Source organism: Moritella sp. 24 (genome assembly GCF_018219155.1).
Lineage (GTDB): Bacteria > Pseudomonadota > Gammaproteobacteria > Enterobacterales > Moritellaceae > Moritella.
This window is the reverse complement of the sequence record NZ_CP056123.1, coordinates 2,191,517-2,422,202: the sequence shown is the minus strand read 5'-3', so window position 1 is coordinate 2,422,202 and position 230,686 is coordinate 2,191,517. Positions and strand designations below refer to the sequence as shown.

General features: G+C 38.5%; 206 protein-coding genes, 2 tRNA genes, 1 riboswitch and 1 other annotated feature (2 of these 210 cut by a window edge). Of the genes, 87 read left to right on the top strand and 121 right to left on the bottom strand.

Annotated elements, in window-relative coordinates:
• Window positions 1-350, bottom strand: the start of a protein-coding gene (locus HWV00_RS10855) for an SDR family oxidoreductase (protein WP_211681090.1). The gene continues 412 nt to the left of window position 1, outside the view; the window shows 350 of its 762 coding nt (coding positions 1-350); its start codon is at window positions 348-350; its stop codon lies off the left edge, out of view.
• A gap of 304 nt (window positions 351-654) precedes the next feature.
• Here HWV00_RS10855 and HWV00_RS10850 point away from each other — a divergent pair, with 304 nt between their 5' ends.
• Window positions 655-1,929 carry a DEAD/DEAH box helicase gene (locus HWV00_RS10850; RefSeq protein WP_211681088.1) on the top strand — a complete coding sequence of 425 codons (1,275 nt, stop codon included), beginning with the start codon at window positions 655-657 and terminating at the stop codon, window positions 1,927-1,929.
• A 44-nt stretch (window positions 1,930-1,973) separates the two neighbouring features.
• Here the strand turns inward: HWV00_RS10850 and HWV00_RS10845 are convergent, their stop codons facing one another.
• Window positions 1,974-2,753: a spermidine synthase gene (locus tag HWV00_RS10845; RefSeq protein ID WP_211681086.1), complete on the bottom strand. Its 780-nt coding sequence runs from the start codon at window positions 2,751-2,753 to the stop codon at window positions 1,974-1,976.
• Window positions 2,754-3,032: 279 nt separating this feature from the next.
• Here HWV00_RS10845 and HWV00_RS10840 point away from each other — a divergent pair, with 279 nt between their 5' ends.
• From HWV00_RS10840 to HWV00_RS10830, 3 genes are all read left to right on the top strand, one after another.
• Window positions 3,033-3,218 (top strand): hypothetical protein, encoded by a 186-nt coding sequence (locus tag HWV00_RS10840; protein ID WP_211681084.1) that lies wholly within the window; start codon window positions 3,033-3,035, stop codon window positions 3,216-3,218.
• A 213-nt stretch (window positions 3,219-3,431) separates the two neighbouring features.
• Complete coding sequence (gene htpX, locus HWV00_RS10835; protein WP_211681082.1) at window positions 3,432-4,313, top strand: protease HtpX; 882 nt, start codon at window positions 3,432-3,434, stop codon at window positions 4,311-4,313.
• 249 nt (window positions 4,314-4,562) lie between these two features.
• Window positions 4,563-6,038: a DASS family sodium-coupled anion symporter gene (locus HWV00_RS10830; RefSeq protein WP_255555029.1), complete on the top strand. Its 1,476-nt coding sequence runs from the start codon at window positions 4,563-4,565 to the stop codon at window positions 6,036-6,038.
• Window positions 6,039-6,044: 6 nt separating this feature from the next.
• On the opposite strand, the gene HWV00_RS10825 is transcribed toward HWV00_RS10830, so the two are convergent.
• Together HWV00_RS10825 and HWV00_RS10820 are read right to left on the bottom strand one after the other, a co-directional pair.
• Window positions 6,045-6,971, bottom strand: coding sequence for a hypothetical protein (locus HWV00_RS10825; RefSeq protein ID WP_211681080.1), 927 nt, complete (start codon window positions 6,969-6,971; stop codon window positions 6,045-6,047).
• Window positions 6,972-7,142: 171 nt separating this feature from the next.
• On the bottom strand, window positions 7,143-8,519 hold the full coding sequence (locus HWV00_RS10820) for a lyase family protein (RefSeq protein ID WP_211681078.1): 1,377 nt from the start codon (window positions 8,517-8,519) through the stop codon (window positions 7,143-7,145).
• Between the two features lie 231 nt (window positions 8,520-8,750).
• Here HWV00_RS10820 and HWV00_RS10815 point away from each other — a divergent pair, with 231 nt between their 5' ends.
• Complete coding sequence (locus HWV00_RS10815) at window positions 8,751-9,782, top strand: hypothetical protein (protein WP_211681076.1); 1,032 nt, start codon at window positions 8,751-8,753, stop codon at window positions 9,780-9,782.
• Between the two features lie 170 nt (window positions 9,783-9,952).
• On the opposite strand, the gene HWV00_RS10810 is transcribed toward HWV00_RS10815, so the two are convergent.
• From HWV00_RS10810 to hmpA, 3 genes are all read right to left on the bottom strand, one after another.
• A tRNA-Val gene (locus tag HWV00_RS10810) sits at window positions 9,953-10,028 on the bottom strand.
• A 21-nt stretch (window positions 10,029-10,049) separates the two neighbouring features.
• Window positions 10,050-10,125, bottom strand: a tRNA-Val gene (locus HWV00_RS10805).
• A 95-nt stretch (window positions 10,126-10,220) separates the two neighbouring features.
• Window positions 10,221-11,411: an NO-inducible flavohemoprotein gene (gene hmpA / locus HWV00_RS10800; protein WP_211681074.1), complete on the bottom strand. Its 1,191-nt coding sequence runs from the start codon at window positions 11,409-11,411 to the stop codon at window positions 10,221-10,223.
• Between the two features lie 310 nt (window positions 11,412-11,721).
• On the opposite strand from hmpA, the gene HWV00_RS10795 reads away from it, so the two are divergent.
• From HWV00_RS10795 to HWV00_RS10780, 4 genes are all read left to right on the top strand, one after another.
• Window positions 11,722-12,246, top strand: a complete 525-nt coding sequence (locus HWV00_RS10795) for a GNAT family N-acetyltransferase (RefSeq protein ID WP_211681072.1) — start codon at window positions 11,722-11,724, stop codon at window positions 12,244-12,246.
• A 54-nt stretch (window positions 12,247-12,300) separates the two neighbouring features.
• Window positions 12,301-12,837: a GNAT family N-acetyltransferase gene (locus HWV00_RS10790; RefSeq protein ID WP_211681070.1), complete on the top strand. Its 537-nt coding sequence runs from the start codon at window positions 12,301-12,303 to the stop codon at window positions 12,835-12,837.
• The gene (locus HWV00_RS10785; protein ID WP_211681068.1) at window positions 12,821-13,321 is read left to right on the top strand and encodes a GNAT family N-acetyltransferase; all 501 of its coding nucleotides are present in this window, start codon (window positions 12,821-12,823) and stop codon (window positions 13,319-13,321) included. The genes HWV00_RS10790 and HWV00_RS10785 overlap by 17 nt, the downstream gene beginning before the upstream one ends.
• Before the next feature lie 76 nt (window positions 13,322-13,397).
• Window positions 13,398-13,865: an Sbal_3080 family lipoprotein gene (locus HWV00_RS10780; protein WP_211681066.1), complete on the top strand. Its 468-nt coding sequence runs from the start codon at window positions 13,398-13,400 to the stop codon at window positions 13,863-13,865.
• A 54-nt stretch (window positions 13,866-13,919) separates the two neighbouring features.
• Here the strand turns inward: HWV00_RS10780 and HWV00_RS10775 are convergent, their stop codons facing one another.
• Window positions 13,920-15,152, bottom strand: coding sequence for an NAD(P)/FAD-dependent oxidoreductase (locus tag HWV00_RS10775; protein ID WP_211681064.1), 1,233 nt, complete (start codon window positions 15,150-15,152; stop codon window positions 13,920-13,922).
• 288 nt (window positions 15,153-15,440) lie between these two features.
• On the opposite strand from HWV00_RS10775, the gene norR reads away from it, so the two are divergent.
• On the top strand, window positions 15,441-17,060 hold the full coding sequence (norR, locus tag HWV00_RS10770; protein WP_211681062.1) for a nitric oxide reductase transcriptional regulator NorR: 1,620 nt from the start codon (window positions 15,441-15,443) through the stop codon (window positions 17,058-17,060).
• Window positions 17,061-17,170: 110 nt separating this feature from the next.
• Here the strand turns inward: norR and HWV00_RS10765 are convergent, their stop codons facing one another.
• Entirely contained in the window at window positions 17,171-18,559 is a 1,389-nt protein-coding gene (locus tag HWV00_RS10765; protein ID WP_211681060.1) for an MATE family efflux transporter, read from the bottom strand.
• Between the two features lie 253 nt (window positions 18,560-18,812).
• Between HWV00_RS10765 and HWV00_RS10760 the strand changes: the two genes are divergently transcribed.
• Window positions 18,813-19,418, top strand: a complete 606-nt coding sequence (locus HWV00_RS10760) for a riboflavin synthase subunit alpha (protein WP_211681058.1) — start codon at window positions 18,813-18,815, stop codon at window positions 19,416-19,418.
• Window positions 19,419-19,550: 132 nt separating this feature from the next.
• On the opposite strand, the gene HWV00_RS10755 is transcribed toward HWV00_RS10760, so the two are convergent.
• From HWV00_RS10755 to HWV00_RS10745, 3 genes are all read right to left on the bottom strand, one after another.
• On the bottom strand, window positions 19,551-19,754 hold the full coding sequence (locus tag HWV00_RS10755; protein WP_211681056.1) for a CPXCG motif-containing cysteine-rich protein: 204 nt from the start codon (window positions 19,752-19,754) through the stop codon (window positions 19,551-19,553).
• A 218-nt stretch (window positions 19,755-19,972) separates the two neighbouring features.
• Window positions 19,973-20,662: an LrgB family protein gene (locus tag HWV00_RS10750; RefSeq protein ID WP_211681054.1), complete on the bottom strand. Its 690-nt coding sequence runs from the start codon at window positions 20,660-20,662 to the stop codon at window positions 19,973-19,975.
• Complete coding sequence (locus HWV00_RS10745) at window positions 20,659-21,054, bottom strand: CidA/LrgA family protein (RefSeq protein ID WP_211681052.1); 396 nt, start codon at window positions 21,052-21,054, stop codon at window positions 20,659-20,661. The genes HWV00_RS10750 and HWV00_RS10745 overlap by 4 nt, the downstream gene beginning before the upstream one ends.
• A gap of 132 nt (window positions 21,055-21,186) precedes the next feature.
• On the opposite strand from HWV00_RS10745, the gene queE reads away from it, so the two are divergent.
• The 4 genes from queE to HWV00_RS10725 all read left to right on the top strand — a co-directional run bounded on the left by queE (window position 21,187) and on the right by HWV00_RS10725 (window position 25,895).
• The gene (gene queE / locus HWV00_RS10740; protein ID WP_211681050.1) at window positions 21,187-21,855 is read left to right on the top strand and encodes a 7-carboxy-7-deazaguanine synthase QueE; all 669 of its coding nucleotides are present in this window, start codon (window positions 21,187-21,189) and stop codon (window positions 21,853-21,855) included.
• Window positions 21,856-21,958: 103 nt separating this feature from the next.
• A complete protein-coding gene (locus HWV00_RS10735) occupies window positions 21,959-22,342 on the top strand; it encodes a DUF4440 domain-containing protein (RefSeq protein ID WP_211681048.1) in 384 nt (127 codons plus the stop codon).
• A gap of 264 nt (window positions 22,343-22,606) precedes the next feature.
• Window positions 22,607-24,451 (top strand): DUF1302 domain-containing protein, encoded by a 1,845-nt coding sequence (locus HWV00_RS10730; RefSeq protein ID WP_211681046.1) that lies wholly within the window; start codon window positions 22,607-22,609, stop codon window positions 24,449-24,451.
• A 67-nt stretch (window positions 24,452-24,518) separates the two neighbouring features.
• The gene (locus HWV00_RS10725) at window positions 24,519-25,895 is read left to right on the top strand and encodes a DUF1329 domain-containing protein (RefSeq protein ID WP_211686511.1); all 1,377 of its coding nucleotides are present in this window, start codon (window positions 24,519-24,521) and stop codon (window positions 25,893-25,895) included.
• An 83-nt stretch (window positions 25,896-25,978) separates the two neighbouring features.
• Here the strand turns inward: HWV00_RS10725 and HWV00_RS10720 are convergent, their stop codons facing one another.
• Window positions 25,979-26,506 (bottom strand): carboxymuconolactone decarboxylase family protein, encoded by a 528-nt coding sequence (locus HWV00_RS10720; RefSeq protein WP_211681044.1) that lies wholly within the window; start codon window positions 26,504-26,506, stop codon window positions 25,979-25,981.
• 145 nt (window positions 26,507-26,651) lie between these two features.
• Here HWV00_RS10720 and HWV00_RS10715 point away from each other — a divergent pair, with 145 nt between their 5' ends.
• Complete coding sequence (locus HWV00_RS10715) at window positions 26,652-27,101, top strand: MerR family transcriptional regulator (RefSeq protein WP_211681042.1); 450 nt, start codon at window positions 26,652-26,654, stop codon at window positions 27,099-27,101.
• A 41-nt stretch (window positions 27,102-27,142) separates the two neighbouring features.
• Here the strand turns inward: HWV00_RS10715 and mobB are convergent, their stop codons facing one another.
• From mobB to HWV00_RS10695, 4 genes are all read right to left on the bottom strand, one after another.
• Entirely contained in the window at window positions 27,143-27,691 is a 549-nt protein-coding gene (gene mobB / locus HWV00_RS10710; RefSeq protein WP_211681040.1) for a molybdopterin-guanine dinucleotide biosynthesis protein B, read from the bottom strand.
• A 154-nt stretch (window positions 27,692-27,845) separates the two neighbouring features.
• Window positions 27,846-30,977, bottom strand: coding sequence for a multidrug efflux RND transporter permease subunit (locus tag HWV00_RS10705; RefSeq protein WP_211681038.1), 3,132 nt, complete (start codon window positions 30,975-30,977; stop codon window positions 27,846-27,848).
• An 11-nt stretch (window positions 30,978-30,988) separates the two neighbouring features.
• A complete protein-coding gene (locus HWV00_RS10700; protein ID WP_211681036.1) occupies window positions 30,989-32,098 on the bottom strand; it encodes an efflux RND transporter periplasmic adaptor subunit in 1,110 nt (369 codons plus the stop codon).
• 306 nt (window positions 32,099-32,404) lie between these two features.
• Window positions 32,405-34,120 (bottom strand): DEAD/DEAH box helicase, encoded by a 1,716-nt coding sequence (locus HWV00_RS10695; protein WP_211681034.1) that lies wholly within the window; start codon window positions 34,118-34,120, stop codon window positions 32,405-32,407.
• 236 nt (window positions 34,121-34,356) lie between these two features.
• On the opposite strand from HWV00_RS10695, the gene HWV00_RS10690 reads away from it, so the two are divergent.
• The 6 genes from HWV00_RS10690 to HWV00_RS10665 all read left to right on the top strand — a co-directional run bounded on the left by HWV00_RS10690 (window position 34,357) and on the right by HWV00_RS10665 (window position 41,234).
• Window positions 34,357-35,871 (top strand): catalase, encoded by a 1,515-nt coding sequence (locus tag HWV00_RS10690; protein WP_304610836.1) that lies wholly within the window; start codon window positions 34,357-34,359, stop codon window positions 35,869-35,871.
• Between the two features lie 77 nt (window positions 35,872-35,948).
• Window positions 35,949-36,491 (top strand): ankyrin repeat domain-containing protein, encoded by a 543-nt coding sequence (locus tag HWV00_RS10685; protein ID WP_211681032.1) that lies wholly within the window; start codon window positions 35,949-35,951, stop codon window positions 36,489-36,491.
• A 144-nt stretch (window positions 36,492-36,635) separates the two neighbouring features.
• Window positions 36,636-37,850, top strand: coding sequence for an acetyl-CoA C-acetyltransferase (locus tag HWV00_RS10680; RefSeq protein ID WP_211681030.1), 1,215 nt, complete (start codon window positions 36,636-36,638; stop codon window positions 37,848-37,850).
• Window positions 37,851-37,853: 3 nt separating this feature from the next.
• On the top strand, window positions 37,854-39,950 hold the full coding sequence (locus HWV00_RS10675) for a 3-hydroxyacyl-CoA dehydrogenase NAD-binding domain-containing protein (RefSeq protein ID WP_211681028.1): 2,097 nt from the start codon (window positions 37,854-37,856) through the stop codon (window positions 39,948-39,950).
• A gap of 87 nt (window positions 39,951-40,037) precedes the next feature.
• Window positions 40,038-40,271 carry a hypothetical protein gene (locus HWV00_RS10670; RefSeq protein ID WP_211681026.1) on the top strand — a complete coding sequence of 78 codons (234 nt, stop codon included), beginning with the start codon at window positions 40,038-40,040 and terminating at the stop codon, window positions 40,269-40,271.
• A gap of 105 nt (window positions 40,272-40,376) precedes the next feature.
• Window positions 40,377-41,234, top strand: coding sequence for a PA4780 family RIO1-like protein kinase (locus HWV00_RS10665; RefSeq protein ID WP_211681024.1), 858 nt, complete (start codon window positions 40,377-40,379; stop codon window positions 41,232-41,234).
• Between the two features lie 149 nt (window positions 41,235-41,383).
• Here HWV00_RS10665 and HWV00_RS10660 read toward each other — a convergent pair whose 3' ends face one another.
• Together HWV00_RS10660 and HWV00_RS10655 are read right to left on the bottom strand one after the other, a co-directional pair.
• Window positions 41,384-41,767 (bottom strand): hypothetical protein, encoded by a 384-nt coding sequence (locus HWV00_RS10660; protein WP_211681022.1) that lies wholly within the window; start codon window positions 41,765-41,767, stop codon window positions 41,384-41,386.
• Window positions 41,768-41,874: 107 nt separating this feature from the next.
• Entirely contained in the window at window positions 41,875-42,780 is a 906-nt protein-coding gene (locus HWV00_RS10655) for a LysR family transcriptional regulator (RefSeq protein ID WP_211686508.1), read from the bottom strand.
• Window positions 42,781-42,984: 204 nt separating this feature from the next.
• On the opposite strand from HWV00_RS10655, the gene HWV00_RS10650 reads away from it, so the two are divergent.
• From HWV00_RS10650 to HWV00_RS10640, 3 genes are all read left to right on the top strand, one after another.
• On the top strand, window positions 42,985-43,665 hold the full coding sequence (locus HWV00_RS10650) for a type 1 glutamine amidotransferase domain-containing protein (RefSeq protein WP_211681020.1): 681 nt from the start codon (window positions 42,985-42,987) through the stop codon (window positions 43,663-43,665).
• 15 nt (window positions 43,666-43,680) lie between these two features.
• On the top strand, window positions 43,681-44,838 hold the full coding sequence (locus HWV00_RS10645) for an iron-containing alcohol dehydrogenase (RefSeq protein ID WP_211681019.1): 1,158 nt from the start codon (window positions 43,681-43,683) through the stop codon (window positions 44,836-44,838).
• Between the two features lie 229 nt (window positions 44,839-45,067).
• Window positions 45,068-45,376 carry a hypothetical protein gene (locus HWV00_RS10640; protein WP_211681017.1) on the top strand — a complete coding sequence of 103 codons (309 nt, stop codon included), beginning with the start codon at window positions 45,068-45,070 and terminating at the stop codon, window positions 45,374-45,376.
• Between the two features lie 38 nt (window positions 45,377-45,414).
• Here HWV00_RS10640 and HWV00_RS10635 read toward each other — a convergent pair whose 3' ends face one another.
• The 3 genes from HWV00_RS10635 to HWV00_RS10625 form a co-directional block, all read right to left on the bottom strand.
• Window positions 45,415-45,630: a hypothetical protein gene (locus tag HWV00_RS10635; protein ID WP_211681015.1), complete on the bottom strand. Its 216-nt coding sequence runs from the start codon at window positions 45,628-45,630 to the stop codon at window positions 45,415-45,417.
• Between the two features lie 114 nt (window positions 45,631-45,744).
• Window positions 45,745-45,909, bottom strand: coding sequence for a hypothetical protein (locus HWV00_RS10630; RefSeq protein ID WP_211681013.1), 165 nt, complete (start codon window positions 45,907-45,909; stop codon window positions 45,745-45,747).
• Between the two features lie 95 nt (window positions 45,910-46,004).
• On the bottom strand, window positions 46,005-46,670 hold the full coding sequence (locus HWV00_RS10625; protein ID WP_211681011.1) for an HAD family phosphatase: 666 nt from the start codon (window positions 46,668-46,670) through the stop codon (window positions 46,005-46,007).
• Between the two features lie 210 nt (window positions 46,671-46,880).
• On the opposite strand from HWV00_RS10625, the gene HWV00_RS10620 reads away from it, so the two are divergent.
• Entirely contained in the window at window positions 46,881-47,300 is a 420-nt protein-coding gene (locus tag HWV00_RS10620) for a cupin domain-containing protein (protein WP_211681009.1), read from the top strand.
• Window positions 47,301-47,388: 88 nt separating this feature from the next.
• Here the strand turns inward: HWV00_RS10620 and dcuC are convergent, their stop codons facing one another.
• Window positions 47,389-48,756, bottom strand: coding sequence for an anaerobic C4-dicarboxylate transporter DcuC (gene dcuC / locus HWV00_RS10615; protein WP_211681007.1), 1,368 nt, complete (start codon window positions 48,754-48,756; stop codon window positions 47,389-47,391).
• A 251-nt stretch (window positions 48,757-49,007) separates the two neighbouring features.
• Between dcuC and mog the strand changes: the two genes are divergently transcribed.
• On the top strand, window positions 49,008-49,541 hold the full coding sequence (gene mog, locus HWV00_RS10610) for a molybdopterin adenylyltransferase (protein WP_211681005.1): 534 nt from the start codon (window positions 49,008-49,010) through the stop codon (window positions 49,539-49,541).
• Between the two features lie 112 nt (window positions 49,542-49,653).
• Here the strand turns inward: mog and HWV00_RS10605 are convergent, their stop codons facing one another.
• The 4 genes from HWV00_RS10605 to HWV00_RS10590 all read right to left on the bottom strand — a co-directional run bounded on the left by HWV00_RS10605 (window position 49,654) and on the right by HWV00_RS10590 (window position 53,939).
• Complete coding sequence (locus tag HWV00_RS10605) at window positions 49,654-49,935, bottom strand: hypothetical protein (RefSeq protein ID WP_211681003.1); 282 nt, start codon at window positions 49,933-49,935, stop codon at window positions 49,654-49,656.
• A 45-nt stretch (window positions 49,936-49,980) separates the two neighbouring features.
• Entirely contained in the window at window positions 49,981-50,499 is a 519-nt protein-coding gene (locus tag HWV00_RS10600; protein ID WP_255554488.1) for an aminoacyl-tRNA deacylase, read from the bottom strand.
• Window positions 50,500-50,683: 184 nt separating this feature from the next.
• Entirely contained in the window at window positions 50,684-53,125 is a 2,442-nt protein-coding gene (locus HWV00_RS10595; protein WP_211681001.1) for a YgiQ family radical SAM protein, read from the bottom strand.
• Between the two features lie 157 nt (window positions 53,126-53,282).
• Window positions 53,283-53,939, bottom strand: coding sequence for a pyrimidine 5'-nucleotidase (locus HWV00_RS10590; RefSeq protein ID WP_211680999.1), 657 nt, complete (start codon window positions 53,937-53,939; stop codon window positions 53,283-53,285).
• A gap of 270 nt (window positions 53,940-54,209) precedes the next feature.
• On the opposite strand from HWV00_RS10590, the gene fabV reads away from it, so the two are divergent.
• Entirely contained in the window at window positions 54,210-55,415 is a 1,206-nt protein-coding gene (gene fabV / locus HWV00_RS10585; protein ID WP_211680997.1) for an enoyl-ACP reductase FabV, read from the top strand.
• Window position 55,416: 1 nt separating this feature from the next.
• Here fabV and HWV00_RS10580 read toward each other — a convergent pair whose 3' ends face one another.
• Window positions 55,417-56,319, bottom strand: coding sequence for a DUF1853 family protein (locus HWV00_RS10580; protein WP_211680996.1), 903 nt, complete (start codon window positions 56,317-56,319; stop codon window positions 55,417-55,419).
• A 76-nt stretch (window positions 56,320-56,395) separates the two neighbouring features.
• Between HWV00_RS10580 and HWV00_RS10575 the strand changes: the two genes are divergently transcribed.
• The gene (locus HWV00_RS10575) at window positions 56,396-57,157 is read left to right on the top strand and encodes a Nif3-like dinuclear metal center hexameric protein (protein WP_211680994.1); all 762 of its coding nucleotides are present in this window, start codon (window positions 56,396-56,398) and stop codon (window positions 57,155-57,157) included.
• A gap of 79 nt (window positions 57,158-57,236) precedes the next feature.
• Here the strand turns inward: HWV00_RS10575 and HWV00_RS10570 are convergent, their stop codons facing one another.
• Window positions 57,237-58,211, bottom strand: a complete 975-nt coding sequence (locus tag HWV00_RS10570; RefSeq protein ID WP_255554487.1) for a glycosyltransferase family 2 protein — start codon at window positions 58,209-58,211, stop codon at window positions 57,237-57,239.
• A 173-nt stretch (window positions 58,212-58,384) separates the two neighbouring features.
• On the opposite strand from HWV00_RS10570, the gene HWV00_RS21485 reads away from it, so the two are divergent.
• Genes HWV00_RS21485 through HWV00_RS10540 form a run of 6 tightly spaced genes read left to right on the top strand, consistent with a single transcriptional unit; the run spans window position 58,385 to window position 65,154 of the window.
• Window positions 58,385-59,089: an acyltransferase gene (locus tag HWV00_RS21485; protein ID WP_255554486.1), complete on the top strand. Its 705-nt coding sequence runs from the start codon at window positions 58,385-58,387 to the stop codon at window positions 59,087-59,089.
• Window positions 59,086-60,255 carry a glycosyltransferase gene (locus tag HWV00_RS10560; protein WP_211680992.1) on the top strand — a complete coding sequence of 390 codons (1,170 nt, stop codon included), beginning with the start codon at window positions 59,086-59,088 and terminating at the stop codon, window positions 60,253-60,255. Before HWV00_RS21485 ends, HWV00_RS10560 begins: the two co-directional genes overlap by 4 nt.
• A gap of 40 nt (window positions 60,256-60,295) precedes the next feature.
• Window positions 60,296-60,781, top strand: coding sequence for a hypothetical protein (locus tag HWV00_RS10555; RefSeq protein WP_211680990.1), 486 nt, complete (start codon window positions 60,296-60,298; stop codon window positions 60,779-60,781).
• A 2-nt stretch (window positions 60,782-60,783) separates the two neighbouring features.
• Entirely contained in the window at window positions 60,784-62,253 is a 1,470-nt protein-coding gene (locus HWV00_RS10550) for a GNVR domain-containing protein (RefSeq protein ID WP_211680988.1), read from the top strand.
• Complete coding sequence (locus HWV00_RS10545) at window positions 62,237-63,298, top strand: glycosyltransferase (RefSeq protein WP_211680986.1); 1,062 nt, start codon at window positions 62,237-62,239, stop codon at window positions 63,296-63,298. The genes HWV00_RS10550 and HWV00_RS10545 overlap by 17 nt, the downstream gene beginning before the upstream one ends.
• 2 nt (window positions 63,299-63,300) lie before the next feature.
• Complete coding sequence (locus HWV00_RS10540; RefSeq protein ID WP_211680984.1) at window positions 63,301-65,154, top strand: sugar transferase; 1,854 nt, start codon at window positions 63,301-63,303, stop codon at window positions 65,152-65,154.
• A 9-nt stretch (window positions 65,155-65,163) separates the two neighbouring features.
• On the opposite strand, the gene HWV00_RS10535 is transcribed toward HWV00_RS10540, so the two are convergent.
• The 3 genes from HWV00_RS10535 to HWV00_RS10525 are packed head-to-tail and all read right to left on the bottom strand — an operon-like array spanning window position 65,164 to window position 70,603.
• The gene (locus HWV00_RS10535; RefSeq protein ID WP_211680982.1) at window positions 65,164-66,501 is read right to left on the bottom strand and encodes a CsiV family protein; all 1,338 of its coding nucleotides are present in this window, start codon (window positions 66,499-66,501) and stop codon (window positions 65,164-65,166) included.
• Complete coding sequence (mfd, locus tag HWV00_RS10530; RefSeq protein WP_211680980.1) at window positions 66,498-69,974, bottom strand: transcription-repair coupling factor; 3,477 nt, start codon at window positions 69,972-69,974, stop codon at window positions 66,498-66,500. The genes HWV00_RS10535 and mfd overlap by 4 nt, the downstream gene beginning before the upstream one ends.
• Before the next feature lie 23 nt (window positions 69,975-69,997).
• On the bottom strand, window positions 69,998-70,603 hold the full coding sequence (locus HWV00_RS10525) for a hypothetical protein (protein ID WP_211680978.1): 606 nt from the start codon (window positions 70,601-70,603) through the stop codon (window positions 69,998-70,000).
• Between the two features lie 218 nt (window positions 70,604-70,821).
• On the opposite strand from HWV00_RS10525, the gene HWV00_RS10520 reads away from it, so the two are divergent.
• The 3 genes from HWV00_RS10520 to lolE are packed head-to-tail and all read left to right on the top strand — an operon-like array spanning window position 70,822 to window position 74,004.
• Window positions 70,822-72,048: a lipoprotein-releasing ABC transporter permease subunit gene (locus tag HWV00_RS10520; protein ID WP_211680975.1), complete on the top strand. Its 1,227-nt coding sequence runs from the start codon at window positions 70,822-70,824 to the stop codon at window positions 72,046-72,048.
• On the top strand, window positions 72,041-72,757 hold the full coding sequence (lolD, locus tag HWV00_RS10515; RefSeq protein WP_211680973.1) for a lipoprotein-releasing ABC transporter ATP-binding protein LolD: 717 nt from the start codon (window positions 72,041-72,043) through the stop codon (window positions 72,755-72,757). Before HWV00_RS10520 ends, lolD begins: the two co-directional genes overlap by 8 nt.
• Complete coding sequence (gene lolE / locus HWV00_RS10510) at window positions 72,757-74,004, top strand: lipoprotein-releasing ABC transporter permease subunit LolE (RefSeq protein ID WP_211680971.1); 1,248 nt, start codon at window positions 72,757-72,759, stop codon at window positions 74,002-74,004. Before lolD ends, lolE begins: the two co-directional genes overlap by 1 nt.
• A 92-nt stretch (window positions 74,005-74,096) precedes the next feature.
• On the opposite strand, the gene HWV00_RS10505 is transcribed toward lolE, so the two are convergent.
• On the bottom strand, window positions 74,097-74,615 hold the full coding sequence (locus HWV00_RS10505; RefSeq protein ID WP_211680969.1) for a DUF2062 domain-containing protein: 519 nt from the start codon (window positions 74,613-74,615) through the stop codon (window positions 74,097-74,099).
• Between the two features lie 28 nt (window positions 74,616-74,643).
• Here HWV00_RS10505 and HWV00_RS10500 point away from each other — a divergent pair, with 28 nt between their 5' ends.
• Window positions 74,644-76,227, top strand: coding sequence for a ComEC/Rec2 family competence protein (locus tag HWV00_RS10500; protein ID WP_255554480.1), 1,584 nt, complete (start codon window positions 74,644-74,646; stop codon window positions 76,225-76,227).
• A 13-nt stretch (window positions 76,228-76,240) separates the two neighbouring features.
• Window positions 76,241-76,588, top strand: coding sequence for a hypothetical protein (locus tag HWV00_RS10495; protein WP_211680967.1), 348 nt, complete (start codon window positions 76,241-76,243; stop codon window positions 76,586-76,588).
• Window positions 76,589-76,639: 51 nt separating this feature from the next.
• Here HWV00_RS10495 and HWV00_RS10490 read toward each other — a convergent pair whose 3' ends face one another.
• The 3 genes from HWV00_RS10490 to HWV00_RS10480 form a co-directional block, all read right to left on the bottom strand.
• The gene (locus tag HWV00_RS10490) at window positions 76,640-77,545 is read right to left on the bottom strand and encodes a TIGR01777 family oxidoreductase (protein WP_211680965.1); all 906 of its coding nucleotides are present in this window, start codon (window positions 77,543-77,545) and stop codon (window positions 76,640-76,642) included.
• A 170-nt stretch (window positions 77,546-77,715) separates the two neighbouring features.
• Complete coding sequence (locus HWV00_RS10485; RefSeq protein ID WP_211680963.1) at window positions 77,716-79,194, bottom strand: glycosyltransferase family 39 protein; 1,479 nt, start codon at window positions 79,192-79,194, stop codon at window positions 77,716-77,718.
• A gap of 7 nt (window positions 79,195-79,201) precedes the next feature.
• The gene (locus HWV00_RS10480; RefSeq protein WP_211680961.1) at window positions 79,202-80,248 is read right to left on the bottom strand and encodes a glycosyltransferase family 2 protein; all 1,047 of its coding nucleotides are present in this window, start codon (window positions 80,246-80,248) and stop codon (window positions 79,202-79,204) included.
• Between the two features lie 149 nt (window positions 80,249-80,397).
• Here HWV00_RS10480 and HWV00_RS10475 point away from each other — a divergent pair, with 149 nt between their 5' ends.
• Both HWV00_RS10475 and HWV00_RS10470 read left to right on the top strand, forming a co-directional pair.
• On the top strand, window positions 80,398-81,072 hold the full coding sequence (locus HWV00_RS10475; RefSeq protein WP_211680959.1) for a response regulator transcription factor: 675 nt from the start codon (window positions 80,398-80,400) through the stop codon (window positions 81,070-81,072).
• Between the two features lie 23 nt (window positions 81,073-81,095).
• Window positions 81,096-82,349, top strand: a complete 1,254-nt coding sequence (locus HWV00_RS10470; RefSeq protein ID WP_211680957.1) for a HAMP domain-containing sensor histidine kinase — start codon at window positions 81,096-81,098, stop codon at window positions 82,347-82,349.
• 8 nt (window positions 82,350-82,357) lie between these two features.
• Here the strand turns inward: HWV00_RS10470 and HWV00_RS10465 are convergent, their stop codons facing one another.
• The 3 genes from HWV00_RS10465 to HWV00_RS10455 form a co-directional block, all read right to left on the bottom strand.
• Window positions 82,358-82,750 carry a GtrA family protein gene (locus tag HWV00_RS10465; RefSeq protein WP_211680955.1) on the bottom strand — a complete coding sequence of 131 codons (393 nt, stop codon included), beginning with the start codon at window positions 82,748-82,750 and terminating at the stop codon, window positions 82,358-82,360.
• A 129-nt stretch (window positions 82,751-82,879) separates the two neighbouring features.
• Window positions 82,880-83,353, bottom strand: coding sequence for an NYN domain-containing protein (locus HWV00_RS10460; protein WP_211680953.1), 474 nt, complete (start codon window positions 83,351-83,353; stop codon window positions 82,880-82,882).
• A 29-nt stretch (window positions 83,354-83,382) separates the two neighbouring features.
• Window positions 83,383-83,841, bottom strand: a complete 459-nt coding sequence (locus HWV00_RS10455) for a YaiI/YqxD family protein (protein ID WP_211686499.1) — start codon at window positions 83,839-83,841, stop codon at window positions 83,383-83,385.
• Window positions 83,842-84,034: 193 nt separating this feature from the next.
• Here HWV00_RS10455 and HWV00_RS10450 point away from each other — a divergent pair, with 193 nt between their 5' ends.
• Together HWV00_RS10450 and HWV00_RS10445 are read left to right on the top strand one after the other, a co-directional pair.
• A complete protein-coding gene (locus HWV00_RS10450) occupies window positions 84,035-85,279 on the top strand; it encodes a L,D-transpeptidase family protein (protein ID WP_255554478.1) in 1,245 nt (414 codons plus the stop codon).
• Window positions 85,280-85,349: 70 nt separating this feature from the next.
• Window positions 85,350-85,898 (top strand): DUF882 domain-containing protein, encoded by a 549-nt coding sequence (locus HWV00_RS10445; protein WP_211680950.1) that lies wholly within the window; start codon window positions 85,350-85,352, stop codon window positions 85,896-85,898.
• A gap of 49 nt (window positions 85,899-85,947) precedes the next feature.
• Here the strand turns inward: HWV00_RS10445 and HWV00_RS10440 are convergent, their stop codons facing one another.
• Window positions 85,948-87,045 carry a right-handed parallel beta-helix repeat-containing protein gene (locus HWV00_RS10440; protein WP_211680948.1) on the bottom strand — a complete coding sequence of 366 codons (1,098 nt, stop codon included), beginning with the start codon at window positions 87,043-87,045 and terminating at the stop codon, window positions 85,948-85,950.
• Between the two features lie 182 nt (window positions 87,046-87,227).
• Between HWV00_RS10440 and HWV00_RS10435 the strand changes: the two genes are divergently transcribed.
• Complete coding sequence (locus HWV00_RS10435; RefSeq protein ID WP_211680946.1) at window positions 87,228-88,466, top strand: O-antigen ligase; 1,239 nt, start codon at window positions 87,228-87,230, stop codon at window positions 88,464-88,466.
• 58 nt (window positions 88,467-88,524) lie between these two features.
• A complete protein-coding gene (locus tag HWV00_RS10430) occupies window positions 88,525-89,958 on the top strand; it encodes an oligosaccharide flippase family protein (protein WP_211680944.1) in 1,434 nt (477 codons plus the stop codon).
• A gap of 14 nt (window positions 89,959-89,972) precedes the next feature.
• On the opposite strand, the gene HWV00_RS10425 is transcribed toward HWV00_RS10430, so the two are convergent.
• On the bottom strand, window positions 89,973-90,989 hold the full coding sequence (locus tag HWV00_RS10425) for an acyltransferase (RefSeq protein ID WP_211680942.1): 1,017 nt from the start codon (window positions 90,987-90,989) through the stop codon (window positions 89,973-89,975).
• Between the two features lie 325 nt (window positions 90,990-91,314).
• Here HWV00_RS10425 and HWV00_RS10420 point away from each other — a divergent pair, with 325 nt between their 5' ends.
• From HWV00_RS10420 to HWV00_RS10400, 5 genes are all read left to right on the top strand, one after another.
• Complete coding sequence (locus HWV00_RS10420) at window positions 91,315-92,709, top strand: undecaprenyl-phosphate glucose phosphotransferase (RefSeq protein WP_211680940.1); 1,395 nt, start codon at window positions 91,315-91,317, stop codon at window positions 92,707-92,709.
• A gap of 17 nt (window positions 92,710-92,726) precedes the next feature.
• Window positions 92,727-93,959, top strand: coding sequence for an outer membrane beta-barrel protein (locus tag HWV00_RS10415; RefSeq protein ID WP_255554474.1), 1,233 nt, complete (start codon window positions 92,727-92,729; stop codon window positions 93,957-93,959).
• A 7-nt stretch (window positions 93,960-93,966) separates the two neighbouring features.
• Window positions 93,967-94,485, top strand: coding sequence for a polysaccharide biosynthesis/export family protein (locus tag HWV00_RS10410; protein WP_211680938.1), 519 nt, complete (start codon window positions 93,967-93,969; stop codon window positions 94,483-94,485).
• Window positions 94,485-96,782, top strand: a complete 2,298-nt coding sequence (locus HWV00_RS10405; RefSeq protein ID WP_211680937.1) for a polysaccharide biosynthesis tyrosine autokinase — start codon at window positions 94,485-94,487, stop codon at window positions 96,780-96,782. Before HWV00_RS10410 ends, HWV00_RS10405 begins: the two co-directional genes overlap by 1 nt.
• A 105-nt stretch (window positions 96,783-96,887) precedes the next feature.
• The gene (locus HWV00_RS10400; protein ID WP_211680935.1) at window positions 96,888-97,373 is read left to right on the top strand and encodes a DUF1499 domain-containing protein; all 486 of its coding nucleotides are present in this window, start codon (window positions 96,888-96,890) and stop codon (window positions 97,371-97,373) included.
• A 127-nt stretch (window positions 97,374-97,500) separates the two neighbouring features.
• Here the strand turns inward: HWV00_RS10400 and cydC are convergent, their stop codons facing one another.
• The 6 genes from cydC to HWV00_RS10370 all read right to left on the bottom strand — a co-directional run bounded on the left by cydC (window position 97,501) and on the right by HWV00_RS10370 (window position 104,556).
• Complete coding sequence (cydC, locus tag HWV00_RS10395; protein WP_211680933.1) at window positions 97,501-99,234, bottom strand: thiol reductant ABC exporter subunit CydC; 1,734 nt, start codon at window positions 99,232-99,234, stop codon at window positions 97,501-97,503.
• Window positions 99,231-100,982 (bottom strand): thiol reductant ABC exporter subunit CydD, encoded by a 1,752-nt coding sequence (gene cydD / locus HWV00_RS10390; RefSeq protein WP_211680931.1) that lies wholly within the window; start codon window positions 100,980-100,982, stop codon window positions 99,231-99,233. The genes cydC and cydD overlap by 4 nt, the downstream gene beginning before the upstream one ends.
• A gap of 95 nt (window positions 100,983-101,077) precedes the next feature.
• A complete protein-coding gene (cydX, locus tag HWV00_RS10385; protein ID WP_211680929.1) occupies window positions 101,078-101,221 on the bottom strand; it encodes a cytochrome bd-I oxidase subunit CydX in 144 nt (47 codons plus the stop codon).
• A 10-nt stretch (window positions 101,222-101,231) separates the two neighbouring features.
• Window positions 101,232-102,371 (bottom strand): cytochrome d ubiquinol oxidase subunit II, encoded by a 1,140-nt coding sequence (cydB, locus tag HWV00_RS10380; protein ID WP_211680927.1) that lies wholly within the window; start codon window positions 102,369-102,371, stop codon window positions 101,232-101,234.
• 11 nt (window positions 102,372-102,382) lie between these two features.
• Window positions 102,383-103,972, bottom strand: coding sequence for a cytochrome ubiquinol oxidase subunit I (locus HWV00_RS10375; protein WP_211686234.1), 1,590 nt, complete (start codon window positions 103,970-103,972; stop codon window positions 102,383-102,385).
• Window positions 103,973-103,992: 20 nt separating this feature from the next.
• Complete coding sequence (locus HWV00_RS10370) at window positions 103,993-104,556, bottom strand: GbsR/MarR family transcriptional regulator (protein ID WP_211686232.1); 564 nt, start codon at window positions 104,554-104,556, stop codon at window positions 103,993-103,995.
• Window positions 104,557-104,903: 347 nt separating this feature from the next.
• Between HWV00_RS10370 and HWV00_RS10365 the strand changes: the two genes are divergently transcribed.
• Window positions 104,904-105,554, top strand: coding sequence for a lysophospholipid acyltransferase family protein (locus HWV00_RS10365; protein ID WP_211686230.1), 651 nt, complete (start codon window positions 104,904-104,906; stop codon window positions 105,552-105,554).
• Between the two features lie 122 nt (window positions 105,555-105,676).
• Here HWV00_RS10365 and hisIE read toward each other — a convergent pair whose 3' ends face one another.
• From hisIE to HWV00_RS10295, 14 genes are all read right to left on the bottom strand, one after another.
• Complete coding sequence (gene hisIE / locus HWV00_RS10360; RefSeq protein WP_211686228.1) at window positions 105,677-106,291, bottom strand: bifunctional phosphoribosyl-AMP cyclohydrolase/phosphoribosyl-ATP diphosphatase HisIE; 615 nt, start codon at window positions 106,289-106,291, stop codon at window positions 105,677-105,679.
• Window positions 106,288-107,061, bottom strand: a complete 774-nt coding sequence (gene hisF / locus HWV00_RS10355) for an imidazole glycerol phosphate synthase subunit HisF (protein WP_211686226.1) — start codon at window positions 107,059-107,061, stop codon at window positions 106,288-106,290. Before hisF ends, hisIE begins: the two co-directional genes overlap by 4 nt.
• A gap of 1 nt (window position 107,062) precedes the next feature.
• Complete coding sequence (hisH, locus tag HWV00_RS10350) at window positions 107,063-107,671, bottom strand: imidazole glycerol phosphate synthase subunit HisH (RefSeq protein WP_211686224.1); 609 nt, start codon at window positions 107,669-107,671, stop codon at window positions 107,063-107,065.
• A complete protein-coding gene (hisB, locus tag HWV00_RS10345) occupies window positions 107,671-108,744 on the bottom strand; it encodes a bifunctional histidinol-phosphatase/imidazoleglycerol-phosphate dehydratase HisB (protein WP_211686222.1) in 1,074 nt (357 codons plus the stop codon). Before hisB ends, hisH begins: the two co-directional genes overlap by 1 nt.
• A gap of 47 nt (window positions 108,745-108,791) precedes the next feature.
• The gene (gene hisC / locus HWV00_RS10340) at window positions 108,792-109,859 is read right to left on the bottom strand and encodes a histidinol-phosphate transaminase (RefSeq protein WP_211686219.1); all 1,068 of its coding nucleotides are present in this window, start codon (window positions 109,857-109,859) and stop codon (window positions 108,792-108,794) included.
• Window positions 109,856-111,151: a histidinol dehydrogenase gene (gene hisD, locus HWV00_RS10335; protein ID WP_211686217.1), complete on the bottom strand. Its 1,296-nt coding sequence runs from the start codon at window positions 111,149-111,151 to the stop codon at window positions 109,856-109,858. The genes hisC and hisD overlap by 4 nt, the downstream gene beginning before the upstream one ends.
• 39 nt (window positions 111,152-111,190) lie before the next feature.
• Entirely contained in the window at window positions 111,191-112,102 is a 912-nt protein-coding gene (gene hisG, locus HWV00_RS10330) for an ATP phosphoribosyltransferase (RefSeq protein ID WP_211686215.1), read from the bottom strand.
• A 37-nt stretch (window positions 112,103-112,139) separates the two neighbouring features.
• Window positions 112,140-112,257: a sequence feature (His leader region), on the bottom strand.
• A gap of 159 nt (window positions 112,258-112,416) precedes the next feature.
• Window positions 112,417-113,403: a lipopolysaccharide assembly protein LapB gene (locus HWV00_RS10325; protein ID WP_255555015.1), complete on the bottom strand. Its 987-nt coding sequence runs from the start codon at window positions 113,401-113,403 to the stop codon at window positions 112,417-112,419.
• 16 nt (window positions 113,404-113,419) lie between these two features.
• On the bottom strand, window positions 113,420-114,397 hold the full coding sequence (locus HWV00_RS10320; protein ID WP_211686211.1) for a type II secretion system F family protein: 978 nt from the start codon (window positions 114,395-114,397) through the stop codon (window positions 113,420-113,422).
• Window positions 114,398-114,400: 3 nt separating this feature from the next.
• Complete coding sequence (locus HWV00_RS10315) at window positions 114,401-115,369, bottom strand: type II secretion system F family protein (protein ID WP_211686209.1); 969 nt, start codon at window positions 115,367-115,369, stop codon at window positions 114,401-114,403.
• A gap of 11 nt (window positions 115,370-115,380) precedes the next feature.
• A complete protein-coding gene (locus tag HWV00_RS10310) occupies window positions 115,381-116,706 on the bottom strand; it encodes a CpaF family protein (RefSeq protein WP_211686207.1) in 1,326 nt (441 codons plus the stop codon).
• On the bottom strand, window positions 116,706-117,941 hold the full coding sequence (locus HWV00_RS10305; protein ID WP_211686205.1) for an AAA family ATPase: 1,236 nt from the start codon (window positions 117,939-117,941) through the stop codon (window positions 116,706-116,708). Before HWV00_RS10305 ends, HWV00_RS10310 begins: the two co-directional genes overlap by 1 nt.
• Window positions 117,942-118,223: 282 nt before the next feature.
• On the bottom strand, window positions 118,224-118,472 hold the full coding sequence (locus HWV00_RS10300; RefSeq protein ID WP_255555014.1) for a hypothetical protein: 249 nt from the start codon (window positions 118,470-118,472) through the stop codon (window positions 118,224-118,226).
• A gap of 8 nt (window positions 118,473-118,480) precedes the next feature.
• Window positions 118,481-119,770 (bottom strand): type II and III secretion system protein family protein, encoded by a 1,290-nt coding sequence (locus HWV00_RS10295; protein WP_255555013.1) that lies wholly within the window; start codon window positions 119,768-119,770, stop codon window positions 118,481-118,483.
• Between HWV00_RS10295 and HWV00_RS21480 the strand changes: the two genes are divergently transcribed.
• A complete protein-coding gene (locus HWV00_RS21480; RefSeq protein ID WP_255555012.1) occupies window positions 119,769-119,954 on the top strand; it encodes a hypothetical protein in 186 nt (61 codons plus the stop codon). The genes HWV00_RS10295 and HWV00_RS21480 overlap by 2 nt on opposite strands.
• 7 nt (window positions 119,955-119,961) lie before the next feature.
• Here the strand turns inward: HWV00_RS21480 and cpaB are convergent, their stop codons facing one another.
• The 6 genes from cpaB to fdxA all read right to left on the bottom strand — a co-directional run bounded on the left by cpaB (window position 119,962) and on the right by fdxA (window position 125,195).
• Window positions 119,962-120,777, bottom strand: coding sequence for a Flp pilus assembly protein CpaB (cpaB, locus tag HWV00_RS10290; RefSeq protein WP_211686201.1), 816 nt, complete (start codon window positions 120,775-120,777; stop codon window positions 119,962-119,964).
• 23 nt (window positions 120,778-120,800) lie between these two features.
• Complete coding sequence (locus HWV00_RS10285) at window positions 120,801-122,150, bottom strand: AAA family ATPase (RefSeq protein WP_255555011.1); 1,350 nt, start codon at window positions 122,148-122,150, stop codon at window positions 120,801-120,803.
• 55 nt (window positions 122,151-122,205) lie between these two features.
• Window positions 122,206-122,757 (bottom strand): prepilin peptidase, encoded by a 552-nt coding sequence (locus HWV00_RS10280; protein WP_211686200.1) that lies wholly within the window; start codon window positions 122,755-122,757, stop codon window positions 122,206-122,208.
• 55 nt (window positions 122,758-122,812) lie between these two features.
• The gene (locus HWV00_RS10275; RefSeq protein WP_211686199.1) at window positions 122,813-123,007 is read right to left on the bottom strand and encodes a Flp family type IVb pilin; all 195 of its coding nucleotides are present in this window, start codon (window positions 123,005-123,007) and stop codon (window positions 122,813-122,815) included.
• A gap of 147 nt (window positions 123,008-123,154) precedes the next feature.
• Window positions 123,155-124,618 (bottom strand): L,D-transpeptidase family protein, encoded by a 1,464-nt coding sequence (locus HWV00_RS10270; protein WP_211686198.1) that lies wholly within the window; start codon window positions 124,616-124,618, stop codon window positions 123,155-123,157.
• A gap of 253 nt (window positions 124,619-124,871) precedes the next feature.
• The gene (fdxA, locus tag HWV00_RS10265; protein ID WP_211686197.1) at window positions 124,872-125,195 is read right to left on the bottom strand and encodes a ferredoxin FdxA; all 324 of its coding nucleotides are present in this window, start codon (window positions 125,193-125,195) and stop codon (window positions 124,872-124,874) included.
• A gap of 223 nt (window positions 125,196-125,418) precedes the next feature.
• Between fdxA and HWV00_RS10260 the strand changes: the two genes are divergently transcribed.
• Complete coding sequence (locus HWV00_RS10260; RefSeq protein ID WP_211686196.1) at window positions 125,419-127,035, top strand: NAD(P)/FAD-dependent oxidoreductase; 1,617 nt, start codon at window positions 125,419-125,421, stop codon at window positions 127,033-127,035.
• 143 nt (window positions 127,036-127,178) lie between these two features.
• Here the strand turns inward: HWV00_RS10260 and HWV00_RS10255 are convergent, their stop codons facing one another.
• The 5 genes from HWV00_RS10255 to HWV00_RS10235 form a co-directional block, all read right to left on the bottom strand.
• Window positions 127,179-129,872 carry an FAD-dependent oxidoreductase gene (locus HWV00_RS10255; protein WP_211686195.1) on the bottom strand — a complete coding sequence of 898 codons (2,694 nt, stop codon included), beginning with the start codon at window positions 129,870-129,872 and terminating at the stop codon, window positions 127,179-127,181.
• Window positions 129,873-130,144: 272 nt separating this feature from the next.
• Window positions 130,145-130,486, bottom strand: a complete 342-nt coding sequence (locus tag HWV00_RS10250; RefSeq protein WP_211686192.1) for a hydrogenase maturation nickel metallochaperone HypA — start codon at window positions 130,484-130,486, stop codon at window positions 130,145-130,147.
• A 74-nt stretch (window positions 130,487-130,560) separates the two neighbouring features.
• Window positions 130,561-133,245: an FAD-dependent oxidoreductase gene (locus HWV00_RS10245; protein WP_211686190.1), complete on the bottom strand. Its 2,685-nt coding sequence runs from the start codon at window positions 133,243-133,245 to the stop codon at window positions 130,561-130,563.
• A 35-nt stretch (window positions 133,246-133,280) separates the two neighbouring features.
• Complete coding sequence (gene hypB, locus HWV00_RS10240) at window positions 133,281-133,952, bottom strand: hydrogenase nickel incorporation protein HypB (protein ID WP_255555010.1); 672 nt, start codon at window positions 133,950-133,952, stop codon at window positions 133,281-133,283.
• A gap of 322 nt (window positions 133,953-134,274) precedes the next feature.
• Window positions 134,275-135,378, bottom strand: a complete 1,104-nt coding sequence (locus tag HWV00_RS10235) for a phosphoribosylaminoimidazolesuccinocarboxamide synthase (RefSeq protein ID WP_211686188.1) — start codon at window positions 135,376-135,378, stop codon at window positions 134,275-134,277.
• Window positions 135,379-135,686: 308 nt separating this feature from the next.
• Here HWV00_RS10235 and HWV00_RS10230 point away from each other — a divergent pair, with 308 nt between their 5' ends.
• The 5 genes from HWV00_RS10230 to rnd all read left to right on the top strand — a co-directional run bounded on the left by HWV00_RS10230 (window position 135,687) and on the right by rnd (window position 142,344).
• Entirely contained in the window at window positions 135,687-137,630 is a 1,944-nt protein-coding gene (locus tag HWV00_RS10230; protein WP_255555009.1) for an ATP-dependent DNA helicase, read from the top strand.
• A 12-nt stretch (window positions 137,631-137,642) separates the two neighbouring features.
• Window positions 137,643-138,347, top strand: coding sequence for a tRNA (adenosine(37)-N6)-threonylcarbamoyltransferase complex dimerization subunit type 1 TsaB (gene tsaB, locus HWV00_RS10225; RefSeq protein WP_211686186.1), 705 nt, complete (start codon window positions 137,643-137,645; stop codon window positions 138,345-138,347).
• A gap of 6 nt (window positions 138,348-138,353) precedes the next feature.
• A complete protein-coding gene (locus tag HWV00_RS10220) occupies window positions 138,354-139,223 on the top strand; it encodes an alpha/beta fold hydrolase (protein WP_211686184.1) in 870 nt (289 codons plus the stop codon).
• A 226-nt stretch (window positions 139,224-139,449) separates the two neighbouring features.
• A complete protein-coding gene (gene fadD / locus HWV00_RS10215; RefSeq protein WP_211686182.1) occupies window positions 139,450-141,105 on the top strand; it encodes a long-chain-fatty-acid--CoA ligase FadD in 1,656 nt (551 codons plus the stop codon).
• A 108-nt stretch (window positions 141,106-141,213) separates the two neighbouring features.
• Window positions 141,214-142,344 carry a ribonuclease D gene (gene rnd, locus HWV00_RS10210; RefSeq protein WP_211686180.1) on the top strand — a complete coding sequence of 377 codons (1,131 nt, stop codon included), beginning with the start codon at window positions 141,214-141,216 and terminating at the stop codon, window positions 142,342-142,344.
• A 44-nt stretch (window positions 142,345-142,388) separates the two neighbouring features.
• Here rnd and minE read toward each other — a convergent pair whose 3' ends face one another.
• The 3 genes from minE to minC are packed head-to-tail and all read right to left on the bottom strand — an operon-like array spanning window position 142,389 to window position 144,197.
• Complete coding sequence (gene minE, locus HWV00_RS10205) at window positions 142,389-142,655, bottom strand: cell division topological specificity factor MinE (RefSeq protein WP_211686179.1); 267 nt, start codon at window positions 142,653-142,655, stop codon at window positions 142,389-142,391.
• On the bottom strand, window positions 142,656-143,465 hold the full coding sequence (gene minD / locus HWV00_RS10200; protein ID WP_211686178.1) for a septum site-determining protein MinD: 810 nt from the start codon (window positions 143,463-143,465) through the stop codon (window positions 142,656-142,658).
• Between the two features lie 15 nt (window positions 143,466-143,480).
• Entirely contained in the window at window positions 143,481-144,197 is a 717-nt protein-coding gene (gene minC, locus HWV00_RS10195; RefSeq protein WP_211686177.1) for a septum site-determining protein MinC, read from the bottom strand.
• A gap of 130 nt (window positions 144,198-144,327) precedes the next feature.
• Between minC and HWV00_RS10190 the strand changes: the two genes are divergently transcribed.
• The 5 genes from HWV00_RS10190 to HWV00_RS10170 are packed head-to-tail and all read left to right on the top strand — an operon-like array spanning window position 144,328 to window position 146,973.
• Window positions 144,328-144,606, top strand: coding sequence for a YcgL domain-containing protein (locus HWV00_RS10190; protein WP_211686176.1), 279 nt, complete (start codon window positions 144,328-144,330; stop codon window positions 144,604-144,606).
• A 29-nt stretch (window positions 144,607-144,635) separates the two neighbouring features.
• The gene (locus HWV00_RS10185; protein WP_211686175.1) at window positions 144,636-145,598 is read left to right on the top strand and encodes a lytic transglycosylase domain-containing protein; all 963 of its coding nucleotides are present in this window, start codon (window positions 144,636-144,638) and stop codon (window positions 145,596-145,598) included.
• A gap of 2 nt (window positions 145,599-145,600) precedes the next feature.
• Window positions 145,601-146,272, top strand: coding sequence for a fumarylacetoacetate hydrolase family protein (locus tag HWV00_RS10180; RefSeq protein ID WP_211686174.1), 672 nt, complete (start codon window positions 145,601-145,603; stop codon window positions 146,270-146,272).
• A gap of 12 nt (window positions 146,273-146,284) precedes the next feature.
• Entirely contained in the window at window positions 146,285-146,719 is a 435-nt protein-coding gene (locus tag HWV00_RS10175) for a YcgN family cysteine cluster protein (protein WP_211686172.1), read from the top strand.
• Between the two features lie 14 nt (window positions 146,720-146,733).
• Window positions 146,734-146,973 carry a DUF2492 family protein gene (locus tag HWV00_RS10170; RefSeq protein WP_211686170.1) on the top strand — a complete coding sequence of 80 codons (240 nt, stop codon included), beginning with the start codon at window positions 146,734-146,736 and terminating at the stop codon, window positions 146,971-146,973.
• Between the two features lie 191 nt (window positions 146,974-147,164).
• Here HWV00_RS10170 and radA read toward each other — a convergent pair whose 3' ends face one another.
• Window positions 147,165-148,559, bottom strand: coding sequence for a DNA repair protein RadA (gene radA, locus HWV00_RS10165; RefSeq protein ID WP_211686168.1), 1,395 nt, complete (start codon window positions 148,557-148,559; stop codon window positions 147,165-147,167).
• Between the two features lie 96 nt (window positions 148,560-148,655).
• Window positions 148,656-149,882, bottom strand: coding sequence for a threonine/serine exporter ThrE family protein (locus tag HWV00_RS10160; RefSeq protein WP_211686166.1), 1,227 nt, complete (start codon window positions 149,880-149,882; stop codon window positions 148,656-148,658).
• Window positions 149,883-150,127: 245 nt separating this feature from the next.
• Between HWV00_RS10160 and HWV00_RS10155 the strand changes: the two genes are divergently transcribed.
• Both HWV00_RS10155 and cobB read left to right on the top strand, forming a co-directional pair.
• Entirely contained in the window at window positions 150,128-150,799 is a 672-nt protein-coding gene (locus HWV00_RS10155; RefSeq protein WP_211686164.1) for a phasin family protein, read from the top strand.
• Between the two features lie 248 nt (window positions 150,800-151,047).
• Window positions 151,048-151,773, top strand: coding sequence for a Sir2 family NAD+-dependent deacetylase (gene cobB / locus HWV00_RS10150; RefSeq protein WP_211686162.1), 726 nt, complete (start codon window positions 151,048-151,050; stop codon window positions 151,771-151,773).
• A 67-nt stretch (window positions 151,774-151,840) separates the two neighbouring features.
• Here cobB and HWV00_RS10145 read toward each other — a convergent pair whose 3' ends face one another.
• The 4 genes from HWV00_RS10145 to potA form a co-directional block, all read right to left on the bottom strand.
• A complete protein-coding gene (locus tag HWV00_RS10145) occupies window positions 151,841-152,875 on the bottom strand; it encodes an extracellular solute-binding protein (protein ID WP_211686160.1) in 1,035 nt (344 codons plus the stop codon).
• An 81-nt stretch (window positions 152,876-152,956) separates the two neighbouring features.
• Window positions 152,957-153,727, bottom strand: a complete 771-nt coding sequence (potC, locus tag HWV00_RS10140) for a spermidine/putrescine ABC transporter permease PotC (protein WP_211686159.1) — start codon at window positions 153,725-153,727, stop codon at window positions 152,957-152,959.
• Entirely contained in the window at window positions 153,720-154,577 is an 858-nt protein-coding gene (gene potB / locus HWV00_RS10135; RefSeq protein ID WP_211686157.1) for a spermidine/putrescine ABC transporter permease PotB, read from the bottom strand. Before potB ends, potC begins: the two co-directional genes overlap by 8 nt.
• The gene (gene potA / locus HWV00_RS10130; RefSeq protein ID WP_211686155.1) at window positions 154,570-155,673 is read right to left on the bottom strand and encodes a spermidine/putrescine ABC transporter ATP-binding protein PotA; all 1,104 of its coding nucleotides are present in this window, start codon (window positions 155,671-155,673) and stop codon (window positions 154,570-154,572) included. The genes potB and potA overlap by 8 nt, the downstream gene beginning before the upstream one ends.
• A 266-nt stretch (window positions 155,674-155,939) precedes the next feature.
• Between potA and HWV00_RS10125 the strand changes: the two genes are divergently transcribed.
• On the top strand, window positions 155,940-156,587 hold the full coding sequence (locus tag HWV00_RS10125) for a DUF2987 domain-containing protein (RefSeq protein ID WP_211686153.1): 648 nt from the start codon (window positions 155,940-155,942) through the stop codon (window positions 156,585-156,587).
• Window positions 156,588-156,683: 96 nt separating this feature from the next.
• Here the strand turns inward: HWV00_RS10125 and ttcA are convergent, their stop codons facing one another.
• The 12 genes from ttcA to pgm form a co-directional block, all read right to left on the bottom strand.
• A complete protein-coding gene (gene ttcA / locus HWV00_RS10120; protein ID WP_211686151.1) occupies window positions 156,684-157,613 on the bottom strand; it encodes a tRNA 2-thiocytidine(32) synthetase TtcA in 930 nt (309 codons plus the stop codon).
• 118 nt (window positions 157,614-157,731) lie between these two features.
• Complete coding sequence (uspE, locus tag HWV00_RS10115) at window positions 157,732-158,643, bottom strand: universal stress protein UspE (protein WP_211686149.1); 912 nt, start codon at window positions 158,641-158,643, stop codon at window positions 157,732-157,734.
• Window positions 158,644-158,803: 160 nt separating this feature from the next.
• The gene (locus tag HWV00_RS10110; protein ID WP_211686147.1) at window positions 158,804-159,550 is read right to left on the bottom strand and encodes an FNR family transcription factor; all 747 of its coding nucleotides are present in this window, start codon (window positions 159,548-159,550) and stop codon (window positions 158,804-158,806) included.
• Between the two features lie 44 nt (window positions 159,551-159,594).
• Window positions 159,595-160,284, bottom strand: a complete 690-nt coding sequence (locus HWV00_RS10105; protein WP_211686145.1) for a sulfite exporter TauE/SafE family protein — start codon at window positions 160,282-160,284, stop codon at window positions 159,595-159,597.
• A complete protein-coding gene (gene ccoS / locus HWV00_RS10100; RefSeq protein WP_211686143.1) occupies window positions 160,274-160,450 on the bottom strand; it encodes a cbb3-type cytochrome oxidase assembly protein CcoS in 177 nt (58 codons plus the stop codon). Before ccoS ends, HWV00_RS10105 begins: the two co-directional genes overlap by 11 nt.
• Window positions 160,450-162,843: a heavy metal translocating P-type ATPase gene (locus HWV00_RS10095; RefSeq protein WP_211686141.1), complete on the bottom strand. Its 2,394-nt coding sequence runs from the start codon at window positions 162,841-162,843 to the stop codon at window positions 160,450-160,452. Before HWV00_RS10095 ends, ccoS begins: the two co-directional genes overlap by 1 nt.
• Window positions 162,843-163,334: a FixH family protein gene (locus HWV00_RS10090; protein ID WP_211686139.1), complete on the bottom strand. Its 492-nt coding sequence runs from the start codon at window positions 163,332-163,334 to the stop codon at window positions 162,843-162,845. Before HWV00_RS10090 ends, HWV00_RS10095 begins: the two co-directional genes overlap by 1 nt.
• A 96-nt stretch (window positions 163,335-163,430) precedes the next feature.
• Window positions 163,431-164,342, bottom strand: a complete 912-nt coding sequence (gene ccoP, locus HWV00_RS10085) for a cytochrome-c oxidase, cbb3-type subunit III (RefSeq protein WP_211686137.1) — start codon at window positions 164,340-164,342, stop codon at window positions 163,431-163,433.
• Between the two features lie 12 nt (window positions 164,343-164,354).
• Entirely contained in the window at window positions 164,355-164,546 is a 192-nt protein-coding gene (locus HWV00_RS10080) for a cbb3-type cytochrome c oxidase subunit 3 (protein ID WP_211686135.1), read from the bottom strand.
• A gap of 11 nt (window positions 164,547-164,557) precedes the next feature.
• A complete protein-coding gene (ccoO, locus tag HWV00_RS10075) occupies window positions 164,558-165,160 on the bottom strand; it encodes a cytochrome-c oxidase, cbb3-type subunit II (protein WP_211686133.1) in 603 nt (200 codons plus the stop codon).
• 14 nt (window positions 165,161-165,174) lie between these two features.
• Entirely contained in the window at window positions 165,175-166,602 is a 1,428-nt protein-coding gene (ccoN, locus tag HWV00_RS10070; protein WP_211686132.1) for a cytochrome-c oxidase, cbb3-type subunit I, read from the bottom strand.
• 445 nt (window positions 166,603-167,047) lie between these two features.
• Window positions 167,048-168,685, bottom strand: coding sequence for a phosphoglucomutase (alpha-D-glucose-1,6-bisphosphate-dependent) (gene pgm, locus HWV00_RS10065; RefSeq protein WP_211686130.1), 1,638 nt, complete (start codon window positions 168,683-168,685; stop codon window positions 167,048-167,050).
• Window positions 168,686-168,934: 249 nt separating this feature from the next.
• On the opposite strand from pgm, the gene HWV00_RS10060 reads away from it, so the two are divergent.
• A complete protein-coding gene (locus HWV00_RS10060; RefSeq protein WP_211686128.1) occupies window positions 168,935-169,216 on the top strand; it encodes a peptidylprolyl isomerase in 282 nt (93 codons plus the stop codon).
• Between the two features lie 102 nt (window positions 169,217-169,318).
• Here the strand turns inward: HWV00_RS10060 and HWV00_RS10055 are convergent, their stop codons facing one another.
• Window positions 169,319-169,987 carry a thioredoxin domain-containing protein gene (locus HWV00_RS10055; protein ID WP_211686126.1) on the bottom strand — a complete coding sequence of 223 codons (669 nt, stop codon included), beginning with the start codon at window positions 169,985-169,987 and terminating at the stop codon, window positions 169,319-169,321.
• Between the two features lie 375 nt (window positions 169,988-170,362).
• Here HWV00_RS10055 and HWV00_RS10050 point away from each other — a divergent pair, with 375 nt between their 5' ends.
• Window positions 170,363-173,020 (top strand): beta-N-acetylhexosaminidase, encoded by a 2,658-nt coding sequence (locus HWV00_RS10050; RefSeq protein WP_211686124.1) that lies wholly within the window; start codon window positions 170,363-170,365, stop codon window positions 173,018-173,020.
• Between the two features lie 84 nt (window positions 173,021-173,104).
• Here HWV00_RS10050 and HWV00_RS10045 read toward each other — a convergent pair whose 3' ends face one another.
• Window positions 173,105-174,886 carry an ABC transporter transmembrane domain-containing protein gene (locus tag HWV00_RS10045; RefSeq protein WP_211686122.1) on the bottom strand — a complete coding sequence of 594 codons (1,782 nt, stop codon included), beginning with the start codon at window positions 174,884-174,886 and terminating at the stop codon, window positions 173,105-173,107.
• Window positions 174,867-176,702 carry a diguanylate cyclase gene (locus HWV00_RS10040; protein ID WP_255555008.1) on the bottom strand — a complete coding sequence of 612 codons (1,836 nt, stop codon included), beginning with the start codon at window positions 176,700-176,702 and terminating at the stop codon, window positions 174,867-174,869. Before HWV00_RS10040 ends, HWV00_RS10045 begins: the two co-directional genes overlap by 20 nt.
• A 314-nt stretch (window positions 176,703-177,016) precedes the next feature.
• Between HWV00_RS10040 and HWV00_RS10035 the strand changes: the two genes are divergently transcribed.
• Entirely contained in the window at window positions 177,017-177,472 is a 456-nt protein-coding gene (locus HWV00_RS10035) for a TerB family tellurite resistance protein (RefSeq protein ID WP_211686120.1), read from the top strand.
• Between the two features lie 506 nt (window positions 177,473-177,978).
• Window positions 177,979-179,631 carry a chitinase gene (locus tag HWV00_RS10030; protein ID WP_211686118.1) on the top strand — a complete coding sequence of 551 codons (1,653 nt, stop codon included), beginning with the start codon at window positions 177,979-177,981 and terminating at the stop codon, window positions 179,629-179,631.
• 1,358 nt (window positions 179,632-180,989) lie between these two features.
• On the opposite strand, the gene HWV00_RS10025 is transcribed toward HWV00_RS10030, so the two are convergent.
• The 4 genes from HWV00_RS10025 to HWV00_RS10010 form a co-directional block, all read right to left on the bottom strand.
• Entirely contained in the window at window positions 180,990-181,250 is a 261-nt protein-coding gene (locus HWV00_RS10025) for a Txe/YoeB family addiction module toxin (RefSeq protein ID WP_211686116.1), read from the bottom strand.
• On the bottom strand, window positions 181,247-181,498 hold the full coding sequence (locus HWV00_RS10020) for a type II toxin-antitoxin system Phd/YefM family antitoxin (protein WP_012551877.1): 252 nt from the start codon (window positions 181,496-181,498) through the stop codon (window positions 181,247-181,249). The genes HWV00_RS10025 and HWV00_RS10020 overlap by 4 nt, the downstream gene beginning before the upstream one ends.
• 131 nt (window positions 181,499-181,629) lie before the next feature.
• The gene (locus HWV00_RS10015) at window positions 181,630-183,309 is read right to left on the bottom strand and encodes a methyl-accepting chemotaxis protein (protein WP_211686114.1); all 1,680 of its coding nucleotides are present in this window, start codon (window positions 183,307-183,309) and stop codon (window positions 181,630-181,632) included.
• 305 nt (window positions 183,310-183,614) lie between these two features.
• Window positions 183,615-184,667, bottom strand: coding sequence for an alkene reductase (locus HWV00_RS10010; protein ID WP_211686112.1), 1,053 nt, complete (start codon window positions 184,665-184,667; stop codon window positions 183,615-183,617).
• Window positions 184,668-184,848: 181 nt separating this feature from the next.
• On the opposite strand from HWV00_RS10010, the gene HWV00_RS10005 reads away from it, so the two are divergent.
• Both HWV00_RS10005 and glnD read left to right on the top strand, forming a co-directional pair.
• On the top strand, window positions 184,849-185,430 hold the full coding sequence (locus HWV00_RS10005; protein ID WP_211686110.1) for a TetR/AcrR family transcriptional regulator: 582 nt from the start codon (window positions 184,849-184,851) through the stop codon (window positions 185,428-185,430).
• A gap of 409 nt (window positions 185,431-185,839) precedes the next feature.
• Window positions 185,840-188,416 (top strand): [protein-PII] uridylyltransferase, encoded by a 2,577-nt coding sequence (gene glnD, locus HWV00_RS10000; protein WP_255555007.1) that lies wholly within the window; start codon window positions 185,840-185,842, stop codon window positions 188,414-188,416.
• A 160-nt stretch (window positions 188,417-188,576) separates the two neighbouring features.
• Here the strand turns inward: glnD and HWV00_RS09995 are convergent, their stop codons facing one another.
• From HWV00_RS09995 to HWV00_RS09980, 4 genes are all read right to left on the bottom strand, one after another.
• A complete protein-coding gene (locus HWV00_RS09995; protein ID WP_211686108.1) occupies window positions 188,577-189,773 on the bottom strand; it encodes a hypothetical protein in 1,197 nt (398 codons plus the stop codon).
• Window positions 189,774-190,178: 405 nt separating this feature from the next.
• Window positions 190,179-192,329, bottom strand: coding sequence for a hypothetical protein (locus tag HWV00_RS09990; protein WP_211686106.1), 2,151 nt, complete (start codon window positions 192,327-192,329; stop codon window positions 190,179-190,181).
• Window positions 192,330-192,503: 174 nt separating this feature from the next.
• Window positions 192,504-195,548: an efflux RND transporter permease subunit gene (locus tag HWV00_RS09985; RefSeq protein ID WP_211686104.1), complete on the bottom strand. Its 3,045-nt coding sequence runs from the start codon at window positions 195,546-195,548 to the stop codon at window positions 192,504-192,506.
• A gap of 20 nt (window positions 195,549-195,568) precedes the next feature.
• A complete protein-coding gene (locus HWV00_RS09980) occupies window positions 195,569-196,645 on the bottom strand; it encodes an efflux RND transporter periplasmic adaptor subunit (RefSeq protein ID WP_211686102.1) in 1,077 nt (358 codons plus the stop codon).
• 333 nt (window positions 196,646-196,978) lie between these two features.
• Between HWV00_RS09980 and HWV00_RS09975 the strand changes: the two genes are divergently transcribed.
• Complete coding sequence (locus tag HWV00_RS09975) at window positions 196,979-197,416, top strand: TetR/AcrR family transcriptional regulator (protein WP_211686100.1); 438 nt, start codon at window positions 196,979-196,981, stop codon at window positions 197,414-197,416.
• On the opposite strand, the gene HWV00_RS09970 is transcribed toward HWV00_RS09975, so the two are convergent.
• The gene (locus HWV00_RS09970) at window positions 197,417-199,480 is read right to left on the bottom strand and encodes an alpha-amylase (protein ID WP_211686099.1); all 2,064 of its coding nucleotides are present in this window, start codon (window positions 199,478-199,480) and stop codon (window positions 197,417-197,419) included.
• A gap of 215 nt (window positions 199,481-199,695) precedes the next feature.
• On the opposite strand from HWV00_RS09970, the gene HWV00_RS09965 reads away from it, so the two are divergent.
• Entirely contained in the window at window positions 199,696-200,865 is a 1,170-nt protein-coding gene (locus HWV00_RS09965; protein ID WP_211686096.1) for an alkane 1-monooxygenase, read from the top strand.
• A 550-nt stretch (window positions 200,866-201,415) separates the two neighbouring features.
• On the top strand, window positions 201,416-201,580 hold the full coding sequence (locus HWV00_RS09960; protein WP_255555005.1) for a hypothetical protein: 165 nt from the start codon (window positions 201,416-201,418) through the stop codon (window positions 201,578-201,580).
• 75 nt (window positions 201,581-201,655) lie between these two features.
• Here the strand turns inward: HWV00_RS09960 and HWV00_RS09955 are convergent, their stop codons facing one another.
• The 7 genes from HWV00_RS09955 to HWV00_RS09925 all read right to left on the bottom strand — a co-directional run bounded on the left by HWV00_RS09955 (window position 201,656) and on the right by HWV00_RS09925 (window position 209,383).
• Window positions 201,656-202,660, bottom strand: a complete 1,005-nt coding sequence (locus tag HWV00_RS09955; protein ID WP_211686092.1) for an adenosine deaminase — start codon at window positions 202,658-202,660, stop codon at window positions 201,656-201,658.
• A 68-nt stretch (window positions 202,661-202,728) separates the two neighbouring features.
• Window positions 202,729-202,828, bottom strand: a riboswitch (purine riboswitch).
• A gap of 53 nt (window positions 202,829-202,881) precedes the next feature.
• The gene (locus tag HWV00_RS09950) at window positions 202,882-203,334 is read right to left on the bottom strand and encodes an MEKHLA domain-containing protein (RefSeq protein ID WP_211686090.1); all 453 of its coding nucleotides are present in this window, start codon (window positions 203,332-203,334) and stop codon (window positions 202,882-202,884) included.
• A gap of 117 nt (window positions 203,335-203,451) precedes the next feature.
• Window positions 203,452-204,084 (bottom strand): SDR family NAD(P)-dependent oxidoreductase, encoded by a 633-nt coding sequence (locus tag HWV00_RS09945; RefSeq protein WP_211686088.1) that lies wholly within the window; start codon window positions 204,082-204,084, stop codon window positions 203,452-203,454.
• Window positions 204,085-204,183: 99 nt separating this feature from the next.
• Window positions 204,184-205,377, bottom strand: coding sequence for a hypothetical protein (locus tag HWV00_RS09940; RefSeq protein WP_211686086.1), 1,194 nt, complete (start codon window positions 205,375-205,377; stop codon window positions 204,184-204,186).
• Window positions 205,378-205,383: 6 nt separating this feature from the next.
• Window positions 205,384-206,199: an outer membrane lipoprotein-sorting protein gene (locus HWV00_RS09935; protein WP_211686084.1), complete on the bottom strand. Its 816-nt coding sequence runs from the start codon at window positions 206,197-206,199 to the stop codon at window positions 205,384-205,386.
• Between the two features lie 15 nt (window positions 206,200-206,214).
• Window positions 206,215-208,578 (bottom strand): RND family transporter, encoded by a 2,364-nt coding sequence (locus HWV00_RS09930; protein WP_211686082.1) that lies wholly within the window; start codon window positions 208,576-208,578, stop codon window positions 206,215-206,217.
• 205 nt (window positions 208,579-208,783) lie between these two features.
• Window positions 208,784-209,383, bottom strand: a complete 600-nt coding sequence (locus HWV00_RS09925) for a TetR/AcrR family transcriptional regulator (RefSeq protein WP_211686080.1) — start codon at window positions 209,381-209,383, stop codon at window positions 208,784-208,786.
• Window positions 209,384-209,728: 345 nt separating this feature from the next.
• On the opposite strand from HWV00_RS09925, the gene HWV00_RS09920 reads away from it, so the two are divergent.
• Window positions 209,729-210,814, top strand: coding sequence for a tyrosine-type recombinase/integrase (locus HWV00_RS09920; RefSeq protein WP_211686078.1), 1,086 nt, complete (start codon window positions 209,729-209,731; stop codon window positions 210,812-210,814).
• Window positions 210,815-210,874: 60 nt separating this feature from the next.
• On the opposite strand, the gene HWV00_RS09915 is transcribed toward HWV00_RS09920, so the two are convergent.
• A complete protein-coding gene (locus tag HWV00_RS09915) occupies window positions 210,875-211,270 on the bottom strand; it encodes a CopG family transcriptional regulator (protein ID WP_211686076.1) in 396 nt (131 codons plus the stop codon).
• A gap of 1,120 nt (window positions 211,271-212,390) precedes the next feature.
• Between HWV00_RS09915 and HWV00_RS09910 the strand changes: the two genes are divergently transcribed.
• On the top strand, window positions 212,391-213,269 hold the full coding sequence (locus tag HWV00_RS09910; protein WP_211686074.1) for a DMT family transporter: 879 nt from the start codon (window positions 212,391-212,393) through the stop codon (window positions 213,267-213,269).
• 164 nt (window positions 213,270-213,433) lie between these two features.
• Complete coding sequence (locus tag HWV00_RS09905) at window positions 213,434-214,012, top strand: porin family protein (RefSeq protein WP_211686072.1); 579 nt, start codon at window positions 213,434-213,436, stop codon at window positions 214,010-214,012.
• A 53-nt stretch (window positions 214,013-214,065) separates the two neighbouring features.
• Here the strand turns inward: HWV00_RS09905 and HWV00_RS09900 are convergent, their stop codons facing one another.
• The gene (locus HWV00_RS09900; protein WP_211686071.1) at window positions 214,066-214,992 is read right to left on the bottom strand and encodes a bestrophin family protein; all 927 of its coding nucleotides are present in this window, start codon (window positions 214,990-214,992) and stop codon (window positions 214,066-214,068) included.
• Between the two features lie 653 nt (window positions 214,993-215,645).
• Here HWV00_RS09900 and HWV00_RS09895 point away from each other — a divergent pair.
• Together HWV00_RS09895 and HWV00_RS09890 are read left to right on the top strand one after the other, a co-directional pair.
• On the top strand, window positions 215,646-216,545 hold the full coding sequence (locus tag HWV00_RS09895) for a polysaccharide lyase (protein ID WP_211686069.1): 900 nt from the start codon (window positions 215,646-215,648) through the stop codon (window positions 216,543-216,545).
• Window positions 216,546-216,700: 155 nt separating this feature from the next.
• Window positions 216,701-217,681, top strand: coding sequence for a polysaccharide lyase (locus HWV00_RS09890; protein WP_211686067.1), 981 nt, complete (start codon window positions 216,701-216,703; stop codon window positions 217,679-217,681).
• Between the two features lie 72 nt (window positions 217,682-217,753).
• Here HWV00_RS09890 and HWV00_RS09885 read toward each other — a convergent pair whose 3' ends face one another.
• Together HWV00_RS09885 and HWV00_RS09880 are read right to left on the bottom strand one after the other, a co-directional pair.
• Window positions 217,754-218,455: an oxidative stress defense protein gene (locus tag HWV00_RS09885; protein WP_211686065.1), complete on the bottom strand. Its 702-nt coding sequence runs from the start codon at window positions 218,453-218,455 to the stop codon at window positions 217,754-217,756.
• A gap of 93 nt (window positions 218,456-218,548) precedes the next feature.
• Window positions 218,549-220,192, bottom strand: coding sequence for a bifunctional diguanylate cyclase/phosphodiesterase (locus HWV00_RS09880; protein WP_211686062.1), 1,644 nt, complete (start codon window positions 220,190-220,192; stop codon window positions 218,549-218,551).
• Between the two features lie 354 nt (window positions 220,193-220,546).
• On the opposite strand from HWV00_RS09880, the gene HWV00_RS09875 reads away from it, so the two are divergent.
• Window positions 220,547-220,915: a PilZ domain-containing protein gene (locus HWV00_RS09875; protein ID WP_211686060.1), complete on the top strand. Its 369-nt coding sequence runs from the start codon at window positions 220,547-220,549 to the stop codon at window positions 220,913-220,915.
• Here HWV00_RS09875 and HWV00_RS09870 read toward each other — a convergent pair.
• Window positions 220,910-221,947: a phospholipase A gene (locus HWV00_RS09870; protein WP_255555003.1), complete on the bottom strand. Its 1,038-nt coding sequence runs from the start codon at window positions 221,945-221,947 to the stop codon at window positions 220,910-220,912. The genes HWV00_RS09875 and HWV00_RS09870 overlap by 6 nt on opposite strands.
• A 222-nt stretch (window positions 221,948-222,169) precedes the next feature.
• Here HWV00_RS09870 and HWV00_RS09865 point away from each other — a divergent pair, with 222 nt between their 5' ends.
• Window positions 222,170-222,439 (top strand): Lpp/OprI family alanine-zipper lipoprotein, encoded by a 270-nt coding sequence (locus tag HWV00_RS09865; RefSeq protein ID WP_211686058.1) that lies wholly within the window; start codon window positions 222,170-222,172, stop codon window positions 222,437-222,439.
• 76 nt (window positions 222,440-222,515) lie between these two features.
• Here the strand turns inward: HWV00_RS09865 and HWV00_RS09860 are convergent, their stop codons facing one another.
• Together HWV00_RS09860 and HWV00_RS09855 are read right to left on the bottom strand one after the other, a co-directional pair.
• A complete protein-coding gene (locus tag HWV00_RS09860) occupies window positions 222,516-223,415 on the bottom strand; it encodes a L,D-transpeptidase family protein (protein WP_211686056.1) in 900 nt (299 codons plus the stop codon).
• A 65-nt stretch (window positions 223,416-223,480) separates the two neighbouring features.
• Complete coding sequence (locus HWV00_RS09855) at window positions 223,481-224,518, bottom strand: serine protease (protein ID WP_255555002.1); 1,038 nt, start codon at window positions 224,516-224,518, stop codon at window positions 223,481-223,483.
• Between the two features lie 306 nt (window positions 224,519-224,824).
• Between HWV00_RS09855 and HWV00_RS09850 the strand changes: the two genes are divergently transcribed.
• The 4 genes from HWV00_RS09850 to fabA all read left to right on the top strand — a co-directional run bounded on the left by HWV00_RS09850 (window position 224,825) and on the right by fabA (window position 229,198).
• Window positions 224,825-225,676, top strand: coding sequence for a Tim44 domain-containing protein (locus tag HWV00_RS09850; protein WP_211686045.1), 852 nt, complete (start codon window positions 224,825-224,827; stop codon window positions 225,674-225,676).
• A 160-nt stretch (window positions 225,677-225,836) separates the two neighbouring features.
• Complete coding sequence (locus HWV00_RS09845; protein WP_211686043.1) at window positions 225,837-226,376, top strand: DUF2058 domain-containing protein; 540 nt, start codon at window positions 225,837-225,839, stop codon at window positions 226,374-226,376.
• Window positions 226,377-226,614: 238 nt separating this feature from the next.
• On the top strand, window positions 226,615-228,576 hold the full coding sequence (locus tag HWV00_RS09840; RefSeq protein ID WP_255555001.1) for an AAA family ATPase: 1,962 nt from the start codon (window positions 226,615-226,617) through the stop codon (window positions 228,574-228,576).
• A 103-nt stretch (window positions 228,577-228,679) separates the two neighbouring features.
• Complete coding sequence (fabA, locus tag HWV00_RS09835) at window positions 228,680-229,198, top strand: bifunctional 3-hydroxydecanoyl-ACP dehydratase/trans-2-decenoyl-ACP isomerase (RefSeq protein ID WP_211686476.1); 519 nt, start codon at window positions 228,680-228,682, stop codon at window positions 229,196-229,198.
• A gap of 72 nt (window positions 229,199-229,270) precedes the next feature.
• On the opposite strand, the gene rmf is transcribed toward fabA, so the two are convergent.
• Complete coding sequence (rmf, locus tag HWV00_RS09830; protein WP_211686039.1) at window positions 229,271-229,447, bottom strand: ribosome modulation factor; 177 nt, start codon at window positions 229,445-229,447, stop codon at window positions 229,271-229,273.
• Between the two features lie 141 nt (window positions 229,448-229,588).
• Window positions 229,589-230,686 carry the 3' portion of a DUF3466 family protein gene (locus HWV00_RS09825; protein ID WP_211686037.1) on the bottom strand. The gene runs 678 nt beyond the window's last position, so 1,098 of the gene's 1,776 nt are visible here — the last part of the coding sequence; the start codon falls outside the window, past its right edge; its stop codon occupies window positions 229,589-229,591.

Here is a 230,686-nt window from a genome sequence, read left to right as displayed (position 1 = left end):
AGTTCGACTAAAGTACTTACGTTTAATTGGATCATTTGCATTTGGCGTTGGAGTGGTAAGTCTGCAAAGTTACCACGGTTACCAAATCCAGCATTGTTAATCAGACCATTAATAGCAAGGTTATCAATGCTAATTTCAGTCGCTAATATTTCACTGCCAGTGGGTTCGGCAAGGTCAATAGCAAAGCATTTAACGTCAATACCGTATTGCGCTTCTAGCGTTTGTGCCAGTTCTTCTAACTTCTCTTTACGGCGAGCAACTAATATCAAGTCTTGTCCTGCTTGCGCCAACTGTTTCGCGAACTCACTACCAATACCTGCGCTTGCGCCTGTGATCACTGTATAACTCATTGTAATTCCCTTTGTATTTGTCATTAGATGAAGCGTCAATTGAAAATTGATTAAGTGACCCTGAGTTATTTACGCTACAAGAGCGCATTGAAAATGTAAATCATAAGGTGTTAACAATTTGCTGATGTGAGAGGTTGGGGAGTGATTTAAATACCAGCCGTCATATCCCTTTTAAATGTTCGAATTGTTCTCTTCTTTTTCAATATCGAGCACTACAGCATATTTAAATCTATTTAACTCACCTAATAGGGCATAAATACGCTAAAATGGCCGGCTATTATCTTATCTTGAGCTCTATATATTAATGACCACTGTCACAGCACCAACCAATTTTACAGAACTTGGCCTAATTTCACCTTTGTTATCTCGTTTAACTGAGCTGGAATATCAACAGCCAACGCCTATTCAAGCGCAAGCTATCCCAAGTGTATTAGCGGGACGTGACTTAATTGCAGGTGCAAATACCGGTTCGGGTAAAACCGCTGCGTTTGCACTACCTATGCTGCAACACATACATGCTGAAAAGCAATCGAGTGACACAAGCAGTAAAGGTAACTATGTTACTGGTCTTATTTTGGTTCCGACACGTGAGCTAGCGAAGCAGGTTGCAGACAGTATTAAGTCTTATGCAGTGCATTTTAACGGCGCTATTAAAACTGTTGCTGTGTTTGGTGGCGTATCTGTAAATACACAAATGCTCGCATTACGCGGTGGTACAGATATCTTAGTGGCAACACCTGGTCGATTACTTGATTTGATTTCAAGTAATGCTATCAAGCTAGATATGGTTAAAACCTTAGTACTAGATGAAGCAGATCGTATGTTAAGCCTAGGTTTTACTGAAGAGATCGCATCACTGTTAGCCTTGTTACCAAAGAAAAAGCAGATTTTATTATTCTCAGCAACCTTCCCTGAGAAAGTACAAGCTTTAACGCAAGCGTTACTTAACGATCCTGTTGAAATTCAACTGCAAAGTGCGGATGCAAGTACGTTGGTACAACGTGTTTTCACAGTGAATCAAGGTGAGAAAACAGCGGTATTAGCGCATTTGATCAATGAAAATAAATGGCGACAAGTGCTTATTTTCGTAAATGCAAAACACAGCTGTAATCACTTAGCTGATAAGCTTGCTAAGCGTGGTATTACTTCACAAGTATTCCATGGCGATAAAGCGCAAGGCGCACGTATTCGTACGCTTGACGGATTTAAATCTGGTGAGATACAAGTACTGATTGCAACTGATATCGCAGCCCGTGGTTTAGACATCGAAAAATTACCTGTTGTGATTAACTTTGACTTACCAAGAAGTCCATCTGACTACATGCACCGTATTGGTCGAAGTGGCCGTGCTGGTGAAGTCGGCTTAGCATTATCACTTATCGATCATGAAGATTACCATCACTTCAGTATTATCGAAAAGAAGAACAAGATCCGACTTGAGCGTGAAGAAGTAGCGGGTTTTGAAGTAGATGAAGTTGTTGAAGCATATGTACCTATGGCACCGCCAGAAGGTAGCGGCAAGAAGAAGCGTAAAAATAAAGCGCCTGTGAATGAAGATATTTGGTTAAAAAAAGATTAATTGATATAAAGATTTAATCTACATTTAGCATTTTAAAATAGGTGTCATGTCTGGCACCTATTTTTATTCCCCCGCGTATCCCAAAGTAATTCAGCATAGCGTTCCATCGGAATGTTCATTTCTGCTTGTAGCCTTTTACCTTTAGTCAGTAGCTCGTTTCTTTTTAGTAAAGGGATGTTATTTTTGAATGCGAGTATGATTGTGTTTCCACTTTCAACTTCAAAACGGAGTAATCGGTCTTCAAATTCGAGTGCGAGTAACTCATCTAACTTTGTATGTGATTTAAGTGCTGTATGCCAAATATTAAGCACGAGAACCCCTTGCTCGTTGAGTGCGTTTTTACAATCGCGTAAGTAGGAAGAGTGTATTTGTTTTGGTTCCATGCCTGCCGAGTTGTATAAATCTGAAAAGATAATATCACTTTTCATGTCGGTATTTTTCATGTAATTAACAGCATCATCGATATGAATGAAGAGGCGGTCTGTATCCGGTAAGCTAAAGTATTTTTTGGCAGTCTTCGCCACGGCTTCACGGTATTCAACCGCGTGTACGTTTAATTCGGAGAAACTGCTGAGTAGGTTCTTTACCATTGAACCCGCACCCAGTCCCATAATCGAGACGGTTTTGAGCATGGGAATAAAAAATAAGCCTGCCATCATGGCTTGTGTGTAACCGAGCGCTAATCCATTCACGTTATTTAGTTTCATATAACTTTGATAGATCTTCCCATCAAAGCTGAGGATCCGACTGGTTCTGGTTTCGTAAACATAAATTGGACCGTGTTCGTCAACGGTGTGCGAAATACAGATACCATTAATATCCATCGTATTTTAATACCTCTTAATACAGCTATTTCATTCCTAAAACTAAGTTTAGCGCAGTGATGAGTTAATCGCATTTAGAGAGGCTGTAATGAGAAAGTAGTGCACCTTTGAGGATAAATAACGTGTACCTGTGTTGCAAGTTAGCGAAATAAAATAGTCATAAACGGTTAAACGAATTGTAAGTTGATCTGTGTCAATGGTTGCAATAGGTTAATTCGTCATAGTCCGTGTGAACAAAATGTAAAAGTGATTAACACACAAGATTAAAAGGTGGTATATATGGAATTATTACGCAACCCAAAATGTTACACGGACGTGTGTATAGATGGTACTTGGTATCATTATGATCACTGTGGTTCGAAAGTTTATTCGTTAAGTGGTGGTGCAGGTCCTGAATTAGACCTCGCGCGTGAACCTGCGACAGAAACAGAGCTAATCGACCTGATTCAAACAGCCGTTAACTAAACTTATTAATCAATATAGTTAACGGTACAGGTAATTTACTTTGTACTCGATACAGTGTCATCACTCAGCGACATTTGTATTTTTGACCTTTAGATGCACTGGGCATTTAAAGGTCATTTTTTGTTCTTTACGCCTCTTTACAGTCTCATCTCTTTGCGTTTTCGTTATTTTGTCATATTATGTCACTCTATTTTTATTGGAGAACACAAATATATGAAACGCGTTATGCTATTTCTTGCAACTAACCTGGCCGTAATGGTGGTTTTTAGTATTGTATTAAACATTATCTATGCGACCACTGGCATTCAATCAGGTAGCCTTTCAGGGTTGTTGGTGATGGCGGTATTGTTTGGCTTCGGTGGTTCATTAATTTCATTAATGATGTCGAAGAAAATGGCGCTACGTTCAATTGACGGCGAGATCATCACTGAACCTCGTAATGCAAATGAACATTGGTTATTAGAAACCGTTACTCGACAAGCAAAACAAGCGGGTATTGGCATGCCTGATGTTGCGATTTATGATGCTGCCGAGATGAATGCATTCGCAACAGGCGCAAAACGTGATGATGCGTTAATTGCTGTATCGACTGGCCTATTAGCACAAATGACACGTGACGAAGCAGAAGCGGTGGTTGCACACGAAATCAATCACGTTGCTAACGGTGACATGATCACAATGGCCTTGATGCAAGGTGTTGTGAACACGTTCGTTATCTTCTTATCTCGTATTATTGCTAACGCAGTAAGTGGCTTCACATCAAGTGATGAAGAAGGCGAGGGCGAAGGTGAAGGCGGTGGTTTCATGACTTACTTCATCGTATCGATGGCACTAGAAATGCTATTTGGTTTCTTAGCAAGCTTCCTAACAATGTGGTTCAGTCGCCAACGTGAGTTTAAAGCTGACTCTGGTGCTGCGAAACTTGTTGGTAAAGAAAAGATGATTGCTGCGCTTGAGCGCCTTAAAACAAGTCAAGAAACACAACTTGAAGGTTCGATGATGGCGTTTGGTATCACAGGTAAGAAAACAATGATGGAACTATTAATGAGCCATCCACCGCTTGAAAACCGTATTAACGCATTACGTCAGCTTTAATCTGAATAATGTTTTAAACAGTCATTAGCGATAAATAATAAAGCCCCACTCGGTTAGCTTACTCATCATAAGCTTATCAGTGGGGCTTTTTGCTATCTTATTTTTCATGGCCTGATTGGTATCTCTTTATGGTTAATTAAATGCGCATATAACTTGAAAACGTGATAGGTAAACGAATAAAAAGTGTCAAAAAAGTGTATTTTATATGTTATGAATTAGTGGCTTATGAGGTAAAAGCTAATGACGAATATGATGACAGAACAAGTTCCAGATAAAGTACCGAATCGTCGGGGTAAAGGCTCCAATGTATTGATGGCGAAATTAGTAAAACTATTAATTGCATTCGGTATTCCGTTATTTCTACTCTCTATGCCCACCGCTCAACTCCCCTTTGATGACCTCAGCATTATACAACATCGACTGTTAGCTATTTTTATTCTCGCCGCGTTATTGTGGATACTTGAACCTGTTCCTGTCTTTGCGACCTCTATTTTAATTATCACTCTTGAATTGGTGATGCTCTCAGACCAAGGCTTATACAGTTTTCGATTTTTTAATAAAGGTACCGTTGAATCGGCAACGAATATAGAAGGATTGATGCATTATAACGATATTTTTGCTGCGTTCTCTTCGCCTATTATTGTGTTGTTTCTCGGTGGTTTCTCATTGGCGATTGCTGCGAACAAATACGCCTTAGATACGAATCTCGCGAATGTATTATTAAAGCCGTTTGGTACGAAACCATCGTCGATTATGCTGGGTTTAATGATGATCACTGCTCTGTTCTCAATGTTTATGTCAAACACAGCAACGACAGTGATGATGCTTTCTTTATTAGGACCTATTTTAATGTCGGTACCTAAGGAAGAAAAGGGCGTGAAAGCCTTGGTGTTGAGCATTCCAATCGCCGCCAATTTGGGTGGGATCGCAACGCCAATTGGCACGCCTCCGAATGCGATAGCACTGCAGTACTTAGACAGTGTCTACAACGTTAGCTTTTTAGATTGGATGATGGTTGGTTTGCCTTTTGTTATTTTATTGCTCGGCTTTGCGTGGTGGTTATTACAAAAACTGTTTCCGTTTAGTGGCGATAGTTTGCAGCTACAGTTAGGGGGGGAGTTTCAACGCAGTTGGCAGGCTATGGTTGTTTACATCACCTTTGCACTGACTATTGTACTGTGGATGAGTACTGGACTGCATGGTATGAACACCTATGTTGTTGCGATTGTACCATTGGCAATATTCACTCTCACGGGTATTATCGGTAAAGAAGAGTTAAAGCTGATTAACTGGGATGTATTATGGCTGGTTGCTGGTGGTATTGCGATTGGAATTGCGTTAGATAAAACGGGGTTAGCAGCGGTTATGGCCAATGCGGTTGATTATTCGGTGTTACCTGCGTTGTTGGTTATTTTAGTCATGTCTTTTATCTGTTGGTTGATGGCAAACTTTATCTCAAATACGGCAACGGCAAATCTATTAATGCCAATAGCAGCTGCGGTTGCGACGTCGATGAATGATCTGTCTCTGCTGGTGATGCTTATTGTTGTGGCTTGCTCTGCATCGCTGGGAATGATATTACCGGTATCAACACCACCTAATTCTTTGGCTTATGCAACAGGGTTAGTTGCCAGCAAGGATATGGCAAGAGTTGGACTTATCATGGGCCTTGCTGGACTAGCGCTTGTGTATACCGCAATTCTGACCTTCGTTAGTTTTGGCTAAGCATTATTATGTCGGTGCACTTTCGACTTGTGGGTGCACTGTATTAATAATATTACGCTTATTGTCTAATTCGTAGACCCAGTCACATTGCTCTGGCAGCGTGGCTAAACATTGCTCTGTGATACGTTGGAAGTAAGCGGTAAAGTTGCGTACTTCAGCACTGGTCATGAATGTTTCTTTTTGTTTATGATCTTCATTTTCTTGTAGGGTTTGACGTTTGTTTTCTTGCTCTAGTCGCCACTCATGTACGCTATCAAAGCTCGGCGCTTTTAACATTATCCAATCGTCTATACGTTGATATAGCCCTTGGTAGTTTTGCTTGAGCTGTTGATTTACATAGCTACGCCAAATACCATATTTATCTCTTTTAGCTTCAAGTTTGTTAATTGGATAAATAAGGTCTTTCATTAACTGCGGTTGAACGCCTAAACACCAACCTTCTAATATGATCACGTCGATAGGGCGATCAACAATAGGCCATTGAGATTGCGGGTAGGGATTGTCTGCAAACTTATTAAAACGCGGTAATAACACGGGGTCGCTTGGTGTTGCCCCTGCACAGAGTTTGTCTAATGTTGCATTAGCAAGGTTGATGTCATGCGTACCCGGTACACCTCGGGTACGTAATAAAGGATGTATTTGGTTGGCAAGATCGTTACGTTGACGATTACTGTAATAAAAATCATCAAGTGATAATACAGCGACGTTTAGGTCGTACTCTGTGCTTAGTCGAGTACCTAGATAATCAGCAAGCGTTGATTTACCTGAACCTTGGCAGCCATTGATGCCAACAATAAAGGTTTCTTTTGCTTGTTTTTGGTGCGCGACGATACTTAGTAGTGCAGCCGAAAAATGATCTGATGCATGTACTAAATAGTTGGCGTCCAACTGATGGCGCTGAATGAATTGGTCTAATATTGGCATTTTCGTCATAGATCACCGCTTTCTTTGAATTCACTGAATTTATATCAATCAATAATTGCTACAACATTTAAACAGTTTTTAATAAACATTTAAATAGCTAATTATTAACAATCAACTCTTATGCCAAATTATATTGTTCCTTAATAATAAAAATAATTCACCTATTTAATCTGTCTGGTGTTAGTTATTCCTCGTTAAAACTAATGGATCTAATAATTTAGTGAGTTCTTCTCGTGTTAAATCGGTATTTTCTTCTGCAACATCAATTATAGGGCGTTGTTCTTTATAGGCCTGCTTGGCAATTTGGGCCGCTTTAAGGTAGCCAATGACGGGATTAAGCGCGGTGACTAAAATAGGGTTTTTATAAAGAGCTTGTGTTAATGCTTGTTCTTGTACCTGAAAGTCGGCAATGGCTTTGTCTGCCATTAATCGACTACTTGATGCAAGTAAATTAATACTGCTTATTAGATTAGCAGCTATCAGAGGGAGCATGACGTTGAGTTCGAAATTACCTGATTGCCCACCAATAGTAATTGCAGCATCATTACCGATCACTTGCGCTGCAACCATCGCAGCTGATTCGGGAATAATCGGGTTTACTTTACCGGGCATGATGGATGAACCTGGTTGTAAGGCGGGTAAGCTTATTTCGCCTAATCCTGCCAGTGGACCCGAATTCATCCAACGAAGATCATTGGCTATTTTCATTAACGATACCGCGGTTGTTTTCAATTGACCGGATAGCGCGACAGCGGTGTCTTGTGTTGCCATCAAAAATGAAAAATTGTCTGCCTTGTTAAAGCGAAGTCCTGTTAATGCCGATAATTTATGATTAAAGTGAGTTGTGAATTCGGGATGAGCATTAATTCCCGTGCCTACGGCGGTTCCTCCTTGCGCAAGTTGTAGCAATTTGGGGTTTAATAGTTTGATATTATGAATACTGTAATTGATCTGTGCTGCCCAACTGAATAATGATTGGCTCATGCGTACTGGCATTGCATCCATTAAGTGAGTTCTACCTGTTTTGACAAAATGATTTAAACTAAGTGCTTTATCTACAATTGTTTGGTGCAGATGTTGTAGGGCGGGTAGCAGCTGTTTATCGATTAACATAGCGGCACTAACATGGATAGCACTGGGTATCACATCATTACTGCTTTGGCCGTAATTTACATGGTCGTTAGCATCGATCTTACTTTGGCTATAAATACTCGCAAGATGGGCGATCACTTCGTTGGCATTCATATTAGAACTTGTGCCAGATCCAGTTTGGTAGATATCAATAGGGAAGTGTTGCATGATGTTTTCGTCAGCGAGTAATTGGCTGACTGCCGTACAGATTGCAGTGGCGATGTCTTCTGATAATAGTCCCAGTGCGAGGTTTGCTTGTGCGGCCGCTGATTTGATCAATAATAATGATTTAATGAAATCAATTGGCATGGTTTGACCGCTAACAGGAAAGTTGTCTATTGCACGTTGTGTTTGCGCGCCATACAGTGCATTGGTAGGTACGTGAACCTCGCCCATGCTATCGCGTTCAATTCGAGTGTTAACCATCGTTATCTCCTGAGCATCATTCGTTATAAAAATGGCTGGCATTATGTGAGAAGCAGCTTATTTTTATACCAATAAATGTAGATATATCATTAAACAGTATAGCGAATGAAGAGTGCGATGAAGTAGGTCGATTAAGTTTTAAGAATAAGGTAAGCTGGTGTTAATTGAACATTTAGCATTTACTGAACATGCGGTTAGTGTGCATAACGTCATCTTTATTAGGATAAAATAATGTCATCTTTGGAAACAACTGGTTTGCAACAGGATAAAACGCCAGAAATTGATTTGCAGACTTGTGCTGCTAAACAGTTAAGCTGCTTGGGTATACCAGGATTGATGACGCTTGAAGCTATTGAATTCCAATTGTTAGAACTTGATTCGGTGTTAGCGAATAGTCAGCAGTTAGCGGAACAATATAAACCGTTAATCGCAAATTTACCGACCGCATTACACAGCTGTTTTCAAGTTTCAGCTGCTGGTGTTGAACAACTCGCTACGATGATCCAGTTACTTCAAAGTACACCGGAAGCGATGTGGACGTTTAGGGATACTTGTTTTAATGACTATGAGATGGATTTTAGATTAGCAAAGTTACAGCAGCAGCTAACAATTTTAACACCGTTAAATAAAAAACTCGTTCCTTTTGTGGCAACAAATGCATTGGGAACAACTTCATCATTACGTGCAATTCAAACGTGTTTGGATAATGCAGGGATGTTTTGTTGGTTTTCTGCTGACTGGCGTAAAGCGAAGAAGGAGACGTTAGCGTTAGCTGTAAATGAACAATTAAAACTTGCTGATATTAAGATGTTATTTCCGGCGATGATAAAATACGTCAACGCACAGGAGAACCATGATGCAATTTTTGCTGAAATACCTGCTTTAAGTATGGCTAACCAAGGCATTAATACCGATTTGGTGCCACTGTTAGCGGTGCGTGAGTGGTATAAAGATGTTGGATTTGCAATAACTGCGCACTTTGCGGGCGAAGGGGAGATCTTAACTGGGTTGTCTGTGCTTGCTAAAGAAGATGCTGATGTATTAGTCGCTACGTATGCAGACAAGCTAATGACTAATATTAAGGTCATCGACAATCAAATGAACAAGTTGAGATTGAGTTTTCCTGAATGCCAAATTTTGAAACAGGGTGATGTTAGTTACTTAACATCGGTTGCAGAGTTAAAAACGATTGTTGTTACACAGTTAAATATTTTGAAGAATGGCTGTAATAGTACAAATGTATGTTTAGCAGACTGTAAATAGTTGATGTTCAATCATTTAATTATCAACATATGAATGATATTGATTGTGAATTTATGATTTAAAAAGAGAGGGTGTTAATCAGCAGTATTGTGTTGCAGAATACGTTGTTTGATTTATACCTGAATTTTAGACATAAAAAAACCTCGCTCATTGAGCAAGGCTTCATTATTTGGTGCGTCCTACAAGATTTGAACTTGTGACATCTAGCATGTCGAGCTAGCGCTCTACCAACTGAGCTAAGGACGCGGAATTTGTACCATTAAAAAATGGTGCTCGCTACAAGACTTGAACTTGTGACATCTAGCATGTCGAGCTAGCGCTCTACCAACTGAGCTAAGCGAGCAATATTTGGTATGTCGTTAAGACGAGACAAATATTATCCCGCATCCCCATTATCATCAAGTCTTTTTTAAATAATATCTATCTTTCGCTTTAAAACTAAGCAGTTGGGTCGATATTTAAATCTTCTGCAGGACCAAAGAATTCAAAATGAACATTTTCAGCCGGAATTCCTAGTTTTGGCGCGAAGTTGTTCATTGCTTGCATGAAAGGTTTTGGACCTAAGAAGTAGAATTCTACATCACGGTCGTGACCAATTTTTTCTTCTAGCATTGCTAAGTTAATAAATCCGGTTGCATCGGGTTTACATTCTTCTGTTGCATCGCTGTAGACGAAATACGGTTTTAGGTTGTCGTTTTTCGCAGCAAGATCGATGACATGGTCACGGAACGCATGTACGTTTTTGTTTATTGCAGCATGGATGAAGTGAATAGGACGGTCTGTGCCAACTAAACTGTTTAACATGCTGATCGCTGGTGTAATACCAACACCACCAGTAACAAGTACAACAGGTTTGCTGTTATCTTTTAGAATGAAGTCGCCTGCAGGCGCTAATACTTGTAGTGTATCACCAGCTTGAATGTGATTGTGCAAGTAGTTAGATACAGCACCTCCATCTTCACGTTTAACACTAATACGTAAGTATTCTGCGTTCGGTGAATCAGATAAACTGTATTGACGACGTGTTTCTTCACCATCAATGTTTAATACTAAACCAATAAACTGACCCGGTATGAATGAAGTCACTGGCTTACCATCTGTCGGAGTCAGATAGAAAGAGGTAATGTTATCGCTTTCTGCTGTTTTTGTGGCAACTTTGAACTCACGTTCATCACGCCAGCCGCCTTCTTTTTCTGCATTGGCGGTATACGCTGCTTCTTCAGCACCGATGAGTAGGTCTGCAAGCTGCCAGTATGCAAGTCCCCATGCATCAATCACAGCATCTGTTGCAGCATCACCTAATACAGCTTTGATTGATTTTAATAAACATTCACCAACAATTTCGTATTGCTCTGGCTGGATATTAAGAGAAACGTGCTTGTTCACAATACGGTTTACAGCGGCTTCTAATACAGACAGGTTGTCGATGTTACCTGCATAAGCAACAAGCGCATTTGCCAGTGCTTTAGGTTGTGCATTACCCGCTTGGTTACTTTGGTTGAAAAAACGTTTTACTTCTGGGTATTCTCTAAACATCAAAGGATAAAAATGCGCTGTAATATCATTAGCATGAGCAGAAACAGCTGGGACAGTTGCTTTGATAATATCAATAGTTTGTTGCGTTAACATAATAGCTACCTTGTATAGGTTAGTGAAATAAATTGATCTACATCAATGTTTATATTCTCTGTATAGCATTAGCTGTGCCAACTTTTTAAGCTATTGATAATGTTGCGTTTGATGTTTTTAACTTTAACTTTGTTGTTATTGAGACAACTCTTGTGCGTTGTCATATTTACAACTGCGATGTCTAAATGACAACTTTTTGCGTGTAATTACCTCATGAATATTGAATATTTACGCTCGTTTACCTTGAGACGTTAAATTGTTAAGCTGATGTTTAGAAAGGAAATTAAATAACTTGGCTATGAGGGGGCAAATGACGATATTACATATTTCGGACAGTATTGAATTGGTTTCTTTAGAGGAAGGTGACTCTTCAGTAATACTGAATTTAGTCGAATTCAGCCGCTCACAACTCGGAAAGTATTTATATTGGGTTGATGATGTTCGAGATGAAGTATCAGCTCATCAATATATAGTCGAACGTATAAGTAGTGGGTTATTAGATTCTTACTGGTTTAAAATAAAGTTCAATATGCAAGCTTGTGGTGTCTTTGGCATCAAGTCTATTTCTGCTGAGGACGGCGTTGCAGAAGTCGGCTATTGGTTGTCACATAGAGTGCACGGCAATGGAATTATAGCTAAGATCATAGCTCAGTTATCGTCTTTTTTATTAGGGAACACTGACGCGAAAATAATTGAATTTAGATGCCTTGAAAAGAATATTGCGAGTATTCGCGTGGCAAAAAAATCGGGTGCTGAGTTAGTGGGTTCAATACCTAGCTATATGACTGTAGGAAATGAAAATCAGGCACTTCAGATATACCACCTGAAAATTTAAATATATAAGTAGATGTAGGATAGCTGGTACCTTGTTAGTATGTTAAAGGATATTATGGAATTCAGTACACGAGAAGCGTCAATTAAAGACGTGCAACTAATAGCATCAATTCATATAGCGTCTTGGGACTCTGCATTTGAAGGTTTAATGCCAAAAGGCTACATCGATAGTTATACGTTAGCTCGAAGAAAAGCAGAGTGGTCAGAGATAATTGGCAAGCATTTAGAAAACGTGATTGTTGCTGAAGTTGGGAATCAAGTTGTTGGTTTTTTATCTTACAATAATGATCGTAGCAGACTTAAAGCAATTGAATTGAGTAAGCTTTATCTTTGCCCTAGTGTTTATGATCAAGGCTTCGGCAGTCTGTTATTAAAATTACTTGAGCAAGAAGCAATACGTGAAGGCGTTGAATATATATCACTCTATGTTTTAGATTGTAATCAATCGGCCATAAAATTCTATCGTGGTCATGGGTTTAAAGAAAGTGGAGCTTGTCTTAAAACTGATTATGAAGGCTCTGTCATTATTGATATCCAAATGATAAAAAGAGTGCATAGTATTTCCAAGGAACAAAATGAAATTGATAATTAGAGACGTTCAAAAATCAGATGCACAAGGCATCATCAACATATTAAACCCTATCATTGAAGATGGTCTTTATACCATTCTTGATTCTACATTTTCTTTGGAAGAGGAAGAGCAATTTATAAAGGACTTCCCTGAAAGAGGCGTCTTTAATGTTGCAATCAACTCTGAAGAATCAACAGTTGTAGGTTTTCAAAATGTAGAACCGTTTGCTACTTATACACACGCTTTCGATCATGTCGGGATCATAGGTACATATGTAGATAGCAGTTATAGAAGGCAAGGGATCGCATCGGGCTTGTTTAATTTAACATTTGAATTAGCAAAATCTAAGGGTTATGAGAAGTTATTTGCTTATGTTCGAGACGATAATAAAGATGCATTAGCGACTTACCTGAAGCAAGGCTTTGAAGTGATAGGCATTGCTAAAAAACACGCTAAAATTGGCGGTAAATACATAGATGAAGTATTGATCGAAAAGATGCTATAAGTATTCTAGATAAAATTAAGGCTTAGTCTAAACATGTTTTATGTATAATCATATTTTTTTAACTATGGATTTCATCATGAATAAGAAGTTACTGATCCTTGCTTTACCACTTCTCCTTACTGCTTGTGCAGCCCCTAAATATACAGCTACACCTATTTCGTCAGAGTTACAATCTACTAATATTACGATTGTAAAAGACGAAGCAACGCGCGCTGTATTTTTAGATACAATGCAAACTTGGTGCTTGGACAATGCACATAAATGTACAGTAGTAAGTGATGGTACCCAGCCTGATCCAGCAGACTTGACGCTAACTTATGTATCACGTTGGAGCTGGGATCTACGTACATTCATCGCAGATGCTGAAGTAAAAGCGTATAAGAACAGCCAAAAAGTGGGTGAGGTCGAATTCGATGCACCTAATAGCGGTAACTTTGACAAGTTTGGTGATGACGATAAACGAATTGAGTCAATGATGGAAATTCTGTTTGGTCAGCAAACGGTTGAAGAAGCGCAAGCTAAAATAAGTTCTGGCGAGATATAGTTTTATAATTGAAATGAATGAGCCGCCTCAGTGAAAGAGGTGGCTCATTTATGCTTAAGACTTACAAAGCTGAGCTACAACTTTTAAGCGACGCTCTGGTTCTGATACAAACGGGTTTGATTCATCCCAAGCATAACCTGCAAGAATAGAACAAATCATTTGCTTAACTTTTGGATTTGGGTTGTCGTGTAAGACCACACCTTGAAACTCACCCGTATACCAACCTTCAACATAACAACGGAATGCGTTAACACCCGTCATTAGTGTATCCGCATATTCTGTTTGCCAATCAACGGTTTCATTATTAAATTTCTTCACTAACAAATCAGCAGCAAGTTCTGCAGACTTCATTGCAATCGTTACACCCGATGAGAATACAGGATCTAAAAATTCACCTGCATTGCCGAGTAAAGCAAAGTTACGATCAAACAGTTTTGTCACGTTAGCTGAATAACCCATGATAGTGCCACACGGATTCGGGAAATTAGCTTGTGCTAATAATTTTGCTAAATTGTGTTCTTCGGCCGCCAGCTGCTTCAATGCTTCAAGATGATCATCTGGGTAGTTTGCAAAGAATTCCGGTTCACCAACCACACCAAACGAGCAGGTGCCATTACTAAAAGGAATCAACCAGTACCAGACTTTGCTGTCATCTGGATGTACAGATACCAAAATCTTATTACGATCGTAGTCTGTCGAAGTAATGTTATCTTCAATATGGGTGAAGATGGCGCGTCGAGGAGGTAGTGTCGATGGTTCTTCCAGTCCTAATAAGCGTGGTAGTACACGTCCAAAACCACTGGCATCTAAGATAAAATCAGCTTCAATATCATAGCTGTTTTGATTTTTATCAAGGACGGTTAATAATGGTTTTTCTCTTTCCACATCAATGCTTTTTACTTCGTGCTCATAATTAATCGTTACGCCTTGTTGCTCTGCACTGTCGGCAAGTAATTTATCAAAATTACCACGCTGTACTTGGAATGTTGTCCCTTCGCCTGCGGTGTATTTATCCGTGAAATCGAATTCAGTATATTTACCACAAGCATGGAAAGCCGCACCATTTTTAAATTGATAACCAGCCGCGTTGACAGCATCAAACATATCCGCTTTTTTAAGGGATTCCATACACGCAGGTAGCAAACTCTCACCGATAGAGAAACGTGGAAATGTAGATTTTTCGATGATGGTTGCATTGATGCCTTGCTTATTAAGCAGTGCTGCAGCAAGTGAACCTGAAGGGCCTGCGCCAATGATGACGACGTGAGCAGGATGTGTTAATGACACAAAGCGTTCCTTATTATGTCGAGATAAAACCCGGCAGATGTAGAGTTGGAGTATTTTTTATAGCGCGACTTTATCACATGTTTAATCAGGGATTAAAAAATAATAGTAAATCAATAAAAATAGTTGATATGAATCAATAATACTCACTAGTATATAAGCTCAAAGGTGGTAGTTTAACCTATTGGTTTTTATATGAATATCGGAATATGCTCTTACTGTTGTCAATAAGACCTCTCAATGCTATAACTGTTATCAATTAAAAGACTGATTTAAGAAGGGCTAGCCACAATGGAAAACATTCGCTTTATCGAGAGCATGGATACAATTATTTATGATCTATCTCGAGAGTTGCCTAAATATCAACGATATAACCGTTTGTTACAGGCATGGCGGGATACTTTTTCATGTGATGCGTGCGTGTTACTCAAGTTAGAAGGCGATAACTTAGTACCAAAATCGGCGAATGGTTTACAAATTGAAGCGATGGGTCGCTATTTTCCTATTGCAGAACATCCTCGGTTTGAGCAAATATTAGCGCAATACGAAAACGAAGTGCAAAAAAAAGTGCACCGTTTTGATGCACAGTGCGAGCTACCTGATCCTTACGACGGTTTAATACAAACCCCCGACGGGCAATTGAATGTGCATGATTGCATGGGCGCTGTGTTGGTTATCGATAATAAGCCTTGGGGGATTGTGACGATGGATGCGCTTAATCCGCAGCGCTTTGACTCGCTTGACCCTCAAATATTAAATTCAATGATCGGCCTGGCTGAAGTGGTAATAAAAACGGCGAATTTAATTTTTGCATTAGACCAAAAAGTACAGCGACAAGAACAGGTAACTGAAAGCTTAATCAATGAAAAATTCAGTGAACAGATGATAGGCTCTAGCTCTGCCATGAATATGTTGAATTTAGAAATTGATTTAGTTGCTGATTCCGACCTTGCCGCATTAATTTACGGTGAGTCTGGCTCAGGTAAAGAGCTGGTGGCTCGTCGTATTCACATGGCCTCTAAGCGGGCGAAGGAAGCCTTGATTACACTAAACTGTGCGGCTTTACCTGAAACAATGGTTGAAAGTGAATTGTTTGGTCATGTTGCGGGCGCATTTACAGGGGCAACTAAAAACCGGTTGGGTAAATTTGAACTTGCTGATGGTGGTACGTTATTCCTAGATGAAATAGGTGAATTACCTTTATCCATTCAAGCTAAGTTATTAAGGGTTATCCAGTTTGGTGAACTTCAGCGGTTAGGAAGTGATAAGCCGCATAAGGTCGATGTTCGGCTCATTGCTGCGACTAATCGAGACTTGTCGAAAGAGGTTGCGGAAGGTCGTTTTAGGGGAGATTTGTACCACCGCTTAACGGTTTACCCACTTAACGTACCAAGCTTGCGTGAACGTGGTGATGATATTTTGTTATTAGCAGGTAATTTCCTTGCTAAGATCCAACGTAAAGTCGGCATTAACAATTTAACGCTAGCTAAAGATGCAGAGAAAGCATTACTTGCCTATGAGTGGCCGGGTAATGTTCGTGAGCTTGAGCATTTATTAAGTCGTGCATCATTAAGAGCTGCAGGCCGTAACCGTAAAGATGAGCGCGTAGTTGTATTAGAAAGCAGTGATTTGAATATTCAGACATCGCAGTATGAAGCCAAAGTAACAGACATTAACTCAATCAGTTCTGATAATGTGTCGTCAACAGCTGATAGTGAGCGTGGAAATGATATCGTTATAAACACAGATTCGAATGATAATAATTTGAAGCTGATAACTGATGACTTTCAAAAACAGTTTATTGTTAAAATGCTGGCAGAAAATAATGGTAACTCGGCAGCAACGGCTCGTGCGATAGGGGTTGATAGAAGTAATTTACACCGATTGATGAAACGGTTAGAGATTAGTTAGCTGAATTATAAAGACGCGAGAATAGGTATGCAGAAGATAAAAGCGGTAGTGATTTAAGCCACTACCGCTTTTTTACATATTTAGGTTGTGTTTAACAAGCCTAAGCAGGATTATGAGGCTGTCATTGTTAGCGTTGAATTATTATCTTGTGAACCTTGCGTAGTGTCTTTATAAACACGCGAGAGTTTGATTGATAATAAAATAGCAGCCATTGTTAAACCGGAAATAAAGCCAATCCAGAAACCAGCCGCGCCCATTGCTGGTACAATTAAGTCTGTTAATGCAAGCGTATAACCAATAGTCATACCCACTGCCCAATAAGAGAATAGAGTGATATAAAAGATCACACTCGTTTCTTTATAACCACGTAATGCACCAGCGGCAATCACTTGAATTGCATCAGAAATTTGATACACAGCAGCAATAAGCATTAAGCCAGTTGCAATATTAATTGTTGTCATGTCTTCGGTATAAATCTCTGCAATCTCATTTCGTAATAAGATAGTAAAGATTGCTGTAACAACAGAAAAACCGATGCCCATCCACATTGCCGTGATACTGGCAAATTTCGCTTGTAATGGTTTTTTCTCACCGACGTATTGTCCAACGACAATGGTTGCTGCAATACCTAAACTGAGCGGTAGCATGAATACCATTGATGAGAAGTTTAACGCCACCTGATGAGCAGCAACTGTAATAGCGCCAAGCGGGGCTAACAAAATTGACACAACAGCAAACAGTGTTACTTCACAGAACATCGACGCCGCGATTGGAAAGCCTACCGAGATAATATGAGACATTTCTTTTTTATCGATGCCGTACACCTGATCAAACAGTTTAATGTCTTTAAAATCTTTGTGGAAATAGCTATACGCGATCATCGAAAAGCACATTGCAACAAACACTAATGCAGACGCAACCGCACAACCAACACCACCTAACGCAGGCATGCCAAAGTGGCCATTAATAAAGATGTAGTTTGCAGGTATATTTACCATGATACCAATTAAACCGATCACCATGGTTGGTTTAGTAATACCTAAACCTTCGTGGTAACTACGGAATACTTGATAGCCACAGGCGAATGGCAATGCGAGTGAGATCATGCGTAAATAATCAGTTGTTAGCTCGGCTAATCGGTCTTCAACATGCATGAACTCTAAAATCATTGGGCTGTAATACAGTAGCGCCATCATTGGTAGGAAAATGATTAATACAAACCAGATGCCTTGTTGTACTACTTGTGCTATTTCACTTTGTCTTTTTGCGCCATATAGCTGTGCAACGATCGGTGTGATCGCCATTAAAATGCCAACTAAAAACATTAGCACTGGGAACCAAATACTGTTGGCAATTGCGACTGCAGCCATGTCTGTCGCACTAACTGCGCCAGCCATCACTGTATCTACAAAGCCCATCACTGTGAACGCGAGCTGTGCGATCAAGATAGGGACCATTAATTTAAATAAGTTAGAAACCTCAGATCGATATTTCTGCACTGGTACTCCGAATATTTTGGGATAATAAAATTGTGTATTATTAGGATTGTGTTGCTGAAAACGAAAGATGTGGTTATGAATGTTGTGATATTCACGATCGTGAGGGTATACCTGATCCAGCTAGGAGCATAATAATCCTTTATAGCTAGTATTTAAAGCGGTATTTATTATTTTTTACTCGTTAATTATATTCATATATTTGTTTACACGATATAGTGAGGCATATTCGTTTTCGTAATTGTTAAGGTCATTTATGTTCACTGGCATCGTTCAAAGAAAAGCAAAAATTATTAGTATTGAGAAGAAAGAACAACTACATACGTTGGAAGTAGCACTAGATAAAAAGCATCAAGATGGCTTGGTGACGGGCGCAAGTATCGCGAATAATGGTACGTGCCTAACCGTTGTTAAAATGACGGACAATACCGTGTTTTTTGATGTTATTGAAGAGACATTGAAAGTGACGAACTTAGTTTCGCTGGAAGTTGGAGATGAAGTTAACCTAGAGCGCGCAGCGAAATTTGGTGATGAAATCGGTGGGCATCTTTTGTCTGGTCACGTTCATACACAAGCGGAAATTGTCACGATTAATCGTACTGAAACTAATTGTGATATTTGTTTTAAAATTGCACCGGAATGGCAAAAGTATGTGTTACCAAAAGGTTTTATTTCGATTGATGGTATCAGCTTAACGCTAGGTGATGTCGCTGATGGTCACTTCTGGGTACACTTAATTCCAGAAACATTAGCAGTGACGAATCTTGGTGGACGTCGTGTGGGGCAATTTGTGAATATTGAAATTGACAGCCAAACACAAGCTATTGTAGATACGGTTGAACGCATGATGGCGAATAAGTAATTCGTTTGTAGGATTATAAGAGCGATATTCTGGCATTATGTGTAATCATAGTTAACTGGCTGTGCCGTATCGCTCTCAAATTAACGTAACTTTTAATGCCACTTGGGTTAAGTTGGTCGTTTAATATCGTGTTTAAAAGATCTGCTCATCATCGGCATCAATAAATAATTCATACTTCTCATTAACCTGATCATGTAATAACTTAAAATGAATACTATTGCAGCAGGCACTACACTCATCATAAAAATCTTGCGAACCATTACTCGCATCAATATCAGCAGTGACAAATTGACCACAATGAGGACACACAACTGTTCTATGGGAAAATTGTTTCATGATAACCTCCACAGGCTATATATCGCATCTTCTATGCTTATTTTAGCTGAAGATTATACTTTTGCATATTTGGCGGTTTGAGGAGTAGTTGAGGGATTATTGAAGGGGTGGTTGAGGAATAGTTAAGAAATAGTTGAGAAATAAAAGGTATCGTGAAATGGTACTGATATATTTAAATATCAGTACCACAAAAACATGATATTTCATGCCCTTATAAGTTAAAGCATCCAGCTAAGGAGATAAGGATACAGCACGGGTGCGATAATGGATGTGAGTACCGCACTAATTAATAATGCTGTGGTACTGAACGCCCCATGAGTTCGGCTCAGTTCCATTGCCTTTGATGTGCCAATCACATGTGAACCAGAGCCGATGGCAAGTCCCTGTGCTTCAGGTGTTCGAATACGCAAATATTTCAGCAAAAACGGAGCGCACACGTTACCAAAGATACCAACCATAATGACCATGATGGCAGAAATTGCTGGGATACCTCCGATTGATTCACTGATCGCCATTGCGATTGGGGTTGTCACTGCTTTAGGGGCCAGCGATGCGATAATTTCTGGCGAGGCAGAAAAAGTGATTGCCACAAATGTCGTTACAATTAACCCAACAATAACGCCAACGCTACATGCTACAAGCACAGGTACAATTTTTGCTTTCACGTGGACAAATTGTTGATACAAGGGAAAGGCAAGGGCGATAACAGCGGGTTCGAGCAAACCTGTTAGTACAGTTGTGCCATCTTCATATTCTTGTAGATCAAATCCAAATAGCATCATGATGCTGATCAGCGCACCAATAGATAATAATATGGGATTAAAAATAGCAAGCGCGGTTTTTTTATAAAACCATTGAGCGATAAAATAAACGGCAAGTGTGAGTGGTATTGCTAAATATACGATCATTGATTATCACCTTGCTCTGGACTCGATTTTTTGTTGGCGTCACGTGAACTTGCTCGATTTAAGTAACAGTATGTGTGACCAACGGTAAGGAAAATCGCGACAGTGCCAATCAGGCCCGCCATGATAAGCGCCAGTATATTTTGCTGGATAAGCTCAAAATAACCCATAAGCGCAACACCTGCCGGAACAAATAGAATGCCGATGTGACGGTTAAGTTGCCCACATATCTTTTCGACATACTTCTGCTTGAGCATTCCACTGCTTAGTGCGATGAATAAGAGTAATAAGCCAATGATGCTCGAGGGGAATGGAACAGGTAAAAGCATGCTAATTACTCGACCTAAAATGACAAAACAAAAAATAGTGAAAATATTATACAGCCATATTTTCATTGATTACCTACCTACTAATTACGCGATTGCTAAGCAATTACTGTGCGATCGAAAGTGTCCTATATAAAATGTTAAAAATATATAGGGCAGATGATACAATAAACGTTACTTGAAGTTTATTAGGTTATAAAAATGCAGTATCCGGTTAATGAAATTTTTGAAACAGTACAAGGTGAAGGCCATTTTACTGGTTATCCCGTCATCTTTATTCGTCTACAAGGATGCGATGTTGGTTGTTCTTGGTGTGATACCAAACAAACTTGGACGGTCGATCCTGAGATGCAAGTGTCACAACAAACGGTGAACAAAGCTTGCGATGATAAACCGCATTGGGCGAACTTTACTGCACAAGAATTCATTGCCATGATACAAAAAAATGGTTTTGTTGCAAAGCATATTGTTATTTCGGGTGGCGAACCTTGCCAGTATGACCTTGTTGAACTAACAAGTGAGTTGGAACAAGCGGGTTATTTCTGTCAGATTGAAACATCAGGTACATCAGAAGTACGTGCGACAGCGTCAACATGGGTAACTGTTTCACCTAAAATTCAAATGAAAGGTCAGCTGCCAGTTTTACAAAGTGCATTACAACGTGCAAACGAAATCAAACATGTTGTTGCAATGGAAAAGCACATTGATGAACTCGATGCGCTCATTGCTGAAATAGATACCTCAGATAAGATTATGTGTTTACAACCTATCTCACAGCAAAAACGTGCAACAGATCTTGCGATCAAGGTTTGTATTGAACGTAACTGGAAGCTGTCTGTTCAAATGCATAAATATATCTTCATCGATTAAGTTGCTTTTTACTTGTCATTATATCCTCAGCCCTGTTTATCTTAGCTAAGGATATAGTGACAAGCAGTATTACCTTTTGTATTCACAGAATGTAGGAGTAGGGATGGACCATAACAATAAATCAGAGCGTGAACTGATAGAACACTTTAAGCAGCGTGAAGAGACATTATTACATACAGATTTTACACAATTCCCAAAGCAACTTGATGATTTCTTACACCCTGAATTATTTGAAATATCGCCAATCGGAAGCTATACCTCACGTAGCGAAATAGTAAGCTGGTTATTAGCTAAATCTCCTACGCAGCGTTGGAGCTTGAGTCAATTTAAAGTGGTGACGTTGGCAACTAATACGATGTTGGTTTGTTATCAGGCTAATTCGATTAATAATGGCCGTATAAAAGAAACAGGCAGCCTACGTAGTTCAATTTGGTGTTTTTACAACCACCAGTGGCGACTTCAATTTCATCAAGCAACAAAAAACTAACAAAAATCTCTACTACCTACCTAGTACTATTTCTCTTGTTTCCTCCTCTTTAGGGGGATAAAGCTTCCGATATTAAGTTCTTACATCAATCCTAATTGTTTGACATAGTTCGCATAAAATATAGCATTGGCCTCGATTGACAATAATTTGGCGCGTTTAGCCTATACCTGACACTGTGTGACAAAAGTATTATGTGAATATAATACTTAGAACCTAATTGTTAACGGAATGAAAACAAATTAAAGGTGTAGCATGGATACTATAATGAAAAATATAACTCAGAAGAAATTCTTTAAGACAACACCAATTGCTCTTGCGCTCATTGTCTCTGGCTATACAGCCGCGCCTCACGCAGTTGAATTTAATTGGGGTGATGTAGAAGGGTCATTTAACTCTCAAATTACAGCTGGCTCAAGCTGGCGTGTCGAAGCACAGGATGCCAAAAATGTAGGTGTTGGTAACGGTGGTTTACCGGGTAATACACCGACAGGTGATGATGGTAATTTAAATTACGATAAAGGTGATGCGTTTACCCAAACTATTAAAGGTATTCATGATCTTGGTTTAACCTATGAAACCGAGGAGGGTACAACCTTTGGTGCGTTTGTACGTGGTAAATATTGGTATGACTACGCGCTTGATCAAAATGATGTGCACCATGGCAGTGGTACAAATGGTTATGTCGCTAACGAACCAATTAATGATGATGACTTTAATGATTTAACTAAATCAAAAGGTGTCGCATTACTGGATGCTTATATTTTCACAGGCTTTTATGTTGGTGAAATGGCTGTTGATTTACGTATTGGTAAACAAGTGGTTAACTGGGGGGAGAGTTCATTCATTCAAGGTGGTATCAATGCGGTTAACCCTGTTGATGCAGCTGCTTTCCGTCGTCCGGGTGCGGAAGTAAAAGAAGGTTTATTACCGGTAAACATGATTTTTGCCAATATAGGTTTAACGGATAACTTAAGCGTTGAAGCATTTTACCAATTAGAGTTTGAACCAACAGTGATTGACAGCTGTGGCACATACTTCTCGACAGCAGATTACTTAGCTGAAGGTTGTGATGTCTTAGTTGTTGATCCAGGTCTAGGATGGGTAGATAAAGGGTTATATGATACTGGTTTCTATGCCACTCGTGGAACAGATGAAATGGCATCAGATGATGGTCAATTTGGTGTGGCATTTAAATATTATGCTGAAAGTTTAAATGCAACAGAGTTTGGTTTGTACTATATGAACTACCATTCTCGCTTACCGTACGCGAGTGCAGAAGCTGGCTTAGCAAATACACTTGTACCTGGTCAAGGCTATACTTATGGGCAGGCAATTGGTAGTCCATTTGTTCCGGTTGGAACTGATTTAAGTGGACTGGGTATAACTGCAGAACAATATAACTCCAACTATCACACGGTTTATCCTGAAGATATCCAGCTATTTGGCTTAAGCTTTAATACAACAGTATCCGAGTGGGCTGTATCAGGTGAGGTGAGTCATCGATTAGATTTGCCACTTCAGATTAATGGTGCGGATTTATTAGCATCTGCTTTGACTTCAGATCCGCGTTCTCCGTTAACACCTGAATATACGCAGGCTGCAGCTGGTTCTACGGTGGATGGTTTCGATCGCTTCGACTATACCCAGTCGCAATTAACGTTTATCAAATTCTTCGATAAAGCTCTTGGTACAGACCGTATTACAACGGTTGCAGAACTTGGCTATGGTCACGTATGGGATTTACCTGAAGGCGACAATGATATTAAATATGGTCGTGCAACGGTGTATGGCACAAGTTTTACTACTGAAGATGATGGCTTTACTACATCAGACAGTGCTGGTTATCGTTTAGCTGTGAAAGCTGATTACCGTAATGTGTTCGCCGGTGTTGATTTAGCCCCTTCAGTTGCTTGGTCGCACGATGTTTATGGTTACAGCCCTGAACCACAAGGTACGTTCCAAGAAGGCCGTACTGGTGTGAATTTAGCACTTAAAGCAAATTACTTGAATATGTATTCTATGTCAGTGAGCTACACACAATTTGGTGGTGATTTTAATCCACTATCTGATCGTGATTATGTGTCTGCTGCTGTTGGTGTATCGTTCTAATATGTAATGAACAATTACATGGTTAATACGGATAGAACGAATAGAAGTTTAGAAAAGGATTTTAATGATGAAAGTTTTCAATAAAGCGTATAGCGTAGCAGCCCTTTCAGTGGCAATGGCATTCTCGGCATCAGCACTTGCAAAAGTAAGTGAAGCAGATGCGGCCAAATTAGGCAAAGAATTAACACCTGTAGGTGCTGTCACAGCAGGTAATGCCGATGGTTCTATTCCAGCGTGGACTGGCGGTATTACTAATGCCATTTTAGGTACAAATATTGGTAAAAATGATCGAGTAAGCAATCCATTTGCTGCCGATAAACCAGAGTTTATCATCACAGCGGCTAACGTGGATAAGTACAAAGATAACTTAACCCCTGGTCAATTGGCCATGTTCAAGAAATATCCTGATACTTATACGATGCCTGTATATGAAACTCGACGCAGCTTCGCACAGTCTGACGATATCTATGAAACAATTAAAGGCAATGCGTTAAATGCATCTTTGGCTGCTGGTGGTAATGGTCTGAATGGATTTAAAATTGCGATTCCATTTCCAATTCCAGAAAATGGTTTAGAAGTTATTTGGAACCATATCACACGTTATCGTGGTGGTCATGCGGAGCGTGTTATCACAACGATTCCGGTACAGCGTAACGGTGCTTACACAGCGGTGAAGGTGCAAGATAAGTTCTATATTCCAGAAGCGCTTAAAGGTGGCCGTGATGCGAAGAAAGATGACAATATCTTGTTCTATTACATGCAACGTATTATTGCGCCTGCACGTCTAACGGGGACGATTGCATTGGTACATGAAACAGTGGATCAGGTAAAAGAACCACGTAAGGCATGGATTTATAACTCAGGGCAGCGTCGTGTTCGTCGTGCTCCTAACGTATCGTATGATGGTGAAGGTATTGGCGTAGAGGGTTCTCGTACATCAGATAACTACGATATGTACAATGGTGCGCCCGACCGTTATGAGTGGACATTGATTGGTAAAAAAGAGCTGTATATTCCATATAACTCTTACAATCTTTCTTCAACGGATCTTGAATATAAAGATATTGTAAAACCGGGTCATATTAATCAAGAATACACGCGTTATGAAAAGCACCGTGTGTGGGAAGTACAAGCAAAAGTGAAAGATGGTCAACGCCATGTATACGCTCAACGTAACTTCTTTATTGATGAAGATAGCTGGCAGGCTGGTGTGATCGATCATTATGATGCACGTGGTAATCTGTGGCGTGTCGCTGAAGCGCATTCAGTTCAATACTACAATGCGGATGTTAACTGGTTTGCTGCTGAAACGCTTTACGATATTATTGCGGGTCGTTACCTCGTTACAGGACTAAATAACGAAGAGCGCAAAGGCATTCAATTTGATGTTAAAGCAAAACGTAAAGACTTCTCGACTTCAGCGTTAAAACGTATGGGCCGTTAATTTTATAGTTTACGATGATAGCGGGATATTGTGTACTGATTAAGTATTCAATATCTCGCTTTTTTATTGCCTGGCATGGAGTGTTAAAGGGTTTTTCTGCACACATCAAACGCAGTGTTAAACTTTGTTGTCATGTTTTGAAATACAATGATGGTGGTTAATTCAATGATCTCATCGTCATTATAGTACTGACGTAGTTGATCCATATGCCTATCTGTCACATGCAATGCCGTGTTTGTAATTGCATCTGTATAAGCCAACACCGCACACTCTTGTGGTTTGAAGTCTTCACAGTTTTGCCAATCTAATAACTTTTCTTTGTTTAGTCTCTCTTTTAGATTCTTTAATATTTTGGAGTCGTGTTCGATAGTAAACGCACACTGATTGAGTTGTGCAACACGCACACTTAATAGAGCATGAATATAAGGTTGAATAGGGGAGCTTTTTCTATTAATAGTTCGGTATAATAGAAAAATAGCAGTAAATAATTTAGGCCTACGTCCGAGTATTTGTGCTGGCTTTAAGGTTGTATTTTGATTTCTCGCGAGCAGCCATAAAAATGGGCGTATAAACCACGAGTATTGATTTGATTGTAGTTTGGGTATTCTCATCACTAACCTCAATGCATTGCAGTGTTTAGTTCGCATTACATAAGCTTTGCAACACTAATTATGGTTTAAATTAAGCAATAGGGTTAATTTGTGATAGATTATTCGTTGCAGAGTAAAACATAGTAATTAATAAGGGTTTAACTAAATGACGACGTATTATACCGCGGCTGATCTTTCCGAAGAGTTTTCGATCACGCGACGCGCTATCCGCTTTTATGAGACGAAAGGGTTATTGCAATCTGAACGTCGAGGACGGTTTATGTACTATGACTACCGTCAACGAGCGCGCTTAATTATTATTTTACGGAGTAAACGTTTAGGTATTAGTTTGGAATCTGCGAAGCATTATTTAGCTTTATATGATGATAAACCGGATAGTGCAACGCGTATGTTATACATGTTGCATCAGAGTCGAAGCCGTTTAAGCGAACTGCGTGAACAGCAGGTCGCATTACAAGAAAATATAGCTGAGCTTGAAAATCTTGAAAAAATAGCCATGACGGATTTAATGGCATGTGACTTAAATGTAGAGTCTAGTTATGAAGAGTATCTTAACGAGTTAACTGAGGTAGTGGCAGAAGAGCCAATTAAATAATCTGGCTCTGTTTGTTCGTTTAAGTAGTTTATATCACTGACTTAAGTAAGTATTTGTTGGCTGTATCGCACCACGAAATCACTTATTTCATCAATATTATTCATATCTAAATACGTTAATGTTTTATTTTTTAACGCTGTTTTATCAATCGCTGCATCCGTGGCGATTGCGATAATATGTTCGTCATTAGTTGCTAATACTGGTTTGCCTAAGCTAGGGCGGTGAAGCTCTATCTTGGTAAACGCCTCATGACGAAACCCTTCTACAAGTACCAAATCTAATTCATCGATATTTAACCAATTAAGCTGTGTAATTAATTGCGGCTCTTCAGGCTCATCTTGCTCTGCGAATAAAATGGTGCGGTGCGGCGATGCTAATACCATCTGACAAGCACCTGCTTTTCGTAGTTTATAGCTGTCTTTATTCGGGTTGTCCATTTCAATATCATGATGGCTGTGTTTTACCATGCCGACACGTAAGCCACGTTCAATCAATTTTGGTAGCAGCTGGGTTATTAATGTTGTTTTACCTGTGCCGCTGAAAGCAGCAAAGCCAAGTAATGGAATAGGGAGCTTATCTAAAGTGGGCATAATGAATACTCTGTAACAGAGTGAGAAGCATAAAATGAATATCACGTCTGACTTTAAAATGATGGCTAAAAAAAGAGGCCGCATAAGCGACCTCTTTAAATGAATATCTAATTATAATTGATTAGGACATGTTATTTTAGCCCTAATCAATGCACTAGCTTGCTGGTTTTTCTTCACAAGCTGCTGCTTTAGCACATTCAATCGCATGTTGTTTATCACTTTCTTCTAGCTCTTCGTCTTCAACGAAAATCGGTAATGGTTTGTGTTCAGTCGCAAGGAATGAATAAATTACCGGTAAGATGAATAGTGTAAACAGTGTACCAATAGCAAGACCAGATACAATTACTAGACCAATACTAAAGCGCTGTTCAGCACCTGCACCAGTAGCATACATTAACGGGATAAGACCCGCAATCATTGCCGCTGTTGTCATTAGAATTGGACGTAAACGTACTTTAGCTGCTTCAATTACCGCTTCTGTACGGCTCTTACCGTGATGTAACTGTTCTTCTTTTGCTACTTCACAAATCAAGATACCATGCTTAGTAATCAAACCGACGAGGGTAATCAAACCTACCTGAGAATAAATATTCATGGTTGATAAACCCCAAGCCAGTGATATTAACGCACCAGATACAGCAAGTGGTACAGATACCATAATAACTAAAGGATCACGCGCTGATTCAAACTGAATAGCCAGTACAAGGTAAATGATTGCCAATGCAAGCGCAAAGGTCATATACAAGGCACTACCTTCTGTTACAAACTGACGAGATTCACCCATAAAGTCATAACGATAACCTTTTGGAAGCATCGATGATGCAGTGTTTTCAAACCATGAGATCGCATCACCCATTGCAACACCCGGACTTGGTACAGCACCAATAGTTGCTGAGTTAAGTTGGTTGAAGTGAGGAAGTGAACGTGGTTCTGCTACAACATCAATCGTGATTAAGCTGCCTAGTGGTACTGCGCGGCCATCAGCTGCACGTACGTAGTAGCTATTCATTGATTCAGGATTCAAACGGTATTTACGTTCAACTTGAGGAATTACCTCGTAAGAACGGCCATTTAAATCAATACGGTTAACGTAACCGTCAGACATCATCGTACTCAGTGTAATACCAATGTCTTGCATGGTAATACCGTAAGCACCGGCTTTATCTTTATCAATGTTAATCTTCATTGTTGCAGAGTCGTAGTTAAGATCTAAATCCGAATACACAAATAATGAGTTAGATTGTACTTCTGTTAATACGTCACTCGCTACTTGGAATAGACTTTCAAAACTATTCGGTGTCGTAATCACAAATTGTACAGGTAAGCCAGAACCAGCACCTGGTAATTCAGGCATTTGGAAAGCAATAACTGACATCCCTGGTACATCTTTAACAAGTCCAGTAATACGATCAACAACTTCGCCTTGGCTTGCTTCACGTTCACTCCAAGGAACCATAGACGCAATACCAAATGCTTGGTTTGAGCTAGGTACACCAGAGAAGATCTGAGCGTAGGCAATTTCAGGCTGTTCGTTTAGCTTAGCGTTAACTTCACTCATTGAGTTTTGAATGTAATCCAAGTTAGCATTTGATGGTGCAGTACCCATCATCATCAATACACCTTTGTCTTCTGACGGTGCAAGTTCGCTTGGAATAAATTTGAACAGGAATGGCATAGCTGCAAATACGATAATAGCGAATGCAATCATAACCGGACGTTTGTGCATTACTGCACTGATCATTCTTTCATAACCGTTAGTCATACGATCAAGGAAAGCATGAACAATTTGTTCAAATTTGCTTGGCTTCGCATTGGCTAATAAGATTTTAGAACACATCATCGGAGACAATGTAAGTGCTAAAATACCAGAAATGAATACCGCACCAGCAAGGGTAAGTGCGAATTCTTTAAATAACGCACCCGTGATACCACCCATTAACGCAATCGGTGCATATACCGCACCCAGTGTTAATGTCATCGCGATAACAGGTACAGCAATTTCACGCGTACCAATCACAGCAGCTCGGAAAGGGGACTCTCCGAGTTTGATGTGCCGGTCAATATTTTCTAATACAACAATCGCGTCATCTACTACCAGACCAATCGCCAGTACCATCGCTAGCAGTGTCATTAAGTTCCATGAGAAACCAAACATCTGCATAACCATTGCAACACCGATCAAAGACAGTGGGATTGTCACGATTGGAATGATAACGGCACGCAGTGAACCAAGGAATAAGGTAATTACCACGATTACAATAAGTGCTGCTTCAATAATCGTTTTAATTACTTCTTTGATTGATTCATTGATCGCAACTGTTGAGTCATACATCACGTTCATGTTGATGTTAGTCGGTAAGTTACGCTCAAGTTCAGGTAATAGCTTTAATACATCAGCAGCAATGTTAATAGGGTTTGCTGTTGGTGCGGCGTTAACGGCAGCAACAACGGCTTCTTTACCATTTGCAGATGCGCGATAAACGTCATGGCTCTTCTCTAAAGACACTTTTGCAATGTCACTTAAGCGAATCACTTGACCTTTATCTGCTGATACAACAAGACGTTCTAGATCTTCAACACTACCTACTTGGGTATCGGCATTACCATTGTAAAGCACGAATTCACCAATAGCTTGACCCGTTGCAGACTGATAGTTATTACTATTCAGCACACCCATAATTTCGGTTGCGGTAAGGTCATACGCGGCCATTTTTAATGGGTCTAACCAAACACGTAGTGCGTATTTAATACCACCATACATGTCTACTTTAGAAACACCATTAATGGTGAACAGTTGCGGGTTGATTACACGATCAAGATAATCGGTTACCTGACTAGAAGAGAGTTCATCACTGCTAAAGGCAATATACATTACCGCCGTTGTTGAACCCGTAGACATTGTCACGGTTGGATCTTCAGATTCTTTTGGCAATTGTGAACGAACAGAGTTCGTTTTAGCCAAAATATCAGATAGTGCCGCATTCGGATCGGTATTTAGCTTCATCGTAATGGTAATTGTTGAACTACCTAATACACTTGATGAGGTCATAAAGTCGATATTATCGGCTTGGGCGACCGCTTGCTCTAAGGGCTGAGTAATAAAGCCTTGAATCAAATCGGCGCTGGCACCGTAGTAGCCAGTTGTTACGGTAACAACCGTATTGGTCATGTCAGGGTATTCTCGCACCTGCATTTTGAAAATTGCTTGAACACCAAGCAACGCAATCAAAAAGCTGATAGATACCGCTAGAACAGGACGCTTGATAAAAATATCAGTAAAGCGCATGTATCCTCCGATTAAAGCATTGGTGTTTCAGCTGGCACTGTCAATGTATCGTTTTCAATAATACGCACTTTCGCGTGATTACTTAAACGTACTTGACCTGATGTGACAATTTTGTCACCGGCTTTAACGCCTTCCAATACATGAGCAATTGCACCAATACGTTCACCCACTTTAACAACAGATTGTGTTACACGTAGATCACCATTTTCGTCTTCGTTAACAAGATAAACATTGTCACCGTAAAGCGTAAATGTGATTGCTGTTTGTGGTACCGTAATTTGATCTTCAACCGTTGGCAAAATTACATTCGCACGTGCAAACATACCTGAACGAAGTTGTGATTCGTTATTTGGAATATCAGCTTGGATTTGAATTAAACCACTTTGGAAGTTAACAGCAGGTTCAATCGCACTGATTTTACCGCTGAATGCCGTTTCTGGGTAAGAATCAACGAAAATTTCAACTGTTTGACCTATGTATACTTTTGAAATTTGAGTTTGCGGCACCGTAAAACGAAGACGCATAACGCTTGTATCTTCTAAACGAACGATTGATGAACCCGCAGATAAAAACTCACCTAAGAAAACGTTACGTAAACCAATTTCACCATCGAATGGTGCTGTGATTTGACGACGTTCAATTGTTGCTTTTTGGCTTTCGATATCAGCAAGTAATGAAGAGTAAGACGCTTCTGATTCATCTAATGCTTCTTTTGATACAGCGTTCTTTTTATAAAGCGCTTCATAACGTAAGAATTTAGATTTAGCTGCATTTAGTTTTGCTTGCGAGCTTTTCAGATTTGCTTTTTCTACTTCAGCATCAAGACTAACTAAAAGTTGGCCTTCTTTAACTTTTGTACCAGAATCAAATGAGATGCTATCGATTTTACCAGCAACTTCATTGGCAATATCGACACCTTGATTAGGTTCGATGAAACCAATTGCTTGAATTGTAGGAATCCAATCTGATGTCTTAGTGTCGACAACAGTAACAGGAAACTCAGGTTCTGGTCTGTTGGCCATAAATTCTGCAATCTTTTTTTGTTTGAAAAGATTAAAGCCAATCACACTGCCAAATAAGGCCAGCGCAATTAGTAACATGACGACGGTCCACTTTTTCATGATTTAATAAACTCCGAGATTTATATACGCGATATAAAAATGATGTAAGTTCTGAGGTGAGACTGAGCCGGTCTTATAAAAAACTACCATAGCTCGTTCAGATGATGTATTTGTTCTACTCATTCTAGATGTTAAATAAGCTCAATCAAGTCTTTTATAAATATTACAGCATTATTTACGTATATTTACCAAATAGGTAGTTTTACTAGTTTTTTGTGTTGACAACATTCGTAAAAGAGTGACAGCCGACTGTGTTAATTTTGGTCGTTAGCGCCTATTTTTAACTCGACATGACCATTAACGATTTTATTGCTGGTTAGCTTTACGATAATTCCCTTTATAATCGAAAATGCGATGTTCTATTTTCCAAAAGTACTTTTCCTTTTTTGCGATTACAAAATCGGGCGCTACAAACTGTTGAATATTAGATACAATCTGTTCTGCTGTTGTGGCTGTAACAGCTGAACCTGTGACCGTTCTAGAAAAAATACTTAAAAATCGCTGACGTTGTTTAGTATTACTAAAGTAGAAGGTTTCTTTGACTGTGTCTCCATCTTCATCGTGGTAGTGTACTTTGATTTTATCACCATCCGATTGAGCTGAAATACCCGAACAGCGTAGTACTTTTCGATCCTTTAATTGCAGTGCTTTTTTCAATTGATTATCGGGGTCAATCAGGTCTACGTGACATTGTTGACACTCTCTCGCGGCAATATCATTTTCGGCATTACACTGTGGGCATTGCTTGTATTTAAAACGATAGTTACATTGTTCTTCGCTGCCATTATTCGCTTCAATTAGCCCTTGGCAACGACGACCATAATGTTCAATGATGTCACCATCGGCATCTGTTATTCCCCAAAATAGATTGGCAAATTCACAACTCGGGCAAGGTACTTGTACTAGGTCACTATTGCTGTTCGGTTTAGTTGAACCGATTTCAGGTTGGTATAAGTCAAACCCATTACCTGCGTAATCAATAATTAGGCAATCAGTTTTGCCTTCAGCAAGGCGTAAACCGCGTCCTGCAATTTGTTGGTATAAACTCACTGAATCTGTTCGACGTAAAATGGCAATTACATCTACGTGTGGGGCATCAAAGCCGGTTGTTAATACTGATACATTAACGAGATACTTTACTTCTTTAGCTTTAAATTGGCGGATCAACTCATCACGTTCTTTAATTGTCGTTTTACCTGTGACAATTGCGGCTTGTCCATCTGGTAATTGTTTGAAGATCTCTTGTGCATGCTTAATGCTGGCAGCAAAAATCATAATGCCTTCACGGTTTGCAGCTAGTTCTATGAGTTGTTTACAAATTGCCTGTGTGACTCGTGGGGCCTTAGCTAAAAACTGATCGAGTTGTACTTCATTATATTCTTGTGGTAAATCATCAAACTGGTAACGTGCAACAGGTGCATCAATAACAGTTGGTGTTGTTAAGAAGCCTTTTTGCACCAAATAACGTAGTGGTAACTCAAAGATGCAACTCTCGAATGGCGTTTCATCTTCAGTTCTGACATATCCTTGATAATGTTTCTTATATATCCACCCTTTATCTAATCGATAGGGGGTCGCGGTTAAGCCAAGTACTTTCAGTTTTGGGTTGGTCTTTTTTAAATGGGCGATGACTTTTTGGTATTGGCTATCTTCACTTAAACTGACGCGATGGCATTCATCGATAATGAGCAATGAAAAGAAGCCATCAAATTTATCGAGGTTTCGACTAAGTGATTGAACACTAGCAAAGGTGGTTTTAAACCCGTCTTGCTTCTTACCGAGTCCCGCAGCAAAAATGCCTGCTTGAAAACCGTCATGTTCAAATTTACTGTGATTTTGCTCAACCAACTCTTTTACATGGGCAAGAATCAAAACGGGGTGTCGAGCAAGACGCGCCAGTTCGGCCAATACATGGCTTTTACCAGCCCCTGTTGGCAGCGTAATAACCGCGGGTTGATCTGATTTTCTAAAATGAGCTAAAGCGGCATCTACAGCAGCTTGTTGGTAATCGCGAAGAGGCATAGTTAATTTGTTTTGAGTATTTATTAGTGGGAGGATTATCAGTACTTAAGCGATAAAAGTCCAGTTTGATATTCATTTACATTGTCTATCACATTGATAGGGAGTGTCTCTTAGTTATTGTTTTAGATAGATTTTACCTTTTAATCGGTAAGGTTATAACGTATTAACAACGGAAGGTAATAACACTAGACTGCTCGCTTCAATAATATATATTATAAGTGTGAGTGAGTTATAAAATGAACTTTAATAAAAAGTATTTAGTGATTGCCTTAAGTATGGGCCTTGCCTTCAATGTCGCTGCAGAAACACTTACTCGAGATAATGGTGCTCCGGTAGGTGATAACCAAAACTCTATTACCGCTGGTTCAAACGGTAGTGTGTTATTAGAAGACGTGCAATTAATTCAAAAGCTACAACGTTTTGCTCGTGAACGTATTCCTGAGCGCGTAGTGCATCCCCGTGGTGCTGGCGCGCACGGTGTATTCGTGGCGACGACTGATTTTAGTGGTATTACTGCTGCGGCACCGTTTGCAGATAAAGGTAAAGAAACACCGGTATTTGTGCGATTTTCTTCAGTGATTCACAGTAAAGGTAGTCCTGAGACAGTTCGCGACCCAAGAGGTTTTGCCACTAAGTTCTACACAGATGAAGGAAATTGGGATCTGGTTGGTAATAATCTACCTGTGTTCTTTATTAGAGATGCAATTAAATTTCCAGATATGGTTCACTCGTTAAAACCATCACCAGTGACCAATATTCAAGACGCTAATCGTGTGTTTGACTTCTTTTCAAATGAGCCTGGTGCGATCCATATGTTGACGTGGGTATATAGTGACAATGGTACGCCTGCAAGCTACCGTAAAATGGATGGTTTTGGTGTTCATGCGTATAAGATGATTAATGAATCTGGTGACGTTAGTTATGTGAAATTCCACTGGAAGAGCTTACAAGGTATTGATAATTTAGATGCTGACGAAGTTGCTAAAGTACAGTCGAAGGATTTTCAACACTTAACACGCGACTTATACGATAGCATTGCTGCAGAGCAATATCCGCAATGGGACTTGTATATCAAGGTCATGAGCCCATCGGATCTAAATAATTTTGATTATAATCCGCTCGATGCAACGAAAGTGTGGGCCAATATTGCTGAAACGAAAGTTGGTACGATGACATTAAACAGAATGCCAACTAATTTCTTCCAAGAAACTGAGCAAGTAGCAATGGCCCCTGCGAACCTTATCCCAGGTATTGAACCGTCGGAAGATAGGTTGTTACAAGGCCGCGTATTTTCTTATTCTGATACGCAAATGTATCGTTTAGGTGCTAATCACCAGCAACTACCGATTAACCGTCCTGTGGTAAATGTGGTTAATTATAACCAAGATGGCGCGCTTAATACGGGGTCGACAATGTCTAATGTTAACTATCAGCCGAGTAGTGAAGGTGTTGTTGGAGATGAATCAGCACGTCACTCTACGCCATCGTTAACTGGTAATGTGCAGCAACGTGCTATTTATAAGCAATTAAACTTTACACAGGCGGGTGATCTATATCGTAGTTTCACTGAGCAAGAGCAGCGTAATTTAATCCGTAATTTATCGGGTGATCTTGGCTCTGTTCAAAATAGCGATGTTAAACATAAAATGCTGAGCTTTTTCTATAAAGCTGATACTGAATACGGTACTGAATTAAGCAAAGCGGTAAACGGTGATCTTGCTAAAGTTAAAAAGATGGCAATGAGTTTATAAGTGAACTAATACGATGCGAAAGGGAGTTCTTTAAAGGGGTCCTTTCGCATTTATCAAAATGAATTGAGTGCTAAAATATGCTAAACCCTAAAAACCTAATCCCACTATTATTTATTACTCCTATTTTATCTTTACTTGTCATCGTAAATTTACATGCCAGTGAATTACCTTTGCAACATGGTTATGAAGATCTAACCCCATATTACTATGCAGCAGCGAGAACAGGTGATAATGAGGTTGTAACTGAATTCTTGAATGCTGGTTTACCGATTGATATTAAAAATAATAAAGGGTATACCGCATTAATGCTTGCGACATATCATGGTCAAAAATCAGTTGTTAATACGCTGATTCAACGGGGAACGAATGTGTGTGCGAAGGACAATAAAGGTAATACAGCCTTAATGGCTGCTATTTTTAGGGCTGAGTTCACTATTGCAAAGACATTAATGAAAAGTGATTGTGATGCGAATCAGAAAAATAATGCAGGGCAGACTGCTGTTATGTATGCGACATTATTTGGTCGTAAAGAGCTTCGATTATTACTCATTGAACGTGGTGCTGATGTCGCGCTGGAAGATAACAGTGGTAACTCAGCGAGCAGTATTCAATTATATTGATAAGTACATGGGTTAAAGGTTCGTCAGTTGTTGTGCTATTGTTGTAGTAATGTATAACTTTTTGTTTGCATTAAGATACTCGTGTAACCAGTAGTAATAATTCACTTGATGACGCACTCTTTTATTTCTATCTAGGAGATAGTGATGATCCCGCAAGCATTCATTTATGACGCAATTCGAACCCCTCGTGGCCTTGGTAAAATCTCAGGTGCTTTACACGAAGTGAAGCCCGTTAATTTACTCGCTGATTTACTTAATCATCTATATGCCCGAAATGGATTTGATACTGATGCTGTTGACGACATTGTATTAGGTTGTGTCACGCCGATTGCTGATCAAGGGGCTGATATTGCTAAAACGGCTGCTCTGGTCGCTGGTTGGAAAGATAACGTTGCAGGTGTGAGTCTAAACCGATTTTGTGCATCAGGGCTTGAATCAGTGAATATGGCGGCAATGAAAATACGATCTGGTTGGGAACATCTGGTGATAGCTGGTGGCATTGAGTCTATGTCTCGAGTGCCGATGGGCAGTGATGGTGGTGCTTGGTCGATGGATCCTGAAACTAGTCTCGCTACAGATTATATGCCGCAAGGGATTGGCGCTGACCTGATCGCAACGCTTGACGGTTATAACCGTGAAGATGTAGATGCATTTGCTGCACGCTCTCACCAACGAGCTACAGCAGCTTGGGAACGTGGTGCATTTAATCAATCTGTCGTTCCTGTACATGATCGCAATGGCACGTTGTTACTGGATAAAGATGAGCTTGTTCGTCCAGATTGTACCGTCACTTCGTTAGCAAAACTTAATCCCGCTTTTGAACATCTTGGTCGAACTATTTTTGATAGTGTCGCTAAACGCCATTATCCACAAGTGGGACAGATTCAACATGTGCATACACCAGGTAATGCCTCTGGGATCGTAGATGGTGCCGCGTTAGTGCTCCTTGGTAGTGAAGAGGCTGGTAGACGATGGGGATTGAAAGCCAGAGCAAGAGTTGTTGCCACCGCAGTTGTCGGTTCTGATCCTACGATGATGTTGGCTGGTCCCGTTCCCGCAGCGAAAAAAGTATTGGCTGTTGCTGGGTTATCTATTACTGATATTGACCTGTTTGAAGTGAATGAAGCGTTTGCGGCGGTTGTTATGCGCTTCATGACTGAGCTTGATATATCTGCTGATATTGTCAATGTTAACGGCGGTTCTATTGCGATGGGTCACCCATTAGGGGCGACAGGTGCCATTATTTTAGGCACGTTATTAGATGAACTCGAAGCTCGTCATTTACAGCGTGGGCTTGTGACGTTATGTGTCGGTGGCGGCATGGGTATTGCGACAATTATTGAACGAGTAGAGGGGTAAACTATGTCATCAATCAGTTTAAAGCAAGACGATGCAGGCATTGTACATTTAATCTTGAATAAGGAAGATGCGAGGGTTAACTTACTTGATCGTGCCTTTATTCGTGATTATATAGAAATGATTAGCACCCTAAAAGAGATGAGCTTTACTGGTGTTATTCTGCGTTCAGATAAAGCGAGTTTTTTTGCTGGGGGTGACATATCGGAATTGAGCCAAAGCGTGGAGGCAAGTACTGAGGAAAGTTTTGCGCTATTGTCTTCATTAAAGGCGGCGATGAGATGGTTAGAAACATGTGGTAAACCTGTCGTAGCCTGTATAAATGGTGCAGCACTTGGTAGTGGTTGGGAGTTTGCACTGGCCTGTCATCATCGTATTGCATTATCAAAAAAAGTAGTGCTTGGTTTACCAGAGGTGACGTTAGGTTTAATCCCCGGTGTTGGTGGTGTTGTCAGAATGACACGATTACTTGGTTTACAAGCAAGCGTGCCTTATTTACTTAAAGGAAAGCAATTTGACTGCCAAGAAGGCTTAGCGTTGGGGCTAATAGATCAAATTGCGTCATCAAATGTGGAAATGATGGCCCAAGCAACGAATTGGATATTGACGCAATCATTACCGACATACCAGTGTTTTGAATCCGCTGATTATCAACTTCCAGGCGGTAATGTCAGTGACCCTAAATTAGCGAGCTTTATCACTACTGCGTCAGCTCTATTAAAGCAAAAAACACAAGGTAACTTACCCGCGCCAGAAGCGATATTAGCTGTGATGCTGGAGTCAGCAGAAGTCGATATAGAAACCGCTTTACGGATAGAAACGCGGTATTTTATTCATGTTATTCGAGGGCAAGTCGCTAGAAACATGATTAACACGTTCTGGTATCAACATAACGAAATTAAAGCGGGTGCATCTCGCCCTGAAGGTCATGCATTAAGGAAATTCAACAAAGTCGGTGTGCTAGGTGCTGGAATGATGGGCGCGGGGATTGCTTATGCATTAGCGAGTCATGGTATTACTGTGGTGTTAAAGGACATTAGTATTGAAAAAGCCGTATTTGCAAAGTCATACACAGCTTCTATTCTCGCTAATTGCAAGTTACCTGATGAAGAAAAAGGTGCAATATTGCAACGTATTATTCCTTCAAAAAATGCAGCGGACTTGGTGGAATGTGAGATGGTGATTGAAGCGGTATTTGAAGATCGTAGCGTTAAATCACAAGCAACGACTGAAATATTATTGGCAACTGGTGATGATATTATCATGGCATCAAATACGTCAACGTTACCTATTACTGGTTTAGCGAACGCATCAACGAAACCTGAAAACTTTATTGGACTGCACTTCTTTTCTCCGGTTGATAAAATGCCGCTGGTTGAGATCATCAAAGGTGAGAGAACATCGTCTACAACATTAGCTGCGGCTTATGATTTGGTATTGCAAATAGGGAAGGTGCCTATTGTCGTTAACGATTGTCGAGGCTTCTTTACCTCACGCGTATTTTTCACTTATGTTTCTGAAGGGATGAGAATGCTAAGTGAGGGGATACCAGCCGAAGTTATAGAAAATGCAGCGCTTCAGGCGGGATTACCCGTTGGACCGTTAGCGATTATTGATGAGGTGAGTTTGTCACTGATTGATAATGTACGTAATCAAGCTCGATTAGATTTAAAAGCCGAAGGCAAGGAGCGCCTTAATAACCCCGCTGATGATGTGTTAGATAAATTACTTGCATTAAAACGTGTAGGAAAATCGGTTGGGAGAGGCTTTTATGATTATAACAGGCAAGGCAAAAAACAATTATGGTCCGGCCTCGTCGACTTATTTCCAACAAATGATAACTGGGATATTGATACAACGAAAGATCGTTTGTTGTTCGTGCAATCACTTGAAGCGCTTCGAGCCTATGAGGAAGGTGTTGTCACCAGTAGTCGAGACGCCAATATCGGTTCTATCATGGGATTAGGCTTTCCCGCATGGACAGGTGGTGTTTTACAGTTTGTAAATCATTATGGCGCGGATGTATTTAAAGATCGTGCGCAAGTACTTTGTGATCAATTTGGTTCACAATTTACACCTGTTGCAGTGTTATCGCGTTGGTAAACGGGTTTCTGTAGCTGTTCATGTTTCATTCATATTAAGAACATTAGTATTGTGGTTAAGAATAACAACGAATAAATAGGACTCCACATGAAAAATTCATTAACTAATTTTCTCGCACTCTTAATTGGCTTTATCAGTTTTATTTTTATTACAGGACTTGGTTTTGTGCTTACGACAACCTTATTGGTTATCGGATTAATTGCCAAACCGTTTTTGTTAAAGAATTTAAAGCAAAAATTAAATCGAGCTAACACTGAGAATGGAGTTGGTGCAACGAGCGGTACTGTCTATGAAGGTAAATTTGAGCGCGTAAACGATTAAAGAGCAGGACTGTTGCTCATAAATTAGACAGGACTCTTTTAAATCAAATTCACTTAATGTTATTATTGTAGCTTCATGTAACGGTTAACTAGGGGATAACAACTAGTGAAAGTGCCTCAAAGAATACAACCTCTTGTTGATGATGGACTTGTTGACGAAGTTTTACGTCAGTTGATGAGTGGTAAAGAAGCAACGGTGTATGTTGTGCGTTGTGGTCAAGAGATCCGTTGCGCCAAAGTTTATAAAGAAGTGGATAAGCGTAGCTTTAAGCAAGCTGTGCAATACCGTGAAGGGCGTAAAGTACGTAATAGTCGTCGTGCCCGAGCGATGGAAAAAGGTTCTAACTTTGGCCGTAATGAACAAGAAAAAGTATGGCAAAATGCCGAAGTTGACGCATTATATCGTTTAGACAGTGCAGGTGTTCGCGTACCTGAACCTTATGGTTGTTTTGATGGCGTGTTGCTTATGGAACTCGTTACAGATGTTGACGGCTTTGCCGCTCCACGTCTCGCTGATGTCTCATTTACTGAAGAACAAGCGCTGATTGATCACGCAAAAGTAATTCACTATACACGATTAATGCTTTGCGCTGGCCTTATTCATGGTGACTTATCAGAGTTTAATGTACTTGTTGATGAACATGGTCCTGTGATTATTGATTTGCCACAAGCGGTCGATGCATCAGCAAATAACAACGCGAAGTGGATGCTTGAACGTGATGTTGAAAATATGAGACTGTATTATGGTCAATATGCACCAGCATTACTTGAAACAAGCTACGCGAAAGAAATGTGGGCATTATATGAAGTCGGTGAATTGACTGCTGAAGTTGAATTGACTGGTGAGTTTGTTGAAAGTACTGAGTCTGCAAATGTCGAAGGCATTTTAGATGAGATTAATGCAGCCCGAGAGGAAGAACTTGAGCGCTTAGCACGTATCCAATCAGCGGAAGAAGTTGAATAGTTACTATTAGTTAGGATTGGGATAATAGTAAAGGTATAACGGAATAGTAAAAAACCCTTAGTGATATAACGCTAAGGGTTTTTTTATAATTCTGGAACTTTAATTTGATTATGCTGCATACGTATTAGCCGCCTATGGCATTTTAGGGGCTAACGCGATGTAACGATATCTTGCTCCATGTCTGTTATATTTTCTTCTGAAACTAATCGATTTGGACGTAAACCAACGCAATGTTCAGGTAGGTCTTGTTCGCGCTCTAAATATAATGCACAGGCATATAAATTTTTACGTAACTCAATATTCGTCTGTAATCTCTCTTCTTCCCAATAGTGTAATTCAAAAATAAGGAACCAAAATATTTGTTCCTTTTGTCCAGAGACTTTTTCGTCAATGACATCCAGAGATTGCCAACTCTGTAAAACATCCCATACCAAGTTACTTAATTCATCGTAACTAATTTTATGCATGAGAAAGTTATTTACGCTATCTGTTAATAACAGTGATTTCTCATTTATAAATGATACTGCTTGCATTGGTCTATCTCCACTTGTTTAAACTAATTTAAGTCTAGCCTCAAACTCTAAATTAGAGAGGTTTCGACCTTACAATTAATGCCCAAAAAGTAATAGTTCGATCTTGGTCACACAAATTTAGCTAAATGATTGAAATGTTCCCTTAAGAAACCCAATAACACCCTATGTTTTTTCGAACCCGCGCTTCCTGGAGGAAAAACACCATAAAGATCAATGTTCGACAATTCATAATCAGACAACAGTTGTTCAAGTTTGTGTGCTGCTATTTTTGGTGCTGCATCATAAAGGGGTATACGAGCAATGCCATGCCCCCCTTCTACAAATGCTGTTCTTGCTGCTGCATTATTCGTACTAATGTTCCCTTTTGGTTTTACACTATAGGCTCGTGTCCCTTTCGTGAGTGTCAACGTACTCGAGCTTAATTTATAAAGCACCCAATTATGGTCGACAAGTTCCGTTGGCGTATTAGGCCGACCGTGCTTGTTTAAGTAATCAGGTGATGCGCATAAACAGGTTTCCATCGATATTAATTTTCGAGCTTGTAAGCCAGAATCAGTCAGTGGTGCTCCTCGAATTGCTAAATCAATTCCTTCCTGCATGATGTTAACGATATCATCGGTAAGCATTATGTCCAATTCAATCTTAGGAAATTGGATCTTGAACACGTTTAATGCCGGAACTATTATCTGTAATCCAACATTGACCGGACATGTTATCTTTAATAGTCCTTCTGGTTCGTGCTTTAAATTTTCAATTTGTTGATTTGCTGCTTCTGCTTGATGCGCGATTTCTTGGCAGTGTTGATAGTACTGTTGGCCTGCTTCCGTCAGTGTAAAACTACGTGTAGTTCGATTTAGTAGCTTAAGTCCTAGCTGTGTTTCAAGCTTTTTGAGGTGGTAGCTAACAACTGCTCGTGACAAGCTCAGATGTTTTGCGGCCGCTGTGAGTGTGCCTTGTTCGACAATCTGGGCGTAAACAACCATGCTTTTCAATTGTTCAAAAGAAATATTCATCAATATAGTCCGTGATCAGTCGTGCGTTAATAGTAATGATGTCTTTTATTGTATCAAAAAATTGAACAGTGTAATCGATTTACTCTGCATTGTTAGATTTTAGGTTCAGGTATAGACTGTTTCCATTCGCTGTTAACAAATACGAGTCTAAATAACAGCAGTAATATAAATTGATGACGAAAATTTAAAACTAGAGGGATTATTATGAGTAAGCACATTTTAGTGGTATTAACATCACATTCAGAGTTAGGAAATACAGGCGAAAAAACGGGCTTTTGGGTTGAAGAACTTGCCGCACCTTATTATGTATTTCTTGATGCTGGCATGAGCGTTACTCTCGCATCACCTGCTGGTGGACAACCACCGATTGATCCTAAAAGTGCAGATGAAAGCATGCAAACAGATGCAACCCGTCGTTTTGATGCCGATCAAGTCGCTCAAAAAGCACTTGCAACGACGCTTAAACTTGCTGATGTTAAAGAATCTGATTTTGATGCGGTCTTTTATCCTGGTGGTCACGGCCCACTTTGGGACTTAACGGATAACGTGACATCAATTGATCTACTCGCTGCGTTTATTGCCAATAATAAACCTGTGTCAGCAGTCTGCCATGCTAGTGCTGCGTTACTAAACGTTAAAACTGCTGATGGAGAGTATTTAATTAAGGGTAAAGCAGTAACTGGATTTTCAAATACAGAAGAAGATGCTGTACAATTAACTGATATTGTCCCTTTTTTATTAGAAGACGAACTTGTAAAGCGCGGTGGAGATTATCAGAAAGTGGCTGATTGGACTCCGTTTGCTATTCAGGATGGTTTAATCATTACAGGTCAGAATCCCGCGTCTTCAGCTCTCGTCGCTGAAAAACTAATTGCACACGCTTAATATTAGGAAACACACATGTTGAATTTTACTTTTCAAAACCCTACACGTATTCATTTTGGTAACGACCAGATTAAAGCGATAAGCAAAGAGATCCCACTAGACGCTAAAGTACTCGTTACTTATGGTGGCGGTTCAATTAAGTCAAACGGTGTATACGATCAAGTTGTTGCTGCATTATCGGAGCACAATTGGGTAGAATTTTCAGGTATTGAACCTAACCCAACATATGACACATTAATTAAAGCTCTTGATGTGATTACAGAGCATGATGTTGATTATATTCTTGCTGTTGGTGGTGGTTCTGTTGTTGATGGAACCAAATTTATTGCCGCTGCAGCAGTGTTTGAAGGTGATGATCCTTGGGATATCTTAAGCAAATATGCACCGATTACAAAAGCGATACCAATGGGTGCAGTTTTAACATTACCTGCAACAGGTTCGGAATCAAATGGTGGGGCAGTTATCACTCGTGATGGCAGCAAGCTATCATTTGGTAGTCCATTAGTACGTCCGACATTTGCTGTGTTAGATCCTGCTGTAAGCTTGAGCCTATCAGATCGTCAAATCAGTAATGGTGTTGTTGACGCATTTGTTCATATCATGGAACAGTACATGACTTATGATATTAATGCGAAAGTTCAAGATCGTTTTTCAGAAGGCTTGTTATTAACGCTAATCGAAGAAGGACCGAAAGCATTAAAACCAGAAACGAAAGATGATCTCGATATTCGCGGCAACATCATGTGGTCTGCAACAATGGCTTTAAATGGTCTTATTGGTGCGGGTGTTCCTCACGATTGGGCGACACATATGATAGGGCATGAGCTAACAGCTGCGCATGGCGTAGATCACGCACGTAGTTTATCTATTGTATTACCAGCAGTAATGAAAGTATTGCGTGAAGATAAGCGCAGTAAATTATTACAATATGCAGAACGTGTGTGGAATATTACGGTTACAGATGAAGATGAAAAAATCAATCAAGCGATTGCTAAAACAGAAGCTTTCTTTACCGCAATGGAAGTGCCTGTAACGCTGACTGAAGCAGGTATTAAAGCATCTGATATCGATTACCTGATTGAGAAGCTAGATAAACATGGCATGAAGGCGCTGGGCGAACGTCAAAATATCACCTTGGAAGTAAGCCGTAAAATTTTAGAGACTGCATTGTAAATATGTTGTTCAATGACTTTGTTCACATAACTGAGTAGTTATAAAAACCAAATTAAACAATAGGACTGGAATGATTGATCATTTCAGTCCTTTTTTTTATTACAAAGTATTGATTAGTAAATTATTAGTCCTCACTTCATACTTTTTTAATTCAATGATGCTATAACTCAATGATATTGTTATTTAATATATATTATGGTTTGTTGTTATTGATACTTAAGGAAGAGTCATGGCTGAATTCGAGTGGATGTTGGGTACAATTATGCTGTCTGGATTTTTATTTGCAGTAATAGCTCGGTTTAATTTACATCGCTATTTACAACAAAAAAGAATATCGACAAGTGTACAGACACAACAATCTAACATGCAATTTGAGAATACATCTCCGGAAGATATTTTAGATGATGGTTTGCATCAACTTGCTAAATATTTTGTCGCAGGGATGGTTATTTTTGTTTGTGGTAGTGCCACACTGGTCGATAGTGGTGCGCTGAACGCACTTGTTGAACTGTTTATTCACAAGGCTCATGAGACTTAATAGTAGGGCTTGTCGAATGAGGCTAACCCTCGCTACTTTTATTTCATGTATCCATCTAGCCAGCAAAATAACTCGTTGTACACACGTGTTCGAATATTGTCACGTGATAACACTAAATCATGCAGGCCATCTTCGACACGAATTTCGGTCACTACATCCCCTAAGTTATCGGCATATTTATTAATCGCGTTGACACTTAATACCGTATCAGTAAGTGATGCTTCTACAGTGTACTTACTGATGTCTTTCATCATGTTTGGATGTTGATTCGGTAATATTTAGCGTCAGTATTTGCGTTTGCCATAATAACTGTTATTGAGTTATCACTGTTGTTACGTACTGAAATATAAGAACATTGATACTCATGGTTATCGATAATACGTGTCTTCTGGGAGCATTTCGTCTAATGCGCGTTGTTGTGCTTTATCTTGTTTTTTGTGTAATGCAGCGATGAGTTCAAGATCTAATTTAGCAAAAAACGTATCTTCTTCTGCTTGGCCTTTCTGGCGCATAGTTTCATTAAATACAGACATGATATTCACCTCTAAATAATCGCATATCTATAATTTTAGTTTATTTTCGATATAAGCGTTATTAGAGGCGATCTATAATTATCTGGATAATTATATTATGCGGCGTACTTTCGTTGTTTTAACTCGGCTAAAACATGCGACAAAGAGTCGCTGACTGTATGACCTAATGTTAAAATTTCAGTACTTGGTTGTACAAGATCTGGGATTTGAAATGTTTGCATTTTTGCGCTGACAGCAGAGAGTACACCGTTATTAGAATCTTCGAACGCTAAGCACTGTTGAGGATTAATGTTTAATCGGTTGGCAGCAAGCAGGTAAATTTCTGGATCGGGTTTACCATTTTTAACTTCGCAGCCAGTGGTCAAATTATCAAAAAAGTGACTTAAACCAGCAAGGTCTAGTTTGATTTTGGCGACATCTTGCTGTGTCGATGTTGCAACAGCAGTTGGAATATTATGATCTTTTAACCACGTTAATAACTCGACAACGCCTTCTTTCACCGGTATTGCTTGATGTTTTACGACTGCGTTGTAACGAATACGCCATGCTTCATGCAGCACTGGATAATCGAGGTCACTTCCGTATCCTGCGCGAATAACTTGTTCAATACCTTGGGCATTGCGACCGATAATGTCTAAATAAATATCTTCTAAAAAAGGAATCGATAATGAAGCACATGCTTCTTCGAATACACCTTTACATACGCGTTCAGTATCAAGAAGTAGTCCGTCCATATCAAAAATAGCAGCTTGGTAATTCACGTTTGTTTATCCTATATACACGATAACGAAATTAAGTCATTCATTCTAACAAATCTAAAAAACTAATTTAAGATCACATTTGTTTGTATCAGCTGCTCGCAGTTTGTAAGAGCGTGTAATAGTCATTAATCTTCAATAATATTTGGTATAAGGTATTAACCATGAAAGGTGGGGAGTAACGCCACTGTAAATAATAAGGATAGGGAATTTATGAAAGGTTTAATTAGTGGTTTATGTTTTGCATTACTTGCAGCAGGTAATGTATCTGCTAACGACTCAAAACCAGTCACCGTGGATGTATTGGCTAAGTCGACAGTAAGTTGGGATGGATCTGAGCTACCAAGTTACCCAGCAGGTAAACCTGAGATCACCATATTAAAAATTGATATTGCACCGGGTGTTAAATTACCTTTGCATGAACATCCGGTTATTAATGCAGGCTATTTAGTCAGTGGTGAACTGACGGTTATTACAGAAGACAATAAAACATTAGAAATGAAAGCGGGTGATACCCTTGTTGAAGTGGTTAATAAATGGCATTACGGTGTAAATAATGGTGATGTACCTGCCGAAATCGTTGTTTTTTATGCTGGTATTAAAGACAAGCCATTAACGATTAAACATAAATAGTCACAAAAAAGGCTAGGAACATTGTCCTAGCCTTAACGGTTAATTTATATCAGCAATTGAATATGCTTATTACATCCAAATATTGCTACTAAGCATACATAGGTACAAGAACCATAGTACCGCCGATAACAGTAATCAAACCTGCTAACACAGGTACTGAAGTACGTTTAACGACTTCAAATGGACTTATTTTACCCATGCCACTTGTTGCCACAATAACACCAGCAACGGGTGATACAGTTCGACCAAGATTTGATGCTTGTAACATCGGGATGATTAAGAACGCAGGGTTTAGACCCATTTTACCAGCAAGAGCAGGGGCTAGTTCAACAAATGCATAGAATGGGGCATTACCTGAACCTGTTGCGATTGCTGCGGCCACGGTTAGACCTGTTAGAATCAACATTAATGCAAACCCGCCTGCGCCAGCAGCTTCGGCTAGGCCAATCAAATTATCAATCGCACCAAGAGACATTAAGCCTTGTGCAAATACACCTGCAGCGACTAATAGCATTACCACGCCTTTAAATGCATCGCCCATGCCTTCGTAGCAAGATTCTAAATCTTCTAAGGTTGCGCGTCCATTTAAGCGTTTAGTTATAAAGTCGACAATCGCACTAATGAAGATAGAGAAGACAACGATAGTGTAGATATCAAGTGACAAGCCCTTAATTGTAGAGCCGTTAAATAGAAATACACCGATAATTGGTAGGAACGGTAGGACTGCATAATATCCCGGTGCCGTTACAACGATCTCTGAGATATCTGTTTTTACCATCGGCGTGTTTTCTTTTTTGTCTAAATGACGATTCCAGAAAAATGCAGCGGCAGCCATAACGAGGATTGCGCAAATTGATACAGGTAATACAGTCTCTACAGCAAATACATGCAAAGGTAATCCTGATTTTTCGGCTGCAACGACAACATCACCAGATGTTGGAGATAAGATAATAGCAGCAGGAGAAGCACAAACTGCAACAGCAGCAGGGCGAGAGATACCCATTGCGGTCATCATTGGGAATAAGGTCGCCATTAATAACACACCAAGACCTGTTGCAGAGCTTACTGCAAGCGACATCAAGCAAGCAACGATATAAGCAGCGACAAGTAGGGTATAAGGGGATTTTATAAATGACAGTGGTCTTGAGAATTGTTTAACAACGACGTTGTTGGCATCAATTTTAGTCATGTAAGCAGCAAAACCACATAACAACATAATTTGCATACCAAGACCGCCACCGCGATATTTCAGCATGTATTTAACAAACTCTAATGAGTCTGTAAGTATATTACCTGTACTTTCTATACTTGATGGTAGAATTTGTTTACCAAGCAATCCGGTGATGATTAGTAGCGTAATACCAGCGGTAAGCAATACACCCGCTGCTTTATACTCTTTGACGATGAAATAGCCGACTGCAACCGTCACAATCAAACCAATGAATAACTCTAACATTGAAACCTCTTTACTGTATCCTAATACACAATTAACATTATTTTAACGTTTAAACTAATGTTTCCATTACTGGTTGAATGTACCCACAAAGAGGTTGTTTTACGATGGTTAACACTACTATTGATGATCTAAATCAGCATTTAATAAACTCAGGATAAATAGTTTGAGGTAGATCAACCTCTTGATTTTACACTCCCGATTGCTTCCGTTAAAATTAGGCCATTAAATAAATGAGCTATATGGAATAAACAATGACTAAAGCTAAAATCGGTATTGTGACAGTAAGTGATAGAGCCAGTGCTGGCATTTATGAAGATCTTTCTGGTAAGGCTATTATCGCTGTATTAAACGAGTACCTGACTTCTGAGTGGGAACCTGTTTATGAAGTTATTCCTGATGAGCAAGATGTAATTGAAGCTACGCTGATCAAAATGGCGGATGAACAGAATTGTAGTTTGATCGTAACAACGGGCGGAACTGGTCCAGCTAAGCGTGATGTAACACCTGAAGCCACTGAAGCGGTATGTGATCGTATGATGCCGGGCTTTGGTGAGTTAATGCGTACAGAATCACTTAAATTTGTACCAACAGCGATCCTTTCTCGTCAAACTGCGGGCTTACGTGCTGACTCATTAATCGTGAACTTACCGGGTAAACCTAAATCAATTCGTGAATGTTTAGATGCCGTATTCCCTGCAATCCCTTATTGCATTGACTTAATGGATGGTCCTTTCTTAGTATGTGATGAATCTGTCATTAAGCCGTTCAGACCAAAAGCAAAATAATATATTATTTATTTTATAGGTTAGTATCAATATAGTAGCCATGTATTTTCATGTTCGCGTTGAAATACATGGCTTGTTTATCATTCGTTATACACAGTCTAATATCGAACAGTCATAGATTACGCATTACTTTGTGAATGACATCATCTACGTTAATATCAATATACTGTGCTGCATCTTGCGCATAGATATTAATATTTTTGTATAGCTCGCCAATCATGGTTATCCCGCCACACTGAATAGTGAGTACTATGTTGGCCGTGATGATATTTATCACTGCTTGTTCGTCAGAGTTTAATTCAAGCGCATTAATCTCTTGTTGCCAATCAGACTGACCTTTTATTTTAGCTAATGTACTTTCTGAACTTGTTAATAATTGACTGCTAATCCTCATGATTTAAAGTTCCTCTACTAGTGAATAGACATGCTTAGTCTGTCGTTAATGCCTTAATTTACCTTGCCTAACATGTTCATGGTGATAACCACTTCCGGCCTTATGAAAGCCACAGCTAATAATTGTTGGTTGTACTAAGCTGATCAAATCCTCTGCTTTCATTCTGATTGTTTCGCAATGATCTCCAGCGTTAAAACTGATCTCTTTTTGCTGCACTAATGCTTCTGAAATATACACAGGGATGTTAAATAAGTGACCAAATGGCGGCATTGCGCCAACCTCACAATCTGGAAATAGTCCACTGAACTGATGTTCGTAAGCTAAATTAACGTAACGAGCTCCAATTGAATAAGCAATATTATCAAAATCAATGGTGTAAGGCGCTGGCATTACAATCATAACAAGTCTTGTATCAGCAGTAATGATGACGGTTTTAGCGAAACACATACCACTGGTTTTACTTAATTCAGCTACATGTTGTGCAGTATAGCCGGGTGGATGATGATCACTTTGGTAGGTAATATAAGCTTGATCTAAATAATGGGTGATTTTTTGCATGAGCATAATCAACCTCCCGTAACGGCTAAATGTAACCAATACATTTATCAAGGGTGTTTTGGAGTTTTAATTATAGTTGCTAATTAGTTTAAAGAGGTACGTGATAAGGAATTAAAATAAATGGATAGATGCTAAAAAGGGTAAAATGAATGACCATTTTACCCTTTAATTTAGTGTGGAAAGCTAAGGTTTAGCGTTTATTACTACGTTTCGCTTGCTGGCCTTGACCACCTTTATTTGCTGACTTGTTTGCGCCGCCAGGTCGACTTCCTGCTGGTTTTTTAAATCCACCATTCTTGACGCTGCCGTTTGCATTTTGATTACCGTTTTTACTACCCGCTGCGCTTCCGCCTACAGCAGGTTTTTTACGGTTAGGTTTATTACCCGCTTTATTACCTTTTTCGTTAATACCAACACCTTCTTGTGGTGCAAGACCGGTATGTTTGGTTAACGCTTTGGTAAATTGTTTTGTACCCGGTTCTGCACGTTGCAGTTTCGCGCCCTTATTACTGCTGTTTGGTCTGTTTTTGCTGTTAGCGCCACCTTTACCCAGCTGCGGTTTCGCATTACTGCGTTGTGCTTGTTTTTCCGCTAAGCTTTCTGGTGGTACTAGGTGTTTAGGACCACGGCCAATTAAATGACGATTACCTGTTTTAACTAGGTATTCGCGAATTAGTGGCCAGTTAGCTGGATCGTGGTAACGCAGTAAAGCTTTATGTAAGCGACGTTGACGAGCGCCTTTTGGCACAACTACTTTTTCATCTGTTTCACGAACTTTATGTAGTGAATTCAGTTCTGTGTGATATACAGCTGTCGCATTAGCAAGCGGTGAAGGGTAGAAGTTTTGAACTTGATCAAGCTTGAACTTGTACTGTTTCAACCATAACGCTAATGTCAGCATGTCTTTATCATTCGTACCAGGATGCGCAGAGATAAAGTATGGGATCAAGTACTGTTTTTTACCTGCTTCAGCAGAATAGCGATCGAACATTTCTTTAAAGCGATCGTAAGTACCCATACCCGGTTTCATCATGATATCAAGTGGAGACTTTTCTGTATGCTCAGGAGCAATCTTCAAGTAACCACCAACATGATGCTCTACTAATTCTTTAACGTAGCGTGGATCTTCAATTGCTAAATCATAACGCACACCTGATGCAATTAAGATCTTCTTGATGCCCGGTACTTTACGTGCGCGACGGTATAGATCAATAGTTGGCGTATGGTCGGTATCCATATGCGTACAAATTGTAGGGAAGATACAAGACAGGCGGCGACATGTCGCTTCTGCTTTTGCACTCATACAACCGAGCTTGTACATGTTAGCCGTTGGGCCACCAAGATCGGAAATTACACCAGTAAATCCAGGTACTTTATCGCGAATTGCTTCCATCTCTTTTACGATAGAATCTTCAGAACGACTTTGAATTACACGTCCTTCATGCTCTGTAATTGAACAGAAAGAACAACCACCAAAACAACCACGCATAATATTAATCGATGTTTTGATCATATCGTATGCAGGGATCTTCTGATCGCCATAACTCGGGTGTGGAATACGTGCATATGCTAAGTCGAATACGCCATCCATTTCACCTTCTGCAAGTGGTGTTGCTGGTGGGTTCAGCCATACTTCACGTGCACCGTGTTTTTGGATTAATGCGCGTGATGATACTGGGTTTGTTTCTTGATGAAATACGCGAGATGTATGTGCGTATAACATTTTATCTTTTTTCACCGTTTCCATGTCTGGCAGGCGAATATAAGTTTCGTGCCAAGGCATTTGTTTAGGTGCTTGCATTACGATAGGTTTTGCAACATCAGCATCTGAATTATCGATCACTTGTTCTTTATCTTGTTTAGAGCAAGTCTCATCAATTTCAGTATAAGGACTGATAATTGGTTCGATTTTTCCTGGGGTATCAAGTGTACGAGAATCAATACCTTTCCAAGTTGGTAATGGCTCTTTAAGCATAACGCCTGTACCACGAACATCTTGGATGTCTTTAATTGACTCGCCATTAGCAAGGCGGTGCGCAACTTGGATAAGTGGTCGTTCGGCATTACCGTAGATAAGCATATCTGCTTTTGAATCAGGTAATACTGAACCACGTACTTTATCTGACCAGTAATCATAGTGAGCAATACGGCGCAGGCTGGCTTCAATGCCACCAATTACAACTGGCACATCTTTAAATGCTTGCTTACAACGCTGGGTATACACTAATACTGCACGGTCGGGACGTTTGCCACCAATATCACCAGGCGTATACGCATCATCATGGCGTAATTTTAGATCCGATGTATAACGGTTGATCATCGAGTCCATGTTGCCCGATGTTACACCGAAGAATAAATTTGGTCGGCCTAATTCTTTAAACGGGTCGACACTTTCCCAGTCTGGCTGAGAAATGATACCTACGCGAAAACCTTGTGCTTCTAAGGTTCTGCCAATAATAGCCATACCAAAACTTGGGTGATCAACATACGCATCGCCTGTTACAACGATAACATCGCAGCTATCCCAGCCGAGTTTGTTCATTTCTGCGCGTGTCATTGGCAAAAATGGGGCGGGTTTTGTTACCCGATTCTGAAATTTTGGGTATGAAAAAAGATCTTTGGCAGTTTGCATAAAGTACTCTTGGGTATTAATTTTTAGTGCGCAAAGTTAATTGCGAAGGCTATTTTCACGGCGGGAATATAATACAACAAAGAGAAAGCCTGCCGTTACTGAGGGCGGATTATAGCCACTTACAACGCCTTTTGCGATTAAAAGCGGCAATAAATATTTAGCTTGCTTGTAACAAGTTGAAAAACTGAGTTAAATTATTAGCTTCGTAATCGGGTTTATAGTCAATATTTGTGACAACTTGCTCTGAACCTGATAGCCAGACCGTAGTCATACCAAGGGCTTTAGCGGGTTTAAGGTTACGTAATTGGTCATCAAAGAATACCGTTTCATGGCTATTAATTGCATGGGTTTTACAAAGTTGTTCATAGCTTGAATTGTGTGGTTTTAGCTCATAATTTGCATCTTCTAATGAGAAAATATCATCAAAACTATCGATTAAGGCTAATTCAGTCAGAATTTTAGTCGCATAATGTTTCGGTGAGTTTGTATAAATTATTTTACGGCCAGACAATTGGTCAATTCTATGTCCTAAATTTGGCTGTGTTTTAAGGCTATCCATATTAATGTCGTGGCAGTAATGAATAAAATCATCGCGATTAATACGGTGGTGTTTTACTAAGCCTTTCACTGTACCGCCATATTGTTTGTAATAGTGATTCGACAATACAGTTGCTGCGGGTAGGGGTAATGATAATGCATCCGAAATGAATTTATGCATTCTCGATTCAACTTGTTTTAAAATCCCAAGTTTAGGGCAATAAAGTGTGTCATCAAGATCGAACAGGTAAGTATTCGCGTTATTAATTTTTTGCATATTATTCTTCTCTTCTTATTGCTCTGTTTCACTGATTTATCACCTACCTTGCTTAGGTATGATGATAAATCGAAGCGTTCAAGCCAACATTATTAGAGGTGCATAGTAGTGTAAAAGTATAATAATGCAAATTTATCCTTTTACTTTGATTAAGTAGCATCTTGTTTTTGTCGTTAGAACTCCAACCAGATGAAAAACGTTAAAAAGTAGGTGCTTAATTTTACAGAAACTTTTATCCTATCTACTGTGTCTCAACATTGTGAAGATAATATGATTATTAAACCAAAAACTCGCGGTTTCATCTGTACAACCACTCATCCTGTTGGTTGTGATTTAAATGTTAAAGAACAGATACTGTATAATAAAGAACAAGGCGTTATTGAAAATGCACCAAAACGTGTTCTTGTTGTTGGCTCATCAAGTGGTTACGGTCTTTCGTCTCGTATTACCGCTGCATTCGGTGGTGGCGCTGCAACAATTGGTGTATTTTTCGAAAAACCAGCAACAGAAAGAAAGCCGGGTACGGCAGGTTGGTATAATAGTGCAGCATTTGAAAAGTATGCTGCAGAAGAAGGCCTATATGCAAAGAGCATTAATGGCGATGCATTTTCTGATCAAGCAAAAAATACAGCGATTAACTTAATTAAAGAAGACCTTGGCCAAATTGATCTTGTTGTTTATTCACTGGCGTCTCCAGTGCGTAAATTACCAAGCACAGGCGAAGTAGTTCGTTCTTGTTTAAAACCTATTGGTGAAACGTATACAGCGAAAGCGGTTGATACCAATAAAAACACATTATTTGAAGCAAGTGTAGAACCTGCTACAGAACAAGAGATCCAAGATACCGTGACTGTAATGGGCGGTGAAGATTGGGAACTATGGATGTCTGCATTATCTGATGCTGGCGTATTAGCTGAAGGTTGTAAAACAGTTGCTTATAGCTACATCGGTACTGAAATTACATGGCCGATCTATTGGGATGGCGCATTAGGTAAAGCGAAGCAAGATCTTGATCGTGCTGCACATGCAATTGATGCAGACCTGAAAGTGACAGGTGGCAGTGCGAATGTAGCTGTGCTTAAGAGTGTTGTGACTCAAGCAAGTGCTGCAATTCCTGTTATGCCACTATACATTGCAATGGCATTCCGCGTAATGAAAGAACATGGTTTACATGAAGGTTGCTTAGAGCAAATTTCACGTTTATTCCGCGATTCACTGTACCCGCAAGGTGTTAGCAGCGTTAAGCTTGATGACAAAAATCGTCTGCGTATGGATGATTGGGAACTGCGTGATGATGTTCAAGCGACGTGTGTGAAGCTATGGGATGAAGTAACAGACGACAACTTATTTGAAACGACTGATTACCAATTCTATAAAGATGAGTTCTTAGCCTTGTTTGGTTTTGGCATTGAAGGCGTTGACTATGATGCAGATGTGAACCCGATTGTTGATTTCGAACCAATCACACTAGCGTAATCTATAGTCTATTTTGAACGGTTAAGTTTAATTTTTCTAGCCATTCATCAGGCACTAATATCAACCGCTCAGCTTCTTTTTGATTTTCATATCGAAGTAGCTGCAGTGGTTTTTTTTCGTCTGATTTTTGGTTGTGATACTTATCAAGTTCGACCATAGAACGTGTTGCAAGGTAATCAGGCTTAGCGAGTTGATACCAGTCGTGGTGGCTACAGTGTGCTTGAAAATGATGCTGTGTAATCCATTGCCAATTACAACTATTTGGTAATATCTCGTCTGTCAGATTAAGTGCGGGATGCGCTTGATATAAACGTCCTTTCAAAATTATTTTTTCATGGTCAATCTGTATATTATGTTCATCGAGGATTGGTTTCGCTGCAGCTTCTTTACCTAATTTTATCTGATGCTTACACATATGATTGAATTTTATATCGAAACGATCTCTTATGTTTGCACCGTACCATAATGGTGGTTCAGCCTGCTTGCAGGGGTAGCTGAGGTAAAACTTTACTGCTACTTCATAGTGTGTCACTTGCTTTGTATGATTGTCTTTGACGATGAAATCAAATTCGCCATAGGTCACGTGGTCGTCTCGTACCTGTTTATTCGCGAGTAGCACATCAAAGTTAGGGTTGTCAGTAAAGAAAAAATACCAGAGTTGCTCGAAATACAGACCCAGTCTTGTGGTCGAATGTATAAATTTGAGTAGGGGCGCTGGATCGTTATCTAAAGCAAAGAGACGAGGTAGGTAATTTGTATATTGCTGCGCTAACCATTCCGTTGAAATAAGATCTGCATGATCTAGGTTAACCATTGGCGGACTTGCAATCGTCCATGCTAGATCTCGTACGACAGGATTCTTAAAATTATAGTTATAGGTGTCTAAACTACTTTCTAACTGCATGTTATTTGCTTCAAGCTTCAACTTAACGTATACATATAATCTTAGATTAGAATTCAACAAAAAACGAGGAGCGGGCATGGCCTCACTCAATAATAAAAAACTTGAAAATATTTTAACTGAATTTATGCAACCACACCGTGTGCGTGATTTTACGGTCAACGGGCTACAGGTTCAGGGCAAAGACACTGTGACGAAAGTGATCACTGGTGTAACGGCGTCTCAAGCTCTTATTGACGCTGCTGTCGAACAACAAGCAGATGCAATTTTAGTTCATCACGGTTATTTCTGGAAAAATGAATCGCCTGCGATAACGGGTATTAAATATAACCGTATTAAAACGCTAATCAAAAATGACATTAATTTGTATGCTTATCATTTACCGTTAGATGTTCATCCTGAACTCGGTAATAACGTTGAATTAGCTAAATTATTGGGTATTACTGTTCGCCGAGGGTTAGAACCTTGGGATAAAGCAAGCGTTGCTTTGGTTGGTAAATTTGAAGAGCCAATTACAACGACTGAGCTAACATCACGTATTGAAAGTCAGCTTAACCGTGCGCCACTTGTTGTTGATGCTGGTAAGCCGATTAAATCTGTTGCTTGGTGTACTGGTGGTGGCCAAAGTTATATTGAGCTTGCTATTGAGCAAGGCATTGATGCATTTATCAGTGGTGAAGCGTCAGAGCAAACGATTCATTTAGCGCGTGAAGCGGGAATAAGCTTTTTTGCAGCGGGTCATCATGCAACAGAACGCTACGGTGTGAAAGCATTGGGTGAATGGTTAGCTGAAGAGAAAGGGCTTGATGTTACTTTCATTGATATAGATAATCCAGTTTAACGATATGACTGGCTCATAGGTGTCACAGAGTTCGTGATTTACAATATTGGCTGACGCCTATGAGGATCTATTTTCCACATCACATATTCATACCATTGTCATATTCACTCATATGCATACTGAGTTTTAAGTCTGTTAAAATATTCTTAAAACGGCGTGATGCGGGCTGTTCACATAATGCTTTGATGTCACATGCTAACGCTTGAGCTGGACGTGCTACTTGTCTGTAGTATTCTGCATAAGATTCAGATAAGTGTGCATGAGCTGAGCGGACTGCGTAGGGATCAATTGTTTTTATTTTATTTTCATAACGTTTGATTACTTGCTCGGTCGCTTTCAATTGTTTAACTTGATGACTCATGATTGTTTTTTTACGCAGGCAAGCCGCCAATGGTTTTTTAATGCAACCAACTGCGGTATGTAATGCAATCTTTAGCCATAGGTCCCAATCGGATGCTAATTTTATATTATGGTCAAACCCATCAAGTGCTAAATATAAATCCCGTCTAACGAGTACTGTCGATGTACCTATGATGTTTTGCGAGAATATTGCCGCTGCACCTTTAGGAACAATAAAGGCATCCTGATTGTGCCTTTTAGCTTGCTGCTTGAAATAATCACTATTCGTAAAGCTATCATGAGTCACTTCACACTTATCATTCATCAGTTCACAATTCGTGAAGCTAATACCGACCTGTGGATTTTCTTCCATAAATTTAATTTGTTGCTGTAGCTTATGCTCATACCAGAATTTATCAGCATCGAGAAAGGCGATGTATGTGCCACTTGAAACTCTCACTGCATGGTTACGGGCTGTTGATGTGCCCTCATTATTTAGTTTCAATGCAATCAGGTTATTGTGTTTTCGGCAGAGCTGACAGATCCACTCCCAGCTGCCATCTGTTGATCCATCGTCAACGATGATGACTTCAATGTTAGCGATATTTTGTTGCCAAATACTATCAATTGCTCGTGGTAGAGAAGAAAGACAATTTTTGCTTGGAATAATGACACTCACTGTTGGTTTCATATTCGCCCCTATTTTTGTAACCATTACAAATCCTTTGTAGTAATAATTAGCTTAGTCGATTTAACGAATAACGGTGGTGATGTTTTTGAAATTTAATTGCTTTTAATATGGATTATTTTTGGATCACTTTTAACCCATTGTTTTTATATAGTCTAGTCTTGTTACATAGATAATCGATTACAGGGAAAAGTAATTATATGGATATGCTTGGTTCATTTAAGTTATGGCTAAAACATGACAGTAGTACACTAGCCAAAACATGTCACAACTGCATTCGTAAGCTGATGCAATTTTCTTTTCCGGTCATTCCTTTCGTCCATGCTTTTATGCTTAAATTTCATTTGTTTATTACACATCTATTTGCGAGTTTCTTACGTATCGTATATTGGACGCCTTTATTTAAAAGTCGTTTGATAACAAAAACAAATAACTTATATCTCTATTCTGGAATGCCATTAGTGTTAGGGCACCTAACTATTGAGATGGGTGATAATTGCCGTGTATCTGGAATATCGACATTAAGTGGCCGAAGTATGAATGGCCAGCCTTCGCGTCTTGTCATTGGTAATAATGTTGATATTAATTGGCAAAATAATATTGCAGTTGGTGGCAGCGTTATCATTGAAGACAATGTGAGGTTAGCTGGACGTGTTTTTCTTGCGGGGTATCCAGGGCACCCTATTGATGCACAAGAGCGAGCCGCAGGTTTACCTGACCATGCATCACAAGTTGGTGACATTATCCTCAAGCGAGATGTTTGGCTGGCAACAGGAGTCAGTGTCATGGCTGGAGTCACTATCGGAGAGGGCACTATTGTCGCAGCCGGGAGTATTGTGACAACGGATCTACCTTCTGGTGTACTTGCTGGTGGTACGCCAGCTAAGGTGATCAAATCATTATGAAAAACTGGCAATGGATTGTATTCGGTGAAGATTGGGGTCGTCACCCTAGTAGCACTCAGCATTTAATGAAATGTATGATAAACGAACACCAGGTGTATTGGGTTAACTCAATTGGCTTAAGGCGTCCAAAATTGACTGATGCTAAACGTGTTATTGAAAAGTTTAAGCAGTTCAATAATGCGACAGCAAACGATTTTAATCAGCACAATGGGCACTTGGCTGAAGATTGTAAACCGTTAGAAATTCTAGCGCCACTCGCGGTACCTTGGCCCGGCAGTAATATCGCTTATATGATTAATCGCTTGTTACTGACTTATCAGGCAAGGGCACTGCTCGCTAAATATCCTGAAAACAAAAGTAATCCACGCGTTTTATGGCTATCGTTACCGACAGGTCGATGTGTGATTGACGCGCTAGAAGAGGATCTTGTTGTTTATTATGCTGGAGATGATTTTAATGCGTTACAGGGTGTGGATCACAAACAAGTCAGTATTGAAGAAACTAAGTTGGTAAAACGCGCTGATATTATTTTTGCAGCGAGTGAGAATATAGCCCGTCAGTTTCCTAAAGATAAAACACATGTTTTACCGCATGGAGTCGACTTAAAGCATTTTTCAAGTATATGCGAACGACCTGCTGATTATCCTGATTCAGACTTAGTGGTTGGTTATTACGGTAGTATCACGAGTTGGTTAGACTTTGAACTAATTACTTTTCTTGCTGAAGCTAGACCTGATGTTACCTTTTTATTCATTGGGAAGATTGATATCGATACATGCCCAATTTTTGAATATGACAATATTACCCATTTACCTGACATGGCGCATGCAGAATTGATTCAATATGCAGCTAATTGGCAAGTATCATTAATTCCGTTTGTTGATAACGAACAAATTAGAGCGTGTAATCCATTGAAATTAAGAGAATATCTTGCCATCGGCCAGCCTGTTGTTAGCACTAAATATCCAGCTGTGATGGCATTTTCTGAAAGTATTTATATTGCAGATAATCAACAACAAATGCTCGAAAAATTAAATTCAGCACTCACATTAACGAATACGGAGTTAACACAGCTAAAAGATAAATCACGAAAAATGGTGGAGAATTCAACTTGGGAAGCTCGGTGTCATAGCATTACTACGCTATTAGCAAAAAGCTGTCGATGAAAGGCAGTATTGAAATTAATAATGGTGTTGGGAGAATAATATGAAGGGATTTATTCACTTAAAGCTTACTCGAATTCAACTATTGTGCATGCCGTTAGTTTTATTGTATGGGTGTGCAAGCTCGCCGACGGTTATACCTATGGCAATGGCTGGAATAACATTAGCCTCAGTACCAGAGACATCTGTATTGATTGAACCGAGAAAACTAAATTTTGTTTTTGAATATAAACAAGTAGCGCTCTCTCGTGAGCAACGTAATAAATTGCTTTATCTTTACGATTGGCAGTCGGGAGCGATAATAACCTACGGAAAAGCAAAAGCTGAAAACGATTATTCAGGCTTATCTATTGGGCATCAACGCGCACAAGCTGTTATTAAAGCTCTCAGTAAGAATCAAGAGATCATTCAAATAAAGTATGACCCTAAGCTAATTGCTGATTCCGTAGTGATAGAAGAGAAGGTTATTCAAGATACGCATATAACAACTAGCAAGTCAGCAGGCTTACTTGAAAGCACAAGGTTGTAGGTATGGGTACTATAATATGGGGTAATATTTATCGATTTATCGAGATCATGTGGCGCAGACGTTATTATCTCGGTGTTTCTATTATATTAACGGTTTTGATTACGACGTTAGTGAGCGTAATGACCCCTAAGCGCTATGATGCGCATACATCTGTTTTGGTTCAGGAAAGTGCGCTATTGAACCCATTTTTAGAAGATCTTTCGGTATCTTTTAATCTTGAGTATCGGATGGTTGCTTTACGGGTATTGGTACATAGTAGGCATATTCTTTCTACTGTTGCAGAGCAAAATCAGTTGATAGACAGTAACAGTAGTTATCGAGAAAAAGATTTGATCGTTGAGCAACTTTCAGATGCAATCACATTAACTTTATCTGGTACTGATTTGGTGGTTATATCTTTGAGTTGGGATGATCCAACCCAAATGGAATCTATTCTGACCTCAGTGAGTGAATTATTTATTGAGAGTTTAATGGCGCCGAGTAGAGCGTCAATTGTCTCATCAGAGAAGTTCTTGCTTGCTCAATTAGAGTTGAGACGTGAAAAGCTCGAGACAGCGGAAGAGAAAATGGCGGATTTTCGTCGTAAACATCTCGGTGTGCTACCCGAATTATTTATTCAAAACAACCAAACATTATTTTCAATATTTAGTGAGATCAGAAATAAAGATATCGAACTATCGGGTGCTTATGGGCAGTTAAATAGTTTAAAACTTAAATTAGCGCAAACAAACCCTGTCATAGGTGTTGTTGAGGAACAAATCGTTTCAGCTGAGGCTAAATTATCATTACTAAAAGCAAGCTACACGAGTAATCATTCAAAGGTACAGTCTGTTGAATTACAGCTAAATAATTTAAAAAACGAACAAAAAAAATTACTGAGTAAAAATGTAGCGTTAACAGAGGCGCAATTAAAGCAATTGTGGAACCTAGCATCCGTTGTCGACAGTAATGATAGTGAAGGTAAAGTACCCTCATTACTATTGTCTCAATTAGAGAATCTTCAATCGTCTCAGTCGCGTGTGATTCAATTAGAAAACGAAATCGCGATGTTACGCCAACAGTCAAAACGTTTAACAAACAATGTCGCAATGGAAGCGGATGTAGCTAAAGAGTTGAGTGCGCTGCAGCGGGATCTAACCGTGAATACTAAGTTATATCATGACCTTTTAAATCGACATGAAATGGCGAAAGTGACAGGGGAGTTAGGTCGACATGAAGAGCCTGAAAAAATTAAAGTCATTGATAGACCCTTTACGCCGGGGTACCCATCTAATTTAGCGCTCTCTATTTATATCGTTATTGGTATATTCGCTGGTATCGCTGGCGGTATTGGTTTGGCTGTGATTGTAGAGTTGTTAGACGATACGTTATGGCATATAAAAAAGGTAAAAGTGTTTGATGATATTGATATTATCGCGCGATTGCCTTCGATTGGTTATGAAAAGGATGTCGAAGATGAAAGTCATGGTTGAAATAATCCAGCATTTAAAGCCGGGTGGAATCGAAAAATTAGTACTTGATATCATGCGATTACAAGACGCTGATATTAAAGTATATATCGTTGCATTAGAAGGGGACGAAGCGACATGTTTAGCGCATTGGCCTGCATTAAAACGTTATCATGATAGGCTTATTTTTCTAGATAAAAAACCGGGGTTTAAATTAGCGACAGTCAGACGTTTGCGTAAAATATTAAGAACGTTAGAAGTTGATATTATACATACGCATCATATTGGCCCTTTGCTTTATGGCGGGATGGCAGTACTCAAATCGACAAATATACAACATATTCACACGGAACATGACGCATGGCATTTACTCGATAATAAACAACTACAGATGACCAAGTTAATGCTCAGATTGAATCGTATTACCTTAGTTGCAGATGCCTCTACAGTCGGGCTACAGCTGTCTGAAATGCTAGGGTGTACCACAGAGCCTGTTACTATTTTAAATGGTATTGATACCGATAAGTTTTCTCCGAGCTTAAGCCATAAAATATACAAACATAATGCACGCGTATTCAAGGTTGGCTGTGCAGCAAGGCTGGTCACTGAAAAATCGTTAGATATATTGATTCAAGCTGTCGCTAATATACCGAATGTCGAATTATTCATTGCAGGTGACGGTCCAGAGAAAGCTAATCTCCTCAATCTAGTGCAGGAGTTAGACCTGTCTACTAAAGTTAAATTTATAGGTTACACAGATGATATGGTTAGTTTTTATCATCAGCTAGATCTATTTGTACTTACTTCCTCAAATGAGGGACTGCCTTTATCCATATTAGAAGCACAATCTTGCAACGTACCCGTGGTATGTAGTGATGTTGGCGGGGTACATGAGGGCGTATGTAAGGAAACTGGACGATTAATCAAACGACATACGATTAATGAATTTCATATCGCGATTAAAGCGCAGATGAAACGTTGTAGTGAATATCATCCACGTGATTTTATCACTAAAAACTTTGATATTAAGACGATGATCAAAGCTTATAACAAGCTTATTGAGGGGTAGCTATGGACTGGCTTCTGTTTTGTTCGATATTATCGATTAACTTATTTGTATATCATCATTGGGTTTACCCCAAGTTTTTACAATTCTATGCTCGGCGTAGGGTTGTTGAAAATCAACCTGACACATTTAAATCACGTAATTATGTATCGAATGATGTGGATAGTGAGCTTCCTAATATAACCATTGTTATGCCTGTTTATAACGAAGCTAAATTATTAGGTGATAAGCTGACAAACTTGCTGATGCTTGATTATCCAGCGGACAAACTGCGTGTTGTAGTTGGGTTTGATGGGTGCTCGGATGATTCGGTTAAAGTTGCAGAGCAATACAAGTCGCAGTATATGCAGCACGGTATAGACCTTGATTTAGCTGTTGATGAACAAAATCACGGTAAAGTTCATGTCATTAACAAATTACTGATGCGTAATAAATCGACATCAGACATTTTGGTGTTAAGTGATGTTAGTGCGTTAATCTCGATTGATGCGATGCAGATTTTTGCGCACCGCATGGCTGAAGAAGGCGTTGGCGTTGTCACTGGTGATTATCAGTTATATGAACATGGCTCTAAAGGTGAGGCCCACTATTGGAATTACCAGCGTAATATTCGTAAGGCTGAAAGTGCTACAGGCTCTATCATCGGCCCCCCAGGTGCATTATATGCGATTAAAGCGTCATTATTTGAAGAGATTCCCATTGATACGATAAATGATGATTTTGTTTTCCCTATGCTATTAGTGAGTCGTGGTTATCGTGCCGTATTAGATGAGAGAATTTCGATCATTGAAATGGAGGCTACAAGTGAGTCTGATGATTTTTCACGGCGTACACGTATTGGTGCTGGTAATGTACAGCAGGTGTTAAGACTTCGAAGTCTGCTGTCATCGCGTTATGGCTTAACGGGGTTTAATTTTTTTAGTGGTAAATTCTTGAGAACATTAATGCCATTTAATTTACTGGCTTTATTTGTATTCACATCTTTTTTAACAAATAGTGAAACCGCTATTATTGCAAACACTGCTTGGTTTTTATGGTTGAGTCAATGTTGTTTGTATGGTGGTTCGGCGTTAGGGTTATTGTTTGATTTTGTACCAGTACGACAACCTTGGGCTTCACTTTATTATATCGCGGTAGGGTATATGGCAAGTTTCTATGGTGGCGTTCGTTATCTTTTTGGTTTAGACCGTGGCGCGTGGATAAAAATAAACTCGGATCAAGCGACTGCCGATTTTCAGAAAAAAAGCGTCGTGATTCCGAAACGACTATCCGATATTATCATATCAATCGTGGCATTATTTATTATTGCTCCTTTTGTTCCATTCATAGCACTCGCGATTAAATTGAATTCTAAAGGCCCTGTTTTTTATCGACAATTACGCGTAGGTGAAATACGGAATGAGTATGTTGAAGTCTTTATGCTCATTAAATTCAGAACTATGGGTGTTGAATGTGAAACAAAATCAGGTCCTGTTTGGGCTCAAAAACAGGATTCGAGGGTGACGTCAGTTGGCCGATTCTTACGTAAAACGAGAATCGATGAGTTACCTCAACTTGTTAATGTGTTATTAGGTGATATGGCGATTGTCGGCCCAAGACCTGAACGCCCTGTATTTTGTGGTAAGTTAGAAGAGAAGATCCCTTATTATCTAGAGCGTACGCATGGTGTTAGACCCGGTATTACAGGGTTAGCACAAATATCTCAAGGCGCAGATACTTGTTTAGAGGATGTGCAGAATAAACTATATTGGGATCATACATATGCTTTAAACCTAACCAGTTTTGGTAGTTGGATTAAAGCAGATGTAATCATTATATTACGCACCTTTTTAACGATGGTTTCATTTAAAGGTAACTAATATCGAACCCTATTGAGTCGCCTCTTCCTCTGTTACTTCTGGCATTGGCGGTTCATATTTTCTTATTTGAATTAACATGCCAAACATAGGGTGGTCGAGGTAGTGGATCTCTCCACTACGAATTACACGCAATTGCTGCATTGGATAGCTATTTAAGAAAGGTATTTTTTTACCTTGTGGTAACGCGTTATCGTCTGCTAGTACTAAGCCATCTTCAGTGAGAACTTGCTCAGGAACGACTTCATCAATAACAAAATTCTCAGCTTCAGCTTGTGCGTTCGCTAATAGAATATCTTGATGATTAGCTTGTTTAGGCTCTAAATGAATGCCCAATAACTCAAGTAAGTCCACTTTCTCAATATTCGTCGCGACTTCTTTATTCATTGACTTACTTGTGATCATTTCAGGCGCAGTAAGTGTTTTAGTACCTTCTTTGCGAACAAATAAGTCTGTCTTTGCATAAAGATAATGTTCGAGATAAATAGTTAACTCACCATCTATCTTCCAAACCGGAGTTGCTGCTTCTGCTGGAACGTTGTCTACTACAACTGTCTCTACTACAGTTTCAGCATTCGTTGTTTTTATCACGATACCGTCATTGATAGTTGCTGCATTATCAAGGTCAATCACATTGTTGGCACTATCAACGTTGTTAATACTTGCTAAGTCTTCCGTGATTACAGACGCTTCAACAGGCAATACTTTTTTGATGATGGCATCACCATTTTGCTTGTAAGATTGTTGGTAATTTTGGCCAGCAAACAGGCGAATTGGTATTGCAGCGTTACGTGCTTTAGGCTGCATACGCCATGCAGTGTGCAAAACAACATTGTAGTTGGCGTGATCGTTTAATGCTGTAAATTGTTCTGCAAGTTGTAATTCATTTGCAGGCACGATCTGTAGAGCAGGATCTTTTATGTTATCTTTTAAGTTAGCGCCATCAATTACAACGTTGGTTGCTGTAATTAAATTAGCATCTTTATTTTGATCATGTGAAACAAGGTTATCTTGGTCAGAACCAAAGACTGGGAGCGTATCACTACCGTCAATAAGCGTCGGCTGTACACCATTTACATTGCTGGTTAAAGCTTGTTCATAACTGTTGTCGGTACCATTTGGCGTAATTAAATTATCATTGTTAATGAATAATGCCATCGGGTCTTTATTCTTTTTAGAATACGTCGGGTATAAAGACTGATCCCAATGTTCGATCACTTTAGCTGGATCCAGATTACGCTCGAATAAAATGACTTCGACTTCAAACCAACGTTCTTCTTCTGCAGCACTTACTGCAAAAGAACTGCCAACAGATAAGCCGACTAATAAACTGATTAACGATTTTTTCAACGTTTAACTCCTGCAATCTTATTTTTTGCAAATTCAACTAGCATTGCTTCTACTAATTTTACACGATCTTTTGCATCCGGTGATTTGATTGCAAACTTCAATTTTGATGGTCCATCCATGCTATATACACGTGGTTGTTGCTGGATAAGACGAATGAGATAACCCACATCAACCTGATTATCTTCTCCAAAGCTAATATATCCACCAGCGGGACCGATTTCAAGTCGTTTAATACCTAAAGGCTCAGCTTGTAGTTTTAACTCGGTTTGACGAATCAAATTTTTAGCATTGTCGGGTAATAAACCAAAACGATCAATTAGTTCTACTTGAACTTCACGTAGTTGTAATTCATCTTGGCAACTTGCGATGCGCTTATACAATGATAATCGTGTATTGACGTCATGGATGTAATCATCGGGTAATAGTGCTGGTATACGTAGCTCTATTTCAGTCTGATTTTTGAGTGCTTCTTCAAGAGAAACCGATTTACCTTCTTTAATACTTTTCACTGCTTGGTCTAACATTTCCATATACAGCGAGAAGCCAACAGATGATATTTGGCCGCTTTGTTCATCACCCAGTAATTCACCGGCACCACGGATCTCAAGATCGTGTGTTGCGAGCGTAAAACCAGCACCGAGATCTTCAAGAGAAGCAATTGCTTCAAGACGTTTTTTCGCATCACTGGTGATACGTTTCGGGTGTGGTGTTAATAAATAGGCATAAGCTTGATGATGCGAACGACCCACACGTCCTCGTAATTGGTGAAGCTGTGCTAAACCGAGGTTGTCTGCGCGGTCCATAATAATCGTGTTAGCAGTGGGAATGTCGATACCGGTTTCAATAATAGTAGTACACACTAATACATTAAAACGCTGATGGTAAAAATCTGACATCACGGATTCTAATTCGCGTTCTGCCATTTGACCATGAGCGCTAACAACACGCGCTTCAGGAATAAGCTGTGAAAGCGCTTCGGCCGTTTTATCGATAGAATCTACATTGTTATGTAAGAAGTAAACTTGGCCACCACGCATAATCTCACGCATGATCGCTTCTTTAACAACATTATCCTCATACTGGCGGACAAAGGTTTTAACGGCTAAACGTTTTGCTGGTGGTGTGGCAATGATAGATAAATCACGCATGCCATTCATCGCCATGTTTAAGGTTCTTGGAATTGGCGTTGCGGTTAACGTTAGAATATCAATGTCGGCACGCAGGGCTTTTACTTTTTCTTTTTGGCGAACACCAAAGCGGTGCTCTTCATCAATAATAAGCAAACCAAGATCGTTAAATTCAATTTTATTACTGAGAAGTTTATGTGTACCGATCAGTAGGTCAACTTTACCCGCTTGGACATCGGCTAAAATAAGCTTTTGTTCTTTTGCTGTTTTAAAGCGAGAGATAACCTCAACACGCACAGGCCAGTTAGCAAAACGGTCTTTGAAATTTTCAAAGTGTTGCTGAGCAAGTAGAGTAGTCGGAACGAGAACGGCAACTTGTTTGTCATTCATGATCGACATGAATGCAGCACGCATTGCGACTTCTGTTTTACCAAAGCCTACGTCACCACACACCAAACGGTCCATGGTCTTGTCTTGACGCATATCGTCCATAACGGCTTGAATGGCTGTTTTCTGATCATCGGTTTCTTCATATGGGAAGCCGTCAGCAAAAGCAGCGTAAGACTCTTTATCACATTTGTATTGGAAACCACTTTTTGCAGCTCGTTGTGCGTAAATATCCAATAGCTCTGCAGCAACATCACGAACGCGCTCCATTGCTTTTGTCTTGGATTTTTCCCAACTATCACTACCAAGCTTATGTAAAGGCGCTGATGCTTCACCGGCACCGCTATAACGGCTGATAAGGTGTAAGGCTGACACGGGCACATAGAGTTTTGCGGAGTTCGCGTATTCTAGCGTTAAGAACTCCGTCGCCATACCTGCATTTTCGATGATCTGTAGGCCTAAATAGCGACCAACACCATGTTCTATATGAACAACGGGCTGGCCAATACTGAGTTCTGTTAAGTTTCTAACCAGCGCATCGTTATTCGCTTGTACTTTTTTGTCGGTACGGCGACGTTGAATGATCTTGTGACCAAGCAATTCATTTTCACAAATTATCGCGACATTAAGATCGTCAATAATGAAGCTATTTTCACATTGGCTAACCCAAATACCGATAGCAGGTTTCGTTTTCAGAAATTTAGCGATACCTGTGATTGTTTTTGGCTTTAATTTGGTTTTTTCAAGTAACTCTAATAATGTTTCGCGTCGACCTTCAGATTCAACACTAAAAATAATTTTGCCGTCGAACGCTTCAATAAATTCAAGCAGTGGGGCAAGGGGGGCTTTTTTCTGATGATTGACCGCAATGTCTGGTAACGTGCTAAAGCTAAGGTTGGTATGACCGGCTTTGTCGTTCAGTGATTCTGTACTTAAACTGACTTTACTGTACTGCCCCAGAGATTGAAAGAGCTCGTCAACTGGTAGATACAGCGCTTTTGGTTCGAGTAATGGCCGCTGAATATCATGACGGCGATCTTCGTAGCGATTTTCAACATCTTGGAAAAATACAAGCGATGCTTGGTGTAACTCGCCAACTTGCGCGATCGTTAACTGCTTCGGCAAGTAATCAAATAGCGTTGCTGTTTCAGTTAAGAAAAGCGGGTGGTAATACTCGATACCGGTAGGTAAGAAACCTTTGCTTACTTGCTGATAAATTGATTCAGCTTCACGAGAAGGGGTGAATAACTCTCTGAATTGCTGACGGAATAATTCAATTGCTTTACCGTCTGTTGGAAATTCATGTGCAGGTAGTAGATTAATCGCTTTAAGCGTGTCTTCTGAACGCTGTGTTTCGGTATTAAAACCGCGGATTTCTTCCACTTCATCATCAAAAAAATCGATTCTAAAAGGTGATGGGCTGCCCATCGGATATAAATCAAGAATTGACCCACGGGCAGAGAATTCACCATGCTCTAATACTTGTTCTACCGCATTATAGCCGCTAGCCTCTAAGCGTTGACGCATTGCATGCATATCAATCTTATCGCCAGTTTTGACAATCAAGCTATGTTGAGCCAAAAAGCTTACGGGCGCAATACGCTGCATCAATGTACTTACTGAGACAATAATCAGGCCGCTGGTGGTTTGTTGAAAACGGTGTAGGGCATGAATACGTTGCGAGATAATATCTTGATGAGGAGAGAAATTATCATAAGGCAATGTTTCCCAGTCAGGGAAGGTGATCAGAGGTTTGTCATCGGGTAAAAAATGACGCACCTCTTGTTCTAACTTTAATGCGCTTGGCGTGTCGGCGACAACCGCAAGAATAGGCGTTTTAGTTTGTGAACACAGCTCTGCAAGTGTGAATGCGAGGCTACTGCCAACAAGGTTACCATAGGCGATCTTATCGCCTTGTTTTTTTGGTAACGGTAGAGAAAGAATAGCTGTTGATTTCATAGTTTTCAGTAATCTAATCGTAATTATTGAGGATTGATTTGTTGGTCGTCTTGTTGACCATTCTGCTGGCGTAATTCAGCGCGTTGCTTTAGCTGTAACTGTTGAATACGCAATGTCGCACGGATTAATATTTCTCGGTCTATGTCGCGAATTCGTGTATACGACGCGGTATACTCAATGAGGTTTTCATCGCCTTCTTGTGTTTCACGTGCCGAGATAGTGCCGTAACAATAGATAGCCGCTGAGTCGCTAGGTAAAAAGATTTTTATACGGACGGCTTGCTCTAATGTTAAGTTGTCATGGGCGATAAATTTGATTTCGCCGGCACCAAATAAGGTGGTATTAAAACGTGATTCAGGGTTATCTTGTTGTGCTAATACATAACCCATGATCAAGTTTATTTTGTTATTTTGCATCTGTAAAAAATCAGCCAGCGCGTCAGCTTGTTCTCCGATATTTCGAATTGAACGTAAAGCATTACTATCGATTTCAGCGACATCATTGGCCATTTTAAATGGAATTGGCATTTCGTTTTCAAGTGCCAGTCTAGATGTGGGGACGTGATCAATAGAAACAGGTTCAATATTGACAGATAAACTGTGTTGTATAGAAAAATATTGTTGAGTCACTTGTTGTCATCCTTTTCTAGATTGCTAACCTGCTATTGTGGCATATTAATTTGCATTTATCTTGTTTAGTTTATTGGTTGACTCTTTTAAGGCGCTGTTTTAAACCAGAATAACTAATCGATCACAAGTTGATGTGAAGGCGTGATTTTACTTGCTCATTAGTAGCCATGTCTCTAGAATGAATACCAGTTTTTAGCAAGGTCTTCTTAATTATATTTATGTATTACCCTCTAAGTTTATTCATAGGTTTGCGTTATACCCGCTCTAAGCGCAATAACCGGTTTGTTTCATTCATTACCTTATTCTCGACAGCTGGCATTACCATTGGTGTATTGGCGTTGATTACAGTGCTTTCGGTAATGAATGGTTTTGAGCAAGATCTTAAAACCCGTATTCTGGGTGCAGTTCCTCATGTGATTGTCACACCAAAAGTCGGTGAGATAGATACCGATAAAAGTTTGGTTGAATTAGCCAAAGATCCGTTAGTCGCCGCCGTGACCCCCTTCTTGCAAGCCGATGCGATGGTGCAAAGTAAGAGTCAGATCCAAGGTGCACAGTTGCAAGGTATTGACCCCGCATCTTACCCTGAGTGGGATGTCATACGCCAGAACATGCTTATCGGTGATATTTCATTATTACAACGGGGTAAATACAACATCATTATAGGTCGTAGTATGGCAAAGTCGCTGAGTGTTAAGTTAGGTGATAAAGTCAGACTTATTTCGACGAAGGGCAGCGTCTTTACGCCAATGGGCCGAGTGCCTAGCCAGCGTAAGTTTACTGTTATTGGGATATATTCGGTTGGTTCTAATGTTGAAGCTACACAAGTATTGGTGAATATTACCGATGCGGGTCGATTAGCGCGTATAAAAGCGGGCAGTCCAATGCAACATCGTGTGTTTGTACATGATCCGTTTTCGGTTAACGAACTATCGTCGCGTGATTTCTTCTCCAGTTTTGATTCGGTAGATTGGCAAACCGCACGTGGCGAATTGTTCCAAGCAGTGAAAATGGAAAAGAACATGATTGGCTTGTTATTGTTCTTAATTATCACGGTTGCCGTATTTAATATTCTGTCGTCTTTAGTCATGTTAGTGACAGAGAAAGAAACAGATGTCGCAATCATGAAAACACTCGGTATGAACAGACCTACGATTGTTCAAATATTTATGATCCAAGGCGCTTGGACAGGTGTGTTAGGGGCGATTGCTGGTGGCATTATGGGCATTGCACTTGCAGCGAACCTTAACGAGTTCATGTCACTGATTGGTCTAAACTTGCTAGCCCAAGCATCGGGTGGCGCTCGACTATTACCTGTTTTATTTGATTGGTCGCAGATCGCGGCAATTATCTTCGGTGCGATTGCATTAAGTCTACTCGCAACACTTTATCCTGCATTTAGAGCGGCAAATGTTAAACCTGCCGAGGCATTACGTTATGAATAATTCTTTATTAGTTTGCAACAATCTCGAAAAAGTTTATCAAGAAGGTAACCTTGATACCCACGTATTAAAAAATGTGTCATTGACGGTCGAAAAAGGGGAGTTGATTGCGATTGTTGGTCGCTCTGGCTCAGGTAAAAGCACGCTATTACATTTGATGGGGGCGTTAGATACGCCAACCGCAGGGGCTGTACATCTTAACGGTGTTAATATACATAGTATGTCTGAAAAGCAACAAGCGGCTATGCGTAACCAAAACATGGGGTTTGTGTATCAATTTCATCACCTGCTTAATGAGTTTACGGCATTAGAAAATGTATGTATGCCGTTATTGATCGCAGGAATGAAAGTGACGCTTGCAAAGGAAAAAGCCTTAACCATGTTGGAGCGTGTCGGTCTATCGCATCGCGTTGAGCATAAGCCAAGTGAATTGTCTGGTGGTGAACGTCAACGTGTTGCTATTGCACGTGCACTCATTAATGAACCAAACCTTGTTTTAGCGGATGAACCAACGGGTAATTTAGATCAAAGCAGTGCTGAGACCATATTTAATTTGATTAAAGAATTGAATGAAACTTGTGATACAGCATTTATCATCGTGACACATGATGAACAATTAGCGAATAGACTTGGTCGTACGTTACACATGGTTGATGGTGTATTAGCGAATGATGACATTAAGCAGAATAATACTGTTGTGGAGGGTGTGTAATGTTTCGTCCGTTAGCGGCTTATATCGGATTAAGATATACATCGTCTAAGCGTCGTAATGGCTTTATTGCATTCATATCTGCATCATCTACGGTTGGTATCGCATTAGGTGTGATGGTACTTATTATTGGTCTTTCTGCGATGAATGGATTTGAGTATGAGCTTAAAAATCGAATCCTAGCGGTTGTTCCTAATGGCGAGCTAGAAGGTGTTAGTAAGCCTTTTGATGACTGGGAAGAAGCACAAACGACATTACTTGAACATCCAGAAGTTGTTGGCGTTGCACCGTTTATCAAATTGAATGGCTTATTACAAAAAGGTAACGCGTTAAAAGCGGTGCAAATGCGTGCGGTTAACAGCGATGCTGAAAAACAAGTATCTGAAGTATATCGTTATGTAGCAGAAGGCTCTTGGGGCAGTCTGAATGATCCAAGTAATAATCGTCAGGTGGTTATTGGCCGCGGTATTGCGAAAGAGTTGAATTTAAGCTTAGGCGATGCGGTTACGGTATTGTTATCTCAGCAATCAGATAAGTCTTTTAAAGCGCCACGTCGTTTTCGCTTTACTGTTTCTGGTATTATTCACCTCAGTGGTCAATTAGACAACAACCTTGCTTACGTTCCTTTAAGTGCAGCGCAAGATATTCAAGGTAAAGCCTTTAAAGCTGATGGTTTGAGTATTAAGGTATCGGATATTTTTGCCGCGAATCGTATTGTCCGTGAAGCAGGTAATAAATTAGGTCATTACGTTTATATACGCAGTTGGATGACGAGTCAGGGCTTTTTATATCAAGATATTCAAATGGTGAAAAGCTTGATGTATGTGATCTTAATACTCGTTATCGCAGTTGCTTGCTTCAATATTGTCACGACCTTGGTGATGGCTGTTAATGATAAACGCGCAGATATTGCGATTTTAAAAACTATGGGTGCATCGAATGCACTACTGCGTTTGATCTTTATTGTGCACGGTGGCATTAACGGTATTCTTGGTGTTGTGTCGGGTACTGTTCTGGGTATTCTTATTTCAGAAAACCTAACTGCGATTATTAAGTTTATTGAAAAATTAATAGGGCATGAGTTCTTATCGGGTGATATCTACTTTATTGATTTCTTACCGTCACAGCTAGCGTTGAATGATGTGCTAATTGTGGGTGGGGTAGCAATGGCAATGAGTGTAATTGCTACGATATATCCTGCGAATAAAGCGTGTTCTGTACAACCTGCGCGTGAATTAGGTAATAAGTAATAACCGATAGCTTGTTGCTTTAAACGTCTAATTTTATATATAAAAAAGGCCACATCACTGATTAAGTGATGTGGCCTTCTCATTTTTACACGTTATTTTGTGCGTGACCCTTTACGTTTCTTCCAAGCATTAATAATTTTCCAACGCCATAACCAGCGAATACTAAAATAACCAAGAATAGAAAAGAATGTACCGGATACAAAACAGCCAAGTAAAAAGGCTGGGCCATATAATGAGATGGCTTGCATTAACCAGTCCATTGTTAACTCAAACGAAAATGGATGAACAGGCACCTGTAATAACCATGCACCTAAAACATAAGTAGCGTAAAACATAGGGGGCATTGTCACAGGGTTTGATAACCACACAAGTGCGACAGATAAAGGCAAGTTAACTCGAAACAGAATAGCAAAACCAGCGGCTAACAACATTTGAAAAGGCACAGGTACAAACGCCATAAAAAGACCTACAGCAAAAGCACCGGCGGCTGAGCGACGATTTAAATGCCAAAGATTTGCGTTGTGTAATAGATCACCAAAGATCTTAAGGTGCTTATGTTCTTTGATAGATTCAGGGTCTGGGAGATATTTTTTAATAAAATTCTTAGGCATAATTCTAATCAATTCTCTGGGGTAAGGAATGACCGTAAAGGGCATACTACTTTCCATTTCCATATTAATAAGTATGTTCTTTGTCGATATTGAGCGCATTCAATATATTACGATAATGACTGTTACTGCCTTTATCTTTTATTACATTAAACTGCCACCTACATTCGTGCTTATATTCGTTGTATTAAGTTGGTCAATTTTATATAAAAATAGCGTAATAAATGAAGCCAATACGTTATTTCAGGGTACGCCATCTCAATACAAGCAAGCACCGATTAAAGTAGCACATGACAATATCATAACAGCTAAGGTAATAACATTAGTAAATAAAAAAAACCTACTTTCGTTTGATGTAAAGGTTATTAAGATCGGTGATGAAGTCTTATCGGCTCTACAACCTACACTCGCATTAAGCTGGCCGTCGGCGGACTATAACTACCCTGGGGAGGTAGGTATAGGTCAAATATGGCGATTTAAAATACGATTGACTAACTCAAATGCCTATTTTGATGAAAATAACATCTCTTCATTTAAATCTCGCTTGTTATCACGACACATTCAATATTCGGGAATGATTAAAAAGGGAGAAATACTTAACTCTAATTTAACTTTTCGAGGGGATTTATACCAAGTGTTTAGGTCTTTATTACCTAGCAAACCGAATCCATTATTATATGCGCTCACATTTGGTGACCGCAGTTATATTACTGACGAACTCTGGTATCAATTTAAGTTATTAGGTATTGGCCATCTCGTTGCTATATCAGGTTTACATATTGGACTTATTTTTGGATTTAGTTTTATTTGTGTACAGGGGTTATTAAGATTATGTCGATGCCAATATTATTTATTCATTAGTTTGTCGTTTGGATTAATGTCTGCGCTGTTTTATGCGTGGATAGCAGGGTTCTCATTACCTGCGTTAAGGGCGATAGTGTTACTGAGTCTTCACTGCTTATATCGGTTTCAACATTATAAAATAACGTTATTGCAAATGTTCTCGACCATGCTAGTCGTTACTTTGTTGTTCGATCCTTTAACGGTTTTTTCAATTAGTTTTTGGTTGTCTTTCTCTGCAATAGCATCTGTGTTTGTGCTGATTTGGCTTATTCAAAAAGAACATATTAATTTATCTGAAAATAACCGTGTTAAATACGTGCTAACACATTGTTATAATAAGTGTAAGCGGGTTTTCTATAGCCAGGTATTATTAACGTTGTTTATATTACCGCTTCAAGCAACTGTGTTTTCAGGGTTTAGTTGGATATCAGTGGTCGTTAACTTGATATTTATACCTGTTTTTAGCGTATTAGTATTACCTGTATTACTCACCGCAGTCATGCTCTTTACTATTGCACCAAGGCTTAGTCAAATTCTAATTCATGTAGTTAATGAACTTTTAAATTTAATTTTACTTGCATGGGAGAAGTTGACTGTTGATGACGTGATTTGGTTTGATTTAGAGGTGTTATCAAGTACCGCGAGCTATCACTACTGTTTAATGATATTTATATTATTGCTTGCCGGATTCATATTTAAACCGTTACGGGTAGCATTTCATTCTTTATCCTTGTTATTATTACCATTATATTTTTATAGTGCGATGAGTTAGGACGGGAACAATCATGAATAAAATCGTTAAGGCAGGGTTATTAGCTGCATTTGTATTTCCCGGTGCCGCACATTGGTGGCTAAAGAAGTATATCATGGCGGCTGTGTTTGCTATTGCTGCCGCATTGCCGCTTTATTACATCATCGACATTACCATGACACAAACGCAGTTAATCGTGGACAAAGTGATGCGCTCTGGTGGCAGCCTTGATTTATATAGTATTAACAACGTGGTGTCACAGCAAATGGCAAGCATTGATACTCAAGATATGCACCTTGCAACACTCGTATTAATTTGTATATGGCTTGTTAATATTTTGGATGCAATGAGACTAGCAAGAAAGGCGGATGCTGAAAGTTAGCATGAACGTGAGCATTTAAACCCCGTCTAATTGCCCATAATATACAGTAAACTAATCATAGATAGCTGCGAATGCTTGCTCTAATGTATCGAAGTGAAAAGTAAAACCGGATTCAAGTAATCGGGTTGGTAATACGCGTTGTCCATAAATAATGAGATCCGATCGTTCACCAAGTAGTAAGCGTAAAATAAGGGTGGGGGTTGTCAAACGTGCTTTTTTCCCAAAACTGGCGGCGAGCTTATGGGAGAATTCGGTGTTGGTCACTGGTGTTGGTGCGGTTAAGTTAAACGTGCCATGCGCTGACTGTTCCTGAAGTAAATAATTGATTGCGGCAACCATATCGTCAATGTGTATCCATGACATGTATTGATCTCCTTTCCCTATCGGCCCTCCAAGTCCTAATTTGAAAGGAAACTCCATTTTTTTTAGTGCACCTTTTTCTTTATCCAGCACAATACCAGTACGTAAGATTATCGTTCTGACTGATGCGCAGGTTGTACGTGCAATTTCCTCCCAGTGTTCACATAGATAACTCGCGTATTCAGGGTAATGTTTTATATGCTTTTCATCAATGGGCGTGTCATCTTGACGACCGTAGGCGCCAATCGCGGAGCCACTAATAAAGACGCTTGGTGTGATTGTTTTTGTGGATATTAAATCTACGAGGTGTTGAGTTGTTTCCCAGCGGCTAGATTCTAGAATATGCTTGTGTTTCGCTGTCCACATTTTATCCATAATGGGAGAGCCTGCTAAATTGATAACAGCGTCAATATGGACCGCGCTGGGTAATTCATGTAGCTGAGAGATAAATTTGATATTGTTACTGGATATATGCGGGAAGATTTTTTTGGCATTACTAATGTCACGGGTTAATACCGTAAAGTCATAATCGGCTTGAAAAGTATTGATGAACGCTTGGCCGATGAAACCTGTGCCGCCCGTTATTAGTATATGCATGATTGTTTCTTCGTTAGTGATACTCCTTTCATTGTAGGTTATTTTAGCTTCTTTTATTACTTTGTTTCAGTGTTCTTTAATAAAAAGCAAGCTAGACGATAAGACTAGCTTGCTTTTTATGTCAATAATACTTAACTGACGCTAACATCGTTATTCTAATATCAATAATGTTAGTTAGCATTACAGAGTACAAGCATGCGTTTCTTTGCTTTTTCAATGATATTACACTGCGGTAAACTGGTTATCAGTAGCGCTGTTTCATTTGATCGTCGAGTGACAAAATAGGTGTCTTTGGTAATTGTTTGTACTGCGACTTCTAATTTCACCTTACGCTCAACGGCTACACCTTTAGAATAAAACTGAGCAGAGAAGGGGCGTTTATCAATATAAATTAATTCTTTATTTTGCGCCTGCTTTGACCATGTTTGCATAAGTCTTTTTTCAGATTGTTTTCCTGTCATTTCAGTTCGTAATAAAATAGCAACAATTAAGATTAATATAGGAGTAATAAGGCCTGTTTTATACACCTTGCTTGAAAGCGGATTATTACGTTGGTATGTCACCATAAGTAACGCGAACGCAGGTAAGCAAGGCATCACATAGCTAGATAGAATATTACCGCTGAATGTGAATAATAATAATGGTGCGAGTAACCAAGCCCATAAGAAGCTCGTGTAATTCAGCTCTGTTGTATCATCGTCTTGCTGTATTTTTGTATCAAGTTTGGTTTTCTTCGTGATTTGTAAACTCTTGATCCATTGATATATGAATATCGGTGTCCAAGGCAGTGCTGAAACAAATGCAAATACCCAAATCGTTCCTTTTATTTCTTTGTGCGCAGTGCCGTATAAATCACCCTGCCAACCGCTGACTAAGAAGCGTTTAACGTGTTCGCCAATAATAAAGTAATTAAGGAAACCTGGAGAAGAGTACTCTGCAATGATGTACCAAGGTAAGCTTGTTGCAAGGAAAAGTGGAATACCTGTAACCCAAGGTAAACTACGGAACATACTCATCCAAGTTTTATTGAACAGTGCCCAAATAAATAAGCTCATGCCAATAAGTACTAATGCTAACGGACCTTTAGCCAGCATGCCTATTGTCAGGCCAATGAAGAATAGATGTCCCCATAATGTCGACTTGTTTTTATAGTTTAGCCAGAATGCAGTCATGCTTAAGGTAATGCCCAGCGTCAATGCTGTATCTGTCATTACAGCACCAGAGACAACAATGAATGTCGCTGTCGTAGCGAGAATACCTGCTGCTAACCATGCCTCTTGTTTACGTTCATCCACATTGCGTGAAGGTATGATACGGTAAGCAAGTAGGGCAACGATGAACAATATTAATCCACCAGCCAATAAATGCGGTAATCTAACGGCAAACTCATTTAAGCCGAATAAATTGATTCCTCCTGCGCTCATCCAAGTGAATAATGGCGGTTTACCCCAAAATGGCACATTGTAGTCGAACATCGGTGTGATCCAATTGCCGGTTTCGGCCATGATCCTTGCCATTTCACCATAGCGTGCTTCGGTTGTATCCATAAGTGGAAAGAAACCGAGGGTGAATAGGCGTATTGCCATCGCGACAACAACGAGTGTTATTGCTATTTGGGTCAGGGATAAACGGTTTAGTGCTTTAAACATGTTACTACTAGCCTTGTTTGAAATTAGAGTTGTGTGCGTGATGACTCGTCTTGTTAAATGCCGAATTAGGTTCTGTTGTTTGCTCATTCATGACAATAAAATTTGGACGTTGTTTTGATTCGATAAATAATCGGCCGACATATTCACCCATTAGTCCTATGGATAATAATTGTATGCCGCCAAGTAATAGCATTACTGTCATCATAGATGGGTATCCTGCCACCGGGTCACCGAAAAATAGCGTTTTACTGACAAGTATGATTGCCATGAGTACCGAGATGATGGATGTAACGAGCCCTGCCGCTGTTGCGATACGCAGTGGCCTAATACTAAAAGAGGTGATTCCCTCGAAAGCAAGATGAACGAGTTTAGAGTAGTTCCACTTTGTAATACCCGCTTGTCGTGCATCACGATCAAACTGGAGGGTACAAGTGTTGAATCCAGGCCAAGATAACAGCCCTTTCATAAAGCGATTACGTTCCGGTAGATTATTAATGACATCAACAACTTTACGGTCGAGTAAACGAAAATCGCCTACATTTTGGGGCATTTCAATATCCGCTAGACGATTAATGACCTTATAAAAGAGGTGTGCCGTAGACCGTTTTAGCCAGTTTTCACCATGGCGTTCTTTACGTTGCATATTGACAACGTCGTAGCCCTTTTCCCATTCATAAATCATTTGTGGGATTAACTCTGGTGGATCTTGTAGATCTGCATCTAAAATGATGACTGCTTTACCTGTTGTGTTCGCCATTCCAGCCGTCATTGCTGCTTCTTTGCCGAAGTTACGGCTTAACTTAATGCTGCGAATTGTGTGGTTAGTTGCGCTGAATGTTATTACTTGTGACCATGATTTATCTGAACTGCCGTCATCCACATATATTACTTCACAAGGGGCTGATAAGTTATCAAGTACCGCTATGACACGTTGATGGCATTCGGTAAGGACTTCATCTTCATTAAAAAATGGGACCACAATTGACAATAATGGGGTCGATGAGTGTTTCGGCCCGTCTTTGTGTTCTGTAATAGAGGTGATACTGGCTGGCATATCAAATTTCCAAACTGGATAACAATAGCGGCAGTCTAGCTAGGACAGTGTAGAATTAATGTTTTCGACATCTTTTTGACATTTTTACATTATTTCGACATGGTTTTTGTCATACTGTGGTTGTATCAATTTAATTGGATTTAGTTTTTATGAAAATATTATTAGTGGAAGATCATCAAGATATCGCGGGCATCATTTTTGATTTTTTCGAGATCAAAGGCTACACAATGGATTATGCGCAAGATGGTGTGCATGGTTATGAACTCGCTAGTAACAATTACTATGATTTAATCATTTTAGATATACAGATGCCGCGTATGGATGGGTTGACGGTTTGCCAAAAATTGCGAGAGCAAGGACTCGATACACCGATCCTTATGTTAACTGCGAGGGATACACGAGAAGATACCTTAGCTGGCTTTGATTGTGGTGCTGATGATTATCTTATCAAACCCTTCGACTTAGACATTTTGGCTGCACGTGTTAACGCGTTACACCGCCGTCGTAGTGGTAAACACACGTCTAAAGTATTAACCTTTAACGAATTATCTCTGGATTTAAAGACACATGTAGCCTCACGTAACGGCTGCAACTTTGAGTTAAACCCGACACAATTCACTATTTTGAAACTACTCATGATGCGCACACCTGAAATTGTGACTAAAGGTGAAATCATTAATGCTATCTGGGGAGAAGATGAGCCTGAAGGTGATATTCTGCGAAGTCATATTTATCAATTACGTAATCAAGTAGATAAACCTTTTAAACATAATTATATAAAAACATTATCTAAGATTGGCTATCAATTGGTTTCGGGCTCATAAGTTAGGTCAATAAGGTTAAGGCAATGGCAAAAGTACGTTCAGCGAAACAACTTACATTCATCTACTTTTCAATTGTTGCATTTGCGATCATCATGATCCACGCAACGGTACTTGATTCAACACTCGAAAGTATTGAAAAATTAAGTATTCAAAATAGATTGTTACTCCAGAAAGAATCGATTATTGAAAAATCGAAAGCGCAATTTCAGGGCCGTGAATTCAAAATTGATGAATTTACGATAGGCTATCTTGATCGTAAAATATTACCTGATCTTGTCGATGATAATATTTATCTTCCTATTGATGAAGCGGTTGAAATTCAGCAGAACAACTCATTGGGAACAGAGTTCTTTTTGATGAAGTTAGCGACATCTGATAACAATGATAAATTCATCTATGTTGTCCATAATGATCCTGCGTTTGAACTTGGTGAAGAAGAGATCATGTGGACGCAATCATGGCAATCACTGATCTCGTTGTTACTATTGCTCGTGACGTTACTGGTTGTTATGCGGATCTCTGAACGACTAACTGCGCCTATTTCATTATTCGCGAAGCAACTGGCTGAACGTTCACCTGATGATACCAGCGATATTGAACTGCCCGAGGGATTAGCGACGAAAGAGTTGTTACAACTTGTTAGTAGCTATAATAAAAATCAGCAACAAAAGAATGCATTAATTGAACGAGAACGCGCTTTCAATCGTATGGCAAGCCATGAATTACGTACACCATTAATGGTTATGAAAGGTGCGACTAATTTATTAGGCTACAGTAATGAACCTGAGTTTATTAAAAAGCAGCAACTTCGTTTACACACAGCAACGAACGAAATGAATGACTTCATTAATGCGCTTTTATCATTAACAAAATCAGAGAAGGATCTGGAGGTATCACAAAGGCAGTTGGATAAAGCCGAGGTTCAGGTAATTGTTGATGCACACAGTGCATTGCTAAATACCAAACCTGTTGTTGTTAATATTGATATTAAGCAAACACCAATAGTCACCATGCCTGAGGTTGCATTAAAACTGTTACTGGGTAATTTATTGAAAAATGCTTTTGTTTGCACAGATAGCGGTGAAGTGGATATTGTTGTTGATAATAATTCGATTGCCGTTGTTGATACTGGGATTGGTCTTTATAAAAAGCAACGTAATGATGGTGGGCACGGGTTAGGTCTATTAATTACCAGAGATATTTGTCGTAAATATCACTGGCAACTCGAACTAAAAAATAATGATGCTGGTGGATGCAGTGCGATTATTTCGTTTTAATCATCCATTTATGATCGATTAAAGACCCAACGGTCAGCAAGTAAGTAGTTAATTAACATACCAAACACGATCCCAGGGATGATGGCGATAACCGCTAGATTCCCTGTGAGTGAAAACCCTGAAACCAATAACCAATAACAAAGTAGGTTAGGGATAGCGCCAAAGCAGGAAGAGCACAAAAATTTACTCCACTCTTGAAATAAACTTGATTCACGTTCTGCTTGTTTTGCCTTAAAGGTAAAGTTCCGATTTAATAACCAGTTGCTGTTTACCGCAAGAAAGAATGCGAGTAGTCGAGCGATGAATAATGGAAATAATGTTGAGAACAAAATCATCGCGGTTAAATCGACGACAAAACCGATGCCACCGACGCAAGCAAATTTAATATATTTGTTATTCATGTTTGATATTCTGTCATCATCGAGAGTGAGTAAATCGAAAAATTATCACTGTCGATGTCGAAAAAACGTGAATAATGAGGTGACCTTAATTTTGTATTACCGCTTCACCGACTATCTTGACGTCTGTATTTACAATAAGAAATCTTCATAAATAGGGTTAAAGACGGACGCACTGTTTATTAATGCATTCGCAGTGAGCGCGGGAACACCATAGACCTCCGCTCTTACTTGATGACGATCCTTGATTGTATCAAGCAGTATAGAGAAATCACCATCACCAGAGAGTAATACAACGGTATCGACTGACTCTGCGACTTCTAGCACATCAATGGTGATACCAACATCCCAATCACCTTTTGCAGTACCATCACTGCGTTGTATAAAGGGTTTTAACTTTACATCAAAGCCAATATGTTTCAACGCATCTTGAAATTTACGCTGCTGATCATCTCCACGATCAATCGCATAAGCATAAGCTGTCACAACATCACCTTGTAATAGTAGGTGTTGCCAGAGTTTACGATAATTAAACTGTCGGCCATAGCTTTGACGAGTCGTATAATAAATATTTTGTACATCAACAAACACCGCAATTTTTTGCACGGGCTATTCCTAAGGTTTGATATTAATGATTATGATGGCTTGTTCGCGTATTTAGCAAGATATTGATCAAGCGCATTACCAAACGCTTGTTTATCCTTTGCGCCTAAAGCTGCTGGTCCACCCGACATTTCACCACTTGCACGCATGGTATCCATAAAGTCACGCATATTTAAGCGTTGGCGAATGTTGCTTAAGGTATATTTTTCGCCACGAGAAGTGATCACATGTGCGCCTTTTTCGATAACTTCTGCAGCCAGCGGAATATCAGAGGTAATAACAAGATCGTCTTTTGCTACTTTTAGGACGATATGGTCATCTGCCACGTCAAAGCCTGCAGGTACTTGCGTCATCGAAATATACGGAGACGCAGGCACGCGGATCCAATGGTTTGCGACTAACACTAAAGGGGCTTTGACACGCACTGCTGCACGAAAGAGTATCTCTTTCATTGGTGTAGGGCACGCATCTGCGTCAACCCAAATAGTAATGTTGTTTTGCATATAATCTTCACGTCGATTTAAAAGTGATATGTTAGCCTAAAAATAGGTAAATATGTTGGTCAGTTGATATTTTATTTACCATACTTAATGAATATTCACTGGAGGGATTGCCATGTTTAATAGGTGCCCCCCTGGGGTATTAAAATGTGTAACGCAAAATACGACTGGAAATAATAAACTAATGCCATCATTATTAACGATGGTGTTGTTTTATTGCCACAGCGCTTCTGCTTTACCGTTACATCAAGTTTCAATTGTTGGTTCAACGATTGATGAGTCACAAAGTGCAAGCGAGATCATAGACGATCACTACACGTATGTAAGTCATGATGATTTACAGCCTGATAGTTTACTCCCCACCGAAAATTACAATACGACTGTGCCTATATCCGAAAGTGAGCTGCAATTTTCGAGTCGTGCAAGCTATCTGAATTGGCTCTCATCTCAATATAGTTGGGATGAAATAAAGTTACCTCGATTGTTACATGTCGGTGATCGAAATCCAGTCATTCATGATATCCACTCTCGATTAATATTGCTCGGTGACAGTGATGCCCCAATACAATTGTCTAATGTGTATACGAATGAAATAGCAAGTGCGGTGCGTCGCTTCCAACGCCGTCATGGCTTAACCCCTGATGCTGTTATTGGTGTTGATACATTAAGATGGTTGAATATTAATCCAAATCGCCGATCTGAATTACTTGTCCAAAATATGTCTCAAAAAATGGATTTTATGGCGAATATTGGTGCACGTTATCTGTTGATCAATATTCCTGCATATGAACTATTACTCACTGATCATGGTGAGGTTACACTTCGTTCTCGCGTTATTGTTGGTAAGCCCAAAAAACCAACCCCCATCTTAACGAGTGAAATAAAAAGTATGGTCATCAATCCTAGCTGGCGTGTGCCTCGCAGTATTTTAGAGGATGATTTACTGCCTAAGGTAAAACGTAATGGTGATTTTTTTGAACAGCGAAACTTTAATGTGTTTAATTATAAAAATCAAAAGATTGAAAAGTCACCTGAAGAATGGCAACAACTTGCAAGTGGACAATTTCCCTATCGTCTAGAGCAAATGCCTGGAACGAACAATGCACTTGGCCGATATAAATTCTATTTTCCTAATAACTTTAGTGTCTACTTACACGATACGACGAATCCCAAATTATTTAACAATGCGAATAGAGCATTATCTTCGGGGTGTATCCGAGTCGAAAAAGTAAATGAGTTGGCCAGTTGGATTGCGGATAGCATGGTGGATAATAAAAAGTTATGGTCGAGATTACAGTTTACGCGTAAAACAACGAAATGGTTCCCATTAAATGATGTTTTACCTGTGCATTTGGTCTACTGGACAGCATGGATCGATGATAGTGGATTAAGTCAATTCCGTGATGATATTTACGCTTTGCAGAGATAAAACTTGATTTAATACGTATTGGCATATACATTCTACTGCTTCTGTATGATAAGTGAACAGCGGTGGTATAGTGTCAATAGTATGTCCAACACGTAGAAAAGTGTTATTAGGTCTTGGTGGGTTAGCTGCATGCTCAGTAGCATCAGTGAAAGTTCAAGCAAGTCAAAGTGTGTTAGGCGTAAAGGAGCTCGGCTTTTATAATATTCACACACAAGAGCGTGATCAAGGACGTTTTTGGATTGATGGTTTATATCAAGAGGATACGCTTGATAGTTTTAGTCAGTTATTACGAGATCACCGACAAAATCTATCAGCACCAATGGATAGACGTCTGTACGAGTTACTCTATCAATTAAATAAGACGCTCAACATATCAGAAGAGTTTCATGTTATTTCTGGATATCGTTCCCCTAAAACCAATCAAATGTTAGCAAGTAAGAGTAATGCTGTTGCTACGAAGAGTTATCATATGCGAGGAATGGCTATTGATATCGCGATTCCTGATGTGAAACTTTCTCATTTACGTGAAGCTGCGATCTCACTTAAGCTGGGCGGGGTAGGTTATTATCCAAAATCTGGCTTTATACATGTTGATACTGGGCCTGTTCGAATTTGGTAGAAAGGCGATGTAAGGCATTTCAAATAATAAGGTTGTCTTGATAGCCTTATTATTTAACAGTGATGACTGCTTTTGCCTTATCTTTCGTTCCTCCGGTGCAATTAGCGGAAAATGGAATACCACTACCGATAAGCATATTATGCTCTAATGTGACTTTATTCAGTTTTGGATTTAAGAACGTTGTAAATAGACATATCGCGACCAGATTCTTTGTTTCATCAACAATGACATTGTCTTTAATGATGGTATCACCATGACCAACTGCAATTGCGATAGGGCGATATCCTGAGCGATTTACTATGTTGGTAATGACGTTCTTTTCGACAGTGTAGCCCCCCTGTGGCGCGAAGGATGACTCCGTCGCAATTGTTATTGCTGCGTTGAATTTCAAATTAATATCATTAATTGTATTTTCAAATATTTTAACATTATACGCATTTGCTTTGACGTCAATGGCTTCATTTCTCGTGTGGTGTATGATGTTATTTTCTATCATCACGTCACTCACTGTATATTGTATTTTCAACCTCGATTTGTCTTTAGTATACGAACCATCACCAATATATAAACCTTCACCATAACGAGGATTGAGCATTCCTGTGTTAAATATGATGTTGTCTTTAATGAGGTAGTTGCTACCGCCATGATGGCGAGGTTTAACTGAAATTGCTTGGTTACCGGTATTAAAAACACGATTGGATAGCAGTGATATGTCAGAAGAATCCTGTATTAATATGGCACTTAAACCGCCAGTAACAATTAAACCTTCAACAATAATCCCTCTCGAATTTCTTATTGTGATACCCGTGCCAACATAATGTCTGCTTTTGATGATACTACCAAGATAATGTAGTGGGCGGATTGTTAATGGTTTTGCGCCACTGTCGAAGTTGTCAATTGTGATAGCAGGCTGATATTTATCAGCAAGGCAAATAATATCACCTTCAATATACTTTTTTAACGCGTGTTTAAGCGTGGTAAACGTAGAGTCTAGATGCGATTTATTATTCTTAGATATAATCTTAGTACAGCTACTTATAGGATTTATTGTGCCGGCTATAAGGGATGTGGTGCTAAATGTTGAAATGATGAGTGTAGTAATAATGACTAACAATTTACGTTTATATTTATCATCTTTATTTATCATATCGACGTTGCTCATGAGCAATATAACTAGATTAATGATAGAGCATCTCACTGACATTGGCATATCAATTAATGGCAGAACTGTAGCTGACGTCTAATATCATATTTATAATGAATTAATCGAAATGACGACGAGATATAATTGTTATTTATGGCACTTTATAATCATTTAATTGGATTCATATGAATATTATTATTTGGATTGAAAAATACGGTCTATTCTTCATATTACTGTTTTGTCTTGGCATATTCACACCTGATTTTTCGAATAAAATTAGTATGATGGACCACGAACTTGATGCTGTTACGGACGGTTTGGCTGGCAGTAATATGTTTAAACAATTATTTTGGATATTTTTATTTCTGTTCTTTTCATTCCGATTCTTAGTAAACCAAGGGATAAATAGATTCAAACCTGTAGTGATTAATAAAATGATGATTTTGCTGGTGGTTTGTATCATCGCCTTGTTAAGTGCGAGTTGGTCGAACTATCCTTCAATTGCAATGAAAAGGTCTATATTTCAGGTGTTGTTCTGTATATCTGTATCACTTTCGTTGTGTTTTGCTATCTACCATAAAAGCATTGAGATTAACCTTAAAGCGACGATAGTTATATGCATTGTGATGGTGTTATTCGCCATTATTTCAGGGGCAGGATTTAATGAAAGTTATAATTTAGCGGGTTATTTAAAATCTAAAAATACGATGGGTATTAACCTAGCCGTTCTTATTGTCATCAGTCATATGTGGATTAAATCGTTTGAAATTGAAAGCCAGTCATTAACTTTATCACTGGGTTTTCTATTTGTATTGCTGCTATTAACACAAAGTAAAACAAGTATCGTGCTGTGTATCAGCTATTTTTTAATTATACAGCTTAGTGTGTTTAAAATTAAAACGTTAATGTGTATTTTATCCGTTGCTTTCTTTAGTGTGTTTGTCTTTATACCAGGAATAAGTCATCTCACTAATGATTACCAGCATGTTGCATTATATGTAGATGCTGATTTTTTTACCGGGCGAGGTATTATCTGGGATGCTTTATATTATGATTTGGGTTTTTTTGATAAAATAACATTGGGATATGGTTATGGTAGTTACTTTGAAGTCGGTGTTATACCGTTTGTATTAGATAATAAATACAGTTTTCTTCAATATATATCCTCCGCTCATAATGGTTACTTGCAGTTATTATTACAGTTTGGTTATGTTGGTTCGTTATTTATATTTTTGTTCCTTATTATTTCGATGTGGAACGCTAACAATAAATATTTCTGTGCAGCACTCATTCTTCCTATTTTACAAAATGTCACTGAATCAAGTATATTCAGGGACGCGAACATGGCCTGGTTTTTAATGGTGGCAATTATTATATCATCAGGTGTGTACCTCGTTAGAGAACGTACGCTAGATAAAATATAAACAAGTTATTTTATTAACTATTAAAGTAACTGTCTATTATAAATAGGTCATCGTTATTATGAGTAAAATAGAGAAAGAGTTAAATAAAAGTATTTTTCATAGTTTAATCGGAAAATACTCACTTTATGTTTTACAAATAATATCACTCGCAATTTTAGCTAGGCTATTTACGCCTGCAGATTTTGGTACGTTAGCGGCGCTACAAGTACTTATTCTTTTCTTCCAGTTATTAGCAACATCAGGATTAGGTCCTGCGATTATACATCAAGATGTAATTTCGCCGGAACAGCGTAATGGTATTTTTACCGCCACATTAATTATTGGTATTACGTTATCTTTACTGTTTTCTTATCTCACGCCTTTATTAGCGAGTTGGCTCGATTTAAATAATGTTAACCTATTAACGTATGTGTTGGCGCTTAGCGTATTTTTTTCAGCGATCGCAATGCTACCTCTCGCGTCATTACAAAAAGACACGCAATTTATTGTGATTGGTAAAGCCGAAATATTTGCTGAAATAATAGCATTAATAACGTGCGTCACTTTGTACTTATTTGACTTAGGCGTGATAGCACTAGCAATAAAATTGTTAATTACGCCGATAGCACGCTTTGTTTTTTACTTTTATTATTCCTCTAAAACTGAGATCGGACAGGCTAAAGTAGGTGCTAAAATATCGAGTATATTGCCATTGCTAGCGATTGCTAAGTTCCAACTTGGTTTCAATATACTTAATTTTTTCTCGAGGAATTTAGATACGATATTGGTAGCTAAATATTTTGGCGTTGTGAGTGTTGGCTTTTATGAGAAAATATATCAAATTATGCGTTATCCACTTCAGCTTTTTACCTTTGCAATCACACCGGCCTTACAGCCAGTATTGACTCGATACAAGCATGAACCTGGGGTGATCTTTACGACTTACTATCAGCTTGCCTATAAGTTGGCTGTACTCGGATTATTGACGGCGACGATTATGTTTTGGTATGCGGATGATATTATTTTTATTCTATTTGGGTCACAGTGGCTGCCTGTTAGTAGCTTATTAAAAATACTCGCTATTTCTATTCCTGTTCAAATGGTATTGAGTTCAACGGGTGGCCTATATCAAGCGATGGGAGCCACAAAAGAGATGTTTTATTGTGGTATTTTCTCATCGATAGTGAATGTTTCTGCAATCATATTTGGCATCTATATGGGAGATATGCAGATATTATGTTTTAGTCTTGTTGTTGCTTTTAGTATTAATTATTTTCAATGTTTTTATGTTTTGCACTATTACGTATTTAAAATTAGAAGCATAAAGTCATTTATGGTGTTGTCATGCTTGGTTTTAATTAGCAGTGTAAATATGCTATTTATTTCAGATGAACAGCCACCAACAAGTGCGTTTAACTATATAGATAGTTTTATTAATGTGATTAACCCTGTATTGTTTTTAATGTGTATTTTGGTGTTTGTTTTCATTTTAAATAAAAAGTTTTTAAAGTGAACATTGTTTGCTAATCAACTTCCGATGACGTAACGGCTTTTATTTCCGAGTACTTTAATTATTATGACTGATAACATGGAACTGATAATAACGACTAATGTGTATTTTATTAATGTCGCAGTGACATCACTTAACCCATGATTTAATAAAATACTGTTAATTGATATCTTCGATAGAAGTACTAATACGTATCCATGAATGAAATATAGCGAGAAAGAAATATTAGCAAAGAATGACAATGGTTTTGCGTTGATGTGTTCCAAGTGGGGCAGAGAGGTGATAATAAAGAGCAGTAATGACATTTTTTGTATATACATGACATCTACACCGGAAAAGGTAAACAGGTCTTTATGGCTACTACCGACAATACCCATAATACTTGATTGAAAATAAGCAAGTAATAGTGCTATTAATAAAAACAATAAATTAAATCTACCGATTGTTTTTATTAATTTTTTGTTTACTACAGAATAAATACCAAATAAGTAGAAAGGAATGTAATAAATAAATGAATGGAATGGATTTAACCCCCCGATAGGTCTGTGAGCGAATATCGCTAAGACTGACAGTGCTGACAATATCAGTAATTGTTTTTTGCTATTTAGTTGTGAAAAAATAACAATGATTGGTGCGCTTATAAAAAGTAAAAAAGCAAATGGTATATACCAGTATGCAGTCACATGCCTCCCTGTTAATATATTTAACATGCTGCCTTCTAAAACACCTACGTCACCAAATAAAGGGTGGAAATTACCCGAAATAGCGATGTCAATAATTGCAGGTGTTGAACATATTAAATAAGGAAGAATGACGTATTTAAACTTACGATTTAAATACAAAGGATAATTGAATTTATTTTTTTGTAAATGTTGAAACAAGTAACCACTAATAAATACAAATAATGCGGTTGAACCTGACACTAAATTGGTAAATATGGGGTTGTCACTCTCTATACTACCAACATGAACATGAGCTGAAATAATAATTAATATAGCAAAGCCACGAAAATGATGAAAAGATGTGATGAACATATAGACCCTTTAACTAGCTCTAACATTTTAACATTATAGTTTAAGATTAATAATATTTGGTGTTAATCAATAGTATTTGTTTTTATCAATTGTAACATATTATTTTATATAAACTTCTCACTAAAAACCCCCTGTATTCCGGCCATAAAATAAATCACTGCTATATTTAGTAAGTGTTTTATATTTCACGTTAATAGTAATTATTTATGTGGAGTACTTAATGGATTATCAATGACATATTCATTGGATGAGCAGATTTTATTTAGCTCTGTAGTTCATTTTTTTATAAAATGAGTCTACTTTAAATTTGTTAAGGAATCGTATTTTGAAACCTGTTAATACGTTTAAGGTAAGTTCTTCGGATTATTCTTTTGTCTATCGTTTTTTAGATTTAAGTTGTGTGACATTTTCTTTAATGATTGTTATTCATAGCTATAACCTTAGAATGACACAGGATTATATTATTATTGCACTAACGACCTTGATTGTTATTTTGTATATTGCTGAAGCGTTAAATTTATATCAATCATGGCGAGTAGGACGATTTATTACGGTTCTAATGACAGTTACAGCTGTTTTTATATCGTCATTTTTAGTATTAACCGCGATTGGAATATGGTTAAAGTCATCTTTTGCATTTCCAAGCGATATTTTAAACGTCTGGTTCTTAGCCTCGTTTTTATCTTGTTTTACATGGAGAATCCTTAAGTATCAATGGTCTGTATTACGTTGTAAATTAGGTATTAATCTACAAAAAATGGCCATTTTAGGCGCAACATCAACAGGCGCTAATTTGTATAATGAAATTAGTAGCTGTGATGAGTTAGGGTTTGATTTTGTTGGTTTTTTTGATGACCGTGACGCGGATCGTTTACCTGATAATTTAACTATAACTAGCAATATTTCGGACGCGATCCTTGAAGCTAAAAATGGCGGCATCGATGTATTGTTTATTACATTACCCATATCTGCTGAAAAACGCATTGCTGAGATTATTAATTTATTGTCAGACACCACTGTTGATGTTTATGTCGTGCCTGTATTCATGTTATCAGAGGTAATGCACGGGCGTGTTACTCATGTCGGCAAAATTGATGCGCTGAGTATTTTTGAATCTCCTTATTTAGGCTCTAAAATATGGTTGAAACGATTTGAAGATATTGTTGTAAGCCTTTTAGCAATCACGTTACTTTCTCCTGTTTACATTCTTATTGCTATCATACTTAAGCTTACATCAGCAGGTCCAGTACTGTTTAAGCAAAGTCGTTATGGATTACACGGTGAAAAAATTTCGGTCTTTAAATTTAGAAGTATGACGGTGATGGAATCCGATGGGGAAGTAACGCAGACCACACGAGACGATAAGCGTGTGACCCCCTTTGGTGCATTTTTACGTCGAACCTCTCTTGATGAACTTCCTCAGTTTTTTAATGTATTACTGGGTGATATGTCTGTTGTTGGACCCCGTCCTCATGCTGTATCGCACAACGAAGAATACCGAAAATTGATTCAGTTTTATATGTTACGACATCATGTAAAACCAGGTATAACAGGCTGGGCGCAAGTCAGTGGTTGGAGAGGTGAAACGGATACATTAGATAAAATGCAAAAACGTGTTGAGTTTGATCTTTATTATATTTTGCAATGGTCAATTTGGTTCGACTTGAAAATTCTGATGCTAACCGTAACAACCTGCTTAAAAAGTGAAGATACGTATTAGTAATTGGAGAGGTAGACATGACAGAAAATAGGACTAATAAAGACATGGACCAAACCACTGTTAACGCATTTAATCCGCGTGTTGTTTGGTTTAGCTTAGTGTTAGTGAGTAATAGCGCATTCGCCTTAACGCAAGACGCGTATATTACAGAAAATGGATTATTTGTTAAGCCTTCCTTAGAAGTGGGCGTTGTACATGATGACAACATTCATAATGAAGAAAGCAATACAACGAGCAGTTCGATTATTACCGTGATACCCGCTGTTAACTTTACAAAAGATGATGGAATCAATAGTTATAGCCTTGCTCTTGAAGCTGAAAAAGGAATTTATGAAGCATCATCAAAGGATAGTTATACCGATGGTCTTTTAGGGTTTAAGGTTCATTTAGAGCCAAATGATACCCATCGTTTTGATTTACTATTGAAGGGCCAATGGTTAACTGAGCAGCGAGGTACTGGCATCACAGAGCAAAACTTTGAATTGACTGATGAGCCTATCACATACAACAAAAATACATTTTCTGTAGGTTATGAGTATGGTGCGATGCAAACGAAAGGTCGTATTGCTTTTGAACTTGCATTTTATGAAAAAGAATACAGTAATTTCGAAACGATAACACGAAGAAGTAACTATGATTCATTGTCTCTCGGATCTACATTTTTTTATTCAACGAGAGCGCATACCGATGCATTTTTTGAGGTAAGTGCAGAAACGATTGCTTACGATTATAATCAACCTGGTGAGTTTAATCGTGATTCTGACGTTTATAGTGCATTTGTCGGTATGCAATGGAAAGCGTCTTCTATCGTCAGCGGTTTTATTAAACTGGGCGCACAGGCTAAAGAGTTTGATGATGCTCGTCGTGACGACTTTACCGGTTTTAGTTGGAAGGTGGGTGGTGAATGGCGTCCGCTAACATACTCAAAAATGTCATTTTCAACATCGCAAGCAACAAAGGACCCAGATATGGATGGTGACTATATACTTGAAACAAAATATAAAATTAATTTCAAGCATAACTGGACATCGTATTTTTATACCAAGTTAGGGGTTTATAAATATCAAGAAGATTACAGTGGTATAGCCCGTGTTGATGATGTGTATGGTTATAACCTCAAATTTAATTATGACATGACTGAGAATATTGCTATTGCACTGTTTGGGTTATGGGATCGAAATACCTCAACAGATTTAATATATGAATATGATAAAAATGTTGTTGGCGCTAGTTTTACATTAACGCTTTAAGGATTAGATGATGAAAAGTATCATAATTGGTTTGTTATTTGTTTTTGTCCAAGTATCTGCATTTGCGAGTGGCTCTTATTTATTAGGCCCTGGAGATAAAGTTGAAATTAAAGTCTTCGGACAAAAAGATTTGACGGTAGAAACATTACTGAGTAATAGCGGACAAATTAATTACCCTTTCTTTGGTGAGATTAAACTGACTGGTTTAACGGTTAAGCAAGTCGAAAAACTGATATATAGAGGCTTAAAAGGTGATTATCTCGTTAATCCTAATGTTTATGTACATGTTGTCGAGTACCGTCCTTTTTATATCCATGGTGAAGTAAAGCAACCGGGAGGCTACCCTTATCAACCGGGTTTAACGATTAATCAAGCCATTGCGTTAGCTGGCGGGTTAACTGAGCGAGCTTCGAAAGACAAAATCTATCTATTCAAAGAGAAAAAGAAGAATACGAAAATTAACGTAAGCTTAACCTTTAAAGTTAATGCTGGTGATACAATTTTGATTAAGCAAAGGTTTTTCTAATGGATAAACTTGAACAGAATCTCAATAAATCGTCGTTCACTAAAGAGATTGATTTGCCTTCCCCCCATTGGCATGTGATCCAACGGTATAAATGGCGAATTCTTATTGTTGCTGTCATCGTCTCTATGTGTGCAGGGCTGTATTTATCAAAAAAAGCACCGATATACCGAGCGTCGGCAACTTTACTCATTGAAGCCGATCAAGCAAAGGCTGTTGCATTTGACTCCGTACAAGGATCAGATTCAAATAGGAAAGAGTATTATCTTACCCAGTTTGAAATTTTGAAATCCAACTCAATTGCGGAAACTGTATTTGAACGATTAAGCTTACAACAGCAGCCTTCGTTTCAAAAAAGTGAAAGTACACGTGATAAATTGATTAATTATATTTTAGACTCGGTGCCATCACTCAAATCGTTCATTGTTAATAACTTTGATAGTGAATTCACTGAAAATATTGGCGTCGGTTATATTCACGGTATTTCTCAAATAGAAAATGGCAGTGGTGAAGAGCTTGAAAGTCAAAAGGAGAAAACAGCACGATTAAGACAGTTTTCAAAAAACTTAATTGTCACGCCAATCAGAAAAACGCAACTTGTTAAGCTGTCGTTTGATAGTGAAGACCCTGTTCTTTCTGCCATGATCGCGAATGCAGTTGGTGAAGCTTATATCGCGCAAGATCTTGATGTTAAATCATCTATAAACCAAAATGCCGCGCACTGGTTAACGAAAAGGCTCGAAGGCTTACGACAAAGCTTAGATGCTTCAGAAAGTCGATTGCAAGCATACCGGAAAGACGAGAACATCATCGATTTACAAGAGCGTGGTGGTCGAGGGTTAACTGGATTAGTGAGTAATGAACTTGAGCAAACGTCGTTTCAATTAATTGAAGCTAAAAACGAAGTGAATCAATTACGTAGTATTGTCAGGGCAGTTAATGAATTTGGTGTTAAGAATCTAGAAAAATTAGAATCAATACCTGAAATAACATCTCACCCTGTGATTCAAAATATTAAAACACTTAAGGTAAAAGCTAAATTAAAAGTATCAGAACTATCACAAGTATATGGCCGTAAACATCCAGAACTGATCGCTGCGAGGTCGGAGCTATATACGGTGAATAAACACCTTACAACGCAAATTTCTAAACTGGTCACGGGGCTAGATCGCGACCTTAAAACAAAGCAAAACAACGTAACGGAACTAGAGAGAGAATACAAAAATATCCAAATGGAGTTTCAGGATATTCTTGGTAAAGATAACGAATACCAGAAATTAGTGAGAGACGTAGAAACTAATCGTAAACTTTACAATACCTTTTTAGAACGTTCAAAAGAAACGGCGTTAACCAGTGATTTTAATGCTGCAGTTGCCCGTTTTACAGACCGAGCAACAGCGCCCAATAAACCCATTACGATTAGTACTAAAGTTGTTGTTATTGTGGTGTTTGTATTAACCATGATGATGCACATTACTTACTTATTGATAAAAGACTACTTTACCGACAGTTTTAATTCGGTGGGTGATATAGAATCAAAATTAGATTTACCTGTTTTAGGTGTGTTACCTAAGATCGCCAGAAAACGACATCACGATCTCGATCTACATTATTTTTTCAATGAGGAGGGGCGTCAGTTCTCTGAATCAGTGCGAACCTTACGTACCAGCTTTCTGTTAGCACAGGGAACACGGGTTAATCAGATTATTGGCATTATTTCGTCACAACCGAATGAAGGTAAATCAACAACATCGACAAATATTGCCTTTTCTTTAGGTCAGATTGAAAAGACGATACTGATTGATGCTGATATGCGTAAACCGAGTTTAGCGAACAACTTCAATATACCAAAAGAGAAACCTGGTTTAGCGCAAGTCATTACGGGTGAAGCCAATTTAGCTGATTGTATAACGGTCGATAATGAATCCGGTATACATGTGATGGCGTGTGGTCCTACACCTAAAAATGCACAAGAATTGTTATCTTCAAAACGTTTTAAACAGCTATTAGAGAGTTTACGACAGTCATATAACCGCATCATCATTGATACGCCACCGATACAGGCCGTTAGTGATTCATTGATTATTTCGTTACATACCGACGCTATTATTTACGTTATTAAAAGCGAGGCAACGCGTGTTCGGTTGGTCCAAAATGGTATTCGCCGACTGACTAAAGTCGATGCGAATGTCGTTGGTATTGTGATGAACCATGTTAATACAAGCGGTGTCGCAGATTCTGATTATTACTATGGGTATTACAGTGATGATGAATATGCTGAAAAATCAGCGAAGTCATAATATTATAAAGAATATAATAGCAGGTGCTTAGCGTTAGATAAGTACTTGCTGTTTCGCTAATTTATGGTTAAATTACGTCAATAGATACTAGCTTAAAGGATTAAAATGCTTACATCTCGTGTATTTACCCGTTCTACATTCATACTCACTTGTGGCCTAGTGTTAACAGCATGTACAGGTGCTCGTCCTAATAACATAGGTGTTGTTAATTCAAAATTAGCGCCTTGCCCAGATTCGGCCAACTGTGTATCTAGTGATAGTTTAGATGAGCGTCATTATGTACCTGCATTTAAATTAGAAGCGAATTCAGAAGTAGTTTGGGCTGAAATCAAACTGTATTTAGAATCGAAAAGCAACATGGTGATTGTGAGAGAGTTGAAAGACTATCTGTATGTTGAAAGTACGAGTACTTTTATGCGTTTCGTTGATGATTTTGAACTGCACCTGCGTGAACAAAATGGCATTATTGCTGTAAGATCTGCTTCTCGATATGGAAAGTCAGATTTTGGTGTGAATAAAGAACGTGTTGATGATTTATATTTATACTTGAGTGATAAAGGATTAGTGAGTGAAGCCCCAAAGGCTAATTAGATTTAACTCACAGACGTTGCTTTGTCATCTTAGTAAAAAATGACATATAAAAATGGGTAGCACATATAAATGTACTACCCATTTTTTACAATTGAATTATGCGGTTAATATCTTGAATGTTAACGACTTAGAAATAATTCAGTAATTTACGATAGTAGTCATTCGTTTCCATTAAATTATCATGATCACCTTGGGCAATGATGCGCCCTTCATCCATGACGATGATCTTATCCATTTTTTGTAACATCAATGGCTTATGCGTAATTAAAATTAAACTTTGTTGAGACTCTTCAAGTAGTTGGAATAGATTCGTGATGATTGTTTTTTCACTCTTCCTATCTAGCCCTTTCGTTGGTTCATCTAACGTAATTACTTTCGCATTTCGTAATAATGCTTGTGCCAAACTTAAGCGCTGCTTTTGACCGCCCGATAAACCAGAACCCGTTTCACCTAACCAAGTGCTAAAACCATTTTCCAGTTCATCAATAAAGCTAATTAATCCAACAGTCGTACAAACCTCTCGCATTTGTTCTTCTGTGACGTCTGGATTTGCTAACCGCAGGTTGTCACCAATGGTGGCATGGAACAAATGGCTGTTCTGACTCATCAACGTGATGTGTTCACGTAATGACTCTGTATTTAGCGCATTTAGATCAAGATTGTTGATTGTAATCGCTGGTACTGAGCTGACGTTTGAAATAGGCCAAAATCCCATTAACAGATTCACTAATGTTGTCTTTCCTGCGCCACTAGCACCAATAATCGCGACTTTCTCTCCCGGTTCGACCGTAAGGTTGATGTCGTGTAATACATTTTGCGAACCATCTGGATAAGCGAAATTTAAGTTATTGAATTTAATAGGGCCGGTTGTAACCATATGTTCACCACCCACATCAGGAATTGGCTTGTCTATGATTTCAAATAATCTTGCGGCGCTGTCATGTACTTTTGGTAATATTTGACAGGCGAGTGGCATATTTACTACTGTTTCAAAGCAAACTAAGATAAGTAACGCAGAGCTGGCTACAAATTCAGCTTGTAACTCGCCGGTTTGAACCAGAGGAACAAGTATGTAAAAGCTCGCAAACACAGTAACATTAATGGTTAAAAAGGTGAGGGCAGTTGCTAAGGCATGTATGCGATGCAAATGTAACTCAGCTTGATGGTAACCCTCTGATAAACGATTGACGGATTGTTGATATTTTTGCGCGATTTGGTAAACAAGTAATTCACGCATTGACGACATACCATCAACTAATTCAATTTTGAGTTCACTCGACAGGCGGGCTTGTTGCTGCGCACGCTGCTTACTTAAAAACAAAATAAAAATAGGCAGAACAAAACCGACAATAATGAGCGCCGCCACAATGACGAGTGAAAGCTGTAATGAAATAAAGCTAACAGCCCAGCCAACAATTGGAATACTACAAACTGCGAGTAATACAGGTAGTAATACTCTGAGATAAAAGTTATCAAGTTCGTCAATATCTTGCTGTAATCGCGCTAAGATATCCGCAGATTTAAAGTTAACACGATAGTAAGGTAATAATGGCTCTAGTCGTGTATAGAAATAGTAACGTAATGCCGCAAGCGTATTGAATGTTGCTTTATGCGTTAATAAGCGCTCAGCGTATCTACCTGCTGTACGTACAATCGCGAGGAATCGGATGATTGCAGCTGGCGTGAAATAATTTGCTGTAACACCTGCAAGTCCAGCCATTGCCATAATTGTAATAAACCAACCTGAAATAGCTAATAAGCCAATGTTTGCTAGTACAGTTATGATCGAGAGAAATGTACCGAGTAGCATCAAAGGTAACTGTGGCTTAAGCAGTTTTATTAATCGAATGAGTGGGATCATGCGTTAACCTCCTTATCAATATTTATGGTGTCGGCATAACTGCCATTCAGCGCTAATAACTCCCCATGTGTACCTTGTTCAACAATTTGACCTTGTTCTAATACAATAATTTGTTTTGCATCGATGACCGTATGTAGGCGATGAGCAATCACGATGACTAAATGATCTTTGGCGTATTCGGCGATCGCATCACTGACAATTTGTTCGGTATCTTTGTCTAGGTGACTGCTTGGTTCGTCAAGAATCAACACATCTGGTTGGTGATAGAAAGCGCGAGCAAGTGCAAGACGTTGTGATTGACCACCTGAAATACCGACACCGCCTTCTCCAACGTGTGTCTTTAAACCTTCTTTAAGTTGAGATACAAAATCCGATAATCCAACACTGGTTAATACTTGCTGTATTTTGTCTTGATCGTAATCTTCTGTTAATGCGATATTAAAACCAAGGCTGCCATAGAATACGTGTCCTTGCTGTGCAATCCAGCCACAGTTACTTAACCATGAATCACGTTCTGCCGGAGTATGTTTAAGACCATTAATTGTCATATCACCAGTATCGGGGGTGACAAAACCGAGTAGGGTGTCAATCAATGTTGATTTACCTGCACCACTTTCACCGATCAGGGCGTAAAGTCCATGATCTGACAGTGTAAGGTTAATATTATCGAGGGTATTTTTTCGACCAGGGTAAGTAAAGTTCACATTACTCAGTTCAATATTAAAAGGTGCGTTGAACTGGGTATCTTGTTGATCTGTTTTAATGGGTGTATGCAATATTTCTATCATGTCTTGGGCTGCGGTAACACCAGCCATTTTTGCGTGATATTGTGTGCCTAATTGTCTAAAGGGCAAATAGAATTCGGGTGCAAGCAGTAATACCCAAAGTGCTAATAGATAATCAACGCCCCCATAGTAAAGTCTAAACCCTAAAATCACCGCCACAAGTGCAATGGCGATAGAGGCTAAAAACTCCAACATAAATGAAGATAGAAAAGCCACTTTAAGGATGTTCATGGTTTGATTACCATAATCTTCACTGATGGTTTTCACTGCGGCCATCTCTTGGCGTGACGCATTGAATATTTTTAGTTGTGTTAGACCTTGAATAATATCAAGAAAATGGCTACTCATTCGTAACAGCTTGGTCCAATGTTTCTGGTTTAAGTCATGGGCTTTATGGCCAATGATGATCATAAACATAGGCACCATAGGCGCAGTTAACATCAGTACTAAACCGGAGCGCCAATCCATCGGGAATACGGCGAATAGGATTGCACTCGGGATCACTGAGCAATAAGCGACAATAGGTAGGTATCCTGAAAAGTAATCTTCTAGTGAATCAACGCCTTGATGAAGTAAATGGGCTATTTTGGCACTGCCAATAGTATTCGTTTTTGCTGGACCCATTGCAAATAAGTGTTGCAATAATTGTTGTCTAATTGACACTTTGATCAGCATGGCTGCATGTCGACTGTATCGTTCACTGATGTAACCAAGTACAGTACGAAAAATAATGATGGCACCTAAGCCAAATAAGAGCGGGGTTATTTCTGCTAGTGCTTTGTTTGAGAATATGATTTCGTTGATGATGCCAGCCAATACGGCCATTTGAACTATCATCAATATGCCATTTAAGGAGCCCAATGCGATGGCTTTACTCAATCGACCTTGAGCGTGTGTTCGTTGGCTTTTAAGCCATGTTAAACGTTCTTTTTGTGTGTAATCGGTCTTAACTGATTCTGTCATTTGATCGCCTGAAATTGGAGGAGTATTTAATGAATAAACCCTGAAATTGGAGGTTATAGAAACAGACGCCCATCCTTGGGCGCAGAGCTTAGTCCTTATTTTTTATTGTTTTGGTTATCTTGATCATCTTGATCTTTTGCCACGTTATCCGTGTGCTGTTCCATTTCGTACCACATTACATTAATGATACCGAGTGAAACTGCCAGCAAAACACCTAGAATCCAACTGAAATACCACATGGTTTACTCCTTAATAAGATGAATGATTGTTATTTTCAATTTCTGAGCGTGTTACCGTTCTCCACATCTTGCTATAACACCAAATGGTGTAACAAAGAATAAGAGGCAAGAACACGGCAACAACCATCAACATTAGGTTTAACGTGCCTTCACTTGATACCGTATCCCATAGCGTTAGGCTGTGGTTAGGCACACTGCTTGATGGCATAACAAATGGGAACATAGATACACCCATAGTTAAAATTACGCCAGCAATTGACAATGCACTTGCAGTAAACGCGAAACCACCTGGCTTAAAGCGTGCAAGCAGACCAGCAATAATCGCCATAACAATACCCGTAGCAGGTAATAACCAAAGTACTGGCATGCTGTTAAAGTTATTTAACCAAGCACCAGTTTCTGTCGTTACAATTTTTGTTGTTGGCTGTGCAAGTGCCATTGGGTCAATTGTGCTTTGAATGATAAAGCCATCAATTGACGTTGCGATCATAAGACCTGCAAGGCTAAAGCTAACAACGAGTACCGCTGCAAATATTTGCGCTGCTTTTGCTGAACGCGCAGCAACATCTTCATCAGTACGCATTGATAACCAAGTCGCACCATGCATTAGCACCATAGATACGCTCACTACACCGCTCAATAATGCAAACGGGTTGAATAATGCAAAGAATGAACCTGTATATGTTACACGCATGAACTCATCAAAGCTAAATGGAACACCTTGAAGTAGGTTACCAAACGCAACACCAAATACTAATGTTGGTACCATGCTGCCAACAAATAAGGCTTTATCCCAGTTGTAGCGCCATTTTGGTGAATCAATCTTACTACGGTAATCAAAACCAAGTGGACGTAAGAACAAGCAGAACAGCGTTAGCATCATGGCAAAGTAGAAACCACTAAATGCTGTAGCGTAAACCATAGGCCAAGCAGCAAATAAAGATGCACCTGCTGTGATCAACCAAACTTGGTTACCGTCCCAGTGCGCTGCAATCGTATTGATTACAACTCGGCGCTCAGTATCATCTTTAGCAACGAATGGCAGTAAACCACCAACGCCCATATCCATCCCATCGGTAACTGCAAAACCGATAAGCAATATTCCGATGATTAACCACCAGATAAGTTTTAAGCTTTCATAATCAAACATAATCTAAGCCCTTAGTATTTGTCTTGACGTAATTGTGGTGATGCTTGCTGTTCTTCTTGCTCAAAATGGTAGCGACCAGTATGGAGCGAGCTTGGACCAATTTTCGCAAACTTAACCATTAACCACATTTCGATACAGAATAAGATGGCATAAACAACAATGAATGCGATCATAGTAAACAGTACAGAGCTTGCTTCTAGGCTAGATGTCGCCATAAATGTCGGTAAGATTTCACTAATAGCCCAAGGTTGACGACCAACTTCTGCTACAAACCAGCCAGTTTCGATTGCAATCCAAGGTAGAGGTAGGGCGAATAAAATTGCTTTTAATAACCAACGCTTTTGTTCAATTTGACGACGCGCATTAAAGTAGAAGGCTAAGATAAATAAGCCAAACATCACAATACCGCTACCAACCATGATTCGGAATGCCCAGAACATAGGTGCTACAGGTGGAATTGAATCTTCAACAGCCATCTGGATCTGTTCTTCAGTGGCATCAATAACATTATCGGTATAGCGTTTTAATAGTAAACCATAGCCTAAGTCATCTTTATATTCGTTGAAACTAGCAATGTTTTCAGGGGTTTCTTCACCACCACGTAGTTTCTGTAAGTAGTCATAAGCGATCATACCTTCACGAATACGTGCTTCATGTTCTTTCTTAAGATCACTAATACCAGTTACTTGACCGTCTAACGAACGAGTCGCGATAAGACCAAGTGCATAAGGGATTTTGATTGCATAATCAGTTTCCATAGTTTCTTCATTTGGTAAACCAACTAAAGTAAACGCTGCTGGAGCAGGCTCGGTATGGAACTCAGCTTCAATTGCGGCAAGTTTAACACGCTGTACTTCACCTACTTCATAACCAGATTCATCACCCAGTAATAAAACAGAACAGATAGCAGCAACACCAAAACCTGATGCAACAGAGAATGAACGTTTAGCAAATGCAACATCACGACCTTTTAGTAGGTAGTAACTACTGATACTCATTACAAACATCGCACCAGCAACATAACCTGCGGCTACTGTATGAATGAATTTAACTTGTGCAACAGGGTTGAAAACGAGTTCAGCAAAGCTCACCATTTCCATACGCATTGTTGCATAGTTAAATTCACTACCGACAGGATTTTGCATCCAGCCGTTTGCTACTAAGATCCACATTGCAGATAAGTTAGTACCAAGTGCCATTAAGAAAGTTGCGGCTAAATGCTGTCGCTTACTTAATCTATCCCAACCGAGTAAGAACATACCAACGAAGGTTGATTCGAGGAAGAATGCCATCAAACCTTCAATCGCGAGTGGTGCACCGAAAACATCACCAACATAATGAGAGTAATATGACCAGTTGGTCCCGAACTCAAATTCCATGGTTAAACCTGTTGCAACACCAATCGCGAAGTTAATCGCAAAGAGCTTACCCCAGAATTTAGTCATATCACGGTAGATAATACGTCCTGTCATCACGTATACCGCTTCCATGATAAACAGGATCCAAGTCATACCGATTGTTAATGGTACAAATAGGAAGTGAAATAGAGCTGTGATGGCGAATTGCCAGCGGGATAGCTCAACTAAGGTTTCATTAATCATTTTTAGAATACTCCTCTAGATTAATTTGAATCAGAATTTTTTTTATTAGGAAATAGTTGATCTTTAACAGACAACATTTTGGAAACGCCAGCGCCTAGCTTCATTAATTTACTCAGCTGCTCTGGATTAAGACGTTGTAACTCTGCAGCCCATTCAGTCACCATTTCAAGTAGGTCATGAATTTCTTGCATTTTACTTTGTGCATACTCGTCACTTGCATCAGTCGGTTTTTCTAGCAATGAAGTACGTAGTAAGGAAAGCGTGGGATCAATTTCGCGCTTGCGACGTTCTTTGAATACAGTATTAGCCATATCCCAGATACTACCAATTGCGCTGTAGTATTCTTTACGATCACCTGGAATGTGACTTACTTGAATTAGTTGCCATGATTGTAGTTCTTTAATGCCCATACTGACATTGCCGCGCGAGATATTTAAGCCACTCGCAAGGTCGTTTGCGCAGACAGGTTCTTCTGTGATTACAAGAAGCGCGTACATTTGACCTACTGTACGATTGAAGCCCCATCGACTGCCCATTTCACCGAAGTGATAAACAAATGATTGGTTTTGTGCTGAGATATTCACATGCCACCTTACGAACTTTCAGAAATTTCTGAAAGTTTAAATCAATGATTGTAATTGATCAAGGTCAAATTAGAATGAATTACCTTGTGAAGTGTAAAGATTCGTTGATATATATCAAAACGCTATAAAGCATGTTTGATTTGTCAAAGGGTTGTTATAAAAACCATTTAATGACACCCTGTAGCGGTGCTCGTGGCGATTGTGATTAAGGTTAACTCAATTAAACAATAAAGCATTTTAAATTAAGTTAATTTACATAAGGTTAAAAGTTATATGTTTGATTGAAAAACGAACATATATTATGTGTATCAATCGCCTGTTTAAAAATTATGCGTAAAGGATTAATAATGACAGTTGAAAAAGAGACTGCGACATCAGGAATTGGTGAGCATGGTAATAAAGTACACAGTAAAGATAGCTCTCAAAATGAATTTTTTAGTGCTTGCGCGAACAAGATTTTAGATTGGACGGGTTGGTATTGTGAGCCTATTCCACATAAATACAGTAAAGCTGTTATCGCTTATGCACCACATACATCGAATTGGGATTTCCCATTATTAATTGGCGCTCGTTTTGCCAATAAAGTGAATGTGCAATGGGCTGGTAAATCTGAAATGTTCCGCTGGCCATTTAAAAGTGCCTTAACGTTTTTAGGTGGAGTACCGATTGAGCGCTCTAAATCGACGAATATGGTTCAGACAGTCGTAAACATTTTTAATAGCCAAGAGCGTTTTCTTTATGCAATGTCGCCAGAAGGCACAAGAAAGTATCAAGATTTTTGGCGTTCAGGTTTTTACTATATTGCATTAGAAGCCAACGTGCCAATTATCTTATACCGCTTGGATTATAAAAATAAGCGAGTCACCATTGGTGATGTGATTACAGTAACGGGCGATATTGAAAAAGATTTAGCTGCAATTGATATGGTGTTTAAAAATGTTGAGCCGAAATTTAAAGAGAAATATTGTTTAGCGAAGTTTAAAAATCCGATGAAATAGGGCCATTTGGTTAGCTTTTTACGGGGTTACTAAAAACACTGTGTTTATATACAGTTAAAACTCAGGGTCCATATAATCCTGAGTTTTAACTTGTTTAAGTCTGGTTTAGCTTTATTTAAACGCTATTTGTGACGATTTTCTAAGCACTGTACAACCACTGTCAGTGGTACATCTTCTTTTTGTAATAGAACAAGCAAGTGATAAAGCAGATCAGAGCTTTCATTTACTAACTCATCACGATCTTTAGCCACAGCAGCTAATGCGACTTCTACACCTTCTTCACCCACTTTTTGAGCGCAGCGTTTTGTACCACGCGCAAACAAGCTGGCTGTGTAACTTTCTTCTGGGTCGGCTGTTTTACGTTCTTCTAATACTTTATCTAGTTTTGCAATAAACGTTAGTGCTGGTTTGTTGTCAGTAACAAAGCAGCTCTCGGTTCCAAGGTGGCAAGTTGGACCACATGGTTTAGCAGTGATAAGTAATGAATCATTGTCACAGTCTTTTGTGATTTCTTGAACGAGTAGGTAGTTCTCTGAAGATTCACCTTTGGTCCATAGACGCTGTTTAGTTCGGCTAAAGAAAGTCACTTTACCGATTTCTAATGTTGTTTTTAATGCTTCTTCATTCATGTAACCTAGCATCAGTACTTCACCTGATACTGAATCTTGAATAATCGCTGGCATTAAACCATCTACTTTTTCCCAATCAAGTTGGTTAATTTGTTCGTTTGTTATCATTGTCTGATCTCCACATCTTGATCTCGTAGATATTCTTTTAATTCACCAATATTGATGACTTGTTTGTGAAATACGCTTGCGGCTAATGCGCCATCAACATCTGCATCTTTAAATACACTATTGAAATGAACCATTTCGCCAGCACCGCCTGATGCGATTAATGGGATATTGCAGATTTTGCGTGCTTTCGATAGTTGTACCGTATCATAACCGCCACGAACGCCATCTTGGTTCATGACGTTTAATACGATTTCACCAGCGCCACGTTTTTGAACTTCTTTAATCCATTCAAACGTTGTCCACTTAGTTACTTGTGTACGGGTTTCGTCACCAGTAAATTGATACACTTTGTATTCTTGCGTATCTTCGTCAAAGTAACTGTCGATACCGATCACAATACATTGCACGCCAAATTTTTCTGCTAGGCGGTTAATTAAACTCGGGTCTGCCAGTGCAGGGGAGTTAATTGATACCTTGTCAGCACCAAACTCTAAAATTCGGGCTGCGTCTTCTTCACTTTTAATGCCACCAGCGACACAGAAAGGAATATCGATTACTTCAGCAACACGACTTACCCAGCTTTTATCGACAACACGCTCGTCAGCACTGGCGGTAATATCATAAAAGACTAATTCGTCAGCGCCTTCTTCAGCGTAACGTTTTGCTAATGGTACGATGTCACCAATCAATTCATGATTGCGGAACTTAACCCCTTTGACTACCTTTCCATCTTTTACATCTAAACAAGGTATTATGCGTTTTGCTAACATATTACATCTCCAGGAAATTCTTGATTAATTGCGCACCCACTTTACTTGAACGTTCTGGGTGGAATTGTACGCCGTAGAAATTATCTCTATTCACCGCAGCGGTAAATGCTTTACCGTGGATACATGTTGCAATCGTGTCATCGCCAACAGCGATGGCATAACTATGTACAAAGTAGAAATAACTGCCACTTGGAATATCCTTGAATAACGGATGATCTTGTTGCGGTTCTATTTGGTTCCAACCCATGTGGGGTAAACGAACACCTTCACTTGGCATCGGATCAATACTGCCACTAATGAGGCCAAGCGTCGCGACATTTCCTTCAGCAGAAAACTCGGCAAGCAACTGCATACCAAGGCAAATACCTAATACAGGTTGAGTCAGGCTTTTCACTAATGTAATCAGCTCTCTATCAGCCAAGTTCTTCATTGCTTCTTGTGCAGTACCAACACCAGGTAAGAATAATTTTGACGCATTGCGTAGTACATCGGGTTCGCGGCTGACTGTAACTGCGTACCCTAGGCGTTCAATGGCAAATCTTACTGATGATAGATTGGCACAGCCGGTATCAATAATGACAACATTGGTTTTATCTTGACCTTGATCCATTAAAGCACTCCTTTTGAGCTTGGTAGCATGTCACCTTCAACTTTAATGCATTGACGTAGTGTACGACCAAAGCTTTTAAATAAGCTTTCAACTAAGTGGTGCGTGTTTTTACCTTCAGCTTTCAGGTGCAGTGTTGCAGCCATACCGTCACTTAGTGAACGGAAAAAGTGTGGCACCATTTCTGTTGCGAATTCGCCAATGTGATCACGGGGAAAATCAGCATTAAATTGCAGGTAAGCACGGCCAGATAGATCCAGTGAGCATGACGCTTCACATTCATCCATTGGTAATACAAAACCAAAACGACCAATACCGCGTTTATCACCCAGCGCTTGATTAATAGCATTGCCTAATGCAAGGGCGGTGTCTTCAACAGTGTGGTGATCATCAATGTGTAAATCACCAGCAACGCTAAGATTTAATCTAAACCCACCGTGTGTCGCAATCTGATCAAGCATGTGATCAAAGAATCCCATACCTGTATCAATGCTGCTGCCACCTTGGCTATCGAGATCGATATCAACTTTAATGTCAGTTTCTTTTGTTGTACGAGTAACGCTAGCGATACGGTTACCTTTGGCCAAAATTTTCTCTTCAATCATTGGCCAGTTTAAATCAGTACGGTTATAAAAGATCCCTTCAATACCCATATTTTCGGCAAGTTGAATGTCAGTAATGCGATCACCAATCACATACGAGTTAGCAAAATCAATGCGGCCTGACTGTAGGTATTCTTTTACCATACCTAAGTGTGGTTTACGGCAACTGCAGTTGTCTTCGGTAAAGTGAGGGCAAAGTAACACTGATTCAAACTTGACGCCTTGAGAAGCAAATAGCTCCATCATTGCGTTTTGTGGAATATCAAAGTCACTTTGTGGGTAGCTGTCAGTACCGAGTCCGTCTTGATTAGAAACAATGACCAGTGTAAAACCCGCATTTTGTAGCTTCAGTAATGCTGGAATCACTAATGGTTCAAATTTCAATTTTTCTAAACTGTCGACTTGTTTATCGCTAATCGGTTCATCAATTAATGTACCATCACGATCAATAAATAAGAATTTTTCCTTGCTCACATCGGGCTCCTGCTTGTTTATTTTTATTCTTTTATGGTGTCTATCACTTAAGAAAGTACAGACTTTAACGCGTTTAATGTGATGTTCATTTCAGTCGCGTTGCCTAAGGTGATTCGAATACAGTTTTCTAATCTTTCTTTCGAACTAAAGTCTCTTAATACAATACCTTGTTCGCCTAATAAGCTAAACACTTTTTGGCTATCATTAAATTGTGCTAGCACATAGTTACCGGTTGCTGGGAATACTTTTTCTACGCCCTGTAACTGATTTAGTTCATCTATAAAGGCGCTACGCATGCCATTCAGTTGTGTTACGCGCCCTTGCATTACGGCAATACCGGCTTCAGTAAGTGCCTGACTTGCAATTTGTGCGACTGGATCGGGCACTGGATATGGCGCAATCACTTTAGATAATAAGCCTATAACTGTTTCACTTGCCAGTGCAAAGCCACAGCGTAATGATGCCAATGCAAATGCTTTTGATAAGGTTCTTAAAATAACGAAATTATCAAAGTCTTGTAATAATGAGACTTGTGATGCTTCTGGACAAAACTCGATATAGGCTTCATCGCATACGATGATCGCTTTATCTTTGGCTGCAATTAATAAATCAGTTAACTTATCGGTATCGATTAAATTACCAGTCGGGTTATTCGGAGCGCATAAGAACACAAGTTTAACTGTGTCTAACCTTGCTTTTATCGCATCAAAGTCAGGGTCAAAATTGGCATCTAATGCTTGTTTAATCGTATTCACACCACATGTTTCAGCACTGATTTCGTACATACCATAAGTGGGTGGGTTAATCAGAATACTATCAACGCCCGGCTCGCAGAAAGTTCGAATGAGTAATTCTATTGCTTCATCTGCACCGCGCGTTGTGATCACTTGTTCTGGTTTTACGCCAGCATAGTTAGCGTAACCATTAATGACCGCTTCTGGTTGGAATTCTGGGTAGCGATTTAAGCGACTGCAATCTAATGAATAGTGCCCAGAGTCAGGCGCTTCATTAGCATTAAGCCAAACATCACCAGTACCGCCAATCCTACGCGCTGATTGATAGGGGGTGAGCTCTTGTACGCTCTTTCTTGCTAGCTGTGTGAGTTTGTTGCTCATAGAGTTTCTCCCAAACGATCGGTTCTGATTGTGACTGCACGTTTGTGCGCGTCGAGTCCTTCTGCATCAGCCAGACAAGTGACCGTCTTCGCCAAGCTCTTGAGACCATCTTGGGTTAACTCCTGAACAGTAAAGCGTTTTGTAAAATCAGCAAGTCCTAAACTTGAGTAAGTTTTAGTATAACCATACGTTGGTAATACATGATTGGTCCCGCTTGCATAGTCGCCCACAGACTCAGGTGACCAAGCACCTAAGAAAATTGAGCCAGCATGCTTTAATTTTGGCAGTAAACTGCGCGCATTGTTAGTTTGAACAATTAAGTGTTCTGGCGCATAGTGATTACTGATTTCAATTGAAGTATCAATATCGTCAGTAACAATAATTAAACTGGATGCTATTGACTGCACTGCTATTTCTTGGCGAGATAAACAGGCTAGTTGTTGCTCAACTTGATCTGATACTTCTGCTGCTAGCTTACTTGATGAAACAACTAAGATAGACTGTGAATCAGGACCATGTTCTGCTTGAGAGAGCAAGTCTGCTGCAATAAAGCTGGCATCCGCTTCTGCATCGGCAATAACGAGTACTTCAGATGGCCCAGCAGGCATATCAATTGCTGCGCCTTTAATATCCATACTTACTTGGCGTTTTGCTTCGGTAACAAATGCGTTACCCGGGCCAAAGATCTTATCAACTTTCGCAATAGACTCTGAACCATAAGCAAGTGCTGCGATGGCTTGCGCGCCACCAAGTGTATAAATTTCTGTTACGCCACATAAGTTCGCGGCAAAGAATATCTCATCTGCAATCGGAGGCGGTGTCGTTAATACGATACGGCCACAATTAGTAATGTTAGCGGGTGTTGCAAGCATAAGTACAGTTGATGGAAGCGGGGCACTGCCGCCTGGGATATACAAACCAACAGCATCAATCGCAACAGTGTGCATTTCACAAACGACACCTGGCATTGTTTCTACGCGAACAGTATCTTGTACCTGTGCTTGATGGAAACAATGAATGTGTTGCTGTGCTTGTTTGATTGCTTGTTTCGTATCACTGTCTACGCGTGAACAAGCTGCTTCAATTTCCGCTGCTGTAACACGTAAACAATCTGTTTCCACTTTATCAAACTTTGCTGTCAGTGCTTTTAATGCGTTGTCGCCTTCATTTCTCACTTGCGCAATAATATCGGTAACAATGTCACCTATTTTTGCTGAGTTTGATATTGCAGGGCGCATTAATAATGCTGATTGTTCTACCTGACTTAGTTGATCCCATACTACTGTTTTCATGCTTGATCCTCCCTTAACATTGCTGATGCATGTTTGCTACTAACCTAGCATTTTCTCAATTGGTAATACTAAAATTGAACTTGCGCCTAACTGTTTTAGTTGTTCCATTGTTTCCCAGAACATTTTTTCAGTACTTACTAGGTGTACAGCCACGGTATCGTCTGTTGATGCAAGTGGTAATACTGTTGGGTTCTCTGCACCCGGCAGTAACGCGATAACAGCATCAAGTTGCGACTTAGGCGCGTGTAGCATGATGTATTTACTTTCTTTTGCTTGCATCACACCTTGAGCACGAACCATCAAGCGATCAACGAGTGCTTGCTTCTCTTCAGATAAAGCGGCTTTAGCTTGGATTAATACAGCTTTTGAGTGGAAGATATCTTGTACTTCTTTCAGGCCGTTTGCTTCTAGTGTTGCGCCTGTTGATACAAGATCACAGATTGCATCAGCAATACCTGCGCGTGGTGCAACTTCAACAGAACCATTAAGCATCACTGATTTGAAGTTTACGCCTTGCTCGTCTAAATAACGTTTGAGCAGTTCTGGGTATGATGTTGCAATACGTAGACCTTCTAGTGAGTGAGGGCCTTGGTAATCAAACTCTTCTGTTGCAGCGATAGATAAGCGGCAACCACCGAATGTCATGCGTTTAAGCAGTTTGTATTCAGCTGCTTCTCCCAGACGTTGGCGTTCTAATTCTTTTTCTTCTAATTCATTTTCACCAATGAAACCAAGGTCAGCAACACCGTCCATGATTAAACCGGGGATATCGTCATCACGTACACGAAGCAGGTCGATTGGCATATTTTCACAGTGCGCGATTAAACGTTGTTCACGCATGTTGATTTTAAGACCCATTGCTTTAAGCAGGTTTTGAGATTCAGTGCTAAGACGGCCTGATTTTTGAATTGCGATTCTTAGTCTTGGTTGGTCATTTTTAATCTCTAACATAGTCATCCTTTAACCTTGTCAAAATAATTGTCTATAAACGAAAAAACCCCCGAAAGTTCAATCTTCCGAGGGTTTTCTTATAAGTTCCGGAAGCTTGCATGCATACGCCTCCAGTTAACAGCCTGAAAGCTAATCAAATATGATGATGGTGATGCACGTTTACTTTCAGGTTGTTATTCATATGATTTATCCAGTTAGTATATTGTTACTAATAAGTGTGGTTGAGTTCACAATAGCAATCTAGGATAAAATTGCAATGCTTTTTAACTGTTTTTCTATAAATTATTCTTAATAACGATTATTTCACCGTAAAGCTATTGTTTTAGCTTGTTATCAGAAGAAACCATGTTGATGTTTTGGCTTAACTCTAGTTTCACATTTTCTAAATTGACATTGGCTTTTACAAAATAGCGGGGAGAGAGGTCGATTGCTTGCTCTAAAAAGTATTCGGCTTCGCTATATCGTCCGTCTAGCATGAGAAAATAACCGATGTCATTGTAAGCATGTTCAATTGGCATGACTTGTTTTAAGGTTTGCAATGCTTTGGTATACATCCCTTTGCGTGTATAAACTAAACCAAGGTTTAACCATGCTCGTCTAAACTCAGGATCGATGTCAATCGCTTTCCTGTAGTTAACTTCCGCCTCTACTAAATTACCAGAAAGGTAATTGGAGTAACCGATGTTCGTGTAAACGTATGGGTCTTGTTCTGCTAAAGGCTGGACAAGATTTAGTGTTTCAATTGCTTTGGCGTGGTGACCCTCTAGATCTTGTATGACTGAAAACGCAATGTAGGCCGATAAAGGTGACATTGTATCTAATGACGTAAATACATAGTCGTCATTGATGTTATTCCCTAAGCGTAATTGGTCTGTTGTAATTGCTTTAGTGAGTAAATCAGTGGCTTGTTTTTTAAGTTTTTTTTCTAAATATAATATACCAAGCTGGGTTTGTGCTAAGACATGATTGGGTTCATATTGCAGTAGATGCTTAAAGGCTGTTAAAGCAAGTTCTGAGTGGCCTTGTTTTATTTCGAGTACGCCAATATTATAGAATATTTGTGTATTTGATAATTTATTTTTTTCCTCTGTGCTATCGTCATATTCCTGCTCTAGCGCTTTCACATAAAAAACAATAGCCTTATCAAACTTTTGATTTTGTTCAGCTTTATATGCATTGTCTAATAGTGTCGCCCGTGATTCTGGAGGGATATCAGCCAGTGATGGAAGCTCTGCTTGTCCATTCGTCGTTGTGCTACAGCCTGATAATAAAACGACAGTTATCAAAATCCATTTAATCATATTGTTGACCTTATATTTAGAACGCATCGCCCCAAACCTTCATCACATTAATTACAGCGGGACCAATTGCAACAATAAAGAAAGAAGGCCAGATACAACACATCATAGGGAATATCATTTTAACCCCCAACTTAGCGGCTTGCTCTTCTGCACGTTGTAAACGCTTCTCTCTGTATTCATCAGAATATAATCTGATTGTTGCAGCGACCCCGGTGCCTAATCTTAAGCTTTGTACAATCACGGAGTTAAGTCCTCTGATATCCTCAAGCCCAGTTCTATCGCTAAACTCTTGAAGGGCTTGCTGTAATGATAGTCCATATCGCACTTTGCTACAGACTAACCCGAGCTCATAAGCAAGATTAGGATGAGAAAGTTGTAACTCTTTACTGACTCTTTGGAATGATTCTAATAACCCAAGTCCTGCTTCACTGCAAACAACAAGTAAATCGAGCGCGTCAGGAAAGTGTTTGCGTAAATCGTTCATGCGATGTTCTGCAATTTTTGACAAAATAATGCCGGGTAACAGGTAAGCAATACCGACAATGAGCAGAATGATATAAAGCTCCACAGTATTTGAAAATGTCGACGTTTGTTTTACTATGAAGGTTGCAGCGGCTGCGCTAATTAATAACGATAATAATTTAATTGCGTTATATATTTTTAATGCGTCTTGAGAATGAAAACCGGCATGAATGAGTAAGAGTTTAGCCGAAGAATCTCCTTGGTAGCGTTTATTTAGAAGTGGTATAGATCTTATTTTTCCTATTGTGTGTTCAAGTGACGTTTCATATTCTTTCGTTAAATTTTTTGTTTGTATTGGTTTTTTAGATAATTTATTGACTTGCGCTTTTACTGGTGAATAAAGACCTGAAAATAAGTAGGATAGAGCGACTGCTAAGGTAATACCTGCAAGCGCTGCGACTAAATATATACCCCATGTCATCATATCTGGGTTTGTCATTATATCGGACAATATGGCTTTGATTTGTTCCATGCTCTAGACCTCTATTTTGACGAGTTGACTGATCCACCATATGCCTAACAGCATGCCTATTGCTCCCCACTTTAAGAGGTTTAATCCTTCTGGCGTACTAATTAACATATCAGTGTAATTTGGTGAGGAAATATATAAGATGGCAAACAAAATAAAGGGGGTGAGTGTTAGAACCCAGCCAGATAGTCGACCTTCTGCAGATAATGTTTTCACGCGTCTTTTGAACGCGAATCGTTGACGAATAATTTTGGACAGTTTGTCTACATTCTCAGCTAAATTACCGCCTGTTTCTTTTTGTATTGATACGGCACTGCAAAATGCCATTGCGGAAGTTGTTGGCACTCGTTTGACAAAAGACAGCAGAGCTGTATGAACATCATTACCATAGTTTATCCGGTTAAACATGATTTTAAATTCATCCGAGAGTTCTCCGTCCATCTCTTCAAAAACGAGTTTGATTGAATCACTAAATGCATAACCTGCTTGTAATCCACGCTTTAACACATCAAGTGCTTCTGGAAATTGTTGCTCAATATTTTCCATACGTTTGTTTATATTGCGGTTTACGACCATATGCATAATAAGCAGTGTAATAGCTGTCGCAAAGAGTGTGATAACAATATCAACGCTCACAAACCATGATGCTGTGGCGACCATCAAGCAAGATGCGGACGTGATTAATAAGTACTGATAACCGAATAAGTTTGATCCTGATAATTCCATCTTGTAGCTATAGTTATAAATCCAAGGTTGAGATTCGAACCACTGCCAAAAGGGGTGTAGAGATTCGATTTTTTTATTGAGCAAAATCTCTGTGGCAATGTCATTACTTTCGTCTGCAAGTGAGGCTAAGTGCTTTCTAATATTTTTGGCACTTGCTCTTTGTGGATTATATACAGAGATGAAAAGACCTTGAAATAATAAAACAACCGCCCCAAATACAAGTAGTAGAAATAAGAATTGATTGCTCATATTTACCTCACTTAAAAGCTATGATTTAACATATCAGATGTGAATATGTTGTGTGATATGTCTATACCTTTGGCTTTGAAGTCTCGAACAAAAGTGGGCACTACACCTGTAGCAATAAATTTACCTTGGATTAATCCATCGGCTGTTTTACCTTCACGTTTAAATGTGAATATTTCTGACATGGTGATCATTTCGCCTTCCATACCAGTAACTTCTTGAATACTTGTCACACGGCGTTTTCCATCTTCTTGCCGTTGTAATTGGATAACAATGTCAATAGCTGACGATATTTGTGTTCTAATATTCTGTACTGGCATATCAAATCCAGCCATGCACACCATATTTTCCAATCTTCCTAAGCCATCACGAGGCGTGTTTGCATGTAAGGTGGTCATTGACCCTTCATGGCCTGTATTCATCGCTGCTAACATGTCAACAGCTTCACCACCACGAACCTCACCAATCACGATGCGATCGGGGCGCATACGCAAACAGTTTTTCACTAGATCTCTTTGGGTGACTTCTCCTGAACCTTCGATATTAGATGGTCTGGTCTCTAACCTTACAGTATGTGGTTGTTGTAGCTGTAATTCTGCGGAATCTTCTATTGTAATAATACGTTCATTATCGGGAATGAATCCGGATAAAATATTGAGCAGCGTTGTTTTGCCGCTGCCTGTACCACCAGAAATTAATATATTGAGTTTACCTTCTACCGTTGCTCTAATTAAATCGGCCATACTTTGACTGATGGAATTGAAATCGATCAATTGTTCGACTTGAAGCTTGTCTACTGTAAATCGACGAATGGATAAGGCTGGACCATCTAATGCGAGCGGTGGAATGATGGCATTGATACGGCTACCGTCTTTAAGTCTTGCATCTACCATAGGCGAGGATTCATCGATTCTTCGTCCGACACCAGATACAATACGATCAATGATGCTTAATAAATGTTTGTCGTCATGAAATTGAACCGCTACTTGCTCTAACTTGCCATTACGTTCAACAAAGATACGATCGTAACTGTTAACCAAAATATCGGCAATGCTCGGATCTTCGAGTAGTGTTTCGAGTGGACCTAAACCAAGGATCTCGTCTGTAATTAATTTGATTAAAATTTTTCTAACATTTAAGTTAATCGGTCTGTTTTGTTTGTTTAATAGATGGTAACAAGACTCTTCAATTTTTTCTTTCGCGACGTCTTCGGGTAATGTTTCTAGTACAGATAAATCAAGTTGTGTTAATAATTTTCCAAAGATATCCTGTTTTGTTTCCATATCAAGGCTCGTTAGCATCGAGAAGGGATCATTCTTTTGATTGCTGACATATTCCATTATTTTCTCCTGAATATTTTGGTAAAGAGCGACGGTTTTATATCTGGGATATCAAGAGGAAATATTTCTCTGATTATATGTGAAATTTCATCTTGTATTATTTTATGATTTGCCACTTTCAATATCGGAGAGCCTGAATTGATACCTGCATTAGCGAGTTCATAATTATTACTCACAATAAATATGCTCTCGACATCGAGAACATTTTTGATGTCTTTGATTGAAATGTTATTACCTTTATGGGAATGACGGTTCACGATGATATGTAACTTTTCGGCTGGAATGCCGACATTAGTTGTAAGTTGTTGTATCAATACCTTTGCTTCGCGTAGACTGATAATATTTTGCTGAACAACTACGATGACTTTATCTGATAAACTGATTAATGAGTTTGAATGGGTTTCAAGCCCTCGTGATAAATCGATTAAAACTAAGTCGTGATTTAATTTTACTTTCCAAATCAGTTGGGGAAGCCGCTCTAATAAATGTGGATTGGCATTAAGCAAGGTATAAGGTTTGCTGGCCAGAAAACTCAGGTTGTTACGCTTCAGCATCATCGATCTTATAGCTGTGTTGTCCAGTTGGTCTAAATCTTCTAACGCATCTGTAATAAAATAGTTAGGTTCAAAATTAAACGTATCTGTCAGAGTGCCATAGTTGAGATCCGCATCGAGAATAGCAATTTCTTCAGTTGTTAAATTTGCACTTATTTCTCCCAGACAACTGGTGATAAAACTCGCCCCTGAACCTGATTTACCGTTAATAATAGTAAATACGGGCGCTATTTTACTCGAATTAATTAAATCATTCGCAGCCGTTAGTAAGGATAAATATAACTCTTTTTCTATGTCGGCAATAGAAATAATATCTTTGACGTTGTGATGTATTGCAAGCCTAATCAGTTCACTTTTAATATTATCCCCTAGTAGTAAAAAGTGTTTTTCTTGTTTAGAGAATTTTTCGATTGTGTGTTTAGCTGTGTCAATATTGTCATCGAGTACTAATAACACTAAACTAAAGTTACTTAAACTACTTGGTAATAGCGTGCAATACTCCACTTGTATATTTGAAATAGTAGCGAAGTAAGCTGTTAATCCCTGTTCAATGCTATTGTTATTGCAAATGATGAGTACATTTAAAGGATAGGGAAGTATCATGGGTTGTGATACCACATCACAACATGTCGTTGATGCGCTATCAAATCCAAGAATATTATTTGAACTTGAGTCGTTCATATCTGATTCCTTTTAAAATATTCACAATAAATTTTTAACTGGATTACATTGAGTATACTTGTTACGCCGAGACTTTCTTTTGGTAATGTCGTTGAAAATGTAAGCGGGTTAATGTTAAGAATAGTCTCGGAATTAATAATTGATGTTGATAATTAATAATATTTTCTCTCACATAACGAATCCAGTTATATTCCGTCGCTGCTAAACAGTTAATACCAAGATACAGAATCTCTGGATCCACTTTATTACTGGACTCTATTGAAGATGAACCTGCAATAATACTTATTCCATTTTCTCAACGTTACGTGCAGATTTTGCATCGTAGGCACTTTGTTTATAGTTTCGTATGATACTTTCACCGTAATTACCATCTAGCTCATTTATGATGCCGTCATTTGTTTCTGGAGCATGTGGATCCAGTATTTGAATTTCTTTAATGTGCAACGTCGATGAAGCTAAGTGATAATCTGGTGCTTGGTTACAAGCAAAAAGCATAGGTAACACAAATACTATTAAGTTAATGTTTTTCATGTTATTTCCTAGTTTATAGTATGACCATATTGTTGTTCTGTACCGCCCGTTGTTGGCGTGATTGTAGAAGATGAGTGTTCTATTTCGTTCGGAGACGTGTTTATTGATGAACTGTCTTTTTCAGTCATTTTTCCAAGTAAATAGAATTCCATATCAGATACTGGCACAAAACCATCGGTAGGTAACGGGATGCCTTTTTTATTAAAAGGTCTGACTAATCGAGGGGTGACCATAATCACTAATTCGGTTTGCCCACTAATATATTCGTGGCTGCTAAATAACTGACCTAGTACTGGAATATCACCTAATCCGGGAACTCTTGATACAGAGTCTCGAAGATTGTCGCTGAGTAATCCCCCAATCGCGATTGATTGACCATCTGCAAGTTCAATCGTCGTTTCTGCTGAGCGCTTAACTAAAGAGGGAACGACAATCGAAGAGGTTGATCCTATTGGTGACACACCAACGCTGTTGATGTTACTTACTTCACTGACCAATACTTTCAAGCTTAGATTTATTTTACCTGAGTCAAGTATGGTGGGTACAAAACTTACACCGACACCAAAATCCCTGTACTCAATTGTTGTACCATCATCACTCGGTACAGGCACGGGAAACTCCCCACCTGATAGAAACTCAGCTTTTTGACCGCTTAACGCCGTGATGTTGGGTTCTGCTAGAATTTTGGCTAAACCATTACTGCGAGCAATATCTAGCGTAAAGTTAAAAAGTACATCACTTGTTAAATAACTGGCAAATATACCCGAGTCGATAGATGGGAATATACTTGAATTACCGGCAATGGCACCTGCGGTGAAGTCGCTTCCCGTAAATGCTAATAGCGTATTAGCATCTAAATTACGTGCGACCTCTGTGCTCACTTCAGCAACAGTAACTTCTAGCATGACTTGCTGACCTCCGCCAATTGAGATCATGTTAAGTACTACACTTTTTGTTTTACCTACTGTTGCTGCGGTTGCGTAACCCTCTGCTAATTGAATGGCTGTATTCATTTTAGCGAGAGAGGATGACTGCCCGCTAACAAGTAGCTGACCCTGTGATGTCTCAACCCCTATATCTTCGTTGGGTAAGTATTGGTGTAATCGTTTTCTTAAACTGTTTAAATCATGCGTCACTTCTAAGTTAAATACATCGACTAAGCTATCGTCTTTATCCCAAACCATCATGTTAGTTGTACCTAATTTTTTTCCCACAATGTAAAGCTCTCGACTACGAAGTATTAATATGTCTGCAATTGAAGGATTACCTACGGATACACGATGAATAGGTTGTTTCATGTTTAAATTCTTAGATTTGAAAATAGGTATTTTTATACTATCGTCATCTAATGCGGTAGGACCTCCTGCCAAAGATATGTTTGTTGTTAAACAGAATATTGTCATTATTGAAAGTAATTTTAAACGCTTAAAAGAGACGTTTAAAAAATGGAAAAATAGCATCATGTTAATCACCTATCTATAGCTTGCCATTAGATCTTAAGTTGTACTGATTCTAGAGTCGTGCCTCGAATTATTTCGACTTTACGATTGTTATTTTGTCTAGTATGAGACGTCGGTTTACGTATACTTTTTTTTGTATTTTGAGCGTTATGGCTGATGGGTTTGTTAATAATGTCAGGGACCGTTGTGTTCGGTAAAGCGTAATTATCAATAGGGTTACGTAGGGCAAGTTGTAAACTACCTTTACTCTTTGCTGTTAATAGCGCTTCTGCTTGCTTTAAATTAACTTCAACAGTGACAGCTCTTACAAGTTGTGGTGTATTTTCATTTTGGGCCGCACGTTGATCAATGGCGAGTATTTTAATGTTAGCGAGGACCACTTCCGTTGTAACTTTATTTTTATGCTGTGATGTATTTAGTATATCAACCCTGTTCCCTGGTAGTAGGAAGCCAGCTACACCAACTACATCGTTCACTCGAATGGTAATCGCACGCATATTTTCAGATATTAAGCTCGCGAGTGTGCTCCCTTCACCTTTAATGAATAACCGTTCTTTTCGTATAATATCACCAGCATATATAGGCTCTTTAGCTATTTTTCCGTAAGCATCCTCTAGATTCTGTATTGTCGTTTCTACAGATAGGGATGTTGGTAATACTTTTAATACCACATGTTTAGCATCGACTTCAGTGCCAGTTGGTATGTTCATCGTTGCAATTGCAACATATACCTGATTTTCAGCTGCCTCAGGTTTGTTTATTTCTAACCAGTTACGTGCGATTAGAATGGCACCAATACCAAACATGATTGATAGCATGATTGATAGTACTGTTTTTTTATTCATTGTATACCTACCTATCTGATAGATTAATGGTGTTGACTAACAAAGTAATGCTTCCAAGCGATGTCTATTAATCCGTTATTTACGTTATTATTAAGCTGATTAAATTTTATTTGATCACTGATAATACTTAACAAGTCTCGTGGGAAGCAGGGTAGAAATGGTTTTTTTGTTTGATGGTGATAGGTATTAATTAAGTATTCGAATGTATCTATCGTACAACTTAGGTTGAAGTCGTCGCAGACGTTAAACCAGAGTTTTTGATAGCTGTTTAATTCAAGGGGGTTAAATTCTATTTTATAACCAAGTCGACGTAAAAACGCTTCGTCAACTAAATCTGCCGGATCTAAATTTGTAGAGAAGAGTAATATAAGCTCGAATGGCATTTCAAAATGGACGCCATTAGGTAGAAACAAGAAGTCTCTACGTTCCTCTAAAGGAATAATCCAGCGATTAAATAATTGCACCGGCGTTATTTTTTGTCTACCAAGATCATCCAGTAGTAAAATACCATTATTTGCTTTTAACTGTAGGGGTGCCTTGTATGTTCTGCTGACGGGATCGAAATTAATTTCTAACATTGATTCTGTGAGCTCTCCGCCTGTCACAATTAAAGGGCGCTGACATAAGTGCCAACGTGGATCATGTCCCAACTCTAAGCGAAATAAGGAGTTAGCGGGATCTTCATCTTTGTTTTCGGCTACAAGTATATGTACTTGAGGGTCATAGACTTGAATAATATGATTATTGATCTCAATAGCTGATGGGATTAATACATCATCATTAAATAGCTTATTCAGGTTTCTACAGAGGTAACTCTTTCCGACACCAGGTTGACCATATATTAAAATTGGCTTTGTTGAATTGAGTGCGGGCCCTATCGCATTCGTTAGGGCTTCAGAAAACATCAGGCTTTGAAAGGTTTCCTGCATACGCTGCTTGGTTATCTGCGTATTTCTACTCGTCTGTTGAATGACAATATTAACGTATTGCGTTAGCGGAACAGGCGCTGGGCCAATATAACCACTGTGAGCAAACGCCAATTCTGCTTCTTCAGAGCCAGTTCCAGATAATGCATACCGCATTTGACCATTCTTGGCACTTTGCCTATTCTCTATCCAAGCAGAGTCTTTTGCCGAATTGATGAGTAATTGAATAATGCCGCCGCTTAAAGCTAATGTTACTGATAGCTCTCTTATTGTGGCCACATTTAAAACCTGGATGTGTTTTATTAATAATTGAATGAGCAATTGTTCTGATAGCCCTGTCTCTGTAATAGTGGTAGGACGTTTAGCTAACTGTTCAGGGGGAATAGAAGGTGCGTTATCTAAAGTTATCGGTGTTGTGTCGTCATTATCCATTGATATGGCAGTCATAATAATGCCTATATGATTTATACAAAGATGATAAGCGTTTTATGTAAACGATATTTTATGCAAAAGATAGTAGTAAGGCGTGAATATCTGGGTCTAAGTAACAAGCAAGTACCCAACCTAACGCTAACGCTGGGGCATAGGGTACTTTTACTGCGCCCATGTCACCAGTCTCAGGCTTGAAATATTTTCCGGTATACAGAGAATCGGTATATCGTGAAAAGGTTAATTTTAGACCGTTTAAGCCAACAGATTTCATCGCAATTAATACACTGGTGAAAGCACCGAATATGATTGCATAAGCAATTGACCATGCGATTAGAATGGGCCCTATAATCGCGCCGATAGCGACCATTATTTTTACATCTCCACCACCGATAAGACGAAACTTATAAGCTGGAAGCAAAATTGCTAGCGCTAATGCAGCGCCAGACAATGCTTGCCCTAATCCGATAAGGGAGTAGAACGAGATGTTAATAATTAAACCCATAAGTAACGTGAGTTGGCATAATCGATTAGGAATACGCTGATAACGCATATCAAAATACAGCGCAGAACAGAGCGAGCAAAATGTTACTGTTACTGATATTAACAACGCATATTGAGTCATATTAAAATCCTAAAAGATAAATATCCAACTTTAGTTTACTATCTTTTAATCATCTTTAAGTACAAGTAGCACCACTTGCACCGACAGCAGTACATAAGGCTTCAATTTGACCTGTTGCAGCTGTTCCTAAATTTGTAAAGGCTGTTACCATACCAGCGACCACTAAACCACCAGCTACGGCATACTCAACAGCAGTTAGGCCACTTTCGTCTTCTAAGAAATCTTTGAAAAATGTTGTTAATTCGTTCATGATAATTACTCCAGTAATTAATTTTACAACGGTAGATTAAATTCAAGTTCATGATTTAAATGCCAATTATTAGGACTTATGCTCATGCCTAACAAGCATATAAATAAAACTAGAGTACAATCTTGTTATTCGCTAACATTTGTTGATTTAATTTATCTTTTTTGTTAGAAAATTGTGCTTTCTGTCTTTTTGATACAGGTCATTTCGCCAATGTATTTGACTTTTTATATCCACAAATGCGGTTTGATAGGTAATGAAAACTGGGACTGACTCAGGTAATCTGATGCTACGTGTCTTTCCATCTATTTGTTTTAACTGTGATTTCAGACTTTTGTTTTCTTCAATCAAGGTGTGGAGTAACTTATCGGCATTTCCGAGTCGAATACAGCCGTGACTAAGCGCACGCTGTTTTCTGTTAAATAACGATTTTGTGGGAGTATCGTGTAGGTAAATAGCATTGTTGTTGATAATGTTAAAGCGTACTGTCCCTAATGCGTTATTCAGCCCTGGTATTTGCACTAATCGGTAGGTCTTCAACATAGCGTTGAGATTATAAGGAATGTCTGTGTAGGACGTACTAGCACCATATCCTTGAGCAAGATAAAAGTTACTCTGTTTTAATGCGTTTCTATTACGATGGTGAAGGGGAAGTAAATCGTTGTTGATAATATTTTGTGTCGGTGTCCACGTTGGGTTCACTGTCACTGAACTCACGGCGGTGACCATGATTGGCGTCTGATTCTCTGGCTTACCGACAATCACCTTCATATTAAGCGTTTGTTTGCCTTTATCTATGACTTTCAAACGATATGAGGGGATATTGACGATAATGTATTTACTTGGCGGTGTACGGGGTAAGGATAACCACCGCCATAGATTAATTTGTAGCTTCTCTATACGTGTATCTATCGTTGTATTTAACGCGTTACGTGTCTCTGTATCGATTGTCCCTGAAGGCGTTAAACCATGGCGCTGCTGAAACTGCTTTAATGAATTCCTCATAGCAGTATCAAAGATGTGTGTTCTAAATTTAGATGTACTCGTGTCGGACATGTCTCCAAGAATAACGAGCTTATGCCTTAGGTTTTTAACTTGTTGGTGACCTTGCCCTAACTTAGGGTTAAATGAGGGGGGTAATGTCGGCCAATATACCTGCCTTATATGTTTAAACTTGTTAATAGACTCCCTAAGACGGACTACGGCATTAAATTGCGGCATTGCTGAATCTATGTATAACGCTAAGGTATTATTATGCAGCGCATCTTTAAAATAAGAAAACTTGTTAGTTGCGATTGTTAACTGATTGCCGTGAGAAAGAGACGATATATGATAAAGCGCTAACGTCAGCTTCTCATCAGTCTCATCTATGTGAGCTCTTTCATTATTGGATAAGGTCGATTGCTTCCTTATGCCTAAGTCAGCTAACAAACTAAGCAACGTTATGCCTGATAAATTGAGCTTATTATGGTTAAAGAACAAAGGCTGCTGATTGTTAATCGCTTTTAACTCGTTATAAATAGCTTTAGTATTAATTGCATAGGCTTTGGTAATTGGCATAAACACTAATAGCGTCATTAAAATGATGTGATAGGTAACTCTCATTTTAGGCATTATCGGATCCTTGATTTACGCGACAAAATTACGAACAATACTTTTGGTCATGATCAAGTTTAGATGGGAATGTGTTTAACGAGTAATAGGGAAAGGGAAATAAGGGAACATAACGTGCTGTTCAGGAGGTCATTTTGTAAGAATCTATGAAAGATTAACTGAGAAAAGAGAATGAAGAATAAAGTGAGCGTTCATTTGTTGGTAATAAACGTCCCACTTATTGAAGATTAGATATCTTGAGCAGATGTTCTTATTAGCGTTCTAATAGTGCTAATTTATTTTCAACACCATCCCATTCGCTTGCATCTGCTGGTGGCTCACATTTATCTGTGATTACTGGCCATACTTCAGAGAGCTCTTCATTGATTTCAATAAACACGTGTTGATCTTCAGGTACTTCATCTTCTTGGAAAATAGCATTTACCGGACACTCTGGTTCACAAAGTCCACAATCAATACATTCTATTGGATTAATAACTAAGAAGTTTGGTCCTTCATGAAAAGCGTCTGCTGGGCATACTGGAACACAATCACCATGTTTACATTTAATACAATTTTCGGTTACGACAAAAGCCATGATGCTTGATCCTCACATTTCAAAGTGGAGGCATTATACGTAAGCACGCTTTAAAAGCAATTAACATCCTATTTTGAACTCAAAACAGGCATGAAAAACAACCTAGTTTCAAATAATAAAATGCATATCTCTTCATAATAACGTAAAATACCCGCCCTAAGATTTTAGTTTACTGGCTAGTGCGCCAACTGCGTGATGCCTTTTCATATTTGGATAATTTTCTATGTTACGTTTAACCGATGTAAAACTTCCGTTAGATCATAATGATCAAGCAATTAATGAATATATTTTAGAGAGATTGTCACTTAAACCTGAACAATTAATTGAATATACTGTTTTCCGTCGTGGTTATGATGCACGTAAACGTAATGTAATTATCCTAATGTATACATTAGACGTTACATTAGCTGATAGCGTAAATGAAGAAGAATTACTTGCTACATTCGAAAAAGATCAACATGTTCGTGCTACGCCTGATATGGCATACAAATTTGTTGCTGAGAAGACTGAAGAGATAGAACAACGTCCTGTTGTGATTGGCTTTGGTCCTTGTGGTCTATTTACAGCATTAATTTTAGCGCAAATGGGATTACGTCCAATTGTACTTGAACGTGGTAAAGAAGTACGTGAAAGAACAAAGGATACATTTGGCTTTTGGCGTAAGCGTCAATTAAACCCTGAATCAAATGTTCAATTTGGTGAAGGCGGCGCGGGTACATTCTCAGACGGTAAACTTTATAGCCAAGTTAAAGATCCAAAATTCCATGCACGTAAAATTTTAACTGAATTTGTTAAAGCCGGTGCACCTGAAGAGATCATGTACTTAAGTAAACCACATATTGGTACATTTAAGCTTGTTACTATGATCGAAACAATGCGTAAAGAGATCATTGAACTTGGCGGTGAAATTCGTTTTAGTGCACGTGTTGATGATATTCTTATCGAAAATGATCAAGTAACGGGTGTAGAACTTGCTGGTGGCGAAATTATTGAAACAAATCATGTTTCTTTAGCGATTGGTCATAGTGCGCGTGATACATTTGAAATGCTTCAAAAACGTGGTGTTTACCTAGAAGCGAAACCTTTCTCAATTGGTTTCCGTATTGAACATAAACAAGCTGCAATTGATGATGCTCGTTTTGGTAAGAATGCGGGTAACCCATTACTTGGCGCTGCGGATTACAAATTAGTTCACCATTGTAAGAATGGTCGTTCTGTATATAGCTTCTGTATGTGTCCTGGCGGTACTGTTGTTGCGGCAACATCTGAAGAAGGTCACCTTGTTACTAATGGCATGAGCCAATATTCACGTAACGAAATGAATGCAAACAGCGCTATTGTTGTTGGTATTACACCTGAAGATTATCCAGGTAACCCATTAGCAGGTATCGATCTGCAACGTAAATGGGAGAAAAACGCGTTCGTTATCGGTGGCAGTAACTATGATGCACCGGGACAAACAGTTGGTGACTTCCTTTCTGGTAAAGGTGAAGGCGAATTTGGTGATGTTGTTCCATCATACAAACCAGGTCTTAAATTTACTGACTTAAGTAAAACGCTTCCTCCATTTGCAATTGCGGCAATCCGTGAAGCAATTCCTGCTTTTGAAAAGAAAATTAAAGGTTTCTCTGCAAAAGATGCAACATTAACTGGTGTTGAAACTCGTACATCATCGCCTGTAAGCATTAAGCGTGGCCGAGATCTACAAAGTATTAGCACAAAAGGTTTATTCCCTGCCGGTGAAGGTGCTGGTTATGCTGGTGGCATTTTATCAGCGGGTATTGACGGTATTAAAGTTGCTGAAGCGATAGCTCTTTCTATGTTAGTGAAAGACGCATAATTGTTACATCTAACATTGCTGCGTTTAGTGGGCTAATAAAGACGCGACATACGCTATAAAGTAATGTTTAGAAGAGAAAAGGGTGGTTAGCTTGAGCTAGTCACCCTTTTTTATAGGCTAGATTTTCTTATTTAACCTAAAGATTATTTATGTGTCTCAAAAATAGATTTAATTTTCTTGAATGGTTTATTTACGGCCACACGTACTTTACGTTTCAACGCATGTTTGATGACTGTTGATTTTAAATCTTTAAACTCAACCGCGTCAGCATCATACGTTCGCGTTAACGATATCGCATCAAACTTACACTTCGTTGTACAAGCACCACAGCCAATACACGTATATTCATCAGCAATGACCACGCCGCAGCCTAAGCAACGTTCCGATTCTATCTTAACTTGTTCTTCTGTGAATGTTTCACGTAGATCTTTGAAGGTTGTTTTTGATTTTCGACCATCGACATGCGTTGTTTTTTGTCGTGGTGTATTATCAAAGCCACTCAGATCCACATTTGCTTTATCAAATGCACGATAATCACGTTTTAAACGACCGAGTACTAAGCTTTGACCTCGTTGAACAAAGCGGTGAATAGAGATAGAACCTTCTTTACCTTGTGCAATCGCATCGATAGCAAAACGAGGACCAGTTAGGGCGTCGCCACCAGTAAAAATATCAGGTTCACCTGTTTGGTACGTATCTGCATCGGCTTGGATAGTTTGGTTCGGGTTCAATTCAACTTTGCTGTCTGTCAGGATATTTCCCCAATCAATCGCTTGACCCACTGAAAGTAATACATGGTCTGCAGTTACTATTTGAGTATTATTCTCGTCATAGATTGGATTGAATCGACCATTTTTATCTAACACGGTTATACATTTTCTGAATTCAACGCCGATGACACGATTGTTTGCAACAACGACGCGAGTTGGCCCCCAAGCATTGTTGATATTGATATCTTCTTCTAACGCTTCGTCAACTTCATCTCCGTGTGCAGGCATGCTGTTTCTATCTTCGAGGCAGAACATATCAACTTGCGTTGCACCAGCACGTGTAGCTGTTCTTGCTACGTCAATTGCGACATTACCACCACCAATGACAATTACCTTACCTGTCAGCGGTGCATTTTCACCAAGGTTTACCTTACGTAAAAATTCGACGCCAGACATTACACCTTGTGCATTTTCACCTTCAAGTCCAAGTGAGCGACCCGCTTGTGCGCCAATCGCCATGTAAAATGCTTTGAAATCTTGTGCTCTAAGTTCATTAAGGCTAATGTCCTTACCGATTTCAATCCCTGTTTTAAATACAATACCCATGTCTTTTAGTACGTCAATCTCTGCATTTATCACTTCTTTTTCTAATCGATAAGAAGGGATGCCGAGTGTTAACATACCGCCAAGTGCTTTTTGTTTTTCAAACACAGTTACTTTATAGCCTTGAATTGCGAGGTAATAAGCACAAGATAATCCTGCAGGACCTGCACCTATGATGGCAATTTTCTTGTCATAGTCATTTTTAATCTTTGGTACATAACGAGTATCTGCATTCATATCTTGTTGGGCAATGAACTTTTTAATGTCATCAACAGCAACAGCGCCGTCTATATCGCAACGCGTACAATCATCTTCACAGAATTTTGGACAAATGCGCCCACATACGGCTGGAAATGGGTTTTCTAATTTAATCAGTTTTAGCGCTTCAGTATATTTACCTTGAGATGCTAACTTGATATAACCTTGAACACCGATATGAGAAGGGCAACCCGCTTTACAAGGTGCAGAGCCGGTATCTACTACAACTTCTCTGTTGGTGCGGTAATCGTTATTCCATCTATCTTCAGTCCATTCGGTGTTGTATGGAAGGTCGCGTTTAACTTTTGGAATGGGCGTATTGGTACATAACTTTTGACCAAGTTTTAATGCGTTAGTCGGGCAAACTTCGACACATTCACCACAAGCAACGCATTTATCTTCATCTACTTTGACGGTAAAATTAGAGCGTACGAAGTCATGGTTCGTCCACATGTTTGCGTTTCTTAATGCAAGGCAACCACAACCGCAGCAGTTACAAATGGCGTGTGTGTGTCCCGGACCATCCACATTTGGCATGTTATGCATTAATCCGTTGTCTTCTGCTTTTTGAATAATTTCAAATGCTTCAGCACGATCAATCTCACGTCCACGGCCTGTTCGGATATAATATTCAGCGGCGTGACCTAATTGAATACACATATCTTCCTTAAGGTGACCGCAACCTTCATTTAGTGCTTCACGCGCAGTACGGCAAGAGCAATCTGATACAGAGAATCGGTCGTTATCGTTTAAATACTTTGAAATTTCATCATTCGATACACGTCTCGATTCACCCGATATAGAAGACTCAATAGGAATGGTGCGCATCGGTCCTGTACCAACAGGGAAGTTACCGACGGCTAGTGGGGCTCTTTTTCTGCCGAAATCATCAAATGCTTTACCGAGTTGCGGGTATTTAATCGCGTTCTCTTTATGGTTGACGATCATCTCCATGTGGCCTGGTACCCAGATCTCGTACCAGAATCTATCGACACCTTCTTGTTCGCCTACAACTGTGGCTCCGGCAATAGCGAGTTCCCACAGCAGTGCTTTGGTTTGTTCTGGCGATTTTCCACATAGTGGGGCAACTTCTTCTACAGTCATCCCTTCTCGGAATTTAAGGCAGAGTGCGACTTCTGCCATTTCATCGGTGACAACTGGCTCGAGTACTAAATATTCAGGGTGTTCAGGCTTGACTTCATCCTTTGCTCCGCGTTTTGTTTTACTGATCATGTTCGCCAGATCTAATACTTTTTCTTTTACCATCACATATACTCCAAAGTTAAAATATTTATTTTATTTTTATTATCGTTACGGAATCGTAGAGCTACGATTTTATTCTGGTCAAGGCTGTGTCTTTGAGCGCTGAACAATTCCATTTGGATTACAATATGATGCTCGGTATTTGAAGACTGATTATTAGTTTTAGACGCAGCGATGAAAATTAGGGACGGATCATATTTGCAAGTAAACTTACAATTAAGATCCGACTTTTAACGTTTTAAGTTGCTGAATTAAAGAATAATTCCGTGGTGTTTTTAACAGGCAATAATCTCTTTGATTGCAAATTCTTTACCGGTTAATAATCCCCATTCTTTGCTCTCGCATTTAGGGCATTCAGCGTGGTGTCTAATGATATTAAAAACATAATTACAGCCATTACAAATCCCCTTGGCTGGCAATATCTCGATTTTCAATTTTGTGTCTTCAAACGGTGTACCGTCGACGGCAGCAGGGAAGCAAGCTTCGATATATTTTGGGATCATGGATGAAAGCTCACCAATTTGCAGTACGATCGTATCGACCTTTGTAACCCCATTACTTTCCGCTGCCCTTTTAACTGTTTTGACGACCTCAAAAACAACGCCTAATTCATGCAAAATAACCTCCAGTGGTTGTTTGTTAAACGCGGGGGAGGGTTATTCCTCCGCGCTTGTTCTATTGGAAATAGAGACTAACGAATCAATGCTTTGATTTTTTTGATCGGTTTGTTTATCGCCACTCGAACCTTACGTTTTAATGCGTGTTTGATAATAATTTTCTTCGCATCTTTAAGATCAACACCTTCTGCATCATTTGTTCTGACGAGAGAGATTGCATCAAATCTGCATTTGGTTGTGCATGCACCACACCCGACACACATAAATTCATCTGCGACTGCCAAACCACAACCAAGACAACGCTCTGTTTCTAACTTAACTTGCTCTTCGGTGAATGTTTCACGTAGATCATGGAAGGTATTTTTTGATTTTTGACCGTCCACATGGGCTACGTTCTGTCTTGGCGATGCATCAAATCCATCTAAATTAAGGTTTGTTTTATCAAACGCACGATAATCACGTCTAATGCGACCGAGTACTAGACTTTGACCGTTTTGAACGTAACGATGAATGGAGATCGCACCCTCTTTACCATGTGCAATCGCATCAATTGCAAAGCGGGGACCTGTCACTACATCACCGCCAGCAAAAACATCGGGTTCGTCAGTTTGGTAAGTCGTCGCATCTGCGGGAATTGTTTGATTCGGGTTTAATGCGATATTACTGTTTTCAAGAATGTTACCCCAATCCATCGCTTGGCCGACTGAAAGCAGTACGTGGTCAGCATTAACTATTTTCGTGTTGTTTTCGTCATAGCGTGGATTAAATCGACCATTTTCGTCTAAAACAGAAATACATTTTCTGAACTCGACGCCAACAACTCGATTATTTAGCGTTACAATACGTTTCGGCCCCCAAGCGTTGTTAACGTTAATGTCTTCATCTAAGGCTTCTTGTACTTCTTCAGCGTGAGCTGGCATGTTTTCACGGCTTTCAAGGCAGAACATATCTACTTGTGTTGCGCCTACACGAGTTGCAGTTCTGGCAACATCGATCGCAACATTACCGCCACCAATGACAATCACATTCCCTTTGACGTCTGTACTTTCACCTAAGTTAACGTGGCGTAAGAATTCAACGCCTGTCACAACGCCTTGTGCATTTTCGCCGTCAAGACCAAGTGAGCGACCTGCTTGGGCGCCTATGGCAATGTAGAATGCTTTGTAGTCTTGCTTTCTTAAGTCAGCAAGTGAGATGTCTTTACCTATCTCTACGCCAGTTTTAAACTCAACCCCCATTTCTTTTAGCACATCAATTTCGGCATTGATCACGTCTTTTTCTAAACGGTAAGAGGGGATGCCCAGTGTTAACATGCCACCTAATGCAGGCTGTTTTTCAAATACGGTGACCTTGTAGCCTTCAATTGCGAGGTAATAGGCACAAGATAGTCCTGCTGGACCGCCACCGATAACCGCAATTTTTTTATCGTAATCATTTTTACTTTCAGGGATATAGCGGACTTCTGCATCCATGTCCTGTTGTGCGATAAATTTCTTAATATCATCAACAGCAACGGCACCATCAATATCACAACGTGTACAATCGTCTTCGCAGAATTTAGGACAAATTCGCCCACAGACCGCGGGAAATGGGTTTTCCATCTTAATTAATTTTAGCGCTTCGGTGTATTGGCCCTGTGACGCGAGTTTTATATAGCCTTGAACACCAATGTGCGCTGGACAGCCTGCTTTACATGGTGCTGTGCCGCCTTCCTCGACCATTTGCTTATTTTCGCGGTAATCGGGATTGAATTTATCTTCACCCCATTCGGTGTTGTGTGGTAGCTCTCGTTCTTTTTCTGGAGTAGGGTTGAGTGAACATAGTTTTTGGCCAAGTTTGACTGCATTTGTTGGGCAGACTTCAACACACTCACCACAAGCCACACATTTGTCTTTATCAATTTTCACCGTATAGTTAGAGCGAACCATATCTGGATTTTGCCACTGCTCGGCAAGTCTCATTGCAAAACAACCGCAACCACAACAGTTACAGATGGCATGTGTTTTACCCGAGCCATCTAAATTGGGAATGCTGTGCATCAAGCCATTGTCTTCAGCTTTTTTTATAACTTCGATTGCATCATCACGAGAGATTTCACGCCCGCGACCTGTACGGATGTAATATTCCGCAGCATGACCCATCTGAATACAGATATCTTCTTTAAGGTGACCACAGCCTTCGTTCATTGCTTCTCTAGACGTACGGCATGCACAATCAGAAAGTGAGAATACGTCATTGTCGTTCAAGTATTTAGACACTTCTTCGTAAGACGCGTTTCTGGTCTCACCGTCAATTGAGGTTTCGATTGGGATTACACGCATTGGGCCTGAACCTACGGGGATATTTCCCGCCGCTAAAGGACCTTTTTTCTTGCCAAACGCGTCAAAAGCTTCACCGAGTTCAGGGTATTTTTGGATAAGTTCTTTGTTGTTAACAACCATTTCCATGTGGCCCGGCACCCAGATATCAACCCAGTACATGTCCACGCCATCAATATTATTTACAAATGCAGCACCACCCACCGCTGATTCCCATAGCAGTTGAGTAACTTCTTCTTCTGGTTTACCACAAATTGACGCAACTTCAGCCGCACTCATTTTTTCACGTAATTTTAAGCAAAGAGTTACTTCTGCTACATCTTCAGACATCCAAGGGCTATAAATTTTATATTCAGGATCGTCAAACGTAATACCTGCTCTTGAACCACGTTTAACGCGACTGATCTTGTTGGCAAGATCTAAAACTTTGTCTTTTCCCATCACATTGTCTCCAAAGCTAAAATATTATTATTATTTTATTTTTTCCAATCGCTTACTTCATTGCGTAGCCAGCTAGTCCAGTCTTCAATACCGTCGCCTGTTTTAGCTGAGATTGGGAATACTTTAATATTTGGATTCAATTTTTTCACACGTTCTATCGCCGCTTCTAAGTCAAAATCAAAGAAACCCATCGCATCTATTTTATTAATAAGGAGTACGTCGCAGATAGAAAACATGAGTGGATATTTAAGTGGTTTATCGTCACCTTCAGGCACACTAAGAATCATAACGTTTCTAGCTGCACCCGTATCAAATTCTGCTGGGCAGACTAAATTACCGACATTTTCTAAAATCGTTAAATCAAGACCTTCTGCATCAAGTCCTTGTAGCCCTTGCATTGTCATGTCTGCATCGAGGTGGCACATCCCCCCTGTGTGTAGCTGGATAACTTTCGCACCGGTTTTTGCTATCGTCTTCGCATCAACATCGGAATCAATATCAGCTTCCATCACACCAATGTTCATTTCATCTTTCAATTTGTTAATCGTCGCAACGAGAGTTGTCGTTTTACCTGCGCCTGGTGATGACATCAAATTGATTAATAAGTTTTTTTTCTGTTTTAATTCAATTCTTAATGCATCAGCTTGTTTAGCATTGTTAGCAAATATACCTTCTTTTATTTCTATAATTTTAAAATTATCCATCATCTCACCTATATGTCGCGTGGGTTAAGCAGAAGCATTTACCCAACAATAATTAAATTAGTTGGTATTATTCTACGCTTATCACTGGGTACCTACTAGTGGGTATTTATTGATTTAAGAGTAATAACTCTAATATTAGATGTGGATCATATTTAATAGATAATGAAATACAGATTCGAAAGTTTAATGCTTGAAAGTTCGATACTAGGGAGAGGGATCATTGAGTAATGATGAAAGAAAGGTAATAAAAAAGCCGCGCACTTTGAGTGAACGGCTTTAACATGCTTTTACGTTTAATATTAGTGCATTTTTCTATGCGGTAATATTAGTCGATAAGATTATAATCGTTACGTAAAATATCAATGATTTCAGCTTTAGGGTTCTCAGATAAAACAATCTTTTTACCTGTGATCTTTTCAGCAATATTCAAGTATGTTTCTGAAATAGACATTAATACAGAAGTTGGTAGCGCGTTGTGTTCAGCCAATGCTAAACGCTCATCCATTCTGTTTTTATTGAGTAGAATGTCTGGTTCTGGGAAGTAGTTAAGCAATAGCTGGCGGAACCCTTCTTTAGAATTCTCAACAACACTGCCTTCACGGAACGCTGGACCATCCCAAATACGAGATGAATCAGGTGTGCCGACTTCATCCATATAGATAAGCTTATCTTGACCTTTGCTGTCTGTTACATAACCAAACTCGAATTTAGTATCAACAAACATCTGATCTACACCTGCTAGCGCATCACTAATTACATCAAAACCTTCTTTTAACAGTTTTTCGTAGTAAGTGATATCGTCAAGTGACTTGAAGTTAAACGCTTCATAGTTATCAGAAATGTTTTCGCGAGTAATGTTTACATCATCAACAGCGGGAACACCTGGAATGCCTTCTAAAATACCTTTAGTAGACGGTGTGATTAGCAGTTCAGGTAATTTTTGATCTTTAGTTAGGCCTTCTGGTAGTTCGATACCACAGAAGTTACGTTCGCCTTGACTGTAAGCGCGCCACATTGAACCCGTGATGTATTGGCGACAAATCGCTTCAATCATTACCGGTTTCGCTTTTTGTACGATCCAAATGAATGGGTGAGGGATATCAAGGATATGGCTGTCCGCTAAACCGTTTTCACGGAAAGATTTAAACCAATGGTTTGAAATCGCGTTTAACGCAGCACCTTTCCCAGGTACACCACGCATGCCGCCTTCACCGTGCCAGATACAATCAAATGCTGAAATACGGTCACTAATAACCATAATTGCAAGTGGTGCATCTGCTGCAACGTCATAGCCTTTTTCTTCGATTAAGCGACGACTGTCAGCTTCAGTTAACCAGTAAACAGAACGTACCTTACCGCTATGAACCGGCTTATCTGTACGAATTGGTAAATCATTGTTTACAGCTAATACTTTATCAGCAAGACTCATTGTTAACTATCCTTATTGAGTTTAATCGTTTAAATAAAACTTATACCTAAGTAACTTGGAAGAGTTTCTTTCAATTTCCCTGAAAGCTCTTCCAAGTTACTCTGGACTAATTTAGCTAGATTCGAGATTGTTGCTGTCGATTTGAGGCGATTTTAGCAGATGTGGGGAGTGATTCCACCCCTACTGATAAATTTTGTTAAAAAGAACAATCTATAAATGTAATGTTTTCTTTAATAGGGTCGAAAAACAACCATAAATTATCTTTTGTAAGACGTGAGTTTGATTATTTTTACCAGTGATGGTATTAAATGCGGTCTTATAAATCTATTTGGAACTTGTTTGTGATAGAGAAATACTTTTTATCTGGGGGCGCCTTAGCCAAGGTCATCGATGGCTACACAGCTCGCCAACCACAAATTGATATGGCAAAAGCCATCAATTCGGTGATCGCAAACAAGGGTAACTTAATTGTTGAAGCTGAAACAGGAACAGGTAAAACATTTGCCTATCTTATTCCTGCGTTAGTTAATGATAAAACAACAATTATCAGTACAGGTAGTAAAAACCTACAAGAACAATTATTTAATCGTGATTTACCTTTTATCATTGATGCGTTAAATAGCAAAGCTAAAACGGCGCTGCTTAAAGGGCGTAATAACTACTTATGTACTGACCGTTTAGCGCGTTTAGGTCGAGAAACTCAATATCAAAGCCAAGCGATATTAAGTGATTACGTCAAAGTGAAGGGCTGGTCAAATATTACTATTAGTGGTGATATGAGTTCTGTACCGGGTTTAAAAGATGACTCGGAAGTGTTGCCTTTGGTGACATCAACTAACGATAATTGTTTAGGTCGGGATTGTCCTGACTATGAAGATTGCTTTTTAGTTAAAGCACGACGAAAAGCACTCGAGGCGGATATTGTCGTCGTCAACCATCACTTATACTTCGCTGACTTAAATGTAAAAGACTCTGGCTTTGGCCGATTATTACCGGATGCAGACGTTATCGTGTTTGATGAGGCTCATCAAGTGCCTGATATAGCATCGGAATATTTTGGTAAAAGCATCGCCAGCAAACAAATTCAAGCATTGTGTAAAGATGTGCAGTATTTAGGACGTACCGACCTTAAAGACTCAATTCAAGTGACGAAAGCGGCGAATGGATTAGCAAACGCGACACAAGATTTAAGATTGAGCTTTTCGATGGAATCAGGGCGTGGTAATTGGCGCCATCTATTCAATCAACAAGCAGTAATGAAAACCATTATCCGCTTTCAAGACCAACTCGACTTTATTTATGAAGTACTGAAGCTAAATCTTGGCCGAACAGAGCTTGTTGATCAATGCTTTGAGCGGGTAGTCGAAATTAAAGCAACATTTAAGCAAATTATGGCGGTAAATAGTACCGGTGAAAGTTACTGGTATGAATGTACATCACGTAACTTCACCTTAAACATTACACCACTTAATATTGCGGAACGATTTAGTGCGGAACAAGAAAAAACCAAATCAGCATGGGTGTTTACGTCTGCAACTTTGGCTGTTGACCATTGCTTTTCACACTACCGTCAGCAGATGGGACTAGCGGATGCAGAAGAACTGATTCTTGCAAGTCCATTTGATTATCAAAATCAAGCCATGTTATGTGTACCACGTAATATACCAGAGCCTAACGACCCTAATATCGCACGTATACTTGTCGAAAAGTTAGCACCAGTGATTATTGCGAATAAAGGTCGTTGTTTCTTCTTATGCACAAGCCATTATATGATCAGACAGGTATCAGCATTACTGCAACAACAACTGGCTATGCCTATTTTTGTTCAAGGGCAAGATAACAAGCAAGTATTGCTGGATCAATTTGTTCAACATGGTAACGCGCTCCTTATTGGTACTTACTCATTTTGGGAAGGTATTGATGTACGAGGGCAGACGCTAAGCTGTGTTATTATTGATAAATTACCTTTTGCATCACCGGATGATCCACTTTTACAAGCACGTATTGAAGATTGTCAGCGTAAAGGTGAAGATCCTTTTGCTGCATTGCAAATACCCAAAGCGGTGATCAATCTGAAGCAAGGGGTGGGGCGTTTAATCCGTGATGTCAAAGACACGGGTTGTGTTATTATCTGTGATACTCGTATTGTGTCTCGTGGATACGGCGCTACATTTATCAATAGTTTACCCAATATGCCAAGAACGAGAGATTTAAACGGCGTATTGTCTTTTATTAAAAAAACTAACAACTAGAAAGTGAATTTTATGAGTACTATTTTAGCACTAGATACATCAACAGAAAATTGTTCAGCGGCATTAAGCATTAACGGTAAAGTATTCGTTAGAGAACTGGAAAGTCCACGTGAGCATACGAAGCGTATTCTTCCTATGGTAGATAGTTTATTGGCTGAAGCTGGCATTAAATTGAAAGATGTAGACGCGTTAGCCTTTGGTCGTGGTCCAGGTAGCTTTACTGGCGTTCGTATTGGTACTGGCATCGCGCAAGGTTTAGCATTTGGCGCTGATTTACCTATGCTGCCTATTTCAACATTGGCTGCTATGGCACAAGGTGCACACCGTTTGCACAATGTGACAGACGTTTTACCTGCAATTGATGCTCGCATGGGTGAAATTTACTTCGCTCAATACAAACTGAATGAATCTGGTGTAATGACACTGGTTGATAACGAGATCGTTGTTACACCAGATGACTTAATTGCCAATTTTAATCATCCAGAAAAAGCATTCCATACATTAGGCACTGGCTGGGCTACCTATACAGAAAAACTAGCAGGCTTAAACGTTGAAGAATTGACGGCATGCGAAGGGATACAGTTCCCATGTGCACAAGATATGTTGGTTATTGCTGCTGCTGAATTTGAAAAAGGTAATGCTGTCGCACCAGAAGATGCAATGCCAGTTTATGTACGCGACACGGTAACGTGGAAGAAACTACCAGGTAGAGAGTAATTTCTAATGGAAAACTTTAGTATAGAGGTCAATGGTAAAATTATTGCGGGTTTGCGCTATGGAGAACGGTCTAAACCTGTTTTACTTGCTGTTCACGGTTGGTTAGATAATGCTGCAAGCTTTATCCCTCTTGCTGAAGAATTAAAACGTAGTTTAGATGACGGTTCACTACCATATCAACTTATTGCGATTGATTTACCCGGCCATGGTCACTCAGATCATAAAGGAAATCATTACAATTTCATTGAATGGGTAGAGGACCTTTATCAAATTATTCAAACGCAGCATTGGGGTGTCGTGAGTATTGTCGGGCACTCTATGGGCGCAATGATCAGCTCCATTTTTGCAGCGACATTTCCAGAGCTTGTTAATCGTTTGGTATTAATCGAAGGGTTGGGCGCAATTTCAGCAGAAGCTGAACAAACAGTAAGCCAATTGCGTAAAGGGATAGAAAGTCGTTATAATTACAACCAAAGTGGTAGTGTCAAGGCTAATACCTTGACATTGGAAAAGGTTGTTAAAGCACGTTGTTTTGTTTCTGACTTGACTGAGCAAAATGCGTTGTTGATATGTAGACGAAATTTAAATATACGAGCTAATGACATAATTTGGCGATCAGATCCTAAATTAAAAGCGCGTTCTTTAGTTCGATTCAGTGAATTACAAGTTTTAGATGTTTTATCTTCAATATCAACAAGTTGCCTTGTTATTATTGGCGATAAAGGTTTTCCTTTAATCGCAAAAACACTAAAGTTAGATATTTTCAGTAATGATATATTTGATATTTTGACACTTATCGGTGGTCATCACGTACACATGGATAATGCAGCTGAAACGGCAAGGGCAGTAGTTAAATTTTTTAATAATTCAAAGTAATGGTTTATTAAACACACAATTATTAGTTTTATATTATCTAATTCTAAATTATTAAGATTTAAATAAACCTAATATATAAATATTTCATTTGTTAATTGAGTGTTAATCAATTAAGATTTGTTCACAATAAATAATTTCATCAATAGCAATTAATTATTATTAAAGGATTAATAGTAAATTTGTTGTTTTTTAAATTAAAAGAAAGCTAATAAAAAGGAGAGGTAAGGTGGAAAAGGTTTGGTTAAAGAGATACCCGGAAAATGTTCCCGCAGAAATTGACTTTGGTTCATTTCGTTCTTTAAACGATATATTCGATCAAACAGTTCAAAACTATGCAGATAACCCTGCATATGTAAATATGGGTTGTTCATTAACTTATGGTGAAATCGATGAGAAATCTCGTGCTTTCGCTGCTTACCTTCAAAACGAGCTTAAATTAAACAAAGGCGATCGTGTTGCGTTAATGATGCCTAACTTGCTTCAGTACCCAATTGCGCTATTTGGTGCATTACGTGCGGGTATGGTAATTGTTAATGTAAACCCACTCTATACACCTCGTGAGCTAAAACATCAGTTAAATGATTCTGGTGCTAAAGCGATTGTGATTATTTCAAATTTCGCAAGTGTGTTAGAAAAGGTAGTTAAAGATACGCCGGTTGAACATATTATTTTGACGCAATTAGGTGATCTTTTCTCTCCTGTAAAAGGTGCTATTACTAACTTAGTTGTTAAGTATGTGAAGAAAATGGTGCCTAAATTCAATTTACCGACAGCGGTTTCATTCAATCGTGTATTGAGTAAAGGACGTTCTCAGAAGTTTACTAAAGTTGAAACCGGTTTCGATGATATCGCTTTCCTTCAGTATACGGGCGGTACAACTGGCGTATCAAAAGGTGCAGTACTAACGCACAAAAATATGCTGGCTAATGTATTACAAGCAGAAGGCGCTTACGGTAGTATTATTGACCGTGGTACTGAAACTGTGATCACAGCATTACCGCTGTATCATGTATTTGCATTAACGGTGAATGGCCTATTGTTCTTCTTGGGTGGTGGTAAGAATATTCTTATTACAAACCCACGTGATCTACCTGCTTTAATTAAAGAGATTGATGATCACAAACCAACTGCGATTACAGGTGTAAATACACTGTTTAATGCGCTTGTGAATGATGAATCATTCGCAAAGATTGACTTCTCTGCATTGAAGCTATCTGTTGGCGGTGGTATGGCTGTTCAACGCTCTGTCGCTGAAAAGTGGAAGAAGATAACAGGAAACCACTTACTTGAAGGTTATGGTTTAACAGAGTGTTCACCACTTGTTACTGTAAATCCTTATGATCTGCATGAATATAACGGCTCAATCGGTTTACCTGTTTCATCAACAGATGTACGTATTATTGATGAAGATGGTGGTGTATTAACTAAACCAGGTGCTGTAGGTGAAATGCAGGTTAGTGGTCCTCAGGTTATGCAGGGTTACTGGCAGCGTCCACAAGATACTGCTGAGGTGATTACTGATGGTTGGTTAAACACTGGTGATATCGCTCGCATGGACGAAGATGGTTTCTTCTACATCGTTGATCGTAAGAAAGATATGATCCTTGTTTCTGGATTTAATGTTTTCCCTAACGAAATTGAAGACGTATTAACCTTAAATGACAATATTTTAGAGGCTGCAGCAATTGGTGTACCTCATGAGTCATCAGGTGAAACGGTTAAAATCTTTGTTGTTAAGAAGGGTGAAATTTCTAAAGAAGAGATCGTAGCGCATTGTCGTGAACATCTAACTGCTTATAAAATTCCACGCATTATTGAGTTCCGCGATGAATTACCTAAGAGTAACGTAGGTAAAATTTTACGCCGTGAATTACGTGATTAGCAATAGATCTAATTTTAAGTCATAAAACACTTATCATTAGTTAGATATTTCGCTAAAATTAAGCCACTTTCTAAATTGTAAGAAAGTGGCTTTTTTTTGAGGTTATAAGTGGAATATATTTTAGTTGAAGATCAAATAACATTGCAGACAATGATAGATCAATGTGCGGAAGTTGAAATTTTAGCTATCGACACTGAATTTATTAGACAGCGTACTTATTACCCAATTCTTGGATTGTTTCAGTTATACAATGGCATTGATACTTATTTAGTTGATCCCCTGGCTATTGATGACTTAAGTTCACTTTGGCAACTACTCGATCGTCATCCCTCAGTGCTTCACGCTTGCTCTGAAGATCTCGATGTTTTCATGACGGTTGCTAATAAAATCCCCGATTTCTTCCACGATACACAAATAGCGGCAGCATTCTGTGGGCTAGGCTCTTCTCTTGGCTTTGGTGGCCTTGTTTCTGAATACCAAAATATCACGCTAGATAAAGGCGAATCACGCTCTAACTGGTTAGCTAGACCACTAACGACTAAACAGCTTAGCTACGCAGCTGCTGACGTTTATCATTTATTACCTTGCTGGCATGAGCTAAAAAGTAAACTTGATGAGCTCGGTTATTATGATTTCTACTTACAAGAGTTAGATAATTTACGTCGACGTAAGTTAGTAAAGAAAAATCCTAAAACAGTTTATAAGCAATTTAAGAATGCATCATTCTTATCACCTCGCCAGCTTGCAACATTGCAAATACTAGGTGAGTGGCGTGAAAACAACGCAGTTAATCGCGACATGGCTGTTAATTTTGTTGTTAAAGAAGCGCATTTACTTGAAGTTGCAAAACAGCAGCCTAAATCATTACGTGATTTAAATAAGCTTGAGCTATTGCCTGTAGAGATTAAGCGCCACGGCAAACAAATCATTGAGATGGTAAAAGAAGCTGCAGAATTATCTGATGACGCGTTGCCAGAACCATTAACACGTATTTCTGATTACCCTGGATACAAAAAAATAGTACAAGGTATTCGAAATAAGATAGCAAATGTTGCTGAGCAAACGAATATTCCTGCAGAACTGATTGGTTCAAAGAAAATTATCAATGAATTATTAAGTTGGGTATGGAAATTGACTGAATCAGAGCGTGAAGTTAATGATAAGCCTGTGCTGTTGAGTAATTGGCGTGCAGAACTGATTGGTAATAGCTTGTTTGAAGGCCTAATGGCTAATAAATAAGTAATAGCAAGTGTACATACTATGTATGTACACTTGCTAAATTTTTATGATTCTTCAGAAAGGGTTACGTTCAGTTCTAAAACAGAGAGATTGTTATCTCTTTGGTCAAGTTGAACATTAACTTGATCTGATGTTACTGCAACATACTTTTTGATAACTTCAAGTATATCGAGTTTCAACTGTGGTAAATAATCGGGTGTGTTATCACGTAAGTTACGCTCATGAGCCACAATTATTTGTAAGCGATCTTTCGCTAAACTAGCCGATTTAACATCAGGTTTTGATGTGCGAAAATAATCAAGTAACGACATTTAACCTCCAAAGATTCTGCTTAAAAAGCCTTTCTTTTCTACTTCAAGAAAACGAAATTCGCGTTCTTCACCAAGAATTCGTGCAACAGTATCAGCATATGCTTGTCCTGCATCACTTTCAGTATCTAGGATAACAGGTTGACCACAGTTTGATGCTTTAAGTACAGCACTTGACTCTGGGATCACGCCTGCAAGTGGAACCGCTAAGATCTCTGTGATGTTTTCAACACTTAACATGTCACCGCGTTCAACACGCTCTGGCACGTAACGTGTAATCAATAGGTGCTCTTTAATTGGTTCAAGACCTTGTTCTGCACGACGAGAACGACTTTGTAGCATACCAATAATGCGGTCTGAATCGCGCACAGAGGATACTTCAGGGTTCGTTGTGATAACGGCAACATCAGCGAAGTATAATGCCATCATAGCACCGGCTTCGATACCTGCTGGTGAATCACAGATGATGTAGTCATGGTTTTCTGCAAGTTGATCTAAAACTTTACCAACACCTTCTTTCGTTAGTGCATCTTTATCTCGAGTTTGTGACGCAGGTAAGATATGTAATTTATCAACGCGTTTATCTTTGATTAATGCTTGTGATAAATTTGCTTCGCCGTTGATAACATTTACGAAGTCATATACTACTCGACGTTCACAACCCATGATTAAGTCTAAGTTACGTAAACCTATATCGAAATCGATAACGACAGTTCTTTTCCCTTGCATTGCTAAACCCGTAGCAATTGCGGCACTTGTTGTAGTTTTACCTACACCACCTTTACCGGATGTAACGACAATAATTTCAGCCATTTTAATTCCTTGAATTTAATCGAACTTGTTGATTTCTAATTTATTATTAACACAATTTATTTGTGCTTGTGTATTTAAATATTCTTCTTCGACTGCATCACTTAAAATATACGTACCATTTATTGATAGCAGTTCAGGATCTAGTTTGTTACAAAAAATCTGCGCGGTATTGTCACCTTTTGCTCCAGCAATTGCGCGCCCACGCAATGCACCATAAATATGAATCGAACCATCTGCGATAACTTCAGCGCCTGCGCTAATATTACCTAGCACAGTTAATGACGCATCTTGAGCATAAACTTGTTGCCCAGAACGTATCTGTCCTTTATGAACTATGGTCTTTGTTATGGATTTTTCAACAATAACAGTTTGAATTTCTGGCTTTATGTCTGCAGCTGGTACTAACTTAGTCGCTGTATTTTTGGCTGAGTTAGATATAACGGACAGACCAGACTCACGAACAGTTAACTTTTGCTCTGCAGTTTGACAGCCCTCAATCCCAACAAGATTCATTCCATTTTGGGTAATCACATCTTGAAGAGTTTTAAAGTCGATGTCGTCGGCTAAGTTGGCAACATTCACAACAACGGGAGCAGATTTAAAGAATGCGGGTGCTTGGCTTACCTTGTCGGCAATAAAAGAGTGGAGGTTTGTCATCGCAGCATCATTTTCTATATGAATAACTGAGAGTGTAAAACTTGTTCCTTTAAATTTTATAGACTGATCTGCCATCTTTTTTTCCTGGTTGCTTAGTTTTTATGCCTGCTTTAAGCATTTATTGTTATAGCACTTAGATTAATCATTATGCCATGTTATATTTTACTCGTAAATATAGGTCAGTTCATAACTAAAGAGAAAAACAATGCTTTGTTCAATTTATAAAACAAATAAAAAAGAAGGGATGTATTTATTTATATCTCGCCGTGAAGATTTTAGCCAAGTTCCTGAAACTTTATTGAGTATGTTTGGTCAACCTAAGTTAGTGGTTACCATGAATTTAACGGAAGCTCGTACATTGGCATTTGCGGATTCAAAAAAAGTATTGGAAAATTTAACGACTGCAGGTTATTACCTACAAATGCCGCCACCACCAGTCGATCATTTAGTTGAATATAAAAAATGGCGTGACGAAAACAAATAGCACGCTGTAAATAGATATAAGGAAATGCAATGAAAATAGCAGGATTAGTATTGTTCGCTTTAAGTTCAGGTGCCGTGTCTGCTAAACCGACATTTGATGAGTATTTATCTACTTTACGTACCGAATCGGAAACATTGGGATTCACTGAACAAACTATTGACGATGCATTTAACAGTATTACATACAGAAAAAAAACCATCGTACATGATAAAGCACAGCCAGAGCGACAAAAAATTACGCTTGATTCGTACATTCCTAGAGCTGTTCCAGATTGGAAAATAAAGAAAGCAAGAAAATTGTTTGATGAAAACAAGGAACTGCTGGAACGAATCGGAAAGGATTTTGGTGTTCAGCCTCGTTTTATCGTCGCTTTGTGGGGTGTTGAAACAAATTTTGGTAGTTATACCGGGAATTTTTCAACATTATCAGCATTGGCGACACTTGCCTATGATGGTAGACGCGAGACTTTTTTCAAAAAAGAATTCTTCGCAGCATTAAAAATCATTGATGAAGGTCATATTACAACCGCTGATATGAAAGGTTCGTGGGCTGGGGCTATGGGGCAGGTTCAATTCATGCCGTCTTCTTTTAATGCTTACGCTGTTGATTATAATAACGATGGCAAGAAAGACATTTGGAATAGCACTGAAGATGCCTTAGCATCCGCAGCTAATTACCTTAAACAAGCTAAATGGGATGATACTTATACATGGGGTAGGCAAGTTCTACTTCCTGACAACTATGATGCGACAGTATCAGGCCTTAAGCTCACTAAAAAGCTTGCTGACTGGCAAGAATTAGGTATTCGAACGTTTGAAGGGAAGGCATTACCAAACGTTGACCTTGATGCGTCTCTTATTATGCCCGACGGTGAAAATGGGCGTATATATTTAGTCTATAACAACTATAAAAGTATCATGCGCTGGAACCGTTCAGATTATTTTGCAACATCGGTTTCGCACTTATCAGATACGATCAAATTCAGGGATTGAAAATGACTTACTCTCTTTATCAACATCAAGACATACATAATAATACGATAACGTTTCCAGCTGGAAAAGTGGTTTGTATCGGACGTAACTATCTCGATCACATTCGTGAGCTTGGTAATGAAATTCCAGAGCAATCGCTGCTATTTATGAAGCCCTCGACAGCATTAGTAGGGATTGATACCCCGTTATCAATCCCTAAGGACTTAGGCGAGTGCCATAACGAACTTGAAATAGCCTTGCTAATTAAATCGCCAATAACAAAGGGCGATACAATTAACTTGGCTGAGATGATTTGGGGAGTAGGGCTAGGCCTTGATTTAACTTTACGGGACCTACAGGCCAACCTTAAAAGCAAAGGACAGCCTTGGGAACGCGCTAAAGCATTTGATGATTCATGTCCGGTGACGCCTTTTGTCCCATTAAGTGAATTTGATAATTTAAATCAGCTTGAATTTAAATTATCGGTAAATGACAAAGTGAGACAAGAAGGTGATACATCAAAAATGATGCGTTCGATAGAAGCATTATTAACAGAAATCACGCTCTGTTTTACATTATTACCAGGTGATATCGTACTCACAGGCACACCTGCAGGCGTCGGCGTACTTAATTCGGGTGATAAACTTGCATTAACGCTAGCAAACCGTTATAAGTTCGGCTGCGAGATTATTTAGAGATTAATGAAAATGGTAGAAAAATTTTGGCAGACTAAAACACTAGCTAAAATGTCAGATGCAGAGTGGGAATCACTTTGCGATGGTTGTGGAAAATGTTGTTTACATAAAATCATTGAAGATGAATCGGAAGAAATTCATTTTACCAATGTAGCTTGTGAGCTGTTAAATACAAAATCGTGCCGCTGTAAGAAGTATGAGAAACGTTTTAAGTATGTTTCTGATTGCTTTAAAGTGACATTAGATGATATCGACGCATTTCATTGGTTACCAGAGACATGTGCTTATAAGCGTTTACTGGAAGGTAATGATATTCCAGAATGGCACCCATTAATCACTGGAAGCCAGTCAGAAATGCATAAGCTTGGGTATTCGATTCGAGGTAAAGCTGTTGCAGAGTCTGCAGCGGGGGATCTAGAAGATCACATCATCACATTTAAATTATAATTAATGAGGGCGACATGTCAGAATCAGTACACGGTAGAGAAATAGTAGCATTATTAGCAGCACAGCCAGAAGGGTTGAAAGAAGCTGACTTACTAAGTCTTATAGAACAACAGTTCCCAAATGGTTTATTTCATACCTGTAAAGTTAAAGATATGAATAAAGCACAGATTCTTGCAAGTATGATCTCAAAAGGTCGTATTATTGAGCAAGACGGTATTTTAGTTTCTAAAGTTGGTTGCGGCTGTAAGCAGTAATTACATTATAGGGGGTATTCACGCCCCTATAATTCTTCATACCTCTTCATTATTCCCAATAAAACATATCGAAAAATTCAGTTTAACCTCCAAACCTTAGACCATCATGCAAACTGTTTTTTACTTTGGGAAACGCCTTATAGATTTGTTATTAACAATATTCTACAAGGCTAGAGCAACTAAAAATTAATCTACTGAAGGGCTTCCAAGAGGTCTCCAATTTTTTCAATTTGAATAATCTTCGCGCCACTATTCTCCATCGATTTATGGTAATTTGCTTTTGGGATATATACCACATCAAAACCATGCTTAATGGCTTCGTTTACACGCGGTACGCCACCGTTGATAGGTCTAACTTCACCACTGAGCGAAATCTCGCCCATGAAACAGTGTTTACGCGACATAGGTTTATCATTTAACGAACTAATAAGTGATGCAGCAATCGCTAAATCGGCACTTGTATCTGTTTCAGGTAATTTCAAACCACCCACAAGATTCACATATACATCATGAAACAATTTAATGCGGCCGTGTTTACGTAATACAGCAGTGATCATCTTTAAACGATTAAAACTAAGGCCAATACTCACGCGCTGTTGGTTTTCTGCTTCACATTCTGACACTAAACATTGTACTTCAAGCAGTAAATTACGATTACCATCGCGAATACAGGTAATTGCAGAGCCCGCTACGTGCTCGTCGGCACCAGATAGGAACAATTTACTTGGATTATCCACAGACAGCATGCCTTTACTGTGCATTTGGAAGATACCAACTTGGTCTACATCACCAAAACGGTTCTTACTTGCTCGAATGGTACGAATAATACTGTCGTTAACTTCAATGTGGAGTAGGGTATCAACGATATGCTCAAGGGTTTTTGGACCGGCTAAATCACTGCCTTTCGTTACATGACCAATAATGATAAGTGTAATACCGTGCTGTTTTGCAAAACGACTGAGCTCTTGCGCGCAGCCTTTTACTTGGCTAACAGAACCTGCACTACCATTGCAATGTTCACTTTCTAATGCTTGAATTGAGTCAATAATCAAAAACTTAACTTTTGCTTCTAATGCACGTTCCATAATGTTTGAAACGATATACTCAGACATTAAGAGTAAGTTTTCTTCTACAAAATCAATTTTAAGACGACTAATCGCACGACTTTTGAATTGTTCAAGGCTTTCTTCGGCAGTACAGTACATCGACACCATTTGCTTACTTAAGTTTGCCGATAGCTGTGTCAGTATTGTTGTTTTACCTGCGCCAGGGTCACCAGATATTAATACAATTGAGCCGACGGTAAGCCCGTCACCAAGTACACGATCTAATTCACCTATTTGTGTATCAATCTTGTTTAATTCAACGTGTGATACTTCTGACATCTTTTTAACGGTATTACCGATAGTGCCAGCATAACCACCTTGAGAAGCAATCGTACGTTGTTGACTTGGTAACGTCGCTTCTTTGAATTCAGCGAGTGTATTCCAAGCTTTACAGGCATTACATTGACCTTGCCAGCGAGGGAAGTTAGCACCGCATTCGGAGCAAAGAAAACTTATTTTTGTTTTAGGAGTTTTGGCCATGATTTTACTGTCAATTTAACTATCAAAAAATACTCATGCCACAATAATAGCATGAGTATCTGGATGTTTATACAGTTGTTCTGTGAGTTGCTGAAATTACAGACTCTTTTTAGCAGGTAATACAGCGTTAGCTAAGATCATACCTGCAAGGATCGCAACAAAGATCATAAATACAAAACCACTGTCATTAATGTTGTTCAATATTTCGTGTCCAGAAATGTATGTGTTCAGATCCATGTACGTTCGACTACCTGGTACAAGTAATACAATACCTTGGATTAATACAATAGATGCAGGTCTATTTTTAATAATGGCATATACATTACTGAACAGACCAACAGTGAAAGAACCAACGAACGTGCCTAACGTGAAGCCAAGATACTGCGCTGCAAACGTACTCATCACATAAGCAATAAGACCAGCTGAAATACCCCAAATCATATCTGATTTATGTACATTAAAAGCAACAACTAGGCCAGTCGATAGTGCAACCACTGCAATATAGTTTTTCCAACCCGGTAAAGAGTAGCTCATATCAAGCATAAGTGGATCAATAGTCCAGATTAGATTACCTAACGTGATACCAAGTAGGGCACCAAAATACAATTTAAACAACAACATAGTGGCATCAACGAGCTTTGATGTACCAGAAACAAGATCTTTATTAACAATTTCGCTTAACGCGACTGTAATGGCCAAACCGGGGATAAAGATAATGACCGATGATAATATGACAAAGGGTACATTTAGATGCACATCTAAGCTGGCGACAAAACAAGCAATCAATGCAGAGATAAAAGGAGCAAAGAACTCAACAATCGACGCTAAGCGTGGTGAGTGTGCAGATAGCTTATATAAGATAAACACAAGAAATGATAATAAGAACGAACTGATAATATCCAGACTTGAATCTGATAGTAGCATTGCAAAGGCACCACCAGTCACACACCAACCAAGCGCTTCGGTTTTAACACCGTAAAAACTAGGTTGTTGTTTCGCTTCAATTAATAGCTCAATTGCTTCATCCAAACATACTTGCGAGTCTACGACCTTTTCTACAATCTCATCAATTCTAGCTAACTTGCCTAAATCATTGCCTGCAGGTTTAACGCGAACAATGTGCGTATGCTGTTCGTCAGGATTACTTGAAAATATAAAGGTAAATGCAGTCGGCGTTACAAGAAAGCTAGCTTCAATATTCCAGAATTTAGCTAAATTAGTTAAATGATTTTCAATGCGATAGCTTGTTGCACCACAACGATGTAAAGCAAGGCCGAGTTTGATAATAAAATTTATTTGAAGTTTATATGTCTGACTATGCATAATTATATTCTGGAAGAGACAAAAAGTGGTTTATTTTAGTTCTATTTAAGTTAATTTGTTAGCTAAAATGTTGGTTAATTTCAATTAAATTGAAATTTGTTAATTAAATGGTTAGGTGTACGTTAATTTAAGTATGAGAGCTGGGCTAAGTAACTGAAACTTTGGAATGTAACTTCTAATTTCCCTCGATAAAATATAAATCATCAAATATCGATTGTATTTAGTAGCTTCAAGAAGGGTTCCTTATGTCTAAAGTAATTACAGCAGCAAAACAAGTATGGTCTGCTAAAGATCAAATCACACGTAACATCTGGTTAGCAGGTTTAGGAGCTTATGATAAAGGTTATCAATCTGCATCAAATACAGTAAATAAAAGCCAATCTATTTTTGACGAGTTGGTTGAACGTGGTCGTAAATTAGAGTCGGACACAACACTGACTATCACTACGAATAAAGATAAATTAGCGTCTGTAGGTAAATCGACAACAGGTGCAATTCAAGAAAAAGTACAAAGTGCAGTAACATCTTTTACTCATATCGATGCGAATACATTTGATAACATCATTGATAAAATTGAGCAAATTGAAAAAGCACTTGAAGATGCTAAATTAGATCAGAGTAAACCAGCGGCAGAAGTTGAAGTAATTCAAGAAATCGTAGATAAAGTAGAAGCAACTGTTACTGAAAAAGTTGCTACTGTTGCTGCAGAAGTAACGACTACGGTTGAAACTGTTGCTGAAGTAATTACAGAAGTTGCTGCAAAAGTTGCTCCAGTAGTTAAAGAAGTAGTTGCTCCAGTGACTGCTAGCGCAGCAGAACTTGTTAAAGAAGAAGTTCAAAGCATTGAATCAGTAAAACAAAATGCAAAAAAAGTAACAAAACGTGTAAAAAAAGCGGCTGCTAAAAAAAAGCAATAAGCTAGTAACCGAATAAAGTGTGGCGCATTTATGCGCCACACTTATTATTAATACTCACTTCAATACAATCAATTAGTATTTTTCCGCTTTTAATTCCCGAGAAAAAAACCACCTCTATATTAGTGATTCTATTGATGTTTAAAATATCGAAGTATTGCTCTAAATACGAATCACATCACACAAAAATATCTTGAATAGGTATTTAAAAATGATATGGTTAATTAAGGCTTATTATAAAGAGAAGTTAAATGTTTGACACCTATGACAACATAGTCATTCTCACTGGTTCTGGTATTTCTGCTGAATCAGGTATTGAAACATTCCGTGCAAGTGATGGTTTATGGGCTCAGCATCATATTGATGATATCGCGACCCTAGATGGTTATCGAAAAGACCCGGATTTAGTTTATAGCTTTTATAATCAAAGGTTTAATCAGTTATCTGCACCTAGCATCCAACCTAACGATGCACATATTGCTTTAGCTGAGTTACAAAGAGATTTTTCTGGTAGTGTCACGATTGTGACGCAGAATATTGATAACTTGCATGAACGCGGCGGTGCCAACAATATTATTCACATGCATGGCGAATTAGTGAAAGCACGCTGTGAGAAAACGCTGAAGTTATTTCCATACAAAGAATTAAGTAAATCTTTAAAATGCCCATGTTGTAAGAAAGCAGGGAACCTTAGACCACACATTGTTTGGTTTAATGAAATGCCATTGTTCATGAATGATATTTATAAAGCACTGAGCAATGCAGATTTGTTTATTGCGATCGGAACATCAGGTTCAGTATATCCTGCTGCAGATTTTGTAAATGAAGCAAACAGAGCATGTGCGCATACTATTGAGATAAACCTTGATTCGACACACATATCTGAAAACTTTAGAGAACATCGAATAGGTCAGGCGACCGAAGAGGTAAGAGAATTGGTTGATGAGCTACTTTCTAGAGATAGACAGTTCTTTTAATTGATTACTCGTTAAAAACAAAAAGGTGCATAAAGCACCTTTTTCATATCAGATTAATCACATCTCACTACAGGTTTTGAGCTTTTAACTTCTCGTAATAACGCTCGTAGATAATATTCGCATCACCAACATCTGAGTGGAATTCACCATTCGCAATTGTTTCTGCATCTGGGAATACAATCTTATTTTCTGTAAACGATTTAGGTAGAAGCTTTTTAGCTTCTTTGTTAGGAGTCGGGTAACCAATCTCTAACGCAACTTCAGCAGCAACTTCTGGGCGTAATAAGAAATCAATTAACTTATGAACAGCATCTACATTCTTCGCATTTTTCGGAATTGCTAGGCTATCCATCCAGAACACAGCACCTTCTTTTGGATATACCATTGTAATATCGCTGTCTTCTTGTTGCGCCATGTACGTACTACCATTCCAAATCATACCAAACTCAACTTCACCGGCAATATAAGGGTTAGCAGGCGTATCAGAGTTAAACACAAGTACGTTCGGCATCAATTTCTTTAGTAGCTCATAAGCTTGTGCTAATTCTGCTTCATCTTGAGTATTTGCTGAGTGACCTTGAATTTTTAACGCCATGTGGAATATTTCACGTGCGTCATCAGTTAATAATAACTGACCTTCCCATTTAGGATCCCATAAGTCTGTCCAGCTTGTAACTGATGACAATTCAATATCTGCAGTGTTAACACCGATACCAGTTGCGCCCCAAATGTATGGGATGCTGTAACGGTTGCCTAAATCGTATTCTTTATTTAACAATGAAGGATCTAAGTTTGCGTAGTTAGTTAATTTCTTATGATCAATTTCTTGTAACATACCTTCTTTTGTCATTTTACTGATGAAGTAAGTTGAAGGAACAACAAGATCATAACCATTTTTGTCATATGTTTTTAATTTCGCATACATAGATTCATTTGATTCGTATGTTGAATAAACAACTTTAATACCTGTTTCTTCAGTGAAACGGGATAACAAACCTGGTGGGATATATTCAGACCAGTTGTAGAAATTAATTGTTGTAGCATAAGCTGAGCTACTAAAAAGTAACGCAGTTGCGATACACTTCATTGTTGATTTAAACATAGTAATTTTACTTCTTCTTTTTATTTAATATAAATAACAGCAGTCGAAACTGCACAACCATTAGCGATAAAGTCCGGAGAACTATTTATCGTTTTTATTAATAAGGGCCGCAGCTATAACAAACGAGATAGATATCAAAATCATCATCGTTGCTAATGCATTAACCTCTGGTGAAACACCTACTTTAACCATTGAGTATATTTTCAATGGTAATACTTCAAAACTAGGGCCAGTTACAAATGAACTAACGATTACATCATCTAGTGAAAGCGTAAACGATAATAACCAACTTGCTATAATGGCAGGTTTTGCAATCGGTAAAATAATGCGTTTAAAGATAGTAGCTTCATTAGCACCTAAATCTTTTCCGGCTTCTAATATCGAGTTATCAAAATTACTTAAGCGACTGTAAACCGTGATCACAACAAATGGAATACAGAATGTAATATGTGCGATTAGCAAGGTAACAAAACCAAGATCTAAGCCAAGTATAATAAATAACGACAATAATGAAATGGCCATTACAATATCAGGTGACATCATCACAACAAAGAGTAGCCCAGATATAAACTTTTTACCTTTAAATTGATGCTTGAATAAGGCTACAGCGCCTAATGTACCAATAACAACGGCAATCGATGATGCAAAAACAGCAATCGTAAGAGAATTAAACGCAGCTTGTAATAGCGTGTCGTTATTCCAGAGTAGCTCATACCATTTTGAGGTAAAACCTTTCCATTTAAGACCGTATTTTGACGCATTAAATGAATTTGCGATCAAAATAAATATTGGTGTATACAAATAAATATAAACCAATAATAACAATACTTTAGATATATGACGTTTAAGCATTGTTACCTCTATTCTTAATTGACGTGCCGACTTTATAATAGAAGTATAATAATCCAGCCATAAATACTGTTAAGGTAATACTTGCAGCAGAACCAAATGGCCAATCTCGAATATTCAAAAATTGTGTTTTAATCGTATTACCAATTAATAAGTTTTTAGCACCACCAACAAGATCTGCAATATAGAACATGCCCATCGCAGGTAAAAACACTAATAGCATACCCGCAATAATACCTGACATTGTTAAAGGTAATTCGATTTTTAAAAATGTGGTGAATTTAGATGCACCAAGATCTTTTGCTGCTTCAATTAAACTCTTATCAATTTTTTCAATACTTGAATACAAAGGCAAAATCATAAACGGTAACAAGATATAAACGAGTGCAAAAATAACGGCAAACTCTGTATACATAAGCTTAAGCGGTTTATCAATGATGTGTAAATTGAGTAAAAAAGCGTTTAGTAGTCCTTTTTTAGCTAATAAGATCTTGATACCGTAGGTTCTAATTAATGAGTTTGTCCAGAAGGGGACAATAATCAAAAATAAGAGAACGGGTCTTACTTTTTTTGGTAACTGAGCAATCGTATAGGCAAAAGGATAACCAATAATTAAGCAAATTAAAGTCGCAATACTTGCCATGTACACCGAATGTTTTAATACTTTGAAATATAAAGGATCAAACAATCGAATGTAATTATCTAACGTGAACGTTAAACTGATTAAGTTCGCATCATCACGCGTTAAAAAACTAGTGATAATGATCATTATATTTGGAAGTAAAACGAATACACTCAACCAGACCAATAAAAGTCCGATAGAGAAACGCTTAAAAAGCGACGAATTAATCATTTTTTAGGATAACCTCCCAGCTTTCAACCCAAGATACCGCAACCTTTTGGCCTAAGCTATGATCAAAGTCAGGGTCGTCTTCATCAAAAAATTCACTAATTTGTACTCTTTCACCAGAATCTAAGCGAATAACTGAATCTAATGTCATTCCTTTATAGTTTCGCTCAATAATATGCCCAGTGATTTGTGCCGACGTCGCCTTATCATCAATTTCTTTAATTCTAAGATCTTCAGGACGAAGTAATATATTAATTTCTTGGCTCTGCGTTAATGGTAACTCAGTGGTAATCGTATACTGGCAACTATGTACATTCGCGATGTATTTGTTGTCGTCTAAACAAGATTCGATAACAGCAGGGAAAATATTGATCTCACCAATGAACTTTGCCACGAATAAGTTTATCGGCGTTTCGTAAATTTCACGAGGAGTACCGATTTGTTCTACATTACCGTTATTCATAACGATGATGCGATCAGACATCGTTAACGCTTCTTCTTGATCATGCGTTACAAATATAAACGTAATATTCAATTTACGCTGCAGCATTTTAAGCTCGTTCTGCATCTCTTTACGTAATTTATAATCTAACGCACTGAGAGATTCATCTAACAGTAATACTTTTGGTCGATTCACAACTGCACGGGCAATGGCTACTCGCTGTTGCTGACCGCCTGAAAGTTGTGCCGGTTGACGATCTTTAAAATCAGTCAACTTTACAATATTCAGTATTTCATCTACGCGTTGTTTGATATCTGATTCCGCAATTTTTTTCATACGTAAACCAAACGCGATATTTTCAAACACGGTCATGTGTGGGAATAGTGCATAACCTTGAAACACTGTGTTTGTATTTCGCTTTTCTGCGGGGACATTTGTGATACATTTATCTTCAAGATAAACATCTCCGCTATCGAGCGTTTCTAACCCAGCAAGAACACGTAATGCCGTTGTTTTTCCGCAACCAGAAGGCCCTAAAATAGTGACGAACTCGCCATCGTAAATATCTAACGTTAAATCATTAATAATAAGTTTGTTATCAAATGACTTTTTTGCGTTAGCAAGTCTAATGATTGAGTTTTGATTTTTGTTAAGCATCAATAAACCTAAATAATAAGAGGTTCATCTAATCTAATAAGATGAACGATTTGCGTGAATTCTAATGCTATAGCTCACAGAAATGAAGCATAAATTTGCACTTCAATAAAAATAATGCGTTAAAAACATATTCAGGTCATTTTTAAAACTTCAAAAATAATAAAGATGGATTATGTGCTCTAATTTATGACTTATTTTAGGTATAATAGCCGGAATAAAACTTTTCGTTTTAGTTAGCCCTTTACTCAGATATCAAGGATCAGATCATGCTCAATAACCATTTCATTAAAGTGGTGCTTCTTTCTAGTCTTCTTGTTCCTTCTTTAAGCGCCCAAGAATTAGTCGTTGGTTATGATGGTTTTTATAACAGAATTAAAAATAGTAAAAAAGAACAATATGTTAATACTAAAATAGGTGTGTTTCTTAATAATAGCCAGACAGGTAAGCATTGCCAGATTGAAAACGCGTTTATTAATTTCGAAGGCGAGATTACAGATGTAGAAGTCGGCGCAGACTCTGAACTTATGCTACCTTTTAACAAACAATTACGCGATGACAAAGCAAAACTGCACGTTAATGTGACAGACACTGCGTCATGTGACCTCGCGTTTCAAATTATGGCAGCAGAAAATGACAGTGTGGAATTCTCTACACTATCGTTAGTGAAGCAAATTGAAGAGTTTGATTTATTTTTGGGTAACATGGCTGGCTATTTTGGTCGTATGAATTTACCAATGACAGTGGGTGTTCAGTTTATTTTTGATGAACCTGTTGATGCTTACACCACCAGCGGTACTTTATTTAAAAGTGGTAAACAAATTTCGTTGTCGCAAGATGAAATTATTCGCGATAAAATTGCGGGCATTAAATTCAGTAAGCAACCATTACGCATTGTTCCTTTAACTGAAATATAATTAGCTCAGTTTGAATCAAAAAAAAAGCACTGCATAAACGCAGTGCTTTTTTATTTCTATTTCAAATTATATTTTTATTCTTAACGTCTATCGTTTTTATAATTCAATCACAGTGATAGCTTCACTTGGATCAAATTTTTCAACGCCAGCCTTAGCATCTTCAACAGGAATCATTTCAATTTCATTATCGAAGGCAGTATCAAACTCAGTAAGTTCATCTGCACGTTCTAAATCCATGTTTACAAAATCAAATGCATTTGTATCTGCTAAGTGACTTGGCACAACGTTACGAATTGCGTTGAAACAATTATTTACACGGCCAGGATTTGCTTCATCCCATTGTGAAAGCATTGCTTTAACAGCTTGGCGTTGTAAGTTCTCTTGAGAACCACACAGGTTACAAGGAATAATAGGGAATTGTTTAAACGCTGAATATGCTTTGATATCTGTTTCACGGCAATACGCAAGTGGGCGAATAACGATGTTACGTTTATCATCAGAGATAAGTTTTGGTGGCATCGTTTTCATTTTGCCGCCGTGGAACATATTTAAGAATAATGTTTCAACAATATCGTCAGCGTGATGACCCAGTGCAAGTTTTGTAGCACCTAAATCAACAGCTGCATTATAAAGAATACCGCGACGTAAACGAGAGCAAAGGCTACAAGTCGTTTTACCTTCTGGAATTTTATCTTTTACAATACTGTAAGTATCTTTTTGAACAATCTTGTATTCAATACCAAGATTTTCTAAATAATTAGGAAGAATATCTTCAGGAAAGCCAGGTTGTTTTTGATCTAGGTTTACTGCGATGATATCAAAGCTAATTGGTGCAGCAGCTTGTAATTGAAGTAAAATATCAAGCATTGTAAAACTATCAGCGCCACCAGATAAACAAACCATGACTCTGTCACCATCTTCAATCATATTATAATCTACGATTGCTTTACCTGTTTCATGGCGCAGTTTTTTTTGCAGTTTAGCAAATTGCTTTTTTTCTAAAGCAGTAAAATTTTCAGGATTCATTGGGACACTCAGGATAAATAATGCTGTAAGCAGCGCAGTATACCCAAGCAGACCGGAAAAGCAAGTTCCGGTACAAGCGTGTACAGCAAGCTTAGCTATACATATAAGTGTCTGTTAATTATTTTAATGCAAGAAGGTCGCAATTAATTGAATCAATCACCATTTCCGCTGTATTACCGATAAGAAAAGCAGAAAATCCATTACGAGTAGGGGCGCCTAAGATAACTAATTCAGCATCAACTTCTTGTACCACGTCTGCAATAACATCTTCCGGAGCACCAGATTCGATGTGTACATTTTCTTTTGCCACATTAAACTTTTCAGCATGATTGTACATAGACGTTTTATGGTGTTCTTCGATTTCTTGATTGTAGGCAACCGCATCGAAATTGGGGATTTCAATGGATATATGTTCTGGTGTACTTGGGTAAGCATTCGCTAAATGAATATTCGCATTTAATAGTTCTTTTAACTGAAGCGCTTCTTGAGTAATGCGTTCGTTAATTGAATTATCATCGTCACTACTTAGGCTAGTAGTTTCAAGCACTTGAATTGCTGCGACAATATTTCCACCAACAGGCCACTCATGATCTTTAACCAATAAAACCGGACACTCACTTTTACGTAATAAATGCCAATCAGTAGGGGTAAACATAACAGCGCTGAGTTTATTATGGTCGTGCGTGCTTTTAACAATTAAATCATGATTATTAAGCTTTGCTTCTTCTAATATCGATTCGAATGGACGCTTATGCCAAACCAGTTTTACCTTTATGTTTGCACCAGGATAGTCTTGCGATAATTGCGCCATAAATGACTTTTTTTCTTCGGCAACAATGGCGTCTTGCATTGATTGTCGTTCGTCACTTGAAAAAAGGGAAGTTAATTCATAAGAAAGGTCATAAATAACAAGGAGAAGAGAAATTGAAACGTTATCTTGTTGAGAGGCTAGATACAATGCACGAGATAATGCTATCTGCGGTGTATTAACTTGATCTGCAACCACTAGAATATTTTTGTATTTATTCATAAGGCACCTTTATCACGAATTGAATATAGATTAAGTATATGTTTCTTCTATTGATTATACATAACCAATAATTTTACTTACCTAACTATATCTCAATTTGTGATAGATGCCATAAATGTACTAACTTATTGTAAATAAATAGCAATAAGCTTAATTTTTGCTATACGTCTTTCTTACCAGCAAGTGTTGCTAAACTTTCACGGTCTATAATGCTGATATATTTCCCTTTTACTTCAATCATTTCACTTGTTTGGAAACGGCCAAGTAAGCGACTAATAGTTTCAACAGTCAGACCTAAGTAGTTACCGATATCACCACGAGTCATGGTTAAACGGAATTCTTTAGGTGAAAAACCACGCTCAGAAAAACGAACTGATAAATTATTTAAGAAGGCTGCAAGACGTTGCTCGGCATTCTTTTTACTTAATAATAAAATCATTTCTTGATCAGCAGCAATTTCACCACTCATTAAACGCATCACTTGACGGCGTAACATTGGCATTTTACCAATTAAGTCATCCAGTGTGTCGTATGGGATTTCACAAACCATTGAAGTTTCTAATGCTTGAGAAAAACTAGGGTGAACACCTGAGCTTAAACCATCGAAACCGATTAAATCACCAGCAAGGTGGAAACCTGTGATTTGTTCATCACCTTGTTCAGTGATTGTGTATGATTTAACAGAACCTGAACGAATTGCGTAAAGTGATTTAACTTTGTCACCAGCTTTGAAGATTTCATCATGCTTTTGAAACGGTTTTTTACGTTCAATAATTTGATCGAGTGAATCTAACTCTGAATCATTTAAAGAATATGGTATGCAAAGCTGACTAATACTGCAATTCTGGCAGTGAATTTCACATTTTGAAGGCGTCGTTCGTGTTGCTATCTTTTTATCTAAGGCCATAATCCCACTAAACTCTTTTGATATATGTCAATATTGTAACAGCTTTATAGGCTATTAGCACTCAATTGTACTATAGCAATATAAATAACATGTGAACCAAATACAACAAGTAATAAACCACTACATTTTTTAAACTTTGAATTCTGTATTAAACGATTGAATTGGTTTGATAAGCTCCCGACTAAAAACATAATAGGGAATGTCCCCAAGCCGAATGCAAACATCGTTAGCCCAGATTCTAACGCAGAACCCGTTGATAGTGCGAGTGTTAATGCTGAATACACTAAACCGCAAGGTAGCCACCCCCACAAAAAGCCAAGTGGAAATGCATGATAGGGCGTTTTTAACGGTAAAAACTGGCGGGCAACGGGTTGAATATAACGCCATAATAAACGTCCTACCTTTTCAAGTTGCAAGATCGTCGAATTAAGTTGAGCAATATACAAACCAATAAGGATAAGTGTTATGCCCGAAATAAAACGTAAAATGACGAGTAAGTCGTAACCTGCACCAAAATTCAATCCAATTTGCGCCGTGTAACCAACAAGAGTACCAATTAAAGTATAGCTGCTGATACGACCTAAATTATAGAAAAGAGGCGTTAGGGGCATTGACTGAGAAGATGACTTACTACTTGCATGTGCAATCGCACCCGAAATACCACCGCACATTGCAATACAGTGACCAGCGCCTAACACACCGATCATGAATGCCGCGATAAGACTAGTTATCATGTTTTTCTACAGGTGAGTCGTTATTATCATTGTCATCAAACAAGATATTACTCCCTTCGCGTTCTAAATCTTCAAATTGATCTGATTTAACGGCCCAAAAAAAGACACCTACAGCAATTGCGACAAAAATAATCGCAATTGGGATCAACATAAATATAATTTCCATTACTTCAACAGCCTTAATGAATTACCAATAACAAGTAGGGAGCTAAGTGACATACCTACAACAGCGATATATGGCGGTACACTACCTGACATCGCCAGCGGCAAAATTAATGAGTTATAACCAAGTGCCCACATTAAGTTTTGTTTGATTATTTTATAGGTTTTGGTCGCAGTAGCCAGCATATATTTCATTGCAATAAAATCAGTGCTTAATAACACCACATCGGCGCTATTTTTCGCTAAATCAGAACCTTCACCCATAGCAACAGATACCGTAGCAGCACTCAATACCGGCGCATCATTGACACCATCACCGACCATTAGTACTAATTTATTGTTCGCTTGTTGCTGATTAATATAAGCAAGTTTACTTTCTGGTGACTGACTCGTCTTCCTATTTGTAATTGCCAAGCCTTCAGTAACTTTGTTTGTATTATCTTTGGTATCGCCAGTAAGCAGAGTAATGTCTACACCTGTAGCAGCAATGTAGTCTAATGTGGTTGATACATTATCACGCATTTCATCTTGAATATAAAAGCGGGCGATGAGCAGATCATTTTTTATGAGATAGACAAGGATCTCTTTACCGTCTGATTCTAAACTGACCTGATTTGTAAACGATGCTGAACCAATTTTATAAACATCAGAACCGATAGTCCCTGAAATACCAAGACCAATGTGGTTTTCTGTTTTATCAAATTCCATCAAGGCCATGTCTGTTTTGAAGGCTGTCGCGATAGGGTGTGTTGAATGTTTTTCTAAAGATGTAGCGAGACGCAGCAACTCTTCATTTTGCATATCACATTCAGCTTTAATACTGGTCAGCGTGAAAGCACCCTTGGTTAATGTACCTGTTTTATCAAATGCGACTTCATTAATATTCGTTAATGATTCAAGTACATGCTCTTTACGTATTAGAATACCGCGCTGTGATAAGAAACTCGTCGCACAAGTCAATGCCGTTGGTGTTGCAAGTGATAATGCGCAGGGGCAAGTTGCCACTAATACTGATAAAGTAATCCAAAATGCTTTGTCAGGATCGTGCCCTAACCAAAATAGATAAGTACCAGCAGAAATAATAAGTAAGGCAAGTACGAAGTAACGTGAAATCTTGTCTGCTAACACTGAAATTTGAGGTTTTGAAGACTGCGCTGTATTTTGTAGGCGAATAATTTCCGAAATCAAATTGTGTTTATGTGTTTTAGTCACACACACTGTAATGGTTTGCTCTACATTAAGACTACCAGTGTACACACCGCTATCTATCGATTTAACGATCGGTAAAAACTCACCTGTTAGCATTGATTCATCAACACTTGTTTCACCATTAATAATGGTACCGTCACAAGGAATGACTTCACCACTTTTAACAATAACGTAATCACCAATGTCGAGTTGCTTAGTTGGAATTAACTTTTCTGTTTTATCGGCATTGAGGCGTAATGCCATGTTTGGAATCAACTTTGCCATATTCGCACTGAGTTCAGATGTTTTCTTTCTGGCTCTTAGCTCTAAGTAACGACCGAATAATAGAAAGAAGGTAAACATAGAAATGGATTCAAAATATACTTCACCAGTACCAGTCATGGTTGCATAGGCGGAGGCGGTATAAGCGCCTAACAATGCGATTGAAACGGGAACGTCCATTCCTAAGGTTCGGGTTCGTAAATTACGCAGCGCGTTTGAATAGAAAGGCTGTGCTGAATAAAGTAGTACAGGGGTGGCTACAATTAAACTAACCCAGCGGAATAGTTGACGATACATCTCTTCCATATCGCCAAACCACGTAGAATAAAGCGCAACCGCAAACATCATCACTTGCATTGTTGCTAAGCCAGCTAAACCTAAGCGTCTAAAGTAAGACTTAAGTTGCTTGTTATACATCAACTCATGTTGATCAGCTTGAAAAGGGGAGGCGCTGTAACCTAAGTTATTGATACGTTTTAGGATGTCACTTAACTTAATGTGCTCATCAATCCATTTAATCGAAATACGGTTACTTGTCGCATTCACATTAATAAAATGGATACCTTTGGTATTACGTAAACTCTTTTCAATTAACCATGCACACGCAGCGCACGTTAACCCTTCGACAGTCAGTGTTATTTCTTTAATCTCACCATCTTGATAAACAAATTCATCTTGAATTTCATTATCATCATAAATTTCTAATCGTAATAATTCATCCGGTACTAATTGCTTTGCCGTGGGTGATAAATCGGTCCTGTGTTCATAATAAGAACTTAATCCTGAACCAACAATCATTTCTGCGACAGATTGGCAGCCTGGACAACACATTTCGCGTTCTTCAGGTGCTATATAGACTTTATATTTATTTTTATCTGCAGCTAATACAACTTCACCGCAGTGATAACAATCAGTACCGTTTGACATTAATCTTGCTCGCCGTCTAACTTAATAACAGAAGTATTTGGATATTGAACGTATTCTTGTACACGCCATTTACTGTCGAATGATTCAATACGCACACGCCATTTACCTTCGAGCATGTCTTCCGGAATATCGATACGGTAACTGCCATCACCAGATGCTGTCGCGAGTACAGAAATATCGTGTTTTGCTAGCGTAACGTGGAAAAATGATACTTGTAATGCTTGATTCGCAACAAGATCGCCGCTTGCTTTAGAAAATACTGCGCTGTTATTTTCGAATTTAAGATCAAACGTAATATTACGCGCTAATGCTTCATGATATTTCGTTAAATCTTGGTTAATTTTTTTACCATCTTTATAGTAATCTTCAGAAACCATGTCTGGTTGATTGTTTTGAAAGATAACAAAAGTAGAAGTACCAGCGACAACAGCGAGTGTAGGGAAGAAGATGACGAACCAAAACCAAGGTTCTTTGTACCAATAAGATTTCATTGTGAACTCCATGAAGGAAAAAGGGAAACTTAACAAAGTTACAGCCAAAAAAAAAGCTCCATTTAGTAAATGGAGCTTTAAATAACCACTATTACGTTACTTTACACTTAAGCTGTAAACATAACCACTTAGTAGCATTACTTTGTCTTCGCCAAGGATATCACCCCATGCTGGCATCACACCGTTACGACCATAACTAACAGTTTGTTTGATCGCTTTTTTAGAGCCACCATACAACCAAGTTTTGTCAGTAAGGTTTGGAGCACCAAGCATAGTCATGCCTTTCGCATCTGCACCGTGACAAGCTGAACAAGTTTGAAGGAATACTTCTTTACCTGCTGCAGACTCACGAGCATTTACTTTACGGCCAGATAAACCAACAACATACGTTGTTACTTGATCTACTTTATCATCACCTAATACAGCTAACCAGCCAGGCATGACACCCGCACGGCCATGCATGATAGTTGTTTTGATATCAGCAGTAGTACCGCCGTATAACCAATCACCATCAGTTAGGTTAGGGAAGCCTTTAGCACCACGCGCATCAGAACCATGACACTGAGAACAGTTTTGTAAGAATAGGCGTTGACCTACTTTTACTGCTTCAGGGTCTTTAGCAATGTCAGCAATTTCACGGTATTCAGTGAAGTTACTTTCTTCTGTTTTAACTAGCTTGTTAAATACAGCTGCATATTTTTCATCTGCAGATGACACTTCGCGTTGGTATTCGTTAGCACTAGTCCAACCTAATAGGCCTTTATATGCACCTAGACCTGGGTAAAGTGCGAAATAAATAAAGCCACCAATACAAGTGAAAATAAATAGATATTTCCACCATGTTGGTAATGGGTTATTTAACTCTTCGATACCATCGAAAGAGTGACCCATTGATTCGCCTTCTTTAACACCTGTATCGTTTTTGTTACACATCCAAAGAAGACCTAGGCAAGCAAAAATGCTACCTAGTGTGATCACTGTGATCCAAATACTCCAAAAAGTACTCATAATCATAAACTCCTAAATACGAGCAGAAGTATTCTTCTGCTCTCCATTAAGTGAATCACTGTGGACTGCTTCATCAGCGAATACTAAGTTAGCGGCTTCGTTAAACGAACGTTTTTGACGTTTGCTGTAAGCCCAAACAATAATACTGATAAAAATGGCCATTAGTATTAGGGTATAAACCCCTTGAAATGTACCGTAATCCATAAGTTACACCCTTATTTTAATGCATGACCTAATGATTGCAGATATGCAACCAATGCGTCTAGTTCAGTTTTACCTTTTACTGCTTCTTCTGCACCAGCAATATCGGCATCTGTGTAAGGAACGTCAAAGTAGTCTTTAAAGATACTTAATTTCTTAGCAGATTCTGAACCGTCTAACACATTTTCAGCTAACCAAGGGAAAGCAGGCATGTTTGACTCAGGTACAACACTACGCGGATCAAGTAAATGCGCACGTTGCCAGTCATCAGAGTAACGACCACCAACACGAGCTAGATCTGGACCTGTACGCTTAGAACCCCATAGGAATGGATGTTCCCAAACAGATTCACCAGCAACAGAGTATGCGCCGTAACGCTCTGTTTCTGCACGGAAAGGACGGATCATTTGACTATGACAAACTGCACAGTTCTCACGGATGTAGATATCACGACCTTCCATCTCTAGTGCCGTATAAGGGCGTAGAGTGTCTAGAGGCTCAGTAGTATCTTTTTGCCAGAACAGTGGTGTAATCTCAACCATAGCACCAAAGCTGATCGCAATGACGATGAAGATCGCTAATAAACCAACGTTCTTTTCAATTAATTCATGTTTCATAAGATATCTCCTTTCTATGCCGCTTCAGCGTCAGCTTTGATTGAGTGATCTGTAGCAGAAATTGTCTTAAAGACGTTGTATGCCATTAATAGCATACCTGCAACAAAGAACACACCACCAAGGAAGCGCACGAAGTAGAATGGGTATGAAGCTTGAAGTGACTCAACGAAACTGTACGTTAATGTACCGTCTGCGTTAACCGCTCTCCACATCAGACCTTGCATAACACCAGAGATCCACATTGAAACAATGTAAAGAACCGTACCAATAGTTGCTAACCAGAAGTGAACGTTGATTAGCTTAACGCTGTACATACGACCTTGGTTAAATAATACTGGAATTAAGTGGTAGATAGCACCGATAGATACCATCGCAACCCAACCTAGCGCACCTGAGTGTACGTGACCAACAGTCCAGTCAGTGTAATGCGATAGTGCATTTACACTCTTAATTGCCATCATTGGACCTTCGAACGTAGACATACCGTAGAAAGATAGAGATACAATTAAGAAACGTAGGATAGGGTCATAACGTAGTTTATGCCATGCGCCAGAAAGCGTCATGATACCGTTGATCATACCACCCCATGAAGGAGCGAATAAGATTAACGACATTACCATGCCTACAGATTGAGTCCAATCTGGTAGTGCAGTGTAATGTAAATGGTGAGGACCAGCCCAGATGTATAACGATACTAATGCCCAGAAGTGAACAATAGATAAACGGTATGAGTAAACAGGACGGTTAGCTTGTTTAGGAACGAAGTAGTACATCATACCTAAGAAACCAGCAGTTAGGAGGAAGCCTACTGCATTATGGCCATACCACCACTGAACCATTGCATCAATCGCACCACCGTAAATAGAATAAGATTTCATTCCATTTAGTGGGATTGCTGCACTGTTTACAATGTGTAAAACAGCAACGGTTAAGATGAATGCACCAAAGAACCAGTTCGCAACATAAATGTGCGACGTACGGCGTTTGATAATGGTGCCAAAGAATACAACCGCATAAACAACCCAAACTAGCGTGATTAAGATATCAATCGGCCATTCAAGTTCTGCGTATTCTTTTGACGTGTTATAACCAAGTGGTAATGATATAACGGCAGAAAGAATAACAAGTTGCCAACCCCAAAATACAATCGCAGGTAAAACGCCACCGAATAGGCGTGTTTGACATGTACGTTGGACAACATAAAAAGATGTTGCCATTAGGGCCGAAGTACCAAATGCAAAAATTACTGCATTGGTGTGTAGGGGACGAAGACGGCTATAAGTTAACCAAGGAGTATCGAAGTTTAGTGCAGGCCAAATTAGCTGTGCTGCGATTAGCACACCCACTGACATACCAACAATACCCCAGATAACAGCCATCACAGTAAACTGTCGTACAACTTTATAGTTATAGTCAGTTTTTATAGGTGAATGAGAGCTCATATTATGCTTCCGGTGCTACGAATAATTAAACATCTGTTGATGCGTGAATACCCAAAATAAGTACATGTAAATTTAAGTAATCTAAATTGACAGTCGTACTCAGATGGGGATATTACGCGATTTCTCATAACATTAACAGCGCTATTTGTTTGTTATATTGTTAAAAACACGCTGAAAATAGAGGGTTTACTCTTCGTTGATCTAAATCAATTATTTGAGGCCTAAAAATATATTTTTTACCTCCGAGTTGATAAGGATCAATCAAAAATAGCAATGAAAGCGACGTTGAATACATGACACTCTGTGTGCACATCTATAAAAATATCTAATAGTGTATAGCGGTGGTTAATGCCTTGTTAATAAAAAAGGCTAATTACCCTTTAAAATTCAAAGAGTGAATCAGCCTTTTCGTATTAATTGTTATTTAACTTAGCGAGCGAAGTCTCTACGCTTTAAGCGCAGCAGACACAATTTCTTGTGCTTCACTTAAAATAAGAGCCAGATGTGCTTCATCTTTAAAGCTTTCTGCGTAAATTTTGTAGATAGCTTCTGTACCTGAAGGGCGTGCAGCAAACCAACCATTTTCAGTTGTTACTTTCAAACCACCAATTTTGCCATCATTACCCGGTGCATTGGTTAATTTAGCCGTGATTTTTTCGCCTGCAAGTGTTTCAGCTTGAACAAGTTCAGGAGATAAGTTTGAAAGAATTGCTTTTTCTTCAAATGACGCTGGCGCATCAATACGGTTATATACCGGAGAACCAAATTCTTCTGTTAGGTCTGCATAAAGTTGTGCAGGATCTTTACCCGTAACAGCAAGAATCTCGGCAGACAATAACGCAAGAATAATACCGTCTTTATCCGTTGTCCAAACAGTACCATTTTTACGTAAGAAAGATGCACCGGCACTTTCTTCACCGCCAAAACCAAAATCGGCAGTGTGTAAACCATCAACAAACCATTTAAAGCCAACTGGTACTTCACACATTGGACGTTCAATTTTTGCCGCTACGCGATCAATCATCGAACTTGAAACCAGTGTTTTACCCACTTTTGCATTTACTGGCCAATCTTTACGGTTGTTAAACAGGTATTGAATTGCAACAGCAAGGTAATGGTTTGGGTTCATTAAACCACTTTTAGTAACAATACCGTGACGGTCATAATCAGGATCGTTACCAATCGCGATGTCAAAATCATCTTTTAGACCAATCAAGCTAGCCATCGCGTATGGCGATGAGCAATCCATGCGGATCTTGCCATCTTTATCTAGGCACATAAATGAGAAGCTTGGGTCAACACGATCGTTTACCACTTCAATGTTTAAATTATACTTGGCTGCAATCACATCCCAATATGCAAAACCAGAGCCACCTAGTGTATCAACACCGATTTTGATACCAGCGTCTGCAATTGCTTTAAGGTTTAATACGTTTTCTAGATCTGCAACATAACCTTCTACATAATCAATTTCTTGGTAGTGAGAAGACTGGATAGCAACTGCATAGCTAATACGCTTAACTGCAGTTAATCCTTCAGCAATGATGTCGTTAGCACGGTTTTCGATAATTTTAGTTACATCACCGTCAGCTGGACCACCATGCGGCGGATTATATTTAATACCACCATCTTGCGGGGGATTGTGAGAAGGTGTGATAACAATACCATCAGCTTGTGCAGTATTATTACTGTTATGAGTCAAAATAGCATGCGAGATCACCGGTGTTGGTGTAAAACCAGCATCAGACTGAACACGTACATCAACACCGTTAGCTACAAGCACTTCGATAGCAGAAATATTTGCTGGTTCAGATAAAGCATGCGTATCTTTACCGATAAATAGTGGACCAGTAATGCCTTGTTCATGGCGATATTCAGCGATTGCTTGAGAAATAGCTAAGATATGATCTTCATTAAAAGATGAAGCAAATGCATTACCACGGTGACCAGATGTACCAAATGCTACACGTTCAGCAATTTTCGTTACATCAGGCTTGTTAATGTAATAATTAGAAACAAGTGCAGGGATATTACAAAGATCTGAGTTTAGTGCCTTTTGTCCGGCTCTTGGATGAACTGCCATGTGTGATTTTATCCTTAATAAAATGAAAGCGGTGATGAATTAAATTGTTACCAGTATACCTCTTATAAGATAACTTTGGCACATCCTTTCATTTGAAAGAATAATTTTTTACAAATAACTGGTCTAAACAGTTATTTTTGCGCTTTCTATAACCAGTAGGATTCACTTACTGATTAAGAGTGTAGTCAGTAGACGATTTGTTATGGTAAAATGGTGGATTATAAATTTTTATTTAGAGTCGAGTTAGTCATGGCGAGAACAGCTGCAGCATTGCATATTTTAGTTAAACACCAAGATAAAGCATACGAAATTTTAGAACAACTAGGAAAAGGTGCCAACTTCCAAAAGCTTGCTAAGTCACATTCCCTTTGCCCATCAGGCAAAAAGGATGGTGGTAACTTAGGTGAGTTCAGAAAAGGAGCGATGGTTCCTGCTTTCGATAAGGTTTGTTTCAATGCAGAAATTCTGACTCCACATCTTGTGAAGACTAAACATGGTTGGCACATTGTAAAGATTTTATACCGCACTTAATTTGTCTCTCATATTTTAATACAAATTATTTACAGCGTTAAGCTTATACAAAAAAGCCCTCAATCAAGTTGAGGGCTTTTTTTATACTTCGTTATTAAGCAATTATTCTGAATATGCTTTTTTTACTTCACTTGCAATAAGTGCTTTTAATGGCGCATCACCAAAAGTTTTCAGTGCAACACCGTTAACATAGAACGTCGGTGTCTTTAATACTTTAAGCGTTTTAGCATCTTGTGTATCTTGAGCTAAGTTTTCAGCGATTATGGCTTTCTTCATATCAATCTTAAGCTTTTCAATGTCAATGCCTGCGTCCTGCAGATATGGATACAATAGCTCTACATTAGCAGTATGATTTATTGCCCAACGACTTTGATTATATAGTGTCGTACTCAGCGCATCCCAGTATTTACCTTGCATTTTAGTCGCTTCTAATGCGGTAACAACTGGTCCTACGTTTTTATGAAATGCAACAGGTCGAACAATTAAGTTAACCTTGCCTTCATATTTCTTGATTTGGCTTTTAACGAGAGGGTAAAACGCACGGCAAGATTCACAAGCAGGATCAAAGAACTCAACGATAGTGACTTTCGCATTTTCATTACCAAAAATAAGCGCATGCTCACTATAGAGATACTGATCTATATTTTCATTTGAATCTGTAGGAGTAAGGAGAAGTGCACCTGTCACAATAGCAACACATAATATAGCGATTGTGATGATTTTATTTTGCTTTTTTGCAGCTAAACTTTTTTTTGTCGTTAATTTTTTCATAAATAGAACCTAAGTATAAAAGACGATGATGACTTGATCTAACATCAATATAGTACCTTAAGTACTTAATTGTATAAAGGTATTAACGTTTAGAGATCACATACCTTATCATTTCATACATTCCCCTGAAAACAAGTTAATTCACGCTAAAGATTAAGCTATTTGTAATTACATTAAACAATAGTTAAAGCTTCCATATGTATCTTTATTCATTCATTAACAATGACTTTAATCACATCGTTTTCACAAAAAACATTATAAAGGTGATTATCATCACAATGATTATAACTTTGGCTGGTAAATAAGTTGAGTTATTTTATATTGCGAAATAAGTTTATGAATTAAAACAGATTTGTCTCAAAGGAAGGTACGGATATGAATAAAACAGCAATTGCACTTGGATTAAGTATTGCTCTGGCTGGTTGTAGTACCACATCAGAAACGTCATCAACACAAGATACTGTCGATGCAATCGCCTCATCTATTCAAGTCACATACCAAGTAAATCAAAAGCTTGAAGGTGATAAATCTGCCACGTGTAAAGCGCTAGGTGCTGAGTGGGCGGCTTGTCAAGACTCAACAATTCAATTAACAAACAATGGTGTAGCGATTGATTCTGCTGATTGGGAAATCTACTTCCATAGTATCCGTCGAATCTTAGATGTAAAATCACCGGAATTTACCATTGAGCACATTAATGGTGATTTACATAAAATAACCCCGACAGCTGAATTCAAAGGATTCGCAGCAAACTCTACTATTGATGTTAATTTTATCGCTGAATACTGGTCACTATTTGAAACAGATGTCATCCCACGTTATTACGTGACTGCCGAAAATGCAGAAGCGAAAGTGATCGCAAATACCGATACAGAAAATATGTCAGATATTGTTAAGCCATTAATAGGTGAAAACCTGAAACGTCATGCTGGCGATAACAATATAGTCATGAATGCGAACACACGCTTTGATAAAAATGAAGCAACCTCACAACTGTCAATATCTACAATTGCTAACAAGATCCTACCGACACCTGTTTGGCAAGATGACATGGTGACGGGCAGTGCAGATCTAAGTGAAGGCATTCAAATCCATGCACCAGCGATGAATACAGCTTCACTTACTGCTATTACAAACCGACTTGAAAACTTTGGTGTCAATGTATCAGGTAAATATCCTGTCAATGTAACCATTGCGCCACTGAAACTTGAAAGTGAATATGCTAAATCAGGCGGTTACAGCCTCGATATTTCAGATAGCAGCGCGGAAATTACGGCCTTTGATAATGCTGGGGCACTTTACGCATTACAATCAATAGCATCGCTTATTCCATCTGATTTTTCATCAAATAAAACAATTTCCCAAGTCAGTGTGAAAGATGCTCCGAACTTTGAATATCGTGGCATGGAAGTTGATATTGCACGTAACTTCCACAGTAAAGAATCACTTTTACGCTTACTCGATCAAATGAGTGCGTACAAATTGAATAAATTTCATATACACCTAACAGATGATGAAGGCTGGCGATTAGCTATTCCTGATTTACCTGAACTAACCGATGTAGGTGCGCAACGTTGCCATGATTTAGCGGAGACAACGTGCTTATTACCACAGCTAGGATCTGGCCCAACAACAGATAACCGTGGATCAGGTTTTTTATCAAAAACAGATTATATAGAACTAATCAAATATGCAAACGCACGTAATATAGAAGTCATTCCAGAAATTGATATGCCAGCCCATGCACGAGCAGGTGTTGTTGCAATGGAAGCGCGTTATAACAAATACAAAGACTCTGATTTAGTAAAAGCTGAAGAGTATCGATTAGCAGATCCTGATGATAAATCGGTTTACACGACGATTCAATTCTACAATGACGGTATCTTAAATCCTTGTATAGATTCAACATATAACTTTATTAGTAAAGTTATATCAGAAGTTCAGTCTATGCACCAAGAAGCAGGCCAACCATTAAAGACCTGGCATATGGGTGGGGATGAAGCAAAAAATATTCACCTCGGAAATGGCTATGAGCAAACAGGCGGAACAACGGGTTGGAAAGGCGATATGGACCTAACCAAGCAGACTATGCCTTGGGCTAAGTCACCGCAATGTGTTGCTCAAATTGCCGCAGACGATAGTTTAGAAACAACACACGACCTCGGTCCACTCTTTGTGAAGAAGGTGGCAAATATAATCGCCGCTGCTGGAATTGAAAAAACTCAACTTTGGCAAGATGGACTGAAAGATGTCGATGCTAAAAATTTACCATTAACGGCAGTTGCAAATGTTTGGGAAACCTTATACTGGGGAGGTGCTAATACATCTAACCATATGACAGAAAAAGGTTTTGAGGTTGTTCAATCTCACCCAGATTACTTATATTTTGATTTCCCACATGAAGTGAATGCGAAAGAGCGTGGCTTCTATTGGGCAACGCGTTATACCGATACTAAAAAGGTATTCAAGTTTTCACCAAACAACTTACCTCAGAATGCTGAAACATCAAAAGACCGCGATGGTAATAACTTTAGTGTAAAAGGCGATACAGAAAACCGTGGCTACAATGGTATTTCAGGCCAGCTTTGGAGTGAAGTTGTACGTACTGATTCACAATTCGAATATATGGTTTTCCCACGTATTCTACCATTAGCTGAACGCGCATGGCATAAAGCATCCTGGGAACTTGATTATGTAAAAGATCGAGAGTTTAAAGGAGGTGAAACATCATTTGTTGATACTAAACTGCAACAGGCCGAATGGGTTCAATTTGCAAACATCCTTGGTCAACGTGAACTCGCTAAGATTGATCAAACAGGTATTCAATACCGTCTACCAGTACCCGGTGGTAAAATAGAAGCAGGTAAGCTGATCGCTAACGTGGAATTCCCTGGTTTAGAAGTGCAATACAGCACTGACTCTGGCGCATCGTGGGCAACATGGACAAAACCTATTGCCGCTACATCTGCAGAGTTAAGAACGGTATCACCTGATGGAAAACGCTTTAGTCGCGTGACAAGTGTGAATAATTAACACTTAATTTAAAATCGATAAAAATGAAAAGTAAGGAGGTACATACAGTCTTTTAAATTGACGGTATGCACCTCCTTTGTCATTTTAAGTAATGGCACTTTCGAACTGAAGTTCACAAAGGCGTTTGTATAACCTAGACTCGTTAAGTAGCTGGGCATGCGTACCTTGTGCAATGATTTGTCCTTTATCCATTAACAAAATAAGGTCTGCATTCACCACGGTTGATAATCGGTGAGCAATAATAAGTGTGGTTCTGTTTTGCATTAGTTTCTCAAGTGCCGCTTGGACATGATGCTCGCTTTCAGCATCCAATGCGCTAGTTGCTTCATCAAGTAATAACACTTCAGGGTCTTTCAAAATGGCACGGGCGAGGGCAACGCGTTGTTTCTGTCCACCTGAAAGTCGCACACCTTGTTCCCCTAAAAAGCTGTTATAACCTTCGGGAAGCTGTTCAATAAATTCATGTGCATGTGCTAATTTAGCCGCGTTAATAACCTCTTCATCAGTGGCACTTGGATTACCATAGCGGATATTATGCCAAACATCAGAACTAAATAAGACCGGGTGTTGTGGCACCATGCCCATACGCTGACGAACTTCATCAAGGTCAAGTTCGTTAATATTGATATTATTAAACAGTACATGACCTGATTGTGGATCATAGAAGCGTTGCAATAGCTCAAACAATGTTGTTTTACCAGCACCCGATGGACCAACTAACGCAATCACTTTACCCATTGGTATTTTTAGGTTTATTGATTGCAGGGCTGCAATACTAGGACGTGAAGGATAATAAAAATCGAGGTCTTTAAATTCAATAATAGTGCTATGTGATTTTTCAATTATCTTTGGATCTTCCGGTGTTTCAATTTCACTTGTTATATTAAGTAGCTCTAACAAGCGTGTTGCAGAACCCGCTGCGCGTTGTAGTTCACCGTAAACCTCTGATATTGTCGCTACAGACATTGCGACCATAATTGCATAGAAGACAAACGCACCTAACTCACCTCCGGTCATATTTCCTTCAAGTACGTCAGTACCACCAACCCATAACATGACACTAATTGCACTGAAAGTGAGAAAGATAACTATCGCAATTAAAAGTGAGCGTTGTTTAATTCTATTTTTTGCGACAGAGAATGCATTTTCAACCTCATTAGCAAAAGATGCTTTTTCTTGTTCTTCATGGGTATAGCTTTGAACAACCTTGATATTTTGAATTATTTCGCCGGCGTATGTACCAATATCAGCAATCGCATTTTGACTACTCGCAGCCAATACTCTCACTTTACGCCCATACACAAGAATAGGGATAAGAATAAACGGGACACATGCTACGACCCATAACGTAAGACCTAGGTTAGTGACTAACAGCATGATTAAACCACCAATTAACATGAGTACACTACGTAGTGCCATCGAGAATGATGAACCAATGATTGATTGCAGTAATGATGTATCCGTTGTTAATCGTGACATTATTTCGCCACTTCTATTTTCCTCAAAATAGCTAGGGTGTAGTTTAATTACCTGATTAAAAACGGCCTTCCTGATATCAGCACTTACACGTTCGCCTAACCAAGACATGAGATAAAAGCGACTGAATGTGCCAACCGCAAGCAATGTGATAAGTACAATCAATGCTAAAATTGCCGTTTTCAATTGAGACTCAGAACCTGCAATAAAACCATTATTAATGACAAACTTAACCCCTTGGCCAAGAGATAGGTTAACGCCAGCAGTCACTAACAATGCGAGTAGGGCGTAAAACACCATCAGCTTGTATGGTTTAATAAATGCAAAAATAGGTAATAAACTGGTAAATGCTTGCGTGTCATTTACCTTGTTAGAGAATATGTTCGACATTAACTAATCCTTGATCATTAAATTTCTCACAAATGGATTGTTCCACTTTATTTTTTGTTGTCTTTTTTGCTCTATACAGCGCGTTGTCAGCATCGTAAATTGTATTATCAACGCTAGAGCGTAACGCAGAAAATCCAATACTGACTGTTAACTGACAGCTTTTATGTTCTGATGTGATAACAGATGTTTCAATGCTACGTCTAAATTCGTCAAGGCGCTGCAGAGCCTGCTGTTCACAATCGGCATGAAATAAAACAGCAAACTCCTCACCACCATAGCGGGACGTAACAGCTTGATGATTAAAAAAGTGCTTCAGCATATTTGCAGTTTTAATAATGACGCGATCACCAAATAGGTGTCCATAGGTATCATTTATCACTTTGAAATCATCAATATCAATCATTGCAAGGTAGGTGTTTTCAGTTTTACGACGGATCTGGCAAGCCATTTGCTGACGTAAATACGCCTTATTCATTAGCTGTGTCATTGAATCTTCGCTCCGTATTTTTTGAGTCAGTAGCATATTAATCAATGCACTCTGTGCGTAGTTACGGAATATACGCATAAAGTGAAGATACCTTAAACTTGTGTTGGTCAGGTAAATAACTCCTAATATTTCGCCTTTATTATAAAGCGGGATCCGCGCGCAGCGTTCGTCGGGAAGAATGTCTGAAATGAGTGGGTTATTAATTTTTAATACTTGTACCTTATTACTCTTAATCTCTTGATATACAATGTCTTCATCTAAAGATATATCATAAATTGGTTCTTCAAATTTTTTATTGTAAGGGTTATAAACAAACAAGAAGAGTTTATCAAAGCTGAACAACTCTGCGACCATATGCGACAGCGACAGGTAAATATCTTCAAGCCTTGTTGATTCAGACAATACTTGTCCTTTACTGTGAATACGGTTAGATATAAACACCATTAATATAATAGTAATAAGAATCGACAATAAGGCGAGTGACACTGCGCCAATGCTAAATACTTTATATTTGATATCGGCATTACTGGCATTTGAAAGCAAGATCCAACCAAGTTGATTATCCTTGCTATATATACTCAATTTTTTCTGATTGTTATACGTATAGTTAATCGTTTTATCGGTATCTGTACCATTGTTGATATCCTGAAGAATAAGTGGCGTGACACTAATCGATTTTGTACTGATACGACTTGGATCTGGATGCATAACTATGTCGCCAGTTTTACGGTCAACCGCATAAACGTATCCATTCATTAATGTTTTAAGTAAAGATAATTTGTCATATAAACCCAGAATATCAAGCTCGAGAATCACGCGTGCCGTTTCGCCATTATCCAACTTGAGCAAACACACAATAGCAACTGTCCACCTTTGAGTCTGTTCGCTCTGATAAAGTGTTGAGATGAAGGGTTTCTCATCACTTATACCATTACTAAACCAAGGTCTGGATTTGATAGCCGTTAGATCAGAATTGTAGACATAGTTTGTCGCAAAGTATTCATTTGTTGATGTCAGAATACCGATTTCTAAGTATTTGTTTTCACTATCTAATAAATACTGAGCACTGTCTAAAAAGTCACTTATATCATAATTATATTTATACGTTTCACCCAGAAGGAATAATTGGTTTTTAACCGCTTTGACGTGCTGATTCAGGTATTCATTAGAAATATCCAGATTATTTTTAGCTTGTTGATATGTACTTTCTTTAATAAATTTATAGTCGGAATAGCCTATGTAGCTCAAACTAATTAAGATAAGAGCGATGAGTGGATAAAGCATCGAAATGAATAGTTTTGGCTGTAATTTTAAATACAAGATATTCACCTAAGTAAACGTATACGCGAGTGATGAGTTAAGAGTCCGATAAAATAGACTTATAATGTCATTAAGTAAGAAACCACTTATTATGTATTGATAATAACAAACATTATGCCTTATTTATTAATTAGATATAAAAAACAACTGTTTAGTCTCACAATTAATGCTTTATCATTAATGCGACAACACATATTTTAATGTGTAGATTGTCAATAAGGAGGAATACGAGTAGGGTGTCTATAACAACTTTTTATATTTAGTGTTGTCTATGTATAATATTCAAAATAATTATTTGTCATTTAAAAAGAGCGACCAATTTTATGTTCAATAAATTACAAGATCTATTTCAGCAACTGACAGATGGAACATCAGCGACAAGCGCATTTACAACAAAAGAATTTGAGCTATCCATGGCCGCGTTATTATGCGAAGTTGCGAATGCTGACAATATTAAAAGTGAATCAGAGAGCATCACAAAATCAAATCAACTTTCTTTATTGCTCAATGTGAATATTGAAAGAGCCAATGAGTTACTCGAAATAGCAGAAAAGGACAGTGAAGAAGCAGTATCTATTTATGAGTTCACATCCAAATTACGAAAAGCTGAATACAAGCATAAATTAGATCTGGTTGAATCCATGTGGCATGTTGCTTATGCAGATGGTGTACTTGATCCTTATGAAGAAGCGTTAATTAGGCAAGTGTCAGAGCTTATTTACATTACGCATACTGACTTTATTAAAGCTAAGTTAGCTGCATACCCAGAACCATTGTAATGAAAATTTAAAAACCATTCGTCAGTCGACGTTTGGTTTTATATGGAAAGCCCACCTTAATTTATCTTATTTTATCTAACGCTTGTAAATTCAACCATAGAACATCATATTTTATACAAGCAGCCAGCGAGCTGAATATTAAAAGCTACATTAGTATGAATTGTTGAATTATAACTTCACTTAGTTATCTTAAAGTAGTCGCAAATCCCAATATTCATCAACAGCATAACTCATTGTTATATATGCAATATGTATATCTATAAAATGCTCCGACCACTGACTGATCCGACCTTGTTTGTGATGATAGTTCACGCACAAATTTTGATAGCCCAATCGTTGACATGATATTTAGTTATGATAATTATGCATCATCCTGAAAATATGGCGTTGATTATTTAGCTTAATTTAAATAATTATATATTTTCTGGAATGGGATTTTTGGTTTTTATAAGGAACCGAAAGATGATGGATATATGCCTAGGATTGGCATTCTTTAAGGATAAATAATGTTTAAACGTACATTCCTATCTACTTTGATAGGCTATGCTGTTGTACTCAACAGCCATGCAATGAGCCCACAAGAAGACCCACTTAACCCAACCGGATTTATTGTTTCTCAATCAGAAATTCAAGCTGCAGAAGATGCTAAAACATTGGACCCTATGTATGATATTTGGGCTCAAGCTTTACGCACACAAACTAATACTGTGGTCGACGCTATTGAACCTGGTTTAGCTTCAAATCCAGATAATGTTAAACGCTTAGAACGTGTTTTCCCACAAGATGAATGGGACTTCTTAACGCAGATGGCAACGCCTGAATATACCTACACACGTTTACTACGCGCTGTTGGTAAATTCCCTGCATTTTGTGGTGAGTACACAGATGGCCGTAACTCAGATGCCATTTGTAAAAAATCAATCATTACTGCATTCGCTCACTTTTCACAAGAAACGGGCGGGCATATTGCTAAAGATAATATCTCAGACAACCCGCAAGCATTAGAAGAATGGCAACAAGCGCTTGTGCATGTTCGTGAAATGGGTTGGTCTGAAGGCCAAGAAGGCTATACAACAGGTTGTGGCCAAAATGATTGGCAAAATGCCCGCTGGCCATGTTCTGCAGGACAGGGTTATTTTGGTCGTGGTGCAAAACAACTTTCTTACCACTTTAACTACGGTATGTTCTCTGAAGTCATGTACGACGGTGATGCAACGGTACTGTTAGATAACCCTGGTTTAGTTGCTGATTCTTGGTTAAACCTTGCATCTGCTATTTGGTTCTTTTTAACCCCACAAGCACCAAAACCAGCAATGTTGCATGTTATTGACCGTACATGGTCTCCATCACAGCGCGAAGCGGATGCGGGGATTACCTATGGTTTCGGCACAACGATTAACGTGATTAATGGCGGCATTGAGTGTGGAGAGCAAAACAAAACTAAAGGTCAGCCAGTAAACCGAATTCGTTACTGGGAAGGGTTATCAGCACATTACCAAATACCTCTGGAGTCTGATGAGAAAAATACCTGTTACCAACAAACACCCTACAGCAGTATTAACCTGAATGGCGCAACCGATGTGCTGTATACAAACTGGGATGGTAACTGGAAGTATTACGCAGATCGTCCAGGTGGCGCTTCGTTTGAATGTGAGTTAGTTGGTTTTCAAACCGCTTATTCGGCTCTAGTACCAGGTGATTATGGAAAATGTGTAACAAACTTCTATGGTTCTCACGCTGGCTGGCCTGAAGTACGCATCGTACCTGACAGTGAAATACCTACAATACCAACTGAACCGACAGATCCCGGAGCAGGCGGTGTCACAGCTTGGGATGCTACTAAAGTTTATGCTTCGGCTGGTGAGCAAGTAAGTTATAAAGGGTCTATCTATGAAAGTAAGTGGTGGACACAAGGTGATTTACCAGACGCAGGTGGTCCATGGTTATTCATTAAGGCAGTAGCAACGACGCCAGCGAGTGTTATGTCTGCTGACACATCACCAACTAATTTCATCATTTGGGAACCGGGTGTATCTCAAGTCGCGAACGGTGACAAGGTAACAAATACAGGTAAGTGTTTCATTGCTAAAAATGGCCCAGGTGTTTGGGATACGCCAAAAATTTCTAACAGTTTATGGGACGAAATATCCTGTCGATAAGTTAGCATCTTTTATCTAAAGCAAAATGCCTCGTCAATTAACGGGGCATTTTTTATATTCCTAAAATAAGACCCGTGGATTGTGGTTCAATAGTTCAGACTTTAGGTTAATCAATGCAGCTAACGAACCAGAACCAGAAACAACAATATGATTGGGTCGTCATTATCTTTATATGTTTGGATATATTTGATTACATCATATTTTGGATAAAATATGATGTAATCATTTAGATGCATATCATATACTTTATGGTAAATAACCCATGTGTTAAATTGACAACATCCAAGCCAACAATCTCCATCATTATATGATCGTTCATTAGAATAGGGACTCCAATATATACTTACTACAAACTCTATTTAACATAATATACATTATGCGCAGTGTTGTATAAACCCAGATAGAAGCGTCTGGGTTGAAATTATCAGCATTAATATCAAAATCTAGTCACTGATGCTTCAACTTACTATCAAAAACTCGTGCGCTACGTAAAATCTGAAAAGTTTTACCAGTATTGTTACCGCAGATTTTACACAGCGCGTGTCATCTTTAGTCCTTTAATAACTAAAGCTTTATCTTATTTTTATTATTCAGCTATTTTAATCATGCCTGTATTTTTACATGGCCCAAATAAATATCTATCAGGATTACAATTATATTTTTTCAACGGTCATTACATTGAATCTGAGTTAGCTTTCCGTGTCATGTGGATGCACCATTGTTTACACAAAGATTTAAATCACGAACTTATCATTTTAAATTAAGAAAACTCACTCTATTAATTTTCATTTACAGCACTCAACTTAACCTAAACTGAACTGGCTATTCGATATGATCCTACTTGATATGCTTGATTGGCTTCAATTAACATCGGACTCATATTCAATTTCATATTGGCCAATCAATCAAAACTAAAATAGATTTGTTACTTATTGATGAATTAAATTCGCAGATAATTTATTGCAGTGACTAAACCAAACACCACATTAAATATATCTTTAGTTAACCTGAATCGATCCTACGCAAAATAAACGAGCTAGTTATTCTGATTACGAACTCAGATTTCACGTATCATCACATAAAAATGAAGTTTTAATTGAGTTAACTATCAATAAGTCTCTAAAAGTGCTGATTTTACGACCCTCTAATTTTAACTGTATATATATACAGTTATTTTTATTACCCCGTAAAATAGAGACTTTTAATGAGGATTCATAAAAACTAGGGCTGAATCCCCTATTCTATTTAGGCTTTTTACAGCTAAGACGATATAGCTAGAATGGAAGGTCAAAACATACAGAGCGTATGAGTGATAAAAGAATGAATTTTGATGATGTATTCATTAACTCAATTTCAAATTAATAGTGATAACGACAAGAAATAATCGTTAAATGTGTGTCATTAACAGCATAAACTAACCTATTGGTATCGTCGATTCTACGTGACCAAAAACCAGCTAGATTTTCTTTCAAAGGCTCAGGTTTGCCAATCCCTTCGAATGCCGAACGCTTAGTATCTGTGATTAACCTATTAATTCGTTTAAGTGTTTTCTTGTCTTGACCCTGCCAATACAAGTAATCACTCCATGCTTCGTCAGTCCAAGCTAACATTCGGCTCATTCAAGCAAGCCTCTTTCTGTCGTTTGACCAGCATTGTATTGAGCGATTGATTTATTTAGATGCGCAGCATTAGCTGGAGAACGAGATAAATAGATCGTTTCCATTAAACTATTGTAATAGTCCATAGACATTACTACAGCATCTTCAGAATCTCGACGAGTGATAACAGTGCAGTCAGCATCATTAACCACGCCATCAAGAACAGATTTAAGGCCATTTCGGGCTTCAGTAAAAGAAACTATACGCATAATTACCTCTTTGTTGAGTTGTACTTAATATTGAACAAGTTTAACTCATACAGACTAAATGTACAATATGTTGTACATGTAATTAAAGGGCAGTCATCATTAGATATCCCGTCTAGTATTCTTGATCTCAGCTACTTCAACTTAAAATAACTAATCGAACTTAATAACTCCTTGCTAAGATCTGATAAAGAAGACGCTGAAGACATGGATACTTGAGCGCGGTTTGTATTTTCTCCAGATACTTGATTAACATCGTTAACATTAGCCTGTATCTCATCAAGTGTATTCGTCTGAAGAAAAGACGCTGCCGATGTGTCCTTAGCAATATCCTTGATTTGATTAACGGATATATTAATTTCATCAATGGCATTACCTGCATTCGATACATGCTTCACACTTTCCAGTGATTTGGTATGACTGCTATTGATTGTAGATACTGCGACTAACGTACTTTTCTTAAGTGTTTCAATCGTTAATTGAATTTCTGCCGTCGAGTCTTGAGTTCGCTTCGCTAAATTTCTAACCTCATCTGCAACAACTGCAAACCCTCGACCTTGTTCGCCAGCACGTGCAGCTTCAATGGCGGCATTCAATGCAAGTAGATTAGTTTGCTCGGCTATACTCTTAATAACCTCAAGAATACTTGTTATATTGTCAGCTTCAGTATCCAATTTTTGAATAGCAGATACTGAGTTTTCAATTTCGCTGGCTAAACTTTCAATCGACTCAATTGTTTCATTAACGATAACTTTCCCTTTCACTGCCGATTCAATCGCATTATCTGATTTATTCAGTGCGCCATCAGCATGTTCAGACACTTGCGTTGAAACCGAATAAAGTGCTTCTACAGAGTTAGACAGCTTGGTCATTTGTGAATGTTGAAACTCGGCATCATCAATTCTTTGTTTATTATCACTAAGCAATCCATCAGTTGATTCGTTTAGATTATTAGCCAGTGAAGTAACAGATCTAAAAATACTGTTTAAGTTATTATTCATGCTGAATACTGACCTTTTGATTTCGCTTATTTCATCACGGTTTTCTCCAACAGCAATGGTTCGACTCAAATCACCTTTAGCGAGGCAGTGCGTCACAGATACTATCGACTGTAAATCTGTCTTTAGTTTTCGAAGCATGAACAAAGAAATTATAATAACGATGAAGAAAATACTAATAGCTACAATCATCGATTGAATGGCGATTTTGTTTTGAGCTGCGATAATTCTATCCGATCGTATGCTAACCAACTCATCATGCATCTTGTTGATGGTATCAATAGACTCAGTAACAGGTGAAAACGCAAGGTTAGCGGCCTTCTCTGCTTTTTTTCTAACGACAAAAGTTGCTTTAGTTAACCAAACATTGGTTAATGTTGATAACGATGAATTAAGGTGTTCAGCTCGTGTTATCAACTGATCTCTGGTATCAAATACGCCATTTTCTTGGCTGAGGTTCAGTACAGAATTCCACTCATTTTCCAGTGCGTTACTTGCCGTCAATAAAGTAGTAACGTAATCCTTGAGCAGTGTTTCAACATGAGCAGTCGCGGCCTCTAGCTCTTCTTGTTCTACAGCCCTCGCTGAAAACTTCATCCCTATTTCTTCAGAAAACTTATAAGCTTTAAGAATATCTTTCCACTTATTATTGGTATTCGCATAAAACTGTCTGATTTCAGAATCCAAGACAATATTCTCAACAACGGTTCGGCTATTTACGATGAGGTTTACAGAAATGAATAGCAATGAACACAGTAACACTATGACAAGGCTTGAAATTTTAAATGAGAGCGTTAAGTTTTTAAGTGAGTTCAAGCTAAATCCCTGCTGTCTAATTAATAATGTAGAAAAGATGATTTATAGATCAATATTTGACAACCATCTCAGTTTATATATTTTTATAAACCCTACATCACGTATAGAAATAATAGAAGTGATTTCAACCAAAAATGCTTTGTTGAATGTGATTTACGCAGCTTTATACTCACAAATAAATAACAAAATAGATACATCAACAGAAATGTCGATAACTAGTAGTATTAACAAATGGTTTCATGTAAAAAGGGCTAACACAATGCTAGCCCTTTAAAAATGATTTAACAAATAGCCAACATTAACGGTTAAGCAAGGATCGTCAACATCGCATCTGAATACTCAACTAATTCCTTACCATCTCGAACACGCTCGACATAGTCAGGGTTAGCAATAAATGGTCTACCTATCGCCAGAAGATCAAATTTACCTTCCGCAATCGCTTTGCTGCCGGCTTCAGCAGTAAAGCTACCTACTCCAACTAATGTCTTGTTATAAATGCTGCGGACATAACTTGAAGCACGACCACCTAAATAATCAAACTCCATCGCATCATCGAAAACACCTATATGTAAGAAGGCTAAATCGCGTTTCTCAATCTCGGGAACAAGATAATCGAATACATCGCGGTCACGACTGTCACCAGCCATATTAAAGTATGCACCGGGTGATACACGCAGTGCTGTTCTGTCATTGCCGATTCGAGCAACGATAGCATCAACAACGTCGAGTGCGAAACGCGACATGTTTTCAGGTGTCTCACCATATTCATCGCTACGACGGTTGCTATCATGATGTAAGAATTGGTCAATTAAATAGCCGTTAGCACCGTGTATTTCAACACCATCAAATCCGGCATCGATAGCGTTTGCAGCTGCCTGAGAATAATCACTCACCAACTGAGTGATTTCTTCAATCGATAGAGCCTTTGGTATTTTATAAGTAAGCTCTCGCATTCTTGGCACCGTACCTTCAACTCCTACAGCAGAGGGAGCCATTACATAGGTACTACCAGTAGCTTGATAAAAGTGAGGATGCGCTACACGGCCCGTATGCCAAAGTTGCGCAAAAATTTTACCATCATTTTTATGAACTGCATCTGTGACAGTTCTCCAGCCATCAATTTGTGCAGGAGTAAAAATGCCTGGAGTGTTTGGATAGCCTTGACCATCAGGACGAATGATCACAGCTTCTGAAATAATTAAACCTGCTTCACTACGACGACCATAATAATCGGCCATATCTTGAGTTGGCACTAATTCATCATCAGCCATACAACGCGTCAGAGGTGCCATTAAAATGCGGTTTTTTAAAGATAAGGTCTTATTAAGTACGTACGTTTCAAATAGGTTATCAGTCATAGCAGCCTCTGTTTATTAATATTAAACGTTAATGATCTTTATTGAATGAGCGTTCAAGATATGCTTTATTGAATGATCATTCAAGAACTATTTTTGAATAAACGTTCAAATTTGATTATAATAAGGTCCATTTCATAATATGACTCAGATACAAAGAGTCCAAAAGAGCTGTAGATTAGCCATGCGAGTAGCTGAATTTGATAGAGAGAAAGTACTTAGATCTGCGATGACATCCTTTATGGATAAAGGTTATAGCAAGACAAGTATGCAAGATTTGAAAAAGGCCACTGGTTTACACCCCGGCTCTATCTATTGCGCATTTGAAAATAAGCGTGGTCTTCTTCTTGCCGCATTAGAGCAATACCGTCTAGATAGAAATACGGAGTTCACCGAGATTTTTACGGGTGAAAAGCCAGTATTGATTGAGCTTAAAGCCTATCTGGATCATATTGTTTTAGAATGTCAAAGCTGTGATGTGTCACGAGCCTGCTTATTGACGAAAGCATTGAATGAAGTCGCAGAACAAGATGAAGAAGTACGTGACATTATTACACTTCATTTAGCTAACTGGCAGCAAGCGATTACCCAAGTTTTACAAAAGGCAATTGATCAAAAAGAGATGATGGATGACCGAAACGCTGATTCACGTGCTCATTATCTGATGATGGGAATATATGGTTTAAGAACATTCGCCCACACACACCCTAAAGGCAATGTAATAAAGCAATTAGCTGAACAGCTTTATCAAGATGTATGTCGGTAATGCTTAGTAATTCAATATAGTATTACCAAGCATAGCTAAGGCTAGCAATTACATTCCTGAGATTACCGTAAACAGCCTCCATAGTCACAAAATCGCTATAAATATGCCCCATATATAGCAGGTTTGATACAAGTACCCTACCCTAATTAATTAGTGTTCTAACATTTAAGGGGATAATAATCCCACCGTAGCCTCCCATAAAAGCAGTAAATACAGTGTAATTGAATGATTTAGTTAGAGCTGTTATCATTTCAACTCTAACTATTGTAAGCAAGCTGTTGTGAGTGCGATTATTTGTCGCACTATACTGCTTACCAATAGTTTTTAGCAGTCGATTACAATGAGTCTGTTTTTAAAGGAATGCTTGCAGTTTAAATACGAGTTCAAGCGATTATAAAGGATGATTAACATGTCTCTCGTTTCAATGGAAACTTCAGGTGCAGAATTACGTCAACGCATTGCAGAGTTTGATCACGAGTTAAATCAAAAGTTTTATACTGACTCTATCCAATCATTAATGGAAAAAAGATCCGAGTTCTTTGATCAACTACTAACTGCACTTTGGTGTTCGTTTGAATTAAATCAGTCAGTTTTATCCATTAATGCAGTTGGAGGTTACGGCAGAAAAAGACTTCACCCTCAGTCAGATATAGACTTGGCAATTATTAGCGATGATGATTTATCCAAAGATGTCGAAGAGAAACTATCTTGTTTTGTCACTAAACTTTGGGATTTAGGGACAGATATAGGCCTGTCAGTTAGAACATTCCAAGAATCAATCCAATTGGCCGCAGAAGATATTACCATCGCGACAAACTTACTTGATATTCGCCCCTTACTGGGAAAATCCTCTCACGCTACAATGATTAAAGATGCACTTTTCCAAGATAACATTTGGACAAGTAAAGCGTTTTTCCATGCTAAGTTAGTCGAACAAGAAACTCGCCATGAACATGCCAAAAATACTGCGTTGTACTTAGAACCTAATTTAAAAAATAACCCTGGTGGCATGAGAGATGTGCAAACCATACATTGGATCGCACAAAAACACTTCTTAATTGATAATCCGAATACTATCGAATCGACTGGCTTTTTAACCTCGGATGAAACCTCTGAACTACTAGAATCTTACGACTTTGTTTGTCGAGTACGCTGGGCGCTACACTCAGTTGTTAAAAAACCACAAGAAATACTCTTATTTGATTATCAATTCGCGGTAGCTGAGTTTATGCGTTTCGGTGGCGATGACAATACCCAGCATGCGATTGAAAGTATGATGGGTTATTTATTTACAGCAATGACACGTATACGTGAATTGAATCAGATGCTTAGTGATTCTTTCCAATTCGATATTCTAAAACATCAGCCCAAGAAACCTGAACGTATTATTGATGAATACTTTATGGTTCGAAATAATTTAATTGAAGCAAGGTATAAAGAAGTTTTCATCGATAAACGCCAAGTATTAAGGGTGTTTTTATTGATTGCTAAACATAAAGATATTAATGGTATCGCACCAGAAACGCTCCGACTACTGAGGCAAACTAGGCGAATATTATTGGGTGAACTTAGCTGCTATCAAGGATGTAGAGAAGAGTTTGTTGCTCTATTACAGCAATCAAACGGGTTAAAAACATCACTCAGTTTAATGCACCGATATGGTATTTTAGCGTCTTATTTTTCGCATTGGCGACAGATAGAGGGCCAGATGCAATACGATATGCATAACGCCTACACAATTGATGAACATGCTTGTAAAGCCGTGCAAGCAATTGATAGTTTTAGTAGTGACTTTAATAAACAAAGCTTTATTTATAATGTAAACCAACAGGTTAAAGATCGAATGCCACTTATATTAGCAACACTTTGTCATCATATATCAGGTAAGCAAGCTGTTGAAAACAGTCAACTGAGTGCCATTATTGCCAAAGAGTTTGCTGACTTACATCAGTTAAAGAACTCAAGTGTTAAACTAGTTCATTGGTTAGTTGCAAATCAAGACCTTCTCATCGGAACCATCCAAGCTCAAGACATTACCGACCCAGATGTTATCAAGCAACTTGCTAAGCGTGTTGGTTCTTTGGAAAAATTGAACGCGCTTTACGTGTTTACTGTTGCAGATATGATCGCCACTAACGAGCAATATTGGAATGAGTGGCATGAATGCCAACTAAAACAGCTATATTTATCAGTCCGAGATGCGCTAAGGGAAGGCATAGAGAATATATTCGAAGTACGTACGCTTATCAGAGAAAACAAAAATGACGCGACAAGTAAGCTAACCGCTATGGGTTGGAGCACACAAGACATCGCATCGTTATGGTCCACTTTACCAAATCATTTTTTTAGTAGTAACAGTGTCGATGAAATTAATTGTATTACGGAGCAGATTTTAAAGGGCTCGGTGAAACAAGACATGATTTTCATTTCCGATAGTTTATCACCTAGTTCAACTTGCCTAATCGTTTATACAAAAGACAGACCTAAGCTTTTTGTAGATATATTCAATACCCTAGCAACTGCAAAACTAAAGATCAAAGATGCGCAAATTATGCAAACAAAAGACGGCATGGTATTAGAAGTGATCAAATTACTCGATAGCAAAAATGAACCGATAACGGAACAGTTTAGACTTGATAAGATTGTCACTCGTGTTAAAAAATCAATTAACAGTGAAATTTCATACAACAACTTATCGGCTCCAAGATTTGTGAAAAACTTTGAAAATACAACCGTTGTAGAGTTTTTGAAATCAAGTAAAAAGAATAAATCGCTACTAAAAATCAATACGTTAGATGATCCTAGCTATATGGAGGAAATCTGTTCTGTATTTTCACAAAGCGATTTAACCATTCATTCAGCTAAGATCAGTTCTCTTGGTGAGTCGACAGAGAACGTTTTTTTAATTTCCAAGAATAGCGGGGAACAAATCACCAATGCAGAACAAACACATTTAAATGAATTATTAGTATGTAGAATTGCGTAACACTCGCTCGCGTTTGTCTGAATACATAAGCAGACAAACGCAAGCCTATGTATTCAGTCAATATGAACTAGCTCCTTGTGATCGTATTAGCTTGATCGTAAAGGCTTATCGCAGAGCGAGCTTTAGTTCGGACTATCTTTTAATCGCGAGCTAGGGTTATTTAAAAATCTCGATTGTTCAATTCAATAAGTTGTAAAATTAAATCTCGCTTACCTTGAACGAAATCCATTCCTACTGCACCCGCAACATACTGAGTCATCTTCTCTCCGTGACTTTCCCTCGCGATCGGATTGTTTTCATCGTCCTCAAGGGAATACCAAGAATTAACCAAGTCAGTAAGTTTATTTACAAACCCTAAGTTTATATCTTTAACTACTTCAAGTTGTTCTATTGAACTAACCGCTTTATAAAAGCCAAGCCAGCGATTATGTGTCTTCACTCTTATAATTCTTTGCCCGCCTCTGTATAGCAAACTTGGGACACCAGCGAGTACAGTATTCATCGCGCCGCCAGCGATCTGAGAACCGCTTGTAGGAATACAAGGTATATTCAACGACATCACTTTGAGTCTTTCTTCGTCTAGGCTATAACCTTGAGTTGTTAATTTTTCAAGATACCCTGCGTGCGATTTCATATTATGCTTATTTGAAAACCCGCCAGCCTTATGCTTAGAGTAGTCGCCAAACATATCAACAACATCTCCTAACTTCGCTTTATGCTTAGATTTTATTTTGTGGAATAAACACAATACCTTGCCTTGACGAATACATTCACCGACACTTGATTTCCAGTACTCTGAAGTTGGCATAATATTCCCAGAAAACATGTTAGCCAATCTGCTAACGATGGGAAACGCATTGCCTTTATAATCAAATTTGATAACGATAGGTTCTTTCTTCTGCACTGCGATTCTAAAAAGATTCGCGATCGCAGCTTCTATATCGACACCTGTTAAGTTGAACATACCATGGAAACCAATGAGCTCACCATTCTTCTCCTTGACTCGGATATCAAAGTATCTAATTCCTAAATTAAATTGAGAAGTAAGATCCAAGACTTGAGTAACCGTACCTCCTTTCGCCCCTCTTCTGTGCCACCCTTTAAACGCATAGGTCAAGGCATCGTGCGCCCCTGGTAGTGTATAAGTTGCCAAAGGTCTGTCAGCGAGTTCGCCACCTCTATCAGATAGGCATTTTATCCAGTTATCTAATTTACCTACATCGACCCCATTCGTTCGATTTAGAATTCTTGGTCCGCGAAATCCGGTATTCATGTTACAGACCGTCTGAATCTGGTCGAGATTATCCCCATAAGTTAATTGAGCAGTTTCTAAATTGCTAAGGTTTTGATAGTTCATCGACGCTCCCTTATTTTTTGATCATTTGTATCTGTTATAAAAATATATTTATATTTTGGCTCCACCATTGAAGAAGTTTCATATTTTTAAATGGTGTTAAAATTATTATTCGTGAATAAAATTCAGCTTAATATGCTGCATATCACTTGATTGTTAATAAATTACACAGTTAAATGTTGCACATCAACACAATTAGTGTAAGAGATGTAAGGGATGTAATAAACGTAAGGGGAGCGGGATACGGGGCTTCTGCTAAAAGGTATGCGCTTAGAACTGATTTTTGATTCTGAGATAATACCGAGGTGTGTAACAAAAAAGCCCTCACTTCACTCTTATACACTTCTAACTAGAAAGAGTGCCTGAAGCTAGGGCTTTTTATAACATTCAATAAACTAAATTATACTTTTAGAAAGTCGCAAAGCTATTGTAACGCTTGCTAAACATATAGTAATTACCGTTATAAGCCTTCTTCAACAAACGAGTTTCCTTACCACACGATACACCGTTAAACGAAACGGATACGCCCGCAAATTTTCTGCCACTCTTATAACAAATTGTAGCGTCACGATTGTCATAAGTTAAGCGAACTGGTTCACCTACTACGCCATAATCCGCGTTAATAACTTGGAAGTTATCTTTGCTATAACCAACAATATCATTGATTGAGTTACGATCACCAATAGTACAGCTACTTTGATCTTCCGTTACAAAACCAAACTCTTGCGTCTTTTCAATGGCAAAGCGGCAAATGGTTTTATCACCATTTTTCGTCCATACAGTTAATGGGGTTTCAGTTTCAGCTAACGGGCCCCAACCAGCATTTTCTGGTAGGTAGTCAACAACAGGGTTAAGCGGTACATAATTGTAATTTCTACTCATTCCCCATGACTTGCCATTAAATGCAGTCATGCTTGAAGTACACTTATTATTTGTGCCTTTAAAACCAACACCTGAAAGCTGGTAGTCTGAGTCTGCATAACCGTTATAAACACAAACCTGAGCGAAACGATTATCTTGCTGAGTCACTTGAACAGACAAGTTTTCTGACGTTAGTCCCGGCGCTTCAAGATCGACAACCTGATAAGCGTTAGGTTCTGACGTAAAGCCTTTAACTTCTGCGACTGTGTTCGTCTCGCCAATACTACAAACATCTTCTTTTACAACACCAAGTAAAGTTCGAACTTGTAAGCCCTGTGTTGTGTATTGGAACTTACAGATAACACGCTCTTCATCTTTATAAGTGATAGTGGCAGGAAAGCGAACATTCCCTGAATCACTCCATACATTTGAATCAGGGAATGTTTTATTCACTTCTAGACGTTCTTCTTGATGTGCTTCTTCTTCAGCTACGTAACCATCTATAGTGGGATCATCTTGAAGGTTAAACTCTTCTTCCGATGAAATGCCTAACTCACCAGCTCTCACAATCAAGTTCACAGCGGTATCATGACCCTTTAATTTGCCATTAATAACAATTTTTGACGCTAAGGTATTCGTTTTAGCTGGTAGTGAAATGTAATCATCTTGTGCGTTTACGCTACCCACTCTTACTCGTGTTGAATCATAAATCATATTAAGACGTTCGAAACCGTCGAAAGAGGCGTTATTCTTTTTAAACAGGCGAATTTTATTACTGTCTTCGTCATATTCTAAAAAGAAATCATTTGTTTGTGATTTAATTTCACTGTTTGCAATTAACCCTTTTTCCCTTGCTTCATTGATCATATAGATCGCATGATTATCCCAACCGTAAGCCATCCCTGAGTCATGCTTAAAGCCCATTGAGTGCGCATTTTCATGACTAAAGAATGCGTATGCACCACTGTAATCAGGAATATCTATAATTTTATCAAGATGTGGGTTACCAATCGCTAACCACGAGCCACCAGATGTACCTGTTTTGTTGTGTGCTCTGTATTGCGTGGTGTCATTATCAGACACAGTATGAAACCATTTTGACCATGCGTTTCGACGAAGTTCATCGCGGCCATTTGTAAAGTATTCCATGTATCGATCATAGTTTGATGCCTGACCATACGTTGTTTTCAAGTTATCTTGAAGACTGTAATAGGCTTGAACTTGCTTCAGACTGACTGAATCATTGTACCCATTTGTGTTTGGTGTAAATAAAGGATTTGGATCCAGAAACGCAACTTGCTCTACCGAATATAAAGTGGTGTTATCTGCTCGAATAGTCATTTCAGTGAAAGGGTTTAGGAGTGTATCAATCGTAATACCTGTGCTGCCTAAGCTCAGGTTAATATCAGCAAACTTTCGCATGGTATTATTGGTGATTGTAAACACAAGGTCATTACCCTCTAGCCTTACGCCTGATATTGAGATGTCCTCATTGACCATAATCCCTTCTTTTCCAGTACGAACGATCTGTTCACTGCTCAGAATGCTAAATGATGGAGTATCCAACGCACTGTAAAGCATCTGTTCGGTACTGATGTTCTTTTTTACGACAGGCTGTACATCGTATCGCGCAAGCGCACTTGTAGAAAAACAGCATGCGATGGCTAATACAGTCATTACTTTTTTAGATTTAATCATCCGATATCCTTAATTCGTTAATTAAATGAATTCGGAATCAGTCTATAAGAGGCTGTTGTCTAAGGTAAAACGAAATGATGACGGACTGTCCTAATGCGGCACCTTCTTTAAATAAAAAAGGCACCGCATTGCTATATCCTTTAGCAGCTGTTAGCGTTAATCTTGGTGTGCCTGCTAATCAGGTGACTTAATATCCATAAAAATGGTATATAAAACAGGCACTATTAACAGTGTTAATAGTGTGGCGAATGTTAAACCGAATACAATTACAACGGCCATTGACTGGAAAAACGCATCAAAGAACAGTGGAATAACACCAAACACTGTCGTTAGTGTTCCCATCATCACTGGGCGTACACGACTTGTGGCTGAATCAACGACGGCATCAAACTTCGCTTTTCCATTTTTGATTTCAAAGTCCATTTGATCAACAAGTACAATCCCGTTTTTAATCAGCAAACCTGATAATGATAAAATACCAAGAATACCCATGAACTCCAGCGGAATACCTGTCACGACCAAACCAAACACGACGCCAATCGTCGCTAAAGGAACCACCAGCCAAATAACAAGAGGTTGTCTAATTTTTCCAAACAAGATAACAACCACCAGCACCATCGCCAAAAATCCAAGTGGAATTGTCGACATTAAGTCGCCATTTGACTCTTCTGAATCACCAAACTCACCACCCCACTTTAAGCTGTATCCATCAGGTAAGTCTATTGCTTCAATCTGTTGTCTTAATCGAGATAATAGCGTTGACGGTAGTTCTTCAGCATAAGGATCACATTGTGCTTTGATTGTAAAAATACGGTTTTCACGACGTATTTGCCCGTCTCTCCAGATTGTTCTGAACCCGTCTGTCACCTGAGTAATAGGCACAAACTTACCTGATATCACACTTAATACCTGAATATCATTGATATCATTAATGCCTTTATTCTGTGCGTTCGGTATTCTAGAAATAATGGGGATGAGGTCTTGCCCTTCTCTGTATATCCCAATCTGCTTTCCTGAATAAAACTCTGAAATAGCATTAGCTAAATCTTCCCTCGAAATACCTGCTCGTCGCCCTTTGCTTTCCGAATATAAAGGCTCAACAACACTAACAGGTTCACGCCAGTCGTCTTTAATCGACAGTGTTCGACCGTCTTCAATCATGATCGCTTTTGCTTTATTCGCCAATTGACGTAATACAGCAGGATCGGAACCTCTAAATTCAGCCTCAATTTTTGAACCGCCACCAGGTCCAAGTACAAATCGCCATGCCTTTGCCTGTGCATCAGGATAGTTATCACGAATAAAGTCCTGAACGGTTGGTATCATGTCGTCGATTTTACGATAGTCTTTAACTCTTATCAGCAGTTGACCATAAGCGCTATTATTCGACTCGCCTGAATAGGTCAGCATATAGCGAATACCGCCACCGCCGATTAGTGTTTGAACTGCATCAACATTATCCATCTCAAGCACAAAAGCTTCTAACTCTTTCATGTCTTGTTGAGTCTGTTCAATTCGCGTTCCTTCCGGTAGCCAGTAATCAACCACCAGCTGAGGGGTCGTCGATTGCGGAAAGAAACCTTGAGTCATAAATTGCGCGCCCCAAATAGAAGTCAAAAATAGCGCGACAACACCAATCACAACCGACCAACGATGCTTTAACGCAGCAATCATAAAGCGTTTATAAAAAGTAAAGAATCGACTCTCTTTCTGCTGGGTTTGTGCTGAATTAGCTTCTGGAAATAGCCAGAAACAAGTTAAAGGCGTAATCGTCACCGCAAAGAGCCAGCTAAATAGCAGTGAAATCATCACAACCCAAAATAGATGACCGGTATATTCAGCCGTTTCTCCGGGCGCAAAGCCAATTGGAGCAAATGCAATAATACCCACCAGCGTGCCGCCTAACAGTGGCCATTTAGTTTGCTGTACAACGCTTTTCGCTATCTCAAGTTTTCGTTGACCTTCTTTAACACCAACAAGTATGCCTTCAGTCACTACGATGGCATTATCAACCATCATCCCTAAGGCAATAATCAACGCGCCTAACGAGATACGATGCATTGGAATATCAATAAGGTGCATCGTCGCTAATGTCGCAGCAATCGTTAGAATAAGAATGAAACCAATAACCAGTGCTGAGCGCATGCCCATAAACAGAAACAAGATAACAATAACGATGATCAGCGCTGCAATCACATTCACAATAAAGTTATCGACAGATGCTTCAACAATATCACCTTGATGATAATACTCAGACACCTCAATACCTAAAGGACGTCTACTTTCAGATTCTTTAATCTTATCTGTGACAGCTTTACCGACAACAACAACGTTTCCCCCCGACACATTAGACACACCTAACGCAATTGCAGGCTTACCGTTGTAACGAACAATCTTGTCACTCGGTGTCGTATACGAACGATAGACATGAGCAATGTCTTTTAAATAGATAACTTTATTGTTATTACCTGTAGACACTAATAGATTTTGAATCGCACTAATTGAATCAATGGCACCAGATGGATCGATAACAATACGTTTATTACCAATATTTACATTACCCGATGAAATAACTGCATTTTGTTGTTTTAAAATGTCATAAACATTAGACAGTGACACACCAAGTTGCATCGATGTCTCGGCAGCAATTTCAACAAATATCGCTTCCTGTTGTTCCCCTGAAAGTTGAACCTTACCGACACCATCAACTTGAAGAATGTCTTTTTGTAGTGACTTTGCATAGGTTCTTAATTCAGCCGCCTCAAAGTCATCCCCGGTAATGAAGTAATACAGGCCATACAAGTCACCAAAATCATCATTAACGATAGGCGTTGTAACATTAGGTGGCAAAGCCCGTTCAGCATCCTTTATCTTATTTCTTAATTTTGTCCAAATAACTTGTAGGTCGTCTTTGTCTTTAGAAAATTGGTATTTTATATCTACCGTGATCTCAGACAGTCCCGCCGTTGACTTCGAACTAACCTTCTTCACTTCCTGTATTTGTTGCAACGCAGTTTCTAAGGGTTCCGTGACTTCTCTAGCCACTTCTTCAGGGCTGGCTCCGGGGTATTGCGTAAAGATTAATGCCGTTCTGATTGTAAATTCAGGGTCTTCGAATCTAGCCATGTCTTGATAGGCTGACCACCCGCCCAATAATGAAAGGAGAATGACGATGACACTGAGTACTTGGTTTTTTATAGAAAACTCTGCAATATTCATAATTGATTATCCAATCTCACTTAGTTTTTAATCCAAGGACGTACTTTCATACCCTCAGATAGAAATGAAACACCCGCAGTAATCACCGTTTCGCCCTTGTTTAAGCCACTTTTAACGATAAGACTCTCACCTACGCCATTCTCTATCGTCACAACTCGCTTAAACACGGTCATCGTGTCTTCATTAAGTACCCATACAAATAAGTGTTCTTCTTGTTTTGTTAACGCAGACATAGGGATACGCACAATCTCTTTTGAATTAACTTTCGTTGGATCTTGAAAAAATACCCTTGCGTTCATTCCCGGTAATATATTAAGTCCGGCTTGAGGTGAAAAATAGAAAGTCGCTTGGTAGGTCTGTGAGTCAGTATCTGCTTCTAATGAGATTTCTTTCATAAACGCGGGTATTTTTTGCTCTGGAGCCGCATTTAATACGATGTACACAGGACTCTCAGTGTTTGATTCTTGAGATTTAGCGATGATAGATGACGGTAAGTTGATTTTTGCTTCGAGCTTATTCAGAGCAAGCATAGAAATCACTTCATTACCTTGTTGTACAGTCTGATTACTTTTAAGGTCTATTTTAGAAATGTTACCCGCGTAAGGTGCACGTAATACAGTATCATCCAAAGACTTTTGTGCCGTTTCTAGATTCGCTTTGTTAACATCTCGCTCTGCTCTTAACGACTCATACTTGATAAGTGAGATAATATTCTTTTTGAAAAGTCCCTTCGAACGACTAAACTCAGATTCGCTTTTATCAAATTGTGCTTTCGCTACATCAACCTTAACTTGATAGTCTCTTGGGTCTAGCGTGGCAAGAACATCTCCTTTTTTCACTTCCATTGATTCATTAACTTGAATAGACGTAACGATACCACTGACTTGAAAAGCCAAGTTAGAGGAACGACCAGCTTGAATAACAGCCGGAAAAGAAAGTAAACGACTGTGTTCGCTATTACCTATATTGAGTAATTTAACCGGTCGGATCACTTCTGCATTGTTTTTGGTGACCTGAATCTCTGATTCACAGCCAACAAATAATACTGAGGCAGATAACAAAAGCGCACTTTTGCAGTACTGATTGAATGGCAACATGTAAAGCCCTTATGTAAAGTCCTTAAAAATAAAGTCAATATATATTAAGTAATTACATTATATTCATACCTAATAATACCGCGTAAACAGGTAACACCAATGAGAGTTACCCCATCAAATAAGTGTGTATTTTTACCAGTGATGATGAATCCTAACAAAGTTAATTGAACTTTTAAAGTACACCGTACTTTATTTTGATTTCATGGGATCAAAGTTAACTTGCGCGATGTTATAATCCACCAGCCCACTGGTTTACTATTAAGCGATAATTACCCTTTGCTAGGCATAACTGTATTTGGCAGGTAATATACGTTGTCAATTAGAGGAAGTAAGATGCCAAAAGTAAGCCAAGCAGTAGCGAAAGAAACAAGACGTAAGATCATTAGTTGCTCATTTGAGATTGTGCTTAATCAAGGTGAAGATGCCCTGTCTTTTCTTACCATCGCCAAAGCGGCGAATATTAGCCGTTCAGGGATCCTTACTCACTTTAAACGTAAAGAGTTTTTGATCGATGAAATACGGCCTATGCTATCGGCGCTTATACTTGAACCGCTAGATTTATCGTCACCTGATAAGTTTTTGAAGTCATGGATAAAAATCATTGATGAAGACGCGAGTTATCGCCAATTATTGACCAATTGCAAAGACATTATGAAGAGTGTCGGTGGCGCCAAGAATCTCATAGACCTGATCCAAGGCGACAAAGAAGAAGTGAAGCATGCTTTATGCTATGCCATTGGTTATGCGACTATTTTTTATCCTGAAGAGTAATCATAAGACCCTGTTACCAACAAAAGCAACAACGACCTTATCGGCCCCTAATGTACGAGAAAACGCATAGCCGTTTTGTTGCTTAAGCACCTTGTGGTTCCCCGCGCCAATTGCGGGGTGTTCTTGTCTAAATTGCCCAAGTGTTTGCCAGTGTTTTAACAACTGCTGACGATTAATATCTAACGACCAACTCATATCAGAACGTGTACCTTGGTGGAAATCATCGGCATAAGGGCCTATATTTCTCGCAATTTCGTCACCATAGTAAACTTGTACGGCCCCAGGACTGAGCAGTAGTGCACTTGCTGCATTACGTTGCATTTCAAATGATTTAAACCGTCCAAAGAAAAGCTCCGTATCATGAGAGGACATATAACTAACGGGGTTAAAGTCTGGTTCTTCTTGGAGTGTATCAGCGTAACTTTGGTATGTATCTGCCATCATACTAAAACAGGCAGCACCTTGGTCCATCTTCTTCTGCATATCAAAATTTATCAAGGCATCAAAGCCGTCATCATAATAAGGACTACGATATGCGCTGTGCCCCCATACTTCACCCATCATCCAAAATGCTTGCTCGCTTTTATTATTCTCTTCTCGCCAATCATTTAAACTGTTAGTCGCGGCTTGCTTTAAGCGCGTCCATACATCACCAGACACATGCTTTACAGTGTCTATACGGTAACCATCAATACCGAAGCGTCTTACCCAATCAGTTTGCCAGTCAATAAGATAGTCTGCTACCGTGTAGTTGTCACGGCTAATGACTCGCGTTCCTGGATTCGTTAATAACCATTGTGGTGGTATGACAGATTTAGTGGACTCTGTAATAAAGTCAGGTAAACCAGCAAGTGATAAAGTTTGATCGCTACTACCGGGTTTGGGATAATTAGGTAGGCCAGAACGAACCCAATCACCTCCCCACCAACGAGCCCATTCATCGCTGTTATAATCGACACTGTCATTAAAACTATGCCAGTTTTGTCCTTGATTAGGTTGCCAATCAGACCATTTAATAGGTAACGTTTTGGATAAGTTAACGACAGGAATTTGATCACGTTGTAGATCCGCTAATGTGGCATATCCAGGGTGATTGATAACGACATCAAGTAATACTTTAATATCCCGCTTATGCGCTTCTTCCACCAGCCGCTTAAGATCATCTTCATCACCAAAGTTATTATCTATTTTGGTGAAGTCTCGAGCCCAATAGCCGTGATAGCTATAAAATGGAAATGTACCCGCATTACCACCACCCACAAAGCCGTGAACCTGCTCTACAATAGGTGAAAGCCAAATAGCACTTGTTCCTAGACTTTCTATATAATCAAGCTTCTCAATAACACCTTTTAAATCACCACCATGAAAAGTGCCGACTTCATCTTTGCCATCTTTATGACGTCCATAGCTATTATCATTACTTGTATCTGCATTATTAAACCGATCAATCATAACAAAATAGATATTTGCATTACGCCAGTTAAATTCCGTTTCTTTCACGGGTGTTTTTACTGGTTCCAGTAATATTAGACCACCGCTATTAGCCGCTGGCGTTAGAGTTACTCGCTGCTTAATAACAGTAACAACCTGACCGCTTAACTTATCTTTTAATTGCGTTCCGTCTTTATAAGTATCAGCAAGATTAATTGTCACCTCTCCGCCATGATAGGCGTCACACTGAACCTGTGGCAGAGGACGCTTAAATACTTGTTTTGTGGATTTCTTAGGTTGTCGTTTTACCAAAATAGTCTTTTTTTCGGCATCGAATATAAATGCATAATCGCCATTAAACCTTATTTTTATAGGCAACTCGGTCGAGGTAGCACAATTCAACCCTAAAGGCTGATTGAACCTTACCTTTTGTTCTTTTTGAGCAATACAGTCTCCTTTAATACCAGTCACTTTTAAGGTGTAGCTTGCTTTTGTAAGTGGCACCACCAGCGGTGACTCATGACTAAGGGGAAAATCGCGACTATTCGTACTTGTTGAAATAGTGAGATTAGGAAAAGCAAACAAGCTTGGACTGGCAAGCAAGAGCATAAGACTAATTTTATTAAACTTCATATTCCGACCTGAGTTATATCAATAATTTATATCATGATAAAACGGAATATAAAGTCAGACATCATCCCCGCTAGCTACGCCCCAAATAGTTAACTAGATCAAAGTTTTAGTTCCATAGGTGTAGAGTATGTGAATAATCAAAGGCGTATACACTAGCGCTTAGCCTAAGGCCGACTATTATAAACAAGTATAAATCACCTCATAGAGAGCAAAGTATGAATTCTTCAGGGACCTTTATAGCGGATGATGGCACGACATACGTGGATAAAAAGAGATATTTTTGGTTATTTTCTCTTTTATTACCCAGCATAGCCGCCGCTGGACCACTTTTGTTTATGGCTTTTAATCATGAATGGTTGCTCTGGTTCTTTTTCCTTTTTAGCTATGTAACTTTTCCCATCATAGATCAAGTCATGGGTGAAGATACCAGTAATCCCCCTGAAATAATTATTCCTCAGCTCGAGTCAGATCCTTTTTATCGTCGTATTACGCTCCTACACGTTCCCGTCGTTATCACTGTATTTATCTTTTGCGGGTGGTTTGTTGGTAGTCATGATCTAAGTTGGAGCGGTTATCTAGCAACAGCCTTGTTGGCAGGTAATGTAGGTGGTCACGGCTTAAATATAGGTCACGAATTAGGTCATAAGAAGAATAAATTAGACCGTAAATTAGCAAAATTGGTGTTAGCGATTGCTGCTTACGGCCACTTCTTTATCGAGCATAACCAAGGACACCATAAACATGTTGCGACTCCTGAAGATCCGGCCTCATCAAAAATGGGCGAAAACATCTATAGCTTTGCCCTAAGAGAATTACCAGGTGCCATCTTACGAGCACATCAATTAGAAAAAAGACGTTTAAAAAATAGAGGTAAATCAGTCTATTCTTTTGAAAATGAATTTCTACAATCAATAGTATTAAGTTTTTCAGCCTATGCAAGTCTAGCCGTTTGGCTAGGTTCAGGTGTTATCCCTTATTTATTCATTTCTGCATTTTGGTCAATGTGGCAATTGACCTCTGCAAACTATATCGAGCATTATGGTTTGTTAAGAAAGAAGCTACCTAATGGCAGGTACGAACGACCTCAGCCTCATCATAGTTGGAACAGTAATCATGTGTTTTCAAATTGGGCTTTATTTCACTTACAACGCCATTCTGACCATCATGCGAATGCAACGCGTAGCTATCAATCGTTACGTCACTTTAACGGATTACCCACACTGCCAAACGGTTATTTTGGTATGTATCCCATCGCCTATATCCCTTGGTTATGGTTTAAGATCATGAATAAACGCCTTGTTGAGGTGACTGAAGCTGACATAACTAAAATCAATATATTACCGAAGAAACGAGAGCAGCTAATCGCTAAGTACAAACTTACGTAGCCAGATCATTAACCAAAAAGCTTCCCATGCCAATACCGACTACTTGTATGGGAAAGGTACTTCTGCGCCCATAAAAGAGAGTGATAAACTATATTAAGCAGCATTACTTATCTGGAACTTACAACAAGGCGTTTATTTTGAATTTTGAATTTTGAATTTTTAAGGAGTCTTTCAGCTTCAGGGCTATTCACTACAGGCTATTCACAGGCCATGAAAACGATAGCTTAATATTTGACGCTGAGTTATCAGAAACGAATGGCTTAACATCCGTTATTGACCCAGTGACAAGTACCCTTGCTGTATTTGGTACGCTAAGTATTGAAATCATTCATATATATCATACCTATTCATTTACTCATATTCATTTACTAAACCTGAACATAAACAATCAAATTTAAAATTTGATTGTTTATAAGCGCATTTTGATTGTAAAATACATGCCTCATATTTTCTACAATCCATAGGTTATATTCGCTTGGAACTTAAAGAGTTGAAGGTTTTGTTTGATAACGGAGGCCTGAAATCGGTCATAATTAAACGCGCACCATTAATGAACGGTTACATATTAATTGTAAAAACAGCAAATAATAATGTACACGTGATGACGTCACAACGTGAAGAGTCAAATACACCACGTGCATTTAAGAGTATTGATGCTGCAGCTGCGAATGCCCAAAAGGTTGGTTTTAAACAGATAAGTATCGATTTAAGCTAACTAAAAATAACACTGTATATAAATACAGCGTTATTTTATTCCCCGTAAAAATGAGACTTTTACGGGATTCTATGACTAATTATTCTCTAAATAAGCTTTATTTATCATCATCAACCGGTTTTTTTCTCGTTGCGGGATAAAACTGGCCTCAATTGCATTAAATGTGAATTGTGCGATTTCAGCTTTAGACATTTCATGTGCATTACTAACAGCCATAAAATTATCAGTCATGTAACCACCAAAGTATGCTGGATCATCAGAATTGATGGTGACGCATACATTTTTTCGTAATAGCGCAACAATGTTATGTTCTTCCATGTTATCAAATACCTTAAGTTTGATATTTGATAAAGGGCAAACGGTCAATGGTGTGCGTTGCATTGCGAGCTCTTTCACTAAACTCTCATCATCAGAACAGCGAACACCATGATCAATACGTGTAATTTGTAATAAGTCTAACGCTTCACGGATATTACTCGCCTCACCTTCTTCGCCTGCATGCGCGACAGCTAAAAAGCCTTCTTTCGTGGCAGCTTTAAAAACACGTTCAAATTTACTCGCTGGATTACCATTTTCAGATGAGTCTAGACCAACCGCAACAATCTTATCTTTATGTTCAAGTGATTGATTTAATGTTGTAAATGCAGACTCTTCATCAAGGTGACGTAAGAAACACATGATCAATTGACTGGTAATACCCAGTTCTTCAACTGCTTTAGATAAGGCGTTATGAATACCGTTAACAACAGTATCAAAACTAATCCCACGTTCAGTGTGTGTTTGCGGATCGAAAAATATTTCGGTATGTACAACATTATCATTTTTACAGCGGAGTAAATAAGCCCAGGTCAGATCGAAAAAATCTTGCTCTGTGATTAATACATTCGCACCTTGATAATAAATGTCTAAAAATGATTGGAGGTTATGGAAATTGTAAGCATCTCTAACATCTTCGAATGATTTAAATGGCAGCGTAATATTATTACGTGCAGCAAGTTCAAACATGAGCTCAGGCTCAAGAGTGCCTTCGATGTGTAAATGAAGTTCAACTTTAGGTAAGCTCTGAATAAATTGTTTCATAATTTAAGTTCCTAATAAAATTTATTAAGTACTTCTCTTTAATAACAGACACTACAAAGAGAAAAGTACTAAAGTACTAAACTCTTCGTAATCAGGAATTATTGGTTCCTGGTAGAGACCCCTAATCCATATCATTAGGGTTATACGAAGGGAGAACTAATTGCAGAATTGAAATGCCGAATTAGTTTGAAACTGATTGTACAGAATGTAATTTAGCAAGTCTATGGTTTAAACATAGCAGCTTGACCACGAAAAGCCCCATTGTTATCAATAAGATTCCACACAGTGGCGTTTTCTATCCAAAAAGTGCGACCAGTGGAGGAAATACGCAAACCACGATAATCATCAATAAAACCAAACTGTGTCACTCTCGAAAGTAAATCCTGCCTTTCATGTCTATCCATTGGCTTTGCGGACTTTCTTGATGGTAGAGCGATAAAGTCTAACCAGTTAAGTTCAAATGCTGTTAATGCCGACTTGTTGCCATAATTAAATATTGGATCGCTTTCGATGCCGTGTGATACAACGACAAAATCAGCTTCAAACAATGCTTTAGCGACATTACTACCATGATTATCAATGAGTTTTTTACCCGTGAGACGTTGGTAACTTGATATTAATAAATCGGCATGCTCATGAAGGTATCCGTTTTCTGAACAGGGTTGTTGTTTCATTGATAAGGTCCTTGTTATCTATGCGTATCGAGCCAAGGACCTTATTATTACATAACTCTTTGTATACTTGATATCAGTACTCGTAAGTTATAATGAGTGAATAACGAGGAGTAATAATCATCCGTAAACAATTGTCGGATCAACGCATTCAAAGACTTTCTGTTTTGTATTTTCGTCAAGTAATAGCTGATGAGCTAATCGCGCAACTTCATGACGATGAATTAAACCGTGAACCTCTTTACGCTGTGTTAATTCTCCAGTATTCGTCACGTCACCATCTTTGAGTCCACCCGGTCGTAAGATAGTAAAATCTAATGTGCTCGTTTGTAAGTAAGACTCTGCAAGTGATTTTTCTCTTACTGCGTTACCAAAACCTGCTTTAGAGCGCGCTGACATAAACTGCCAAGAATCACCACAACCTAATGAAGTTACTAATAAAAATCGATTTACCTCTGCACTTTCTAATGCATCAATAAGATGTCGATGACCAATATAATCAACCGGTACATCTGCACGGAAACTACCCATAGTTGAAATCACAATCGCGTCTTTATTAAGTAATTCGACAACAGCTGAAACTTGCGCCTGATCCGTTGCATCACATTGATACGTTTTATCGCATAATGTCGAAAGTGCATTTTTTTCAACATCACGTGCAATACCAATGACTGATATTCCCTTACTGGTAAAGTAATTGACCATCGCAAGCCCTAAACCACTTGCCGCACCAAATATAACAACTTCATTCATATTATTAGACACCTAGTTATTGATAATGATTATCATTATATATTGATATCCTTATCTGTCACGACATTATTAAGTAAAATAATGTCGCTTATCAGCTATTTAAAAGTATCCATTAAACTCAATTCTTGCGTAACTGTCCTTACGTAAATCATAAGTGGGATCGCCTAATGACGAGTTACCAAAATATCGTGCTTCTACGCTCATACTCCAGTAATCAGTTAATCGATGCTGCGCTTCTATCGACATAATAACTGAATCATCATCGAGATCTGCACTGCCTATTAATAGGATTTCAGTACTATCTGCATTATTCAATACCCAACGTGTGCCAACAACGATATCATTTTGTTGTAAACTCGCCAAATCAGCATCACGCTGATCATATTGATATTCAACAATAAGTCCTAAATCGGTACTGCTTCCAGAAAGCCCTACAAGGGTATATTCAAAACCCGATACCGACGCAAAATAATTATCATCACTATCAGGTAGTACGGCAATGGTCTCCATTTTCCAAGCCCAATCTTCAATCGTCGCTTGAACATCAAGACCGTACTGCTGAATCTGTCGATAATGAGGCGTTAACGCCACAATACCGTTACTATCAACATTGGGGGTAAGTACCGGGTTTCGGTCTGTTCCGTTAAAATAACTCAAGCCTATATCAACGAGATCAATAACATGACTCCAACGAAAAGCATAATCAATGTGAGACTGCTCTTTATCAGATTCATAAGTGGCGTTATCCTGATCGACAATAATACTGGCTCGTAATCTCCCTTCTTCACCTGCAAATGTACGCTCTCTAAAACCCGGCAAAATGAACAATTCATAAGCACCATAGTCAGTTTCATATAAGGTATTAATCATAGGTTGGCCAAGTTTTTCTTCCCCATCTATACTTTCAACCAAGTCAGTTTGATTAATAATATCAACAAGATGTGCCGATTCTGTTACGCCCCAAAATACTTGTCGTACCCCTGCATACAATTCAACACTATTAAACGCACGCCAATAATATAGCTCTCTAATATCAGCATGTGTTCGCTCATCATCACTATCAAATCGCCCAAACAAACTCGTTTCAAAACGTTGATCACCATTATCCCAATCGTGATAATAATCAACGTTTGCACTTATTGACGCATAGCTATTTTCTTGATTTTCATAGATTGCAGGTTCAAAAAATGACGTCGCTTCAAGGCCTATATTTCCTGAAAATTCACCACTAACACCGGTTGGAATAAAGCCAGCTAATGTAAATGCTGCGACCAAAGGTAAAATCTTATGCATCCTTTCTTACCTCGCCCGCGATAAGCTGTTACGGCTAAAATCGCGATCAGAAAAATCATTATCAAACTTCCAATTTTTGAAATTAAGTACCGTTTTTTTACTGGTTTTATGGTTTATCATGCTCCAAGTATCTGCACGCCAATATTGTCCGAGATACTGATTAAAATCACTAATCGATAAAGTTTTAAGTAACTCACCGCCACGATTAAAGTAATTTACTTTCCAAACACGGTACTCCTCCGTATCAAAAAATACCTCCTGACGTGAATAACCTGATTTTAAATCCTTTGGATCAAACTCAATGACATAATGTTCACGACCATCAAAGCTCTCATTTTTCAGATAGTTATAACTATACTTACTGACTTCTTGCGAGGCGATATCTTCGAATGCAAACTCGCTTCCCATAAATGGACCAGATTTATTACTTGATGCGATTCGCTTAACACGTTTTAGCGCGGGCAAATATAACCATTGATCATCCGCGCCTTCTCGGTGTGTATAAGACAAGAAAGCAGTGCCTTTTACATCACGTGGATTATCAAACACTATCTGTGATTTATCACCGTCATTTTCCTGCTCCATCGTTTTGTTACGCATGATTCGTATCGATTCTTCACCATGTCGATTCGTTAATATCATCTCCATCGACGCTGAAGAATCACCGAATCCTTGATCTCGTTTATCAGCTTCAATTACAATCGCGAGCCCTTTTTGTTGTGAGGTTTCAGCAAATGCAGTTGTTGTATTAACAGCAGTAAATAATGACATTGCCAATAATGAAAATCGTAATACTTTGTTTTTAATGTTAAATGTGTTCATTTTTATATCCTTATATTATGCAGATGCTAAATTAGTCGTCGAACTTTTTAACTCACTACGGTGCTTCTTTCTGTGACTACTCCATGCTTCCATTTTTAATAACAGCACTGGCAGTAATAAGAAATCGGCAACCATAGCGATAGCGATTGCAACGGCTGTCAAAATAGCCATGTTAGAATTCATGCCAAAACTTGATTGCGCTAAAACACTAAACCCAGCAATGAGTACAAATGAAGTCACCACTATTGCAGTACCAACTGTCGAGAATGCATAACGAATTGCCGCTTCTGGTGACAAGTTTTTCTCGCTACGAGCGCGTTGATATTTACTTAAAAAATGAATGGTATCGTCAACAACAATACCAAGTACCATACCAGTCACCATCGCAACAGCTAAGTTCACTTCTCCGACAAACAGGCCCCATAACCCAAATGCTAAACCTGCAGGTAACAAATTAGGAATCAAACTGACAACACCTAATTTAACGCTACGTAATGCAAGGCCAATTAGCACCGAAATAATCACAACAGCAAGCAACGTACCGACGATCATACTTTGCATATTACGCTCTGAAATATGCGAAAACATCACGGCTGGACCGACACCAATTGCATCAATATCTGCATTTACTTTTAGCCAATGACTACCACGTTCAGCAATTTCAACTAGATCACCAGACGGCATATTACTAACAGTAACAATGACTTGTGTTGAAGATTTACTTACGTTAAGTTGATTGTTTAGGTCTAAACCATAAGGTAAAGAGAGTTCATAAAGCAGTAAGTATTGTGCTGCTGATTGAGCATCTTCAGGTAACCGATAGAATGTTTCATCATCATTATGTAAATTCATATTCAAACGTTTGAACGTATCTGTAATGGTATTGACGTGTCTAACTTCAGATTGGTCACGTAACCAATCTGTAAAGTCACTTACCTTTTTCAAAAATGTAGGATCACTTACTCCATTTGCTTCACCAGAATCGAGCGAGTATTGTATTTGGTACACACCTGTAAATTTCGCATCAATAATTTCACTCGCTTGTCTAAATGCCATCGACTCGTCAAAGTAATCGACAAAATTATCATTGAGTGTATTTTTAGGAATAAATGACAGCAGTAATACAGAAATTAAAGTTGATACGATTAAAATAGGTTTTTGTTTACGAATGACCCAACGCCCCAATCCTTCCATTCTATTCTTTGATTTTGTTTGCACTTGTTTTATTCGTAACGGAAGTACTAACATCATCGCTGGTAGTAACGTTAACGAAAGTAACATCGCAGCCATAACACCAACGGCGGTGATATTACCAAGATCATGGAATGGTGGAGACTCACTAAAATTCATTGATAAAAAACCAATTGCCGTCGTCACAGACGTTAAAATTACAGGGGATGCATTGATACGAACACTATTTTTAACTGCAGCCAACTTCGTCATTCCAGATCGCATACTTGATATGATCGTACTTAATATATGAATTGAGTCAGCAACCGATAGAGTCATAATAATGGTCATCGAAGCTAAAGCTGGTGGTGTAAGTTGGATCCCCATATACCCAGCGACGCCCATACCAGACATAATCGAAAACATAATCACGACTAGTGTTCCCAACGTGGCCGTAAACGAGCGTAATAATAATAAAGCAACAAACAAAATAATCAGGTACATGGCTGGAACAAGAGTTGTCATATCAAGTGTTGCAGCTTCGAAAAATGAATTACTTAACATGATCATGCCAGCTAAATGAATTTTAACTTGAAACTTATTTTCAATTTCCGACACGAGTTCTCGCGCTTGCTCTACAAGCAAAGGTATTTCGTCGAGTGATTTTTGTGGCAGTTGAAATGTAACATTAACACCAGCTATAGATGCTGATGGATTAATTAATTGACCATTCAAAAATGGTTCAGATAAAGCGACATATCTCGCTTCGGCTCTTTGTTGATCTGTCATCAATGCACTATCTGTGATTAAATCACGCACCCAAAGATCATCATCTTCAGCGGTTGTATGTTGAAAATTTGTAGGGGAATCAACACGTAAGGTATAAGGTAATAACCAAGATTTAGTCGTTAATTCTTCTAACGCCGATAATGCATTTGTCGAAAATGCCTCGCCATCCTCAGGAACAATCGCAAATAATATATTGTCTATCTGAGTATAAGTGCGTTGTAGCTGTTCGTATTCTATGAGCTGTGGATTGTCCGGACTAAAAAATACGCGGTAATCATTATTAAATGCAAGTAACCGTCCACCGCTACTCAATAACATGACCAAAACAACTGACGTTATTATTAATAACCAGCGCCACTTAACAACCCATTCAGCATAATGACCAAATAGATCATTAGAAATATCCGTTTTCTGTTTCATTTCGTTTCCTTTTTACAAAAAATTCAACTTAAACTAGTCAATAAACAACTACATACCGACCGATTGGTATGTAGTTGTTTCAAAAAAAAGTTTAAAAATTGTTCTTTCAAACAATGTTTAAACTCTATTAATACAGTAAATATTAGTCATAAATACTCTATTTAGCGAATGACAATGACACTAAAAATAATCATTCGCTCAAATATTAAGCTCGTAGGCTTTCTAAATAGTTCTTCATACCATCAAGTAAATCAATCATTTGCTGTCGATCACGAGACACTTTAATCAAGCTCATCATACCTTGAAAACAAGAAACAACGAGTAATGCAGCAGCTCGACATTCTACATCTGCTTTAATTTTTCCTGCACTTTGCATTCTTTCAAATGCCTCACAAAACATACGCACTTTTGTTTGGTACATATTGTTTGCCAGTTCTCTAAAACCTTCATCTTGCGATGACATTTCTTGCGATATGGTATTTACTGGACAACCACCAACCATATCTTCTTCGCAACCCATTGTTGGCATCATAGTAAAGAGCTCTGATAATGAAGTAATTACATCATCTTGTGCTAAAACCGGTCTGAACATTTCGTAAAACTGCGCAACAAAAACCTCTTCAAAAACGGCATAGCCAAGGGCCTGCTTATTTTTAAAATGATGATAAAGCGCACCTTTCGACACATTTGCTTTCGAAATAATATCTGACAAACTCGTCGCTTTATAACCATTCTTCCACATTTCATCTGCGGTGATCTCTAAAATCGTTTGTCTTGTTAATTCTGCATCTCGAATTTCAACCATTGTTACTCTCTACTCATGTTACAAATACTGCGTTCGAATCAATATCGTTATAAAAATGTTGTACATATAAGATACCGACCGAGCGGTCTGTTTGCAAGTGATAACTTAATAATAGTTTAACTATTTGTTAAAAGGTTAATATTGATCGCTTTTGTTCATGAATATAAATCTAACTCATTGATTTATGCGTTCCTACGTGAAATCTACGAGTTAGGTTAGCCACCATGACTTCATATTTTACGTAGCGCACGAAAATAAAGACCTTTTTCACTGGTTGCTTATACAGTTGTAGATGTTATAATTGCTCCGTTAATATTTTAGATTAAGCAACCAAATGGGATTAAAATGCCTAAAGCATTGATAAATATAGGTAATAACTCAATAATTCCATCTTCGAATCTTAGTGAAGAGCACATCGAAAACCTAATTAGGTTTAGTGATCGTAAAGAACAGCTAGAAGAGAACACGCTTAAATCACTCCATTTTCATGTGAATAAATTCAATGAATATTGTCTAAGTCTTAATATCATTCCCTTACCTTTACAAGATGCAATGGTACTTGAAGCGTTTCTAATAAAGGAAAATGAGCGAGGCTGTAAAGCTCAAACACTTCGTATTTACGCATGGGCCGTATCCAAAGTTCACGCTTTGGCCGGACTAGAGATCCCCTATTTCAAGACTGTGATTACAGCTAGATTAAAAATCATTTCAAAACAAGAAGTTAAACTAGGTATTAAGCGCAAGCAAGCTGTTGCTTTTACTTATGAGCATTTGAAATTTGTGAACGATCAGCTTGATACGACATCATTAATCTCTATTCGTAACACCCTGTTATTAAATGTTTGTTACGATGGATTACTTCGTGAAAGTGAAGCCTGTAATCTATTCATGGATCAATTACATCGCTCTAACGGTCTTTATACTGTAAATATCACCAATACAAAAACCGATAAATCATTGGATGGCTCGATTGTTCACCTCAGTAAATTCACATCAAAACTATTGCCGATTTACCTACAAAAAACAGCTGAACATCAAGGTCAGTATTTGTTTAAAAGAACAACACCACGTGGTGGTAAGTTAGAAAAGCTAAAACCAAGTTCACTTTCACCCAACCCTCACGATAAACCGATTTCAACAAAAACTGTTGAGCTTGTATTTGCCAATACCTGGCATATGATCAATGAATACAATCAATCGGTTGAATTTGATTTGACTATCGATTTACCAGTTAGACCTTTTAGCGGACATTCCGCTCGAGTTGGTGCTTCATGTGATCTTGTCAGTGCAGGGTTTGATGACTCTTTGGTCATGCGAGCTGGGCGATGGAAAACATTACGCATGGTTGAACTCTACACTCGTGGTGTAAATAATAAGTTTGCAACAGTGAGAGAATTAAGAGAACGATTAGAAACAATGGCTGGAGAGTAATATTTTAATGACTGTTTGGTTAAATGGAAAAGAGTTAACCTTTCCATTTAACCACGGCTATTATCCGTCAATAAAGTTTACCATTTCACTTAACGTATCATGAAACATACAAGTGGTATCATCGTGACTAAACTCATTACCATTTAAGTTAACTGTAATTTCTGTGTCATCATTATCAGTCTCCACATAAAGTGTACTTTTTATTTTAGGATAGTGTTTAAGTAATACATTTTCCGCATGCTTCTTTGTTATCTTGTTACTGAGATGCACGGTAATTATCCCCGTCCCTAATAACAAATCATTCATTCCATTTTCAAAAACATCTGCCAGCATACCTTCAACAAACTGACTCTTAGAAACATTACATTGCTCACTGATGGTTTCTAATTTTTCGAGTAAGTCTTCGTACATTCTAATCGTACTATTTTTTCGAGTCGCGTCTGGTTTAATCTTCATTTTATATTCCACGGAACTAAGTTAAGAAAGAGGTTTTCTTTTAAAATAAGAAAATAGATGAACATATTATAACACCAATTAAATGCATTAAAAGAATCATATTGACCACTAATTAGTATGCCCTATACGAACAATTAAATAATATAATAAGATAGGTATTATTAATTTATTAAATTTCACTTATAAATTAAATATAATCACATTATTATTCATCATAAAAACTCTGTTATATCAATGACTTTATTTCGTTTAACGGTCATTATACGAAATAAAGATACTTCTAGTGAACTTATTTACAGCACATTTAAATTCACAAAAGGAACCACTTTCAATTAAACATAAAACACAACCTGAAGATCAATTATGAATTTAATTAAACTAAATGGTGAATCTATAGGTTAACCTTAATTAATATTTTAAATTAAAATAAATAATCACTTAAAGTGCACCAAGTAGATACAACCTCTTTACTTCGTATAACTTATTTACAGGGCCGTTTTTTAAAATTTACGGATGACAACAGCCAAAGTTAATCAGATTTTACACAGCGAACATGTAAACAGCAATAAACCTGGCTTTTAATCAGTGAAATCAACGATATACAGAGCTATTTAGAATAATGAACGGCACCTTATTTAGCTAAAATAGCCACGAACAGTACGTAAAGGACTAAAATCGAGATAAAGCAGCCACTTTATGGGACAACAATTAACACTGTGTATATATACAGTATTAATTGTTGTCCCATGAAAGTGAGACTAAATAACATATTCAAACCATAATACTAAAGTTGAAAAAGTAACAATAAAAACAAAAACCTTTAATATCAGTACCTTAAGTAGGAATTATTTCAATCTTTAATATTTAATATTTAGTCAATTCACTGAAACCCCTACTGCAAATGTAAGCATATTATCAATATAGCCAATAACACGTACGATCAGCCCTATTCCAATTCGTTTTTTGGATAAGTTTGATAAAGCAAACATCTAAATTTTTAATACCGTTGATTAATTCAACCACATAATACAAATATACTAATATCTTTGTGTGACGAGACTTAGTTTAACGGTAGAATATCTTCATACGATTTACCGATTAAAAAATGATTAGGAATAAGATGACGAACAACCATCGCGCTGATTTCATCCTTGTGATAACAACTATGCTTGCTTCTGCTGGTTGGATTTTTTCAAAGGAGGCAATACAAGGTTTACCCAGTTTTGGCTTTATCGGTTTACGTTTTATATTAGCATCACTATTATTACTGCCCTTATGCTATCGTTCGCTTTTAAAAGTTGATCGCGTAACTTTATTCGGCTCAGCAACGGTTGGCTGCTTTCTCGGTTCTGCAATATTAATTTGGATTCATGCGATTGCGGTTAGTGAGTCTTTAGGTGAAGGTGCGTTTATAATGAGCCTATCTATGTTATTCGTTCCTATTTTTGCCTGGCTGTTTTTTAAAAGTAAGCCTCCTAGAATATTTTGGTTTTCACTACCCTTCGCAATATTAGGATTATCTTTTTTGTCACAAGGTAACAGTTGGACATTTTCTGGTAGTCAGATCTGGTTTGTTTTAGCCGCGGTAATGCTCGCAATACAATTTAATTTGAATAGCCATTTTTCACAGAAAATACCTACGCTAGTACTGACCTGTATTCAATTATTTGTCACTGGTATTTTAGGGATCCTTGTTTCAACTCTCACAGAAACTTGGCCTCAACAAATAGAACCTCAAATATGGGGGTGGCTTACAATGAGTATTTTAATTGCGACAAGTTTACGTTATGTACTTCAAACAGCAGGACAAAAAAATACCACGACTTCAAATGCAGCTATCATTATGATTTTAGAACCGATGTGGACTGTCGTATTAAGTATGATCTGGTACGGAGAAAGAATGGACTTAACAAAACTAATCGGCTGTAGCCTGATTTTGTTCTCTTTGTTTATTTACCGAGCTGGACCATTACTACTTTCTCGAATAAAATCCAGTTAGTTCATGTAACAAAATAAAACATTAATCTATTCATTTGTTACCTTTCAGCATGATCTTACAAACACTTACAACAATGCAGTCTAATGGCATTGTTAATAATTGAACTTTCTTTATAATCAGCGCTATAAAATAATTTATATAATCATTAAAAACAAAGGTAAACCATGAAATCTATTACTGTATTAGGCGCTTTAACTGCAATCGCATTAACTTCAAGTGTTCAAGCAAATCAAGATGTTTCAGGCTTCTACATCGGTGGTGGTGTTGGTTCTACTCATGCAAATTTTAGCTCTGATTCACACTCTTACACCCCATCAACAGATGGTGCATCACTAAAATTAATTGGTGGTTATCAATTTAATCGTATCGTTGCAATTGAAGCACAATATACTTCATATGGTGATATCAAGATACCAGTTGCAGCAACGTATAAATGGGAACCGACAACAGTTTCTCTTGCTGCAAACTTAGGTTACACATTTGACAATGGCTTACGTCCATTTGCAACTGTTGGTTTATCTTCAGTAGATTTAAATCAAAATATGACAAGTAACTTGGATAATACAGGTACAGCATTTCGTTTTGGCGCTGGCTTAGAATATACACCAGCAGCACTAGCTGGTGTTAGCTTCCGTGCTGGTTATGAAGGTGATGCCTTTACAATTGACACTCAGTCTTCATCTATCGATGATGTTAATGTTGTAGTTGGTTCATTATACGTTGCTGCATCTTATAAGTTCTAAGAATTGCATCGCAATGATAGTGACTTTATGTCGCTATCATTGCAATTTTAAAACTATTCTAACAAGTGAGATTTAGCTTTAATCGGTTCAGGTAAATCCGTTTCTCCCATCATTTCTAATAATCCAATTTCAACATTACGAGACATAGCATGTAATGGCAAGTCATTGAAAGAATAGCCAAAAGGCATTTCTAGCTCTTCACTTAATGCATCCAATCCAAAAAATGTATACGCTACAATTGCACAAAATAAAGGGGTTGCAAATCCTTGTGAAGCAACCAAACCAAACGGTAAAATAATACAATAAAGATACGCGGTACGCTGTACGAGTAATCGATATGCAAATGGTAATGGCGTATTAGAAATACGTTCGCATGCAGCTTGCACCGATGCCATAGACGTAATGTGTTCATCAATACTTTGAACTAAAAAATCAGACAGTAGTTTTTTATTTCTGCACGTTCCTAATTTTAATCCCATCAGACGTAATATAGCATCAGGTACATTTCGTGATTTTTTCAAGAATACTACATCTTCTATCTCAAGAAATTTTTCAATATCATTCCACGGTTCAGTCTGACGAAGGTGATGCCTGAGAGCATGATTAAAAGCAATCGTAAGATTAATTAATCTTTTCTGCATTAACTCCCCGCCTTCTTTATGTCCATCTATAAATGAATATACCTGCCTACCAATACTTCGTGAATTTACAATTAACTGACCCCATTGCTTTCTCGCTTCCCACCAGCGCTCATAACAAGCATTATTCCTGAAACCTAAAAATAAAGATAAAGCGATCCCTAATAAGGTAAATGGTGCCACTGTATATGTAGGCAAGATAATAGGATACTTATAATGAACGAAAGCAACCGCAGTACTGAGTAATGTTATAAACAGTATCTGTGGAAAAATCAGCGGAATGACAGAGCCTTTAAGAATAAAGAAAAGTTTAAATACACTTGGCTTATCACGAACAATCATAATGAACTCACTACGATATATATTTTTGAACTGATAATATCTGTCACACAGTATGCACTAAGCATGTTGAACCTCTTATAATATGTAAAATGGTTCCAATTATATTTCTTTTACAACAAATGATAATATACCTATTATGTAAGTTATTTTTACTATCTAGTAATAATTACGCTCAATGAAAATTCCTCCGTATAGAAGAAATAAGAGACATCTAATGAATAATTAAGAACGTGATTAAAGTAAGTACCATCATCAAACATAGCACTTAAAGTTATATATTGAATATTAAACCGAAACATCCCTGCTTGTTTTTCACTCAATAATTATCGCTAGCAACTTTTACGACCCCTTCTAAATAGCAAAATAATCATCAAATATTGTTATTTTACACAGTGCCAATCAATAGACGTTTACCGGTAACAAAGTCCTTTACATTAGATAAAACACTTCAGATAGCACAATTTTGGAATTTCACACTATTATTTGCTCTTTTTTTTAAATTTTTTTACTTCTTTTCCTATCAAATACTTAGAAACTGAAACCAATAACTTACAGTTATAAAATATAATATCGCGCATTGTCGAGGTGTTGTGCTGGTCAAAAAATGACGCTAGTATGCTCACAAATCAAACAACGTCGATATAGGGGCTCATTTGAAAAAATTATTACTTTGCGTTTTCACGGGTTCATTTTTAGTTGCATGCGGTGGTTCAAGTACTGATGAGAATAATCAATCAGGGCAAACAGACCCGCTTGATCCTGCGAAAATTCATGACGTTGTGCCAAACGTAAATTATAACAATTCATCAATTATGATTGACCACATCAATTTTGATGGTCGTCAAAATGGCAAATACACCTCTGATATGTTTAATACAGATTTTAATAATGAATGGGGAAGTGTTACAGGTGACGCCAATATTCTTGACCGAAATGGTTCTAAAGAGTTAGCGGTAACTCATCCTAAAGGCCATTATAAAAAGGGCATTTCGGGGGGCAAAGATTTAAACGAATTTAACGAAGTTTATTTCTCATATGAAATTACATTCGGTAAAGATTATGACTTTTCTATGGGCGGAAAAATGCCTGGGTTAGCAGGACTAAATCCAAACGTAAGTGCGAAACCAGACGGTTGTAAAACAATCGGTGAAGATGAAGGTTTCAGCCTACGTTCAATGTTCCGTGAAGATGGTCGTGCAATTGGTTATTTCTACCACCAAGATAAAACAAAAACCTGTGGTGATGAAATTGACTATCAACACGAGGGTAAGGATTTTTCGTTTAAACGTGAAAAGACATACCTTATCGAACAATATGTGAAAATGAATGATGCCAACCAAGCGAATGGTATCGTAACTATTTACGTTAACGGCTTTAAAGTACTTGAGCGTAAAAATATGACATTTTCAGAGAATGGTATATATGCAATCAACTATCAATACACCCAACTATGGCACGGTGGCAATAGTAGTGACTGGGCTGTAGATCGCGATTCAACCGCTTACTTTGATAATGTAGCACTAAGTTCTGCACCTCTTAGTTATTCTAAATAAATAGTTATTCTAAATAAACAATCAAATACAAGTTAACTCATGGTCTTGCCATCGCAAGGCCATGATTTTGCATGGATGCTTCTAAGTATTAGCTTCATTTAATCAATAATATAGTGGCGATTTTTAGTCATTATTAAGTAATTAGAGAGACAGATTTGAAAAAATTAACACTTTGTATTTTTACTAGTTTATTTTTGACCGCATGTGGCGGTGGTAGTTCAAGTGATAACACGCAATCAGATCCAGTAACTCCTGAAGAGCCTACAGTTCCAGTAATCCCTGAAGAGCCTGTAACTGATCCAATCCTACCAGAGGAACCTGGAACAGAGCCGGCGCCTATAGTACCTGGTAACATTCATGATGATGTACCAAGTGTTGATTACAGCTCTAAAAATATTATTAATTCTATAGATTTTAATCATCGCCAAAATGGCGGATATACTGCCGATATGTTCAATACCGACTTTAACAACGAATGGGGTAAAGTTACTGGTAAGGCAAATATTGTCGATAGAAATGGTTCTAAGCAATTAGCAGTCACCCACCCTAAGGGTCACTACAAAAAAGGTATTACCGCAGGTAAGGATTTAAATGAATTTGAAGAGTTATACTTTTCATATCAAATCACATTCGGTAAAGATTATGACTTCTCTATGGGTGGAAAAATGCCTGGATTAGCGGGCCTAAACCCTAATTCAAGTAATAAGCCTGATGGTTGTAGTGCTGTTGGTAAAGATGATGGCTTTAGTTTACGCTCAATGTTCCGTGAAGACGGTCGTGCAATCGGTTACTTCTACCATCAAGATAAGACTAAAACCTGTGGTGATGAAATTGATTATCAGCACGAGGGTAAGAATTTTTCGTTCAAACGTGAAAAGACATACCTTATCGAACAATATGTGAAAATGAATGATGCAAACCAAGCAAACGGTATTGTGACTATTTACGTTAACGGTTATAAAGTACTTGAGCGTAAGAACATGACATTTGGTGAAAACCGTAAATATGCGATTAATTACCAATACTTCCAATTATGGCATGGTGGTAACAGTGATGACTGGGCTGTAGATAGAGATTCAACAGCATATTTTGATAATGTAGTACTCAGTACCGCACCTTTAAGTTATACAAAATAAGTTATACAACTTAATTAAAGCCACATAAGATGATTATGTGGCTTTGTACTTTCTGAATATTAGTACTAACGATTAATCTTCTAAACGGAATACAACGTCAACTTGATCTCGAATGACAATTTGAGCATCTTGATATGTAGACTCAATATTAGGCGATGCGTCCATGGCCATTGCTCGCATTAATATCGGTCTTGGCTGCGCTGTTCGATACGTAATTTTCCAAACGCCTTCGATTTCTTCCTCAAAACCTTTAGCCAATGACTGTGCTTTTTCTTTCGCATTCGAAATAGCGGCCTGACGGGCTAACTCAATAAATTCTGATTCGTTGCTCACTTTCAATTCAATATTATTAATATTGTTGATACCGTCACCAAGCGCACCATCTAAATAAGTATTAAGTTTATCTAAATCTCGAACCGTTACAGTTATATGTCTGTTTGCACGATACCCTATTAAGCTTGGCTCTTGATCTTTCTGATAATTATACTCAGGACGTAGGGATATATTAGAGCTATTAATATCAGTCCTTACAACACCATCACGACTTAGACGCTCATTAAATGAAGCAACTGCACTATCAACAGCTTCCTTGGCTTCTTTTGCTGTTTTACGTATTTCAGAAACTTGAACAGAAAATACTGCCATATCTGGTTGCGTGATTACCTCACCTACCCCAGTTGTTTCTAAATGAGGAAAGCTTACGTCAGCAGCCATTACACCAGCAGAAAGTAATGTGCTAGTACCCACAAATATAGCAAGTAAATGTTTATTCATACCTATCACCTTTAAATATAATTATCTAACTTTATGGTCTGACACTCATTTAGTGTGATTTATCCTTAAAATATTAAATAATGACAATTAAATTTAATGGGTATCCTTATTTTGGATGAGTTTCTCAGCCCCTGACTTCGTCAACGCTTTGTCAAAGTAATATCCCTGCGCATAATCACAGCCTAAAGCTTGTAATAGATTACGTTGCGCTAACGTTTCGACACCTTCTGCGAGTACTTTCACATCTAAAATTTTTCCCAAGCCAATAATCTTTCTAGCGAATTCTTTATCTAACTTAGAATCGCATATATCGGCAACGAGTGATCGATCAATCTTCAACGTATCAAGTGAATCCTTCAATGTTCTAATAAGGCTAAGGGATGAATAGCCCGTACCAAAATCATCGATTGCGACAGAAATCCCGAGATCACGAACAGCCCTAACATTATTAATTAAAATGTCCATATAAGTGATAGAGGCAGTTTCGGTGACTTCAATTTCCAGTAAATCCTTTGAGCAACCTGTTGATTCAATAATAGCCTCTAATCGGCTGACAAAGGTTGTCATTTCAAGGGTTTTAAATGATATATTAATCGCGATTTTAGGTGTATATATTCCCGCAGATTGCCAATCCACCACTTGATTACAGACTTTTGTGAAGACCCATAAATCGAACTCAAAATGAAGTCCTATATCTTCTGATATCTTGATGAAAACATCCGGAGCAATGTACCCTAAGTCTTTATGTATCCAGCGAGATAAGGCTTCAAACCCCACCAGCTTATTTGTGGCAAGATCATATTGAGGTTGATAGTGAATTCGAATAAGTGATTTATCGATTGCATTGGGGAACTCATCAATAATAAGTTTACTTGTCACTAAATCTGGGGCCATCGTGAGCGATGAAAAGTAATAATATGAGTCACTATGACGCTCAGCTTCACGCATTGCAGTTTCAGCAGCGACTTCCATTGAAAAATAGCTGCTATATTCAATATGTTCCGAACTGATACCAATACTGATCGATTTGTTTACGGTAATACCATTATCAAGCGTTAATTGGCCTAATGATGAGTCACATAGATGTTGGCAGAAGTTTGAGACCTGAATTTTAAAGTCGGAAGAACATAAGTCGAGCTCATTTTCCATCAGAATACCAAACCGAGCATTTGAAAAGCGAACTAATAAACCATGATTAACCAGTTTATTAAGCTTTTGCCCCAAGATAGCAAGGTAATTATCGCCAGAATCAAAACCATATCTAAAATTAATCGTTGAGAAATTATCGACACTTAATATAACCAAACGCATTGCTTTGGCGTCTTCACTTGGCAAATTCAATAAGTGTGTCGCACGGGCGCTGATAGCCCAACCATTTGGTAAACCACTGATTGGATCAACGGCTTTATTTTCAATAACGTTAAAATATAATTTAATATAACCCTGCTCTAATTGTTGGCAGTGCAACTCTACTTTTAAGTGGTAGAAATTACAGTCAATAAGCTGACCGGTAATAAGACATCCTTCATCGCTATTATTTCTATTACAAGCAGTTTTGATTAATTCATTTATGTCATGACTGGCGTCTTTATAATCGAATACTAATACATTATCCAACGTTGCTTTTTGTAACTCTGAACAGGTCAGACCAACGAGTTTTGAAAATACTTGGTTACAAGACTTAATTTGTCCATTTTGGATAATTAAAACAGGTAAAAATGTATCTTCAATTCGCATATTTAATTACTCATAAGCATAAGCTATCTATTCGTCGTGCTACTTTACACCATCATCTTTTTAGCAACAACACTGTGTCACAAAGCAGCGCTAACTTTATATAAGCAATATTTATAAATTCAAATAATAAGGTGTGTAATAGAATTATAATCTATATTGAACAATGCTTTATTAAGGCTATTATAAATAATTAGCTGCTGTATTAAACTGATGTAATATCGTACAGTTGTGAACCTATACCAGGTAGTATGAAAAATACCCATTTAATAATCAGATTACGTGACATACCACCAGCAAATTCATGGTTTTTAACCTAAAATATTAAGTTATATAAACTAATAAATAGGTGCAATTATGATAGACAATCGTCAATTTCAACGAGTCCTATTTAATCACGACGCTTCATTGACCTGTAATGGACACCAGTGGACGACAAATGTTATCGATTTATCTTTACGTGGACTTTCCTGCACCAAACCAAGAAATGTAGTATTTAATATTAATCAACTCATGACCCTATCAATTAAGCTAAATCAGGAACAAGTGATTATCATGGAGGCAATGCTCATCCATAATGAAAAGCATACCTTAGGAATGCGCTGTACACGCATTGATATAAATAGCATCTCGGAATTACGCCGTTTAGTGCAACTAAATTTAGCCGATGAAGCACTTTTACATAGGGATATAAAGCATCTCGCTCAAGTGATCCCTAAATTATAGCCAGTTCGTTAGCCTAAACCCCACACCAATTCTAGATATGGATTGATTATAATAAATAAGGCTTTCTCCATAACCATTGAAATACTCAACATAACCGAATAAATGCTTGCTTAGTGGGAATGACCAACCAACTTGAATTGAACCTTTATTATCAGACCTTAAATTATTTCGTAATTTAAAATCTAAGTTATTATTGTAAGGTAGTTTCCAAACCATATTAAGATCGCCATAACCAAGATACTTTTCAATGTCAGGGTTATCATCTCCTCGTGACGAATCAGGTGTTTCCTTTTCCTCTTCAGGTAAACGCCACCAGCTTCTTACAGCCCAAACAAAATCGTGATGCGTAAACGCTAAAGTCCCTATGATACGGTTCCAGCTACGAGATAAACTACCTGCTTGTCCATTAGATTGATGATTTAAAGATATCGCGCTTATCGCAACTGGTAAGCCAAATAAGTCCCAAGGTTCAGCATACTGTATAATAATCTCGGGCTCATAATTCGTTTCTCTGAAAGGTGAAGAGCTATCAGAGTTATAAGCTTGCCACCAACTCGCAGCAGTAAACGCAAGCTGAACATCCAGCCCCGGTGTCCCTATGTCCTCTGCTACAATATATTTTAAGGATACTTGAAACTTTACCTCTATATCATCAAAGTCACAGTCAGTATCTAGGGCTTTATAAGGTTCTGTACTCCCAGAGGAATAAGTAACAGGTAGAATATAGTTTGGCTTATAGGGTATCAATGCAAATGGATTATTTTCAGCGCTTTTTTCTAATGCTCGACGTTGTACAAGTGGATCTGGATTTAAGGTACTGCAAAACTCTCTCAGATCTTCAATCGTCATGCCATCTTTTGCTGACGCTACATTTGAAGACATACACGCATTAATTTGATCTTCTTTTTGTTTTTCTGGACTAAAGTAATCCAACTCATGAGGAAAAGTGAAGAGACTGTCTTCAGCAAAAGCTGATTGTCCAGCCACAATATGCGCAACTATAACAATCCCTGTTAAGTACTTAATAGTCATAAATCTCCGTTTGACTTCGGCAATGTAAATATCATCATAAACATATGTAAGCAACAAGGCTATAAGAATGATAGTGCATCATTAATAAATACTTCGATATAATTAATTGCCTTAAAAACAATAGTGTTTAAAGTGGCAAATTAACAAACCTCTGACATACTTAACTGTGTGATAGATAAAGTTCGCGTAAATGTTCTAGAACTAACAGGAAGAGGTATTTCCATGAATAATAAATTACTCATTACTGGCGCTATTTTAACGACAGCGCTACTTGGAGGGTGCGCAAATAATAATGCCGATCTCCAAAAAAATGTGGGCAGCTTAACATCTCAAGTCAGTAAATTAACCTCCAGAGTACAAATGTTAGAATCTGAACAAGGAAGTATGAAATCAGGTGTTGAATCTGCTACCGCTGCAGCACAACAAGCTTCAGAAGAAGCACAAAGAGCTAACTCACGTATTGATAATATAGCGGCATCATACAGTAAATAGCACATATCATTATCTAGAATGGGTTAACAGGATCATTGTTAGCCTATTCCCCCTAGACGATATAGAACAGCTCCATCTAGATGGTCACATCAATAGGTAATCCCGTATGAAAAAGTAGCGCTTCTTTAACTGCATTTTTATCGATACGACTTCTATCACTGAACTGATTCATGATATCCACTGAATCAACCTCTTTATCGGGCGTTTCGGAAGAGAGAGGCGAATGAACTTCTAATAGGAGCTGTCCATTGGGTTCTAATGCCAACTTAATCGAGTTATTGATGATTTTTACAGGTTCATTCACTGTCACATTATTATATAGCCATTCGATATCCTCAGGATTCATTCTAATACACCCTGCACTAATTCGCATGCCAATACCAAAATTTTGATTAGTCCCATGAATAAGGTAATTACTTTTCCCGTAAGCCAACTGCAAAGCAAAATTTCCTAAAGGATTGTGCTCACCAGCTTGAACGATCTGAGGTAAGACCGTTTTGTGTTTTTCTAGGTATTCGGCCCGTGTTTTTGCTGTTGGCGTCCAAACAGGGTCTTTAAGCTTCGTCTTAATAAAACTATTCATTTTTGGTGTTTTTCGACCTTCTCGACCAATCCCCACCGGAAATACATGGACTTCATCTGAATTATTAGGGAAGTAGTATAATCTCAATTCAGGTAAGTTGATGACAATGCCTTTATATTCAGCATCAGGCAGTAACATATAGGTAGGCAGCTCAAGAATAGTATCTGGCGGCGGTAAAAAAGGATCAACACTTGGGTTAGATGCCATGAGTGCAATCATACCTATATTATAAGACTTAGAAATTGAATGGAAATAATCTCCAACAACAACTTTATGCTGCGTTCGATGACCAATTAATCTAGAGTTTGTTTCAGGCAAGGGATATGATTTAGAATATACGGTTTCAGTTAATAGTAGTAAAATAATAGTCAACCGTTTAAAAAAACTAAGCATACTTACGCCTTAATAATTGTCGTATAGCGTAAGTATAGGCTTAAAGATATATCGTGATAATGAATTTAAGGCTTACGGCGGAAGAAGAGTAACCCTGTTAGCATAAGCAAAAAGGAATAGCCAATACCACCGCCCTCTTTCGCCATTGGTAGTCGATTATTATCAATAGTAAAAATATCCTGCGTAAAAGAAGGCTCGGGTGCTTGATAAAAACCCGTTTTATTGATTTCTGTCTGTATCCAATCAATAAAGGAGCTAACTTGCGTATAGGCATCCGGTAATATATTTAACGCACACTGCCTAGAGTTACCAAAACTCACTACACCTGCGAGTCGATAGCCAAGGTCATTATCACTTTTAGCATTTTTGTCTTGCCATATAAGGGGTCCACCCGAATCGCCACTACAAGACCCTCGATTAAAAGCGTTAGCACAAATGAGACTATCTATAGGTTGAGGCCAACCCCACGCTAAAGCACACGAATGATCTGAGACACCATTCAACGCCACTTTTTGTAACGTGTCTGTACTTTGTGTACCGTCTGTCGATGTACGACCCCATCCCGATAAGATCAGGTTATTTTCTGTTGCTGCGTCAAATTCTATATCTGCATCAATCTGTAAATGACTATCCATTAATTTTATAGGCTGAGCTGGTGATACAGCCGGTGAGGATAATTGTAGGAGCGCTATATCACCTGTATTTCGCATCGCATCATAAAGTGGGAAAGCACTTAATGTGGTCACTGTATGTTTCACCATATCACCACGGAATGAACGATCAATACCTCCTGTATACACGGTAACTTGATGTCTACTTACAGGGAAAAAACCAGATTGATCACTTTGTCCATTCAAACAATGCGCAGCGGTAACAACCCAAGTGTCAGTAATGAGAGTGCCACCACATGCATAGGTATTACCGTCTTTTATTATTTCTATATATACCTGCCAAGGCAGTTCCAATGCTTTTCCGTCTACACCGCCAACAATATAAGGCTTAACTTCAGGCGCTAGAGATGTATCTGCGATCACTTTATCATTGGCAAAAGAATTTAATGAGATTGCTATACCGGTAATTGCTATCATTTTCGCTAGTATCAAAATTTATTCCCCTTAAATTCGTAGTCATACTAATGGCGATGAGTTGTCCTTACTCACTACAGATAAGTATAGTCCTAACATACATAAGAATATAAGTTTATCCGATAAACTATCGTTGATTTCAGCTGAACATTAATGAATAAGTTAGGCAGAGATCACTTTATTAAATAAATAAAACAGTTAAACGGACATTTTATGTCAACTAGTGTAAATAGTAACCAAAGGCAATTGACGTCAACGACACCATTGCTATGATGCTGATTACGTAAACACGTGTACGACATTTGTATTAATTGAAGGGATATAATGAAAAATATTTTAACTGTTCTAATGATGGTATTCGCTTTCTCATTAGCGGCACCAGAAGTTCACGCTAAAAAATTCGGTGGAAGTAAATCTTTCGGTAAGAGTTATAAAACCGCACCACAAAAACAAACACCTGCAGCTTCAACACCAGCTACACCAGCAAAACAAGGCATGAGTAAAAAAGGCATGTTAGGCGGAATGTTAGGTGGCTTACTTGTTGGTGGCTTACTTGCATCAATGTTTGGCGGTGGTGCTTTTGAAGGCTTCCAGTTCATGGATATGATCATCATGGCTGGTGTTGCATTCTTACTATTCCGTTTATTCAAAGGAATGATGCGTTCAAAAGCGGCTTCACAGCAAGGGCAAGGTTCTCCTCAGCCAGCTTCAGGTCCAGCATTTAGAGAAGAAGCACAGCAAGACGCAACGTTCAGCCCTGCAAGTCAAGGCGGCTTTGCAAGTACTGGTAATGACGTACCATTCAACCTACCTGCTGATTTTGATTTAACAAATTTCTTAACGGGTGCCCGTAGCCACTATAAAACGTTACAGAAAGCTTGGAATGAAAACGATTTAGATACTGTTCAAGATTATGTATCTATTGAGTTATACAACGAGTTACGCGTACAACGTAAAGAGCTTGAAGGTGAACAGCATACAGAAGTAATGTTCCTTGACGCAGAACTAGTACGTGCAGAGTCAACTGCATCACTATCACAAGTTAGCGTTAAGTTTAATGGCCGTTACCGTGACAGCCATGAAGATGTTGAAGCTGACATTAACGAAGTGTGGCATTTAGAACGTGATTTAACACAACCAAATGCACCATGGTTAATTACAGGTATCGAGCAGTAATCACACTGACTCTTAAAGTTTAATCTTATCAAGGCGGCTAATCACCGCCTTTTTTGATCGTTAAAATAACAGTTAATAACCATCCTCGTTTGGATCTAGCGAATTAAACTTAACACTGCTATGATCCGCCCATAAACGAAAACTATAGGAATTCAAAAACATGGCTTCATTACAAGAGCAGCTTTTAAAGGCCGGTTTAGCCGATGAAAAAAAAGCGAAAAAAATTCGAAAAGAAAAAAATAAAACCAATAAAGCTGTGCGTAAAAATCAGCAAAATGCAGATACTAGCTTACAAGATGAAATTAAAGTTCAAAAAAACGAACAAGCTAAATTAGATGCAGAGCGTAATCGTGTGATTCAAGAACAGATCGAGCTTAAATCTGAACACGGTAAAGTTAAACAGATGATACAGCAACTTCATATTACTGATGTTGCGGGCGAAACAGCATTTAACTATGTACTTGATAACAAAGTTAAAACATTGTCTGTTGACAAAATCACTTACAATGCCCTAACAAAGGGTCAAATCGGTCTATGCGTGCTTGAGGGTAAACCTTATATTATGCCGAGTATCGCAATTGAAAAAATCAAAGCCGTTGATGAAGCTTATGTTCTTGTGCTTAACGAGAATACAGCAACAGAAATAGAAGAAGATGACCCGTACGCTGATTTCCAAATTCCTGATGACCTAATGTGGTAAGCACCAGAAAATAGGTCTTATATCTCATTAACCCTTAACACTCAGATCACGATTAAGGGTTAATGCTCGTTCATCAATAAAGTATAAATAATTATAAACAGATTCCGATATTTTCTGTTAACACCATCATATCTGGTTACTAATTCTGCTTAAATCTAGTCTATTTTCTTCAACCAGTGAATAAACCTATCTGTTTATAAGACAATCTCATATAATTTAACTATCCACCTTACAATGAGTGATAGCCTTGTTAATTGAGAAAATTGTTGCTAATAAATTAGTTCCTGTCTTTGATATGGGTTCACGCTGTAAACTCCACGAGTTTGACACAGTACAGCGAGACCAGTTATGCCCGCAAAATAATAAGCTTTTCGCATTATTCCACCAGACCTCAAGTGCTAAGTTACTCGTCGCTACCGATTTTGAAGGTTTTGAACATACAAAATCATTCAGCGATATGCTATCGACACTGCCAAGTAAACGAGCAAAATCTATTTGCTATGTTGAAGATGTCACAAAAGTTGGGTCTGCACATGCGTTTGAGATATGGCGTGATAAAGCTCCGTTATTTAAACAGCTGATTGAACAAATTATTACAACGGGTGAATTTTCAAAAGACGCGCTAAATTCATGCACGATACAGCCATATTCTAACCTTGTTCCTTTATTATTGAACCTGAATGAATTTAACGTAGATCAATCATTCAAGATATTGTGTGACAGTAAAACTGCTGAAACAAATATCATAGATGCGACTAATTTAAGTCAAACAGTGCTCTTTGGTAACTTAGATACGCTTTATAAGAATGGCAGCTATAGCAGTAATGTCGCGCAGCTCATCCCCGGCCTTATACATCAAGCGCATGGCGGTTACATCCTTATCAAGATTGATGAGTTAATTAACAATCCCGAGTTATGGTACCAATTAAAAGCGGTTATCAAACAAGGTTCATTAGCATGGCGTTCAAGTAACCAAACAGTTCAAACAGAATTAAAACCAGACGTAGCACCTATTGATATAAAAGTTGTTTTACTTGGCGACCGCCTCGCGATTAGCCAACTAGCAGATGGTGATAGAGAGTTTTCGAGTATGACGAACTCTTTTATTGATTTCCCTTCAGAATTCAATATCACAGAACAAGCTATCACAAACTATATCGGTTACATTAAGTTATTACTGTCTGAATCGAGTTTACTGCCTCTATCGGCTTGTGGCTTAACGCGTCTACTGCAACTGAGTAGCCGTTGGTGTGAACACAATAATTACCTGAGTCTAAATGAAACTAAATTAACAACGCTATTAAGCTATTGCCACCAAGTAGCATCAAATAATAATTTAGAGTCTATAGACCAAGAGACATTGAACACTGTTTTATCTCTGCAGCACGAAGCCTTGAATGGCTATATACGCCTTAGTAATGAAGGTATTGTAGAAAAGCAGATCATATTAGAAACCGATGGCGAAAAAATTGGTCAAATTAATGGATTATCAGTACTGGAAATGGATGGTCATCCAGAGAGTTTTGGTGAACCAATTCGAATTACAGCGACCGGTCATCTAAATGGTGATGGTGATATATCGGATGTAGAGCGCAAAGCGGAGTTAGCGGGTAATATTCATGCAAAATCGATGATGATTATTCAAGGGTTCTTCACTCACACCTTTGCAAAACCACTACCGCTACCGATTAGCGCAAACTTAGTATTTGAACAGTCTTATGGCGAAATTGATGGTGACAGTGCAGCGTTAGCCGGAACATGTGCATTACTGTCAGTTCTTGCACAAAAACCCATTGCACAAAACCTCGCTGTTACAGGCGCGATAGATCAGTTTGGTAATGTTCTTGCTGTTGGCGGCATCAATGAGAAACTTGAAGGTTTCCAGCGGATTTGTGAATTGAACGGGCAAACCAACATTGGGGTTTTAATTCCAGCTGCAAATATGGTTAACCTTAATTTAAGTGATAAACTTATCGATGCTGTAAACAATGATCAACTTGCTATCTACCCTATCACGCATATTGATGAAGCAATTGAGCTATTGATGGATATTAAAGCCGGTTCACTTGATGAAGAAAACAGTCTATACAATATTATCAGACTGCTCGCAGAAGAGGACGATGAATTAGAAGGTAATGATTCTGTCTTTGTAAACAAACTTAAACAATTGTACGCTAGAATTACATATAAACAGGGATGAAACAACTGATTGGACTTGTTAGGCGTACAGATGTACGCTAACATGGCTTCAAGATAACAAGGATATTATTATGATGAATGAGTTAGAGGTTGAAGTGGTAGCAATGTCAGCAACAGAACGTAATAGCTTCGATAAAGAAGATTTAGTTAAATGTGGTAATGGCAAATTGTTTGAGTCGGATATCCGCCTTCCAAAAGACAACATGTTGATGATGGATCGTATTCTACACATTGATGACACCAGTGGTGAGTTCGGTAAAGGCGAAATCATTGCAGAACTTGATATCACACCTGATTTATGGTTTTTCGACTGTCACTTTGACAGTGATCCAGTTATGCCAGGCTGTTTAGGTCTTGATGCTATGTGGCAACTCGTTGGTTTCTTCCTAGGCTGGAGCGGCGCTAAAGGTAAAGGTAGAGCTTTGGGTGTAGGCGAAGTTAAGTTTACAGGTCAAGTATTACCAACATCGAAAAAAGTAACATATAAAATCGTTATGAAACGTGTTGTACTACGCCGCTTAGTAATGGGTATCGCAGATGCTCAAATGCTTGTTGATGGTAAAGTGATTTATACAGCAAAAGATCTTAAAGTAGGTTTATTCCAAGATACAACCGTATTTTAAGCTAACCTTCTGAACAAATAGATAGTAAGAACAACGCCCCTTTTTAGGGGCGTTGTTCTTACTATATCATTGCTATTTTATGAAGAGCCCTGTTCCTCGGATCTCTTGTGCCTCACGCCAACCACCTAACCATTGACCGCGCGAATCTGCGCTTTGAAATGGACAAACTTCATTCGAGCGGCCAGCCGCGCCAGCTTGGTAACCTTTCGAATATGCTCTTTCCAAACGATCTCTTTTCTGTCTCTTCATTCTAGATTCCTCAAAAGATATATAACTTAAAGCTGAGACTTTCCATGCCTCTATTAAGTAATAGGATAAGAAATAAAACAAATCAAATAAAAAAGCCACAGTAATTAAATTACTGTGGCTTTAAAGAGATAAAACGAATAATTAACGCTTAAATCGACGGAAAAAAAGCATCATGGAAGGTAGTAAGATAAACCACCCCATCCCAGCGCCACTTCGTTCATAGTCTTCATCAGCCTTAATTGGGCACTGAGAAGTACTTGGTAAATGAGCCAAGTCATTAGCTGTAATCGTCATTTTTAACACGACAGGATTAGAGTTAACTCTATTTTTGTAGTTTTCAACATTTTTATAATCAAATGCATTCGCTACAACAATCACGTCACCACTCGAATCGGCATCACTAATACTAATCGCATTACTTAGTCGATATTTAATTTCGTCACCAGCTGCAGTTGCTTCTTGGCAATATAGATCGTCTAAGTAAGCTGATTTGTTAGATTTATAATCATAAATGAAAGCACTTTGAAAACGAGGTGAACCATCTGCTGTCGGTGTTGTTTCACCACGAGCATCACGCCAACCTACAACTAATCCATCATTATTAATTTTACTAGCTTGAGAGCTAGCACCTTTAATCGGATTAGCTTGGAATGGATAACGTGTATCCCCAGTTTTTACATCATATGTATAAAACTCTGTCGCATAACTTCTGTTTTGAGGCTGATTATATGTGCGATTACCTACTACGATAAAAGATTGTGATGCATCGGTTTCACTAGCAGGAGAAAATGTCCCCTTATCGCCAGCGATGACAGGAGCGACATAAACTTTATCCGTAATATCAACAGCAACTGTATCACGAATGATGTCGTTGTAATCACTGCCAGCATCTGTCTTTGGTTTTGATATCTCAGCCATAGCATAACTGATTGTATCAGTAGCCGTTACAGTCGGCTTAAACAATGTGGCGCGTGCGCGACCACCACTTGTAGATGAGTAAATCTGTTGAGTAGAAAAACCTACAGCAAAGCCTGATGTATTAATTGCATAGGCATTACCTATGAATAAAGCCTGATCACCGCCACTTATCCATTTAGTAGCTGAGTTATCAGATAGATAAGCCACAGTACTACCAGTTTCATCCCAATAGCTTGCTTGTAAATCAAAACCAGGGCAATTATATAGATCATCGTAATCATAACGATCGTCATCGGCCGGATAATTAAAGCAATAAGCAAA

Coding starts and splice junctions, on each gene's coding strand:
- HWV00_RS10045 (WP_211686122.1), bottom strand. CDS start 174,886: ATGTCGAACATATTCTCTAACAAGGTAAATGACACGCAAGCATTTACC.
- HWV00_RS10690 (WP_304610836.1), top strand. CDS start 34,357: ATGAACTTTAATAAAAAGTATTTAGTGATTGCCTTAAGTATGGGCCTT.
- HWV00_RS10555 (WP_211680990.1), top strand. CDS start 60,296: ATGAAGGGATTTATTCACTTAAAGCTTACTCGAATTCAACTATTGTGC.
- HWV00_RS10090 (WP_211686139.1), bottom strand. CDS start 163,334: ATGAAATCTTATTGGTACAAAGAACCTTGGTTTTGGTTCGTCATCTTC.
- HWV00_RS10790 (WP_211681070.1), top strand. CDS start 12,301: ATGGAATTCAGTACACGAGAAGCGTCAATTAAAGACGTGCAACTAATA.
- hisH (WP_211686224.1), bottom strand. CDS start 107,671: ATGGATCAAGGTCAAGATAAAACCAATGTTGTCATTATTGATACCGGC.
- HWV00_RS09850 (WP_211686045.1), top strand. CDS start 224,825: ATGAAAAATATTTTAACTGTTCTAATGATGGTATTCGCTTTCTCATTA.
- HWV00_RS10470 (WP_211680957.1), top strand. CDS start 81,096: ATGGCAAAAGTACGTTCAGCGAAACAACTTACATTCATCTACTTTTCA.
- HWV00_RS10060 (WP_211686128.1), top strand. CDS start 168,935: ATGGCGAGAACAGCTGCAGCATTGCATATTTTAGTTAAACACCAAGAT.
- HWV00_RS10730 (WP_211681046.1), top strand. CDS start 22,607: ATGAAAAATATAACTCAGAAGAAATTCTTTAAGACAACACCAATTGCT.
- HWV00_RS10850 (WP_211681088.1), top strand. CDS start 655: ATGACCACTGTCACAGCACCAACCAATTTTACAGAACTTGGCCTAATT.
- hisG (WP_211686215.1), bottom strand. CDS start 112,102: ATGTTAGAGATTAAAAATGACCAACCAAGACTAAGAATCGCAATTCAA.
- HWV00_RS10575 (WP_211680994.1), top strand. CDS start 56,396: ATGGCCTCACTCAATAATAAAAAACTTGAAAATATTTTAACTGAATTT.
- HWV00_RS10635 (WP_211681015.1), bottom strand. CDS start 45,630: ATGATGAAAGACATCAGTAAGTACACTGTAGAAGCATCACTTACTGAT.
- hisF (WP_211686226.1), bottom strand. CDS start 107,061: ATGTTAGCAAAACGCATAATACCTTGTTTAGATGTAAAAGATGGAAAG.
- HWV00_RS10840 (WP_211681084.1), top strand. CDS start 3,033: ATGGAATTATTACGCAACCCAAAATGTTACACGGACGTGTGTATAGAT.
- HWV00_RS10670 (WP_211681026.1), top strand. CDS start 40,038: ATGAAAAATTCATTAACTAATTTTCTCGCACTCTTAATTGGCTTTATC.
- hmpA (WP_211681074.1), bottom strand. CDS start 11,411: ATGTTAACGCAACAAACTATTGATATTATCAAAGCAACTGTCCCAGCT.
- HWV00_RS10155 (WP_211686164.1), top strand. CDS start 150,128: ATGTCTAAAGTAATTACAGCAGCAAAACAAGTATGGTCTGCTAAAGAT.
- HWV00_RS10735 (WP_211681048.1), top strand. CDS start 21,959: ATGGACCATAACAATAAATCAGAGCGTGAACTGATAGAACACTTTAAG.
- HWV00_RS09845 (WP_211686043.1), top strand. CDS start 225,837: ATGGCTTCATTACAAGAGCAGCTTTTAAAGGCCGGTTTAGCCGATGAA.
- pgm (WP_211686130.1), bottom strand. CDS start 168,685: ATGGCAGTTCATCCAAGAGCCGGACAAAAGGCACTAAACTCAGATCTT.
- HWV00_RS10410 (WP_211680938.1), top strand. CDS start 93,967: ATGATGAAAAGTATCATAATTGGTTTGTTATTTGTTTTTGTCCAAGTA.
- HWV00_RS10365 (WP_211686230.1), top strand. CDS start 104,904: ATGACAGTTGAAAAAGAGACTGCGACATCAGGAATTGGTGAGCATGGT.
- HWV00_RS10315 (WP_211686209.1), bottom strand. CDS start 115,369: ATGAGCAATCAATTCTTATTTCTACTACTTGTATTTGGGGCGGTTGTT.
- htpX (WP_211681082.1), top strand. CDS start 3,432: ATGAAACGCGTTATGCTATTTCTTGCAACTAACCTGGCCGTAATGGTG.
- hisIE (WP_211686228.1), bottom strand. CDS start 106,291: ATGATAACAAACGAACAAATTAACCAACTTGATTGGGAAAAAGTAGAT.
- potA (WP_211686155.1), bottom strand. CDS start 155,673: ATGCTTAACAAAAATCAAAACTCAATCATTAGACTTGCTAACGCAAAA.
- HWV00_RS10400 (WP_211680935.1), top strand. CDS start 96,888: ATGCTTACATCTCGTGTATTTACCCGTTCTACATTCATACTCACTTGT.
- HWV00_RS10430 (WP_211680944.1), top strand. CDS start 88,525: ATGAGTAAAATAGAGAAAGAGTTAAATAAAAGTATTTTTCATAGTTTA.
- mobB (WP_211681040.1), bottom strand. CDS start 27,691: ATGCCCACTTTAGATAAGCTCCCTATTCCATTACTTGGCTTTGCTGCT.
- minC (WP_211686177.1), bottom strand. CDS start 144,197: ATGGCAGATCAGTCTATAAAATTTAAAGGAACAAGTTTTACACTCTCA.
- ccoN (WP_211686132.1), bottom strand. CDS start 166,602: ATGAGCTCTCATTCACCTATAAAAACTGACTATAACTATAAAGTTGTA.
- HWV00_RS10125 (WP_211686153.1), top strand. CDS start 155,940: ATGCTCAATAACCATTTCATTAAAGTGGTGCTTCTTTCTAGTCTTCTT.
- HWV00_RS09940 (WP_211686086.1), bottom strand. CDS start 205,377: ATGCATAAGATTTTACCTTTGGTCGCAGCATTTACATTAGCTGGCTTT.
- HWV00_RS10020 (WP_012551877.1), bottom strand. CDS start 181,498: ATGCGTATAGTTTCTTTTACTGAAGCCCGAAATGGCCTTAAATCTGTT.
- HWV00_RS10255 (WP_211686195.1), bottom strand. CDS start 129,872: ATGGTAAAAGAAAAAGTATTAGATCTGGCGAACATGATCAGTAAAACA.
- HWV00_RS09910 (WP_211686074.1), top strand. CDS start 212,391: ATGACGAACAACCATCGCGCTGATTTCATCCTTGTGATAACAACTATG.
- HWV00_RS10720 (WP_211681044.1), bottom strand. CDS start 26,506: ATGAGAATACCCAAACTACAATCAAATCAATACTCGTGGTTTATACGC.
- fabA (WP_211686476.1), top strand. CDS start 228,680: ATGTCAGCAACAGAACGTAATAGCTTCGATAAAGAAGATTTAGTTAAA.
- HWV00_RS10640 (WP_211681017.1), top strand. CDS start 45,068: ATGGCTGAATTCGAGTGGATGTTGGGTACAATTATGCTGTCTGGATTT.
- HWV00_RS10010 (WP_211686112.1), bottom strand. CDS start 184,667: ATGACTGATAACCTATTTGAAACGTACGTACTTAATAAGACCTTATCT.
- HWV00_RS09875 (WP_211686060.1), top strand. CDS start 220,547: ATGATAGACAATCGTCAATTTCAACGAGTCCTATTTAATCACGACGCT.
- ttcA (WP_211686151.1), bottom strand. CDS start 157,613: ATGAATCCTGAAAATTTTACTGCTTTAGAAAAAAAGCAATTTGCTAAA.
- tsaB (WP_211686186.1), top strand. CDS start 137,643: ATGAGTACTATTTTAGCACTAGATACATCAACAGAAAATTGTTCAGCG.
- HWV00_RS10755 (WP_211681056.1), bottom strand. CDS start 19,754: ATGAAACAATTTTCCCATAGAACAGTTGTGTGTCCTCATTGTGGTCAA.
- HWV00_RS10630 (WP_211681013.1), bottom strand. CDS start 45,909: ATGTCTGTATTTAATGAAACTATGCGCCAGAAAGGCCAAGCAGAAGAA.
- HWV00_RS10025 (WP_211686116.1), bottom strand. CDS start 181,250: ATGAGCCGAATGTTAGCTTGGACTGACGAAGCATGGAGTGATTACTTG.
- ccoP (WP_211686137.1), bottom strand. CDS start 164,342: ATGAGTACTTTTTGGAGTATTTGGATCACAGTGATCACACTAGGTAGC.
- HWV00_RS09975 (WP_211686100.1), top strand. CDS start 196,979: ATGCCAAAAGTAAGCCAAGCAGTAGCGAAAGAAACAAGACGTAAGATC.
- HWV00_RS10490 (WP_211680965.1), bottom strand. CDS start 77,545: ATGCATATACTAATAACGGGCGGCACAGGTTTCATCGGCCAAGCGTTC.
- HWV00_RS10055 (WP_211686126.1), bottom strand. CDS start 169,987: ATGAAAAAATTAACGACAAAAAAAAGTTTAGCTGCAAAAAAGCAAAAT.
- HWV00_RS10570 (WP_255554487.1), bottom strand. CDS start 58,211: ATGGTTACAAAAATAGGGGCGAATATGAAACCAACAGTGAGTGTCATT.
- fdxA (WP_211686197.1), bottom strand. CDS start 125,195: ATGGCTTTTGTCGTAACCGAAAATTGTATTAAATGTAAACATGGTGAT.
- dcuC (WP_211681007.1), bottom strand. CDS start 48,756: ATGTTAGAGTTATTCATTGGTTTGATTGTGACGGTTGCAGTCGGCTAT.
- HWV00_RS09995 (WP_211686108.1), bottom strand. CDS start 189,773: ATGAACTATCAAAACCTTAGCAATTTAGAAACTGCTCAATTAACTTAT.
- HWV00_RS10645 (WP_211681019.1), top strand. CDS start 43,681: ATGTTGAATTTTACTTTTCAAAACCCTACACGTATTCATTTTGGTAAC.
- HWV00_RS10705 (WP_211681038.1), bottom strand. CDS start 30,977: ATGCGCTTTACTGATATTTTTATCAAGCGTCCTGTTCTAGCGGTATCT.
- mog (WP_211681005.1), top strand. CDS start 49,008: ATGACTAAAGCTAAAATCGGTATTGTGACAGTAAGTGATAGAGCCAGT.
- minE (WP_211686179.1), bottom strand. CDS start 142,655: ATGTCGTTACTTGATTATTTTCGCACATCAAAACCTGATGTTAAATCG.
- HWV00_RS21480 (WP_255555012.1), top strand. CDS start 119,769: ATGTTTAAATTCTTAGATTTGAAAATAGGTATTTTTATACTATCGTCA.
- HWV00_RS10485 (WP_211680963.1), bottom strand. CDS start 79,194: ATGTTTAAAGCACTAAACCGTTTATCCCTGACCCAAATAGCAATAACA.
- HWV00_RS10030 (WP_211686118.1), top strand. CDS start 177,979: ATGTTTAAACGTACATTCCTATCTACTTTGATAGGCTATGCTGTTGTA.
- HWV00_RS10170 (WP_211686170.1), top strand. CDS start 146,734: ATGTCAGAATCAGTACACGGTAGAGAAATAGTAGCATTATTAGCAGCA.
- HWV00_RS10595 (WP_211681001.1), bottom strand. CDS start 53,125: ATGCAAACTGCCAAAGATCTTTTTTCATACCCAAAATTTCAGAATCGG.
- HWV00_RS10685 (WP_211681032.1), top strand. CDS start 35,949: ATGCTAAACCCTAAAAACCTAATCCCACTATTATTTATTACTCCTATT.
- HWV00_RS10655 (WP_211686508.1), bottom strand. CDS start 42,780: ATGAATATTTCTTTTGAACAATTGAAAAGCATGGTTGTTTACGCCCAG.
- fabV (WP_211680997.1), top strand. CDS start 54,210: ATGATTATTAAACCAAAAACTCGCGGTTTCATCTGTACAACCACTCAT.
- hisD (WP_211686217.1), bottom strand. CDS start 111,151: ATGAAAACAGTAGTATGGGATCAACTAAGTCAGGTAGAACAATCAGCA.
- HWV00_RS09860 (WP_211686056.1), bottom strand. CDS start 223,415: ATGCTTAGTTTTTTTAAACGGTTGACTATTATTTTACTACTATTAACT.
- ccoO (WP_211686133.1), bottom strand. CDS start 165,160: ATGAAACATGAATTAATTGAAAAGAACGTTGGTTTATTAGCGATCTTC.
- cydC (WP_211680933.1), bottom strand. CDS start 99,234: ATGATCCCACTCATTCGATTAATAAAACTGCTTAAGCCACAGTTACCT.
- HWV00_RS10795 (WP_211681072.1), top strand. CDS start 11,722: ATGACGATATTACATATTTCGGACAGTATTGAATTGGTTTCTTTAGAG.
- HWV00_RS10035 (WP_211686120.1), top strand. CDS start 177,017: ATGTTCAATAAATTACAAGATCTATTTCAGCAACTGACAGATGGAACA.
- mfd (WP_211680980.1), bottom strand. CDS start 69,974: ATGAAATCAACAGCTATTCTTTCTCTACCGTTACCAAAAAAACAAGGC.
- HWV00_RS10145 (WP_211686160.1), bottom strand. CDS start 152,875: ATGTTTAAATCAACAATGAAGTGTATCGCAACTGCGTTACTTTTTAGT.
- HWV00_RS09955 (WP_211686092.1), bottom strand. CDS start 202,660: ATGAAACAATTTATTCAGAGCTTACCTAAAGTTGAACTTCATTTACAC.
- potC (WP_211686159.1), bottom strand. CDS start 153,727: ATGCTTAAACGTCATATATCTAAAGTATTGTTATTATTGGTTTATATT.
- HWV00_RS10310 (WP_211686207.1), bottom strand. CDS start 116,706: ATGGAATATGTCAGCAATCAAAAGAATGATCCCTTCTCGATGCTAACG.
- HWV00_RS09915 (WP_211686076.1), bottom strand. CDS start 211,270: ATGAAGATTAAACCAGACGCGACTCGAAAAAATAGTACGATTAGAATG.
- HWV00_RS10715 (WP_211681042.1), top strand. CDS start 26,652: ATGACGACGTATTATACCGCGGCTGATCTTTCCGAAGAGTTTTCGATC.
- HWV00_RS10500 (WP_255554480.1), top strand. CDS start 74,644: ATGACCGTAAAGGGCATACTACTTTCCATTTCCATATTAATAAGTATG.
- HWV00_RS10600 (WP_255554488.1), bottom strand. CDS start 50,499: ATGCTCATGCAAAAAATCACCCATTATTTAGATCAAGCTTATATTACC.
- HWV00_RS10785 (WP_211681068.1), top strand. CDS start 12,821: ATGAAATTGATAATTAGAGACGTTCAAAAATCAGATGCACAAGGCATC.
- HWV00_RS10475 (WP_211680959.1), top strand. CDS start 80,398: ATGAAAATATTATTAGTGGAAGATCATCAAGATATCGCGGGCATCATT.
- HWV00_RS10080 (WP_211686135.1), bottom strand. CDS start 164,546: ATGGATTACGGTACATTTCAAGGGGTTTATACCCTAATACTAATGGCC.
- HWV00_RS10295 (WP_255555013.1), bottom strand. CDS start 119,770: ATGAAACAACCTATTCATCGTGTATCCGTAGGTAATCCTTCAATTGCA.
- HWV00_RS09980 (WP_211686102.1), bottom strand. CDS start 196,645: ATGTTGCCATTCAATCAGTACTGCAAAAGTGCGCTTTTGTTATCTGCC.
- HWV00_RS10830 (WP_255555029.1), top strand. CDS start 4,563: ATGATGACAGAACAAGTTCCAGATAAAGTACCGAATCGTCGGGGTAAA.
- HWV00_RS10260 (WP_211686196.1), top strand. CDS start 125,419: ATGTTACGTTTAACCGATGTAAAACTTCCGTTAGATCATAATGATCAA.
- hypB (WP_255555010.1), bottom strand. CDS start 133,952: ATGATGGATAATTTTAAAATTATAGAAATAAAAGAAGGTATATTTGCT.
- HWV00_RS10480 (WP_211680961.1), bottom strand. CDS start 80,248: ATGCCAGCCAGTATCACCTCTATTACAGAACACAAAGACGGGCCGAAA.
- cydX (WP_211680929.1), bottom strand. CDS start 101,221: ATGTGGTATTTCAGTTGGATTCTAGGTGTTTTGCTGGCAGTTTCACTC.
- HWV00_RS10505 (WP_211680969.1), bottom strand. CDS start 74,615: ATGCCTAAGAATTTTATTAAAAAATATCTCCCAGACCCTGAATCTATC.
- HWV00_RS09920 (WP_211686078.1), top strand. CDS start 209,729: ATGCCTAAAGCATTGATAAATATAGGTAATAACTCAATAATTCCATCT.
- HWV00_RS10175 (WP_211686172.1), top strand. CDS start 146,285: ATGGTAGAAAAATTTTGGCAGACTAAAACACTAGCTAAAATGTCAGAT.
- HWV00_RS10415 (WP_255554474.1), top strand. CDS start 92,727: ATGACAGAAAATAGGACTAATAAAGACATGGACCAAACCACTGTTAAC.
- HWV00_RS10435 (WP_211680946.1), top strand. CDS start 87,228: ATGAATATTATTATTTGGATTGAAAAATACGGTCTATTCTTCATATTA.
- minD (WP_211686178.1), bottom strand. CDS start 143,465: ATGGCTGAAATTATTGTCGTTACATCCGGTAAAGGTGGTGTAGGTAAA.
- HWV00_RS10675 (WP_211681028.1), top strand. CDS start 37,854: ATGTCATCAATCAGTTTAAAGCAAGACGATGCAGGCATTGTACATTTA.
- HWV00_RS10750 (WP_211681054.1), bottom strand. CDS start 20,662: ATGATCGTATATTTAGCAATACCACTCACACTTGCCGTTTATTTTATC.
- HWV00_RS10845 (WP_211681086.1), bottom strand. CDS start 2,753: ATGGATATTAATGGTATCTGTATTTCGCACACCGTTGACGAACACGGT.
- HWV00_RS10300 (WP_255555014.1), bottom strand. CDS start 118,472: ATGAAAAACATTAACTTAATAGTATTTGTGTTACCTATGCTTTTTGCT.
- rmf (WP_211686039.1), bottom strand. CDS start 229,447: ATGAAGAGACAGAAAAGAGATCGTTTGGAAAGAGCATATTCGAAAGGT.
- HWV00_RS09865 (WP_211686058.1), top strand. CDS start 222,170: ATGAATAATAAATTACTCATTACTGGCGCTATTTTAACGACAGCGCTA.
- cydB (WP_211680927.1), bottom strand. CDS start 102,371: ATGTTTGATTATGAAAGCTTAAAACTTATCTGGTGGTTAATCATCGGA.
- HWV00_RS21485 (WP_255554486.1), top strand. CDS start 58,385: ATGGATATGCTTGGTTCATTTAAGTTATGGCTAAAACATGACAGTAGT.
- HWV00_RS10680 (WP_211681030.1), top strand. CDS start 36,636: ATGATCCCGCAAGCATTCATTTATGACGCAATTCGAACCCCTCGTGGC.
- HWV00_RS10550 (WP_211680988.1), top strand. CDS start 60,784: ATGGGTACTATAATATGGGGTAATATTTATCGATTTATCGAGATCATG.
- HWV00_RS10520 (WP_211680975.1), top strand. CDS start 70,822: ATGTATTACCCTCTAAGTTTATTCATAGGTTTGCGTTATACCCGCTCT.
- HWV00_RS10695 (WP_211681034.1), bottom strand. CDS start 34,120: ATGCCTCTTCGCGATTACCAACAAGCTGCTGTAGATGCCGCTTTAGCT.
- hisC (WP_211686219.1), bottom strand. CDS start 109,859: ATGAGCAACAAACTCACACAGCTAGCAAGAAAGAGCGTACAAGAGCTC.
- HWV00_RS09870 (WP_255555003.1), bottom strand. CDS start 221,947: ATGACTATTAAGTACTTAACAGGGATTGTTATAGTTGCGCATATTGTG.
- HWV00_RS10230 (WP_255555009.1), top strand. CDS start 135,687: ATGCGGTCTTATAAATCTATTTGGAACTTGTTTGTGATAGAGAAATAC.
- HWV00_RS10450 (WP_255554478.1), top strand. CDS start 84,035: ATGCCATCATTATTAACGATGGTGTTGTTTTATTGCCACAGCGCTTCT.
- lolE (WP_211680971.1), top strand. CDS start 72,757: ATGTTTCGTCCGTTAGCGGCTTATATCGGATTAAGATATACATCGTCT.
- HWV00_RS10320 (WP_211686211.1), bottom strand. CDS start 114,397: ATGGAACAAATCAAAGCCATATTGTCCGATATAATGACAAACCCAGAT.
- glnD (WP_255555007.1), top strand. CDS start 185,840: ATGTCTCTCGTTTCAATGGAAACTTCAGGTGCAGAATTACGTCAACGC.
- HWV00_RS09925 (WP_211686080.1), bottom strand. CDS start 209,383: ATGGTTGAAATTCGAGATGCAGAATTAACAAGACAAACGATTTTAGAG.
- HWV00_RS10185 (WP_211686175.1), top strand. CDS start 144,636: ATGAAAATAGCAGGATTAGTATTGTTCGCTTTAAGTTCAGGTGCCGTG.
- HWV00_RS10270 (WP_211686198.1), bottom strand. CDS start 124,618: ATGCCTAAAATGAGAGTTACCTATCACATCATTTTAATGACGCTATTA.
- HWV00_RS10375 (WP_211686234.1), bottom strand. CDS start 103,972: ATGATTAATGAAACCTTAGTTGAGCTATCCCGCTGGCAATTCGCCATC.
- HWV00_RS10110 (WP_211686147.1), bottom strand. CDS start 159,550: ATGGCCTTAGATAAAAAGATAGCAACACGAACGACGCCTTCAAAATGT.
- HWV00_RS10495 (WP_211680967.1), top strand. CDS start 76,241: ATGAATAAAATCGTTAAGGCAGGGTTATTAGCTGCATTTGTATTTCCC.
- queE (WP_211681050.1), top strand. CDS start 21,187: ATGCAGTATCCGGTTAATGAAATTTTTGAAACAGTACAAGGTGAAGGC.
- HWV00_RS09960 (WP_255555005.1), top strand. CDS start 201,416: ATGAACGGTTACATATTAATTGTAAAAACAGCAAATAATAATGTACAC.
- HWV00_RS10050 (WP_211686124.1), top strand. CDS start 170,363: ATGAATAAAACAGCAATTGCACTTGGATTAAGTATTGCTCTGGCTGGT.
- radA (WP_211686168.1), bottom strand. CDS start 148,559: ATGGCCAAAACTCCTAAAACAAAAATAAGTTTTCTTTGCTCCGAATGC.
- HWV00_RS10285 (WP_255555011.1), bottom strand. CDS start 122,150: ATGACTGCCATATCAATGGATAATGACGACACAACACCGATAACTTTA.
- HWV00_RS09945 (WP_211686088.1), bottom strand. CDS start 204,084: ATGAATGAAGTTGTTATATTTGGTGCGGCAAGTGGTTTAGGGCTTGCG.
- HWV00_RS10825 (WP_211681080.1), bottom strand. CDS start 6,971: ATGACGAAAATGCCAATATTAGACCAATTCATTCAGCGCCATCAGTTG.
- HWV00_RS09970 (WP_211686099.1), bottom strand. CDS start 199,480: ATGAAGTTTAATAAAATTAGTCTTATGCTCTTGCTTGCCAGTCCAAGC.
- HWV00_RS10220 (WP_211686184.1), top strand. CDS start 138,354: ATGGAAAACTTTAGTATAGAGGTCAATGGTAAAATTATTGCGGGTTTG.
- HWV00_RS10700 (WP_211681036.1), bottom strand. CDS start 32,098: ATGAAAAAGTGGACCGTCGTCATGTTACTAATTGCGCTGGCCTTATTT.
- HWV00_RS10440 (WP_211680948.1), bottom strand. CDS start 87,045: ATGATAAATAAAGATGATAAATATAAACGTAAATTGTTAGTCATTATT.
- cydD (WP_211680931.1), bottom strand. CDS start 100,982: ATGACAGAATCAGTTAAGACCGATTACACACAAAAAGAACGTTTAACA.
- HWV00_RS09990 (WP_211686106.1), bottom strand. CDS start 192,329: ATGATTAAATCTAAAAAAGTAATGACTGTATTAGCCATCGCATGCTGT.
- HWV00_RS09950 (WP_211686090.1), bottom strand. CDS start 203,334: ATGAAACAACAACCCTGTTCAGAAAACGGATACCTTCATGAGCATGCC.
- HWV00_RS10465 (WP_211680955.1), bottom strand. CDS start 82,750: ATGAATAACAAATATATTAAATTTGCTTGCGTCGGTGGCATCGGTTTT.
- HWV00_RS10580 (WP_211680996.1), bottom strand. CDS start 56,319: ATGCAGTTAGAAAGTAGTTTAGACACCTATAACTATAATTTTAAGAAT.
- cpaB (WP_211686201.1), bottom strand. CDS start 120,777: ATGAATAAAAAAACAGTACTATCAATCATGCTATCAATCATGTTTGGT.
- norR (WP_211681062.1), top strand. CDS start 15,441: ATGGAAAACATTCGCTTTATCGAGAGCATGGATACAATTATTTATGAT.
- HWV00_RS10780 (WP_211681066.1), top strand. CDS start 13,398: ATGAATAAGAAGTTACTGATCCTTGCTTTACCACTTCTCCTTACTGCT.
- HWV00_RS09880 (WP_211686062.1), bottom strand. CDS start 220,192: ATGCGAATTGAAGATACATTTTTACCTGTTTTAATTATCCAAAATGGA.
- HWV00_RS10725 (WP_211686511.1), top strand. CDS start 24,519: ATGAAAGTTTTCAATAAAGCGTATAGCGTAGCAGCCCTTTCAGTGGCA.
- HWV00_RS10560 (WP_211680992.1), top strand. CDS start 59,086: ATGAAAAACTGGCAATGGATTGTATTCGGTGAAGATTGGGGTCGTCAC.
- HWV00_RS10540 (WP_211680984.1), top strand. CDS start 63,301: ATGGACTGGCTTCTGTTTTGTTCGATATTATCGATTAACTTATTTGTA.
- HWV00_RS10820 (WP_211681078.1), bottom strand. CDS start 8,519: ATGGTTAACACTCGAATTGAACGCGATAGCATGGGCGAGGTTCACGTA.
- HWV00_RS10545 (WP_211680986.1), top strand. CDS start 62,237: ATGAAAGTCATGGTTGAAATAATCCAGCATTTAAAGCCGGGTGGAATC.
- cobB (WP_211686162.1), top strand. CDS start 151,048: ATGTTTGACACCTATGACAACATAGTCATTCTCACTGGTTCTGGTATT.
- HWV00_RS10815 (WP_211681076.1), top strand. CDS start 8,751: ATGTCATCTTTGGAAACAACTGGTTTGCAACAGGATAAAACGCCAGAA.
- HWV00_RS10275 (WP_211686199.1), bottom strand. CDS start 123,007: ATGAACGAATTAACAACATTTTTCAAAGATTTCTTAGAAGACGAAAGT.
- HWV00_RS10745 (WP_211681052.1), bottom strand. CDS start 21,054: ATGAAAATATGGCTGTATAATATTTTCACTATTTTTTGTTTTGTCATT.
- HWV00_RS09935 (WP_211686084.1), bottom strand. CDS start 206,199: ATGAACACATTTAACATTAAAAACAAAGTATTACGATTTTCATTATTG.
- ccoS (WP_211686143.1), bottom strand. CDS start 160,450: ATGGAAATTATATTTATGTTGATCCCAATTGCGATTATTTTTGTCGCA.
- HWV00_RS10305 (WP_211686205.1), bottom strand. CDS start 117,941: ATGAACGACTCAAGTTCAAATAATATTCTTGGATTTGATAGCGCATCA.
- HWV00_RS10190 (WP_211686176.1), top strand. CDS start 144,328: ATGCTTTGTTCAATTTATAAAACAAATAAAAAAGAAGGGATGTATTTA.
- HWV00_RS09985 (WP_211686104.1), bottom strand. CDS start 195,548: ATGAATATTGCAGAGTTTTCTATAAAAAACCAAGTACTCAGTGTCATC.
- HWV00_RS10105 (WP_211686145.1), bottom strand. CDS start 160,284: ATGATAACTAGTCTTATCGCGGCATTCATGATCGGTGTGTTAGGCGCT.
- HWV00_RS10245 (WP_211686190.1), bottom strand. CDS start 133,245: ATGGGAAAAGACAAAGTTTTAGATCTTGCCAACAAGATCAGTCGCGTT.
- HWV00_RS10405 (WP_211680937.1), top strand. CDS start 94,485: ATGGATAAACTTGAACAGAATCTCAATAAATCGTCGTTCACTAAAGAG.
- lolD (WP_211680973.1), top strand. CDS start 72,041: ATGAATAATTCTTTATTAGTTTGCAACAATCTCGAAAAAGTTTATCAA.
- HWV00_RS10005 (WP_211686110.1), top strand. CDS start 184,849: ATGCGAGTAGCTGAATTTGATAGAGAGAAAGTACTTAGATCTGCGATG.
- HWV00_RS09885 (WP_211686065.1), bottom strand. CDS start 218,455: ATGAATAAACATTTACTTGCTATATTTGTGGGTACTAGCACATTACTT.
- HWV00_RS10425 (WP_211680942.1), bottom strand. CDS start 90,989: ATGTTCATCACATCTTTTCATCATTTTCGTGGCTTTGCTATATTAATT.
- HWV00_RS10280 (WP_211686200.1), bottom strand. CDS start 122,757: ATGACTCAATATGCGTTGTTAATATCAGTAACAGTAACATTTTGCTCG.
- HWV00_RS10620 (WP_211681009.1), top strand. CDS start 46,881: ATGAAAGGTTTAATTAGTGGTTTATGTTTTGCATTACTTGCAGCAGGT.
- HWV00_RS09900 (WP_211686071.1), bottom strand. CDS start 214,992: ATGATTGTTCGTGATAAGCCAAGTGTATTTAAACTTTTCTTTATTCTT.
- potB (WP_211686157.1), bottom strand. CDS start 154,577: ATGATTAATTCGTCGCTTTTTAAGCGTTTCTCTATCGGACTTTTATTG.
- HWV00_RS10180 (WP_211686174.1), top strand. CDS start 145,601: ATGACTTACTCTCTTTATCAACATCAAGACATACATAATAATACGATA.
- HWV00_RS10760 (WP_211681058.1), top strand. CDS start 18,813: ATGTTCACTGGCATCGTTCAAAGAAAAGCAAAAATTATTAGTATTGAG.
- HWV00_RS10590 (WP_211680999.1), bottom strand. CDS start 53,939: ATGCAAAAAATTAATAACGCGAATACTTACCTGTTCGATCTTGATGAC.
- HWV00_RS10160 (WP_211686166.1), bottom strand. CDS start 149,882: ATGCATAGTCAGACATATAAACTTCAAATAAATTTTATTATCAAACTC.
- HWV00_RS10235 (WP_211686188.1), bottom strand. CDS start 135,378: ATGAGTCTTGCTGATAAAGTATTAGCTGTAAACAATGATTTACCAATT.
- HWV00_RS10095 (WP_211686141.1), bottom strand. CDS start 162,843: ATGTCAAACGGTACTGATTGTTATCACTGCGGTGAAGTTGTATTAGCT.
- HWV00_RS09965 (WP_211686096.1), top strand. CDS start 199,696: ATGAATTCTTCAGGGACCTTTATAGCGGATGATGGCACGACATACGTG.
- HWV00_RS10650 (WP_211681020.1), top strand. CDS start 42,985: ATGAGTAAGCACATTTTAGTGGTATTAACATCACATTCAGAGTTAGGA.
- uspE (WP_211686149.1), bottom strand. CDS start 158,643: ATGAATAAATACAAAAATATTCTAGTGGTTGCAGATCAAGTTAATACA.
- HWV00_RS10660 (WP_211681022.1), bottom strand. CDS start 41,767: ATGCAAGCAGTATCATTTATAAATGAGAAATCACTGTTATTAACAGAT.
- HWV00_RS10605 (WP_211681003.1), bottom strand. CDS start 49,935: ATGAGGATTAGCAGTCAATTATTAACAAGTTCAGAAAGTACATTAGCT.
- HWV00_RS09905 (WP_211686072.1), top strand. CDS start 213,434: ATGAAATCTATTACTGTATTAGGCGCTTTAACTGCAATCGCATTAACT.
- HWV00_RS09930 (WP_211686082.1), bottom strand. CDS start 208,578: ATGAAACAGAAAACGGATATTTCTAATGATCTATTTGGTCATTATGCT.
- HWV00_RS10325 (WP_255555015.1), bottom strand. CDS start 113,403: ATGATTAAATGGATTTTGATAACTGTCGTTTTATTATCAGGCTGTAGC.